Here is a 230,686-nt window from a genome sequence, read left to right on the forward strand (position 1 = left end):
CGGCGGCCGCCGCACTCCCGGCCAGCGCGCGCGGCAGCCAGCGGGCACCGAACACCCCGGCGGCCATGATCAGTACGATGACCAGCCCGAGCCACAGCTCCATCGCGGCGACCGAGACCCGCAGCCGGGTCAGCCCGTACGCGTCCACGTAGAGGTCCATGCGGCGCAGCGCGGCGGCGACCACGATCAGCGTCAGCGCGCACAGCGAGCCGAGCACCGCGCGGACGAGGCGCCGGTCGCCGGGGCCGCCGCGCGGCGCCCAGCGCAGGGCGAGGGCGATCACCGCGAGGGTCAGGAGCGTCGCCCCGAGCAGCTGCCAGAAGCCCTGCCGGGCGTATTCGGCGTGACCGAGCCCGGTGCTCCGCAGGATCCTGTCGTACCCGCCGAACAGGACGGCGAGCTGCACCGCGTTGAAGCCGGCGAAGAGCAGGTCGAGCACGACCAGCGGCAGCGCCCATTCGACGCGGGACCGCGCGGCGCCGGGTGCGACGGTGATCCGGTCCCAGCGCAGCGGGGCGGCGGCGACGCGGGCGGCGGCGAGCGCGAGAACGGCGCCGGCCAGGAAGAGCAGGGCGCGCAACGGCCCTTCCCCGGCCGTCACGTCGGGCGTGAGGTGGCCGAGCAGGTCGGCGAAGGCGGCGTCGGCGGAGGCGAACAGCGTGCCGAAGAGCAGCAGCAGGACCGCGGCCACCACGACCGCCTTGGCCACCGGCAGCCAACGCTCCCGGCTGGCTCCGCTGCGGGAGCGCAGCCCGGCCCAGGCCCAGCCGGTGCCCGAGACGACCGCTTCGAGGAAGCCGACCGGGCTGAGCACGATGCCGGGCCAGGTGCGGCTGCCGTGCAGGGCGAGCGCGGCGAGCAGGATCGCGGCGAGTACGGCGAGGACGGCGGGCCACGCGGCGTCACGCAGGGCCGGTACGGTCAGCAGCGCGAGGCAGCCGACGGCCCAGGCCACGGTCCAGGGCCGGGCCGTACGCCGGGCCGCTCGGGCGGCGGCGTACGCGGCGACGGCCGCGGGCGCCACGGCGAGCAGCAGCCCGATGCCGAGCCCGTCGCCGAGCAGCAGGGCCGCGGTGAGGCCGGTGACGAGGGCGGCGACGAGCGTGGCGGTACGGACCGGGGCGGCCTCGGCGGGGCGCACGAGCACGGCCCACGCGGGCGGCGCGCCGCCCTCGGCGCGGGCGGCGGCGGCTGCCCGGAGTCGGTACTGGTAGGCCTGCGCGGCGTGCCAGGCGGCGGCATCGGCCGCCGAACCGGGCGGCGCCCCGGGCCCGGCACCGGCGTCCGTGTCCGGCCCCGGCACGGGGCCGGCGGTGGCCGGGGCGACCTCAGGAGCCGTGGCACCGGCAGCCGTGTCGCCCGCACCGGGGCCGGCGGTGGCCCGGGCCGCAGGCGCGGCCGGGGCCGTGGCGCCCGCACCGGCCGTGCCCGCGGCTCCGGCCGGGTCCGCGGCTCCGCCCGCGGCCTTGGCCGTCGTCTTGTCCACGCCGTCGCTGTGTTCCGCCATGGGTTCCCCTCCCCTGTCGGCCGCCCCACGTCCCCCGGGGGTGGCGAAGCGGACAGAGTAGGCCCGTGACGTGCGGATTCAGCCAGACGCCCAGGGTCCCTGTGGCAGGACCGTGACAATCGGATGGGGTCTGCGGCGGGTCAGCGCGCCGTCTCGGGGAGCCAGGCGGGCAGGGCCTCGGTGCGGTCGAGCCACGCCGGCGGGAGCACCGCGTCGCCGCGCGATCCCAGGATGCCCCCGACGATCGCGCAGGTGGTGTCGACGTCGCCGCCCACCTGGGCGGTGGTCCAGAACGCCCGCTCGTAGTCGTCCAGCGCCCGCGCCGCCGACCAGAGTGCGAACGGCACCGTGTCGTGGGCGCTCGTGCGCCGTCCGCAGCCCAGCACCGCCGCGACGGTGGTCGCGTCGCCGTAGTCCAGCATGTCCCGCGCCCTGCGCACCCCGGCGCCCACGGCGCTGCGCGGCACCAGCGCGATCACCCCGTCCAGCAGGTCCGCAGCCTTCGGCGGACCGTCCGGGGCCGCCGCGAGCGCGGCCGCCGCGGCCACGGCCATGGCCCCGCACACCGCCTCGCGGTGCTGGTGCGTGGTGTAGGCGGAGATCTCCGCCTGGTGCGTGGCCTGCTCGGGGTCGTCGGCGTACCAGGCTCCCAGCGGTGCGATGCGCATGGCCGCGCCGTTGCCCCAGGAGCCCTGCCCGTTGAACAGTTCGGCGGCCAGGGTGCGCCAGTCCTGGCCCTCGCGGACCAGCCGCAGCATGCGGTTGACCGCGGGCCCGTAGCCGCGGTCGAAGTCGTGGTGGCGGGCGAAGGAGCTCGCGAGCGCGTCCTGGTCGATGCGGCCGTGCTCGGCCAGCACCGCGACCACCGAGCAGGCCATCTCGGTGTCGTCGGTCCACTGCCACGTCGCGTCGCCGGACGGCAGCTCGCGCCGCTTGAGCAGCGGGTAGTTCACGGGGACGAAGTACTGGGAACCCAGCGCGTCGCCCAGGGCCAGCCCTCGGAGGCTGGCCACGGCGCGTGCGTAGCGCCTTTCGGGAGAGGAGTCAGCGGTCATCCCGGGCCACTCTAGCCGTCCAGGTCGTAAGGCTCGGGTGTGGTCCAGCGCTCAAACGGGCGGTCCATCCGGTACCGGCCGTCCCGGCCCAGCTGGAGTACGCGGAATTCGCCGTTCCCCGGGTTGGACAGGGCCTCGAACTCGGCCACGGACCAGTGGAACCAGCGCATGCAGAACAGCCTCATGGTCAGCCCGTGGGTCACCAGGAGGACGTTCTCCGGGTGGTCGTCCGCCTCGAAGCTGCGGTAGAGGCTCTCCAGGAAGGATCCGACCCGGTCGTACACGTCGGCCCCGGACTCGCCTTGGGCGAAGCGGTAGAAGAAGTGCCCGTAGGCGTCGCGGTAGGCCTTCTGCAGCCGTACGTCGTCCCGGTCCTGCCAGTTGCCCCAGTCCTGCTCGCGGAGCCGGGGCTCCTCGCGGGTCCGGACCAGGGAGGGGTCCAGTCCGAGCTCGCGGAAGGTCTGCAGGGTGCGGCGGTAGGGGGAGACGTACGCGCTGATCGTCTCGGCGCGGAAGAGTTCGCGCAGCCGGACGCCCGCCTCCGCGGCCTGCTCGCGCCCGTTCCGGGTCAGCCGCAGGGCGTGGTCGGGCTCCCGCTCGTAGATGGTGTCGTCGGCGTTTCCCTCCGATTCCCCGTGCCGGACAAGGACGATGCGCCGTGGTCGAGCCATCCCACGACCTTATTCGGCCACGGACCGGCCGACGCACCGGGCACGCCGGTGGGGTGGCCGGTCATCGTACGGTCATACCGTCCAGGAGGGTTCGAGGTCGACGACGTCGCCGGTCAGCGCCTCGACGTCGGCCTGGATCTGGGCGCGCAGGGAGAGGCGCTCCACCCGCTCCTGCCGGTACTTGCCGTGCTCGGCGGCCGCGTGCCACATCGACAGCACCAGGAACTCCCGTCCAGGGGCCTCGCCGAAGAGGCCCCGGACCATGCCCGGTGAACCAGCCATGGCCGGATTCCACACCTTCTCCTGCATGAGGGCGAAGTGGTCGACCCGGCCCTCCCTGACCCGCGTGTGCGCGACCCGGACCACGTCGGCGTCGGTGAAGCGAGGCTCGAAGCCGGTCTTCACGTCGAAGCGGTGGTCGAAGAGGGTGGCGCGCAGGTCGGTGTACGTGCCGTTCTGCGCGGCGGCGAGCCGGTCGTGCGCGCGCGCCATGAAGGAGTCGTAGAAGGAACGGCTCTCCCAGAACGTGAAGACATGCGCGACCCCCTGCCGGCCCCGGCTCCAACCGCCGCCCTGCCCCCGGAATCCGGGTTCCCCCGGCAGCCCCGCCCATTTGCGCTGCCCGCGCTCGAACCCGCGTCGGTCCGTCACCGTGCAGCGAATCCACTTGACCAGCACGGCGCCATCGTACGGTCCCGGCGCGGCCCGGGTCAGTCTCCGGCGCGGTGGATCGCGACCAGTTCCGCCGCGTCCCGCTCGGGCAGGCGAAGGCCGAACTCCCGGTCGAGCACGTCCAGGAGCCCGTCCGGGTCCACGGCCTGCTCCTCGGTGCGCCCGTCGGGGTGCAGGCGCACCAGCCGGCGCCCGACGAGTGACCGCCGCACGGGCCCACCCGGGTGCTGGACGACGACCCGTCCGACGAAGGAGGAGCCGGGGTGGGAGGAGCTGTAGTGGTTCAGCAGGACGTAGTCGACGGGGTGGTAGTGCTGCGGGGAGAAGGCGTACAGGTCCCGCCAGGTCCCGGCGCGCAGGGCGCACAGGACGAGGACGCCGTCCGCCTCCTCCCGGACGCGGAAGGCCCACTCCCCCTGGCGGACCTCGGCTCCGGGCCGCGCCAGCGGGACCGGCTCCAGGGGGCCCTGGTACCCGAACCCGGCGTCGCACAGCCACGGTTCCCCGTCGACGGTGACGACGAGGACGGCGTGCGTCACCGCCAGCAGGGAGTCCCCGCGGGTGCGGTTGCGGGCGCCGCGCCCCGAGACCTCGAAGCCGATCCGCTCCAGGGCGGCGGCCAGCAGCGAGTTCTGCTCGTAGCAGTAGCCGCCCCGGCGGCCGTGCACGAGCTTGGCCTCGATCGCCTTGACGTCGAGCGCGATGGGGCGGCCGAGCGCGACGTCCAGGTTCTCGAAGGCGACGGCGGCGGTGTGGGCGCGGTGCACTGCGTACAACGTCCCGAGGTCGGGGCGCAGTTCCCGGTCACCCGTCCCGCCTCCCTCCCCGTACCCGATCCGCTCCAGATAGGCGTCCAGGTCCAGCTCTTCACCGCTCCACATGGCTCCCCGTCTCCCCGCTCCGCCGTCACACCCGCGACCGACGCGCCCGCGACCCGGGCCGGCACCGGACCCGGCGTCCGGACGGTACCCGGCCCGCCCGGCCGGGAGCACACCGGCGGGCGCGGACGCACCGGAGGCGGGGAGGTCTCCCGGGAGACCTCCCCGCCTCGGCGGTTCACGGTGTCAGCGGCCGCCGGCCGGTACGGGCCGGCGGCCGACCGTCACCGTCAGCTGCAGCCGCTGGTGGAGCCGCAGCCCTCGCAGATGTAGCAGGAGCCGGCGCGCTGCATCTTCGTACCGCACGAGAAGCAGAGCGGGGCGTCGGCGGACACGCCGAGCTGCATCTCGACCAGTTCGGCGCTGCTGTGCGCCGTCTTGGGGGCCGGGACCGGCGCCACGGCGACCGGCTTCGGCGCCGAGGGCACCGCGGCCAGCGGGGCCGACTGGGCCAGGGCCTCGGTGTCGACCTCCTCGTCCAGGGGCTCGTAGGAGCCCGTGTCGAGGTGGCGCTGGCGCTCCTCGGCGGAGTGGATGCCGAGCGCCGAGCGGGTCTCGAAGGGCAGGAAGTCGAGCGCCACGCGGCGGAAGATGTAGTCGACGATCGACTGCGCCATCCGCACGTCCGGGTCGTCCGTCATGCCGGCCGGCTCGAAGCGCATGTTCGTGAACTTCGAGACGTAGGTCTCCAGCGGCACGCCGTACTGCAGACCGACCGAGACGGCGATGGAGAAGGCGTCCATCATGCCCGCGAGGGTCGAACCCTGCTTGGACATCTTCAGGAAGACCTCGCCCAGGCCGTCGTCCGGGTAGCTGTTCGCCGTCATGTAGCCCTCGGCGCCACCGACCGTGAAGGAGGTGGTGATCCCCGGGCGGCCCTTCGGGAGGCGCTTGCGGACCGGACGGTACTCGATGACCTTCTCGACCGCCGCGCGGATGGTCTCCTCGGCCTTCTCGGTGACCTCGGCCTTCTCCTCTTCCTTCTTCTTCGCGGAGAGGGGCTGGCCGACCTTGCAGTTGTCGCGGTAGATCGCGAGCGCCTTGACGCCGAGCTTCCAGGCCTCGAAGTAGATCTCCTCGATCTCCTCGACGGTCGCCGTCTCCGGCATGTTGACCGTCTTCGAGATCGCGCCGGAGATCCAGGGCTGGATCGCCGCCATCATCCGGACGTGGCCCATCGCGGAGATGGAGCGCTCGCCCATGGCGCAGTCGAACACCGAGTAGTGCTCGGTCTTCAGGCCCGGGGCGTCGACCACCACGCCGTGCTCGGCGATGTGGGAGACGATCGCCTCGATCTGCTCCTCCTGGTAGCCCAGGCGGCGCAGGGCCTGCGGGACGGTGCCGTTGACGATCTGCATCGAGCCGCCGCCGACGAGCTTCTTGAACTTGACCAGGGCCAGGTCCGGCTCGACTCCGGTGGTGTCGCAGGACATCGCGAGACCGATGGTGCCGGTCGGGGCGAGGACGGAGGCCTGCGCGTTGCGGAAGCCGTTCTTCTCGCCCAGGCGGACGACGTCCTGCCAGGCCTCGGTGGCCGCGGCCCAGATCGTCTTGTCCAGGTCCTCGGTGCGCGGCGCGACGGCGTTGGCGTCGGCGTGCTGCTTCATCACGCGCTTGTGCGACTCGGCGTTGCGGGCGTAGCCGTCGTACGGGCCGACGATGGCGGCCAGCTCGGCGGAGCGGCGGTACGCGGTGCCGGTCATCAGCGAGGTGATCGAGGCGGCGAGGGTGCGGCCGCCGTCCGAGTCGTACGCGTGGCCGGTGGCCATCAGCAGGGCGCCGAGGTTGGCGTAGCCGATGCCCAGCTGGCGGAAGGCGCGGGTGTTCTCGCCGATCTTCGGCGTCGGGAAGTCGGCGAAGCAGATGGAGATGTCCATCGCCGTGATGACGAGCTCGACGACCTTGGCGAAGCGCTCGGCGTCGAAGGACTGGTTGCCCTTGCCGTCGTCGTCGAGGAACTTCATGAGGTTGAGCGAGGCGAGGTTGCAGGACGTGTTGTCCAGGTGCATGTACTCGCTGCACGGGTTCGACGCGGTGATGCGGCCGGACTCGGGGCAGGTGTGCCAGTTGTTGATCACACCGTCGTACTGGATGCCCGGGTCGGCACAGGCCCACGCGGCCTCGGCGAGCTTGCGGAAGAGCGCCTTCGCGTCGACCTTCTCGATGACCTCGCCGGTCATGCGGGCGCGCAGACCGAACTGCGAGCCGCTCTCGACGGCCTCCATGAACTCGTCGTTCACGCGGACGGAGTTGTTGGCGTTCTGGTACTGGACGGACGTGATGTCGTCGCCGCCCAGGTCCATGTCGAAGCCCGCGTCGCGCAGGGCGCGGATCTTCTCCTCCTCCTTCACCTTGGTCTCGATGAAGGCCTCGACGTCCGGGTGGTCCACGTCCAGGACGACCATCTTGGCCGCGCGGCGCGTGGCGCCGCCCGACTTGATCGTTCCGGCGGAGGCGTCGGCGCCGCGCATGAAGGAGACCGGACCGGAGGCGTTGCCGCCGGAGGAGAGGAGCTCCTTGGAGGAGCGGATGCGGGAGAGGTTCAGGCCGGCTCCGGAGCCGCCCTTGAAGATCATGCCCTCTTCCTTGTACCAGTCGAGGATCGACTCCATGGAGTCGTCGACGGCCAGGATGAAGCAGGCGGAGACCTGCTGCGGCTGGGGCGTTCCGACGTTGAACCACACCGGCGAGTTGAAGCTGAAGATCTGGTGCAGGAGCGCGTACGTCAGCTCGTGCTCGAAGATCTCCACGTCGGCGGGCGAGGAGAAGTAGTCGAAGTCCTCGCCGGCCTTCGTGTACGTCTTCACGATCCGGTCGATGAGCTGCTTCAGACCGGTTTCGCGCTGCGCGGTGCCGACCGCGCCGCGGAAGTACTTGCTGGTGACGATGTTGACCGCGTTCACCGACCAGAAGTCGGGGAACTCGACGCCACGCTGCTCGAAGTTGACCGAGCCGTCGCGCCAGTTGGTCATGACGACGTCACGGCGCTCCCAGCTCACCTCGTCGTACGGGTGCACGCCCGGGGTGGTGTGGATGCGCTCGATACGCAGGCCGCCCTTGGCAGCCTTGGTCCCCTTGGCGCGGGAACCACGTGCCGAGCTGCTCGCCGTCTCTGTCATGCCGCCTCCCATATACGGGCAAAAACGCCCTAAAGTGCCAGCGTTATTCCGCGGCACGGTGCTGTGTCCTGGATCTACGTTTCTTCGCCTGGCTGACCGGCCGCACCGCGGGGCGAAGGGCTCCGCGGTGCGGGCCGTCCGGTCAGTCGGCGGCGGAGGCGGGCACGGGGACCGGAGGGGTCCCACCGGGCTCGCACTCTACGGGGTGAGGCCGCGGCACACGGAGTTCCGCGATGGCGGTCTCGAAGTCTTCGAGCGTGTCGAACGCCTTGTAAACGGACGCGAACCGGAGGTAGGCGACCAGATCGAGCTCCTGCAGGGGACCGAGTATCGCCAGGCCCACGTCGTGGGTGGTCAGCTCGGCACTGCCGGTGGCGCGCACCGCCTCCTCGACCCGTTGGCCGAGTTTGGCGAGGGCGTCCTCGGTGACGGGTCGCCCCTGGCACGCCTTGCGGACACCGGAAATGACCTTGGTTCGACTGAAGGGTTCGGTCACCCCGCTGCGCTTGATCACCATCAGCGAGGCCGTCTCCACCGTCGTGAAGCGACGGGAGCAGTCGGGGCACTGACGGCGCCGGCGGATCGACGTGCCGTCGTCCGTGGTGCGGCTGTCGACTACGCGACTGTCGGGGTGCCTGCAGAAGGGGCAGTGCATGGTTCCCTCACCCTCCTTCTTGGCACGACTGAATCACCCCACGGGGCCCCTGAGCGACAGGGACGGGGCTCTGTCGGGGGCTCGTGAAGCAGCCACCAGCATAGGCGATGTCGGGAGCCCCGACAGACCGGGGACCACAACTTCTGGGCGGCCGCGCTCATCCAACCACTAGATCTTGGGTTGCGGTGGATTTATTCCGCTCCGCGTGTCGCGGCGGCGGACACCTCGGCGGAGTGCCTCGCGGTGCCAGACTGTGCCGGTGCCCGCGCGTCGGCGACCCGAGCGGGAAGGGTACCGTAACCAGCGACTGCCGAGCCGAACCGGCGTTCGGCGAACCGATCGTCTATACACCCCTTGATATGGCCACGTTGAACGATCTGCGATTTTTCACTCGAACGTGTGTTTGGCGCAACCTTTCGAAAGCTACTACCGTTGTCCAGCTAGGGAGAACATTTCGAGAGGGGCCGACGTGACCACCACCGCAGACAGTGCCACCATCACTGCCCAGAACCGCTCCCAGAGCCGACTTGAGCCGGTGCATGCCATGAACGACGCAAACCTGAACCCGGAGGCGGAGCCCGTACGCCCCGCACGCTCGTTGCCAGGTCGACCTCCAGGCATCCGCGCCGACAGCTCCGGGCTCACGGACCGGCAGCGGAGGGTCATCGAGGTCATCCGGGATTCGGTGCAGCGGCGCGGCTACCCGCCGTCGATGCGTGAGATCGGCCAGGCGGTCGGCCTCTCCAGCACCTCGTCCGTGGCCCACCAGCTGATGGCCCTGGAGCGCAAGGGGTTCCTGCGCCGCGACCCGCACCGCCCGCGGGCGTACGAGGTCCGGGGGTCGGACCAGCCGAGCTCGCAGCCCACGGACACCACGGGCAAGCCCGCCGCGTCGTACGTGCCCCTGGTGGGCCGGATCGCGGCCGGCGGCCCGATCCTCGCCGAGGAGTCGGTGGAGGACGTGTTCCCGCTCCCCCGCCAGCTGGTCGGCGACGGTGAGCTCTTCGTCCTGAAGGTCGTGGGCGATTCGATGATCGAGGCCGCGATCTGTGACGGCGACTGGGTCACCGTGCGCCGCCAGCCGGTCGCGGAGAACGGCGACATCGTCGCCGCGATGCTGGACGGCGAAGCAACGGTCAAGCGCTTCAAGCGCGAGGACGGCCACGTCTGGCTGCTGCCGCACAATGCCGCGTACCAGCCCATCCCCGGCGACGAAGCGACCATCCTCGGCAAGGTCGTCGCCGTACTGCGCCGGATCTGAGTCCGTCGCCACCGTCCAGCCCCGGGATCCACTGCGCCGGTCCCGGGGCTGTTTTGTGTCCGCTGCCGCTCTCGGAGCTACGCGCCGTCCGCCTTCGCGGTCGCGTCGATGGCCGCCAGGGAGCGGCGGGCCTGGTTGCGGTCGGTGGTGTACCAGAAGTCCGGCAGGGTGGCCTTCAGGAAGCTGCCGTACCGGGCCGTGGCGAGCCGGGGGTCCAGGACGGCGACGACACCGCGGTCGCCCGTGGCCCGTACGAGGCGGCCCGCGCCCTGGGCCATGAGCAGGGCGGCGTGGGTCGCGGCGACGGCCATGAAGCCGTTCCCGCCGTGCTCCTCGACCGACTTCTGCCGGGCGCTCATCAGCGGATCGTCGGGACGGGGGAACGGGATGCGGTCCATGACCACGAGCTGGCAGCTGGGCCCGGGCACGTCCACGCCCTGCCACAGGGAGAGCGTGCCGAACAGGCAGGTCGCGGGGTCGGCGGCGAACATCTTGATCAGCTCACCGAGGGTCTCCTCGCCCTGGAGGAGAATGGGGTTCTCGATCCGGCCGCGCAGTTCCTCGGCCGCCGCCTTGGCTCCGCGCATGGACGAGAACAGTCCGAGGGTGCGTCCGCCGGCGGCTTCGATCAGCTCCGCCAGCTCGTCCATCATGTCGCCCCGGGTGCCCTCGCGCCCCGGCGTGGCCAGGTGCTTGGCGACGTAGAGGATGCCCTGTTTGGGGTAGTCGAAGGGCGAGCCGACGTCCAGGCCCTTCCAGAGCGGTACGTCCTCCCCTTCGACGCCCTCCGCGGAGAGCCCGAGGGAGGCGGCGACGCCGTTGAAGTCGCCGCCGAGCTTCAGGGTGGCGGAGGTCAGGACCACGGAACGGTCCTCGAACAGCTTCTCCCGCAGCAGGCCGGACACCGACAGCGGGGCGACCCGCAGGGTGGCGCCGAAGCGGTCGTGGCGTTCGTACCAGACGACGTCGTACTCGGAGCCGTTGGTGATCCGCTCGGCCACGCCGTGGACGCTCTCCACCGCGGCCAGGGCCTGCTTGCGGACCGCGTCCTCGTCCTGGACGGACTTGTCGCGGGTGGCACCGATCGCCGAGATCACGTTCCGCGCGGCGTCGCGCAGGGCCATGAGCGCGTACCCGAGGTCTTCGGGGACCTCTTCCAGCCGGCCGGGGAGGGCAAGCTCCATGACCCGCTCGAAGGACTCGGAGGCGGTCTGCAGGGAGTCGGCGGTCTTCTCGTCGACCAGCTTGGCGGCCCGCTTGACGGCCCGGTTGACCTGGCCCGGGGTCAGCTCGCCGGTGGCGACGCCGGTCACCCGGGAGACGAGCTCGTGGGCCTCGTCCACGATCAGCACCTCGTGCTGCGGCAGGACCGGGGCACCCTCGATGGCGTCGATGGCGAGCAGCGCATGGTTGGTGACGACCACGTCGGCGAGCTTGGCGCGCTCCCGGGCCGCTTCGGCGAAGCACTCGGCGCCGTAGGCGCACTTCGACGCGCCGAGGCATTCGCGGGAGGAGACGGAGATCTGCGACCAGGCCTTGTCCGAGACGCCGGGGGTCAGGTCGTCGCGATCGCCGGTCTCGGTCTCGTCGGCCCAGTCCCGCAGGCGCAGGAGGTCCTTGCCGAGCTTGCTGGTGGGGGTGGCTGCCTCGAACTGGTCGAAGAGGCCCTCCTCCTCGTCCTGCGGGGCCCCTTCGTGGAGGCGGTGCAGGCAGAGGTAGTTGGACCGGCCTTTGAGCATGGCGAACTGCGGGCGGCGGCGCAGCTGCGGGTGCAGCGCCTCCACCGTCCGGGGCAGGTCGCGCTCGACGAGCTGCCGCTGGAGGGCGAGGGTGGCCGTGGCCACCACCACCCGCTCACCGTGGGCGAGGGCGGGCACCAGGTAGCCCAGGGACTTTCCGGTGCCGGTGCCGGCCTGGATCAGCCGGTGGGAGTTGTCGTCGATCGCTTCGGCGACGGCTTCGGCCATGGCCACCTGGCCGGGGCGCTCCGTGCCGCCGACGGCGGAGACGGCGGCGTGCAGCAGGTCGGGGAGGGAGGGCTTCGTCATAGCACCGCCAACCCTACGGGGCGCCACCGACAGCGGCGGCACCGAATGGGCATTCCCGGACGGTGCGCCGGGTGGAGCGCCACGCCGGGGCGCAGCGTGGCCGGGGCCGGCGGGAGCGGGCGCGGCGGTCCGCGCCCGGGTCCGGGCGCCGCTCTCGTGCCGGGGGAAGCGGGCCTGGGAGCGCCGGATCTCCGCCCGTACGGGGAACCGGAGCATGGCTCCGGGGGCGGGGCCGTGGGGATCGGGAGGGAATCTCTCGAAGATCGGGAACTTTGCTGCGTGGCGCAGAGTTTTCGGAGGGAGAAGCATGACCGGCGTCGATGGCCGGGGCGTGCGGGGGCGGCAGTCAGAGGAGGTTGCGCAGCGCCCGTTCCCGGATCATCAGCGCGGCTCGCTTGTCGGGAAGGTCGACTTCCGTGGAACAGCGGAAGCCGGAGCCCAGGAAGGCTGATACGGAGGGGGTGTTGCGGATGTCCGGTTCGGCGAGGACGCGGGTGCAGCGGGGACGGTTGTCGAAGATCAGGTCGGCGACGGCGCGCAGCAGGGCGGTGCCCAGCCCTTTGCCCCGGTTCGTGCCGTCTCCGATGAGCAGGTGGATACCGGTGTCGTGGGGGCGTGCGGGGTAGTACCGCGACAGGGGGTCGAGGTCGGCGCGGTAGATCTCCCAGTAGCTCATCGGTGTGCCGTCGAGCAGGCCGAGGCAGGGGATGACGCTGCCGTCGGCGTCGAGCCGGGTCCGTAGGTGGGCGGCGGTGACGGCGGTCGGACCGGCCAGCTCCCAGTAGGCGGCCACCGCGGGGTCGTTCATCCAGTGGGCGATCAGGTCCAGGTGGCGCGCGGGCCGTACGGGTTCGAGGCGGAAGACGCCGGCGGAGGTGGGGGCACTGCCCCAGGTCGCCGGGGAGTCGAGGAGGTCCGCTTCGGCGAGCAGGGGCAGCATCTCGACGCTGACCCGTGGTTCGCCGATGCGGCCGACGAGGGCGCGACCGGTGCCGTGACGTGTGGTCGGGCCGGTGGTGGGGGTGCCGGTGGAGGGCATCGGGGTGTTCTCCGCGTCGGTGGTGGCGGGTCAGGCGTGGAGGGGGTTGGCGATGGTGACGTAGACGGACTGGGTGTCGACGGGGCCGACGAGCTCGTCGAGGCCGCCGAGGCGGGTGAGCAGGTTCGCTTTGCAGCGGAGGGTGGGTGAGTCGAGCAGGCGCGCGGGGACCGGGCCGAGGTGCGCGGCCTTGCCCAGGAACCGGCGGAAGGCGGCGAGGAGGACGCGCTCGTCGGCGAGCTGCTGGGATCCGAAGGCTCCGACGAGGCCGAGGACGTTGTTGATGCCCAGGTAGTAGGTGAAGCGTTCGTCGGTGACGGCGTCGGACACGAAGGTGTCGCTGGCGCTGCCGATGCCCGGGAGGCGGCGCTCCAGCTCCGCGCGGTGGGACGCGCGGAAGTAGTAGCCCTGGTTGTCGCGGTAGCGGCCGCCGATCGGCCAGCCGGCTGGGTCGAGGAGGACGAGGGTGTTCTGCTGGTGCGCTTCGAGGGCGATGCCGGCGAGTGCGTCGAAGGCGAGGACCGGCAGGACCACGTGGTCGAGGTAGCGCAGGAACCACTCGGCGGCGACTGCGGACGTGGTGTGTCCGGTGGCTTCGGCGAGGCTGCGGATGATCTCGGAGAGCCGGGAGCGCAGGGTGGTCCGGCCCGGCCACGGGCGGGGGGAGGTGAGTGCGGCGACGCAGACGGCGTCGTCGTCGGAGCGGAAGGGGTTGTGGCGCAGGAGGGCGTCGAGGCCGGGGACGGGGGCGCCGTCCGGGGCGTCGACGGCGACCCAGGCGGGGTCGCGCACGATGTCGAAGCCGGGGTGGGCGGCCTGCCACTGCTCGGCGAGGCCGGTGCGCAGCAGGCGGTGGACCTCCACCCCGCGGTGGAGTTCCTTGCGGAGGTTCTCGCGGCGGGAGTTGGTGATGCGCAGACCCAGGGAGAGCTTGAGCATCGCGGGGGCGCCCGGGCGGTGGACGGTGCGGATGGAGGAGGTGGGGTACCAGGGGTCACCGAAGGGGCCCAGGTCGTGGAGGAGGCCGGAATCGAGCAGGGCTGCGACGGCGGGGCGTTGGAGGAGCTCGCGGGCCTGCCAGGGGTGGAGGGGCAGGGGGGTGAAGCCGTCGGGAAGGGGGATTCCCGGGGCGAGCCGGCCGAGGAGCCGGGCGGCCGAGACCGGGCGGCCGCGTTCGGTCCAGGCGGAGTCGGTGGCGAGGGCGGACGGGGCGATCGCGAACCAGTGCAGGGGGAAGGAGCCGTGGAGTTCGGGTGAGTAGCGGCGGACCTCGGCTTCGGAGAGGCCTTCGCGGCTCTTCGGGTCGGGCTGGAGTGGGTGGCCGAGGAGGAGGGACTGCTCGGCGGTGAGGAACCGGTCGCCTGCGACGGGGTCGGGGGCGGTGGGACGTTCTCGCCGGTCTGCGATGAACTCGGCGGTACGGCGTACCGAGTCGGCGACCCGGCCGACGAGGTCGGCGCTGCCGCCGCCGGCGGCGGTCGCCCCCGAGCCCTCGCGGGCGATGAGGGCGGCGACGGTGACGGCGTCCAGGGCAGGGGCGTCGGCGGGGGCGCCTTCGAGCCGGGGAGCTGCGAAGCGGTGCCATCCCGAGGGGGACCACAGTTGGACGGCGACGAGCAGAGCGGTGCCGGATGAGAGGAGGGGGATGCGCAGGGGGGTGCCGGTGGGGCCGTCGGGGCGGGGTACGCCGGCTTCGCGGACCCAGCAGCGGAGCAGGTTCTCCACGGCCGCAGCTTCGGCGGCGACGGCCGGGTCGGGGTCGTCCAGGGGGTCGGCGTACGAGACCCGCTCGGCCTCCGCCAGGACGGTCCGGCCGGGACGTTCTCCGGGCACGGCCTCCTTCTGCCGGGGCACGGCGGCCTGCTGCCCGTAGTCGTCGTCACCACCCGAGCCGTAGGGCTGGGCCTGTGAGGTGACCTCGGTTCCGGCGGTCGTCAGGACCGCGCCGTCACCCCCGGCGTCGGCTCGACCGGAGTCGGCCGGCAGGGCCGCACGGGGGGACCCGGGCGTTGCCTCCGGTGCGGCCTCACCCTCGCCGCCGCCCTCGCCCGCGTGGTGTTCTGGCCGCGGCGCGGGGGTGGCTACGCCTCGGTCGTCCGGGGTGTGGTGTGCCGACTGTGTCGGGGTGCGGCCCGGGGGCGTCGCTGTCGTCGGGCTGGAGCGGGGGGTGCCCTCAGGGGCCGGGCAGGTGGGCGCGTTCGGCGCGGGGGGCGGGGTGGCGTGGGCTGCCGTGCCAACACCCGGGGGGCCGTGGACGGGCCCTGCCGTGCCGGCGCCAGAGTGCGGGGGCTCCACCGGACGGGGCTGCGGCATGTCCTCAGGGGCCTGACGGATGGCCAGGCCCGGTGACGGCGAGGGCGGAGGGCCTTGGCGTTCGGGTGCGGTCGGCGCGTCCACGTCCGCACCCGGTGCGTGCCGCGCGGGCTGCGACCGGGCGGGTGGGGATGGCTGGAGGTGGGGCTCCGGGTTCTGCCAGGTGGTGAGGGCCGGTTCGTTGGGCGGGGGCGGGAGGTCGGGGTGGGAGCGGCGTTCCGATGCCACCCAGGCGAGTCCTGGCTGGGGAGCGGTCGGGGGCAGGCGGTTGGCGTCCTCCGCCGGTGCGGGCCAGTGCACCGGCGCCACTTCCTCGGGGAACGCGGACACGCGGTACGCGCCCGTGGCGGCTCCGGATTCCGTCAGGGTCCCGCCCGGTTGCCCGAAGGGCAGTTCGGCCTTCGACGTCGACTCAGGGGCCGGGTGCTGCGGCCTGCCTCCCGGCGGGAACGTCCCCTCAGGGGACTCGGCCTGGAGCCCGGCCCGGGACGGGCCTTGTGGGCCTGGCGGTTGGGGCACCGCCAGCGGTTCGGACCGGGCCGGAGCGTGGGCGTCAGCCTGCACGGTGGCCGTACCGTCCCACGACACCGCACGCGGTACGTACGCCCCGGCCGGGGGCGCGGTCCGGTACGGGGTGGCCGATGCCGGTTCGTCCACGGCCAGCGGACGGAACGGCTCCGGTCCCGGGGGGTGGGGCGGGTCCGCGTCCGGCCGCCGGAGCGGCTCGGCGCCCGCCGGTTCTCGTGGCTCGTTGGCAGGCCCCCGGTCCGAAGGGTCTGTCGCGATCCGGGGGCGGTGTGCCGCGGTGCCTGCGGACCATGTGGGCTCAGCGGTCCCGGGAGGAGGCGGATCCTCATCGACGGGTCGAAAGCGCCCGGTGGCCGGAGGGCGGCCGAGGTCACCGGCGGGGTTGCGGAACTCCGCGTCCTTGGACCTCGGCAACCCGGTGCCCACCGAACGGGGCTTCTGCGTGTCCACCCCGGGGCGAGACGATCCGGTGGTCCCGGGGCGCGACGATCCGCTGGCTCCGGGGTGGAACGGTTCCCCGGTCCCTGCGCCGGGCCACGCCGCGGCGTCAGGGCGAACCGGCTCCCCGGCCTCCGTACGGAGAAGCCTCCCGACCCCCGGGCCGGGCGATGCCGCGGCCCCCGACCAGGGCAGGTGCGCCGCCCCGGGGTCCACGGGCCCGGCGGTCGCCGCGCCGGGCGAACCCGTGCCCCCGGGGCCGGCCGGGTGCGTGGCCGCCGCCGGGTGGTGGGGGCCCGTCGTCGCCGGGCCGGGCTGTCCCTGGGGGCCGGGGTGGAGGGGGGTGGGGTGGTGGGGGTCGGGCATCGCGGGTCCTCCGGGTGCGGTCAGCGGGGCCGGCGGGCGGCGGCGGCCGGGATGGCGTCGGCCAGGCGGTCGAGGACCGCCGAGGCCTGTTCGTCGGTCAGGGTCAGCGGGGGGAGGAGGCGTACGACGGCGGAGTGGCGGCCGCCGAGTTCGACGATCAGGCCCCGGTCCAGGCACTCCTCGCGGACGGCCGCCGCGAGGGCGGGTGCGGCGGCGCCCGTCTCGGGGTCGGCCAGTTCGACGCCGATCATCAAGCCCCGGCCGCGGACCTCCGCGATGCAGGGCTGGTCCGCGGCCAGTCCGCGCAGGGCGGTCGTCATGCGGTCCCCGAGCAGGGCGGCGCGTTCGGCGAGCCGGTTCTCGCGGACGTAGGCGAGGGTGGCGGCGCCGGCGGCCATGGCCAGCTGGTTGCCCCGGAAGGTCCCGGCGTGGGCGCCGGGGGCCCAGACGTCGAGTTCGGCCCGGTAGACGATGACGGCCAGCGGGAGACTGCCGCCGATGGCCTTGGAGAGGACCATCACGTCGGGCACGACCCCGGCGTGGTCCACCCCCCAGAAGGCTCCGGTCCGGCCGACGCCCGTCTGCACCTCGTCGGCGATCAGGGCGATGCCGCGGGCCGCCGTGATCTCCCGCATCCGGCGCAGCCAGGCGTCCGGGGCGGGGAGCACCCCGCCCTCGCCCTGCGTCGGCTCGACGATCATGGCCGCGGGGGCGGGCACTCCGCTCTTGGGGTCGTCCAGGAGGCTTTCCGTCCAGCGGGCGCCGAGTTCGGCGCCTTCCGGGCCGCCGACGCCGAACGGGCAGCGGAGGTCCTGCGGATACGGCAGCCGGGTCACGCGGACGTCCGGAGCGCCGCCCGAGGCGCCCAGGGCCCCGGCGGTCATGCCGTGGTAGGCCCCCGTGAAGGCGAGCAGGCCGCGGCGGCCGGTCGCGGTGCGGACCAGTGTGAGGGCGGCCTCGACGGCGTCCGTGCCGGCGGGACCGCAGAACTGGACGCGGGCGTCGGCGGCCAGCGCGGGCGGCAGGTTCGCGAACAGCTCGGTGGTGAAGGCGTCCTTGACCGGGGTCGCGAGGTCGAGGACGTGGAGCGGAGCACCGGAGTCCAGGACGCCGCGGATCGCTTCGAGGACCACGGGGTGGTTGTGGCCCAGGGCCAGGGTGCCGGCGCCGGAGAGGCAGTCGAGGTAGCGTCGGCCGTCGGCGCCCTCGATGGTCAGGCCGCGGGCCCGCACCGGGACGACGGGCAGGGAGCGGGCGTACGTCCGGGCGGCGGACTCCCGTTGCGCCTGCCGGCGCAGGATCCCTTCCGTCCCGCACCCGGCGCCGGCCACGGCCCCGAAACCCGACCCGGACCCACCGGGGCCGGACCCGGCTCCGGCAGACCCGGCTCCGGCCGGCCCCGCTGCGACAGACCCGCCGCCGGCGCCGCCCGGGTCCGCGCGCGGGTCCGCGCCCATGCCCGGGGCCGCGCCCGTCCGGGTCCCCGTGCGCGTCCCCGTACGGACGCCCATAAGCGCACCCGCACCCGCACCCGTACCGGGCGCCCCTCCCTGCGGTGGCACCTGCGGCGGGAGTTGGGCGGCGGCCGCGGCCGCCGCCGGCTCGGTCAAAGCCACGAGTCTCGGTCCTCCCGCACGGTCTGCCCTTCCGTTCGCGCCTCGAACACCGACGCCGCTCCCCCATCCCCCGTACGTACCAACGACGGTGGCGGCGGCGGATCACGGGTGGGCCCAAGATCCTTGCCGGGCAGGGCCGGGGCTCCGGGAACCGGCGCCCCGGCCTGTGTCGTCCTGCGCGGCAGCGGCATAGTGGGGTGCTGCACTCCACGCCTCGAACACCACCAGGGGGACGAACGACATGCGACCGAACCGACCGGTCACCGCGCTCCTGTGCGCGGCCGCGCTCGCGCTGACCGCCTCGGCCTGCGGCCCCGGCGACGGGGAGGCCGGCGGCGACGCCAAGCCCACCGTGGCGGCGAGCCTCCCGGGCACGGACGGGATCAAGATCCCGGACCAGCTGAAGGAGAAGCTCAAGCAGCACGGCATAGACCTGGAGAAGTGGCGGGGGGGCGAGTGGAAGAACTGGAAGCGGGAGGACTGGCTCCGCGAGGCGGGCGACTACATCAACCCGGTCATCGAGGGCCTGTGGGACTCCGACCGGATGCGTGACGCCGAGCAGCCGCAGACCCCGGCCGTGGATCCGGACGCGGGCAAGGACCAGGGCGTCACCGACCCGACCCCCGCGGTCGTGGCGGCCAAGCCCGCGGCTCCGCCCTACCACCAGAGCGTGCCGTCGGCCGGCAAGGTGTTCTTCGACGGGCCCGAGGGATCGATGGTCTGCTCGGCCACCGTGGTGAAGGACCCCGCGCACCCGGGCAAGTCCAACATGGTCTGGACGGCGGGCCACTGCGTGCACGCGGGCAAGGCCGGCGGCTGGTACCGCAACATCGCCTTCGTCCCGTCCTACAACAACGCGGGCAAGCCCTCCGCGCAGCTCAAGGGCGCCCCGCGCGAGCAGGTGGCCCCGTACGGCGTGTGGTGGAGCGACTGGGCCCAGACCTCGGACCAGTGGATCGCGACCGGCGGCCCGACCGGCGGCGCGGGTGCGCCGTACGACTTCGCCGTCCTGCACGTGGCTCCCGAGAAGGGCGGCGGCAAGTCCCTGGAGGAGACGGTCGGTTCGGCGCTTCCGGTGGAGTTCAACGCCCCGGCCGTGCAGAAGGTCGCGGGCATCACGGCCACCGGTTACCCGGCGGCGGCGCCGTTCGACGGCCAGAAGGCGTACCAGTGCGCGGACAAGCCGGGCCGGCTGTCGCTGACCGCGACCGATCCCGTGATGTACCGCATCGGCTGCAACATGACCGGCGGTTCCTCCGGTGGCGGCTGGGTGGCGTCGGGCGCCGACGGCAAGCCCGCGCTGGTGTCGAACACCTCGATCGGCCCGGCGAAGGCGGGCTGGCTGGCCGGGCCGCGACTGGGTCCGGAGGCGAAGGGCATCTTCGACGCGGTGAGCGCCAAGTTCAAGTAGTCCGCGCACACGGCCGAGGGCCCCCCGCGGTGCGGGGGGCCCTCGGCCGTTGCTCACGCGCGTGCTGTCAGCCGCGCCGCGCCCGCTGGCGCGTCACCGCTTGGCGAGCGCGTACGGGGCCAGGTCCGCCGCCAGTTCCTGGTGGACCCGGGCCTTCAGCAAGGTGCCCTCCGCGGTGTGCTCCTCGGAGATCACCTCGCCCTCGGCGTGCGCCTTGGCGACCAGCGAGCCGAGGGTGTACGGCACCAGGGCCTCCACCTCGACCTCGGGACGCGGGAGCTCGGAGTCGATGAGCGCGAGGAGCTCCTCGATGCCCATGCCCGTACGGGCCGACACGGCGATGGAGTGGCGCTCGATCCGCAGCAGCCGCTGGAGGACCAGCGGGTCCGCGGCGTCCGCCTTGTTGATCACCACGATCTCGGGCACGTTGACCGCGCCGACCTCGCGGATCACCTCGCGCACCGCCGCCAGCTGCTCCTCCGGCGCCGGGTGCGAGCCGTCCACGATGTGCAGGATGAGGTCGGATTCGCCGACCTCCTCCATGGTGGAGCGGAACGCCTCGACGAGGTGGTGGGGCAGGTGCCGGACGAAGCCGACCGTGTCGGCCAGGGTGTAGACGCGGCCGCTGGGTGTCTCGGCCCGGCGCACGGTCGGGTCGAGGGTGGCGAACAGGGCGTTCTCCACCAGGACGCCCGCGCCCGTGAGGCGGTTGAGCAGCGAGGACTTTCCGGCGTTGGTGTAACCGGCGATGGCCACCGAGGGCACCTTGTTGCGGCGCCGTTCCTGCCGCTTGATGTCGCGGCCGGTCTTCATGTCCGCGATCTCCCGGCGCATCTTCGCCATCTTCTCGCGGATCCGCCGCCGGTCCGTCTCGATCTTGGTCTCACCGGGGCCTCGGGTGGCCATGCCGCCACCGCCGCCGCCACCCATCTGCCGGGACAGCGAGGCGCCCCAGCCGCGCAGGCGCGGGAGCATGTACTGCATCTGCGCGAGCGCGACCTGCGCCTTGCCCTCACGGGACTTGGCGTGCTGGGCGAAGATGTCGAGGATGAGGGCGGTCCGGTCGACGACCTTCACCTTGACGACGTCTTCGAGGGCGATGAGCTGGCCGGGGCTGAGCTCACCGTCGCAGACGACGGTGTCGGCGCCGCTCTCCATGACGATGTCGCGCAGCTCGCGGGCCTTGCCCGAGCCGATGAAGGTGGCCGGGTCCGGCTTGTCGCGGCGCTGGATGACGCCGTCGAGGACGAGCGCGCCCGCCGTCTCGGCGAGGGCGGCGAGCTCCGCGAGGGAGTTCTCCGCGTCGTTCACCGTGCCGGAGGTCCAGACACCGACGAGTACGACGCGTTCCAGGCGGAGCTGCCGGTACTCGACCTCGGTGACGTCTTCGAGTTCGGTGGAGAGGCCGACCACGCGGCGCAGGGCCGCGCGCTCGGAACGCTCGAACTGCTCGCCGTCCCGGTCTCCGTCGATCTCGTGGCTCCAGGCGACGTCCTCTTCCATCAGGGCATCGGCCCGAAGGCTCTCGGTGAAGCTCTGCGGGTCGGGCACGTCCTGTGCGTCCCGCGCGTCCTGGGAAGGGGAAGAAGAGGAGGTCATTGGATCCTTACGTCGTCTCGAATGCGTCTGCCGCGGCCCGTCGGACACGTGCCGTGTGGGGGTCGGGGCGCACCGTCGCCCGCGGAGAGCGGTCACGGCGCACTGCCACGTTCAACGTGTCACACCTCCGGGGGATTCCCCGAACGGCCCCGTCGATGGTGACATGCCCGTTCCGCGCCCGTCACACGCTTTTCGGGGTGCCCCACTCGGGCCGGCCGGGCATCGCCGGCGTCGTGGGGCCGTACAGCCAGGGCTCCAGGAAGGGGCCGAGGTCCCGGCCCGCCTCGCGCGAGGCCAGCCGGACGAAGTCGGCCGTGCCCGCGACGCCGTCCTTGTGCTCGGCCACCCAGCGCCGCTCGATCCGGTCGAAGACGGCGGCGCCGACCTCCTGCCGCAGGGCGTAGAGGATCAGGGCGGCCCCGTCGTAGACGGCGGGCCGGAACAGCCCGATCTTCTCCCCCGGCGCGGCCGGCTTCGGGGCGGCCGGGGGGCCGCCCGCCGCGCGCCACTGGTCGGAGCGCTGGTACGCCTCGCGCATGCGCCGCTCCAGGGAGTAGGTGCCGAGGCCGTCGGCGTAGAGCGCCTCGTACCAGGTGGCGTGTCCCTCGTTGAGCCAGAGGTCCGACCAGCTGCGCGGGCTGACGCTGTCGCCGAACCACTGGTGGGCCAGCTCGTGGACCATCACGGATTCGACGTACCACTCGGGGTAGCCCTCGCCGGTGAAGATGCCGCGTTCGAAGAGCGAGAGGGTCTGGGTCTCCAGCTCGAAGCCGGTGGTGGCGCGGGCGATCAGCACACCGTAGTTCTCGAAGGGGTAGCGGCCGACGCGCTCCTCCATCCACGCGATGTGCCCGGGCGTCTTCTTCAGCCAGGGGTCGAGGAGCTCGCGGTCCGCGGCGGGGACCACGTCGCGCAGCGGCAGACCGTGCGGTCCGGTGGCGTGGACCACGGCGGAGCGGCCGATCGACACCTGGGCCAGTTCGGTGGCCATCGGGTGCAGGGTCCGGTACGTCCAGGTCGTGGCGGAGCCGGACCGGTGGGCGGGGAAGGTGCCGGGCACACCGTTGGCCACGGCCGTGAGGCCGGCCGGGGCGGTGATCCGGAAGGTGAAGAGCGCCTTGTCGGAGGGGTGGTCGTTGCAGGGGAAGACGCGGTGGGCGGCGTCGGCCTGGTTGGCCATGGCCAGGCCGTCCTCCGTGGGCACCCAGCCGCCGTCGCCGCGGCCGCGGGGGTCGCTGGTGTGGCGGACGCCGATGTGCAGGCGGCCGCCGCGCGGCACGGGTCGCGCGGGGGTCAGCACGAGGTCCTCCCCCACGCCCTCGAACCGGGCCGGCTCCCCGTTGACCTCGACGGACGCCACCTTGCCGTGGGTGAAGTCGAGGTTGATCCGCTCCAGCGGCCGCTCGGCCCGGGCGTCGATGACGGTGACGGCGTCGAGCGGGGTGCGGTTGTCCTTGTACGTGAAGGAGAGGTCGTAGGCGAGGACGTCGTACCCCGGGTTCCCGAGCGCCGGGAACAGCGGGTCGCCGATGCCGAGCGGCGCCGGCGGCGGCAGCACGGCGGCGACGAGGGTGAGGGAGGCCGCGGCGAGCAGGGCGGCGCGCAGGCGCGGGGAGGAGAGCTGCATCCACCACCGCTTACCAGCGCGGGCCGCGCGGCCGCGAACGGCGCGCTGCGCGACCACCCGAACGGGAACGCGGAACGGACTCAGGCCCGCCTGACGTCGTACACCCCGGGCACGTCGCGCATCGCCCGCATCAGCGCGGGCAGGCCGGTCGCGTCGGGCAGCTGGAGGGTGTAGCTGTGCCGGACCCGCTGCTCCACGGGCGGTTCGACGGTGGCGGAGACCACCTCGACGCCTTCGCGCGCGATGGCCTCGGTGAGGTCGGCCAGCAGATGGGGGCGGCCGAACGATTCGGCGAGCAGGGTGACGCGGCAGTCTGCGGTGGCCCGCCAGTGCACCGCGACGGAGGTGCGTCCCACCGCGCGCATCTGGGCCACCGCCGCGCACTGCACGCGGTGGACGGTGACGGCCCCGCCGCGGACGAGGAAACCGGCGACCGCGTCGGGCGGTACGGGGGTGCAGCACCCGGCGAGGCGCACGGTGGCGTCGGGCAGTTCGGCCACGGCGTTGCCCCCGCCGCCGCGGGCCCCGATCACCGACAGCGGCGCCCGGGCGGCCGTGGTGGTGGCCAGGGCGCGGTCGGGGTGGGACTGGAGCCAGCTGCTGATGGCGATCCGGGCGGCCGGGGTCCTGGCGTGGTCCAGCCATTCGACGGCGGGCCCGGAGGTGGCGTCCTGGGCGAGCAGCAGTTGGACGGTGTCCCCGTCGGCGAGGGCGGAGGACAGGGAGGTGAGGCGCCCGTTGACCCGGGCGCCGATACAGCCGTGGGCGGCGTCGCCGTGCTGCGCGTAGGCGGCGTCGATGCAGCTGGCCCCGGCGGGCAGGCCCAGGGTGCCGCCGTCGGCGCGGAAGACGGTGATCTCCCGGTCCTGGGCGAGCTCGGCGCGCAGCACGCTCCAGAAGGTGTCGGGGTCGGGCGCCGACTGCTGCCAGTCGAGCAGCCGCGAGAGCCAGCCGGGCCGGGTCGGGTCCACCCGCTCCTCGTCGCAGTCGGCGGCTTCGGGCGCGGTGCCGGTGGCGTACGGATTGCCCAGGGCGACGACACCGGCTTCGGCGACGCGGTGCATCTGCCAGGTGCGCACGATGACTTCGGCGACGTGTCCCCGCGGCGTGGCGACGGCGGTGTGCAGGGACTGGTAGAGGTTGAACTTGGGGGCGGCGACGAAGTCCTTGAACTCCGATACGACCGGGGTGAAACAGGTGTGGAGTTCGCCCAGCACCCCGTAGCAGTCGGCGTTCTCGGCGACGAGGACGAGGATGCGGCCGAAGTCGGAGCCGCGCAGTTCGCCGCGCGTGCGGGAGATGCGGTGGACGGAGACGAAGTGCCGCGGCCGCACCTGCACCTCGGCGGCGATGCCGGCGTCGCGCAGTACGGTGCGTACGGACTCCGCGATGGCCGGCAGCGGGTCGCGCTCCCCGGCGTGGGCGGCGATGAGCGCGCGGGTGGTCTCGTACTCCTCGGGGTGCAGGATCGCGAAGACGAGGTCTTCCAGCTCGGTTTTGAGCGCCTGCACGCCGAGCCGCTCCGCGAGCGGGATGAGCACGTCGCGGGTGACCTTGGCGATGCGGGCCTGTTTCTCGGGCCGCATCACGCCCAGGGTGCGCATGTTGTGGAGCCGGTCGGCGAGCTTGATGGACATGACGCGGACGTCGTTGCCGGTGGCGACGAGCATCTTGCGGAAGGTCTCGGGCTCGGCGGCGGCGCCGTAGTCGATCTTCTCGACCTTGGTGACGCCGTCGACGATGAAGCAGACCTCGTCGCCGAACTCCTCGCGGACCTGATCGAGGGTCACGTCCGTGTCCTCGACGGTGTCGTGCAGCAGCGAGGCCGTCAACGTCGTCGTCTCGGCGCCGAGTTCCGCCAGGATCAGGGTGACGGCGAGCGGATGTGTGATGTACGGCTCACCGCTTTTCCTCATCTGGCCGCGGTGGGAGGTCTCCGCGAGCAGATAAGCACGGCGCAGAAGGGACAGATCGGCGTCCGGATGGTGGGCGCGATGGGCCTCGGCGACGTGGCCGATGGCGTCCGGGAGGCGGTCCCGGGAGGTCGGCCCGAGCAGTGCGGCGCGCCCGAGCCGACGCAGATCCAGCCTGGTCCGACCGCGTCTGCGGAGCTCAGAGCGCACTTCGGGGTGTGCTTCGGGGTTCGTGGCCTCTGCACTCATGGGCACCTCCGGCGGCTTCGACCGGCGGTGGCGGGCATGCGGTGAGCCCTCAGGGCCGGTGCCTGATGTTACCGACCCCACCACGTGGCGCAGTCCACCTCTCGCTCAGCGTGAAACGGATCACCCATTGGAGGGAAGCTTCAGGCGAAAGCCGTTTCGGTGAGCCAGGCGGTGTCGAACTCGCCCGAGGCCACGATGACGGCCGGCCCGGTCATGTCGATCTCGCCGTCGGGGTGCTCGGTGACGACCAGGGTGCCGCCGGGCAGGTCGACGGTGTACGTGACCGGTTCGCCGGTGGCGGCCGGGTCGGCGCCGTCGCGGCGGATGGCGGCCACGGCGACGGCGCAGGCCCCGGTGCCGCAGGAGCGGGTCTCCCCGGAGCCGCGCTCGTGGACGCGCATGGCGACGTGCCGGGGGCCGCGGTCGACGACGAATTCGACGTTCACGCCGGTCGGGTAGGCGGCGGCCGGGCTGAACGGAGGGGCGGTGAGCAGGTCGCCCGCGTCGTCGAGGCGGTCGACGAAGGCCACGGCGTGCGGGTTGCCCATGTTCACGTTGCGCGCGGGCCAGCTCCGCGTGCCGACGCTGACGGTGACCTCGCCCTCGGGGAGCAGGGCGCGGCCCATGGAGACGGTGACGTCGCCGGTCTTGTCGAGGTGGACGCGCTTGACCCCGCCGCGGGTGGCGATCGCGAGGTCCCCGGGCTCGGCGTGGCCCGCGTACTGGAGGTAGCGGGCGAAGACGCGGACGCCGTTGCCGCACATCTCGGCGACGGAGCCGTCGCTGTTGCGGTAGTCCATGAACCACTCCGCCTCGTCGGCGAGGTGCGCGGCGTCGGGGTGGGCGGCGGACCGCACGACGTGCAGCACGCCGTCGGCGCCGATCCCGGCCCGCCGGTCGCAGAGCCTGGCGACGGCGGAGGCCGGCAGCTCGACGGTGTTGTCCGGGTCCGGGACGATCACGAAGTCGTTCTCGGTGCCGTGGCCCTTGAGGAAGGAGAGGCTGGTCTGCGTCACCGCCCCATGGTACCGAGGGGCCCCTCACGCGGGCGCGGAGCGGTACGGACGCGTCCTAGCGGAGCCGGGCGACGCGGTAGACGGCGAGGGCCACGACGGCCAGGGCGGCCGCGGCGTACAGCGCGGCCGTGCGCCAGTCGCGGCGGCGGCCGCTCCCGCGGGGCGGCAGTCCGGGCCAGGTGTGGCCCACGCGGCGCGCGGCCATCATGCCCCAGCCCCCGGCGCAGCAGCTGATGAGGAAGCCGAGCATCGCGACCACGGCGCCGCCGTCGCCGAACTCGAAGGCGAGGGGGAAGGCGAACATCAGCGAGCCGGTGGCGGCGAGCAGCACGATGGGGGCGATCTGCCACAGGCGCAGGCGGCGCTGGGGGCGCAGTTCGACCTCGAACTCGGGGCCGGCGGCCGCCTCGGCCTCGGCGGGGTCGGGGGCGTCGGGGCCGTCGGGGGTCAGCCGCGCCGGTTCGGCGGGCAGTCCGAGCACCGCGGGGCCGTCGGAGCCGTCCGGGTCGCCCGGCCGCGCGGGAAGCGTCGGGTCCGCTTCCCGCAGGGTGTCGTCCCGCCCGGTGTCACGAGGGCCGGCCTCCATCGCCACGCGCCCTCCCCACTCGGACTCAGTACGCCGCAGTTCGCCGCCGGTGACCGCACCGGCACGAGTTTGATGATGGCACGCCCCCGGGCCCCCGACAGGCGCCCGGGGCGTCCCGATGCCATCACGTGATCAGGCTGTGACCGCTCGTTCGACCAACGACTGCGCGAGTCCGGGGAGTTCCCCGCGGTCGGCGGCGGCTCCGCTGAGCCAGTGCACGCGCGGGTCCCGGCGGAACCAGGAGTCCTGGCGGCGGGCGAACCGCTTGGTGGCGCGGACGGTCTCGGCCCGTGCCTCGTCCTCGGTGCACCGGCCGGCGAGCGCCGCGAGCACCTGCTGGTAGCCCAGCGCCCTGGAGGCGGTGATTCCGTCGCGCAGGCCCCGGGCCTCCAGCGCGCGGACCTCGTCCACCAGCCCGTCCTCCCACATGCGGTCCACGCGCAGCGCGATCCGTTCGTCTAGTTCGGGCCGGCCCACGTCGACGCCGATCTGCACGGTGTCGTAGACGGACTCGTGGCCGGGCAGGTTCGCGGTGTAGGGGCGGCCGGTGATCTCGATGACCTCCAGGGCGCGCACGATCCGCCGGCCGTTGCTCGGCAGGATGGCCTGGGCGGCGGCCGGGTCGGCGGCGGCGAGGCGGGCGTGCAGGGCTCCGGGCCCGCGCAGGGTGGCCTCCTCCTCCAGCCGGGCGCGGACCTCGGGGTCGGTGCCGGGGAACTCCATGGCGTCGAGGGCCCCGCGGACGTACAAACCGGAGCCGCCGACGAGGACCGGGGTGCGGCCCCGGGCGAGGAGCCGGTCGATCTCGGTGCGGGCCAGCCGCTGGTACTCGGCGACGCTGGCGGTCTCGGTCACCTCCCAGACGTCGAGGAGGTGGTGCGGGACCCCGCCCCGCTCCCCGGTCGTCAGCTTGGCGGTGCCGATGTCCATCCCCCGGTACAGCTGCATGGAGTCGGCGTTGACGACCTCGCCGTCGAAATGGCGGGCCAGGGCGACGCCCAGGTCGGACTTTCCGGCCGCGGTGGGACCGACGACGGCGATGACCCGCGGGGCGGGGGGGGCTTCCTTCACGGCCCCAGTCTCGCAAACCCGGCGGCATGTACCCGATCGGGCTACGTGACGGCAGCGGATCGCGGTCGTTGCCCTGGCGTGGTTCCGGCGGGGCGTACGCCCCGGGGAGGCCCGTGTGGCCACGGCGGAACTTCACCCGCACGAGTAACGTTATGGGAGTGGACATGGGCATTTTTCGTCGGCTTTTCGGCGGTAGGGACGAGGACGCGACCGAGCAGGACGCGACCGTGACCCCGGCTCCGGAGTCCGGAGCGGCCGAGGAGGCCGCGCCGGTCCTCGCGGAGGCCGTCGAAGCCGCGGAGTCCCGGGCCGTGGAGGCCGTGGAGATTCCGAAGCAGCAGTCCGCCGAGGTGGCGGCGGACAGCGAGGCAGGCGAGGGTGCCCGTACGTAAGCGATCGCCAATGGAAGGTGTCCTATGGGCCTGCTGGACAATCTGAAGGCCAAGCTCGCTCCGGCGAAGGAGAAGGTCGGCGACCTCGCCCAGAAGAACGAGGGCAGGATCGGCGAGGGTCTGGAGAAGGTGGCCAAGGCCGTGGACTCGAAGACCAAGGGCAAGTACAGCGGTCAGATCACGAGCGGTACGGGCAAGGCGAAGGACGCCCTGGGCAAGATCGCGCACAAGGACGCGCCCGGCGGGTCGACGCCCCCGGCGCCGCCGGCCACTTCCTGATGTCCGACGCGGCCCGGTGAAGGGGCGCGGACCGGCACCTGCCGGTCCGCGCCCCTTCCGCGTTTCCGGTGCCGGACGCTAGGACCAGGCGGCGACGAAGTACCCGACGCCGTAGGGCGCGTCCTCGTAGAGCAGCCGGCCGTCCAGGCGGGCGCCCTCGGCCGCGCCGGCCAGGACCTGCCAGGGGGCCCGGCCGGCGGCCTGGAGTTCGGCGGCGAGCCCGGCGTCGAGGGCGGTCAGCGCGGCGGTGTCGGCGGCCCCGAGGGCGCGGGCGGCGGCCGCGTCGAAGGCCTCGGCGCGTTCGTCGAGGTAGCCCGGGGCCTTGAGGGTGCGGCAGGCGCTGCCGTCGCCCATCACGAGCAGCGCGACGCGGGCGTCCCGGGCGGCGGTCTCCCGGCCGGTCTCCAGGCACCGGGCGGTGTCCGTCCGCTCTCCGACGCCGAGCCCTTCGACCGGGGCGCCGCCCCACCGGGCGCGGCCCAGCAGCCAGGCGGCGACGCTCAGCGAGGGGGGCAGCAGCCGCGGCCCCTCCTGGCCCTCGCCGAGCCGGACGCGGGTCGCGACCCCGAAGCCGTGGAAACTGCCGCGCGCGCCCGGGGGGTAGGGGCCGCGGTGGTCGTCGTCGGCGGGTCCGACGACGACGAGGAGGTCGGGGCGGGAGGCTGCGAGGACCGCGAGGGCGTCGGAACAGGCGGTGCGGGCGGCGTCGAGCTCGGCGGCGGCCCCGGCCGCGACCTCGGGCACGAGCAGCGGCGGAGCGGGGCAGACGGCGGCGGCTACAAGCATGATCCGCAGCCTAACGCGGGCCCGCGGCCGGACCGCGGCGCGGCCCCCGTGCAGGTCGGGCGCGTCGGCGGCCCGCGGCGGGCGCGCTCGCGCTCCCACCGCCCCGGGCCGGGGGCGCGTACACCGGGCGGGGCGGTGGGAGCCGTCAGCCCCGGGGGGCGGCGCAGCCCGAGGTGGTGGCCGGGAGGGGGGCCGGGACGCCCAGGGTGGGGAGGCCGAGCATGACGCCGGCCGGCTGGGCCGGGGCGGCGTTGCGCTTCTCCCAGGCGTCGCCGGCGCGGGTGCGGCGTACGGCCCGGGTGGGGCCCTCGGCCAGCAGGTGGTGCGGGGCCGCGTAGGTGATGTCGACGGTGACCACGTCGCCGGGGCGGACCTCGGCGTCCGGCTTGGTGAAGTGCACGAGCCGGTTGTCGGGGGCGCGGCCGGAGAGGCGCAGCGTGGCGCCGTCCTTGCGGCCCTCGCCCTCGGCGACCATCACCTCCAGCGTGCGGCCGACCTGCTTCTTGTTCTCCTCCCACGAGATCTCCTCCTGGAGGGCGACCAGGCGCATGTACCGCTCCTGGACGACCTCCTTGGGGATCTGTCCCTCCATGTCGGCGGCGGGGGTGCCGGGGCGCTTGGAGTACTGGAAGGTGAAGGCGTTGGCGAAGCGGGCCTCGCGCACGGTGTGCATGGTCTGCTGGAAGTCCTCCTCCGTCTCGCCGGGGAAGCCCACGATGATGTCGGTGGAGATCGCGGCGTGCGGGATCGCGGCGCGGACCTTCTCGATGATGCCGAGGAAGCGCTCCTGCCGGTACGAGCGGCGCATCGCGCGCAGGATCGGGTCCGAGCCGGACTGCAGGGGCATGTGCAGTTGCGGCATGACGTTCGGGGTCTCGGCCATCGCCGCGATGACGTCGTCCGTGAAGTCGCGCGGGTGCGGGGAGGTGAAGCGGACCCGCTCCAGGCCCTCGACCCGGCCGCAGGCGCGCAGCAGCTTGCTGAAGGCCTCGCGGTCGCCGAGGTCGGAGCCGTAGGCGTTCACGTTCTGGCCGAGCAGGGTGATCTCGGAGACGCCCTCGGCGACCAGGGCCTCCACCTCGGCGAGGATGTCGCCGGGCCGGCGGTCCTCCTCCTTGCCGCGCAGCGCGGGGACGATGCAGAACGTGCAGGTGTTGTTGCAGCCGACGGAGATCGAGACCCAGGCGGCGTACGCGGACTCGCGGCGGGTCGGGAGCGTGGAGGGGAAGGCCTCCAGCGACTCGGCGATCTCGATCTGCGCCTCTTCCTGCACGCGGGCGCGCTCCAGCAGCACGGGGAGCTTGCCGATGTTGTGCGTGCCGAAGACGACGTCGACCCAGGGGGCCCGCTTGACGATGGTGTCGCGGTCCTTCTGGGCGAGGCAGCCGCCGACGGCGATCTGCATGCCGGGGCGCTTGGTCTTCATGGGGGCGAGGCGGCCGAGGTTGCCGTACAGCTTGTTGTCGGCGTTCTCACGGACGGCGCAGGTGTTGAAGACGACCACGTCGGCGTCGCCGTCGGAGCCCTCGGGGGCGCGCGTGTACCCCGCGCCTTCCAGCAGACCGGACAGCCGCTCGGAGTCGTGCACGTTCATCTGGCACCCGTAGGTGCGCACCTCGTAAGTTCCCTTGACGTCCACTGCCGTGCTCCGGTCGCTGCTGCTGGTCATACGACAAGGGTAGGCGGTGCCCGGACGCCCTCCGGACGGCCCCGGCGCGGGCCCGGGCCCGCGGGCGGCCGGGGCCGCGCCGTGACAAGGCGGCGGGCGGGTGGCAGGATCGCGGCCATGCCTCTCGTACCGCCCCGGATCAGCAGGCGCCACGCCCTGCGGGCCCTGGTGGCCGTCCTGGCCGTGCTCGGGGCGCTGGTGTGGTGGCTGCGGCCCTTCGGGCACCCGGACCTCAAGGGCGGGCTGACGTTCAGTACGGGCGTGAACACGGGCGTCTACCACCGCTACGGCGAACTGCTGGACCAGGCGCTGAGCCGGGACATCCCCGGGGTGAAGGTCCGGCTGGAGACCAGCGAGGGCTCCCAGCAGAACCTCCAGCGGGTGGCGTCGGGCGAGGCGGACTTCACGGTGGCCACGGCCGACGCGGTCGCCAAGTACGGCATCGACCGCAAGCCCGGCGCGGACCGGCTGCGCGGGGTCGCCCGGCTCTACGACGACTACGTGCAGCTGGTGGTGCCCGCGGGCAGCCCGGTGCAGTCGGCGCGCGACCTGCGCGGCAGGCGGGTCGCGGTGGGCCAGCCCGGGTCGGGGGTGCGGCTGATATCGGAGCGGCTGCTCACGGCGGCCGGGCTGGACCCGGACCGGGACGTGACGCCGGTGTCGATAGGGATCGACACCATGCCGGCCGAGCTGGAGGCGGGCCGGATCGACGCGTTCTTCTGGTCCGGCGGCCTGCCGACGAACGCGGTGCGCGAACTGTCGGAGCGCTTCGACATCCGGCTGGTGCAGCTCGGCGACCTGGTGGAGCAGTTGCAGGCGAGCGGCAGCCCGGCGCGCTACTACCGGTCGGCGGTGATGCCGCAGGACGCGTACGCGCGGGCCCGCAACACCAGTGCGGTGGCGACGCTGGCCGTGCCGAACCTGCTGGTGACCACCGAGGAGACCGACCCGGAGCTGACCGAGCAGTTCACGCGGACGGTGATCCTCAGCCGCGACCGGATCGGCCACGAGGTGCACGCGGCGCAGCTGGTGGACCTGCGGACGGCGATCTACACCGACCCGCTCGACCTGCACGAGGGCGCGCGGCGGTACTACCGCTCGGTCAAGCCGTAGCGCCTTCGGACGGCAGCAGCATCGTCGCCGCGGCGGCCGCGCCGATCAGCCCGGCGTGGCCGCCGAGGCTCGCCGGGACCACGCGCAGCTCCCGTACGAAGGAGAGCGTGGCGTAGGCGGCCAGGTGGCGGCGGATCGGGGTGAAGAGGACGTCTCCGGCGGCCGCGACCCCGCCGCCGATCACGGCGATGTCCGTCTCGACGAGGGTCGCGGTGGCCGCGATGGCGGCGGCCAGGGCGCGCCCGGCCCGGTCGAAGGCGGCCAGGGCGATGGGGTCCCCCGTCGCGGCCGCGGCCGCGACGCCCGCGGCGGTCGCGTCGGCACCGGGTGTCCAGCCCTGGTCCAGGGCCCGGCGGGCGATGGCGGTGCCGGAGGCGAGGGACTCGACGCAGCCGCGGCCGCCGCAGGCGCAGCGCTCGCCGTCGAAGGCCACGCTGATGTGGCCGATGTGACCGGCGTTGCCCGTGGGGCCCGGGTGGAGCTGGTTGTTCAGGACGAGGCCGCCGCCGACTCCGGTGGAGACCACCATGCAGAGCGCGTTCCGGTGGCCGCGGGCGGCCCCGAGCCAGTGCTCGGCCGCCGTCATCGCCACGCCGTCGCCCGCCAGCACCGTGGGGATCGGGGCGCCGCGGGCCGCGAGCTCGGCGGCGATGCGCTCCTGGACCGGGAAGTCCCGCCAGGCCCCGATGTTGACCGGGCTCACCGTGCCCCGGGAGGTGTCGACCGGGCCGGCGCTGCCGATGCCGCAGCGGACGGCCGCGGGCCAGGACGCGCTGTCCGCGAGGTCGGCGACGACCTCGGTCACCGCCGCCATCACGCCTTCGGCATCGGTCCCGCGCGGGGTCGGGCGCCGGGTGAGGGCCGTCATCGTTCCGTCGGGGTGCACCAGGGCGCCGGCGATCTTGGTGCCGCCGATGTCGATCGCCACCGTCGGTCCGGCGGCCGCGTCGCGGACGCGCGGAACGGGGAGGGGGGCGGTGGGGATGGTCACGGTGGCGGCTCCAGGGAGGGGTCAGGACTCAGTATGCGCCGGTGGCGGGGCCGTGCTCGCGCGGGGTTCCGGGACGGCCGCCCGCTCGCGCGGACCCGCGGCGGGCCGCCCGCGAGGGGACGCGGAGTCGCCCGGCGGCCAGCCGGCCGAAGCCGGCCCGGTACCGCGAGACCCGGCTCGGCGGCGGCCGCGCTCCCGGCCACCGCCCTCACCTCGTGGTCGTGCGAGACCCCGGCCCGGCGGGCGGTGTCGCCTTTCCGGACGGCTCCGTTTCCCCGTTCCGGGCCGTGGGTCGCGTGCGGGGCCCGGTCGGACGCCAAGCGCACGGGGTGCGGCCAGCGTGGGCCGCGCGAAGGCCCCCTGTCAACGGGCCGGAAGGGACCGTCGTGCCGTTCTTCGGGGGCGGGACCCCGCTCCCGCCAGGCGTCAACCGGCTTCGTTCGAGAGGCTGTTGACTTTCCGTCGGATCACCCGGCAGTTTGTGGGGCACCCGGCGCATTTCCCAGGACTCCAGGACATCCCATGCACGGCGCACCCGCTCCCCGCCCCCTCCGCTTCGGTGTGAACTACACGCCGACGCGGGGCTGGTTCCACCATTGGCTCGACTTCGATCTCGACGCGGTCGGAGCCGACCTGGACTCGATCGCCTCGCTCGGCCTGGACCACGTCCGCGTGTTCCCGCTGTGGCCGGTGTTCCAGCCGAACCGGACGCTGATCCGGCCGCGGGCCGTCGAACAGCTCGTCGCGCTCGCCGACGCGGCGGCCGCGCGCGGCCTCGACGTCGCCGTGGACGGTCTGCAGGGCCACCTGTCGAGCTTCGACTTCCTGCCCGCCTGGACCCGCACCTGGCACCGGCGCGGCCTGTTCACCGACCCCGACGTGGTCGCCGGTCAGCGGGAGTACCTGCGCACGCTGGCCGCCGCCCTCGCCGACCGGCCCAACTTCCTGGGCATGACGGTGGGCAACGAGGTCAACCAGTTCTCCGACGACCCGCACCCCGACCCCGACCGGATCACCCGGGAGCAGGCCGGGCGGTGGCTGGAGCTGATGCTCGCCGCCTGCGAGGAGGGGGCTCCGGGCGGCCTCCACCTGCACGCCGCCCACGACGACGCCTGGTACCGGGACGGCCACCCCTTCACGGTCGCCCAGGCGGCCCGGCTGGGCGGAGCCACCGCCGTGCACTCGTGGGTGTTCAACGGCACCGCCCAGCGGTACGGGGCCGGCGCGCCGGCCACCGAGCACCATGCCGCGTACCTGGTCGAGCTGTCGAAGGCCTGGGCCGTGGACCCTCGGCGCCCGGTCTGGCTCCAGGAGGTCGGGGCGCCCGCACCCCTGGTCCCGCCGCAGGACGCGGCGCGCTTCACCGAGGCCACCGTGGCCAACGCCCTGGACTGCCCGGACCTGTGGGGGGTGACCTGGTGGTGCTCGCACGACGTGTCCCGGGAGCTCGCGGACTTCCCCGAGCTGGAGTACGGCCTGGGCCTGCTCACCAACGACCGGCGGCCCAAACCCGCCGCGGCCGCCCTCGCCCGGATCGCCGCACGCTGGCGGGGCCGGACCCACCGGCCCGCCGTACGGTCCACCGCGCTGGTGGTGGACGTCGGCGGCGCCGAGGAGGCTCCCCGGCGGTCGGTGTGCGCGCCGGGCGGCGCGTTCTTCGAGGCCTGGGCCTCGCTCGCGGCCGACGGGGCCCGTCCGGCGGTGGTGCTGGCCGAGCGGGCCGGGGACCCGGCGCACCTGTCCGCGCGGGGCATCACCACGGTGCTGCGCGTCGGGGACGTCACCTGAGGGGGACGGTTCCGGGGCGGGGCGGGCTACGCGGCGTGCGGTTCGGTGCGCGGGACGGTGACCGTCACGCGCAGCCCGTGCGGCGGGTTCGGGGCGTACGCGAGGGATCCGCCGCCCGCGGCGAGCAGGGTGCGGGAGATGGACAGGCCCAGGCCGGAGCCCTTGACGTTCTGGTGGCGGCCGCTGCGCCAGAAGCGGTCGCCGATGCGCTGCAGTTCCTCGTCGGTGAGGCCGGGTCCGCGGTCGGCGACGGTCACCTGGACGACGCGTCCGGCGGCGGCGACGGCGACCTCGACCTCCTCTCCGGCGGGCGTGAACTTGAGGGCGTTGTCGATGACGGCGTCCAGCGCGCTGGACAGGGCGATGGGGTCGGCCCAGCCGGTGACGGCGGTGCGGCCGGTCCCGGTGAGGCGGACGCCCTTCTCCTCGGCGTACGGGCGCCAGGCCGCGACGCGTTCGGCGGCCAGCGCGGCGATGTCGGTGAGGCTGATCTCGGCGGAGGCGTGCTCGGCCAGCGCCAGGTCCAGCAGGTCGTCGAGGACCTGGGTCAGGCGCTTGCCCTCGGTCCGCACGGAGGCGATCTCCTCGTTGCCCTCGGGCAGCTCCAGGGCGAGGAGCTCGATCCGCAGGAGCAGGGCGGCGAGCGGGTTGCGCAGCTGGTGGGAGGCGTCGGCGACGAACGCCCGCTGCTGCTCCAGGACCTCTTCCACGTTGTCGGCCATCTCGTTGAACGAGTGGGCCAGCCGCTGGAGTTCCGGAGGGCCGCCGGCGGCCGCGACCCGCGAGTTCATCCGCCCGGTGGCGATGCCGTGGGCGGCCGCGTCGAGGGTCTGCACGGGCTTGAGCACCCAGCTGGTGAGGCGCAGGGCGGCGCCGAAGGCCACCAGCATCGCGGCGGCCAGCCCGCCGGCGATGAACAGCCAGCCGCGCAGGATCCGGCCGCGCATCTGGTCGGTGGGCGATTCGGTGGCGACGACCGCGACCACGTCGCCGTCGAGGACGACCGGTGAGGCGACGAGCAGTCGGCCGTGGGTCTGCCAGGGCCACACCTGGGGCGGGTCGTGGCTGCGGCGTCCGGCGAGCGCCTCGTCGAAGGCGCGCCGGCCCTCGCCCGACTCGGGGAGCCGCCACCAGCCGGGCGAGCGGGCCAGGGCGTTGTCGTCGCGGTAGAAGATGCCGACGCGGATGCCGTACAGCTCCTGGTAGCGGGCGAGTTCCTGTTTCAGGGTCTCCAGGCGGTCGTCGGCGCCGTTGGAGCCGGAGCCCTCGGCGTCGACGAAGAACTGCGCGAGGGCGGCGAAGCGGGCGCTGTCGTCGATCCGGTCGACGACCACCCGCTGCTGCTGTCCCGCGGCGAGGCTGACGGCCAGCGGGAAGCCGAGGGCGAGCAGGGTGCCCGCCATGAGGACGACGAGGAGGGGGAGCAGCCGGGTGCGCACGTCGGCGGCCGGTCAGGGAGCGGCCGGGACGACGAGCCGGTAGCCCACCCCGCGGACGGTCTCGATGAGCGAGGGCATGCGCAGCTTGGAGCGCAGCGAGGCGACGTGGACCTCCAGGGTGCGCCCGGTCCCCTCCCAGCTGGTGCGCCAGACCTCGCTGATGATCTGTTCGCGTCGGAAGACGACTCCGGGCTGCTGCGCGAGCAGGGCCAACAGGTCGAACTCCTTGCGGGTGAGCGGCACGTCGGTGCCGTCCACACTGACCCTGCGGGTGGGGAGCTCGATGCTGACGGGGCCGAGGCGGACCAGGGCGGGCGTTCCGGTGCCGGTGGCGGCGGCCTCTTCGGAGGCGCCCGTGCGGCGGGCGACGGCGTGGATGCGGGCGAGGAGCTCGCCGGTGTCGTACGGCTTGGTGACGTAGTCGTCGGCGCCCATGTTCAGGCCGTGGATGCGCGAGCGCACGTCGGCCCGTGCGGTGACCATGATGACGGGCGTGGCGGTGCGCTTGCGGATCTTGCCGCAGACCTCGTACCCGTCCTGGTCGGGGAGGCCGAGGTCGAGGAGGACCACGCCGAAGGGCGGGGCGCCGGCGGGCAGCAGGGCCTGCAGGGCCTCCTCGCCGTTGCGGGCGTGGGTGACCCGGAAGCCGTGTCGGGCGAGGATCGCGGACAGGGCGGCGGCGACGTGGTCGTCGTCCTCGACGAGCAGCAGTCTCATGCCGTCCTCCTCTCCTCTGCTTGGTCTTCGGCTTCCGTACGCATGGCCACCCTGCATCCACGCCGATGGGACGGCCCACGTCAAGGGGGTTCCGGTGCCGCGCCCCTTCCGTTATCCACCCGGTACGAGCCCGCGGCGGCGGCGTGGGCCGACGCGCACGGAGCGTATCCGGGCGAGGCCGGATCGTTATGCTCAATTCTCGCTCAGATGTAATGACGATGTACGCGACACGTCACTACTGTCCTCCCAACCGAGGAGGACGGAGCAAGAAGCCGATGAGCGGAGTATCAGTGGCCAAGGACGTGCAGGACGCGGCCGGTGCCGCGGACGACCTGGTCGTACTGAGCAACGTCAACAAGCACTTCGGCGCGCTGCACGTGCTTCAGGACATCGATCTGAGCATTGCCCGCGGTGAGGTGGTCGTGGTGATCGGTCCTTCGGGATCGGGCAAGTCCACGCTGTGCCGGACGATCAACCGGCTGGAGACGATCGACTCGGGCACCATCACGCTCGACGGGAAGCCGCTGCCGGCCGAGGGCCGCGAACTGGCCCGGCTGCGCGCGGACGTGGGCATGGTCTTCCAGTCGTTCAACCTCTTCGCGCACAAGACGGTGCTGGAGAACGTCATGCTGGGCCAGCTCAAGGTCCGCAAGACGGGCCAGGCCGCGGCCCGCGAGAAGGCGGCGGCGCTGCTGGAGCGGGTGGGCGTCGGCTCGCAGGCCGACAAGTACCCGGCGCAGCTGTCGGGCGGCCAGCAGCAGCGCGTGGCCATCGCCCGCGCGCTGGCGATGGACCCGAAGGTCATGCTGTTCGACGAGCCGACCTCGGCGCTCGACCCGGAGATGATCAACGAGGTGCTGGAGGTCATGCAGCAGCTCGCCCGGGAGGGGATGACGATGGTGGTCGTCACGCACGAGATGGGCTTCGCCCGCTCCGCGGCCAACCGCGTCGTCTTCATGGCCGACGGCAAGATCCTCGAAGAGGCCGCGCCCGAGCAGTTCTTCAGCAATCCGCGCAGTGACCGTGCCAAGGACTTCCTGTCGAAGATCCTGCACCACTGACGTTCCCCGTCTGGTAGTCATCCGGTGACGCGACGCCGACCGGCCCCCGGGGCCGGCGGCGCCCGCACCGTACGCGTCGCTTCGTCGCTCAACCACGTCTCATCCGAGGGAAGTTCACCATGAAGGTTCTCAAGACCGGTGCGGCCGTCGCCGCGGCCGTCGCTCTCGCCCTGACCGCGACCGCGTGCGGTGGCGGCACCAAGGACGGCGCCGCCGGCTCGTCCGGTGACGCGAAGAAGGACAAGGTCGTCATCGGCATCAAGTTCGACCAGCCGGGTGTGGGTCTGAAGACCCCGGAGGGCAAGTTCACCGGTTTCGACGTGGACGTCGCGACCTACGTGGCCAAGGAGCTCGGCTACGCGCCCGAGCAGATCGAGTTCAAGCAGGCCGTCAGCGCCGAGCGCGAGAACCTGATCGCCAACGGCGACGTGAAGTTCGTCGTCGCGAGCTACTCGATCAACGACAAGCGCAAGGAGAAGGTCGACTTCGCCGGCCCGTACCTCCTCGCGCACCAGGACCTGCTCGTCCGCGCCGACGACTCCTCCATCACCAAGGCCGAGGACCTGAACAAGAAGAAGCTCTGTTCGGTCACCGGCTCCACCTCGGCGCAGAACGTCAAGACCAAGCTGGCCCCCGAGGCGGACCTGCTGGAGCAGGGCGGCTACTCCGAGTGCCTGACGGGCCTGGAGAACAAGAAGGTCGACGCCCTGACCACGGACAACTCGATCCTCGCGGGTTACGCGGCGCAGGAGAAGAACAAGGGGAAGTTCAAGCTGGTCGGGCTGAGCCTGAGCAACGAGAACTACGGCATCGGCCTGAAGAAGGGCGACAAGGACCTTCAGACGAAGATCAACGCCGCGCTCAAGAAGATGGTCGCGGACGGCGCCTGGGAGACGGCCGTCAAGAACAACTTCGGTCCGGCCAACTACAAGAACGAGCCGGCCCCGCAGATCACCGAAGGCAGCTGATTCACCGGTGAGGGGCGTCGCCGCCCGCCTGTCACGGGCGGCGGCGCACCCCGCCGGCCATCCTGGGGAGAGCGCAGGGCATCGTGTTCGATTTTCTTGATTCCGGGCAGTACGACCTGCTCGGAGCCTTCTGGGTGACGGTTCAGCTCACCCTCTACTCGGCGGCCGGATCCCTCATATGGGGCATCGTCCTGGCCGGCATGCGGGTCAGCCCGGTCCCGTTGTTGCGGGGGTTCGGCACCGCCTACGTCAACCTCGTGCGCAACACCCCGCTGACCGTGCTGATCATCGGCTGCTCGCTGGGGCTCAGCCAGACCCTGGACATATCCCTGGGCGGTTCCACGTTCAAGGAGACCGGCTTCCGGCTCGCGGTCCTCGGTCTCGTGGCGTACACCGGCACCTTCGTCTGCGAGGCGCTGCGCTCGGGCATCAACACGGTGCCCGTCGGCCAGGCGGAGGCGGCCCGGGCCCTGGGACTGAGCTTCTTCCAGGTGCTCACGCTGATCGTGCTCCCCCAGGCCTTCCGGGCGGTCGTCGCACCGCTCGCCAACGTACTGATCGCCCTCACCAAGAACACCACGGTGGCGGCGGCCATCGGCGTGGCCGAAGCGGCCCTGCTGATGAAGGAAATGGTCGAGAACGAGGCCCAGGCGCTCTTCGCCGTCTTCGGCGTCTTCGCCCTCGGCTTCGTCCTGCTGACCCTGCCCACCGGCCTGCTCCTGGGCTGGGTGGCCAAGCGAGTGGCGGTGAAGCGATGACCTCGGTGCTCTACGACACCCCGGGCCCGCGGGCCAAGGCCCGCAACTGGATCTACAGCGGGATCTTCGTCGTCGCGTTCGGCCTCGTCGCCTGGTGGGCGCTGTCGCTCATGGGCGAGAAGAACCAGCTCGACGCAGACAAGTGGACCCCGTTCGTCACGGACGGCCAGATCTGGACCACGTTCCTGATCCCCGGCCTGCTGGAGACCCTCAAGGCCGGCGCGATCGCCATGGTGATCGCCATTCCGCTGGGCGCCCTGCTGGGTATCGGGCGGCTCTCCGACCACGCCTGGGTGCGCGTCCCGGTCGGCGCCGTCGTGGAGTTCTTCCGCGCGATCCCGGTGCTGATGCTCATGCTGTTCGGCTCGGCGCTGTTCGTGCAGTTCTCGACCGTCTCCTCGGACGTCCGCCCGCTGTACGCGGTCATCACCGGCCTGGTGCTCTACAACGCGGCCGTCATCGCCGAGATCGTCCGGGCGGGCGTGCTCTCGCTGCCCTCCGGCCAGACGGACGCCGCCAAGGCGATCGGCATGCGCAAGGGCCAGACCATGGTCTACGTGCTGGTCCCGCAGGCCGTCACGGCCATGCTGCCGGCCCTGGTGAGCCAGCTCGTGGTGATCCTCAAGGACACCGCGCTCGGCGGCTCCCTGCTGGGCCTGGGCGAGCTGCTGTCGATGAACCGGCAGATCTCGGCCAACTACAGCAACACCATCGCGACCCTCGTCGTGATCGCCCTGATCTACATCGCGGTCAACTTCGCCCTCACCACCTTCGCGTCCTGGCTGGAGGGACGGCTGCGGAAGTCCACCAAGGGCTCCGGCGCCGTGGTCGGCGCGGGGGACGCCGCCGCCCCGGCCGCCGTGCCCACCGGTGGCGGCGGGGCCTGAGCGGCCCCGGTGCGCACGTCCCCGACCAGCTGACGTACGGTCAGTCGTACTGCGTGGCCCGTGTGGTGCGGCGGAACCCCTCCGCCGCACCACGCGGCTTTGACGCGACGGGTGTCACTTGACGCAGGCACCTCCAGTGGGTTGCATACGTTCTGTGATCACATACCGGACATCGGGAGCCGCGCCATGGACCCGGTGATCGTCGTCGGCGCGGGGCCCGTGGGTCTGTCCCTGTCCCTCGCCCTGGCCGGCCAGGGCGTGCCCACCGTCGTGCTCGACGAGGGGCCCGGCAAGGAGGAGCCCCGCCCGGCCCGCACGGTCGTGCTGCACTCCGACACCGCCGCCATGGTGAACCGGCTGGGCTGCGCGACCCTGCGCGACGAGGGCGCGTACTTCGCCGCCTGGCGCACCGTGCGGCGCCGGCAGCCCGCGCAGCGCAGCACCTTCGACGACGGCCCGGCGCCGCTGCACCTGCCGCAGCACGCCCTGACCCGCGGGCTGCGCGACGCGGCCTGCGCGCACCCCCTCGTCCAGTTGATCACCGACAGCCGGCTGGACTCCTTGGAGCAGGACGACCACGGGGTCACCGCGCACACCCAGGGCGCCGAAACCACCTGGTGGCGCGGGAGTTACCTGGTCGGCTGCGACGGTGCCCGCTCCACCGTCCGCAAACTGCTCGGCATCCGCTTCCCCGGCCGCACCGCCGTGGAACGCCTGGCCGTGGCCGCACTGCGCACCGAACTCCCCTGGCCCGGCGAGGCGTTGCTGCACCGCAATCCGCCGTCCGGGTCGGACGAGGTGGTCGCCCGGCCGCTGCCCGACGGGGTGTGGCGGCTGGACTGGCTGCTTCCGCCGCGCGGGGAGCTGGTGACGCCCGAAACCCTGGTGGCCCTCGTCCGCGACACCCTCGCGGTGTGGTGCGGGGGCAGCACTCCCCCGTACGACCTGCTCGACACCGGTGTCCACACGCTGCACCACCGACTCGCCCGGCGCTGGCGCGACGGCCGGGCCTTCCTCGCCGGAGACGCCGCGCACCTGCTGGGCGCCCTCGGCACCCAGGGGGTGGAGGAGGGGCTGCGGGACGCCGAGAACCTGGCCTGGAAGCTGTCCCTGGCCTGGCACCACGGCGCCTCCGAAGCCCTGCTCGACAGCTACGGGGCCGAGCGGCGCACCGCGGTCGCGGCCCGGCTGCGCGCGGCCGACCAGGCGATGGCGGTCCTGCGGGCCGGGGGCGGACTGCGCACCTACCTGCCGGGCGCGTCCCGCTCCGCCGAGTCCCTCCTGACCGACGGACACCTCGGCCGCGGGCCGCTGGGCGCGCAGCCCTCGTACGCCCCGCCCGCGGCCGCCCACGAGGTCCCCACGGACACGGAACCGGGCGGTCCGGTGGCGAACGTGCCCGTGACCGCCCCGGACGGCTCCACCGTGCCCCTGCGCGACCTGCTCGGCGGCCGGCCGCTGGCGCTCCTGGTGGCCCCGGGCACGGGCGTCTGGGACCGGCGCCACTGGCTGGGCGCCGGGCTGATGCCCCGGCTCGCGGCCGCGGTCGGCGCCCTGCCCGTGCGCACGGACCTGCTGGTGGCGGACGGCTACCCGGGGGCCCCGGCGCACACCGTGCTGCTGGTCCGGCCGGACGGCCATCTGGCGGCGACCTTCGCGGGGGTCCGGCCGGAGGAGCTGCACGAGGCGGTGGACGCGCTCCGGGCGGCGGGCCCCGCGGTCGCGCCCGCGCTGGCCGCGCCGCCGAGCACCACCGGCGCGGTGATCGATTGACCCGTCCGCGGACTCGTGGTTCACTCCGGACATGACCGGCAACGACGTGCGCCTGTGGCGGAGGGTCCATATGGACCTGCTCCGCTATGCGGGCTGCGTGTGTCGCCCTTCCTGCTGATTCGCCCTTCCCCCCGCGCGCCCCGCGCCGTCACCGGCCCGCGCGCACCTCCGCGAACCCCAGGAACGGTTTCCGTCATGTCTGCACCCGCGCACGCGCCCGCGCCCGCCGTCGTCCCCGCGCCCGCCCCCGCTCCGGCCGGCGGCCCCACCGCCGCGGAACTCCTCGCCTTCGCCCTCGCGACCGCCGCCGACGCCGACGTCGTCGCCTCCCTCCCGCTCGATCCGCAGGGCCGCACCTGGGTGCGGCTGGACGGCCCGGGCGGCAGCGAGGCGTGGCTGATCGGCTGGCCCCCGGGCACCGGCACCGGCTGGCACGACCACGCCGAGTCGCGCGGCGCCTTCGCCACCGCCCGGGGCCGGCTCACCGAGAACTCGCTGGCCGTACGGCTGCCGTCGCAGGGCTGGAAGTCCCTGGAACTCGCCCCGGACGTGGACCGCGGCCGCCGGCTGGGCGCGGGCAGCGGGCGGGCCTTCGGCGAGCACCACGTGCACGAGGTGCTCAACGAGTCCCCGGCCGAGCACGCGATCTCGGTCCACGCGTACTACCCGCCGCTGCCGCTGATCCGCCGCTACAGCCGCTCCGGCCCGGTCCTCACCCTGGAGCACGTCGAGCGTCCGGCGGACTGGCAGTGAGCGCGCCGGTCGGCATCGACGAACTGCTGGAGCGGGTCCGCGCGGGGTACACCCGGGTCGGCCCGCAGGAGGCGTACGCCGCCTCCCGGTCCGGCGCCCTGCTGGTGGACATCCGCTACCAGGCCCTGCGCGAGCGGGACGGCCTGATCCCGGGCGCCCTGGTGGTCGAGCGCAACGAGCTGGAGTGGCGCCTGGACCCCCGGGGCAGCCACCGGGCCGCCGAGGCCACCGGCCACGACCTCCAGGTGGTGGTGGTCTGCAACGAGGGCTACGCCTCCAGCCTCGCGGCGGCTTCGCTGCACGCCCTGGGCCTGTCCCGCGCCACGGACCTGACCGGCGGCTTCCAGGCCTGGAAGGCGGCGGGCCTTCCCGTGACACCGGCCGCCTGACCCGGGCGCCGCCCCCGGCTCCGCGGGCAGCCCCGGCCCCGGAACGGTGGCGGCGCGCTACTCCCGGGGGTACTCGACGCCGTCGGCGTCCTCGCCCTCGGCTTCGAGCGCCCTGCGCACCACCCGCAGGGCCATGCCCTCCGGATACCCCTTGCGGGCGAGCATGCCGGCGAGCCGCCGCAGGCGCTTGTCCCGCTCCAGGCCACGGGTGGCGCGGAGCTTGCGCTCCACGAGGTCCCGGGCGGTCTGCTCCTCCTGGTCGGAGTCCAGCTGTTCCAGCGCCTCCTGGACGAGGGTGGCGTGGACCCCCTTGGTCCGCAGCTCCTGCGCGAGCGCCCGCCGCGCCAGGCCGCGGCCGCGGTGACGGGACTCCACCCAGGCGCCGGCGAAGGCGGCGTCGTCGATCAGGCCCACCTCCTCGTACCGGGAGAGGACCTGCTCCGACACCTCGTCGGGGATGCCCCGCTTGGCCAGGGCGTCCGCGAGCTGCCGCCGGGTGCGCGGCATCCCCGTGAGCAGGCGCAGGCAGATCGCCCGCGCCTGCTCCTCGGGGCTCTGGGGCGGCAGTTCCCCGCGGTCCTCACGGCCGCCGCGGCGCCCGCCGCCCCGCTCTTCCTGCTCCCGCACGGGTCAGCTCTTGGCCACGGCGGCCTTGGCCGTCGTCTTGGCCTTCGAGGCGGGGGCGGGCACCGCTGCGGCCGCCGTGTCGGCGCCCGCCGTCTCGATGCCGGTACCGGCCTCGGGCGCCGCGGCGTCCTTGCGGATGCCCACGCCCAGCTTCTCCTTGATCTTCCGCTCGATCTCGTCCGAGAGGGCGGGGTTGTCGCAGAGGAACTTCCGCGCGTTCTCCTTGCCCTGGCCGAGCTGGTCGCCCTCGTACGTGTACCAGGCGCCCGCCTTGCGGACGAAGCCGTGCTCGACGCCCATGTCGATCAGGCCGCCCTCGCGGCTGATGCCGTGGCCGTAGAGGATGTCGAACTCGGCCTGCTTGAAGGGCGGCGCGACCTTGTTCTTGACGACCTTGACGCGGGTGCGGTTGCCGACCGCGTCCGTGCCGTCCTTCAGGGTCTCGATGCGGCGGATGTCCAGGCGCACGGAGGCGTAGAACTTCAGCGCGCGGCCACCGGTGGTGGTCTCCGGCGAGCCGAACATCACGCCGATCTTCTCGCGGAGCTGGTTGATGAAGATCGCGGTGGTCTTGGACTGGTTGAGCGCACCGGTGATCTTCCGGAGCGCCTGGCTCATCAGACGGGCCTGGAGACCCACGTGCGAGTCGCCCATCTCGCCCTCGATCTCGGCGCGGGGCACGAGGGCCGCCACGGAGTCGATGACGATGAGGTCGAGGGCTCCGGAGCGGACGAGCATGTCCACGATCTCCAGCGCCTGCTCGCCGGTGTCCGGCTGCGACAGGATGAGGTTGTCGGTGTCGACGCCGAGGGCCTTGGCGTACTCGGGGTCGAGCGCGTGCTCGGCGTCGACGAAGGCGACGGTGCCGCCGGCCTTCTGCGCGTTGGCCACGGCGTGCAGGGTCAGGGTCGTCTTGCCGGAGGACTCCGGTCCGTACACCTCGATCACACGGCCGCGGGGGAGCCCGCCGACGCCGAGTGCGATGTCCAGCGCGGTCGATCCGGTGGGGATGACCTCGATGGGGTCGTTCGGCTTGTCGCCGAGGCGCATGACCGCACCCTTGCCGAATTGCCGTTCAATCTGTGCGAGCGCGGCGTCCAGGGCCTTCTCGCGGTCGGTGCCTGCCATGGGTTCCACCCGATTTGCTTGAGTCGATCGCTTCACGCCATTGACGCTAATGCCTGCCACTGACAATGCGCCTCCACGCCCGGTCGGGCTGTGGATAACTCATCAGAATGGATGTTCGATTTCCCTGTCAAGCGCGCCACGCCCACCCCGGCCGCACCGCGCGACCGGCCTCCCGGACGACCCCACCCCTCTCGACTGACAACCCAAGGTTGACACCCATGGGGTGTCAACCTACGGTTGCACCCATGACGAATCCCTCCGCGGAACCCCTTCGCATGACCAACCCGGTACGCCTCGACGACCTGATCGAGGCCATCAAGAAGGTCCACCCCGACACCCTGGAGCAGCTCAGCGGCGCGGTCGTCGCCGCCGAGGCCCTCGGCGACGTGGCCGACCACCTCATCGGCCACTTCGTCGACCAGGCCCGCCGCTCGGGCGCCTCCTGGACCGACATCGGCCGCAGCATGGGCGTCACCCGCCAGGCCGCGCAGAAGCGGTTCGTCCCCAAGGCCGACAAGGAGGGCGAGCCGGGCCTCGACCCGAACCAGGGCTTCGGCCGGTTCACCCCCCGCGCCCGCAACGTCGTCGTCGCCGCGCAGAACGAGGCCCGCGCGGCCGGCAACGCCGAGATCCGCACCGAGCACCTGGCGCTGGGCCTGCTGGCCGAGCCCGAGGGCCTCGCCGCCGCCGCCCTCACCGCCCGGGGCGTCACCGCCGACCAGGTGCGCGCCGCCGCGGCCGCCGACCTGCCGCCGGCCCTGCCCGAGGTCCCCGACCTCGTCCCCTTCGACGCCTCCGCGAAGAAGGCCCTGGAACTCACCTTCCGCGAGGCCCTGCGCCTGGGCCACGACTACGTGGGCACCGAGCACGTCCTGCTGGCGCTCCTGGAGCTGGAGCACGGGACGGGTCCGCTCAGCGGCCTGGGCCTGGACAAGGCCGCCGTCGAGGCGTACGTCACCGCCGCCCTGGCAGCCGTACTCGGCTCCGCGGACGGCGCCGGGCAGTAGAGGCGTCCGCGTCCCGCGTCAGCTCGTAGCGCTTCACGTACGCACCGAGGAACGCCTGCAGCGTGGCGACGGCCGGGATCGCGATCAGCGCCCCGACCGCCCCCAGCAGGGCGGTGCCCGCGATGACCGAGCCGAAGGCCACGGCCGGATGGATGTCGACGGTCTTCGAGGTCAGCTTGGGCTGCAGGACGTAGTTCTCGAACTGCTGGTAGACCACCACGAACCCGAGCACGTACAGCGCGTACCAGGGATCGACGGTGAAGGCGATCAGCATCGGCAGCGCGCCCGCCAGGTAGGTGCCGATGGTGGGGATGAACTGGGAGACCAGCCCCACCCACACCGCCAGCGCGGGCGCGTACGGGATGCCGAGGACCGCGAACAGGACGTAGTGCGCGATGCCGGAGATCAGCGCCATCAGCCCGCGCGAGTAGAGGTAGCCGCCCGTCTTGGCGACGGCGATCTCCCAGGCGCGCAGCACCTCGGCCTGCTTGGCGGGGGGCAGTACGGAGCACAGCGCGCGCCGCAGCCGCGGCCCGTCGGCGGCGAAGTAGAAGGAGAACAGCCCGATCGTCAGCAGCTTGAAGAGCCCGCCGAGCACGGTGGCGGACACGTCGAGCACGCCGCTCGCGCTGTTCTGCACGTACTTCTGCAGCCAGTCGGAGTGCAGCATGCTGTCCTGGATGTCCAGCCGGGACAGCTCGGTGTGGAAGGTGGTGTTGATCGAGTTGATGACGGAGTCGAGGTAGTCGGGGAAGCTCTCGACCATGTCGACGATCTGCCCGGCGAGCATCGAGCCGAGCAGGGCGAGGAAGCCGGCGACGAAGACGAACACGCCGAGGAACACCACGAAGGTGGCGAACCCGCGGCGCATGCCGCGCTCCGCCATCCGGGCCACCGCGGGCTCGATCGCGAGCGCGAGGAAGAACGCGATCAGGATGTTGACGAGCAGCCCGATCAACTGGTGGAAGGCCCAGCTGCCCAGCTGGAAGCAGGCGACCAGGGCCAGGACGAGGACCACGGCGCGCGGCAGCCAGCGCGGCATCCGCGCGTACGCCCCCTCCGGGGTCCCGGCCGGCGGCCGGGCGCCGGTGCCCCCGGGATCGGCCGGCCACGGCGCGGCCGCGGAGGCCGCGGACGGCCCGGAGGCTCCGGCGGGCCCGGGTACGGCGGAGGTGTCGGTCGCCCCGGGAGCCCCGGCCCCCGCCAAGGTCCCGGCCCGCGCGGCCGGCATCACCGTGGCGGGCGGAGCGGGCGCGGCGGGCGCCGCCTCCGGGGTGTCCGCGGTCGGGTCGGTCGTCTCATCAGTGGCTGCCACCCGGCCAAGTCTGGCCCACCGGGGTCCCGGACCGCGAAGCCGCTGCCGCCCGGCGGACGCCCGACCCCCGCGGCCGTCCCGGCTCAGCGGCGCGAGGCCGGCACGTCCATCGCCGAACACACCGCGCGCCACACATCCTTGGCCTCCCAGCCCGCGTCCAGCGCCTGGTGGACGGTGCGTCCGCCGAGCTCCGCCATGACGTGGTCCCGCGCGAAGGAGTCCGCGTAGCCGGCGCCGAAGTGCTCCGCCATCCGCTCCCAGAAAATCGTCAACCGCATGCCTCCAGTATCCCGCCCCGGAGAGTGCACCCGTCCCGTTCCTCCCCCGGCGCCGCCGCGCCGCGCCCTACGGTGCCCGCATGCCTGGAGACCACGCCCGCCCGTCGGCCCCGTCGGCCCCGGGCCCCTGCGCCCCGCCGTCCGCGCTGGCCCGCGCCGAGCAGTTCGTCTGGCTCACGGCCCGGGTGCTGGAGCAGCGCCGGTTCGCGTTCCACTTCCTCGGCGGGGACGCCGACGCGGTGGACACCGCCCTCGGCGCGTACCTCAACGCGGACGGCGGCTACGGGCACGCCCTCGACCCGGACGTGCGCGGGCCGCTCAGCCAGCCCCTGCACGGTGCGCACGCGCTGCGGGTCCTGGACGGCCTGGGCCGGTGCGCCGGGCAGCGGGTGGAGCGGCTCTGCCGCCACCTGAGCCGGGTGTCCACCCCGGACGGCGCCCTGCCCGTGGTCCTGCCGGGCCCGCGCGCCTACCCGGCGGCCCCGTACCACCCGGTGCGCGAGGACGCGCGCGGCGAGCTGGCGACCACCGGCCGGGTCGTCGGGCTGCTGCACCGCAACCGCGTCTGGCACGCCTGGCTGTTCCGGGCGACGGACTTCTGCTGGGCGCGGGTCGAGCGACCGCGCCCCTGGCACCCGTACGAGGTCCCGGGCGCGGTGGCCTTCCTCGACGGGGCCCCCGACCGGGCGCGCGCGGCCGCGGCCGCCGACCGGCTGGGGCGCCTGGTGCGCGAGCGGCGGCTGGTGGTCCTCGACCCCGGGCGGCGCGCGGAGCACCCGCCCGCCCCCGGCTGCGCGGCGGGCGAGGAGCTGTTCCCGCACGACGTCGCGAGGCGGCCGGAGTCCCTGGCGCGGAGCTGGTTCACGGACGAGGAGCTGGGCCGTTCGCTGGACTTCCTGGCCGGCCGGCAGCACCCGGACGGCGGCTGGCCGGTGCGGCGCCGGGCGTGGGCGCCGGGCAGCTCGCTGGAGCGGCGGCCCATCGCCACGCTGGAGGCGCTGCTGACCCTGCGGGCGTACGGACGGCTGCCGGGCGGCGCCGCTATCCGCCCAGCGCCCGCACCCCGGCCGTGACCACGACGGCGGCGGCGACCACCACGAGGAACGGGGCCCGCAGCAGCAGGGCCAGCCCGGCGGCGGCCAGACCGGCGGCCCGGGCGTCGACGACGAGCGCCTGACCGGAGCTGAAGGTCTGCTGGGCGGTGAGGGCGGCGAGCAGGGCGACCGGCAGCAGCGCGGCCAGCCGGCGCACCACCGGCCGCTCCAGCGCGCCGGCGGGCACGAGCAGCCCGGCGAGCTTGACGGCGTAGCAGCCGACGACGGTGAGCCCGATGGCGATCCAGACGTTCACGAGCGGCGTCCCTTCGCCCACAGCACGGCGGGTGCGGCCAGCGCCGCGATCAGCACGGGCACCCCGGCGGGCAGCAGGGGCAGGAAGCCCAGCCCGAGGACCAGCGCGAGGACGGCGACGGCGCGCTCGGTCGAGGTGGTGAGCATCGGGGCGAGCAGGGCCAGGAACACGGCGGGGCCGGCGGCGTCCAGGCCCCAGGCCTGCGTGTCGCCGATCGCCTCGGCGCCCAGGGCGCCGAGCAGCGTGGTGAGGTTCCACAGCACGTAGAGGCTGAGCCCGGTCACGGCGAATCCGAGCCGGGCCGATCTGCGGTCGGGCTGGGCCAGCGCCACGGCGGTGGTCTCGTCGATGACCCAGTGGGCGGCGAGGGGCCGCAGGGCCCGGGGGAGCCTCAGCAGCTGGGACAGCCGCAGCCCGTAGAAGGCGTTGCGGGTGCCGAGGAAGAAGGCCCCGGCGGCCGCGGTGAACGGGTTGCCGCCCGCGGCCAGCGCTCCGACCAGGGCGAACTGCGAGGCGCCGGTGAAGACGAGCAGGCTGAGCGCACAGGCCTGGAGGGTGCTGATGCCCGATCCGGCGGCGGTCACCCCGAAGGCGAATCCGGACAGCCCGACGGCCACCCCCACGCCGAGCGCGTCCCGTACGACGGCGGCGCGCGGCCGCCCGACGGCGGCCCCGTCGGAGACCGCCTCCTTCACCATCCGTTGTTCTCCCACCCCGCGACGGTAGGCGGGGCGCGGTGCCCGGGTCTTGTACGTTCTTGCGCACCCGGCCGCCCCGGCCGCCGCCCCGCACCCGCACCCGCACCCCGGCGCCGCCCTATCCGGAGCGCTCCCTGCGGTACGCGCCCGGCGGCACCCCCACGATGCGGGTGAAGTGCCGGTTCAGGTGCGGCTGGTCGCTGAAGCCGACCGCGACGGCCGCCTCCGCCGGGGTGGTGCCCGCGTCCAGCAGCCGCCGGGCCCGGCGGACCCGGGCGTCGGTCAGCCAGGTGTGCGGGGGCATCCCGTACCGCGCCCGGAAGGCCCGCAGCAGGGCGAACGGGCTCGTCCCCAGCCCGGCGGCCAGCTGCTCCAGCGACGGCGGGTCGGCCATCCGCTCCTCCAGGACGGCCCGCGCGGCCGCCGCGTCCGCGGCTCCCGCGGCGTGGACCGTACGGGCCGGCAGCGGGCCCGCGTGCCGCTCCAGCATCCGCGCCACCGCGCCCCGCAGCAGGGTGTCGGCGGCCAGCGCGTTCCCGGCCTCGGCCGCCCGGTGCACCTCGGTGATCACCCGTGAGGCGTGCGGGTCGGTGACCAGGTCGGCGGTGAACCCGGGCGTCCCGCGCGGGGCGCCGAGCTCGGCGGCGACCTCGGTGATCAGCGCCCGGGACGGATAGAGGGTCGCGTACGCCCAGCCCTCGGGCACTCCGGCGCGGGCGCTGTGCGGGACCTCGGGGTTGATCAGGACCACGCTGCCCGGCCCGGCGCGCAGGGTGGTGCCGGGCAGCCCTATCTCCTCGACGCCCCGGGTGACGGCCGCGATCACGTACCCGTCGTGCGCGTGGCGCGGGAAGGCGTGGCGGACGTAGCGGGCGCGCAGCAGGTCCAGCCCGGGCAGCTCCGGGCAGCGCCAGTGCCGCGCCCATTCGCCGCGGCCTTCGTCCGTCCCCATCTCCCCATTCTGCGCCCCGCCGCGCGGAGGCGTTCCCGCAGGTCCGGGCGGTTGTCGGTGCCGGGGTGCACGATGGGGGCATGTCCGGCTCCGCGCTCGCCTCGTTCTCCCCCGCGACCTGCTCCTGGTTCACGGGGGCCTTCCGTACGCCCACCGCCGCGCAGGAGGGTGCCTGGCGGGCGATCGGCCAGGGGTCGGACGTGCTCGTCGTGGCGCCCACCGGTTCCGGCAAGACGCTGGCCGCCTTCCTCGCCGCCCTCGACCGGCTCGCGTCCATCCCGCCGCCGGCCGAGCCGAAGAAGCGCTGCCGCGTGCTGTACGTGTCGCCGCTGAAGGCACTGGCGGTGGACGTGGAGCGCAACCTGCGCAGCCCGCTCACCGGCATCCGGCAGGAGTCGGTCCGCCTCGGCCTGCCCGAGCCGGACATCCGGGTCGGCATCCGCTCCGGGGACACCCCGCCGGCCGAGCGGCGCGCGCTGGCCACCCGGCCCCCGGACATCCTGATCACCACGCCCGAATCGCTGTTCCTGATGCTGACCTCGGCGGCCCGGGACGCCCTCGCGGGCATCGAGACGGTGATCCTGGACGAGGTTCACGCCGTCGCCGGGACCAAGCGCGGGGCGCACCTGGCGCTGTCCCTGGAACGGCTGGACGAGCTGCTGCCCCGCCCGGCCCGCCGGATCGGCCTGTCGGCGACGGTCCGCCCGGTGGACGAGGTGGCCCGCTACCTGGCGCCGCGCGGCCGGGTGGAGATCGTCCAGCCGCCGTCCGCCAAGGAGTTCGACCTGTCGGTGGTCGTCCCGGTTCAGGACATGGGCGAGTTGGGCGGTTCGCCCGCCACGGAGGGGCGCGAGGGCGGCGACAAGCCGTCCATCTGGCCCCACGTCGAGGAGCGGATCGTGGACCTGGTCCAGTCCCACCGCTCGACGATCGTCTTCGCCAACTCCCGGCGCCTCGCCGAGCGGCTCTGCAACCGGCTCAACGAGATCGCGTACGAGCGGGCCGTGGGGGAGAAGCTCCCGGAGGGGGCGCCGCCGGCCGAGGTCATGGCCCAGTCGGGCGCCGCCCAGGGCGCCCCGCCGCTGCTGGCCCGCGCGCACCACGGCTCGGTGTCGAAGGAGCAGCGGGCCCTGGTGGAGGAGGACCTGAAGGCGGGCCGGCTGCCCGCCGTGGTCGCCACCTCCAGCCTGGAGCTGGGCATCGACATGGGCGCGGTGGACCTCGTCGTGCAGGTCGAGTCGCCGCCCTCGGTCGCCTCCGGGCTGCAGCGCGTCGGCCGGGCCGGGCACCAGGTCGGCGCGGTCTCCACCGGGGTCGTCTTCCCCAAGTACCGGGGCGACCTGGTGCAGGCCGCCGTGGTCACCGAGCGGATGCGCTCCGGCGCGATCGAGTCCCTGCGCGTTCCGGCCAACCCGCTGGACGTCCTGGCCCAGCAGCTGGTCGCGATGACCGCGATGGACACCTGGCAGCTGGACGACCTGCTGGCGCTGGTGCGCCGGGCCGCGCCCTTCGCCGGGCTGCCGGAGTCCGCGTTCACGGCGGTGCTGGACATGCTGGCGGGCCGCTACCCCTCGGACGCCTTCGCCGAGCTGCGCCCGCGCGTGGTCTGGGACCGGGTGGCCGGCACGATCACGGGCCGGCCCGGCGCCCAGCGGCTCGCGGTCACCTCCGGCGGCACCATCCCGGACCGGGGGCTGTTCGGCGTCTTCCTGGCCGGTTCGGACCCCAAGAAGGGCGGCGGCCGGGTCGGCGAGCTCGACGAGGAGATGGTCTACGAGTCCCGGGTGGGCGACGTCTTCACCCTGGGCACCACCTCCTGGCGGATCGAGGACATCACCCGCGACCGGGTGCTGGTCACCCCCGCTCCCGGGGTGCCGGGACGGCTGCCCTTCTGGAAGGGCGACCAGCTGGGCCGGCCGCTCGAACTGGGCCGCGCGGTCGGCGCGTTCCTGCGCGAGCTGGGCGGCCTGGGCGACGAGGCCGCCCGGCTGCGGCTGGCGGCCGCCGGCCTGGACGCCTGGGCCGCGGAGAACGTCCTGGCGTACCTCGCCGAGCAGCGCGAGGCCTGCGGCCACGTCCCGGACGACCGGACCATCGTCGTGGAGCGCTTCCGCGACGAGCTCGGGGACTGGCGGGTCGTGGTCCACTCCCCCTTCGGCGCTCAGGTGCACGCCCCGTGGGCGCTGGCGCTGAGCGCCCGGCTCTCCGAGAAGTACGGCATGGACGCGCAGGTCATGCACGCCGACGACGGGATCGTGCTGCGCCTGCCCGACGCCGACCTGCTCTCCATGGACCTCCTGGACCACGATCCGGCGGGCGCGCCCGCCTTCGAGTTCGACGACGCGCAGGCACCGCTGGGCGCGGCGGACGTGACCTTCGAGCGGGGGGACGTCAACGGCATCGTCACCGACCAGGTCGGCGGCTCCGCCCTCTTCGCCTCCCGCTTCCGCGAGTGCGCGGCGCGCGCCCTGCTGCTGCCGCGCCGCAGCCCCGGCAAGCGCACCCCGCTGTGGCAGCAGCGCCAACGCGCCTCCCAACTGCTCCAGGTGGCCTCCGAGTTCGGTTCGTTCCCGATCGTGCTGGAGGCCGTGCGGGAATGCCTCCAGGACGTCTTCGACGTGCCCGGCCTGACCGAGCTGATGGGCGACATCGAGGCGCGCCGGGTCCGCCTCGTCGAGGTCACCACCCCGGAGCCGTCCCCCTTCGCCCGGTCCCTCCTCTTCGGCTACGTCGCCCAGTTCCTCTACGAGGGCGACTCCCCGCTGGCCGAGCGCCGGGCGGCCGCCCTCTCGCTGGACTCCCGGCTGCTGGCCGAGCTGCTCGGCCAGGCGGAGCTGCGCGAGCTCCTCGACGCCGGGGTCCTGGAGGAGCTGGAGCGGGAGCTGCAGTGGCTGACGGAGGACCGCCGCGCCAAGGACCCCGAGTCGGTGGCCGACCTGCTGCGGTTGCTGGGCCCGCTGACGGAGGCGGAGCTGGCCGGGCGCGGGGCCGAGCCGGGCTGGGCCGCCGAGCTCGGCGCGGCCCGCCGCGCGCTGCGGGTCCGGATCGCCGGGCGGGAGCACTGGGCGGCGATCGAGGACGCGGGCCGGCTGCGCGACGCCCTGGGCACGGCGCTGCCCGTGGGCGTCCCGGAGGCGTTCACGGAACCGGTGAAGGACCCGCTGGGCGACCTCCTCGCCCGGTACGCCCGCACCCACGGGCCGTTCACCTCGGCCGCGGCCGCCGCCCGCTTCGGCCTGGGGGCGGCGGTCACCGAGGGCGCGCTGCACCGGCTCGCGGCGGCCGGGCGGGTGGTCCAGGGCGAGTTCCATCCGGCGGGCATCGGCCAGGAGTGGTGCGACGCGACGGTCCTGCGCCGCCTGCGCCGACGCTCGCTGGCCGCGCTGCGCCAGGAGCTCGAACCGGTGCCGCCGGCCTCGCTGGCCACCTTCCTGCCGCAGTGGCAGCACCTGGGCGGGGCCCTGCGCGGCATCGACGGCCTGGCCCGGGCGGTCGAGCAGCTCCAGGGGGCTCCGGTCCCGGCCTCCGCCCTGGAGCGCCTGATCCTGCCCTCCCGGGTCGCGGGTTACTCCCCCGCGCTGCTGGACGAGCTGACGACCACCGGCGAGGTGCTGTGGGCGGGCGCCGGCGCGCTGCCGGGCAAGGACGGCTGGGTCGGGCTGTACCTGGCGGACGCGGCCCCGCTGCTCCTGCCGGCGCCGCACCCCCTGGAGCTGACCCCCTTGCACCAGGCGGTCCTCGACGCCCTCTCCGGCGGGTACGGGCTGTTCTTCCGCCAGATCACCGGCTCCGTCCGGGCCGCCCACCCGGAAGCCTCGGACCTGGCCCTGTCCGAGGCCCTGTGGGACCTGGCCTGGTCGGGCCGGCTGACCAACGACACCCTGGCCCCGCTGCGGTCCCTGCTCGGCTCGGGCCGTACGGCGGGCGCGACGGCCCACCGGGCCCGCCGTACGGTCCCCCGCGGGCGGTACGGAACCCTCGGCGCGACCGTGTCGCGCACGGGCCCGCCGACCGTGGCCGGCCGCTGGGCCCTGCTGCCGGACCGGGCCCCGGACCCGACCCACCGTGCGCACGCCCTCGCCCGCACCCTGCTGGACCGGCACGGTGTGGTGACCCGGGGGGCCGTCGCGGCGGAGGGGGTCGAGGGTGGCTTCAGCGCCGTCTACCGCGTCCTGTCGGCCTTCGAGGACAGCGGGCAGGCCCGCCGGGGGTACGTGGTGGAGGGGCTGGGCGCGGCCCAGTTCGCGATGGACGGCGCGGTGGACCGGCTGCGGGCGGCCGAGCGGACCCCGCCCCCGCTGGCGGCGGTGGTCCTGGCGGCGGCGGACCCGGCGAACGCGTACGGAGCCGCCCTGCCCTGGCCGGAGCCCCCGGCCGGCGCCACGCACAAGCCCGGCCGCAAGGCGGGCTCGCTGGTTGTCCTGGTCGACGGGGAGCTCACCCTGTACGTGGAGCGCGGCGGCAAGACCCTGCTGGCCTGGCCGCCCCCGGACGACCCCCGCCTGACCGCGGCCGTCGAGGCACTGACCCGCGCCTCCCGCTCCGGCACCCTCCCCGCGCTGACGGTGGAGCGCGTCAACGCGGCCGCCTCCCTCACCTCCCCGTACGCCCCGCCCCTGGAATCCACCGGCTTCCACGCCACCCCCCGAGGCCTGCGCCTACGCCCCTGACCCCCACCCGGGCCCCACGCCCGACACCCACGGGGAGCCGAGGGCCCGGACCTCCCGGTACCGCTCCCGGCCCCCCGCAGTCGGCCCTGGGTGCCCGACGGCCCGGGGAGCCGGATGCTGGAGCCGGGACGCCCGGGCTCCGCCGGGTGGAGCCCGGGCGGAGCCGCAGCCCGGCCCCTTCCACACGTCCCCCACCCGGCGGAGCCCGGGCGGCGGTCTCGACACCCCTGACACCCCGAACCAGCTCCGGCCCCCAGCCCCACGCCCATGGGCCCCACCCCGCCGCCGCACTCCGGCTCCCGGCGTCCCCCGGCCGGGCGGGAGCCCGGCGCTCCCGACACCCCGGACACCCCACCCGCGGCCGGCCCAGGCCCGCACGCCCCCACGCCGCGGCGCCCCTCTCGCCCAGCGTCGGCAGCGGCGCCCGCACCTCCTCGCCGCCGGGCCACCCGGCGCCCGGCCCGCACCGCCCCCCACCGCGCCCCGCCCGGCATCCACCGGCGGCCCCGTGCCAGCCGACGCGGCACCGACAATGGGGGCATGCCAGAAGGAGACAGCGTCCACCGCGCGGCGGCCCGCCTTCACGCCGCCCTGGCGGGCCGGGTCCTCACCCGGAGCGACCTCCGCGTCCCCCGCTTCGCCACCGCCGACCTCACCGGCCGCACCACCCTCGACGTCACGCCCCGGGGCAAGCACCTCCTGGCCCGGTTCGAGGGCGGCCTCACCCTCCACAGCCACCTCCGCATGGACGGGGCCTGGCACGTGTTCCCCGCGGGAGCGCCCTGGCACGGCGGCCCCGCCTACGAGATCCGCGCCGTCCTCGGCACCGCCGAGCACACCGCCGTCGGCTACCGGCTCCCCGTACTGGAGCTGATCCGCACCGCCGAGGAGGACCGTGTCGTGGGCCACCTCGGCCCCGACCTCCTCGGCCCGGACTGGGACCCGGACCGGGCGGCGGAGAACCTCCTCGCCGCCCCCGACCGCCCCCTCGGCGAGGCCCTGCTCGACCAGCGCAACCTCGCCGGGATCGGCAACATCTACAAGTCCGAGCTCTGCTTCCTGGCCCAGGTCACCCCCTGGACCCCGGTCGGCGCCCTCCCCGATCCGCCGGCCACGCTCCCGCGCCTCGCGTCCGCCGCCCGGCGGCTGCTCGCCGCGAACATCGGCGACCGCCCCGGCGGCGGGCACCGCAACACCACCGGAATCCGCCGGCGCGGCCAGGAGCTCTTCGTGTACGGGCGGGCCCACCGCCCCTGCCTGCGCTGCGGCACCCCGGTCCGCGAAGCCGCGCAGGACGACCGCCCCACCTACTGGTGCCCCCGCTGCCAGAGCGGCCCGACCCCCTGACCCGTCCCACCGGCGCCGGCCTCCTCGGGGACGACAACACAGTTGACGCACCGTCAGATACGGTCGTACGGTCCCGGCATGCCCACACCCATACCCACGCCCGGCGGCACACGAGCACCCGCACACGCCCCGTACGACCTCACCGGCCGCACCGCCCTGATCACCGGCGCCGCCAGCGGCATCGGCCGCGCCACCGCCGTCCTCCTCGCCGGAGCCGGCGCGCACGTGCACTGCGCCGACCTCGACCCCGACGGCCTGGCCGAGACCGCGGCCCTCGCGGCCGAGGCGGCCGGAGCCGGCTCCGGCACGGGCGCCGCCACCGTCCACCCCCTCGACGTCACCGACCGCGCCGCCCTGCGCGCCGCGGTCGCCGCCGCGGGCCCCCTCGACATCGCGGCGGCCATCGCCGGGATCATGCACACCAGCAGCGTCCTGGAGACCTCGGACGAGGACCTCGACCGGGTCCTCGACGTGAACTTCAAGGGGGTCCTGCGCACCTGCCAGGAAGCGGCCCGCTCCATGATCGCGGCCGGCCGGCCCGGCTCCATCGTCACGATGGCCTCCGGCGCCGTCGACGCCGCCCGGGCCGGCCTGCTCTGCTACAGCGCGTCCAAGGCGGCCGTCGTCCAGCTCACCCGGACCCTCGCCACCGAAGCCGGCCCGCACGGGATCCGCGTCAACGCCGTCGCGCCCGGATGGATCCGCACCCCGATGACCGGCCGCCACGGCGCCGACGTCCAGCAGCGGACCGAGGCCGCGATGGTCCGGATGGCGCCGCTGGGCCGGGTGGGCGAGCCCGAGGACATCGCCCGGGCCGTGCTCTACCTGGCCTCGGACGCCTCGTCCTTCATGACGGGCCAGATCCTTCGCCCGAACGGTGGAGTGTCGATGCCCTGGTGACCGCGCGGCCCGCCTCCCCGGCCGGCCCCGGATCCCCGCCGTCGACCCCGTCCCCGGCCCCGCGGCCCGGCGCCGCCCCGCGCCGCCCGCGCAGCGGCCCCCGTACGCAGTGCACCGGCAGCAGCCCCAGGGTCCACCCGCCCACGACCACGGCTCCCTCCACGGGCCCCGACTCCTCGGGCGCCAGCGCCAGCCGCAGCGCGGCCCACCACCACAGCACGCCGGCACCCACCGCCAGCGCGACGACCAGCGCGAGGGGTATGTGCAGCAACCGCGAACTCCGCACGGCTGCCTCCCAGCGGCCGGGACCCGGACGGCCCCATCCTCCCGCACCCCCCGCCCACCCGCACCCAGAACGGCACGGAGCCCCGGCCGGTGCTCTGGGCACCGGCCGGGGCTCCGGCCACACTCATACGCTCACGTGCACGCTCACGCGGCTACGACATTCACCGCTTCCGCAGGCGCCTTGATGGTCACCCGCTCCGGGCCCGCGACCGAAGCCATGGAGACCGAATTGAGCATCGGGCGGACCGGCACGCCGACCGGCTCACCGGCCGCGGCCGACTGTGCCAGCTCGGCCAGCGACAGTTCGTCGCTGACTTCGCGCATCAGCTCGGACATCCGTACGTCCAACGCGTCGCAGATCGCGGAGAGCAGCTCGGAGGATGCCTCCTTCTGCCCCCGCTCCACCTCGGAGAGATAGCCGAGCGAAACTCGGGCCGACGAGGAGACTTCGCGCAGAGTACGGCCCTGGCGCTGGCGCTGCCGACGCAGCACGTCACCCAGCAGGCGACGGAGCAGAATCATCGGTGGCTCCCTCCTCTGACCGTGTAGCCGCATCCTTCACGCCCCACCGTACCGCCTCGCGCCGCGGCCGTGCGGGGAGCGATGTCGTGTTCACTCAGGGCTGCAAACATCAAATCCCCCCGATCTGTTCCGTATCCTGCCTCCGCGCATTCTTGCGGAGTTGGCTTGAGAGAAGTTCGAGCACTGTGCGTGCACTCTCCCTACGAATTTCCGCACGGGAGCCGTTCAACCTCAGGGGGACCGTTTTCCTGCCCTCCGGCCCGTCCACCGAGATGAAGACGGTCCCCACGGGCTGTCCGTCCTGCGGGTCGGGACCGGCCACTCCGGTGGTCGCGATCCCCCACGAAGCGCCCAGCACGCGCCGCACCCCGGCCGCCATCTCTCCCGCGACCTGCGCGTTCACCGCGCCTTCGGCCGCCAGCAGTCCGGCGTCCACGCCCAGGACCCGGTGCTTGAGCTCCGTCGCGTACGCCGTCACCGATCCGCGGAAGGACCGGGAGGCTCCGGGCACGGCCGTCAGCTCGCAGGCGACCATGCCGCCGGTGAGCGATTCCGCCACCGCGACCGTCTGGTCACTCTCCGCGAGCAGGCGCAGCACCTCGGCGGCCACGATCTCCACCGCGGGCGCGCCCGCGGCCCCCTGCGACCCGGTGCCCGCCGCCGGAGGGGAGTCCCCCGCCGCGGGTGTCACCGGGCGGCCCGCTCCGCGGCGATGCCCGCCCGGCGCAGCACCAGGGCCTGGCGGATGTAGTCCAAACCGGTGACGACGGTCAGCAGGACGGCCACCGCCATCACCCAGAAGCGCAGGGTGGCCAGCGGTCCGGTGAGGGCGAGCACGTACATGCCCACCGCCGTGCCCTGGGCCAGCGTCTTGAGCTTGCCGCCCCGGCTGGCCGGAATGACCCCGTAGCGGATCACCCAGAAGCGCAGCAGCGTGATGCCGAGCTCGCGCCCGAGGATCACCCCGGTGACCCACCAGGGGAGGTCGCCGAGCCAGGAGAGGCAGATCAGCGCCGAGCCCATGATCGCCTTGTCGGCGATCGGGTCGGCGATCTTGCCGAAGTCCGTGACCAGGTTGTACGTCCGGGCGAGGTGCCCGTCGAAGATGTCCGTGATCATGGCGACGGCGAAGGCCGCCCACGCCAGCGCCCGCCAGACGGGGTCGTACCCGCCGTCCGCGAGCAGCAGCAGGACGAACCCCGGCACCAGCACGAGTCGGATCATCGTCAGGATGTTGGCGATGTTCCACAGACTGGCCTGATTGACGGCCGCAGCCCCGAGCTTCGCGCCGGGCACGGGCCGGCGGCCGGTCCCGCCCGCCGCAGACGCCGGGACTCCGGTCATCCGGCCGCCTCCTCAAACTCCATGCCCAGGGGCTCGGCCACCAGGTCGACACCGAGGGTGCCGACCACCTTTGCCGTGACGATACGCCCGGGGACCAGGCCCGCGCCGTCCGTGAAGACGACCTGCCCGTCGGTCTCGGGTGCCTGGTGGGCGGCGCGCCCGTAGGCGCCTTCGCCCTCCTCGGCCTCGTCGAGCGGCACGACCGTCTCGACGAGCACCTCCAGGGTCTCCCCGATCCGCTCCTCCGCGCGCTGCGAGGTGAGCTCCTCGGCGAGGCGCTGCATGTGGGCGAGGCGTTCGGCGATGGTCTCGGCGTCGAGCTTGTTCTCGTAGGTGACGGCCTCGGTGCCGTCCTCGTCCGAGTAGCCGAAGACGCCGATGGCGTCGAGGCGCGCGTGGGTGAGGAAGCGCTCCAGCTCGGCGAAGTCCGACTCCTTCTCGCCGGGGAAGCCGACGATGAAGTTGGACCGGACGCCGGCCTGCGGGGCCTTGGAGCGGATGGTGTCCAGCAGTTCCAGGAAGCGGTCGGTGTCCCCGAAGCGGCGCATGGAGCGCAGCACGTCGGGGGCCGAGTGCTGGAAGGAGAGGTCGAAGTACGGGACGACCTTGGGCGTCGAGGTCAGCACCTCGATGAGGCCGGGCCGCATCTCGGCGGGCTGGAGGTAGCTGACGCGGACGCGCTCGATGCCGTCCACCTCGGCCAGCTCGGGCAGCAGGGTCTCCAGCAGCCGGATGTCGCCGAGGTCCTTGCCGTACGAGGTGTTGTTCTCGGAGACCAGCATGATCTCCTTGACGCCCTGCTCGGCCAGCCAGCGCGTCTCGCCCAGCACGTCGCTGGGGCGGCGGGAGATGAAGGAGCCGCGGAAGGACGGGATGGCGCAGAAGGAGCAGCGGCGGTCGCAGCCGGAGGCCAGCTTGACCGAGGCGACCGGGCTCTTGTCCAGACGGCGGCGCAGCGGCGCCCGCGGTCCGGAGGCGGGGGCGAGGCCCTCGGGCAGGTCGGCGGGGGCCGGGGCGGGCTCCTGGGCGTGCCCGGGGAGGGCGACCTCGGCCTCCTGGCGCTCCGCGGGGCTGATCGGCAGCAGCTTGCGCCGGTCGCGCGGGGTGTGGGAGGCGTGGATGCCGCCGTTGAGGATGGTCTGGAGGCGGTCGGAGATGTCGGCGTAGTCGTCGAAGCCGAGGACTCCGTCGGCCTCGGGGAGCGCTTCGGCGAGTTCCTTGCCGTAGCGCTCGGCCATACAGCCGACGGCGACGACGGCCTGCGTCCTGCCGTGGTCCTTGAGGTCGTTGGCTTCGAGCAGGGCGTCTACGGAGTCCTTCTTGGCGGCTTCGACGAAGCCGCAGGTGTTGACGACGGCCACGTCCGCATCGGCGGCGTCCTCGACGAGCTCCCAGCCATCCGCCGCCAAGCGGCCTGCGAGCTCCTCCGAGTCCACCTCGTTACGGGCGCAGCCAAGAGTGACAAGGGCGACGGTACGGCGTTCGGGCATGGACTCAAGACTACTTCGTCCCGGCGGCGGCCCCCGCCCACGTCCCCCCCACGGCCGGATCCCCGGGGTGCGGCGCGGCACCCCGGGGATCCGGATTCACGTCCCGCGCCCGTGGGCGCATGCGGTCGTCCCTGGTCAGCCCGCCTGCGGCTGGCTCTGGAGCGGGTCTTCCCTCGTGTAGGTGAGACGCTCCACCTGGCCCGGCTGGAAGTCGTCCTGGATCTCCTTGCCGTTCACGAAGAGCTTCACGGCCCCGGCGTCGCCGAGGACGAGGTCGACGGACTCCTTGTCCGTGAAGGTCTTGGACTCGCCCCGCGCGAGGGTGCCGTCGAAGAGCAGCCGTCCGCTGTGGTCCTTCGCGGAGATCCAGCTCGCGCCGGTGTCCGCGGTCAGCACGACCGTGACCAGGTCCTTCGGGGCGGCGGCGATCGCGCTGTCCGAGGGGGTGGGCGTGGGCGGCTGCGGGGTCGGTGCGGGCGGCTTGGCGCCGGTCTGCTTGGGCGCCGGCTGCGGGGAGGCGGAACCTTCCGCCACCGGCTTGGCCTTGTCGTCGCCGCCGCCGAAGGCCGTGAAGCCGACGAAGCCGATCACGGCGACGATGGCGGCGACCATGGCGGCGGTCCAGTTCGGCCGCTGCCGCTCGGGGCGGAGGCGCTCGGCTTCGAACATCGGCGCGGCGGGCGTGGGTGCCGGCCGGCCGCCGTGGGCCGCGTCGTAGCTCTCGATCAGGGGTGCCGGATCGAGGTGCACGGCGCGGGCGAGGGTACGGATGTGACCGCGGGCGTAGACGTCGCCGCCGCACCGCGTGAAGTCGTCCTCTTCGATCGCGTGCACGATCGGGATGCGCACGCGGGTGGTGGAACTGACCTCGTCGACGGTGAGCCCGGCGGCGATCCGGGCCTGCTGGAGGGCCGTCCCGATGGACGGGCCTTCGACGGGACGTTCGACGAGGCGGTCCTCGGACCGGTCGTCGGTCGAAGGCCGCTCTTCTTCGGGGGAGTTGGATTTGCCGATGGACACGTGGGCGCCTTTCGAGCGTGTAGCCACCTGCTGGAAGTCCAGTCTAGGGGGGTGACGAAAGGGTGGAGCAACCGGAGGGTGCCCTCCCTACGCCATCCGAATGGCGCGGGAGGTGTTCCGTCGGCGCGGCGGCGCCGCCCCCGTTCAACTGGACGCGGGCCCGGGAGAAACGGTTGCCCGGCGATCCGTCACGGATGGGTCTCGCCGCGGATGACGGCCAGCACCCCGTCCAGCTCGTCCGCCTTGAGCAGGACGTCGCGCGCCTTCGAGCCCTCGCTCGGTCCCACGATCCCCCGCGACTCCATCAGGTCCATGAGGCGTCCGGCCTTGGCGAAGCCGACCCGCAGTTTGCGCTGGAGCATCGAGGTGGAGCCGAACTGCGTGGTGACCACCAGCTCCGCCGCCTGGCACAGCAGGTCCAGGTCGTCGCCGATGTCCTCGTCGATCTCCTTCTTCTGCTTCTGCCCGACGGTGACGTCGTCGCGGAAGACGGGCGCCATCTGGTCCTTGCAGTGCTGGACGATCCCGCCGATCTCGTCCTCGGTCACGAAGGCGCCCTGGAGCCGGACGGGCTTGTTCGCGCCCATCGGCAGGAACAGCCCGTCGCCCTTGCCGATCAGCTTCTCGGCGCCCGGCTGGTCGAGGATGACCCGGCTGTCGGCGAGCGAGGAGGTGGCGAAGGCGAGGCGAGAGGGCACGTTGGCCTTGATGAGGCCGGTCACCACGTCCACCGAGGGCCGCTGGGTGGCGAGCACCAGGTGGATGCCGGCCGCGCGGGCCAGCTGGGTGATGCGGACGATGGAGTCCTCGACGTCGCGCGGGGCCACCATCATCAGGTCGGCCAGCTCGTCGACGATCACCAGCAGGTACGGGTAGGGGCTGAGCTCCCGTTCGCTGCCCGGCGGCAGCTTGATCTTGCCGTCGCGGATGGCCTGGTTGAAGTCGTCGATGTGCCGGTAGCCGAAGGCGGCCAGGTCGTCGTAGCGCAGGTCCATCTCGCGCACGACCCACTGGAGCGCCTCGGCGGCCCGCTTCGGGTTGGTGATGATCGGCGTGATCAGGTGCGGGATGCCCTCGTACGCCGTCAGCTCGACCCGCTTGGGGTCGACGAGCACCATCCGGACGTCCTCCGGAGTGGCCCGGACCATGATCGAAGTGATCAGGCAGTTGATGCAGGAGGACTTTCCGGAGCCGGTGGCGCCGGCCACCAGGACGTGCGGCATCTTGGCGAGGTTGGCCATGACGTAGCCGCCCTCGACGTCCTTGCCCAGCGCGACGAGCATCGGGTGGTCGTCCTCCGCCGCGTCCGCCAGGCGCAGCACGTCGCCCAGGTTGACCATCTCGCGGTCCGTGTTCGGGATCTCGATGCCGACCGCCGACTTGCCCGGGATCGGGCTGATGATGCGCACGTCCGGGGAGGCCACCGCGTAGGCGATGTTCTTGGCCAGCGCGGTGATCCGCTCGACCTTGACCGCCGCCCCGAGGGTGACCTCGTAGCGGGTGACCGTCGGACCCCGGGTGAAGCCGGTGACCTGGGCGTCGACCTTGAACTCGGTGAACACGTTCGTCAGCGAGGCGACCACGGCGTCGTTGGCGGCGCTGCGGGTCTTGCCCGGCCCGCCGCGCTCCAGCAGGTCCAGGGAGGGCAGCGAGTACGTGATGTCCCCGCGCAGCTGGAGCTGCTCGGCGCGGGCCGGCAGCGGCTGGCTCTCCGGCGCGGCCTTGGTCAGGTCGGGTACGGCGAGGGTGCCGGAGACCGCGGCGGTGGTGTCGTGCGGCCGCTCGGCCGGCGGCTGCGCGGGCGCGGCCGGAGCGGCGGCCGGCTTCGGCGGGACCGCCGGTTCGGGCCGCTCCCCGCGGGCGGGCGGCACCGGAGCGGTGGGCTCCGTACCCTCCCGCGGAGCGGCGATGCCCTGCGTGAGGTCGGCGACCAGCGGGGACGGCGGCAGCCCGCCGTAGACCGCGCCGTCCAGCGCGGCGGCGGCCGCCGCGGCCACGTCGACGGCGTCCATCCCGCGGTCCATGGCCGGTCGCGACGGGCTGCGCCGCGGGCGCCGGCGCCGGGCGAGCGCCTCCTCCTCGGCCGCGTCCGCCGGGTCGCCCGCGCCGGCTCCCGCGCGGGCCCGCCACTGCTCGGGGTCGTGCCGGCCGGGGGCGCCGCCCTCGGCCTCCCCGTAGCCCTCGTCGTACTCGTTCGGCGCGATGACCCCGAGGCGGATGCCGAGGCGCCGCAGCCGCTGCGGGATGGCGTTGACCGGGGTCGCGGTGACCACCAGCAGCCCGAAGACCGTCAGGAGCACCAGCATGGGCACCGCCAGCGGCGCGCCCATGGTGAAGATCAGCGGCTTCGAGGCTCCCCAGCCGATGAGCCCGCCCGCGTTCTGCATGGCGGTGGTGCCCTCGTCCCGGCCGGGCGCTCCGCAGGCGATGTGGACCAGGCCCAGGACGCCGATGGCGAGCGCGGAGAGCCCGACACCGATGCGCCCGTTGGCGTCGGTCTGCTCGGGATGCCGGATGAAGCGCACCGCCATGACCCCGAACAGGATCGGTACGAGCAGATCCAGTCGTCCGAAGGCACCGGTGACCAGCATCGTGACCAGATCCCCGACGGGACCGCTCAGGTTCGACCAGGTTCCGGCGGCGACGATCAGCGCGAGCGCGAGCAGCAGCAGCGCGATGCCGTCCTTGCGGTGGGCGGGGTCGAGGTTCTTGGCACCGTTGCCGATGCCGCGGAAGACCGCGCCGACCGCGTGGGCGCAGCCGAGCCAGACGGCGCGCACCAGCCGCACCACGCCGTTGGTCGGGGAGGGCGCGGGCTTGGCCGCGACCTTCCTGACCGGCGGGCGCTTGGCCGCCGCGGTCTTCTTCGCGGGGGGCGTGCGCACGGGCGCCGCCTTCTTCGCCGGGGCCGCCGTCCGGCCGGTGCGGCCCTTCGCGGTGCCCGCAGCGCTCGGGGAACCCTTACCGGACGTACGTGAGGCCATGGGCCCGAGGTTACCGGTGCACACCCCGGTGGACACGCGTGCCCACCCCTTCACCCGTTCGTGTCGCCCGCCCCGCCGGTGCTTTGACGCCCCACCAGACCTGACGTGCACCCAGACCCCGCGACGCCCCGGCTCCTTGGCCGACCGCCCGGACACGGCGGCGCCCGCGTGCGCGGATCCGCACGCGGGCGCCCCGCACTCCACCGCACTCCGCCGCCCCGCACCGGCCGGTCCGACCGGTGCGAAGGAGAGGTCCTAGCCCTGCGCCGGCAGCACCGCTCCGCCGCCCGTCCCCGGCTCCAGCGCGTCGAGCGCCCGCCGCAGCCCGGTCAGCTTGCGTTCCAGGTGGGCCGCGGTCGCCACCACCGCCGCGTCGGCGGAGTCCTCGCCGAGCTGCTTCGTCAGCGCCTCGGCCTGCTCCTCGACCGCCGCGAGCCGCGCGGAGAGCTCGGCCAGCAGACCGGCCGTCTCCTTGCTCGCGTCCACGCCGTTGGAGCTGCCGCCCTCCAGCTGGAGCCGCAGCAGCGCCGCCTGCTCCCGCAGCTGGCAGTTCTTCGTGTACAGCTCCACGAAGACCGACACCTTGGCCCGCAGCACCCACGGGTCGAACGGCTTCGAGATGTAGTCCACCGCTCCCGCCGCGTAGCCGCGGAACGTGTGGTGCGGACCGTGGTTGATCGCCGTCAGGAAGATGATCGGGATGTCCCGGGTCCGTTCCCGCCGCTTGATGTGCGCGGCCGTCTCGAATCCGTCCATTCCCGGCATCTGCACATCCAGCAGGATGACCGCGAAATCGTCCGTCAGCAGCGCCTTGAGCGCTTCCTCCCCCGACGACGCCCGGACCAGTGTCTGATCGAGCGCGGAGAGGATGGCCTCCAGCGCCAGCAGATTCTCCGGCCGGTCGTCGACCAGGAGGATCTTGGCCTTCTGCACCATGCCCTGTCCTCCTCGCCCCGGCACGGGGCCTCCCCGGCTCCTGGCTCCGGCCTGTGCGCCGGGCCCCGCCCCAGAGGACGACATCTTTGCGCCGTCCGTCCTTGTGCCGGTCATCGTAGCCCCAGTCCCGAGATCGCCACACCCTGTCACCAGGATGTCACTGTGCACGAAACAGGAACGTGGCGGGAGAGCAGAAGGTTCCCCCTTCACCGCTCTCCCGCGCCGCTCCCGCCACCGTGCGTCAGCAAGTGGTGTAAGTACGCTCGCACTGCGCTCACTTACCCCGCATCCACTGCTCCATGACCGACAGCAGGTAGTCGGGATCGACCGGCTTGGTGACGTAGTCGGACGCACCGGAGTCGATCGCCTTCTCCCGGTCCCCCTTCATCGCCTTGGCCGTCAGCGCGATGATCGGCAGGCCCGCGAACTGCGGCATCCGCCGGATCGCCGACGTCGTCGCGTAGCCGTCCATCTCGGGCATCATGATGTCCATCAGCACCACCGTCACGTCGTCGTGCTGCTCCAGGACCTCGATGCCCTCGCGGCCGTTCTCCGCGTACAGCACGGCCAGTCCGTGCTGTTCGAGCACGCTGGTCAGGGCGAAGACGTTGCGCACGTCGTCGTCCACGATCAGCACCCGCTCACCGTGGAAGTCGTACGTCCGCGGGACCACCGGCAGTTCGTCCTGCGCCCCGCCCCAGCCGTCCTCCGCCCCGGCCTCGTACGGCTGCCCCGGCACCGCGGCCCGCGGCTCCAGGTCGCTCAGCGGCTTGCGCCGCCGCCGGAACAGCGGCGCGGCACCGCCGCCCTGCCCCGGCTGGCCCTCGACCGCCGGAACCGTGCGCTCCGGCCCGGCCGGCGCCTGCGGGGCCGGGACGGGGGCCGCCGGCAGCTCCGGTACCGCGGTCTCCTCGGCCGGCCTGCGGTACAGCTCCCCGCGCGCCCCGCCCGGCGCGGGCGGCGCGTACCCCTGCGGGGGCAGCTCGCTCGGGTGCAGCGGCAGGTACAGGGTGAAGGTCGAGCCGCGGCCCGGCTCGCTCGCCGCGTGGATCTCGCCGCCCAGCAGCCGGGCGATCTCCCGGCTGATGGACAGCCCGAGTCCCGTACCGCCGTACTTGCGGCTCGTCGTCCCGTCCGCCTGCTTGAACGCCTCGAAGATCACCAGCATCTTGCTCGCCGCGATCCCGATCCCGGTGTCCGTCACCGAGAAGGCGATCAGGTCCCCGTCCGCCTCGCGCAGCGACCCGGCCTCCAGCAACTGCTCCCGGATCGCCGTCGGCACGTCGGCCCCGGCGGGCCGGATCACCAGCTCCACCGCTCCGGTGTCGGTGAACTTCACCGCGTTGGACAGCAGGTTGCGCAGTACCTGGAGCAGCCGCTGCTCGTCGGTGTGCAGGGTGGCCGGCAGCTCCGGCGAGACCCGCACGGAGAAGTCAAGCCCCTTCTCCGCCGTGAGCGGCCGGAACGTGGCCTCCACGTAGTCCACGAGCTGGACCAGCGCGATCCGCGTCGGCGAGACGTCCATCTTGCCCGCCTCGACCTTCGACAGGTCGAGGATGTCGTTGATCAGCTGGAGCAGGTCCGAGCCGGCGCCGTGGATGGTCTCGGCGAACTCCACCTGCTTCGGCGACAGGTTGCCGTCCGCGTTGTCGGCGAGCAACTTGGCCAGGATCAGCAGCGAGTTGAGCGGCGTCCGCAGCTCGTGCGACATGTTCGCCAGGAACTCGCTCTTGTAGCGCATCGAGACCGCGAGCTGCTCGGCGCGCTCTTCCAGGACCTGCCGGGCCTCCTCGATCTCGGTGTTCTTCACCTCGATGTCCCGGTTCTGCTGGGCCAGCAGCTCGGCCTTCTCCTCCAGCTCCGCGTTGGCGGCCTGGAGCGCCTTCTGCCGGTTCTCCAGCTCGTCGGAGCGCTCGCGCAGCTCCTCCGTCATCTCCTGCGACTGCTTGAGCAGCATCTCCGTCTTGGAGTTGACGCTGATCGTGTTGACGCTCGTGCCGATCATCTCGGCGATCTGACTCAGGAAGTCCTTCTGGATCTGGGTGAACGGCGTGAAGGAGGCCAGCTCGATCACCCCGAGCAGCTTCCCCTCGAAGAGCACCGGCAGCACGATCACGTGCGCCGGCGGGGCCTCGCCCAGCCCCGAGGAGATCTTCAGGTAGCCGGGCGGGGTGTTCTCGACCAGGATCGTCCGCTTCTCCTCGGCGACCGTCCCGATCAGCCCCTCCCCCGGACGGAACGAGGTGGGCACCTGGCCCCCGGCGTACGCGTAGCTCCCGCGCATCCGCAGCGCGTACGAACCGTCCGCGCCCCCCTCCGTGCCGACCTCGGTGGTCCCGCCCGCCGGCAGCGCCAGGAAGAACGCGCCGTGCTGCGCCGACACCACCGGGGTGAGCTCGCTCATGATCAGCTTGGCCACGTCGTCCAGCTCCCGGCGGCCCTGCATCAGCGCCGAGATCCGGGCGAGGTTGCCCTTGAGCCAGTCCTGCTCCTTGTTGGCCAGGGTGGTGTCGCGCAGGTTGACGATCATCGTGTTGATGTTGTCCTGGAGGACCTGGATCTCGCCCGCCGCGTCCACGTCGACCTTCAGGCTGAGGTCGCCGCGGGTCACCGCGGTGGCCACGGCCGCGATGGCGCGCACCTGCCGGGTGAGGTTGCCGGCCATCTCGTTCACCGACTCGGTCAGGTCACGCCAGGTGCCGTCGACGTCCCGGACCCGGGCCTGACCGCCCAGGATGCCCTCCGTACCCACCTCGCGGGCCACCCGCGTGACCTGGTCGGCGAAGGAGGACAGCTGGTCCACCATCGTGTTGATGGTCGTCTTGAGCTCCAGGATCTCGCCCCGGGCGTCGATGTCGATCTTCTTGGTCATGTCGCCCTTGGCGATGGCGGTCGTGACCATGGCGATCTGCCGCACCTGCCCGGTGAGGTTCGAGGCCATGAAGTTCACCGAGTCGGTGAGGTCCTTCCACGTCCCCGAGACGCCCGGCACGTGCGCCTGGCCGCCCAGGCGGCCCTCCGTACCCACCTCGCGCGCCACCCGCGTGACCTCGTCCGCGAAGGACGACAGCGTCTTCACCATCGTGTTGACGGTGTCCGCGAGCTGCGCGACCTCGCCGCGGGCCTCGACGGTGACCTTCTTCGTCAGGTCGCCGTTGGCCACCGCTGCCGAGACCTGCGCGATCCCGCGCACCTGGGCCGTCAGGTTGCCGGCCATGGTGTTGACGTTGTCGCTGAGGTCCTTCCAGATGCCCGTCACCCCGCGCACCCGGGCCTGGCCGCCGAGGATGCCCTCGGTACCCACCTCCCGCGCGACCCGGGTCACCTGCTCCGCGAACGACGACAGCTGGTCCACCATCGTGTTGACGGTGGTCACCAGCTCCAGGATCTCGCCCTTGGCGTCCACCGTGATCTTCTTCGACAGGTCGCCCATGGCGACCGCCGTGGTCACCTCGGCGATGTTGCGCACCTGCGAGGTCAGGTTGTTGGCCATGAAGTTGACCGACTGCGTCAGGTCCTTCCAGGTCCCCGAGACGCCCTTGACCTCCGCCTGGCCGCCGAGAATGCCCTCGGTACCCACCTCGCGCGCCACGCGGGTCACCTGCTCCGCGAAGTTCGAGAGCTGGTCGACCATCGTGTTCAGCGTGTTCTTCAGCTCCAGGATCTCGCCCCGGGCGTCCACGTCGATCTTCTGCGACAGGTCCCCGCGCGCCACCGCCGTGGCCACCTGCGCGATGTTGCGCACCTGCGAGGTCAGGTTCCCGGCCATGCCGTTCACCGAGTCGGTCAGGTCGCGCCACACACCGGCCACGCCGGGCACCTGCGCCTGCCCCCCGAGCCGGCCGTCCGTGCCCACCTCGCGGGCCACCCGGGTCACCTGCTCCGCGAAGGCCGAGAGCTGGTCGACCATCGTGTTGATGGTGTTCTTCAGCTCCAGGATCTCGCCCCGGGCGTCCACGTCGATCTTCTGCGACAGGTCCCCGCGCGCCACCGCCGTCGTCACCTGGGCGATCTGGCGCACCTGGGACGTCAGGTTCCCCGCCATGAAGTTGACCGAGTCGGTCAGCTCCTTCCAGGTCCCCGAGACCCCCTCGACCCGGGCCTGGCCGCCGAGGCGGCCCTCCGTGCCCACGTCCCGCGCCATCCGCGTGACCTGGTCGGCGAAGGACGACAGCTGGTCCACCATCGTGTTCACGGTGTTCTTCAGCTGGAGCATCTCGCCGGAGACGTCCACGGTGACCTTCTGCGACAGGTCGCCGTTGGCCACCGCCGTCGTCACCTGCGCGATGTTGCGCACCTGGCCGGTGAGGTTGCGGAAGGCGGTGTTCACCGAATCGGTGAGGTCCTTCCACGTGCCGGCCGCGCCCGGCACCTGAGCCTGACCGCCCAGCTCGCCCTCGACGCCGACCTCGCGCGCCACCCGCGTCACCTCGGCACCGAACGACTGGAGCTGGTCGACCATCGTGTTGACGGTGTTCTTCAGCTCCAGCATCTCGCCGGCCACGTCGACCGTGACCTTCTGCGACAGGTCGCCGTTGGCCACCGCCGTCGTCACCTGCGCGATGTCCCGCACCTGCGTCGTGAGGTTGCGGAAGACCGTGTTCACCGAATCGGTGAGGTCCTTCCAGGTACCGGCCGCGCCCGGCACCTGCGCCTGGCCGCCGAGCAGGCCCTTCGCCCCGACCTCGCTCGCCACCCGCGTGACCTCGTCCGCGAAGGTCCGCAGCGTCTCGGTCATCTGGTTGATCGTTTCGGCCAGTTGCGCGACCTCGCCGCGCGCGCTGACCCGGACCTTCTGCGACAGGTCGCCGTTGGCGACGGCCGTCGTCACCTGGGCGATCCCGCGCACCTGCGCCGTCAGGTTCCCGGCCATGGTGTTGACCGAGTCCGTGAGGTCCTTCCACACGCCCGCGACCCCGGGCACCTTCGCCTGGCCGCCCAGCTCGCCCTCCGTACCCACCTCGCGGGCGACCCGGGTCACCTCGGAGGAGAAGGACGACAGCTGGTCCACCATCGTGTTCACGGTGTTCTTCAGCTGGAGCATCTCGCCGGCCACGTGCACCGTGACCTTGCGCGACAGGTCGCCCTTCGCGACCGCCGTCGTCACCAGCGCGATGTCGCGCACCTGCGCCGTGAGCCGGTACGCCATCGTGTTGACCGAGTCCGTCAGGTCCTTCCACGAACCCGACATCCCGCGGACCTGGGCCTGACCGCCGAGCTTGCCCTCGGTACCCACCTCCAGCGCCACGCGCGTCACCTCGTCGGTGAACGCGGACAACTGGTCGACCAGGTTGTTGACCGTGCGCCCGACCTTCAGGAACTCCCCGCGCAGCGGGTGCCCGGCCCCCTCGGACACCTGCGTCCGCAGGTCCATCCGCTGGTCGAGGTCGCCCTCGGCGACCGCCGACAGCACCCGGCCCACCTCGGACACCGGCCGGGCGAGATCGTCCACCAGCTGGTTCGAGGCGTCGATCGCGGCCGCCCAGGAGCCTTCGCAGGCACCCGTTTCCAGCCGTTCCCCGAGCTTCCCCTCACGTCCCACCATCCGCCGGACCCGGGACAGCTCCCCGGTCAGGTGGAGATTGCGGTCGGCGACCTCGTTGTAGACGGCGGCGATCTCCGTCATCACACCGTCGCCGGACACCGTCAGCCGCTTGCGGAAGTTCCCGTCCCGCATCGACACCAGGGCCGTGAGCAGCCGGTTCAGAGCGGCGGTGTCCACCTCCGTCGTGCCACCGCGCCGAGAACGCCCGCCCTTGGGGCGCGTTCCCGTACGCCGCACCGCTGCGCCAGACTCCACCGTGTCCCTCCCGAAAGGGTCGACCACTGTTCCGCCGGACCTCCAGTGTCCCTGTCCGGCTCTTCAAGCCTGCCCAGTGTTTCACCCCTGCCGAACCCGGCCATAACACTTCGGCACCATCCCACACGGGCCGTACCCTGCGGGTGGATTCCCCGACCACCGCACCATGCCGTCCGCGAAGGTAAGTAACCTGGCACCCGATGTCCAACCGCGTCGAAGGAGACTTGTGATCACGGCACGGGCGGCTGCCAGTTTCGACCCCCTCGGGCGCTCGGTCGCCGCAGCCCGCGCGTTCGTCCGCGACACCCTGCAGGGCTGGGGCTTCGCGGACATCGTCGACGACGCGGTGGTCCTCACCAGCGAGCTCGTCACCAACGCCGTGGTCCATGCCGGAACCCGGGCCGAGGTCGTCTGCCTGCGCGCCGAGGACGGCGTGCGCGTCGAGGTCGCCGACCGGTACCCCGAGCGCGAGCTCCCGCTCCAGCACCCCGAGGAGCGCCCGTACGCGGACCCCGACCGCGAGAACGGCCGCGGGCTGATGCTCTGCGCCGCCCTCGCCACCCGTTGGGGCGTCGAGTACACCGCCACCCACAAGCACGTGTGGTTCCGCCTGGACCTGCCAGACCGGCCGGTCGGTACCCGCTCCGCGGGCCCCGTCATCCCCGACCGCCTGCTCCCGCTCGCCGACAGCCGGGTCCGCGTCGCCGTCGTCCAGGTCGACGCCGCCGACACCGTCGCCGCGTGGAACGAGGACGCCGAGCACATCTTCGGCCACCCCGCCGGCAAGGCCGTCGGCCGCCCGCTCGCCGAGCTCGCCGCCTGGCCGCAGACGCCCGGCACCGGAACCGGCATCGCCGAGGCCCTGCGCCTGTCGCGCTGGGAGGGCAGCTACGGCATCCGCGGCGCCGACGGCCGCGTCGTCCCCGTCTACGCCTCGCACCTGCGGGTCCGCGACGCCCACGGCGAACCGTCCATCGTCTGCCTCCTCGTCCACGACGACGAGCGCGCCCTGCTCCAGACCCCGGCCCGGGTCCCGGGCCCCGACGGCGGGCAGCTCACCGAGCCCCGCCCCGCGGACCCCTTCGAGGTCTTCATCGGCTCGCCGGCCCCCGACGACCTCGACGGACTGCTCCAGCGCACCGTCGAACGGGCCCGCGACCTCCTCGACGCCGACGCCGCCTTCCTGCTGCTGGCCACCGACGACGAGACCGAGCTGGAGGTCCGCGCCACCACCGGCCTGCCCTCCACCCGCCAGCGCTTCGCCCGCGTCCCCGTCGAGGCCGGCACCAACCGCTACGGCTCCGCCCGCATGCCCGCCGTCCACGACGACCTCGCCGCCGTCCCGGGCGCCGTACCGCTCCTGGAGGCCACCGGCATGCGCTCGGTGGTCACCGTCCCGCTGAAGGTCGAGGGCCGTCTCACCGGCTCCCTCGGCGTCGCGGCCGAGGTCCCGGGCCGGTACTCCAACGAGGAGGCCCTGCGCCTGCAGTTCGCCGCCGACCGCATCGCGCTGGCCGTGGAGTCCGCCCGCCTCGGCGAGCTGGAGCGGCTGCGCCGCGGCTCGCTGTCCTTCCTCGTCGAGGCCTCCGACCTGCTGGCGGGCACTTTGGACCGGGACCAGACCCTGGCCTTGGTGGCCCAGATGACCGTCCCGACGCTGGCCACCTGGTGCGCGGTCTACACGATCGCCGACCAGTCCGACCCGTTCCTCTCCTACGTCCTGCACGAGGACGAGGAGCGGATCGACGGCCTCAAGGAACTCCTCGCCCAGGTCAACCCGCCCGAACCGGTCCGCGAGGCCGGCGCCCGCCCGTGGTCCGAGGCGGCCCTCGCGGTCGGCGGCGAGACCGTGGTCCTGCCCCTGCTGGCCCGCAACCGCGTGATCGGCCTGCTCACCCTGGGCAAGCCGTCCGAAGAGCACTTCCGCCAGGAGATCCTGGAGCTCGCCGAGGACCTCTCCCGCCGGGCCGCCCTGGCCCTGGACAACGCCCGCCTGTACTCCGAGCGCACCGCGATCAGCCGCGCCCTCCAGCGCAGCCTGCTGCCGCCCGGCTCCCCCAGCGTCCCCGGCATGGAGGTGGAGGTCATCTACCGCGCGGCCGGCGAGGGCAACGAGGTGGGCGGCGACTTCTACGACGTCTTCCCGATCCGCGACGGTGCGTACGGCTTCGCCATCGGCGACGTCTGCGGCACCGGCCCGGAGGCCGCGGCCGTCACCGGCCTGGCCCGGCACGCCCTGCGCCTGCTGGCCCGCGAGGGCCTGGGAGCCCCGGCGGTCCTGGAGCGGCTTAACGCCGCCATCCTCGACGAGGGCGCCCGCAGCCGCTTCCTCACCCTCCTGTACGGCGAGCTCCACCCCCAGCCCGACGGCGGCGCCCTCATGAAGGTCGTCTGCGCCGGCCACCCCCTCCCGCTGCGGCTGCGCCCGGACGGCGAGGTCATCCCGGCGGCCGAGCCGCAGCCCCTGCTCGGTGTGATCGAGGACCTGGAGCTCTACGAGCAGACCCTCACCCTCGACCCGGGCGACGTGCTGCTGTGCGTGACGGACGGAGTGACGGAGCGCCGCGAGGGCACCCGCATGCTGGGCGACGACGGCCTGGCGGAGGTCCTCACCACCTGTACGGGCCTCACCGCCGGCGCGGTGGCCTCGCGCGTCCTGCGCGCGGTGGAACGGTTCGCCGCCGAGCCGGCCTCGGACGACATGGCGATCCTGGCCTTCCGCGTGCCGCACCAGCGCGAGGGCGACTAGAAATACGGGTGCGGGCCGAGGCGTCCCCGGCCTAGGGTCGGGGACCATGCCCTTCTCACGCACGCGCCCCGACTTCACCGCGGACGAGCGCACCCAGCTCATCGGCTGGCTCGACATGCAGCGCTCGATCGTCCAGTGGAAGTGCGAGGGCCTCTCCGAAGAGGACGCGCACCGTCCCGTCCTGCCGTCCTCACCGCTGATGACCGCGGCCGGCCTCCTGTCGCACCTGCGGTGGACCGAGCAGTGCTGGTTCGAGGTCCTCTTCCTCGACCGTCCGGCCACCGGCCCCCAGTTCGTGGGCCAGGACGACGAGGACTTCATGGTCGACGACACGCCGCTGGCGCAGTTGCTGGAGGAGTACGACCGGCAGTGCGCCCGGTCCAACGAGATCGTCGCGGCCCATTCCCTGGACGACACCGGCCGCAACACCGAATTCAGGTCGGGCGCGGCTTCCCTGCGCTGGATGCTTCTCCACATGATCGAGGAGACGGCCCGCCACGCCGGCCACCTGGACGCGATCCGAGAACTGCTCGACGGCGAGACGAGCTACTACTAGCCGGACGGCTCGAAAACGCAAAAAGGCCCCCGCCAGGAGGCGGGGGCCTTTTTTTTGGAGCCCTTTAACGGAATCGAACCGTTGACCTTCTCCTTACCATGGAGACGCTCTACCGACTGAGCTAAAAGGGCGGGTTGTTCGGCGGCGTCCTACTCTCCCACAGGGTCCCCCCTGCAGTACCATCGGCGCTGAAAGGCTTAGCTTCCGGGTTCGGAATGTAACCGGGCGTTTCCCTAACGCTATGACCACCGAAACACTATGAAATTTGAACGCTGGTGTTTTCACAGCTGTTCGTTATTTCAGAACTAACACAGTGGACGCGAGCAACTGAGGACAAGCCCTCGGCCTATTAGTACCAGTCAGCTTCACCCGTTACCGGGCTTCCACATCTGGCCTATCAACCCAGTCGTCTACTGGGAGCCTTACCCTCTCAAGGAGGTGGGAATACTCATCTTGAAGCAGGCTTCCCGCTTAGATGCTTTCAGCGGTTATCCCTCCCGAACGTAGCCAACCAGCCATGCCCTTGGCAGGACAACTGGCACACCAGAGGTTCGTCCGTCCCGGTCCTCTCGTACTAGGGACAGCCCTTCTCAATATTCCTACGCGCACAGCGGATAGGGACCGAACTGTCTCACGACGTTCTAAACCCAGCTCGCGTACCGCTTTAATGGGCGAACAGCCCAACCCTTGGGACCGACTCCAGCCCCAGGATGCGACGAGCCGACATCGAGGTGCCAAACCATCCCGTCGATATGGACTCTTGGGGAAGATCAGCCTGTTATCCCCGGGGTACCTTTTATCCGTTGAGCGACGGCGCTTCCACAAGCCACCGCCGGATCACTAGTCCCGACTTTCGTCCCTGCTCGACCCGTCGGTCTCACAGTCAAGCTCCCTTGTGCACTTACACTCAACACCTGATTGCCAACCAGGCTGAGGGAACCTTTGGGCGCCTCCGTTACTCTTTAGGAGGCAACCGCCCCAGTTAAACTACCCATCAGACACTGTCCCTGATCCGGATCACGGACCGAGGTTAGACATCCAGCACGACCAGAGTGGTATTTCAACGGCGACTCCACAACCACTGGCGTGGCTGCTTCAAAGTCTCCCACCTATCCTACACAAGCCGAACCGAACACCAATATCAAACTATAGTAAAGGTCCCGGGGTCTTTCCGTCCTGCTGCGCGAAACGAGCATCTTTACTCGTAGTGCAATTTCACCGGGCCTATGGTTGAGACAGTCGAGAAGTCGTTACGCCATTCGTGCAGGTCGGAACTTACCCGACAAGGAATTTCGCTACCTTAGGATGGTTATAGTTACCACCGCCGTTTACTGGCGCTTAAGTTCTCAGCTTCGCACACCCGAAAGTGTACTAACCGGTCCCCTTAACGTTCCAGCACCGGGCAGGCGTCAGTCCGTATACATCGCCTTACGGCTTCGCACGGACCTGTGTTTTTAGTAAACAGTCGCTTCTCGCTGGTCTCTGCGGCCACCCCCAGCTCAAGGAGCAAGTCCTCTCACCAGTGATGGCCCCCCTTCTCCCGAAGTTACGGGGGCATTTTGCCGAGTTCCTTAACCATAGTTCACCCGAACGCCTCGGTATTCTCTACCTGACCACCTGAGTCGGTTTAGGGTACGGGCCGCCATGAAACTCGCTAGAGGCTTTTCTCGACAGCATAGGATCATCCACTTCACCACAATCGGCTCGGCATCAGGTCTCAGCCTTATATGAGGGACGGATTTGCCTACCCCTCGGCCTACACCCTTACCCCGGGACTACCACCGCCCGGGCTGGACTACCTTCCTGCGTCACCCCATCGCTTACCTACTACCACCTTGGATCGGCGGCTCCACCACTTTCCTTTCCCCGAAGGGTCCGGAACGGCTTCACGGCCTTAGCATCAGAGGATTCGATATTGGGCGTTTCAAAGCGGGTACCGGAATATCAACCGGTTGTCCATCGACTACGCCTGTCGGCCTCGCCTTAGGTCCCGACTTACCCTGGGCAGATCAGCTTGACCCAGGAACCCTTAGTCAATCGGCGCACACGTTTCTCACGTGTGTATCGCTACTCATGCCTGCATTCTCACTCGTGAACCGTCCACAACTAGCTTCCGCTGCTGCTTCACCCGGCACACGACGCTCCCCTACCCATCACAACACCCGTTGGGGCTATACGCTGCAATGACACGACTTCGGCGGTACGCTTGAGCCCCGCTACATTGTCGGCGCGGAATCACTTGACCAGTGAGCTATTACGCACTCTTTCAAGGGTGGCTGCTTCTAAGCCAACCTCCTGGTTGTCTCTGCGACTCCACATCCTTTCCCACTTAGCGTACGCTTAGGGGCCTTAGTCGATGCTCTGGGCTGTTTCCCTCTCGACCATGGAGCTTATCCCCCACAGTCTCACTGCCGTGCTCTCACTTACCGGCATTCGGAGTTTGGCTAAGGTCAGTAACCCGGTAGGGCCCATCGCCTATCCAGTGCTCTACCTCCGGCAAGAAACACACGACGCTGCACCTAAATGCATTTCGGGGAGAACCAGCTATCACGGAGTTTGATTGGCCTTTCACCCCTAACCACAGGTCATCCCCCAGGTTTTCAACCCTGGTGGGTTCGGTCCTCCACGAAGTCTTACCTCCGCTTCAACCTGCCCATGGCTAGATCACTCCGCTTCGGGTCTAGAGCGTGCAACTCAATCGCCCTATTCGGACTCGCTTTCGCTACGGCTTCCCCACACGGGTTAACCTCGCTACACACCGCTAACTCGCAGGCTCATTCTTCAAAAGGCACGCAGTCACGACCCATTGAGTAAACTCAATGAGCGACGCTCCCACGGCTTGTAGGCACACGGTTTCAGGTACTATTTCACTCCGCTCCCGCGGTACTTTTCACCATTCCCTCACGGTACTATCCGCTATCGGTCACCAGGGAATATTTAGGCTTAGCGGGTGGTCCCGCCAGATTCACACGGGATTTCTCGGGCCCCGTGCTACTTGGGAGATTCTTAAGCAAGCCGCTGATGTTTCGTCTACGGGGGTCTTACCCTCTACGCCGGACCTTTCGCATGTCCTTCGACTACATCAACGGTTTCTGACTCGCCGACCGGCCGGCAGACCGATCAAAAGAATTCCCACAACCCCGCATGCGCAACCCCTGCCGGGTATCACACGCATACGGTTTGGCCTCATCCGGTTTCGCTCGCCACTACTCCCGGAATCACGGTTGTTTTCTCTTCCTGCGGGTACTGAGATGTTTCACTTCCCCGCGTTCCCTCCACACTGCCTATGTGTTCAGCAGTGGGTGACAGCCCATGACGACTGCCGGGTTTCCCCATTCGGACACCCCCGGATCAAAGCTCAGTTGGCAGCTCCCCGGGGCCTATCGCGGCCTCTCACGTCCTTCATCGGTTCCTGGTGCCAAGGCATCCACCGTGCGCCCTTAAAAACTTGGCCACAGATGCTCGCGTCCACTGTGTAGTTCTCAAACAACGACCAGCCACCCATCACCCTGACCCATACAGGTCAAGTTCACTGGGGCCGGCAAGAAGACACAACCTCACGGCCGTACCTTCAGGACCCAACAACGTGCCAGACACGATCCCCCGTCAGAGAGTCACTTTCCACGCCGAAGCAGTACTTGCGATTCCATCCAGGAAACCGTGCCAAATAATCAACGTTCCACCCATGAGCTGACCGTGCAGAACATTTGTCTGCAATCGGTACTGTGCTCCTTAGAAAGGAGGTGATCCAGCCGCACCTTCCGGTACGGCTACCTTGTTACGACTTCGTCCCAATCGCCAGTCCCACCTTCGACAGCTCCCTCCCTTACGGGTTGGGCCACCGGCTTCGGGTGTTACCGACTTTCGTGACGTGACGGGCGGTGTGTACAAGGCCCGGGAACGTATTCACCGCAGCAATGCTGATCTGCGATTACTAGCAACTCCGACTTCATGGGGTCGAGTTGCAGACCCCAATCCGAACTGAGACCGGCTTTTTGAGATTCGCTCCACCTCACGGTATCGCAGCTCATTGTACCGGCCATTGTAGCACGTGTGCAGCCCAAGACATAAGGGGCATGATGACTTGACGTCGTCCCCACCTTCCTCCGAGTTGACCCCGGCGGTCTCCTGTGAGTCCCCATCACCCCGAAGGGCATGCTGGCAACACAGGACAAGGGTTGCGCTCGTTGCGGGACTTAACCCAACATCTCACGACACGAGCTGACGACAGCCATGCACCACCTGTATACCGACCACAAGGGGGGCACTATCTCTAATGCTTTCCGGTATATGTCAAGCCTTGGTAAGGTTCTTCGCGTTGCGTCGAATTAAGCCACATGCTCCGCTGCTTGTGCGGGCCCCCGTCAATTCCTTTGAGTTTTAGCCTTGCGGCCGTACTCCCCAGGCGGGGAACTTAATGCGTTAGCTGCGGCACCGACGACGTGGAATGTCGCCAACACCTAGTTCCCAACGTTTACGGCGTGGACTACCAGGGTATCTAATCCTGTTCGCTCCCCACGCTTTCGCTCCTCAGCGTCAGTAATGGCCCAGAGATCCGCCTTCGCCACCGGTGTTCCTCCTGATATCTGCGCATTTCACCGCTACACCAGGAATTCCGATCTCCCCTACCACACTCTAGCTAGCCCGTATCGAATGCAGACCCGAGGTTAAGCCTCGGGCTTTCACATCCGACGCGACAAGCCGCCTACGAGCTCTTTACGCCCAATAATTCCGGACAACGCTTGCGCCCTACGTATTACCGCGGCTGCTGGCACGTAGTTAGCCGGCGCTTCTTCTGCAGGTACCGTCACTTTCGCTTCTTCCCTGCTGAAAGAGGTTTACAACCCGAAGGCCGTCATCCCTCACGCGGCGTCGCTGCATCAGGCTTTCGCCCATTGTGCAATATTCCCCACTGCTGCCTCCCGTAGGAGTCTGGGCCGTGTCTCAGTCCCAGTGTGGCCGGTCGCCCTCTCAGGCCGGCTACCCGTCGTCGCCTTGGTGGGCCATTACCCCACCAACAAGCTGATAGGCCGCGGGCTCATCCTTCACCGCCGGAGCTTTCAACCCCTGCCCATGCAGACAGGAGTGGTATCCGGTATTAGACCCCGTTTCCAGGGCTTGTCCCAGAGTGAAGGGCAGATTGCCCACGTGTTACTCACCCGTTCGCCACTAATCCACCCCGAAGAGCTTCATCGTTCGACTTGCATGTGTTAAGCACGCCGCCAGCGTTCGTCCTGAGCCAGGATCAAACTCTCCATGAATGTTTACCCGTAATCGGGTCAACACACACTAAGAGCGGGACAACCAGGTCGGAATAAGACCGGTCATCCACAACGTCCTCGCTGTGTTTTGTCGCCTGCAAGCACACCGAAACCGGTGCCCCACAGGACTTTTTCAAAGGAACCTCATCCACCGAAATGGACGGGGTATCAACTTTTGGCGTTGATTTTTGGCACGCTGTTGAGTTCTCAAGGAACGGACGCTTCCTTTGTACTCACCCTCTCGGGCTTTCCTCCGGGCTTCGCTTCGTTCTGTTCGTTCTGTTCTTGCGTTTCCGACTCTATCAGACTCTTTCGGGCCCGACTTCCTCGGTGCTTTCCAGGTTTCCGCTTTCGCGTTTCCCTTTCCGGCGGGTCCGACTCTATCAGACCCGATTCCGTGTCCGCTTCTCAAAAGCAGCGTTACCGGATTCGAATTCCAATGGCCTTCGGAGGGCCTATTCCCTTTCGGGTGGACCAGACTTTATCAGGTCTCCCCGAGTCGTTGATCCCACCCGCCCGCGGGTCCGTCCGGGCACGTGTGCGTGCCGTGGTGCCGTGCGGGGTGGAGACGTAAACGTACTGGAGCGGGGCCCCCGGATGCAAATCCGGTTGCCCCGCTCCCGTGCGGTCGCTACGGCGGAGGTCAGACCTCGACGACGACCGGGAGGATCATCGGGCGGCGACGGTAGCTGTCCGAGACCCACTTGCCCATCGTCCGGCGGATGAGCTGCTGGATCTGGTGGGGTTCCGCGACGCCGTCGGAGGCCGCGCGGGCGATGGCTTCCTCGATCTTCGCGATGACCGGGCCGAAGGCCGAGTCGTCGATGCCGGAGCCGCGGGCCTGGATGTTCGGGCCGCTGACCACCTTGCCCGTGGTGCTGTCCACCACCACGTAGACCGAGACGATGCCCTCGTCGCCGAGGATCCGGCGGTCCTTCAGCGAGGACTCCGTGACGTCGCCGACCGAGAGGCCGTCCACGTACACGTAGCCGGCCTGGACCTTGCCGGAGATCCGGGCCTTGCCGTCGATCAGGTCGACGACCACGCCGTCCTCGGCGATGACGATGCGGTCCTTGGGAACGCCCGTCATGGCGCCGAGCTCGGCGTTGGCGCGCAGGTGGCGCCATTCGCCGTGGACCGGCATCAGGTTCCGCGGCTTGCAGATGTTGTAGAAGTACAGCAGCTCGCCGGCGGAGGCGTGGCCGGAGACGTGCACCTTGGCGTTGCCCTTGTGCACGACGTTGGCGCCCCAGCGGGTCAGGCCGTTGATCACGCGGTAGACCGCGTTCTCGTTGCCCGGGATCAGGGACGACGCCAGGATCACGGTGTCCCCGGGGACGATCCGGATCTGGTGGTCGCGGTTGGCCATCCGGGACAGGGCCGCCATCGGCTCGCCCTGGGAACCCGTGCAGACCAGGACGACCTCGTGGGCCGGCAGGTCGTCGAGGGTCTTGACGTCCACGACGAGGCCCGGCGGGACCCGCAGGTAGCCCAGGTCCCGGGCGATGCCCATGTTGCGGACCATCGAACGGCCGACGAAGGCGACCCTGCGGCCGTACTCGTGCGCCGCGTCGAGGATCTGCTGGATCCGGTGCACGTGGCTGGCGAAGCTCGCCACGATGATCCGGTTGTGGGCGTTCGCGAAGACCGTGCGCAGCACGTTGGAGATCTCGCGCTCGGGCGGGACGAAGCCCGGGACCTCGGCGTTCGTCGAGTCCGAGAGGAGGAGGTCGATGCCCTCCTCGCTCAGCCGCGCGAAGGCGTGCAGGTCCGTGAGGCGCTTGTCCAGCGGGAGCTGGTCCATCTTGAAGTCGCCGGTGCACACCACCATGCCGGCGCCGGTGCGGATGGCCACGGCCAGCGCGTCCGGGATGGAGTGGTTGACCGCGATGAACTCGCAGTCGAAGGGACCGAGGTTCTCGCGCTCGCCCTCCTTCACCTCAAGGGTGTAGGGGCGGATGCGGTGCTCCTGGAGCTTCGCCTCGATGAGGGCCAGCGTCAGCTTGGAGCCGATCAGCGGGATGTCCGGCTTCTCCCGGAGGAGGTAGGGGACGGCGCCGATGTGGTCCTCGTGACCGTGCGTGAGCACGATGCCCTCGATGTCGTCGAGGCGGTCCCTGATGGACGAGAAGTCCGGAAGGATCAGGTCGATGCCCGGCTGCTCCTCCTCGGGGAACAGAACGCCGCAGTCGACGATCAGCAGGCGGCCGTCGAACTCGAAGACGGTCATGTTGCGGCCGATCTCGCCGAGACCGCCCAGCGGGGTGACCCGCAGGCCGCCCTTGGGGAGCTTCGGCGGCGGGCCGAGTTCAGGATGCGGATGGCTCAAAAGTGTCTCCTCACCACACACGCCACGTACCTCGTAAGGCACGCGGCGTGTATGTCATTCGTGCTCTTGCTGTTGTCTGTTTCGGTCGTGCTTATGGAGTTGTGAAGTCTGTTGTCAGAGCTGTACCCCACCGGCGGCAAGATCCAGCTTGAGCACGGCCGTCTCTTCGGCACTCAGCTCGATCAGCGGGAGCCGCACCGGGCCCGCGGGCAGGCCCTGCAGGTTCAGCGCGCCCTTGGTGGTCATCACGCCCTGGGTGCGGAACATGCCGGTGAAGACGGGGAGCAGCTTCTGGTGGATCTCGGCGGCCTTCTGGACGTCTCCGCCCAGGTGGGCCTCCAGCATGGCGCGCAGCTCCGGGGTGACCACGTGGCCGACCACGGAGACGAAGCCGACCGCTCCGATCGACAGGAGCGGCAGGTTCAGCATGTCGTCGCCCGAGTACCAGGCCAGGCCGCTCCGTGCCATGGCCCAGCCGGCGCGGCCGAGGTCGCCCTTCGCGTCCTTGTTGGCAACGATACGGGGATGCTCGGCCAGCCGTACCAGGGTTTCGGTGTCGATCGGGACACCGCTGCGGCCCGGGATGTCGTAGAGCATGACCGGCAGGCCCGTGGCGTCGGCGATCGCCGTGAAGTGCCGGTGGAGCGCTTCCTGCGGCGGCTTGCTGTAGTACGGGGTGACCGCGAGCAGGCCGTGCGCGCCGGTCTGCTCCGCCTGGCGGGCCAGCTCCAGGGTGTGGCGGGTGTCGTTGGTACCGATGCCGGCGACCACGTGGGCGCGGTCTCCGACGGCTTCGAGGACGGCTCGTACGAGGTCGTTTTTCTCCGCGTCGGTGGTGGTCGGCGACTCACCGGTGGTGCCGTTGACGATCAGGCCGTCGTTGCCGGCGTCCACCAGGTGGACGGCGAGCTGCTGCGCGCCGTCGAGGTCGAGTGCGCCATCCGCCGTAAACGGCGTGATCATGGCGGTGAGGACCCGCCCGAAGGGGGTCTGCGGAGTCGAGATCGGAGCCATGGGTAACACGCTACTCGCTGCCATGCTCGCGGTGTCCCCTCGGGGGACGCCAACGGGGTGTTGGACACCGGCACTGCCTGCTCGGGGGTTCAAGCAGTGCCGGGTCCGTTTGATCAGCCTAGATGAACTTTCCGAAACGCCGCAATACGGACACTTGGGACTTGGCTCCGTACATCTGTGCGTCGCGGGGCCCGCCGGGGCCTACGGAGCGACGCGGCCGTTGCCGTTGAAGGCCGCGTACGTGAGGGGCATGAGCCCGGCCCAGTGCTGCTCCATCTTCTCGCCGACCATCTCGATCTCCCGCTGCGGGAAGGACGGGGTGGTCGCCAGCTCGTGCTGCGTGCGCAGCCCGAGGAAGTGCATCAGCGAGCGCGCGTTGCAGGTGGCGTACATCGACGAGAAAAGTCCGACCGGCAGGACCGAACGGGCCACCTCGCGGGCCACGCCCGCCGCCAGCATCTCCTGGTAGGCCCGGTAGGCCTGGACGTACGAGTCCTCCATGACGCGGCCGGTCAGCTCCTGCTGCGCGGCGGTGCCCTCGACGAACACGTACTTGCCCGGGCGGCCCTCCTGGATCAGCTTCCGCTCCGCGTCCGGAACGTAGAAGACCGGTTCCAGCTCCCGGTAGCGGCCCGATTCCTCGTTGTAGGACCAGCCGACGCGGTGCCGCATGAACTCGCGGAACACGAAGATCGGGGCGCTGATGAAGAAGGTCATCGAGTTGTGCTCGAAGGGGCTGCCGTGGCGGTCGCGCATCAGGTAGTTGATCAGGCCCTTGGACCGCTCCGGGTCCTTCCGCAGCTCTTCGAGCGACTGCTCGCCGGCCGTGGAGACCCGAGCGGCCCACAGCACGTCGGAGTCGGCGGCGGAGTGCTTCACCAGCTCCACCGTCACGTCACTGCGGAAGCTGGGTTTCAGATCTGAAGCGGCGGTCTCGCTCACCGGGGTCCTTCCAAACGTGCGTCCTGGGGCGGGCCCACTCTACGTCGCCGGCCGCGGCCCGCCGTGCACGTGCGACCGGGCCCGGAACCCCCCGAAGAGCTGACGCGGCGCCACCGAATTTGCCCGATGTCCCGAAATCCGGCACCGATCGGACGGCTCGGACGTCCTACTGGGTAGCACCCGCATTCGTCTTCCGCCCCTGTCCCGGGGCCCGATCGTGAGGAGAGTCGCTCCCATGTTCAGCCGGCGCGAACCCGTCCCGTTCGCCTTCGTCGCCGAGGCCGACCGATTCCGCAGCAATGTCACTCCACCGCCGCGCGAGAGTCTGGGCAAGGGCAAGATCGCTGCCCGTAGTCTGGTCGGTCTGACCGTGGTGGCCGGGCTCGCGGGCTCGCTGCTCTTCGGTATGCCCGCACTGCAGCCGAGCAAGGCGCCCGAGAAGTCGCAGCAGTCGGAGGCGTCCCAGGGGCGGTAGCCTCACGGGCACTGCCCAACCGAACGTGCATGTGAGTGAGGTACAGCCGTGCCCCTGCCCTTCCTGACGGCCGACGGCGCATTCGACGCGGACGACGGTGCCGACGAGGTGCTCCCCCACGCCGACCACGACCGCTGGCGGCGGCCGTACCGGCCCGGGCCGTGGCGCGTGGGCATCGCCGCGGTGCTGCTCCTGCTCTCCGCTTTCATGCTGCTGGCCACGATGATCATCGCCTTCGCCGGCGCGCTGGGCGGGGCGTTCGTCTGCCTGCTCGCGGCCCTCGCGGTCGTCGGCGCGGCCGTGCAACTGCTGCGCGCGGGCGTCTGGGTGAGCCGTACGGGGCTGCGCCGGGTCGGGTTCTTCCGGACCCGCTCGATCCCGTGGAGCGAGGTCGCCGAGGTCCGCACCGTGCAGCAGCCCGTGCGCTGGCTGGGGCTGCCGCGGACGGTGCAGGGGCAGGCGCTGACGGTGGCCGGGCCCGCGGGCTCGGAGCTGCCGGTGCTGCTGACCGACCACAACGCCGATTTCCTGTCCCGCTCGGAGGCCTTCGAGCGGGCCGCCGACACGGTCGGGGCCTGGGCCGAGGAGTACCGGCCGGTGGCCGCCTGACGGACGGCCGCGCGCCGCGCGGCCCCCGCGCCCCGGAAGCCCGTACGGTCTCAGACCCGTACGGGCTTCTCCTCGTGCAGGGCGATGGCCCGCTGCATGGCCTTGCGCGCCCGCGGGGTGTCACGGGCGTCGCGGTAGGCGACGGCCAGCCGGAACCAGCTGCGCCAGTCCCCCGGCGCGTCCTCGGTCTCCGCCTTGCGGCGCGCGAACACCTCGTCGGCCGAGTCCCGCAGGATCCTGCCGTACCCGTCCCGCTCCAGCTCGTCCACGGGCAGCCCGCCCTCGCCCTCCAGCTCGGCGGCGAGCTGGTTGGCCTTGGTGACGAACCGGGTGTTGGCCCAGAGGAACCAGATGCCGATCACCGGCAGGATCAGCACGGCCAGCCCGAAGGTGACCGTGAGCCAGGTTCCGTGCCGGATGAGCATCAGGCCCCGGGTGCCGACCAGGACGAAGTAGACGACCAGGACCGCGGCCGTCAGGAAGTACGTGATCTTCGCGCGCATGGGTGCCGTCAGCCGAGGTCGAGGAAGTGTTCCAGGCCGAAGGTGAGGCCCGGGGTCTGTGTCACGCGGCGCGCGCCGAGCAGGATGCCCGGCATGAAGCTGCTGTGGTGCAGGGAGTCGTGACGGATCGTCAGGGTCTCGCCCTCGCCGCCGAGGAGGACCTCCTGGTGGGCCAGCAGGCCGCGCAGGCGGATCGCGTGGACCGGGACGCCGTCGACGTCGGCCCCGCGGGCGCCGTCCAGGGCCGTGGCCGTGGCGTCGGGCTGCGCGCCCAGGCCCGCCTCGGCGCGGGCGGCGGCGATGAGCTGCGCCGTGCGGGTGGCGGTGCCCGAGGGGGCGTCGACCTTGTTCGGGTGGTGCAGCTCGACGACCTCGACGGACTCGAAGTAGCGGGCCGCCTGCGCCGCGAACCGCATCGTCAGGACCGCGCCGATGGAGAAGTTCGGCGCGATGAGCACACCGGTCCGCGGGGAGCCCGCGAGCCAGGTGGTGAGCTGGGCGAGGCGGTCCTCGGTCCAGCCGGTGGTGCCGACCACTCCGTGGATGCCGTGGCGGATGAGGAAGTCCAGGTTCCCCATCACCGAGGCCGGGGTGGTCAGCTCGACCGCGACCTGGGCGCCGGCCTCGGCCAGCGTCTCCAGCTTGTCGCCGCGGCCGAGGGCGGCCACCAGCTCCATGTCCTCGGCGGCCTCGATCGCCTTGACGGCCTCGGCCCCGATGCGGCCCCGGGCCCCGAGGACCGCCACGCGCAGCTTGCTCATGTTGCTTCCTTTTCCGTACGGAACTAGGCGACGGCCTCGTCGAGGCGGGCGGCCTGCTTCTCCTTCAGCGGGCCGATCACCGCGAGCGAGGGTCGCTGGGCCAGTACATCCTGCGCGACCGAGCGGACGTCGTCCGGGGTCACGGCGGCGATCCGGGCCAGCATGTCGTCGACCGACATCTGGTCGCCCCAGCACAGCTCGCTCTTGCCGATGCGGTTCATGATCGCGCCGGTGTCCTCCAGACCGAGGACGGTCGAGCCGGAGAGCTGGCCTACGGCGCGCCTGATCTCGTCGTCGGGCAGGCCCTCGGAGGCCACCTTGTCCAGTTCGTCGCGGCAGATCCGCAGCACGTCGTGGACCTGGCTGGGCCGACAGCCCGCGTACACGCCGAAGAGGCCGGTGTCGGCGAAGCCGGAGGTGTACGAGTACACGCTGTAGGCCAGGCCGCGCTTCTCCCGGACCTCCTGGAAGAGGCGGGAGGACATGCCGCCGCCGAGGGCCGTGTTCAGGACACCCAACGCCCAGCGCCGCTCGTCGGTGCGGGCCAGGCCCGGCATGCCGAGGACCACGTGGGCCTGCTCGGTCTTGCGGTTGACGAGCTCGACGCGGCCGGAGGTGCGGATGCGCTTGGTGCCGGTGCGCGGGCCGACCGGTTCGGCGTCGGTACGGCCGAGGGAGCCGGCCTTCTCGAAGGCGGCGCGGACCTGGCGCACGACCTTGTGGTGGTCGACGTTGCCGGCGGCGGCGACGACCAGGTGCCTCGGGTCGTAGTGCTTCTTGTAGAAGCGGCGGATCCGGTCGGCGCCCAGGGCGTTGATCGTCTCGACGGTGCCGAGGACGGGCCGGCCCAGGGGGGTGTCGCCGAACATGGTCTGCGCGAACAGGTCGTGCACGCAGTCGCCCGGGTCGTCCTCGGTCATCGCGATCTCTTCGAGGATGACGCCGCGCTCGGCGTCGACGTCCTCCTCGCGGATCAGCGAGCCGGTGAGCATGTCGCAGACGACGTCGATGGCCAGCGGCAGGTCGGTGTCGAGCACCCGTGCGTAGTAGCAGGTGTACTCCTTCGCCGTGAAGGCGTTCATCTCTCCGCCGACCGCGTCGATCGCGGAGGAGATGTCGAGGGCACTGCGCTTGTCGGTGCCCTTGAAGAGGAGGTGCTCCAGGTAGTGCGTGGCGCCGTTCAGGGTGGGCGTCTCGTCGCGGGAGCCGACGTGCGCCCAGATGCCGAAGGTGGCGGAGCGGACCGAGGGCAGCGTCTCGGTGACGATGCGCAGTCCGCCGGGGAGGACGGTGCGCCGGACGGTGCCGATGCCGTTGCTCCCCTTGAGCAGGGTTTGGGTACGGGCGACGGCCCGCCCCTCCGAAGAGGGGCGGGCCGTCACACGGGAACTACGCGACATCACTTGTCGGAGTCGTCCTTGTCAGCGTCGTCGCCGGCGGCCTCGCCGTCGATCACGGGGATCAGGGAGAGCTTGCCGCGCTGGTCGATCTCGGCGATCTCCACCTGGACCTTGGAGCCGACCGCGAGCACGTCCTCGACGTTCTCCACGCGCTTGCCACCGGCGAGCTTGCGGATCTGCGAGATGTGCAGCAGGCCGTCCTTGCCGGGCAGCAGGGAGACGAAGGCACCGAAGGTGGTGGTCTTGACGACCGTACCCAGGTAGCGCTCGCCGACCTCCGGCATGGTCGGGTTGGCGATGCCGTTGATCGTGGCGCGGGCGGCCTCGGCGGCCGGGCCGTCGGCGGCACCGATGTAGATGGTGCCGTCGTCCTCGATCGTGATCTCGGCGCCGGTGTCCTCCTGGATCTGGTTGATCATCTTGCCCTTGGGCCCGATGACCTCACCGATCTTGTCCACCGGGATCTTGACGGTGATGATCCGCGGGGCGTTGGGGGACATCTCGTCCGGCGTGTCGATCGCTTCCATCATCACGTCGAGGATGTGGAGGCGGGCGTCGCGGGCCTGCTTGAGGGCCGCGGCCAGGACGGAGGCCGGGATGCCGTCCAGCTTCGTGTCGAGCTGGAGGGCGGTCACGAACTCCTTGGTGCCGGCGACCTTGAAGTCCATGTCGCCGAAGGCGTCCTCCGCACCGAGGATGTCGGTGAGGGCGACGTAGTGGGTCTTGCCGTCGATCTCCTGGGAGATCAGGCCCATGGCGATGCCGGCGACGGGGGCCTTGAGGGGCACACCGGCGTTCAGCAGGGACATGGTGGAGGCGCAGACCGAGCCCATGGACGTCGAACCGTTGGAGCCGAGGGCCTCGGACACCTGGCGGATCGCGTAGGGGAACTCCTCGCGGGTCGGGAGGACCGGCACGATGGCGCGCTCGGCGAGGGCGCCGTGGCCGATCTCGCGGCGCTTGGGCGAACCCACGCGGCCGGTCTCGCCGACGGAGTACGGCGGGAAGTTGTAGTTGTGCATGTAGCGCTTGCGGGTCACCGGGGAGAGGGTGTCCAGCTGCTGCTCCATGCGGAGCATGTTGAGGGTGGTGACGCCCAGGATCTGGGTCTCGCCACGCTCGAACAGCGCCGAGCCGTGCACGCGCGGGATGGCCTCGACCTCGGCGGCGAGGGTACGGATGTCCGTGATCCCGCGGCCGTCGATGCGGACCTTGTCCTTGATGACGCGCTCGCGCACCAGGGCCTTGGTCAGGCTGCGGTAGGCGGCGGAGATCTCCTTCTCGCGGCCTTCGAAGGCCGGGAGGAGCTTCTCGGCGGCGAGCTCCTTGACGCGGTCCAGCTCGGCCTCGCGGTCCTGCTTGCCCGGGATGGTCAGCGCCTGGGAGAGCTCGCCCTTGACGGCGGCCGCGAGGGCCTCGTACACGTCGTCCTGGTAGTCCAGGAAGACCGGGAACTCGCCCTCGGGCTTGGCGGCCTTGGCGGCCAGGTCGGCCTGGGCCTTGCAGAGGACCTTGATGAACGGCTTCGCGGCGTCGAGGCCCGCGGCGACGACCTCCTCGGTCGGCGCCTCGGCGCCGTCCTTGACGAGGGCGATGGTCTTCTCGGTGGCCTCGGCCTCGACCATCATGATCGCGACGTCGCCGTCGTCCAGGACGCGGCCCGCGACGACCATGTCGAAGACGGCGTCCTCAAGCTCGGTGTGCGTCGGGAAGGCCACCCACTGGCCGCGGATCAGCGCGACGCGGACGCCGCCGATCGGGCCGGAGAAGGGCAGGCCGGCCAGCTGGGTGGACGCGGAGGCGGCGTTGATCGCCACGACGTCGTACAGGTGGTCGGGGTTGAGCGCCATGATCGTGGCGACGACCTGGATCTCGTTGCGCAGGCCCTTCTTGAAGGACGGGCGCAGCGGGCGGTCGATCAGGCGGCAGGTGAGGATCGCGTCCTCGGAGGGGCGGCCCTCGCGGCGGAAGAAGGATCCGGGGATCTTGCCGGCCGCGTACTGGCGCTCCTCGACGTCCACCGTGAGGGGGAAGAAGTCGAGCTGGTCCTTGGGCTTCTTCGACGCGGTGGTGGCGGAGAGCACCATCGTGTCGTCGTCCAGGTAGGCAACGGCGGAGCCGGCGGCCTGGCGGGCCAGGCGGCCCGTCTCGAAGCGGATCGTGCGGGTGCCGAAGGAACCGTTGTCAATGACGGCCTCGGCGTAGTGGGTCTCGTTCTCCACTAGCGTTTTCTCCATTTTCGTCGTCTCCGTCCGCCGCCCGTGTGGCGGTGGACGGTTGCGGAGAAGCGCTCCTGGCCTGGGGCCGGTCTTCGATCGAAGCACCCGGTTCGGTGCCCGTCGGGCATTCCGGGTGCCACTACCGAGGACCGGCGGCGTGGGGAGGGCGCTCCTCCTCTTCAGTTGTGCACGTCCCTTCAGGCCCGCTGGGGCCTGCACGCTTCCCGGACGTGCGCGTGCGTCCCGTCCAGACTACAAAGGGTCCGGTCCGGTCCGCACGTACGGCAAAGGGAGCGGCCCCCTGAGGTGGGAACCGCTCCCTTCACGGCGTGCTACTTGGCGCCGGCCGCACCGCGGCGGATGCCGAGGCGCTCGACCAGCGCACGGAAGCGCTGGATGTCCTTCTTGGCCAGGTACTGCAGCAGACGGCGGCGCTGGCCGACCAGGATCAGCAGACCACGACGGGAGTGGTGGTCGTGCTTGTGGGTCTTGAGGTGCTCGGTCAGGTCCGAGATGCGGCGGGACAGCATGGCGACCTGGACCTCGGGGGAGCCGGTGTCGCCCTCCTTGGCACCGAACTCGGTGATGATCTGCTTCTTCGTAGCGGCGTCGAGCGGCACGCGTACTCCTCGTGATGGGTCTTCGTAGCCACCGAGTGCCCCAGGTCTGAGTCTCTGGGGAGCTTCCGTAACTCGGGAGGCGGGGTCCGCTGAGCGCAGCCTCCAGAGGGAATCCGGGGGCGCGTACACAAACGGCCGTCACCCAGCGTACCAGCCCGGCGCCGGCTCCCGTCTCAGCCGGTGAGCGAGCGGACCCGGGAGTAGACGTCGAGCACGGCCAGGGCCAGGGGCACCAGGCTGAGCAGGACGGCGGCCTCGGTGAGGTCGAGGAGGCGTCCCCAGAAGGGTGACAGACCCTTGCGGGGGATGACCAGCGCGATGCCGGCGAGCAGGGCCGCTCCGGCCACCACCGCCGCGGAGAGCCACAGCGTCCGTACGGCGAGGTCGGCGGCGAGGGGGCTGGGCGGGCGCAGGGCGAGGCCCAGGACGAGCAGGGCGGTGGCGGCGAGCCCGGCGGCCAGGGCGCACACCACCTGGGAGGTGTAGCGGAAGAGGCGGGCGCGCAGCAGCAGGGCCAGGCCGGTGGCGAGCGCCAGCAGGCGGCCCCAGGTGCTGTCGGAGAAGCCGAGGACGGCGGCGGAGCCGACGGCGACCGCGGCGCAGCCTGCGACGAGTCCGAGGAGCATCTCGTGGCCGCGGCGGGCCTGGGCGGCGATCTGCTCGGCGTCGAGGGGGGCGCCCGGGTCGTGCGGGTCGGCGGAGGGCTCGCCGTACGGCTCGGTCTCGTAGCGGTCGGGGGTCTCGTAGTCCTCGGTGGCGCTGCGCGGGGCGGCGTAGCCGATGGGCAGGCGGGCGAAGCGGGCGGAGAGGCCGGGGAGGAAGGCGACGAGGCCGATGGCCGCGGGGGCGCAGACGGCGGCGGTGGCCGTCGCGGAGGCACCGGTGGCGATGGCGGCGAAGGTGGCCAGGGTGCCGGTGGCGGCGACGAAGGTGGCCGCGACGAAGGGGGCGTCGCCGCTGGGGGCGAGGGCGACCAGGGCGACGGAGGCGACCAGGACGCAGGCGCAGCCGAGCAGGAACTGCAGCCGGCCGGGGCCCTGGCCGGCGGCGGGGGCGATGATGCCGGAGCCGGCGATCAGCAGGTGCGGGAGGGCGGCGAGGCCGAGGGCGGCGGCGGAGCCGCGGTCGCGGTAGATCCGGGCGCGGACGCCGGCGACGGCGGTGAGCAGGACGCCCGCGGAGCCGGCGATGACGCCGGGCAGGCCGTGCATGTCGTGGCGGAGCGGGTCGGCGTACCAGAGGACGAAGCCGAGCATGGTGAAGAGGAGCGCGGCGCCGGCCAGGCCCGCTCCGCGCAGCATGTCGTCGCTCCAGCGGTGGCGGTCGCGGACGACGGCGGAGGCCACGGCGTCGGACACGTCGTCGAAGACGGCGGGCGGCAGGGAGGCGGCGAAGGGGCGCAGGCTGAGCACCTCGCCGTCGAGGACGTGCTGGGCGGCGAGGGTGCGGGCGCCGTCGAGGACGGTGCCGGAGCGGCGGACGAGGTGGAAGCCGGTGGGGGCGCCGACGGGCTGGGTCTGGCCGGTGAGGCGCAGGAGTTCGGGGTAGACGTCGGCGACCGCGATGTCCTCGGGGAGCGCGACGTCGATGCGGCTGTCGGGGGCCACGACGGTGACCCTGCAGAAGCCCGTCGTTGCGGCCGTACTCACCTGTGTGACCCCCCTGGTTGCCGCCCGCGACGGCGGGCGGTTCGCGGATGCGCATGGCGCGCGCGTCACCCTACCGGGCGGCTGCCGGATCGCCGGCACGTAGGATCACCGTCGCGCGCAGGACACCCCCTCCGCGCCCGGGACTTGGGGGAGCCGGTCGCGGCGCCCCGTCCGTCGTCGAGGGATTGATGCTCCGGTGAGCCAGATCGTCGTCAAACGCCCGCCGCGGTCGCTGCCGGCCGACGTGCCGTCGGACGAACTGCGGCTGGAGGCGCCGCCGGAGCTGCCGCGGGGACAGCAGGAGGGCATGCTGATGCAGCTCCTGCCGATGCTCGGCATGGGGTCGTCGGCGGTGTTCTTCTTCATGCCGGGTGCGATGCCGATGATGCGCATCATGGGTGCGCTGATGCTGGTGTCGACGCTGGCGATGGTGATCGCGCAGGTGCTGCGGTTCCGCAGGGGTACGCAGGGGCACATGGCCGATGTGCGCCGGGACTACCTCAGATACCTCGCGCAGACGCGCCGTCAGGTGCGCCGGACCGCGCGGGCCCAGCGGGACGCGCAGTTGTACCTCCACCCGGCTCCCGAGCAGTTGTGGTCGGTGGTCGCGGAGGGTTCGCGGCTGTGGGAGCGGCGGGTCGGCGACCGGGACTTCGGGCAGGCCCGGCTGGGGTTGGGCGCGCAGCAGCTGGCGACGCCGCTGGTGGCGCCGGACACGGCGCCGGTCGACGAGCTGGAGCCGCTGACGGCGGGGGCGATGCAGCGCTTCCTGCGGGTGCACTCCTCGCTGGACGGGCTGCCGGTGGCGGTGTCGCTGCGGGCGTTCTACCACGTGACGGTGTCCGGGGAGCCGGAGTCGGCGCGCGGTACGGCGCGTGCGCTGGTCGCGCAGCTGGCGACGCTGCACTCCCCCGAGGACCTGGTGGTGGCCGTGGTGGCCGGGCCGGGCGCGGTGGCGGCGTGGGACTGGACGAAGTGGCTGCCGCACGCGCAGGTGCCGGGCCAGGTCGACGGGGCGGGGACGAAGCGGCTGTTCGGCGACGACCTGGCCGAGCTGGAGGCGCTGCTGGCGCCGCGGCTGGAGGGCCGGCCGCGGTTCAGCCGGGAGGTGTCCCCGGTGCTGGACCAGCCGCACCTGGTGCTGGTGCTGGACGGCGGGATGGTGCCCCCGGACTCGGTGTTCGCGGCGGCCGAGGGCTTGCAGGGCGTCACGATCGTCGAGGTGGTCGGGGGCGAGCTGGACGAGCCGCGCGGCGGGCTGTCGGTCGTCGTGCGGCCGGGCCGGCTGCGGCTGGAGTCGGGTGCGGGGGTGGCGTACGAGGGCGTGCCCGACACCCTGTCGCTGCCCGCGGCCGAGGCCCTGGCCCGGCAGTTGGCGCCGCTGCGCACGGGCGGCGGGGACGACGACGAGCCGCTGCTGGCGAACCTGGACTTCACGGACCTGCTGAACCTGGGCGACGCGGCCGCGGTGGACGTGGCGCGCACCTGGCGGCCGCGGTCGGCCGGTGAGCGGCTGCGGGTGCCGATCGGGGTCGGCGAGGACGGCGCGCCGGTCATGCTGGACCTCAAGGAGGCCGCGCAGGAGGGGATGGGGCCGCACGGGCTGTGCGTGGGCGCGACCGGTTCGGGCAAGTCGGAGCTGCTGCGCACGCTGGTGCTGGGGCTGGCGGTGACGCACACCTCGGAGACGCTGAACTTCGTGCTCGCCGACTTCAAGGGCGGTGCGACCTTCACCGGCATGGGGCAGATGCCGCACGTGGCGGCGGTCATCACCAACCTGGCGGACGACCTGACGCTGGTGGACCGCATGGGCGACTCGATCCGCGGCGAACTCCAGCGGCGGCAGGAGCTGCTGCGCTCGGCGGGCAACTACGCGAACGTCCACGACTACGAGAAGGCCCGGGCGGCGGGTGCTCCGCTGGAGCCGCTGGCCTCGCTGGTGCTGGTCATCGACGAGTTCAGCGAGCTGCTGACGGCGAAGCCTGACTTCATCGACATGTTCATCCAGATCGGTCGCATCGGCCGGTCGCTGGGCGTGCACCTGCTGCTGGCCTCGCAGCGTCTGGAGGAGGGCAAGCTGCGCGGGCTCGACACGTACCTGTCGTACCGGATCGGGCTGCGGACGTTCTCGGCCGCGGAGTCGCGGACTGCGATCGGCGTGCCGGACGCCTACCACCTGCCGTCGGTGCCCGGTTCGGGCTATCTGAAGTTCGGTACGGACGAGATGACCCGCTTCAAGGCGGCGTACGTCTCGGGCACCTACCGCGCGGCCGGCCCGGACCTGTCGGTGGGGCTGTTCCCGGTGGAGCGGCGGCCTGCGCTGTTCACGGCGGCTCCGGTGCCGGTGGTGTACGCGGCGCCGGACCCGGCGCGGCTCGCGGCCCGGTCGGCGCGGGCGGACGACGCGCTGGCGGACACGGTGCTGGACGTCATCGTGGGCCGGCTGGAGGGGCAGGGGGTGCCGGCGCACCAGGTGTGGCTGCCGCCGCTCGACCAGGCGCCGCCGCTGGACCAGCTGCTGCCGGCGCTGGCGCCGGGCGCGGAGCGGGGGCTGCACGCGGAGGGGTACACGCGGCCCGGCGGGCTGGTCGTGCCGCTCGGCCTGATCGACAAGCCGTTCGAGCAGCGGCGCGAGGTGCTGTACCGGGACTTCTCCGGTGCGGCGGGCCACATGATGGTGGTGGGCGGTCCGCAGTCGGGCAAGTCGACGCTGATGCGCACGCTGATCTCGTCGTTCGCGCTCACCCACACCCCGCGCGAGGTGCAGTTCTACGGGCTGGACTTCGGCGGCGGCAGCCTGTCGTCGGTGTCCGGGCTGCCGCACGTGGGCGGCATCGCCTCCCGGCTGGACCCGGAGCGGGTGCGGCGCACGGTCGCGGAGGTCGGGGGCATCCTCAACCGGCGCGAGGAGTTCTTCCGCGCGTACGGCATCGACTCGATCGGCACCTACCGGCGCCGCCGGGCCGCGGGCGACCTGCCCGGTGAGGCGTGGGGCGACGTCTTCCTGGTGGTCGACGGCTGGGGCACCTTCCGCGGCGAGTACGAGGGCCTGGAGCAGGTCGTCACGGACATCGCGGCCCGCGGTCTGGGCTACGGCATCCACGTGGTGCTCACGGCCGCCCGGTACATGGAGGTGCGGGCTGCGCTCAAGGACCAGATGCTCAGCCGGCTGGAGCTGCGGCTCGGCGACGTGATGGACTCGGAGTTCGACCGGAAGGTCGCGGCGAACGTCCCGGCGGGCATGCCGGGCCGCGGCCAGGTCGCGGAGAAGCTGCACTTCCTGGGCGCGCTGCCGCGGATCGACGGCTCGCACGAGGCGGCCGACCTCTCCGAGGCGACGGCGGCGTTCGTGGAGGCGGTGCGGCAGAACTGGGCGGGCCCGGCGGCGCCCGGCGTGCGGCTGCTGCCGCGGCTGCTCCACGCGGACCAGCTGCCCAAGGGCGGCGAGCACCCCGGGCGCGGGATCGCGATCGGCATCGACGAGACCGGGCTGGAGCCGGTGTTCGTCGACTTCGAGTCGGACCCCTTCCTGCTCGTGTTCGGCGAGAGCGAGTCGGGCAAGACGAACCTGCTGCGGCTCATCGCCAAGCAGATCGCGGAGCGCTACACGCCCGACCAGGCGCGCCTGGTGGTGGGCGACTACCGGCGCGGCCTGCTCGGGGCGCTGCCGGAGGAGCACCTGCTGGAGTACGCGCCGATGGCGAGCTCCCTGCAGATGCACATGGAGGCGCTGGGCGGGGTGTTCTCGCGGCGGCAGCCGCCGACCGACGTGACCCCGCAGCAGCTGCGCGACCGCAGCTGGTGGACCGGTCCGGACGTGTACATCCTCATCGACGACTTCGACCTGGTGGCCACGAGCCAGGGCAATCCGCTGGCGCCGCTGGTGGAGTTCCTGCCCTTCGCGCGGGACACGGGCGTGCGCTTCGTCATCGCGCGCAACTCGGCGGGCGCCTCGCGCTCGCTGTACGAGCCGTTCATGCAGCGGATCAAGGAGCTGGGGGCGCAGGGGGTGGTGCTGTCCGGCGACCCGTCCGAGGGCGACCTCGTGGGCACCGTGCGGCCGCGTCCGATGCCTCCGGGCCGGGCGTACTTCGCCTCGCGCCGGCGGGGCACCTCGCTGGTCCAGCTCGGGCGGATGCCGGGGATGTAGCGGGGCGGAGCCCGATCGGGCGGAAACCGGCTCGGGCAGCCGTTCCGCCACCGATAATCGGCGTGAAGACCGCGCCACCGAGGGAAGGGCCGCACATGGGCACCCAGCAGGAGAAGGACGAGCTGTACGCGCTCGACATCAGCGGTGTCGAGTGGGAGGGCCCGCCCGGGACCAGCCCGGACGAGGAGCGGGTCGAGATCGCCCGGTTGCCCGAGGGCGCGGTGGCGATGCGCTCCTCGCTGGACCGGGAGACGGTGCTGCGCTACACGGCGGCCGAGTGGGAGGCCTTCGTGCTCGGGGCCAGGGACGGCGAGTTCGACCTGGAGCGGCACCGGCCGTGAGGCCGCGGCGCCGCCGGCCGCGGGGCCCGGCGGCGTCCGTCCGTACGCCGAAGGGGCGCGCCCGGTGCGGGCGCGCCCCTTCGGCGCGTACGGACGGCGCCGGGTGGCTCAGTAGGCCTCGGTGAACAGGCGCGAGGCCTTCTGGTCCGTGGCGCGGTAGTCGTCCTTGCCGCGCTCGATGAGGACGGCGACCTGCTCCAGCGTCGACTTCATGTGCTCGGCCTTGCCCTTGTACTTCGCCTGGAGCTGGATGTACGAGGCGTGGGCCTCGCCGTCCCAGGTGTCCGTGACGACCTTGAGGGCCTGGTCCATCGCGGCCAGGTCGTCGACGATCTTCTTGGAGACCACGCGGATGCGGTTGGCCATCTGCTGGACGCTCTCGTACTGGACCCGGGTGTGACCGTCGGTGGCAGCCATGTGTTCTTCTCCTTCGCGCTGAGCGGCTGGTCGGATGTCGGGCGGTCAGATGCCGTTGAGGCCGGAGGTGTTGCCCGCGGCGGACGGGACGGCCTTGAAGGCCGCGCGCACGTCGTCGTCCTGGGCGTTGCTCAGGTTCTTGGTCTGCGCCACGGCGTTGTGCAGGACGCCGAGCAGCCGTCGGATCTGGTCGTGGTCCTCGTTGACGGTCGTCTGGGCGCTGACGAACCCCGAGGCACCCACACCGGTCCAGCCGGCGCTCACCGTGGCGAGGATGTCGGCCAGCTCGCGGGCCTGGGTGGTGACGGCGTCGGCCGTTTCGGAGATCTTGTTCTTGGCCTGGACGACCGGATCGTCCGCAAGTCCGAAATTGTTGCTCATCCGAAAGCTCCTCACTTCTCAATTCGCCGGCAGAACCGGCGGATTGCGTGGCGGAGCGGACGTACCGGCGCGGTGTCGGGCCGCGCGACCGGGCATCCCCCTCCGCTCCACGCGATCCCCCGATCACAGTCGTGAAGCCTGCGGTCACTCTAGCCAGTTCATCCGCCCGGCCCAACACCGGTGGGTCGGGCGGCCGTCGGCGGACCGCGGCCGTTCACTGCAAACGGCGCCGCCTGTTCCGGGCATCCCGGACGACGGTGGCGGTGCCCGCGATGACGGCGATCAGGACCGCCGCGATGCCCAGGGCGTACGCGCCGAGCCGCTCCTCGCGCTCCCGGGGCGTCTCGGTCAGCCGGAGCACGGCGGCCTGCGGGGCGGCGGCGGGCGGCGGGCCGGGGTCCGGGACGGGGGGCTTCGGCGGCTCGTGGTCCTGGCCGAGGGCGCGGACCGGGTCCACGACGCCCCAACCCACGTAGTCGTCCCGTCCGTTGACGGTGCGCTCGGCGGTGTTCTGGATCTGCCAGACGATCTGCTGGACGCTCCAGTCCGGGTGCTCGGCGCGGAGCAGGGCGGCGACGCCGGCGACGTACGGGGCGGAGAAGCTGGTGCCGTTGTCGATGCACTGGCCGAAGCCGGGGACGGTGGAGACCATGTCGACGCCGGGTGCCGCGATCCCGACGAAGTCGCCGGGCTGGGAGAACGCGGCCCGTTCGTTGTTGCGGTCCGAGGAGGCGACCGCGAGGACGCCGGGGAAGGCGGCCGGGTAGGTCCTGCGCTTGACGCCGGCGGCGCCGTCGTTGCCCGCGGAGGCGACCACCACGACCTTGGCCTCGATGGCCTTGCGGACGGCGGTGGCCAGGGCGGAGTCCGCGGACAGCTGCGCGTCGGTGTCCTGGGACACGTTGATCACCTGGGCGCCCTTGGCCACCGCGTGGTCGATGGCCCGGGCCAGGGTGCCCGAATCGCCCTTGCCCTGGCCGTCGTTCTGCCGGATCGGGATGATCGTGGCGTCCGGGGCGAGGCCGACGAAGCCGGTGCCGGGCTGCGGGCGGGCGGCGATCAGTCCGGCGACCTTCGTGCCGTGGCCGACGGAGTCGGCGGTGCCGTCGCCCCCTTTCGGATCGACCAGGTCCAGCCCCGCGCCCCGGTCGACCGCCGCGCCGAGCTGCGGGTTCGCCCGGTCGACACCGGTGTCGATGACGGCGACGCGCACGCTCCGGCCCTGCGCGTCCTTGCCCTTGGTCCGGGCCCAGAGCTCGTCCAGGAGCAGCCGCTGGAGGGCCCAGGGGCGGTCCTCGATCTGCTTCTTCATCGGGAAGGTGCACTCCCCCGCCCCGTCGGGGCGCAGCCCGTACGGGGCCCCCGGCGCGCCGGGTCCGTCCGCGGCCTGGGCCGGTGCGGCGGTGAGCGCGACGAGGCCGAGGGCGAGGGCCGGCAGGAGCGGGCGCCGCCCGGCCGCGGGACGGCGGGGTGTCGGTACTCGGTGCATCGGCGCTCTCCTCACGAACCCTGGGGCTGGCGGGCGGAGTTGGTGTCCAGCCGGGGCCCCTTGGAGAGGAACTCCGACCAGGCGATCGGCACCATGGCCGGGGTGACCTCGCCGTAGCCGAGGCGGATCTGCGCCTGGCTGGCCTCGGGGCGGGCCTCGGCGCCCTCCTGCGCCTGCGGGGCGGGGGCTCCGATCTTCGACTGCTCGCTGTCGCTGTCGCCGTTGGCCTGGACCGCGTAGCGCAGGCCGGTGTCGGTGAGCAGGAAGAGGGAGCCGCCGGCGGTGGTCTGCCGGCCCTGGACCTGGGTGTAGAGGAGTCCGGAGCCCGGGGTCACGTACGCGCTCGTGCCGCTGGCGGTGATGTCGACGGGGAAGGCGGAGCCCGCCCAGGTGCTCAGGGTCGCGGCGCCCTGGCCGTCGACCGAGCGCAGGACGTTGCAGACGGTGTCGCGGTGGGCGGCGGAGGCGGCCTGGGGGGCGGTCTCGGTGGCGGTGTGGTTGACGCGCTCCGTCTTGCGCTGCGGCCAGCGCGCGGTGCCCGAGAAGGGCGCGGCGTCCGGGTCGATGGCCTGGAGGTCGATCTCGCGGGGCTTGCCGTGCATGTTGAGGCCGTCGGTCTCGGGCGCCGAGATCAGCAGCCAGGCGACGAACTCGGAGACCGGCGCGACCTTTCCGGGCAGCACCGCGTAGTACTGCGTGCCGGAACCGGTCTGGGCCGTGAGGACCATGCCGACCTTGTCGTCGGCGGCGGCCAGGCCCCGTACGCCGGCGTCGGCGCCCGCCCGCCCGGGCAGCTGCGGGAAGGCGAGGTCGTCGCCGGGGGCGAGGGTGGCCAGCCACTCCTCGGTGACCTGTTGCGGGGTGGCGCCGGTGCCCACCAGGGCGTTGGTCATGGTGCCGGCGGCCTGCGCGCCCTCGGGGAAGCGGTAGCGGGTTCCCGTCGCGTCGACCAGGTAGCGCTCCTTGCCCGGGCCGGTGCTCTGCACGTAGAGCGACTGGGCCGCGCCGACCCGGCGCCCGTCGTCCAGGACCCGCCCCTCGCGCTCGGACAGGACGAAGGCGGCGGTCTGCACGCCGCGGCCGTTGCCGCCGGGCTGCTGGCAGACCGCCCAGCGCTTGGCCCGGCCCGCGTCCTCCTTTGCCGGGAGCCGGTCGGGTGCGTAGGGGATGCCGATGATGGGGCCGCGCGGCGGCCTGCCCTGGTCCAGGACCTTGTCGTCGACCTGGACCACCTTGGGCTTGGAGCCGCCCAGCAGGAGCCGGGCCGAGGCCAGGTTCAGCACCGGGTGCAGCCTCGGCTGGTCCTTGCCGTTGACCTTGGTCGTCAGGACCACGTACCGGGTGGTGGACTGCTTGCCGACGATGACCTGGGTGCCGGGCGCGGCCCAGCCCTTGGGGGCGGTGGGCTTGAACATGCCCCAGGCGCCGAACCCGGCCACGATGAGCGCGCCGACGACCAGGCCCGGGCCGATCGCGCGCAGCGGGCGCGGGGCGCCCTCCTCGGTGCCCGTGGCGGACGGCTGGAGGAACGCGGCCACCGTGCGCCGCTTCGCAAAGGTGTACGCGTTGAGCTCATCACGTCGTGATGCCATGACCGCCTGCTTCTCCCCGCTCGGCCCGGTCGGTGAGTACGGTCCCCGGGCCCCGATGATCGGACCGGGCACCTACTATGCCCCGTGGCGGAGGGCGGGCGGGGGCCGGGTAGGGTGGGGCGGCCGCCCGGCCGCGCCTGAACCGGTGCAATCAGGGCTTGTTGGGGTGGATTGGGGAGGTTCCGGAGCGATGCGGCGGGTGCCGCGCAGCGCCGGAATCCACGGGGTCCGGCCCCGGAAAGGGGAGGTGCGCGAGCCATGGCCACCGCGACGCAACCGCAGACCGGCGGGTCCGCGCCCGTGCGCGGCGGGGTGACACCGCATCCGGAGTCGAGCCCCGGCCGCTTCGGCCCGTTCCGATTGCAACAACTCGTACTCCTCCAGCTGGCCACCGCCGGCCTGTTGGCGGCCTGGGTGGTCGAACCGCTGCTGCTGGTTCCCGCCGGTGTCCTCGCGCTGGTCCTGACCGTCCTCGCCCTCGTCCGACGCCACCAGCGCTCCCTGCCCGAGTGGATCGGCGGGGTGCTCGCCCTGCGCGCCCGGCGGCGCCGCGCCGCCTCCCTGACCGTCCCGGCCGGCACCGAGCCCGGGCTCGCCCCGCTGGTCGAGGCCGATCCGGCGCTGCGCACGCTGACGTTCAGCGACCGCGAGCGCCGGCCGGTGGGGATGGTCGGCGACGGGACCTTCCTGACCGCCGTCGTGCAGGTGGACACGGACGCCACCGCCCTGCGCCCCGACCGGGCGGCGCGGCCGCTGCCACTGGGGCTCGTCCGGGACGCCCTCGCCGTCGACGGCATCCGGCTGGAGTCCGCGCAGGTGGTGCAGCACACCCAGCCGGCGCCCGCCCCGCACCTCCCGGCCCGGTCGATGGCCACCCGCAACTACGCACCGCTGCAGGCCCGGACGGGCACGCCGGCGGTGCGGCTGACCTGGATCGCGCTCAAGCTCGACCCGGAGCTGTGCCCGGAGGCGGTCACCGCCCGCGGCGGCGGCCCGGCGGGGGCGCAGCGCTGCCTGGTGCGGGCGGCGGACCAGCTGGCGAGCCGGCTGGCCGGGGCCGGGTTCACCGCGACCGTGCTGACGGAACAGGAGCTGACGGCCGCGCTGGCCACCTCCTCGTGCGCGAACCCGATGGCCATCACGCAGGCGGGCCGCTCCGCCAGCACGGGTCGGCGTACGGAGGAGACCCCGCGGACCTGGCGCTGCGACGACCGCCGGCACACCACGTACTGGATCGGCCGCTGGCCGCACTTGGGCGGCGGGGCGGCGGCGCTGCCGCAGTTCGTCGCGCTGCTGACCTCGCTGCCCGCGCTCGCGACCACCTTCAGCCTGACGCTGGCGGCGGGCCGCCGGCAGGGCGTGACGCTGAGCGGGCACGTCCGGGTGACCGGCCGCAGCGACGAGGAACTGATCGTCGCACGGCGCGAGTTGGAGCGCACGGCGCGGGGCGTCCGGGCCGGGCTGGTCCGGTTGGACCGCGAACAGGTGCCGGGGCTGCTCGCCTCGCTGCCGCTGGGAGGGGCCCGATGAGGGGCGGTTTCGGACTGGTGGGGCCGCGCCGGGAGCGCCACGTGCTGCTCGCCGAGGAGGTGGACGCGCTGGCGCTGCCCGTCGGGGACGACGGGGTGGTCATCGGCGTGGACGCGGAGGGGCGGCCGGCGGTGCTCGGCGTCAACCGCCCGACCCCGTACGAGGTGACGCTGATCGGCGGCCTGTGGACGGCGCAGGTGCTGGCGCTGCGGACGGCGGCCACGGGCGCGCGGGTGGCGGTGGAGACCGGGCGCGGCCAGGTGTGGTCGGAGCTGGCCCGCGAGGCGGGCGGCGGCCAGCAGTGCGTGACCCTGCACGACGTGGGCCGGGTGCCGCCGCAGGGTGCCTCGGCCGGCAGCCCGGTGCTGGTGGTGCGCGACTGCGGGATGCGGCCGCCGCGCGGGCGCGTGGTGGCGGGTCCGTGGCAGTCGGTGCTGACGCTGCTGCCCTATCTGAGCCCGACCGCGCCGCGGTTGCTCCGGCAGTCCTCGCTGGTGGGGGTGCAGCGGGTTTCGCCCGACGAGGCGGAGCAGATCGGCCGGCTGATGAACCTGCCGCGGCCCGCCGTGGACTCGCTGCCGACGCTGGGCGACGGGGTGACCCTGTGGTGCACGCCCCGGGACCGGCAGTTCGTGATGACCCAGGGGACGGACGCGGAGACGGGCCTGCTGGGCGGGGCGCGCAGAATCGACTGAGCACCCCGGCGCGCCGGGTGCGGCGGACCGGACGGGCCGCGCCGCCCGCCGGGGCGCGCCGCACCGGGGCGGGACCGCGCGCCCGGGCGCCATTAGGCTGAGTGCGGGCGCGGCGTCGAGGCGGGCGCCGGCCCGGTGTTCGACAGACCAGGAGGACCAGTGAGCGGCGATCGGAACGAGAGGCGCGGCGGGACGTGGGACGTCCCGACGGACGACCAGTCCGACGCGGAGCCCGAGATGACGGGCGAGTTCACCATCGACTACACCCCGCCGGCCTGGTACACCCAGGGCTCGGCTCCGGCCGCGCCGGTGTCGGTGCCGGGGCTCCCCGAGGGCAGCGGCTTCGAACCCCACCGTCCGTCGGACGCGGCCGAGCCCCCGACGATGCGGGCGGCCCCGCCCTCCCCCCGGACGCCTTCGGACGGCGCGGGCCTGCCGCCGCTGCCCCCGGCGCCGGGAGCGCCGGCGCCCCTGCCGTCCGCGGCCCCGGCCCACTCCCCCGATTCCGCGCCGTACCAGGGCGCGCCCGCGTACCCGGGCCCGTACCCGGGCTCCGCTCCTCCGTCCCGCCCGGACGCCGGCCCCGCCCCGCACCCGGTCCGGGCGCCGGAGCCGTACCGGGAGACCGCCGCGGCCCCCGAGCCCTACCCGGCACCCGCTCCGGCGGCGGCGCCCGAGGACACGCGGACGCAGGCCGGGCCCGCCGGAGCGCAGGCGCCGGACGCGGGAGCGGAGCCGTACCGCGCCCCGGCACCGGCCTCGTCGCCGGCTCCTCCCGTCCCTCCCGTTTCTCCCGCCGAACCGCAGGCACCGGTCGCGGCCGAGGCGGCGGCCCCGGAGCCGTCCCGCTCGGCCGGCCCGGCGCCCGTGACGGACCGCCCCGAGGAGCCGGCCCCGGCCGACACCGGGGCCGCGGCCGCCGTGCCCTACCCGGGCGCGGTTCCGGTGGCCGGCGGGCCGCAGGCGGCACCCGCTCCGGTCGAGCCGTGGGCCCCCGGCCCCGCCCTGCCCGGGGGACCCGACCGGCAGCCCGCCGACGCGGCCGCCCCGGCGCCGTACCCGGCCCCGTACGACACCCCCGCCGCGGCGGCCCCGGCCTCCCCCGACCGGGCCCCGGCCGACGCGGCCCCCGCCGACGCCGGGCCGCCCGTGCCCGCGCCGTATCCGGCACCGGCTCCGGCACCGGCGCCGGCCCCCGCCGACGCGCCCGTGCCCGGCCCGTACGGGGCCCCGTACGACGCCGCCCCGCCGGCCGACCCGTACGGGCCCCCGCCCCCGGCCGTCGACGGCTCCGCCGGGACCGGGCCGGAGCACGCCTTCGGCGGGCCCGCGGCGCCGCCCGCCCACCCGTACCCGCCGCAGCCCGCCCCCGGCCCGCAGCCCCCGCACCACGACCCCCGCTCCGGCGGCGCGTGGTCCGGCGGACAGCAACCGCACCAGCAGCCTCCGCAGCCGCACAACCCGCGCTATGCCGCCGGGCCGGCCACCGGCGGGGCCCCGCTCGGCTACACGGCCGCCGTCGAGCTGTCCTCCGACCGCCTGCTGCGCGCCAAGCAGAAGCCCAGGAGCCAGAACGGCGCGGGCGTCGGAGGGCTGTTCCGCTTCGGCGGCAAGGCGGCCGAAGCGGAGCGCCAGCGCAAGCTGGAGCTCATCCGCACCCCGGTGATGTCCTGCTACCGGATCGCCGTCATCAGCCTCAAGGGCGGCGTCGGCAAGACCACGACCACCACCGCCCTCGGCGCGACCCTCGCCACCGAGCGCCAGGACAAGATCCTGGCCATCGACGCGAACCCGGACGCCGGCACCCTGGGCCGCCGCGTCCGCCGCGAGACCGGTGCCACCATCCGGGACCTCGTACAGGCGATCCCGTACCTGCACTCCTACATGGACATCCGGCGGTTCACCTCGCAGGCCCCGTCGGGCCTGGAGATCATCGCCAACGACGTGGACCCGGCCGTCTCGACGACCTTCAACGACGAGGACTACCGCCGTGTCATAGAGACACTGGGCCGCCAGTACCCGATCATCCTCACCGACTCGGGCACCGGCCTGCTGTACTCCGCGATGCGCGGCGTCCTGGACCTGGCCGACCAGTTGATCATCATCTCGACCCCGTCGGTGGACGGCGCCAGCAGCGCCAGCACCACCCTCGACTGGCTGTCCGCCCACGGGTACGCGGACCTGGTCTCCCGGTCCCTCACCGTCATCTCCGGGGTCCGCGAGACCAGCAAGATGATCAAGATCGAGGACATCGTCCAGCACTTCGAGACGCGTTGCCGCGGCGTCGTCGTGGTGCCGTTCGACGAGCACCTGGCGGCCGGCGCCGAGGTCGACCTCGACATGATGCGGCCCAAGACGCGCGAGGCGTACTTCAACCTCTCCGCGCTGGTGGCCGAGGACTTCGTGCGCGCCCAGCAGCAGGCCCCCCAGGGCCACTGGGGAGCCCCGCAGGCCCCCCAGCAATCGCACCCGCAACAGCAGGCCCAGCCGCAGCAGCAGCCGTACGGCCCACCGCAAGGCCAGCCCCCGTACCAGCAGCCGGGGCCGCAGCCGCACCAACCGCCGCAGCCCTACGGTCAGCCCTACCCGCCGCCGGGCCAGCCCTGGCAGCAGCCGCCGGCGGCGCCGCAACCCCAGCCCCCGCAACCCCAGCAGCCCCCGCGCGACCCCCGCCTCGGCTGAGGGCCGCGCCGGAGCGCGCCGGCCCGCGGCAACGGAAAGGGCCCGCACCTCCCCTCGGGGGTGGTGCGGGCCCTTCCCTTCGTCCTCCGCCGCCCGACCTGCGCCGTTCGTCCCGGCGCCGGTCTTGCGTCGTCCGGCCGACGGCGCGCATCCGACGGCGCGCGTCCGCGGCCGGGCTCAGTGCCGCGCGTCGTACGCGTCGGTCAGCGCCCGCGCCCGCTTCACGTCGTCCCCGATCGCTTCCAGCAGCCCGTCCAGCGACTCGAACTTCGCCATGCCACGGACGTAGGCGAGGAACTCCACGGCGACGTGCATGCCGTACAGGTCCAGCCCGATCCGGTCGATGGCGTACGCCTCGACGGTCCGCTCGGTGGCGTCGAACTGCACGTTCGTCCCGACCGAGATGGCCGCCGGCATCCGTTCGCCGTCCGCGGTCAGCCAGCCCGCGTACACGCCGTCCGCCGGGATGGCCGTGTGCGGCTGGGTCTCGACATTGGCCGTGGGGTAGCCGAGTTCGCGCCCGCGCTGCGCGCCGCGCACCACCACGCCCTCGATCCGGTGCGGGCGGCCGAGGATCTCGGCCGCGCCGTCCATGTCGCCCTCGGCGACGAGCCGGCGCGCCAGGGTCGAGGAGAACGGCACTCCCCCGCCCGCCTCGCCGCGCTCGACCAGGTCCACGACCTCGACCTCGTAGTCGTAGGTGGCACCCAGCTCGCGCAGGAAGTCGACGTTGCCGGCGGCCCGGTGGCCGAACCGGAAGTTGGGGCCCTCGATGACGGCCCGCGCGTGCAGCTTGTCGACGAGCACCTTGACGATGAAGTCGGCCGGCGACAGCTGTGAGAACTCCGCCGTGAACGGCAGGATCAGCAGCGCGTCCACGCCCAGCCCGGACATCAGCTCGGCGCGCCGGTCGTACGGGGCCAGGATCGGCGGGTGGCTGCCGGGCCGGACGACCTCGCTCGGGTGCGGGTCGAAGGTGACGACGACGGACGGGACGCCGAGCTCGCGCGCCGCGGCCACCGCCCGTCCGATGATCAGCTGATGACCCCGGTGCACACCGTCGTAGGAGCCGATGGTGACGACGCTGCGTCCCCAGTCCTGGGGGATGTCCTCCAAGCCACGCCAGCGCTGCACTGTGACTGCTCCTCGCCCGAACCGTAGAGACGTTGTATGGATGCCGATTGCAGGTCTAAGACTGCCATGCCCGCAGCCGGTGCCCCGCATCGGCGTCGGGGTCCGGGCGGGCGGCTCGGCGGCGACCCACGGCGAAAGCGCCCCCTTGTGCTCCCTCCAGTCACTCCGCGCGCCTGCTCGGACGGGTGAATGTCGGGGTCCGCATGGATAGAGAGCTATCCGAGGGGGGTCGTGGAGCGGTGAGCAGCGAGCGATGTGCGCTCACCGCTCCACGTCGAAACCACCGGGCCACTGCCAGGGCTCCGGTACCGCGGCGGGCCGGCCTGCACCGTCGGCCGCCCGGCACGCCGCGTGCCGCACGCGGCGCCCGGCACACCGGGTCAGACGAAGACCGCGAGCGACTTCGCCTTGCCGCCCTTGCTCTCCACGAGCCCGAGCAGCTGCCCCTGCGGCCCGTAGACCGCGACCGTCTGCCCCGCCGCGTACACCTCCGGCATGTCGATCCGCACGCCGTTGGCGAGCAGCGAGGCCCGCCGGGCGTCCAGGTCCCAGCGCGGGAAGGCCGCGGCGGCGGCGTCGCCGATCGGCATGACGGTCAGCTCCTCCTGGAGCTGGTCGAGGGTCCGCGCCCGGTCGATCTTGTACGGGCCGACCCGGGTGCGCCGCAGCGCGGTCAGGTGCCCGCCGACGCCGAGGCCGGCGCCGAGGTCGCGGGCCAGGGCCCGGATGTACGTGCCGCTGGAGCAGACGACGGAGACGACGAGGTCGACGACCTCGGTGCCGTCCTCGGCCCGGGCCTCCCGCATGTCGTACACCTGGAACGAGGAGACCGTCACCGGCCGGGCCGGGATCTCGAAGTCCTCGCCGTCCCGCGCGCGCTTGTAGGAGCGCACGCCCTTGATCTTGATGGCACTGACCTTCGACGGGACCTGCATGATCTCGCCGGACAGTGCGGCGATGCCCGCGTCCACGGCGTCCCGGGTGACCCCGGAGGCGTCCGTGGAGGAGGTGATCTCGCCTTCGGCGTCGTCCGTCAGGGTGTTCTGGCCCAGACGGATCGTGCCGAGGTACTCCTTCTCCGTGAGCGCGAGGTGGCCGAGCAGCTTGGTGGCCTTCTCCACGCCCAGGACCAGCACGCCCGTCGCCATCGGGTCGAGCGTGCCGGCGTGGCCGACGCGGCGGGTCCTGGCGATCCCGCGCATCTTGGCGACCACGTCGTGCGACGTGAAACCGGACGGCTTGTCGACGATGACCAGGCCGTCCGGAGTCTTCCCTGCGTCGGTGCTCATTCCGCGGCAGCGCCCTCGTCGGAGTCGTCGTCCTCGTCGGGCTTCTTGTACGGGTCGGCGTCGCCGGCGTACTTGGCGCCGGAGGACACCTCGCGCACCTGGGCGTCGGAGGCCCGCGCCTTGTCGAGGAGGTCCTCGATGGTCTTGGCGTTCTCCGGGAGGGCGTCCGCGACGAAGGTCAGGGTGGGCGTGAACTTGGTTCCCGCCGCCCGGCCGACCGCGGAGCGCAGCACGCCCTTGGCGCTCTCCAGGCCCGCTGCCGCACTGGCCCGGTCCTCGTCGTCGCCGTAGACCGTGTAGAAGACCGTGGCCTCCCGCAGGTCGCCGGTGACCCGGGTGTCCGTGATGGTCACGTGCGTACCGAGGCGGGGGTCCTTGACACCGCGCTGCAGCTTCTCGGCCACCACCTCCCGGATGAGGTCCGCCAGCTTCTTCGCCCGCGCATTGTCGGCCACTGGTCCGTCTCCTTCTTTCTTGCAGACAAGCAATCAGTCTTCATCACCGTGGAAGCGCCGCCGTACGGACAGCAGCTCCACTTCCGGACGTGCCGCGACCAGCCGCTCGCAGCGGTCCAGTACGTCCGAGAGGAACCCCGCGTCCCCGCTCACCAGAGCGACCCCGATACGGGCCCTGCGGTGCAGGTCCTGGTCGCCCACCTCGGCCGCGCTCACCGAGAACTTGCGTTGGAGCTCGGCCACGATGGGCCGGACGACGGAGCGTTTCTCCTTCAGCGAGTGGACGTCGCCGAGGAGCAGGTCGAAGGACAGAGTCCCCACGTACATGCAGTTCCGGATGTCCCGCCGGTGCGGGTTCGGTGGCCTGCCGGGCCTTCGCCCGGCCGGAGCACCCGTCCGCCGCGCGGACGGGTCATCAGAACCGTACACGCAACGGCCGGGGCCGATCGACGGATATTCCGCCGACCGGCCCCGGTGTCACGACTGCCTACGACACGGTGCGAACCGCCTCGCGCTTACGCGCGGGGCTTCTCGCGCATCTCGTACGTCGCGATGACGTCGTCGATCTTGATGTCGTTGAAGGAGCCGAGGTTGATACCGCCCTCGAAGCCCTCGCGGATCTCGGTGACGTCGTCCTTGAAGCGGCGCAGACCGGAGATGTTGAGGTTCTCCGCGATGACCTTGCCGTCTCGGATGAGGCGCGCCTTGGTGTTGCGCTTGACCTCGCCCGACCGGATGAGGACACCGGCGATGTTGCCCAGCTTGGACGAGCGGAAGATCTCGCGGACCTCCGCCGTGCCGAGCTCGACCTCTTCGTACTCCGGCTTGAGGAGACCCTTCAGGGCCGCCTCGATCTCCTCGATGGCCTGGTAGATCACCGAGTAGTAGCGGACGTCGACGCCCTCGCGGTCCGCCATCTGCGCGGCGCGGCCGACAGCACGGACGTTGTAGCCGATGACGATGGCGTCGGAGCCCATCGCCAGCGAGATGTCCGACTCGGTGACCGCACCCACACCGCGGTGCAGGACGCGGATGTCGACCTCTTCGCCGACGTCGAGCTGGAGCAGCGAGGACTCCAGGGCCTCGACCGCACCGGACGAGTCGCCCTTGATGATGAGGTTGAGTTCCTGGACGAGACCGGCCTTGAGGACCGAGTCGAGGTCTTCCAGGGACACCCGGCGGACGCGCTTGGCGAAGTTGGCGTTGCGCTCGCGCGCCGCACGCTTCTCGGCGATCTGACGGGCGGTGCGGTCCTCGTCGACGACGAGGAAGTTGTCGCCGGCGCCGGGGACGTTGGTGAGACCCAGGACCAGGACGGGGGTCGAGGGACCCGCTTCCTCGATGTTGTTGCCCTTGTCGTCGAGCATGGCGCGCACGCGGCCGTAGGCGTCGCCCACGACCATCGTGTCGCCGACGCGGAGGGTACCGCGCTGGACGAGGACGGTGGCGACGGCACCGCGGCCGCGGTCGAGGTGGGACTCGATCGCAATACCCTGCGCGTCCTGCTCCGGGTTGGCGCGCAGGTCGAGCGAGGCGTCGGCGGTGAGGACGACGGCCTCCAGCAGGGAGTCGATGTGCAGACCCTGCTTGGCGGAGATGTCGACGAACATCGTGTCGCCGCCGTACTCCTCGGCGACCAGACCGAACTCGGTGAGCTGACCGCGCACCTTGACCGGGTCGGCACCCTCGACGTCGATCTTGTTGACCGCGACGACGATCGGGACGCCGGCGGCCTTGGCGTGGTTGAGCGCCTCGATCGTCTGCGGCATGACGCCGTCGTTGGCCGCGACCACGAGGATCGCGATGTCGGTCGACTTGGCACCACGGGCACGCATGGCGGTGAACGCCTCGTGACCGGGGGTGTCGATGAAGGTGATCTTGCGGTCCTCGCCGTTGACCTCGGTGCCCACCTGGTAGGCGCCGATGCCCTGCGTGATGCCGCCGGCCTCGCCCGCGACGACGTTCGTCTTGCGGATGGCGTCGAGCAGTCGGGTCTTGCCGTGGTCGACGTGACCCATGACGGTGACGACCGGCGGACGCGGCATGAGGAACTCCTCGCCGCCCTCGTCCTCGCCGAACTCGATGTCGAAGCCTTCGAGGAGCTCGCGGTCCTCTTCCTCCGGGCTGACGATCTGAACCGTGTAGTTCATCTCGCCGGCCAGCATTTCGAGGGTCTCGTCGGACACGGACTGCGTGGCCGTGACCATCTCGCCGAGGTTCATCATCACGGCGACGAGCGACGCCGGGTTGGCGTTGATCTTCTCCGCGAAGTCGGTGAGGGAGGCACCGCGCGACAGGCGAACGGTCTCGCCCTGGCCGCGCGGCAGCATCACGCCGCCGACCGACGGGGCCTGCATGGCCTCGTACTCCTGGCGCCTCTGGCGCTTGGACTTGCGGCCGCGACGCGCCGGACCGCCGGGACGGCCGAAGGCGCCCTGCGTGCCACCACGGGCACCGGGACCACCGGGACGCCCGCCGAAGCCGGGACGACCGCCGCCACCCGCGCCGGCCGGACCGCCGCCGAAGCCGCCGCCACCGGGACGCGGGCCGCCGAAGCCGCCGCCGCCGCCGGGACGCGAGCCCGGACCGGCCGGACGGCCGGCGAAGCCGCCGCCGCCGGGACGCGCGCCGCCGCCACCGGGGCGACCTGCGCCGCCCGTACCGGGACCACGGCCGCCGGGGCCGCCGCCGGGACGGGGACCGGGACCACCGGCAGCGGGACGCTGCGGCATCATGCCCGGGTTGGGACGGTTACCGCCGGGAGCACCACCGGGACGCGGGGCACCGCCCTGCGGACGCGGCATGCCGCCCGGGGTCGGGCGACCGGCGCCCTGGCCCTGCGGACGCGGAGCGCCGCCGGGACCGCCCTGCGGACGGGGGGCACCCTGGCCGCCGCCGGCGCCGGGGGCACCGGGACGGGGAGCGCCGGCCGGACGGGGCGCCTGCGGGCGCGCCATGCCGGTGGAGCCACCAGAGGTGAAGGGGTTGTTGCCCGGACGGGGACCGGCCGGACGGGCGCCCTGCGGACGCGGGGCACCGGCACCGCCGGCGGGACGCTGGGACGGACCGCCGGGGGCGGTGCCGGCCGGGCGCGGGGCGCCGGGACGGGCGCCGGGCTGGCCGCCCTGGCCCTGGGCCGGACGCTGCTGCGCCGGACGGGGGCCGGGAGCCGCGGCGGGGCGCTCGGTGCGCGCCGGGGCGGCCGGGGCCGCCGGAGGCGCGGAGAACTCGGTCACCACGGGAGCCGCCGGAGCGGGCTTCGGGGCGGCCGGGGCCTTCGGACCGGGACGCGGGCCGGAGGCGGCCGGGGTCACCGGTGCGGGCGCTGCGGGGGCCGGAGCCTCCGCGACGACCGGCTTGGGGGCCGGTGCGCCGGGCTTCGGCGCGCCGGGACGTGCAGCGGCACCCGGGGTGGGCGCCCCGGGCTTGGCGGGCGCGGCCTTGCGGGGCGCACCCGGCTTCGCGGCGGACTTGCCGGCGTTGCCGCCGGGGCCCTGCAGCGCGTCGGTCAACTTGCGTACGACAGGCGCCTCGATCGTCGAGGACGCCGAACGGACGAACTCACCGAGTTCCTGGAGCTTGGCCATGACGACCTTGCTCTCAACTCCGAACTCCTTGGCGAGTTCGTATACCCGGACCTTAGCCACTTCGCTCCTTTGAGGTCCGGGTTACGCCGGACCGTTGCTACTTCATGGGCGTACTCATCGCGTACTCATCGAGTGCTCATCGCAATCTCGACCTACTTCCAACTCGCGAGGTACCTGACCGCACGGGGTATCCGTGCCGTTCTACGTCTTACGGTGTCGCCCCGGCCTCGACGGCCACGGCTTTGCGCAGTTCCGCCGTGTCGAGCGCCCCGGCGGACCGGAGGGCCCGGGGGAACGCGCGTCGGCGGACCGCCTGGTCGAGGCAGACCACGGCGGGGTGCACGTAGGCACCCCGGCCCGGCAGCGTACCGCGCGGATCGGGGACGCATTCGTCCCCCACCGCCACGATGCGCAGCAGATCGTTCTTGGCCGCTCGCTCCCGACACCCCACACAGGTGCGTTCGGGGCATGCGCGGGCTTGCGTCCGGCCAGACACGCCTAAGTCTACCTCCCCGTAGCGACCTCACCCCTTCAGGTGAAAAATCGAACGGATGTTGTCGTGATCCGATGTCCCACGATCCGCTGTCGAAACCACCACGGGCCCCGTGCGAGGCCCGTGGTGTACGGCGTTCGTGATCCTGTCTACCGTCCGGGGAGCCCCGGCCGGTACCGGTTTATTCCCCGTCCCGGCCCTCGCCCGAGGGCTGCTCGGTGTCGGGACGGATGTCGATGCGCCAGCCGGTGAGCCGCGCGGCGAGGCGGGCGTTCTGGCCCTCCTTGCCGATGGCCAGCGACAGCTGGTAGTCGGGCACGGTCACCCGGGCGGAGCGGGTGTCCCAGTCGACGACCTCGACCTCGCTCACCCGCGCGGGTGACAGCGCGTTGGCGACCATCTCCGCCGGGTCGTCCGACCAGTCGACGATGTCGATCTTCTCGCCGTGCAGCTCGGCCATCACGTTGCGCACCCGGCTGCCCATCGGGCCGATGCAGGCGCCCTTGGGGTTGAGGCCGGAACGCGTGGACCGGACGGCGATCTTGGTGCGGTGGCCGGCCTCGCGGGCGATCGCCGAGATCTCGACGCTGCCGTCGGCGATCTCCGGGACCTCCAGCGAGAAGAGCTTCTTCACCAGGTTGGGGTGGGTCCGCGACAGGGTCACGGACGGACCGCGGACACCCTTCGCCACCCGCACCACGTACGCCTTCAGGCGCAGGCCGTGCGTGTACTCCTCGCCGGGGACCTGCTCCTGCACCGGCAGGATGGCCTCCAGCTTGCCGATGTCGACGAGGACGTTCTTGGGGTCCTTGCCCTGCTGGACCACGCCGGTGATGACGTCGCCCTCGCGGCCGGCGAACTCGCCGAAGGTCAGGTCGTCCTCGGCGTCGCGCAGCCGCTGCAGGATGACCTGCTTGGCGGTCGTCGCGGCGATCCGGCCGAAGTCCGACGGGGTGTCGTCGAACTCCTTGGGTTCCTGTCCCTCTTCGAGGTCCCTCGGGTCTTCCTTCGCCCACACGACCACGTGACCGTTGGTGCGGTCCAGCTCGACGCGTGCGCGGCGGAAGCTCCCGTCGGTCCGGTGGTACGCGATGAGGAGGGCCGACTCGATCGCCTCGACGAGCAGGTCGAAGGAGATCTCCTTCTCCCGGACCAGACCCCGCAGGGCACTCATGTCGATGTCCACGACTACGCCTCCTCTTCCTTCTTGTCCTTGCGGTTGAACTCGATCTCGACACGCGCCTTGGCGATGTCGGTGAACGCGATGCGGCGGGCGGTCGCCTTGCGGCCCTTCACGCCCGGTACTTCGAGGTCCAGCCCCTCGTCGTCGACGCCGAGGATGCGGGCGATCAGTTCCCCGTCCTCGGCCAGCTGGAACTTCACGAGGCGGCCGGTCGCCCGCACGTAGTGGCGGTGCTCGGTCAGGGGGCGGTCCGCCCCTGGGGAGCCGACCTCCAGGACGTATTCGTCCTCGCCCATCGCGTCGGACTCGTCGAGCCGGTCGGAGACCTCACGACTCAGCTCGGCGCACGCGTCCAGCTCCACGCCCTCGTCGGAGTCCACGGTGATCCGCAGCATCCGGCGCTTGCCCGCCTTGGACAGCTCGATCTCTTCGAGGTCCAGGCCCTTGGCGGCGACGAGCGGCTCCAGCAATGCGCGCAGCCTGTCGCTCTGGGTGGTGCTCATCCGGGTGACTCCTCGGCCGCGTGTGCTGTTGTGGTTTCCGTCGTGCGTCAGGTCAAAGGGTATCCGGTCGCGGGGGGTGTTGCCGTCCGCCCTGGGGACAGGGCCCCGGGTACCGTGATCACACCCTGCCCCGCCGCACCCCGAGGACGCCGACGTGCCCTGGACCCTGGCCCCCAGACCCTCGAGACGGAGCCTGCTCGCCGGAGCGGCCGGCGCCGCGCTGCTCACCGGGTGCTCCGGCGGCGCCTCGCCCGGCGCCGGCTCCGCCGTGCCGCTCGAACGGCGGATGCGCGAAACGGCCGTGCGGGACAGCGAGCGACTGCTGGAACGTTACGACGCCACGGCCGCCGCCCATCCGGACCTGGCGCAGCGGCTCGCGCCGCTGCGCGCCTCCGTCGCGGCGCACGCGGCGGCCCTCTCCCCCGACCCCGCGGGCAGCGCGTCCGCCTCCCGGTCGGCTTCCGCCCCGCCGCCGGCGCCCACCGGCGCCGCCGCGCCCACCGCCTCCGGCGCCGAGCCGGTGCCGCCCAAGGCCGCCGACGCCCTGACCGCCCTCGCGGACGCCGAGCGCGGCCTGTCCGAGTCCCGGACCATCGACCTCGCCGGGGCGCCCGGAGAGCTGGCCCGCACCCTGGCCTCGGTGGCCGCGTGCGGCGCCGTCCACGCCTACCTGCTGACCTCCACCCCGGGAGCCGCGTCGTGAAGCCCGAACCCGCCGCCGGCAACCCCCTGGAGGCCGCCCAGGCCGCACTGGCCGCCGAGCACGCGGCCGCGTACGGCTACGGCGTGATCGGGGCCCGGGCCGCCGCCCGCGCGGGCGAGGCGCGCGACGCGTACGGCGGCCACCTGGCCCGGCGCGACGCGCTGGCCCGGACCGTACGGGAGCTGGGCGGTGCGCCGCGGGCCGCGGAGGCGGCGTACGTCCTGCCGTTCCAGGTGCGCACCCCGGCGGACGCCGAGCGGCTGGCCGCCGAGATCGAGGACCGGGTGGCGGGCGCGTACTCCGATCTGGTGCGGGCCGCGCAGGGCCCGTTGCGCCGCGAGGCGGCGGACGCGCTGACCGCCGCGGCCGTGCGCGCGGCGCGCTGGCGCGGTGTCGGCGTAGCCTTCCCTGGGCTGGCGGAACGCACCGAACCGGCCCGGACCAGCTGAAAGGGACCACGCACGCATGGCTTTCGAACCGCCGCAGCGGCTTGTACGGGCGCTCGGCGAGACGCCGGATCCGGCGTCGGACGCGGACTGGCTGGAGCGGTTGCCCGGCCTCGCCGAGGCCGCGCTGGCCCGGCGCGGGGTCGAGCCCCAGCGGGTGCAGGCCCCGGGCGGGCGCAGCAGCCTGGTCGTCCTCGTCCGCTACCCCGACGGGACCCCGGCGGCGCTGAAGCTGGCTCCCCCCGACGCCCGGCCCGACCGCGAGCTGACCGCGCTGGCCCACTGGGGCGGCTTCGGGGCGGTACGGGTCCTCGACACGCGCCACCACGGTGAGGACGGGGCGCTGCTGCTGGAGCGGCTGCACCCGGAGGTCTCCCTGCGCTCGCTCCCGGAGACGAAGGCGCTGCTGGAGGCCTGCGGCACGCTGCGCAGGCTGTGGGTGGCGCCGCCGGCCGGGCACGGCCTGGAGACGGTGGAGGAGCGCACGCGGGCCCAGTCGGAGGCGCTGCGCGCGGCGCCGGAGGAGGTGCGGGCGCTCGCGGAGGCGGCCCTGGCGGTGCGGGCGGAGCTGACGGCGCTGCCCGGCGAGGAACTGCTGCTGCACGGCAGCTTCCGCCAGGGGAAGGTGCTGGCCGGCGAGCGGGCGCCGTGGCTGACGGTGGGCCCGGATCCGCTCGTCGGCGAGCGGGCGTACGACCTGGCGCGGCTGGTGCGCGACCGGCTGGAGGACCAGGTGGCCTCCTCGGCGGGGGCCGCGGGCGCGCGGCGCCGGGTGAACAAGCTGGCCGACGCGCTGGAGGTGGACCGGGACCGACTGCGGGGCTGGACGCTGTTCCGGGCGGTGGAGTCGGGCAACCGGGCCCTCGCCGCGGGACGGCGGCGGGATGCGGAGCTGTTGTGGGAGTTCGCGGCCTGGTTGTAGGGCATACCGTACATAAGTAGGTATGTCCGGCAGGAGGCCGTCATGGTCGAGGAACTGCTGACAGCGGTGGTCGCCGCGGGTGCGGGCATCGGGGTCTACGCGGTCGCCGCGTCGCGGGTGGTGAAGCAGTACGAACGGGGCGTGGTCTTCCGCTTCGGCCGGCTGCGGCAGGGCGTGCGCGGGCCCGGGTACACGATGGTCGTGCCGGGGGTCGACCGGCTGCGCAAGGTGAACATCCAGATCGTGACGATGCCGGTGCCGGCCCAGGAGGGCATCACGCGGGACAACGTCACGGTGCGGGTGGACGCGGTCGTGTACTTCAAGGTGGTCGACGCGGCCAGCGCGGTCGTCGAGGTGGAGGACTACCGGTTCGCGGTCTCGCAGATGGCGCAGACCTCGCTGCGGTCGATCATCGGCAAGTCCGACCTGGACGACCTGCTGTCCAACCGGGAGCAGCTCAACCAGGGGCTGGAGCTGATGATCGACAGTCCGGCGGTGGGATGGGGCGTGCAGATCGACCGGGTCGAGATCAAGGACGTGTCCCTGCCGGAGACGATGAAGCGGTCGATGGCGCGGCAGGCGGAGGCGGACCGGGAGCGGCGGGCGCGGGTGATCAACGCGGACGCGGAGCTCCAGGCGTCGAAGAAGCTGGCCCAGGCGGCGGAGGTGATGTCGGAGCAGCCGGCGGCCCTGCAGCTGCGGCTGCTGCAGACGGTGGTCGCGGTCGCGGCGGAGAAGAACTCGACGCTGGTCCTGCCGTTCCCCGTGGAGCTGCTGCGCTTCCTGGAGCGCGCGGCCCCGGTCCCGGGCGCCGCCCCGGCTGCCCCCCGCCCGGCCTCCGCGGCCCTCGAAGCGGACGCGCAGTCCCCGGCCCCTCCGCCGGAAGCGGCGGCGCCCGCCCGTCCGGTGGACCCCGCGGCTCCGGCGGCACCGGCGGCGGGAGCCGAGGCGGCGGCTGCGCCGCCCGCGGAGCTCCCGGCGGACCCGGCCGGGCCGCCGGAGCGGCCGGCCGGGCCGTAGCGGGCGGGCCGCGCCCGGCACGGCACGGTCCCGAAGAGGGCTGGGTCGTCTCTTTCGGATCGTGCCGGTTGAGCCCGCGTCGTCCGGTGCCGTGCATCGGCGCCTCGGCGGGACGCCGGAGCACTGGACGTACGTGGTGTTCCGCCAAGGCGGCGAGGTGCGCTGCCGGGCGGCGCGGGCCCGGCACGATCCGGAAGAGACGCCCTAGGTCAGGCGGGCGAGGGCCTCGTCCAGGGGCAGTTCCTCGCGGGTGCCCGCGGCGCGGTCCTGGAGTTCGACGACGCCCTCGGCCGAGCGGCGCCCCGCGACCAGGATCCACGGGACCCCGATGAGCTCCGCGTCCGTGAGCTTCACGCCCGGCGAGAGTCCCGCCCGATCGTCCAGGAGCACGCGCCGGCCCGCCTCCGCCAGCGTGGCGGCGGCCGCCTCGGCGAGGGCCAGCGGGACGGCCTTGCCCGCGGCCACCACGTGCACGTCGGCCGGCGCCACCGCGGCCGGCCAGCACAGCCCGCGTTCGTCGGCGGTCTGCTCGGCCAGGGCGGCCACCGCGCGCGAGACGCCGATGCCGTACGAGCCCATCGTGACCCGGACCGGCTTGCCCTCGCGGCCCAGCACGTCGAGGCCGAAGGCGTCCGCGTACTTGCGGCCCAGCTGGAAGATGTGCCCGATCTCGATCGCCCGGTCGAGCCGCAGGCCCGTCCCGCAGGCGGGGCAGGGGTCGCCCGGCTCCACGACGACGACGTCGAGGTAGCGGTCCACCTCGAAGTCCCGGCCGCAGACCACGTTGCGGGCGTGGGTGTCGGGCCGGTTGGCGCCGGTGACCCAGGCGGTGCCGGGGGCCACGCGCGGGTCGGCCAGATAGCGGACCTTGTCGAGGCCCTGCGGGCCGACGTAGCCCCGTACGAGGTCGGGGCGGTCCGCGAAGTCCTCGGCCGTCACCAGCTCGACCACGGCCGGGGCCAGGTGCTCGCCGAGCTTGCCCAGGTCGACCTCGCGGTCGCCGGGCACGCCGACGGCGACGATCTCGCCGTCCACCTTGACCAGGAGGTTCTTCAGGGTCGCGGAGGCCGGGACGCCCAGGTGCGCGGCCAGGGTCTCGATGGTCGGGGTGTCGGGGGTGTCCACCTCCTCCGCGGCCGGGTGCTCCGCGGACACCGGGGCGAGGGCGAAGGTCACGGCCTCGGTGTTGGCCGCGTACGAGCAGGCCGGGCAGTCCGCGAAGGTGTCCTCGCCCGCGCCGGCGGGCGCCAGGAACTCCTCCGACGCCGAGCCGCCCATGGCCCCCGAGACCGCCGACACGATCCGGTGGTCGAGGCCGAGCCGCTCGAAGATCCGCACGTACGCCTGGCGGTGGAGCCGGTAGGACTCCTCCAGCCCCTCGTCGGAGACGTCGAAGGAGTACGAGTCCTTCATCTGGAACTCGCGGCCGCGCAGCACGCCGGACCGGGGCCGGGCCTCGTCGCGGTACTTGGTCTGGATCTGGTAGAGCATGACCGGCAGGTCCTTGTACGAGGTGCACTGGTCCTTCACCAGCAGGGTGAAGATCTCCTCGTGGGTGGGGCCGAGCAGGTAGTCGGCGCCCTTGCGGTCCTTCAGCCGGAACAGCAGGTCGCCGTATTCGGACCACCGGCCGCTGACCTCGTACGGCTCCTTGGGCAGCAGGGCCGGGAGCAGCACCTCCTGGGCGCCGATCGCGTCCATCTCCTCGCGGACCACGCGCGAGACGTTGTCCAGGACCCGCTTGCCGAGCGGCAGCCAGGTCCACACCCCGGCCGAGCTGCGCCGTACGTAGCCGGCGCGGACCAGGAGCCGGTGGCTGAGGGTTTCGGCGTCGGCCGGGTCCTCGCGGAGGGTCTTGGCCATGAGGCGGGACATGCGCTGCACGTGTTGCGTAGACATGCGGGGAGGCTACCGGGGGCCGTGCGGGCGGTGGAAACCGTTTCAGCGGCGCAGCAGGGGCAGCGGGGCGCCCATGACGGCGTACGGGAGGCTCGCGCTCGGGAAGTGGACCCTGCGGGCGAGGTCGGTGTAGCCGAGGGCCCGGTAGAGGCCGCGGGCGGGGCTGTCGGTGTCGATGGCGGAGAGGATGGAGCGCGGCTCGGCGGCGTCGTCGGTGAGGGCGGTGATGAGCGCGCGGCCCACTCCGTGGCCCTGGAAGCCGGGGTGGACGTGGAGTTCGGTGATCACGAAGGAGTGGTCGAGCCAGTCCTCGTGGCCGCCGGCGCGCAGGTGGGGCTCGACGATGGTGGACCACCAGTGGGAGCGGTCGTTGGGCATCCCGTACACGAAGCCGGTGAGGGCGCCGTCGTCGCTGAAGGCGCCCAGGGCGCGGGCGCCCCGGCAGGTCATGTGGCGCTGGACGATGTAGCGCCGGATGCCGACCTCCTCCTCGCTGAGCCCGAAGGCGACGGCCTGCACGCGCAGGGCCTCGTCCACCCGGGCGGCGAGGTCGAGGGGGCCGATGCGGACTCCGGTAGGCAGCATGCGGCGACCTTACTGCGCGGTACCGGGCCGCCGGTATGCCGCCCGGAACTCCGCCCGGATCAGAACAGGACGCTCATGAAGGCGCCGACCTCGCGGAAGCCGACGCGGCGGTAGGCGGCGCGGGCCGCGGTGTTGAAGTCGTTGACGTAGAGGCTGACCACGGGGGCCACGTCGCGCAGCGCGTAGGCGACGACGGCGGCCATGCCGGCCTCGGAGTGGCCGCGGCCTCGGAAGGCGGGGTCCACCCAGACGCCCTGGATCTGGCAGGCGCCGGGGGTGGCGGCGCCGATCTCGGCCTTGAAGACGACCCGGCCGTCGTCGACGCGGGCGAAGGAGCGGCCGCTGCCCACGAGTTCGGCGACGCGGGCCTGGTAGAGCAGGCCGCCGTCGCCGACCATCGGGGAGATGCCCACCTCCTCGGTGAACATGGCGACGCAGGCGGGCATGATCAGGTCCATCTCGTCCTTGCGGACGCGGCGGACCTGCGGGTCGGGCGCGACCGTGGTGGACGGGTGGTCGATGGTCATGAGCGGCTGCCGGGAGCGGACGTCGCGGGCCGGGCCCCAGGCGGGCTCCAGGAGCTGCCAGAGCAGCCGGGTGGCCTCGGCGGGGCCGACGATGGAGGAGCAGCGGCGGCCGGTGCGGCGGGCGCGGTCGGCGAAGGCGCGCACGGCGTCGGGTCCGGCGCAGACCGGGACCAGGTTGGCGCCGGCGTAGCACAGGGAGAGGAGCTCGCCGTCGGCGTACCAGCCCCACATCTCGCCGCCCAGGCGCCACGGATCGAGTCCGGCGACCTGGACCCGCGAGGTGACGAAGGCGTTCGCGACCGGCTCGCGTCCGAGGACTTCGAGGGCGGCGTCGAGATCACTGGGCTCAAGGACCCGGGTGGTGGTCTGCGTCAACACTGGGGCCTCACCGTGCAAGTCTGCTGATCTCCGCACTGTACCCGGCGTCGCTGGGGGTTGCCGCGCCCCACAGGTCACGAAAGGGCCCCGGCCCCGCCCGCGAGCTGCGGGAACGGGGCCGGGTTCTGCGGAAGGGGCCGCGGGCCGGCCCGGGAGGGGCGGCGGGAGCGGCCGCGGGGTTCAGACGCCGATGGCGACCGTGGGCTCGCCGGAGGTCACGCCGTCCTTCTCCATCTGCTCGGCGATCTTCATCGCCTCTTCGATGAGGGTCTCCACGATCTTCGACTCGGGGACGGTCTTGATGACCTCGCCCTTGACGAAGATCTGGCCCTTGCCGTTGCCGGAGGCGACGCCGAGGTCGGCCTCGCGGGCCTCGCCGGGGCCGTTCACGACGCAGCCCATGACCGCGACGCGCAGCGGGACCTCCATGCCCTCCAGGCCCGCCGTGACCTCCTCGGCCAGCTTGTAGACGTCGACCTGGGCCCGGCCGCAGGAGGGGCAGGAGACGATCTCCAGGCGGCGGGGCTTGAGGTTCAGCGACTCCAGGATCTGGATGCCGACCTTGACCTCCTCGACCGGCGGGGCGGAGAGGGAGACGCGGATGGTGTCGCCGATGCCCTCGGAGAGCAGCGCGCCGAAGGCGACGGCGGACTTGATGGTGCCCTGGAAGGCCGGTCCGGCCTCGGTGACGCCGAGGTGCAGGGGGTAGTCGCAGGCGGCGGCGAGCTGGCGGTAGGCGTTGACCATCACGACCGGGTCGTTGTGCTTGACCGAGATCTTGATGTCGCCGAAGCCGTGCTCCTCGAAGAGCGAGGCCTCCCACAGCGCGGACTCGACGAGCGCCTCGGGGGTGGCCTTGCCGTACTTCTTCAGCAGCCGGGCGTCGAGGGAGCCCGCGTTCACGCCGATCCGGATGGGGGTGCCGGTGTCCTTGGCGGCCCGCGCGATCTCCTTGACCTTGTCGTCGAACTGCTTGATGTTGCCCGGGTTCACGCGGACCGCGGCGCAGCCGGCGTCGATCGCGGCGAACACGTACTTGGGCTGGAAGTGGATGTCGGCGATCACCGGGATCTGCGACTTCTTCGCGATGACGGCGAGGGCGTCGGCGTCGTCCTGGGTCGGGCAGGCCACCCGGACGATGTTGCAGCCGGAGGCGGTCAGCTCGGCGATCTGCTGGAGCGTGGCGCCGATGTCGGAGGTGCGGGTGGTGGTCATCGACTGCACCGACACGGGTGCGTCGCCGCCGACGGCCACGGAACCGACCTGGATCTTGCGGCTGACCCGTCGGTCGGCGAGCTTCGTCGGTACGGCAGGCATTCCGAGAGAGATGGCAGTCATCTGCTGTGCAACCCCAAGGTGTGGATCAAGGTCCCGAGATCGGCGGGCTCCAGCCTTCGAGATTACGCCAATCAGCGCGTGTCCCGCGCATCCGCGGGGCGCGCCACCCGAACGTAGGGAGCCGGGCACGATGTGTGCCCGGCTCCGGTGCGTCTGGTGTAGGCCGGTGGGGCGTGAGCGCCTGCCGGGTCCGTCGCGGGGCCGTCCCGACTCAGGTGATCTTGATGGGGTTGACCACGTCGGCGACCATCACCAGCAGGGTGAAGCAGATGAAGACGCTCGCCACCACGTAGGCCACCGGCATCAGCTTCGCCACGTCGAACGGGCCCGGGTCGGGGCGCCTGAACACCCGCGCCACGTTGCGCCGGAGCGATTCCCACAGGGCGCCCGCGATGTGTCCGCCGTCCAGCGGGAGCAGCGGGAGCATGTTGAAGAGGAACAGCGAGAGGTTGAAGCCGGCCAGCAGGTTGAGGAAGATCACCAGGATGTGCGTGGGCGGCAGGTCCAGGTTGAAGATCTCCCCGCTGACCCGGGCGGCGCCGACGACGCCCATCGGGCTGTCCTGGGCGCGCTCGGCCCCGTTGAAGGCCGCGTTCCACAGGTCCGGGACCTTGGACGGCAGGGCGACCAGCGACTGCACGCCGGTCTGCATCATCTCGCCCATGCGGCCGACGGACTGGCCGAAGGACTGGGGCACGTAGCCGGTGGCGGGCGCGAAGCCGAGGAAGCCGGCGGTGACGTACTGGTCCTTCACGTACTGGCCGCTGCCGTCCGTCTTGGCGACCGTGTTCTTGATGAGGTCCGCCTTGAGCTCGACGGTCCGGCCGGCCCGCTCGACGGTGAGGGTGGCGGGGCCGACGGTCGCGCGGATGTCCTTCTGCAGCGCGGACCAGTCGTCGGTGGGGCGGCCGTTGAAGGCGACGATCTTGTCCCCGGCCAGGAGTCCGGCGGCCTTGGCGGGGGCGGCCGGATCGCCGGCGGCGCAGCTGGTGCGCTTCTCGCTCTGCTGGATGACGCAGTCGGAGACCGAGGCGACGGAGGTGGTCTGGGTGTTGAGTCCGAAGGCCATCAGCGTGGTGAGGAAGATCGCCACGGCCAGGACCAGGTTCATGAACGGTCCGGCGAACATCACGATCACGCGCTTCCACGGCTTGCGCGTGTAGAAGAGCCGGTCCTCGTCGCCGGGGCGGAGCTCCTCGTAGGCCGCCGAGCGGGCGTCCTCGATCATCGACCGGAACGGCGAGGTCGAGCGGGCCGTGACCCTGCCGTCCTCGCCGGGCGGGAACATCCCGATCATGCGGATGTAGCCGCCCATCGGGATGGCCTTGATGCCGTACTCGGTCTCGCCCTTCATCCGCGACCAGATCGTCGGGCCGAAGCCGACCATGTACTGCGGCACCCGGATGCCGAAGATCTTGGCCGTGGACAGGTGGCCCAGCTCGTGCCAGGCGATGGAGACCAGCAGCCCCACCGCGAAGATCACGACCCCGAGCACCGTCATCAGAACCGTCATGCGCCAGCCTCCACGGCGGCACCGGCCGCCATCTCCCGCGCCCGGGCCCTGGCCCAGGCCTCCGCCTCAAGGACGTCCCGGACGGTCAGGGAAGTTCCCGGTTCCGGTGTCCCGTGCTCATCGACCACGGCAGAGACGGTATCCATGATTGCTGTGAACGGCAGCCGACCGGCCAGGAACGCCCCGACGCACTCCTCGTTGGCCGCGTTGAAGACGGCCGGGGCGGTGCCGCCGAGCGCGCCCACGTGCCGGGCCAGGCCCACCGCGGGGAAGGCCTCGGTGTCCAGGGGGAAGAACTCCCAGGTGGAGGCCTTGGTCCAGTCGAAGGCGGGGGCCGCGTCCGGGATCCGCTGGGGCCAGCCGAGGCCGACGGCGATGGGGCCGCGCATGTCGGGCGGGGTCGCCTGGGCGAGCGTGGAGCCGTCCGTGAACTCCACCATCGAGTGGACGTAGGACTGCGGATGGACCACGACCTCGATGCGCTCGAAGGGGATGTCGTAGAGCAGGTGCGCCTCGATGACCTCCAGCCCCTTGTTGACCAGGGTCGCCGAGTTGATGGTGATCACCGGTCCCATCGCCCAGGTGGGGTGGGCCAGCGCGTCCTGGACGGTGACCCCGGCGAGCTGCTCACGGGTGCGTCCGCGGAAGGGGCCGCCGGAGGCGGTGACCACGAGCTTGCGGACGTCGGCGCGGGTGCCGGCGGCCAGGGCCTGGAAGAGCGCCGCGTGCTCGGAGTCGACCGGGATGATCTGGCCGGGCTTCGCCAGGGCCTTGACCAGGGGGCCGCCGACGATCAGCGACTCCTTGTTGGCGAGGGCCAGGGTCCGTCCGGCCCGCAGCGCGGCGAGGGTGGGCGCGAGCCCGATCGACCCGGTGATGCCGTTGAGGACGGTGTGGCACGCGGAGGCCGCGAGGTCGGTGGCCGCGTCGGGCCCGGCCAGGATCTCGGGCAGCGGCTCGGCCGCGCCGTACTGGGCGCTCAGCGCCTCTTTCAGGGCCGGTACGGCGTCCTGGCGGGCGACGGCCACCGTGCGCACCCGCAGCAGCCGGGCCTGCTCGGCCAGCAGCCCCACCCGTCCGCCGGCGGCGGAGAGGGCGCTCACGCGGAACCGGTCCGGGTTGCGCAGGGCCAGGTCGATGGCCTGGGTGCCGATGGAGCCGGTGGATCCGAGGATCACGATGTCCCGGCGGCCGGCCGCGGGGTCGAAGAGGACGTGCGGATCGGCGAGGGGGGCTGGGCGGTCGCTCATGCCCCCATTGTTGCCGGAAGTCAGGACGGCTTGGGCACGGAGCCCCCGTCGGTGACCCGCAGGAGGAGGTGCGGGAGGGTTCCGGCGAAGTCGGGGAGGGTGCGGGCCGCCTCCCACCAGGCGTCCGGGTCGGTGCCGAGGGCCAGGTCGAAGAGCCGGTCCGCCTCGGCGCGGGCGGCGAGCACGGCCTCGGGCCGGTCGTGCCGGTCGGGGTGGTCCACTTCGCCGAGCCAGTGGTCCTCGTCCAGCGCCCAGCAGGCCGGCAGCTTGTGCCGGACCACGTCGGTGCCGGTGAGCAGCCCCCGGTCCAGGCAGTCCCGGACCCAGCGGATGTCCTCCTCGACGGTCTCCATGGGGACGGCGAGGCTGGCCAGGGCGAGTTCGCGCTCCACCTCGCCGACCGGCTCGACGGCGGCCGGGGCCAGCCGGCGCACGGCGCGCGGCAGTGCGCCGTCGGGGGGGACGGGCCCGGCCGGTACGGGTGCGGCCGGTACGGGTGCGGCAGGGCCCCGCGGGCCGGCGACGACGGCGGCCACCAGGTCGGGCAGCGGTCCGGGGAAGCCGGGGGCGCGGCGCAGCAGCTCGGCCCAGAGGCGGGGGTCGTCGCCCAGCGGGGCCAGCGCCCGGAGCGCGGCGGTGCGCAGGCCGGCCAGTTCGGGGAGGGTCCAGCGCAGGCCGGGGCGGGCCGGGAGGTCGCACAGGAGCAGCGCGCGCCGGGCCGGGGTCACGCAGCCGACGAGCTCCTCGTGGGTGAGCCGGCCCATCCGGACGGCGCGGACGGCGGGCCGGTGCCAGGCCGGTTCCTCGCGCGGGGCGGCGGAGGGGGCGAGCAGCGCGCGGACGGTGTGCGGGGGCAGGTCGGCGACGAGCAGCAGGGCTTCGACGGCGCCGGGCGGCAGCGGCCGGCGGGCGTGCTCGGCGGCCAGCAGGGCGGGGTCGAGCGCGTGCGGGAGCCGCAGGACCTCCAGGGCCGTCCGGGGCCGGCGGGCGCCGTGCCGGCGCAGCAGGCCGGTGACTTCGGGGGTGGTGAGGGGGCCGTCGGCGGGGTCCCGGCCGAGCTCGGCGCGGAGCAGGGCCGCCAGTTCGGGCGGGGTGCGGTGCTTCGCGTACCGGACGGGGCCGGGCAGACCGGGCAGCGGCCGGCCGACGACGCGGGGGTTGCGGGCCACGTAGTGCCGGTCGGAGTCGGTGCCGTGGCGCAGCAGCAGGGTGACGGCGGAGGCGGGGAGCCACTCGTCGCGGCACAGGTAGGTGCGGGCGGCGGGGTCGGAGCGGCCGAGCCGGTCCAGCAGGGCCAGGGCGATGCGGTCCGGTGCGTGGCGCAGGACGTGCGCCACGCACCACGCCAGCCGTCGGCTGTTGCGGTCTTCCCCGGCCGTCGACATCGCTGCCCGCCTCGCGCTCGTGCCCGTACGGGTGTCCCGTGGGCGCACCCGTACCCGTACCCGTACATCCGTCCGGCTGGTGTCGATGATCGCAGGTCAGCGGAGCGGGCGGTGCACGTTTTCCTCCTCGGAGGGGCCCGGGGCGGCGTCGGCGATCCAGGGGCCGTCGCCGGAGGGGTCCAGGACGCCCTCCTCCAGCCAGGTGTAGGTGCCGGTGAGCACGCCCTCGACGACCTTGCGGTCGAGGTCGTCGGTGTTGGACCAGAGCCGGCCGAAGAGCTCGTCCGCGCGCAGCCGGGACTGCCGGCAGAAGGCGTCGGCCAGCTGGTACGCCTCGCGGCCGTGCGCGCCGGCGGCGCGCAGGTGCTCGGCGCGGACGCAGGCCGCGCTCATCGCGAAGAGTTCGGCGCCGATGTCCACGATCCGGCCGAGGAAGCCCTGCTTGGTCTCCATGCGGCCCTGCCAGCGGGACATGGCGTAGAAGGTCGACCGGGCGAGTCTGCGGGAGGTCCGCTCGACGTAGCGCAGGTGGGTGGCGAGGTCGGGGTGGCCGGCGGGGTGGAACTCCCGGTACGTGCCCGGCACCTGGCCGGCCCCGGTGGCCAGCTTCGGCAGCCAGCGGGCGTAGAAGCCGGCCGCCCTGGCCCCGGCCCTGGCCTTGTCTCCGAGGTCCTTCTCCGGGTCGATGAGGTCGCCGGCCACCGACAGGTGGGCGTCGACCGCCTCCCGGGCGATGAGCAGGTGCATGATCTCGGTCGAGCCCTCGAAGATCCGGTTGATCCGCAGGTCGCGCAGCATCTGTTCGGCGGGGACGGCCCGCTCGCCGCGGGCGGCGAGGGACTCGGCGGTCTCGAAGCCGCGTCCGCCGCGGATCTGGACCAGTTCGTCGGCCATCAGCCAGGCCATCTCGGAGCCGTAGAGCTTGGCGAGGGCCGCTTCGATGCGGATGTCGTTGCGGTCCTCGTCGGCCATCTGGGAGGCGAGGTCGACCACGGCCTCCAGGGCGAAGGTGGTGGCGGCGATGAAGGAGACCTTGGCTCCGACGGCCTCGTGCCGGGCGACCGGGCGGCCCCACTGCTCGCGCACGCCGGACCATTCACGGGCGATCTTCAGGCACCACTTGCCGGCGCCGACGCAGAGGGCGGGCAGTGACAGCCGGCCGGTGTTGAGGGTGGTCAGCGCGATCTTCAGGCCGGCGCCCTCGGCGCCGATGCGCTGGGCGGCGGGGACCGCCACCCGGTGGAAGCGGGTGACGCCGTTCTCCAGTCCGCGCAGGCCCATGAAGGCGTTGCGGTGCTCGACGGTGATGCCCGGCGAGTCGGCCTCCACCACGAAGGCGGTGATGCCGCCGCGGTGGCCCTCGGACTTCGGGACGCGCGCCATGACGACGAGGAGGTCGGCGACCACCCCGTTGGTGGTCCACAGCTTCACCCCGTCGAGGACGTAGCCGTCGTCCCCGTCCGGGACGGCCGTGGTGGCCAGGCGGGCCGGGTCGGATCCCACGTCGGGCTCGGTGAGCAGGAAGGCGCTGACGGCGGTGGTGGCGCAGCGCGGCAGGTAGGCGTCCTTCTGCTCCTGCGTGCCGAACATCTTCAGCGGCTGCGGCACGCCGATCGACTGGTGCGCGGAGAGCAGCGCGCCGATGGCGGGGCTGACGGAGCCGACGAGGGCGAGGGCCTTGTTGTAGTAGACCTGGGTGAGGCCCAGTCCCCCGTACCGGGGGTCGATCTTCATGCCGAGGGCGCCGAGTTCCTTGAGGCCGCGCACGGTCTCGTCGGGGATCCGCGCCTCGCGCTCGATGCGGGCGGGCAGGCCCGCGGCGAGCTCGCGCTCGCAGAACTCCCGCAGCCGGGCCAGGAAGGCCTCGCCGCGCCGGACGTCCTCGTCGGCGGGGAGGGGGTGGGGGTGGATCAGGTCGAGCCGGAAGCGCCCGAGGAAGAGCTCCCGGGCGAAGCTGGGCTTGCGCCAGTCCTGCTCGCGGGCCGCCTCGGCGACCTGCCGTGCCTCGCGCTCGGTCACCTTGGGCTGCGTGCCGCCGGGCTGTACGGGCTGTACGGGCTGTGGTGCGGACATGCGGGGACTCACCTCGCCGCCGGAGTCGGGTCGTTCACCTGATGAACGGATGATCGGACGGTCCTACGTGGTGAGTCGTACCCGCTCGCGGGCGCCCGAAAAGCGGGATTGGGCAGGGTGGGGGAACGCGAAGACGGCCGGAGCCCCCGCACAGTGGGCTCCGGCCGTCGGCTCGTGGGCCGTACGGATCAGATGTCGAGGCCGGTCAGGACCAGCACCCGCTCGTACGTGTAGTCGTCCATCGCGTAGCGGACGCCCTCGCGCCCCACGCCGGACTGCTTGACGCCGCCGTACGGCATCTGGTCGGCGCGGTAGGAGGGCGCGTCGCCGATGATCACGCCGCCGACCTCCAGCTCGCGGTGGGCGCGGAAGGCGACCTGGATGTCGCGGGTGAAGACGCCGGTCTGCAGGCCGAACTTCGAGTCGTTGACGGCGGCGAAGGCCTCGTCGGTGTTCTCGACCCGCTTCAGGGTGAGGACCGGTCCGAAGACCTCCTCGGTGGCGAGCTTGACGCCGGCCGGGACCCCGGCGAGGACGGTCGGCTCGACGGTGGCGCCGGCGCGCTTGCCGCCGGTGAGGAGCTCGGCGCCGGCGGCGACGGCCTCCTCGACCCAGGACTCCACGCGCTTGGCGGCGTCCTCGGAGACGAGCGGGCCGACGTCGGTGGCCGCGTCGGACGGGTCGCCGGTGACCTGCGCCCGGACCTTGTCGACGACCTTCCCGACGAGGCGGTCGTAGACGGAGGCGTCGGCGATCACGCGCTGCACGGAGATGCAGGACTGGCCGGCCTGGTAGTTGGAGAAGGTCGCGATGCGGGTCGCGGCCCAGTCGAGGTCGGCCTCGGAGGACCAGTCGGCGAGGACCACGGCCGCGGCGTTGCCGCCGAGCTCCAGGGTGCAGTGCTTGTGGGGCACCGACTGCTGGATGGCGTAGCCGACGGTGTCGGAGCCGGTGAAGGAGATGACGGGCAGGCGCTCGTCCTTCACCAGGGCCGGCATCTTGTCGTTGGCGACCGGCAGGACCGACCAGGAGCCGGCCGGGAGGTCGGTCTCGGCCAGCAGCTCGCCGAGGACGAGCGCGGAGAGCGGGGTGGCCGGGGCGGGCTTGAGGATGATGGGCGCGCCGACGGCGATGGCCGGGGCGACCTTGTGGGCGCACAGGTTCAGCGGGAAGTTGAACGGCGCGATGCCGAGGACCGGACCCTTGACGAAGCGGCGGGTCAGGGCGAGGCGGCCGACGCCGCCGGCGTCGGTGTCCAGGCGCTGGGCCTCTCCGCCGTTGAAGCGGCGGGCCTCTTCGGCCGCGAAGCGGAACACGGACACGGCGCGGCCGACCTCGCCGCGCGCCCACTTGACCGGCTTGCCGTTCTCGGCGGAGATCAGCTGGGCGATCTCCTCGGTGCGCTCGGCGAGCCGCTTGGACACGTGGTCCAGGGCGGCCGCACGGACGTGGGCGGGCGTCGCGGAGAATTCCGCGGTCACGGCGTGCGCCGCGGCCACCGCCTCTTCGACCTGGGCGTCGGTCGGCACGCTCACGGCGGCGACCGGGCGGCCGTCCCACGGGGAGCGGACGTCGAAGCTGTCCTCGCCGGTGGCCTGACGGCCGGCGAGCCAGAAGGCGTGGGTGGAAGTCATGCGGGTCCCGGCCCTTCGGATCTGTGCGGTGGGTCGTTGTCACCCCCACCGTAGGACCCGGCCGGGGATTCGTCGTTTGTCCGGGGTGTAGTACCCGGCGCCCGGGGCGCGCCGGTTTGTCACTGTCCGGGAGCGGCGGGGCGTGCACGGCGCCGGGGCCGGGCGGGAGGGGACGACGCCGGGGGCCGGGTGCGCGGATCGCGCGGCTACGCGGGGGTGCCGGTGGCCTTCAGGGCGAGCCACAGCTCCATGCGGACGTCCGGGTCGTCGAGGGAGCGGCCGAGGATCTCCTCGACCCGCTTCATCCGGTAGCGCAGCGTGTGGCGGTGCACGCCGAGGTCCGCGGCGGCCGCGTCCCACTGGCCGTGGCGTGAGAGCCACGCCCGCAGCGAGGCCACCAGGTCGCCGCGGCCGGTCGCGTCGTGCTCGCGCAGGGCCCGCAGCGTGCCGTCGGCGAAGGCCCGTACGGCGTCGTCCGCGAGCAGCGGCAGCACCGACCCGGCAGCCATGTCCTCGTGCTCCACCAGCGGCCGGCCCCGCCGCCGGGCCACGGCCAGCGCCTGGTCGGCCTGGACGAGGGCGGCCGCCACGCCGCCGGGCCCGGCCGGCGCGGACAGGCCGACGACCAGCTCGTCCGGTTCGGGCCCGGTGGCGTCCCGGCCGCGGCGGGACTCCAGGGCCTCGGCGTACTCCGTGCATGCCTGGACGGCCGAGCCCCCGTCGGCGGCGAGGACCACCAGCCGGCCGGGTTCCGGCACCACCAGCAGCGGCTCCCCGGTGCGGGCGGCCGCGGACTCCACCGCGTCCGCCAGCAGGGCCAGTCCCTGCGGCTGGGCGGTACCGGGCAGCGCCGGTTCGGCCGTGACCAGCCGGAACGGCGCCTCCAGCAGGGCCCCGTACAGGTCGCCGGCCACGGCCCGGGCGTGGTCGGCCTCCCCGGCGAGCAGCATCCGCAGCACGGCCGCGCCCAGCCGGGACTCGGCGTCGTGCAGCGAGCGGGAGCGTTCGGTGGTGAGGGTCAGCAGGGCCACCGCGGAGTGGACGGCGTACCGCTCGGCCGTGCCCAGCGGGGCCCCGGTGCCCACGGCGAGCGCGCCGCGGGCGCGCCGGCCGGTGCCCAGGGACTGGAGCTCGACGCGGTCCTCCGAGCCGCCGACCACGGCGCTGGCTGGGGCGGGGCGCTCGCGCAGCCGCTCCACGTCGGGGGTGAGCCGGGCCGCGCGGCGGGCGGCCCAGTCGGGTGCGGCGGCGACCACCGCGCCCGAGGTGTCGTACAGCGCGGCCCAGCCGTGGACGTGCGCGGCCAGCTTCGCCAGCAGCTCGGCGGGCCCGTCGGCGGAGAGCGCGGCGCGCGTCAGCTCCCGCTGCGCCTCGAAACCGGCGGTCACGGCCCGGTACTGGTCGGCGGCCAGCGCGGCGGAGACGGCCTTGCTGATGGCGAGGAACGGGGTGCGGCGCGGGACCTCCAACAGCGGCATGTCCTCGGCGCGCGCGGCGTCGACGAGGGCCTGCGGGACGGCGTCGTAGTTCACGCCGACCGCGAAGCCGATGCCGACGACTCCGGCCGCGGCGAGGCGGCGCACGTAGCGGCCCATCTCCTCCCGGTCCCCGGCGTCCAGCTTCATCGCGGTGATCAGGAGCAGCTCCCCGCCCTCCATGTACGGGACGGGGTCGGCGAGCTCGCTGACGTGGGCCCAGCGCACCGGGGTGTCGAGGCGGCCCTCTCCGGCCCGGACGCTGAGCTTGAGCGCCGAGTGCTGGACGAGCGAGGCGAGGGTGAGCGGCATCGGTTACCAGGGGCCTTAGCGGAGGAGGGGCCGGAGCGGGCGGCGGGATCGGGGCGGCGGGCCGCGAGGGCGGACACCGGCTGCGGGCGGCGGACGGGCGTCGGCGCCGTTTCGCCGTGTCGTACGAACGGCACCTTCGATTCTGCCACCCCGTATGGTTCGGGCCACCCGTCGCGCCGGGTCCGCCGGCGTCTCAGTCCGCCAGGCGGACCAGCAGCGGGGCCGCCCGCTCCCCTCGGACGGACGTCAGCGACAGCACCGCGTGCCCCGGCGGTATGGCGTGCGCCAGGTCCGAGGCCGACCAGCGCTCCCGCTCCACCTGCCGCACGGTCACGGCGTCGGTGGTGACGGCCTTGCCGGTGACGAGCTTGCGGAAGGCGTGGATGGCCCGGGTCAGGGGCTGGTCGGCGAAGACGGTGCGGTGCGTGACGTCCCGCGTCTCCACCCACTCGGTGCCCCAGGCCTCGGCGAAGCGCTTGCCGTCCCAGGTGGTGACCCCGGAGAAGGCCGTCCGGCAGCCGACGGCGCCGAGCAGCGGCGTCCGCAGCGCCTCCGGTACGTCGTCCAGCGTGCGCAGCGCGAGCAGCACCCCCGCGTGCGCCGAGCGCAGCCGCCGGACGCCCCGCACGGTCTCCGGGGTGAGGGTGCGCGAGGCGTCGTCGAGGGCGAGGAAGGCGAAGAGGGAGCGGTCGGTGCGGGCGGCGGCGGCCGCGTTGAACTGGGCGAGCAGCAGCCGGGCCAGCATCCGCGAGGCGTCGGCGTGGCCGCGCTCGGGGAGGTCGACGCGGACCCGGATGGGGTGTTCCAGGGCGCGCAGCGAGAAGGGCCGGCCCTGGCCGGTGGTGTCGAAGAACCCGGCGAAGGCGGGCCGGTCGAGCAGGGCGACGCGGTCGGCGAGGGCCGGGCCGGGGTCGCCGTGGGCGCCGTGCTGGCGGGCCCGTGCGTCGAGCTCGCGGAGCATGGCGGGCTGTCCGGCCTCGGACAGCTCGCGGCGCAGCGCGGCGAAGGCGTCCGGCACCTGGTCGAGGAGTTCGCGGAGTTCGGGTACGGCGGGGAAGCGGCCGTGCACGGCCCGGAACGGGCCGAGGAGCTGGGCGAGGGCGGTCGCGGCGCGGCGCACGTCGATGCCGGGGAGGTCGCCCACGAAGGCCTCGGCGAGGAGGGTGGCGGCTTCGTCGGGGTCGGTGGCGCCGCCGTAGAGGTCGAGGTCGTAGACGGAGGCGGGGTCGCCGACGCGGACGACGACGTCGAAGGCCGCGTCGGGCCCGAACTGCGTCCCGGCCGCGCCGACGGCGACGACGGCGGCCTGGCCGGCGAGCGCCTGGAGGGCGAGCGACTCGACGACGGGCCGCACCAGCCGTGCGGTCTTGCCGCTGCCGGAGGGGCCGACGGCCAGCATCGAGGTGCCGAGGACGTCGGGGTCGAGGGCGAAGGCGGTGCCGCGGCGGGCGTACGGGTTGCGCGCGCCGTCCTCGACGGTGCCGAGCAGCACCTGCCGGGCGAGCAGGTCGTGCCGGGCGGCGCGCACGGGCAGGTCCCGCGCCCCGGAGGGGTGCACGCAGGCCCCGGCGCCCTTGTCCCGCACGGCGTCGGCGAAGGCCCGCATTCGGGTGGGGTCGACGCGGACGGTGTCCCAGGCCCGGCGGATGCGCGCGTAGTCCACGTCGTTCATCCGCCCGTCCCCCGCCTCCCGCTCCAACCGGTCGGCCACGTCCCCCAGCCCGCCCCCCCGCACGGACCCCCACCGCACGGGGTCGTCGTCGGCGCCGGGCTCGATGCGGACCGGGAGCGCGGGCCGCGCGGCCTGCCCGGGCCGGCCGCCCAGCAGCCTGCGCCCGAGCTCGGGCCAGCGGCCGAGGCGGCCGAAGCCGACGAGCAGGGCGACGGCGACGGCGGCGTACCAGATGTAGGACGACACGACGGCGGCGTTGGTGTTGGCCCAGGAGTCGGGAGTGAACATGTAGAGGGGCCAGAGCCAGAACCCGCCGAGATAGCCGTTCCACAGCAGGGACCACAGCAGGAGCCCGGCGAGCAGGGCGATCAGGGCCCCGCTGATCAGCTGCCGTGTCGGGGTCGCTTCCGGCTCCTGTGCCGCACGCGGGGCGTGGCCGTAGCGCCAGACACCGGGCTCGGCCACGGGCCGCGCCGTGCGCAGCCAGTCCGTCAGGGGGGTGGGTGGGGTCGCGGGGGCGTGGGGGGGTTTGGGTGGGGGGTGGTGGGCCTGGGCGGGAGGGGGGTCGGGGGTGGGCCCGCGGGGCGTGGGACGTGGCCCGTGCGGGTGGTGCGTGCTTCGTGCGTGCCGTCCGTGTCCATGAACCCCTGCCCCCTGCCAAAGCCTGCGCTGCGGCGCTCAATCTAGTGCCCGGCCCGGCCGGGCGGGGCGTACCGCGCGGTGGTCCGTCCCGGCGGGTCCCCGGTGGGGCCCGGCGCGGGTCGTCCGCGCCTCCTATGGCCGTCGCGGACAAGGACACCGCGCCACCACTCCCGATCGGCGCATGCCCTCCGCCCGCCGCCGGGCCTAGCCTGCGGACAAAGACACACGTGCGTCCGAAAACACCCCCAGGAGCCCTCTATGACCGCTGTCCCGCAGGAGCGCCGCATCGTCACCGCGATCCCCGGCCCCAAGTCGCAGGAGCTGCAGGCCCGCCGTCTCGCGACGGTCGCCGGCGGCGTGGGCTCCGTGCTGCCCGTGTTCACGGCGCGCGCGGGCGGCGGGATCATCGAGGACATCGACGGCAACCGCATGATCGACTTCGGTTCCGGCATCGCCGTGACCTCCGTCGGCGCCTCCGCCGAGGCCGTCGTGCGCCGCGCCTCCGCCCAGCTCGCCGACTTCACCCACACCTGTTTCATGGTCACGCCGTACGAGGGCTACGTCGAGGTCTGCGAGGCCCTCGCCGAGCTCACCCCGGGTGACCACGCCAAGAAGTCGGCCCTGTTCAACTCCGGCGCCGAGGCCGTCGAGAACGCCGTCAAGATCGCCCGTTCGTACACCAAGCGCCAGGCCGTCGTCGTCTTCGACCACGGCTACCACGGCCGTACGAACCTCACGATGGCGCTGACCTCGAAGAACATGCCGTACAAGCAGGGCTTCGGCCCGTTCGCCCCCGAGGTCTACCGCGTCCCGGTCGCCTACGGCTACCGCTGGCCGACCGGCGCCGAGAACTGCGGCCCCGAGGCCGCCGCCCAGGCGATCGACCAGATCAGCAAGCAGATCGGCGCCGAGAACGTCGCCGCGATCATCATCGAGCCGGTCCTGGGCGAGGGCGGCTTCATCGAGCCGGCCAAGGGCTTCCTGCCGGCGCTGGTGGAATTCGCCAACGACAACGGCATCGTCTTCGTCGCCGACGAGATCCAGTCCGGTTTCTGCCGCACCGGCCAGTGGTTCGCGTGCGAGGACGAGGGCATCGTCCCCGACCTGATCACCACCGCCAAGGGCATCGCGGGCGGCCTGCCGCTGGCCGCCGTGACCGGCCGCGCCGAGATCATGGACTCCGTCCACGGCGGCGGTCTGGGCGGGACCTACGGCGGCAACCCGGTGGCCTGCGCCGGTGCGCTCGGTTCCATCGAGACCATGAAGGAGCTCGACCTCAACGCCGCGGCGAAGAAGATCGAGTCCGTCATGAAGACCCGCCTCGCGGCCATGCGGGAGAAGTACGACATCATCGGCGACATCCGCGGCCGCGGCGCCATGATCGCCATCGAGCTCGTGAAGGACCCGGTCTCCAAGACCCCCTTCCCGGAGGCGGCCGGCGCGCTCGCGAAGGCCTGCCACGCCGAGGGCGTGCTGGTCCTCACCTGCGGCACCTACGGCAACGTGCTCCGCTTCCTCCCGCCGATCGTCATCGGCGAGGACCTGCTGAACGAGGGCCTGGACGTCATCGAGGCCGCGTTCGCGGGCATCTGAGCGAACGTCCGAACACTCCGCGACCGGTACCGCCGGTAACGGTCGGACGCTGTGAAGAAGCTGTGGGGGGCCGATGGCGGGAGCGCGTTCCTGCTGTCGGCCCCCCTTTCTCTGACGTACGGTTTCTGCAGATGAGTGAGACACCCCGCTCCCGGGAAACCGTGGGCGACACCAGTGCCGGGCTTCCCCAGCGCCGTACTGGGCATGCGTTCGCGCACACTCCTCGCCGATCGGACGGCCGTCCGCCCCAAACCCCCCGGGGCCCGCGGCAACCCGATCCGGGCGGCCGTCCCGGAACCATCCCCCCTGTTCCGGGACGGCCGGCCACTTCCCCCCGGCTCGCGGCGGCGCTCTGCGGCCTCCTCTTCGCGCTGGTGACCTGGCAGGTCCTGGTCTCGGGTCCGCTGCTCGCGCCGGACCACGCGATCAGCCGCGCGCTGGTGCGCACGATTCCCGACTCCGTCACCGAGCGCCTCTCCGACCTCGGCAACGTCCCGGTCGCCGTGCCGGTCCTCGCCCTGGCCATGGCGTACGCCGCCCTGCGCGGCCGGCGGCTCGCGGCGCTGGCGGCCGGAGCCGCGATGCTCGCGGTACCGGCGCTGGTCGTCCCGCTCAAGGAGTGGACCGCCCGTCCGGGCCCGCTGGAGCCCTGGGCGGCGGGCTACTACCCCTCGGGCCACACGGCCACCGCCGCCGTCGCGTACGTGGGCGCCGCCCTGCTCGTGCGGCCGTACGTCCGCCGCCCGTGGCCGGTGGCCGTCGCCCTGGTGCTCACGGGTGCGACGGCCACCGGTCTGGTGCTGCGGGGCTGGCACTGGCCGCTGGACGTGCTCGCCAGCCTGCTGATGTGCGCGCCCCTGCTGATCGGGGTGGACCGGGTCAGCCGCCGAAGTACGCGTCGAAGTTCCGGCTGAACTCCCACCCGCCGAACCGGTCCCAGTTGATCGACCAGGTCATCAGCCCGCGCAGCGCGGGCCAGGTGCCGTGGGTCTGGTAGCTGCCGCAGTTCGTCTTCTTCGTGAGGCAGTCCAGCGCCTTGTTCACCTCGGCGGGCGAGGTGTGGCCGTTGCCCGCGTTGGTCGTCGCCGGCAGGCCGATGGCGACCTGCTCGGGGCGCAGGGCCGGGAAGACGCGGGCGGTGTTGCCGGCGACCGGGAAGCCGGTCAGCAGCATGTCGGTCATGGCGATGTGGAAGTCCGCGCCGCCCATGGAGTGGTACTGGTTGTCGAGGCCCATGATCGAGCCGGAGTTGTAGTCCTGGACGTGGAGCAGGGTGAGGTCGTCGCGCAGGGCGTGGATGACGGGGAGGTAGGCGCCGGCGCGCGGGTCCTGGCCGCCCCAGGGGCCGGAGCCGTAGTACTGGTAGCCGAGCTGGACGAAGAAGGTCTCGGGGGCCATGGTCAGCACGAAGTTCGGGCCGTACCTGGCCTTGAGGGTCTTCACGGCCGAGATCAGGTTGACGATCACCGGGGTGGTGGGGGCGCGGAAGTCGGTGTCGCCGGTGGCCAGGGAGAGGGAGTGGCCCTCGAAGTCGATGTCCAGGCCGTCGAGGCCGTACTCGTCGATGATCTTCCCGACGGAGGACACGAAGGTGTCGCGGGCGGCCGTGGTGGACAGCTGGACCTGGCCGTTCTGGCCGCCGATGGAGATCAGGACCTTCTTGCCGGCGGCCTGCTTGGCCTTGATGGCCGCCTTGAACTCGGCCGGTGACTCGACGTTCGGGCATTCGGCGACCGGGCAGAGCTGGAAGCGGATGTCACCGGAGGTCACCGAGGTCGGCTCGCCGAAGGCGAGGTTGATGACGTCCCAGGACGCGGGGACGTCGGCCATCCGGACGTAGCCGGCGCCGTTGGCGAAGCTGGCGTGCAGGTAGCCGACCAGGGCGTGCGCGGGCAGCCCCGGGTTGCCGGGGTTGCCGCCGCCGGAGGTGGTGACCTGGACGGCCGCGCTCTTCGGGGACTCGCCGGCGGCGTTCACCGCGGCCACCTGGAAGGCGTACGCGGTGGACGCGGTGAGGCCGGTGACGGCCGCCGACGCGGTGGTGACGGCCAGCGGGGCCGCGCCCTCGCGGTAGACCTTGTACGAGGTGGCTCCGGCCGTCGCGGCCCAGGACAGCGCGACCGAGGTCGACGAGGTCGCGGACGCGGTCAGGCCGGTGGGGGCGGCCGGGGGCTGGGGCTGGCCGGGTCCGGTGCCGCCGGGGTCGGGTCCGACCAGGGTGACGTCGTCGGCGAGGTGGGCGGGCTGGCCGTACCAGCCGTGGGTGTAGACGGTCACCGAGGTCGTCGAGGGGCCGGTGCGGAAGGTGGTCGTCAGCTGCTTCCAGGCGCCGGGGCTCTGGGTCCAGACGGCCGCGTCGGTGGTGCCGGTGCCGGTCGCGCCGAGGTAGACGTACGCGCCCTGCACCCACGCGCCGAGCGTGTACGTCGCGTCGGGCTTGACGGTGACGGTCTGGGAGCAGCGGGCGTTGTCCTGGCCCGCCGGGGTGGCCCGGAGGGCGGAACTCCCGCCGTGGACCGGGGTGGTGGCGACGGCTCCGGTGCCGCCGGAGCAGCTCCAGCCGTCGAGGCCGGATTCGAAGCCGCCGTTGCGGACGAGGTCGGCGTCCGCCGCCGCGGCGGGCGGGCCCGCGGCGAGGAAGGCGGCCACCGCCAGGGCGGCGGCCGTAAGGAAGGACGTGGCTCTGCGCACAACTGCCTCCGGGGCATGGGGGGATGGAGGGGGTCAGCGGCGCCCAAGATGGTCCAGACCAATGTTCTTGTCAATGCCTCCGTCAAGGTTTCCGTCCCGCCCCCTCGCCGGCGGACCCCGCGGCGGCGGCCGCGGCCTCGTGCATCGCGAGCTCCAGCACGGCCGGATCGGTGAGGGTCCCCCGCCCGTCGGGGAGCACCATCCAGCGCACACCGCCGGTCGCCCGGCCGGGGTACGGGACGACGACCCAGGAGCCCCGGCCCGCCCCCCGGACACCGGTGCCGAGCCAGCGGGACGCGGTGCCCGGGGGCACGAAGAAGCCCAGCCGGGAGTCGCCGAAGTCGGCGAGCACCGGGCCGGGCCGCTCCACCAGGAGCCCCAGGACGTCCAGGGTGGCCTGCCCCAGGCCCCCGGGCACGATCAGCACGTCCCAGTGCCGGCCCGCGGGCAGCAGGGCGACCCCGAGGGGGTTGCGCTCCCACTCCCACCGGCAGGCCTCGGGGTCGGGCGCCGCCGTGACCAGCCATTCCACTGCCGTCTTGACCCCCGGGATCGCCATGGCCCGGCCTCCGTTCGTCTCGTGCGGTGAAGGGTTCTCAACCGGAGAGAGCGGGGCCGGGCACGACTATGACGCGGGTTTCGTTACTCCTTGGTAGTGAGGCGGGTCACACGGTGAGCCGGCGGCGCGCCGAGCGGCGCGGTCAGCTGTCGAAGCCGAGGCCGAAGCGGTCGAGCGTGCGCAGCCAGAGGTTGCGGTGCCCGCCGCGGCGGTCGGCGCGGGCCAGCGACCACTTGGTGAGGGTGATCCCGGTCCAGGCGAACGGCTCGGGCGGGAACGGCATCGGCCGGGTCCGCACCATCTCCAGCCGGGTGCGCTCCGTGTCGGCCCCGTCGAGCAGGTCGAGCATCACGTCCGCGCCGAAGCGGGTGGCGCCCACCCCGAGCCCGGTGAAGCCGGCCGCGTAGGCCACCTTCCCGGCGTGCGCCGTGCCGAAGAAGGCCGAGAAGCGCGAGCAGGTGTCGATCGCGCCGCCCCAGGCGTGGGTGAACTTCAGGCCCTCCAGTTGCGGGAAGGCGGTGAAGAAGTGCTCCGCGAGCTTGAGGTAGGTCTCGGGCCGGTCGTCGTGGGCGGCGTCCAGCCGTCCCCGGTAGGGGTAGACGGCGTCGTAGCCGCCCCACAGGATGCGGTGGTCGGGGGTGATCCGGAAGTAGTGGAACTGGTTCGCGCTGTCGCCCAGGCCCTGGCGCCCCTTCCAGCCGACGGCGGCGAGCTGCGCCTCGTCGAGCGGCTCGGTCATCAGGGCGTAGTCGTAGACCGGCACGGTGAACGGGCGGATGCGGCGGACCAGTGACGGGAAGACGTTGGTGCCCAGGGCGACCCGGCGGGCCCGGACGGTGCCGTACGGGGTCCGCACGGCCATCCCGGCGCCGGCCCGGGCCAGTTCCAGGCCCGGGGTGTGCTCGTAGATCCGCACCCCGAGCTCCAGGCAGGCCCGCTTGAGGCCCCAGGCCAGCTTCGCCGGGTTGAGCATGGCGACGCCGTCCTTGTCCCACAGCCCGGCGAGGAAGGTCGGCGAGTCGACCTCGGCGCGCAGCGCCTCGGCGTCCAGCCACTGCGAGCCGTCGGCGAGGCCCAGGCGCCGGGCCTCCTCGTGGAGCTCGCGCAGCTCTTCGACCTGGTGGGGTTCGGTGGCCACGTCGATCTCGCCGGTGCGCTCGAAGTCGCAGTCGATGCCGTAGCGGGCGACCGCCTCCTCGATGGCGTCGAGGTTGCGGGCGCCCAGCTCCTCCAGCCGTGCGAGCTCGTCGGGCCAGCGGGCCAGGCCGTTGGCCAGGCCGTGGGTGAGCGAGGCGGCGCAGAAGCCGCCGTTGCGGCCGGAGGCGGCCCAGCCCGCCTCCTTGCCCTCGATGAGGACGACGTCCCGCCCGGGGTCGCGCTCCTTGGCGATGAGGGCGGTCCACAGGCCGCTGTAGCCGGCGCCGACGACCAGCAGGTCGCACCGCTCGTCGGCGGTGAGGGCCGGCTGCGCGGCGGGCTTGCCGGGGTCGTCCAGCCAGTACGAGACCGGCTTCGCTTCGGAAAGGGACTTCGCGACACTACGCATGGCGGCTGGGGCCATGGCTTCCAACTCCCTACAGGGGTCTACTTCGGTTGCGCCTTCTTGCGGCGGTTGCCGACCATCTGGCCGGCGAGGACCACCAGCACCGCGATGACGAACATCGCCGTGCCGATGACGTTGATCTGCACGGGCGTACCGCGCTGGGCCGATCCCCACACGAACATGGGGAAGGTGACGGTGTTGCCCGAGTTGAAGTTGGTGATGATGAAGTCGTCGAACGAGAGCGCGAAGGAGAGCAGCGCGCCCGCCGCGATGCCCGGCGCCGCGATCGGCAGGGTGACCCGTACGAAGGTCTGCACCGGTCCCGCGTAGAGGTCGCGGGCGGCCTCCTCCAGCCGCGGGTCCATGGACAGGACGCGGGCCTTGACGGCGGCGACGACGAAGCTGAGGCAGAACATGACGTGGGCGATGAGGATCGTCCAGAAGCCCAGCTGGATGCCCATGTTGAGGAAGAGCGCGAGCAGCGAGGCCGCCATCACGATCTCGGGCATGGCCATGGGAAGGAAGATCAGCGAGTTGACGGCCCCGCGGCCCCGGAAGCGGTAGCGGACCATCGCGAAGGCGATGGCGGTGCCCAGGGCGGTGGCGGCGAGGGTGGCCCACAGCGCGATCTGGAGCGACAGCGACAGCGAGCCGCACAGGTCGGCGACGCCGCAGGGGTCCTTCCACGCGTCGAGCGAGAACTCCTGCCAGGCGTAGTTGAACCGGCCGGTGGGGTTGTTGAAGGAGAAGACCGTGACGACGACGTTCGGCAGGATCATGTACGCGAGCGTGCCGAGGCCCGCGATGACGATCAGGTTGCGCCGGAGCCAGGTGAGGGGTGCGCGCATCAGACCAGGTCCTCCGTCCCCGCTCGGCGGATGTAGATGGTGACCATGATCAGCACGATGGCCATGAGGATGAAGGACAGCGCGGCCGCGGTGGGGTAGTCGAGGATGCGCAGGTACTGCGACTGGATGACGTTTCCGATCATCCGGGTGTCCGTGGAGCCGAGCAGTTCGGCGTTGACGTAGTCGCCGCTGGCCGGGATGAAGGTCAGCAGGGTGCCGGAGACGACGCCCGGCATCGAGAGCGGGAAGGTCACCTTCCGGAAGACCGTCGCGGGGCGGGCGTAGAGGTCCCCGGCCGCCTCGTGGAGGCGGGTGTCGATGCGCTCCAGCGAGGAGTACAGCGGCAGGATCATGAAGGGCAGGAAGTTGTACGTCAGACCGCAGACGACCGCGAGCGGCGTGGCGAGCACCCGGTCGCCCTGGGTCATCCCGAGCCAGCTGGTGACGTCGAGGAAGCCGATGCCGTTGAGCACCTCGACCACCGGTCCGCCGTCGGCCAGGATCGTCTTCCAGGCCAGGGTGCGGATCAGGAAGCTGGTGAAGAACGGGGCGATGACCAGCACCAGCAGCAGGTTGCGCCACCGGCCGGCCTTGAAGGCGATCAGGTAGGCCAGCGGGTAGCCGAGCAGCAGGCACAGCGCGGTGGCGGTGCCGGCGTACAGCAGCGAGCGCAGGAACTGCGGGTAGTACTCGGTGAAGGCGTCCCAGTAGGTCTGGAGGTGCCAGGTGACCTTGAAGCCCTCTTCGAGCGAGCCGGTCTGCACCGAGGTGGAGGCCTGGTAGACCATCGGCAGCACGAAGAAGACGAGCAGCCACAGGATGCCGGGGAGCAGCAGCCAGTACGGGACCAGGCGCTTGCGCAGCACCGTCTTGTGGACCGGGGGCCCGGCGGGGGCGGGCGCCTGGGGCGGCGCCGCGGTGGTGGTCATGCGCCCTCCCCCGCCGTCTCCGCGTCCGCGGCGGCCGTGGTGCCCGCGAGCGGGGACTGGGCGGCGTCGAGTCCGAAGGTGTGCTCGGGGTTCCAGTGCAGGACCACCTCGGCGCCGGGGACCAGGCGGGCGTCGCGCTCGATGTTCTGCGCGTACACCTCCAGGCCGGGGCAGGCCGGGCCGTCGATGACGTACTGGGTGGAGACGCCGATGAAGGAGGAGTGGACGATCCGGCCCGGGAGCCTGTTGCGGCCGGCGCCTATGGTGTGCTCCTCGTCGGCGTGGACCAGGGATATCTTCTCGGGCCGCACGCCGACCAGCAGCTTCCCGCCGGTGGCGGGCGTGGTCGAACATCGGGAGGCGGGCAGGGCGAGCCTGCTGCCGGACGCGGCCACCACGACGTCGGAGCCGGTGGACTCGACGGACGCCTCGATGAGGTTGGAGGTGCCGAGGAAGTTGGCGACGAAGGTGGTGCCCGGGTTCTCGTAGAGCTCGGCGGGGGCGCCGAGCTGCTCGACGCGGCCGCCGTTCATCACGGCGACCGTGTCGGCCATGGTCATGGCCTCCTCCTGGTCGTGCGTGACGTGCACGAAGGTGATGCCGACCTCGGTCTGGATGCGCTTGAGCTCCAGCTGCATCTGGCGGCGCAGCTTGAGGTCGAGGGCGCCGAGCGGTTCGTCGAGCAGGAGCACCTGGGGGTGGTTGATCAGGGCGCGGGCGACGGCGACGCGCTGCTGCTGGCCGCCGGAGAGCTGGTGCGGCTTGCGGTGCGAGAACTGGCCGAGCTGGACCAGCTCCAGCATCTCGTCGACCTGCTTCCTGACGGACTTGATGCCGCGGCGGCGCAGTCCGAAGGCGACGTTCTCGAAGATGTTCAGGTGCGGGAAGAGGGCGTAGCTCTGGAAGACCGTGTTGACCGGGCGCTTGTACGGCGGCAGGTCGGTGACCTCCCGGTCGCCGAGGTGCACCGTGCCGGTGGAGGGCTCCTCCAGGCCGGCGATCATGCGCAGGGTCGTGGTCTTGCCGCAGCCCGAGGCACCGAGGAGGGCGAAGAAGGAGCCCTGCGGAATGGTGAGATCCAGCGGGTGCACGGCGGTGAAGGTGCCGTAGTGCTTGCTGATCCCGGCGAGGCGGACGTCGCCGCCCGCGGTCTTGTCAGTCATGGGTGGGTCCCGGGGTTGGGTGGGGGGAGATGTCGGGGGCTCGGCCGAGCCGGCCGGGGTGCGCCGCCACCGGGCTGGTCCGGTGGGCGGGGCGCCGGTCCTCCGGGGCTCGCCGCGGGGCGCTCAGGCGCCGATGAGCTTGGCGAACTTCTCTTCGTACGCCGTCTCTTCCTCGCCGGTGAGCGAGCGGAAGGCGTGGGACTTGGCGGTCATGGCCTTGTCCGGGACGATCAGGGTGTTGTCCGCGAGCGCGGGGTCGATCGCGGCGAGCTCGTCCTTGACGCCCTCGACGGGGCACACGTAGCTGATGTAGGCGGCCAGCCGGGCGGCGACCGGCAGCTCGTAGTAGTAGTCGATGAGCTGCTCCGCGTTGGCCTTGTGCCGGGCCTTGGCGGGGACGAGCAGGTTGTCGCTGGAGGTGATGTAGCCGGCGGCCGGGACAGCGTACTTGATGTCCGGGTTGCCGGCCTGGAGCTGGATGACGTCGCCGGCCCAGGCCAGGCAGGCCGCGAGGTCGCCCTTGTCGAGGTCGGCGGTGTAGTCGTTGCCCGTGAAGCGGCGGATCTGGTTCTTCTCCACGCCCTTCTGGAGCCGGCCGATCGCGCCGTCGAAGTCGGCCGTGGTGAAGCGCGCCGGGTCCTTGCCCTGGTCGAGGAGGGTCATGCCGACGCTGTCGCGCATCTCGGTCAGGAAGCCGACCCGGCCCTTGAGGGTGGGGTCGTCGAGCAGCTGGGTGACGGAGTCGACCGTCCTGCCGCCGGTGGCCTTGGCGTTGTAGGCGATGACGGTGGAGATGCCGGTCCACGGGTAGCTGTACGCGCGCCCCGGGTCCCAGTCGGGGCTGCGGAACTGCGGGGACAGGTTGGCGTAGGCGTGCGGGAGGTGGGAGGGGTCGAGCTTCTGGGCCCAGCCGAGGCGGATGATGCGGGCGGCGAGCCAGTCGGTGACGACGATCAGGTCGCGGCCGGTGTCCTGGCCGGCCGCGAGCTGCGGGCGTATCTTGCCGAAGAACTCGACGTTGTCGTTGATGTCCTCGGTGTACTTGACCTTGATCCCGGTCCGCCGGCCGAACTCGTCCAGCGTGGGGCGGCCCTTGTCGTCCTCGCCGGTGTCCATGTACTCGGTCCAGTTGGAGAAGACGAGCTCCTTCTCCCGGTCCGAGAAGTCGTCGGAGGCCGCCGCCGCCTCCCCCGCGCGCTTCGCCGGCGGGATGCCGCAGGCCGCGAGGGTGGACAGGCCGCCGAGGGTGAGCGCTCCGGCTCCGGAGGCGCGCAGCAGCGAGCGGCGGGTGAGGGCGCCGCGCCCGCTGGTGAGGCTGCGCCGCAGCGCGGCGCGTTGCGCCGCCGAGAGGCGGTCGGGCTCGAACTGCTCCATGCGCGTTGCCCTTTCGGGATGGGTACGGCGCCGCTGGTCCGGCGGCTGGTCTCTATCGGTCCCCGAAGATCGTGCGGTGCCAGTCCTTCGCGGCGACCGCGGTGTTGTCGTACATCACGTGCTTGACCTGGGTGTACTCCTCGAAGGAGTAGACGCTCATGTCCTTTCCGAAGCCGCTCGCCTTGTAGCCGCCGTGGGGCATCTCGCTGATGATCGGGATGTGGTCGTTGACCCAGACGCAGCCCGCCTTGATCTCGCGGGTGGCGCGGTTCGCCCGGTACAGGTCGCGGCTCCAGGCCGAGGCGGCGAGTCCGTACGGGGTGTCGTTGGCCAGCGCGATCCCCTCGTCGTCGGTGTCGAAGGGCAGGACGACGAGGACCGGGCCGAAGATCTCGGACTGGGCCACCTCGCTGTCCTGCGCGGCGCCCGCGATGAGGGTCGGCCGGTAGTACGCGCCGGCGGCGAGGTCGCCGCCCGGCGCCTCGCCGCCGGTGACGACCGTGGCGTAGCCGCGGGCGCGCTCGACGAAGCCGGCCACCCGGTCGCGCTGGGCGTGCGAGACCAGCGGGCCGAGGTCGGTGGTGGGCGCGAAGGGGTCGCCGAGGCGGACCGTCTCCATCAGCTCGGCGACCCGGGCGACGAAGGCGTCGTGGAGGGGGCGCTGCACGTAGGCGCGGGTGGCGGCGGTGCAGTCCTGGCCGGTGTTGATGAGCGAGGCGGCGACGGCGCCGTGCGCGGCGGCCTCCGGGTCGGCGTCGTCGAAGACGAGGAAGGGCGCCTTGCCGCCGAGCTCCAGGTGGAGCCGCTTGACGGTGGCGGTGGCGATCTCGGCGACGCGCCTGCCCACCGCGGTGGAGCCGGTGAAGGAGGTCATGACCACGTCGGGGTGGCCGACGAGGTGCTCGCCGGCCACGCGGCCGTCGCCGGTGACGATGTTGACCACCCCGTCGGGGAGCCCCGCCTCCTTGGCGGCCTGCGCGAACATCAGCGAGGTGAGCGGGGTGAGCTCGGCCGGCTTGAGGACGATGGTGTTGCCCGCGGCGATGGCCGGGAGGATCTTCCACGCGGCCATCTGGAGCGGATAGTTCCAGGGCGCGATGGAGCCGACCACCCCGATGGCCTCGCGGCGCACGTAGGAGGTGTGGTCGCCGGAGTACTCGCCGGCCGCCTGCCCCTGGAGGTGGCGGGCCGCCCCGGCGAAGAAGGCGGTGTTGTCGATCGTGCCCGGTACGTCGAACTCCGTGGACAGCTTGAGCGGCTTGCCGCACTGCAGGGATTCGGCGTACGCGAAGTCCCCGGCCTGCTCGGCGAGGACGGCGGCCAGCCGGTGCAGGGCGTCCGACCGCTCGCCGGGGGTCGCCCCGGACCAGGCCGGGAAGGCCCTCTTGGCGGCGGCGACGGCCGCGTCGACGTCCGCGGTGCCGGCCAGCTCGTAGGTGAGGACCTCGTCGCCGGTGGCCGGATCGACCACGGTGTGTGACCGGCCCGAGGTGCCGGCCCTGAGCTGTCCGTCGATGTACTGCGCGCCGTCCGCGAAGCGGTCCTTGACCTGGAAGCGGTTGCCCATCACGCTCTCACGCTCTCCGTAGCTACAGTTCGAGCTACAGCTCGAATTGAGTGCCGATCCTGGCAGAGGTGGTGCCCCCGGCCAAGTGATTCCGTTGTTGCCTTTTGATTACGCGACGGAATCGGTCGACCATGTGTCGAGGCGCGCCCGAAATCCCGTACGAAGTGTCCGTGGCGACTGCCAGACTCGCGTGCATGGAGACGATCGACGCACTGATCAAGCAGGTCAGCCGGGGTGAACGGGTGAAGTTCCTGCCGTTCTGGGGGCACCGGCCGCAGCCCGACGGAAGCCCGGGACCGGGCTGCCTGAGCCAGTGGTGGCCGTCCGGATTCACTGTGGGTGACGTCCACTACGCCACCGCGGAGCACTGGATGATGGCGGGCAAGGCCCGCCTGTTCGGGGACGCGGAGGCCGAGCGGGCGGCGGTGGCGGCGAGGGGGCCGGCGCAGGCGAAGAAGGCCGGGCGGTTGGTGCGCGGCTTCGACGAGGCGACGTGGGAGCGGGAGCGCTTCGCCTTGGTGGTGGCGGGCAGCGTGCACAAGTTCGGCGCCGACCCGGCACTGCGCGCGTACCTGCTGGCCACCGGGGACCGGGTGCTGGTCGAGGCCAGCCCGGTGGACCGGATCTGGGGCATCGGGCTGGCGGCCGACGACGAGCGGGCCCTGGACCCGGCGCGCTGGCAGGGGCTGAACCTGCTCGGCTTCGCCCTGATGGAGGCGCGGGAGCGGTTGCGGGCCGGCTGACGGGCGGACGGGCCGGACCCGCGACGGGCGGGTCCGGCGGACGTCCGGCGGAGGGTCAGATCTTCTCGTTGAAGCGGGAGTTCGAGTACGGGTCGCCGTAGTCGGCGTCGCCCGGCAGGCCGCTCAGGATGCCGAAGAACAGGATCGACACCAGGATGCCGACCACGATCCCCACCGCGCCCGTGATGATCCCGGCCAGGGCCATCCCTCCGTTGCCCGCCTCGCCCCGCGAGGCCTTGCCCCGGCCGAGCGCGCCGAAGACGACGCCGCCGATGCCGAGCGGGACGCCCAGGAAGGCCAGGAAGCAGCCGAACAGGCCGACGACCACCGCGGTGATGCCGAGGACGAGGGCGGTGATCCCGAAGCCGTTGCTCGGCTGCGGCTGCCCGTACGGGTATCCGGGCTGCCCGTACGGATGGCCGGGCTGCCCGTGGGGAGGGCCGGGCGGCCCCGGGGGGAAGCCGGGGCCCGGGTACCCCGCGTCCCCGGGGTACCCGTGGCCCGGCCCGGTGGGCGGCGGGGCGGCGGGCCGTCCGTACCCCGCGTGGTCGGGGGCGGCCGGGTAGCCGTAGGCCGGCCGTCCCGGCACCGGCGTCTCGGCGGTGGGCGGCGCGCCCTCGCCGGGCGCGGCGGCGAGCGTCGGGTGCTCGTCGGCGGCCGGCCGGCCGGGCGCTCCCCACGCCGCCGGCCGCGCGGGTGGACCGGGCACGTCCCGGGGCGCGTCCTGCGCCTTGCCCAGGTCGACCCCGGGCTGCTCCGGCGGCGCCCACGGGTCGCGCGGTTCCTGGCTGTTCTCGGTCATGCGGCACCCCCCTCTCGTACAGCCATGCTAATCGCTGCCCACCGTCCGTCACCGGCCTGCCTACGATGGCTCCCGACCTGCCCGCACCGCGTCCCACCGGAGGCACCCTCATGACCGACCTGCACCCCTTCATCGCGGGGCTGCCCAAGGCGGAACTCCACGTCCACCACGTCGGCTCGGCGTCGCCGCGCATCGTGGCCGAGCTCGCCGCCCGGCACCCCGACTCCAAGGTGCCCACCGACCCCGAGGCCCTCGCCGACTACTTCACCTTCACCGACTTCGCGCACTTCATCGAGGTCTACCTGTCGGTCGTCGACCTCGTCCGCACCCCCGACGACGTCCGGACCCTCACCTTCGAGGTCGCCCGCGACATGGCCCGGCAGAACATCCGCTACGCCGAGCTGACCATCACCCCGTACTCCTCCACCCGCCGGGGCATCGAGGAGAAGGCCTTCATGGAGGCCATCGAGGACGCCCGCAAGGCCGCCGAGGCCGAGCTCGGCGTCATCCTGCGCTGGTGCTTCGACATCCCCGGCGAGGCCGGTCTGGAGGCCGCGGCCGAGACCGCCCGCCTCGCCGTCGACCTGCGCCCCGAGGGTCTGGTCTCGTTCGGCCTGGGCGGCCCCGAGATCGGCGTGCCGCGCCCGCAGTTCAAGCCGTACTTCGACCGGGCCCGGGCGGCCGGCCTGCACAGCGTGCCGCACGCCGGCGAGACCACCGGCCCCGAGACCGTCTGGGACGCCGTCCGGGAGCTGGGCGCCGAACGCATCGGCCACGGCACCAGCGCGGCGCAGGACCCGGAGCTGCTGGCGTACCTGGCCGAGCACCGGATCGCGCTGGAGGTCTGCCCGACGTCCAACATCGCCACCCGCGCCGTCACCGACCTCGACCGGCACCCGGTCAAGGAGATGGTCGCGGCGGGCGTGCTCGTCACCATCAACAGCGACGACCCGCCGATGTTCGGCTCCGACCTGAACAACGAGTACGCGGTCGCCGCCCGCCTCCTGGACCTCGACGAGCGCGGCCTGGCGCGGCTCGCGAAGAACGCGGTGGAGGCCTCGTTCCTCGACGCGGCCGGCAAGGAGCGGATCGCCGCGGAGATCGACACGTACACCGAGGCGTGGCTCGCCCGCTGAACCGCCCCTGAGAATGGGTGCATGCGCACCCTGACCGCCGTCGGACACCGCGGCGACCCCTACCGCGTCCGCGAGAACACCCTGCCCTCGATCCGCTCCGCCTTCGCCCGCGGCGCGGACGCGGTGGAGGTCGACGTACGGCTCACCCGCGACGGGGTGCCGGTCCTCCTCCACGACGCGACGCTGCGGCGGCTGTGGGGCCACGACGTGCGGCTCGACGCCGTCACGGCCCCGCAGTTGGCGGAGCTCGCCGGGGGCGGGGTCCCGACCCTGCGCGCGGCCCTGGCCGCGGCGGGCGCGGGCCGGCTGATGATCGACCTGCCGGGTGCCTCGCCGGAGGCGGTGCGGACCGTCGTGGACCTGGTCCGCGCGTGCGGGGCCCGCGACCGGACGTACTACTGCGCGGGGCCGGGCACGATGCTGGCGGTCCGCGCGGCCGATCCGGGCGCGGAGATCGCGCTGACCTGGACCACGCTGTCGCCGCCGCGGCGGGTGCTCGTCGACGCGGTGCGGCCGCGCTGGCTGAACTACCGCTTCGGGCTGGTGAGCCGGGAGCTGACCGACGCGCTGCACCGCGACGGGCTGCTGGTGTCCGCGTGGACGGCCGACACCCGGCGGACGATGCGCGGGCTCGTCGCGGCCGGGGTGGACGCGATCACGACGAACCGGGTCGACGCGCTGACCGCCGTACGGGCCGGACACGGTCTGTCGGCGCCCGCTCCGGGCGGCGGTACGGCGGGGCCGTCGGCGACGGCCCGGTAGGGGCGGCCGCGTTCAGAGGCCGACGATGGCGTTCCAGCGCCGGGCGAGGGTCCGGCGCTCGGCGGAGGAGATGTCCCGGGCCACGACCAGCCGCTTGCGCATCTCGTCGTCGGGGAAGATCAGCGGGTTCTCGGCGAGCGCGGCGGTCTCCGGGTCGTCGGAGCCGGCGAGGACCTCGCGGGCGGCCGGGACGGGGCAGACGTAGTTGACGGAGGCGGCGAGCTCCGCGGCCACCCGCGGGTCGTAGTAGTAGTCGATCAGCGCCTCGGCGTTGGCCTTGTGCCGGGCCAGGTTGGGGACGAGCAGGCTCTCGGCCCACAGCTCGGCCCCTTCCTCCGGGACCACGAACTCGATGTCGGGGTTGTCGGCCTGGAGCTGGACGGCGTCGCCGGAGTAGGCCTGGCAGGCGAGGACGTCGCCCTTGCTGAGGTCGGAGGTGTAGTCGTTGCCGGTGAAGCGGCGGATGTGCTTCTTCTTCACCATGGCCTCGACCTGGTCGCACATCCGGTGGAAGTCGGACTCGGTCCAGGCGGTGACGTCCACGCCGTTGCCCTGCATGAGGAGGGCGAAGGACTCGTCGAGGCCGGAGAAGAGGGTGACCTTGCCCGCGAGGTCCGGCCGCCACAGGTCGCGGACGGAGCGGATCTCCCGGCCGAGGGCCTTGCGGTTGTAGGCGATGCCGGTGATCCCCGACTGCCAGGGGACGGTGTGCAGCCGGCCCTCGTCGAAGGCGGGGGTGCGCAGCTGCGGGTCGAGGTGGCGGGCCACGTTGGACTGGGCCGCGCGGTCCATCTTCTGCGCCCAGCCGAGGTGGACGAAGCGGGCGGCCATCCAGTCGCTGACCACGACCAGGTCGTGGCCGGTCTCCTGGTGGTTCATCAGGGCCGGGCTGATCTTGCCGAAGAACTCGTCGTTGTCGTTGATCTCCTCGGTGTAGCGGACCTCGATGCCGGTCCGCTCCGCGAAGGCCTCCAGCGTGGGGCGGCGCGTCTCGTCCTCGGCGTCGGTGTCGATGTACAGCGGCCAGTTGGAGAAGGCGACGCTCCGGTCCCGTCCGGAGCGGTCGGACCCCTCGCGCCGGCCCTCGGGGACGTAGGCGGCGGGCACGCCGCAGCCGGTGAGTGCGGCCGACAGGCCCGCGGCACCGAGGCCGCGCAGCGCCGCGCGGCGGGAGAAGGCGAGTTCAGGCATGGGCAAAGCCTGGGCGAACGCGAAGGGGCGGGCAATAGACATGTTGTCTACTGCCCGCCCCGTCAACGCTGTGCGGTGACCGATGCGCCGGTCAGCCGTCGAGCGAGGTCATGACGTGCTTGATGCGGGTGTAGTCCTCGAAGCCGTAGGCGGAGAGGTCCTTGCCGTATCCGGACTTCTTGAAGCCGCCGTGGGGCATCTCGGCGACGAGCGGGATGTGGGTGTTGATCCACACGCAGCCGAAGTCGAGGTTCTTGGACATGCGCATCGCGCGGCCGTGGTTCTTGGTCCACACGGAGGAGGCGAGGGCGAACTCGACGCCGTTCGCGTACTCCAGGGCCTGGGCCTCGTCGGTGAAGGACTGGACGGTGATGACGGGGCCGAAGACCTCGTTCTGGATGATCTCGTCGTCCTGCTTCAGGCCGGAGACCACGGTCGGGGCGTAGAAGTAGCCCTTGTCGCCGACCCGGTGGCCGCCCGCCTCGACCTTGGCGTGGGCGGGGAGGCGCTCGATGAAGCCGGAGACCTGGGCCAGCTGGTTGGGGTTGTTGAGGGCGCCGTAGAGCACGTCCTCGTCGTCCGGCTGTCCGGTCTTGGTGTCGGCGGCGGCCTTGGCGAGCGCGGTGACGAACTCGTCGTGGATCGACTCGTGCACCAGCACGCGGGTGGCGGCGGTGCAGTCCTGGCCGGCGTTGAAGTAGCCGGCCACCGCGATGTCCTCGACGGCCTTGGCGAGGTCGGCGTCCTCGAAGACCACGACCGGGGCCTTCCCGCCGAGCTCCAGGTGGACCCGCTTGACGTCCTTGGAGGCGCTCTCGGCGACCTGCATGCCGGCGCGCACCGAGCCGGTGATGGAGGCCATCGCCGGGGTGGGGTGCTCGACCATGGCCCGGCCGGTCTCGCGGTCGCCGCAGACGACGTTGAAGACGCCCTTGGGCAGGACCGAGTCGATGATCTCGGCCATCAGCACGGTGGAGGCGGGGGTGGTGTCCGAGGGCTTGAGGACCACGGTGTTGCCCGCGGCGATGGCCGGGGCGAACTTCCAGACGGCCATCATCATCGGGTAGTTCCACGGTGCGACCTGGGCGCAGACGCCGACCGGCTCGCGGCGCACGATGGAGGTCATGCCGTCCATGTACTCGCCGGCCGAGCGGCCCTCCAGCAGGCGCGCGGCGCCGGCGAAGAAGCGGATCTGGTCCACCATCGGCGGCAGCTCCTCGCTGGCCGTGAGGCCCAGCGGCTTGCCGGTGTTCTCCGACTCGGCGGCGACGAGCTCGTCCGCGCGCGCCTCGAAGGCGTCGGCGATCTTCAGCAGCGCCTTCTGCCGCTCCGCCGGGGTGGTGTCGCGCCAGCCCGGGAAGGCGGCCGCGGCGGCGGCCATGGCGGCGTCGACGTCGGCCTGGCCCGAGAGCGGGGCGGTGGCGTACGCCTCGCCGGTGGCGGGGTTGACCACCTCGGTGGTCCGCCCGTCGGCGGCGTCCTTGAACTCCCCGCCGATGTAGTTGCGCAGACGACGCAGTTCGGTGGTCACTCCAGCCACTCTCCTGATCACATGTCCAACGATTGAGACGAATCCCCAGCCTAGCTCCTAGGCGGATGCTTTCGACAGGCCCACAGGCCGGTAACCACGAAATCAGTGAGATCCAGTACGTCAAACAACGAATTTCATCGGTTCCGTCTTGCGGAACAGACGACTCCTCGTGCACAGTGAGGACGTGGTCAGTCGAAGCGCAGATTCCAGGAACAGACAACCGTCCCCTTCGGTCGATGCTGTGTCCCTGGCGATCATCGAGCAACTGCAGGAGGACGGACGCCGTCCCTACGCAGCCATCGGCAAGGCGGTCGGCCTGTCGGAAGCGGCCGTGCGCCAGCGGGTGCAGAAGCTGCTCGACCAGGGCGTCATGCAGATCGTCGCCGTCACCGACCCGCTCACCGTGGGCCTGCGGCGCCAGGCGATGGTCGGCATCAACGTCGAGGGAGACCTCGACCCGGTGGCCGACGCCCTGACGGCGATGGCCGAGTGCGAGTACGTGGTGATGACCGCGGGATCGTTCGACCTGATGGTGGAGATCGTCTGCGAGGACGACGACCACCTGCTGGAGACGATCAACAAGAAGATCCGCGCGCTCCCCGGCGTGCGATCAACCGAAAGCTTCGTTTACCTGAAGCTGAAGAAGCAGACCTACATGTGGGGAACCCGATAACCGTGAGCCAGGACCTCTCCAAGACCGCGTACGACCACCTGTGGATGCACTTCACCCGCATGTCGTCCTACGAGAACGCACCCGTCCCCACCATCGTCCGCGGTGAGGGCACCTACATCTGGGACGACAAGGGCAAGCGCTACCTCGACGGGCTCGCCGGCCTGTTCGTGGTCAACGCCGGTCACGGCCGCAAGGAGCTGGCCGAGGTCGCCTACAAGCAGGCCCAGGAACTCGCGTTCTTCCCCATCTGGTCGTACGCGCACCCCAAGGCCGTCGAGCTCGCCGAGCGCCTCGCCCACTACGCCCCCGGCGACCTGAACAAGGTCTTCTTCACCACCGGTGGCGGCGAGGCCGTCGAGACGGCCTGGAAGCTCGCGAAGCAGTACTTCAAGCTGCAGGGCAAGCACACCAAGTACAAGGTCATCTCGCGTGCGGTCGCCTACCACGGCACCCCGCAGGGCGCCCTGTCGATCACCGGCCTGCCGGCCCTGAAGGCCCCCTTCGAGCCGCTGGTGCCCGGCGCGCACAAGGTGCCGAACACCAACATCTACCGCGCCCCGATCTACGGCGACGACCCGGAGGCCTTCGGCCGCTGGTGCGCCGACCAGATCGAGCAGGAGATCCTGTTCGAGGGCGCCGACACCGTCGCCGCCGTCTTCCTGGAGCCGGTGCAGAACGCCGGCGGCTGCTTCCCGCCGCCGCCCGGCTACTTCCAGCGGGTCCGCGAGATCTGCGACGAGTACGACGTGCTCCTCGTCTCCGACGAGACGATCTGCGCCTTCGGCCGCCTCGGCACCATGTTCGCCTGCGACAAGTTCGACTACGTCCCGGACATGATCACCTGCGCCAAGGGCATGACCTCGGGCTACTCCCCGATCGGCGCCTGCATCATCTCGGACCGCCTCGCGGAGCCGTTCTACAAGGGCGACAACACCTTCCTGCACGGCTACACCTTCGGCGGCCACCCGGTCTCCTCGGCGGTCGCGCTGGCCAACCTCGACATCTTCGACAAGGAGGGCCTCAACCAGCACGTGCTGGACCACGAGGACGCCTTCTTCTCGACGCTGAAGAAGCTGCACGACCTGCCCATCGTCGGCGACGTCCGCGGCAACGGCTTCTTCTACGGCATCGAGCTCGTCAAGGACAAGAACACCAAGGAGTCCTTCACGGACGAGGAGACGGAGCGCGTGCTCTACGGCTTCCTCTCCAAGGCGCTCTTCGACAACGGCCTGTACTGCCGGGCCGACGACCGCGGCGACCCGGTCATCCAGCTGGCCCCGCCGCTGATCGCGAACCAGGGCACCTTCGACGAGATCGAGGGCATCCTGCGCTCGGTGCTCACCGAGGCGTGGACCAAGCTCTAAACGACCCGCCCACCCGGCCCGGGTCCCTCCGTTCGAGTGAGAACGAGGGGGTCCGGGCCGTGTGCTGTCCGCAGACAAGACGTTCATCTCTTTACATCTCTGTACGACGCCAGTGACCGATCGGCCCCTCCTTCGTTCCCCCGCACGGGGGAGCCCGGCCGGTCCAGTCCCGATCCGCAGTCGAACGAAGAGGTGTACGCCATGGTGGCCCCACCGGACAACGACGTGCTCTGGGCACGCTCCCTGCACTACTCACACGACGGCTCGCCCGGGCTGGTCGGCGTCTCCGTCGCGGTCCGCCAGGGCGAGGTCCTGGCCGTGACCGGCCCGCGCGGCAGCGGCAAGACCACCCTGCTGCGCTGCCTCTCCGGACAACTGGCTCCCGAACAGGGCGAGGTCTGGTTCAACAGCGTCCCCGTGCACACCCTGGGCGCCCCGGCCCGCGAGCGGCTGCGCCGCGACCGCTTCGGCTGGATCGGCCCCGAACCGCGGCTGCTGCCCGAGCTCAAGGTGTGGGAGAACGCGGCCCTGCCGCTGCTCCTCACCGGCGCCTCCCACCGCGCCGCCAAGCACGCCGCCCGCGAGTGGCTGGAGCGCCTCGACATCGGCGCCTTCGCCCGCAAGCGGCCCTCCGCCCTCACCCGCGCCGAATGCCAGCGGGTCGCGCTGGCCCGGGCCCTGGCCGGCGGCCCCGATGTGGTCTTCGCCGACGAGCCCGCCGCCCCGCTGCACCGGGCGGAGCGGACCCTGCTGCTGCGCGCCCTCACCACCGCGGCCCGCTCCCACGGGATCACCGTGGTGCTGGCCACGCACGACGAGGAGACCGCGGCCGTCGCCGACCGCCGCACGGCCCTGCTCGACGGGCGGCCCGCCGCGGCCGCCGAGGCCCTCGCCGACGGTTCCTCCGCCGCCCCCGACTCACCCGCCCCCGAGACCAACGAGGACCAGGACGCGTGCTCGCTCTCCGCCTAGCCCGCGGCTCCCGGCCGCTCGTCCAGCTGCGCCGGCTGCTCGTCGCGGCCGCGTCGGCCGGCACCGGGTTCCTGCTGCTGTACGTGCTCGCCGGGGCCGTCGCCCGCCCCGCCGGATCCTTCCCCCGGCTGCTGTGGGCCCTGGTCCCGCTCGCCGTCACCGTCCAGTTCGCCGTCGCCGTGGCCCGCACCGACCCCGCGACCCGGCCCCGCGAGGGAATGGACGGGGCCGGGCTGGGTCCCGTACGGGCGACCCTGGTCGCGACGGTCTCCACGGCCGTCTCGTGCGCCCTGGGCAGCGCACTGGCCCTGGCGCTCTTCCTCCACCTGCGGGGCAACCTGTCCGGGCTGCCCTTCGACGGGGCCGGCGCCGGACTGCTGCACGCCGGGCTGCCGCTGCCGGTGGCCGCCGCCCTCACCCTGCTGGTGCTGACGCCGCTGGCCGCGGCGGCCGCCACCGCTCTCTGCCTGCGCCCGCACAGGCCCACGGCCCCGCAGACGGTACTGCCGTGGGGCATCACGGTCACCGCGTGCGGGCTCGCCGTGCAGGCGTACGCGGGCCGCGGCGGCGCCGGGATGCCGGCCGGCTGGACGCTGACCGCGATCGGGCTCGCCCTGGCCGGCCCGGGCCTGGCCTACGCCTGCGGGACCCTGGTGCAGGCCGTGCGCCCGGGCGCGCCGCGGCTGCTGGCCGGTCGGACCCTCCAGGAGGAGGCGCACCGGGTCGGGCCGGCGCTCGGCGTGCTGTGCGCGGTCGCGGCGGGCGCCCTCACCGCGCTGGCCCTGCGCGACCGGGGCGGGCTGCTGGTCCCGCTGGGCCCGCTGACCGGACCGGCCGCCGCGCTCGTCGCCCTGTGCGCCGCCGCGACCCTTCTCACATCGGCGGTGGAGGCCGGGCAGTCCCGGGCCCCCGGCCGCGAGGCCCTGCTCGATCTCGGCGCCCCGGCCAAGGTCCTGCGTACGGCCGCGAGTTTGCGGGCGACGGCGCTGGTGGCCGTGTGCCTGCCGCTCAGCTGGGGTGTGGCGCAACTGACGTCGATGGCCTTGACCCCCTGACCGGGACAGCCCTTAGTGTGTGCCGAATGGTCAACGCAGACATCGAGATCGAGACGCTCGACGAATTCGACCGGGTCGCGGCCCGGGGTTCGCTGAGCGGCTACCGGGTCCAGTCGGTCAACCTGCTGGAGCGGACCTTCGCCCTGCTGGCCGCCGACACCTCGGCGGCGGTGTTCCTGGGCTGCGCGATGGAGCCCGACGCGTCGGCGAAGGTCCGGGCCGACGGCGCGCTGGTCTTCCCGCCCGTGCCGGACCTGCCGTTCAACCCGTACCGGGGCCTGCTCTACACGCCCGGCGAGCTCTTCGCCGGGCTGCCCGACGGCTACGAGAGCACCCCCGACGCCCTGGTGTACGCCTGGTTCCAGGAGACCAAGTCGGACGGCGACGTCTACTCCTCGATGCTGCGCTCCCTGCACGACGACGCCGTCTCCGACGCGCTCGACGAGCACCTCGGCGGCGCCCCCGTGGTGGGCGTGATGGGCGGCCACGCCCTGTCCCGCGGCGGTGCGGCGTACGGCGGCGCCGCCGCGCTGGGCCGCACGCTGGCCCGGTCCGGGCTGACCGTGGCGACCGGCGGCGGCCCCGGTGCGATGGAGGCCGCCAACCTGGGCGCGTACCTGGCGGCGGCCCCCGACGGGGCGCTGGCGGAGGCGCTGGAGATGCTGGCGAAGGCGCCCTCGTTCACCCCCTCGGTGTCGGAGTGGGCAGGCGCCGCGTTCGCCGTACGGGAGCGCTGGCCGGACGGCGGCGACTCGGTGGGCATACCGACCTGGTTCTACGGGCACGAGCCGCCGAACGCCTTCGCCGGGCACGTGGCGAAGTACTTCGCGAACGCCACCCGCGAGGACGGGCTGCTGGCCCGGTGCACCGCGGGCGTGGTCTTCCTGCCGGGTGCGGCCGGCACCGTCCAGGAGGTCTTCGACAACACGACGGCCAACTACTACGCGTCGCGCGGCGAGCCGACCCCGATGGTCCTGGTCGACCGGGCTCACTGGACCGAACACCTGCCGGTGTGGCCGCTGCTGCGGGCCCTGGCCGGCGGCCGGGCGATGGAGTCCCGGATCGCCCTGGTCGACTCGGTGGACGAGGTCCCCGCCGCGCTCGCGTCGATGAACTGACCCGCGCAGGCAACGCCCGGGCCCGTTTGCACGTCTGGCAGAGGTACACGCACAACCTGCCCGACCTGAACGGAGCCCCCGGTGCTCATAGGCCTGCTGACCGCTGTCGCCGCGTCCATCTGCTACGGCACGGGCTCCGTCCTGCAAGCCGTCGGATCGCGCCGCGCCGCCCGGATGTCCCCGGCCGCCGCCGGGGTGACCGCGCACGGCGGACCCAATCTGTCGTCCACCGCCAAGGCCGCGATGACCTGGGAGTTCATCGTCGGCACGATCCTGGACTTCGTGGGCTTCGGCCTGGGCGCGCTGGCGGCCCGGATGCTCCCGCTGTTCCTGTCGCAGACGGTGATCAGCGCCAACCTGGTGATCACCGCCGTGCTCAGCGTGAAGCTGCTCGGGATCCGGCTGAGCCGCAAGGAGTGGACCTCGATCGGGGTCGTCTGCACGGCGCTGGTCCTGCTGGCCACGGCGGCGGGCCACGAGGGCGGCCACTACGCGCCGATGGCCACCCACTGGTGGCTGCTGGGCATCACCCTGCTGCTGATGGTCGGCGGGACCGTCGCGGTGCGCCTGCTCGGCGGCCGGGCCGCGATCCTCGCGGGCCTGCTGTCGGGGCTGGGCTTCGGCGCGCTGGGCGTCGGCGTCCGCATCCTGAACGGCATCGACCCCTTCGACCTCGGCGCGCTGCTCACCGACCCGGCCCTGTACGCGATCCTCGCGGCCGGCTTCGGCGGCATGTACCTGCACACGGTCGCCCTGCAGATCGGCTCGGTCAACGGCGCGACCGCGGCCCTGGTCGTCGGCGAGACGGTGCTGCCGGGCGCGATCGGGGTGCTCTGGCTGGGCGACGCCTCCCGGCCGGGGATGGCCTGGCTGGCCGTCCTCGGCTTCGTCCTCGCGGTGACGGGCGCGGTGGCCGTGGCCTGGTACGGCAAGCACGAGGGCTCCGACCCCGGCGCGGCCGGGCCGGGGGCGGAGCCCGAGCCCGGGGCTCCCGTACCGGTGACCGTGCGGTAGGCCGGGCCCCGCTCCCTCACCCGCCCGGCCGCCCCCTGGTGGCGGCCGCACGGCGGCTGCCGCTTGCTGGACGGGGGAGAGAGCGAGAGGCGCATGGAGTCCAGCAGCGCGCGGCTGCGCACACCGAGGGCCGCCGGCACGGCGGGCATCGCCTTCGCGCTGCTCCTCGGCGCCGCGATCGTCCTGATGCGGATCGCCATCCCCGCGGGCGACGGGGCCGACGCGGCCGTCGCGCCGGGCAACCGGTGGGCGGTGTCGACGGCCCTGCAGATCGTGCCGTTCGCCGGGATCTTCTTCCTGTGGTTCATGGGGGCCTTGCGCGCGCACGCCGGGGAGGCGGAGGACCGCTTCGTCTCCACCGTCTTCCTCGGCAGCGGCTTCGTCTTCGTGGCCACCCTGTTCATCGCCGCCGGCGCGGCGGGCACGGTCCTCCAGGAGGGCTCGGACACCGTCTTCGGCCGCCACTACGCCTACACGCTGCTGACCACCTACGCGATGCGGATGGCAGCCGTGTTCGTCTTCGCCACCTCGACCATCGGCCGGCGGCTGGGCATCTTCCCGCGCCCGCTGGCCCTGCTGGGCTACGTCACGGGGCTGGTGCTGCTCGTGGTCGGCTCGGGCGTCCCCTGGTCGGAGCTGGTCCTCCCGGCGTGGGCGCTGGTCGTGGGCCTGTACATCGCGCGGGTCGGCATCGGCTAGGCCGTCTCTTTCGGATCTTGTCGGCCGAGCCCGCGGCGTCTGGTGCCGTGCCTGGGCGTGCTGCCGGGGCGCTCGCGTACGGGACGTACGTGGTCGCCTCGGCAGGGCGGCCAGGCACGGCACCAGGCGTCGCGGGCCCGGCACGATCCGAAAGAGACGGCCTAGGGCCGGCCGCACCCGCGCGTCCCGGCAGGCGCCCTCCGGCTCGCGCGTGCATGCTGGAGACCGGAGGGGACGGGGAGGGAACGGGGCACACAACGGGCCACGGAAGGGCGATTCCCCATGAGGCTTGTCGTCGACCTCAACCGCTGCCAGGGCTACGCGCAGTGCGCGTTCCTCGCTCCCGACGTCTTCGCCATGCACGGCGACGAGTCGCTGCTGTACGACCCCGAGGCGGCCGAGGAGCACCGCGAGGACGTGGCGCGGGCCGTCGCCGCCTGCCCGGTCCAGGCCATCCTGCTCCAGGCCGACGCGGACGAACCCGTACCGACCGGTGGAGGCCTGCGGTGAGCGGTGACGGAAGCCTGGAGCGGCTGCGGCGGAGCGGCCGCATCGTCGTCGTCGGCGCGTCCCTGGCGGGCCTGCGGGCCGCCGAGACCCTGCGCGAGAAGGGCTTCGCCGGCACGCTGACGATGATCGGCGACGAACCGTACGAGCCCTACGACCGGCCGCCGTTGTCGAAGCAGGTGCTGCTGGGCAAGGCGGTGGCGGACCACACGGCGCTGCCCCGCCGCCGGCGCATCGACGCCGACTGGCGGCTCGGCGTCCCGGCCACGGGCCTGGACATGGCCGAGCGCGTGGTCCGGCTCGGCGACGGCACGGAGGTCGGCTACGACCGGCTGCTCATCGCCACCGGCGTGCGGGCCCGGCCGTGGCCGAACGAGGAGGAGGGCGCGCTCGGCGGCGTGTTCGTGCTGCGCACCCGCGACGACGCCGTGGCACTGGAGCGCAGCCTGGCGGCCGGCCCGCGCCGGGTGCTGGTCATCGGCGCAGGGTTCACCGGCTCCGAGATCGCCTCGGCCTGCCGGGAGCGCGGACTGCCGGTGACGGTCGCCGAACGCGCCGACGCCCCGCTCGTGGGGGCGCTGGGCGGGGTGATCGGGGCGGTCGCCGCCGAGATGCACCGGGAGAACGGCGTCGACCTGCGGACCGGGGTCATGGTGACCGGCCTGGAGGGTGATCCGTCGGGGCGGGTCCGCGCGGCCCACCTGTCGGACGGGTCCGTGGTCGAGGCGGACGTGGTCGTGGTCTCGCTGGGCGCGATGCGCAACACCGAGTGGCTGGCCGGGTCCGGGCTGGGCGCGGGCCCGCGCGGCATCGCCTGCGACGCGGGCTGCCGGGCCTTCGACGTCCGGGGCATCGTCACCGACGACGTCTACGTCGCCGGGGACGTGGCGCGCTCCCCGCACGCGCTGTTCGGCTACCAGTTCCTGTCGCTGGAGCACTGGGGCAACGCCGTCGCCCAGGCGGAGACGGCCGCGCACAACATGCTCAGCGAGAGCTCCGACCGCCGCCCCCACCTGTGGGTGCCGGCCTTCTGGTCCTCCCAGTTCGGGGTGAACGTCAAGTCGGTCGGGGTGCCGTCCATGGGCACCGAGATCATGATCGCCCAGGGTTCGCGCGACGAGCGCAGGTTCACCGGCGTCTACGGGTACCAGGGCCGGGTCATCGGCGCCGTCACCTTCGACCAGTGCCGGTGGCTGCCGTTCTACCAGCGGATGATCGAGACGACGGCGCCGTTCCCGCTGGAGTTCCCGACCGTGGACCGCAGGTCGGAGGGGAACAAGCCGATGGACGCGGACTTCCCGGACCCCTCGGTGCCCACGCACGGCCCGACCATCACCCTCAGCGGCTACTCGCCGGCCGACCGGCGGATGACGTTCGTCCCCGCGCACCACTGACCGCACCGCGCGCTCCCCCGAGGACCACGAGGACCACGAGGACCTGCCATGACACAAGCAATCCTGCGGGAGATCATCGCCTACGCGAACCGGGCCGACCCGTACCCGCTGTACGAGGAGCTCCGCAAGACCCCGGTGTCCCACGACGCGGACGGCCCGTACGTGGTGAGCACGTACTACGAGATCCAGAGCCTGCTGCACGATCCGCGCATCAGCTCCGACTCCCGCAACCTGAAGTCGGCGGCCGACGATCCGCTGGCCCCGGACGACGCGGGGGAAGCGGCCCTGCCGCCGTCGTTCCTCAAGCTCGACCCGCCGGACCACGACCGGCTGCGGCGGATGACGAACCGCCCGTTCGGCCCGCCGCACGCCCCGCACCGGGTCCACGACATGCGCGGCGAGCTCGCCGGCCTCGTCTCCGGGCTGGTGGACGGGATCGTCGAGACCGGTACGCCGGACCGGATCGACCTGGTCGACCAGTTCGCGTACCCGTTCCCCGTGTCGGTCATCTGCCGGCTGCTGGGGGTGCCCCACGAGGACGAGCCGCGCTTCCACGTCTGGGCGGAGGCCATCGCGGCGGGGCTGGACCCGGACCCGGACGCCGATCCGGCGGACCGGCAGAAGGGCACGGGCGGCGCCCGGATGGAACTGGGCATGTACCTGGCGGGGCTGATCGAGGAGCGCCGCAAGAACCCGGGCCAGGACATGCTGTCGCAGCTGGCGACGGCGGACGGCCCGGACGGCGCGATGACCACGATGGAGGTGCTGAGCACCTCGGCGCTGCTGCTCATCGCCGGCCACGAGACCACGGTCAACCTCATCACCAACGGGATGCTGACCCTGCTGAGGCACCCGGACGTCCTGGCCCGGCTGCGCGACGACGCGGGCCTGGCGGTGCCGATCGTCGAGGAACTGCTGCGCTACGAGCCGCCGGTGCAGCTGCTGCCGCAGCGCACCACCCTCGCCGACATCGAGGTCGCCGGGGTCACCATCCCCGAGGGCGCGTCCCTGTGGCTGATCCTGGCCTCCGGCAACCGCGACCCGCAGCGCTTCGAGAACCCGGACCGCTTCGACCCGGACCGCCGGGACATCCAGCACCTGGGCCTGGGCAGCGGCATCCACAGCTGCTTCGGCGCGCCGCTGGCCCGGCTGGAGGCGCAGCTGGCCCTGAGCGAGCTGGCCCGCCGGCTGGAGAACCCGCGGCTGCTGGAGGACCCGCCCCCGTACCGCCAGAACGCGGTCCTGCGCGGCCCGCGCCACCTCCACGTCGCCTGCGACGGCATCCGCCCCTAGCCCGTCCTGGCCTCCCTAGGGCGTGTCCGGCGCCTCGGCCGCCAGGACGACCACCTCGGCCGGGGCGAAGGCCACGTGGACCCGGTCCCCCGCGGCGGGGGCGGCGGCCAGAGCGCACTCCGCCTCCAGCGCGGGCCCGGCCTCGGGCCGCAGCCGCAGCGCGACGTGCGTGCCGCGGAAGGTGCGGGATTCCACGACGGCGGCGAGCCCGTCCCGCACCAGGTGCACCCCGGCCGGGCGGACGAGGAGCTGGCGCTCGCCCTCCGACGAGCCCTCCGGGACGGGCACCGTGCCCCACGGGGTGGCGGCGGCGCCGGCCGACACCGTCGCCGGGACCACGTTCTCGAAGCCGAGGAAGCGGGCCACGAACCGGTCGGCCGGGCGCTGCCACACCTCCAGCGGGGTGCCGGCCTGCGCGATCCGGCCGTCCCGCATCACGATCACCCGGTCGGCCAGCGCGAAGGCCTCGCCCTGGTCGTGCGTGACGGCCAGGACGGTGGTGCCCAGCCGGGAGAACAGCTCCCGCAGTTCCACCACGAGCCGCTCCCGCAGCCCCCGGTCCAGCTGTCCCAGCGGTTCGTCGAGCATGAGCAGCCGCGGGGAGGGGGCCAGCGCCCGGGCCAGGGCCACGCGCTGCTGTTCGCCGCCCGACAGGGAGGCCACGGCCCGGCCCTGTGCGCCGGGGAGTCCGACGAGGTCGAGCAGCTCGGCGACCCGGGGCCGGTACGCGGTGCGCGCCGATCCCCGCATCCGCAGTCCGAAGGCGACGTTCCCTCCGACGTCCCGGTGGGGGAAGAGCTGGTGGTCCTGGAACATCAGGCCGACGCCGCGCCGGTGCACGGGCACCGCGGCCTGGTCGGCCCCGTCGAGCAGCACCCGGCCTGCGGAGACCGGCTGGAGGCCCGCGACGACCCGCAGCAGGGTGGACTTGCCGCTGCCGCTGGGCCCCAGGACGCAGACGGTCTCGTGCGCGGCGACCGCCAGGTCGACGCGGTCCACGACCGCGCGGCCGCCGAAGCGGACCGACACCCCGTCCAGCTGAAGCAGGGTCATCTCAGAACTCTCCGGAGGTCTTGTCGGGGCGCAGCCGCTCCAGCAACAGCAGGGACACCGCGCACACCAGCATCAGGATCGTGCTCAGGGCCATGGCCTGGCCGTAGGTGAGCTCGCCGGCCCGGCCCAGCAGCCGGGCCACGGCCACCGGCAGCGTCGGCTCGTCCGGCCGTGCGATGAACACGGTCGCGCCGAACTCCCCGAGCGAGACGGCGAAGGCGAATCCGGCGGCGATCAGCAGCGCCCGCCGCACCAGCGGCAGGTCCACCTCCCGCCAGGCCCGCCACGGGGACGCGCCGAGCACCGCGGCCGCCTCCCGCAGCCGCCCGTCGACGGCCCGCAGCACCGGCAGCATGGTGCGGACGACGAACGGCACGCCGACCAGGGCCTGCGCCAGCGGCACCAGGATCCACGAGGTCCGCAGGTCCAGCGGCGGCCGGTCCAGGGTGATCAGGAAGCCGAAGCCGACGGTCACGGCGGACACGCCGAGCGGCAGCATCAGCAGCGCGTCGAAGCCGCGTACCAGCCGCCCGGCGCGCCGGGTCAGCGCCGCGGCCGCGAGCCCTCCGACGGCCAGGGCGATGGCGGTGGCGGCGAGGGCGTAGCGCAGGGAGTTGCCGATGGCCTCGATGGGCGGCACCAGGAAGGTGCCGCCGCCGGCGCCCGCGTCCTGCAGGGCCCGGTAGAAGCCGAGGCCGTACCCGCCGGGGGCGTCGAAGGACCGCTCGACCAGCACCCCGAGCGGCAGGACGATCAGCAGCGCCACGCTCAGCAGCACCCCGGCGAGCAGGCCGCGCTGGGCCCGGCCGCGCGGGGGCCGGGCGGTCTGCGCGGGGTCGACGAGCCGCAGCGCGCCCTCGCGCCGGCGGACGGTCCGGGCGTGCACGGCGAGGACCATCCCGACGGCGGCGAACTGCACCAGGGTCAGCACGGCGGCGGTGGGCAGGTCCAGGAGCTGCGCGGTCTGCCGGTAGACCTCCACCTCCAGGGTGGAGTACGCGGGACCGCCGAGGATCTGTACGACGCCGAAGGAGGTGAAGGTGAACAGGAAGACCATCAGCGCGGCCGCGGCCACCGCCGGGGCCAGCGCGGGCAGCGTCACCCGCCGCCAGGCGGTGAACCGTCCGGCGCCGAGCACCCGGGCGGCCTCCTCCTGGCGCGGGTCGAGCTGGGCCCACAGTCCGCCGACGGTCCGCACGACGACGGCGTAGTTGAAGAAGACGTGCGCGAGCAGGATCGCCCACACGGTGGTGTCCAGCCGCACGCCCCACAGCTCGTCCAACAGGCCGCCCCGGCCGACGAGCGCCAGGAAGGCGGTGCCGACCACGACGGTCGGCAGCACGAAGGGGACGGTCACCACGGCCCGCAGCAGCTGCTTGCCGGGGAACGCGAAGCGGGCGAAGACGTACGCGCCGGGGAGCGCGATCAGCAGGGTGAGGGCGGTGGAGGCGAGCGCCTGCCAGGTGGTGAACCACAGCACGCCGGCGATGTCGGGCCGGGCCAGGACCTCGGCGACGCGGCCGAACTGCCAGCCGGTGTCGGTCTTGAGACCGCGTCCCACGATCGCGGCGACGGGGTAGGCGAAGAAGAGCCCGAAGAAGGCGAGGGGCACCGCCATCAGGGCGAGCCGCACCGCCGTGGGCCGCCCGGCCCCGCGCCGGGGGGCGCCGGGGCCCGGCGCGGCGCCCGGCGGCGCCGCGTCCGGACCCGTGGGGGTGCCTACTTCACGACGGTCGAGGACCATGCCTTGACCCACTGCTCACGGTTCTTGGCGATGGCGTCCGGAGCGACGGTCTCCGGCTTGTCGACGACCACGCCGTGCTTGGTGAAGAGCTCCGGCAGGACGGCGTCCTTCGTCACCGGGTTCACGAACATCTGGAGCGGCATGTCCTCCTGGAACTTCTTGCCGATCAGGAAGTCCAGCAGGGCCTTGCCGCCCGCCTCGTTCCCGGCGCCCTTGAGCAGGCCCGCGAACTCGACCTGGCGGAAGCAGGTGCCGGTGGCGACGCCCGTGGGGGCCTCGGCCGGCTGCGGGTCCGCGTACAGCACCTCGACCGGCGGGCTGGAGGCGTAGGAGACGACCAGCGGCCGGTCGCCCTTGGCCTTCCTGCCGCCTGCGGAGCCGGAGAACCGCTCGTTGTAGGCCTGCTCCCAGCCGTCGACGACCTCGACGCCGTTGGCCTTGAGCTTGCTCCAGTAGTCCTTCCATCCGTCCTCGCCGAACTTGCCGACGGAGGCGAGGAGGAAGCCGAGGCCGGGCGAGGACGTCGCGGCGTTCTCGGTGACCAGCAGGTTCCTGTACTCGGGCTTGACGAGGTCGTCCAGCGTCTGCGGCGGGGCGAGCTTCTTGTCGGCGAAGTACTGCTTGTCGTAGTTGACGCAGATGTCGCCGGAGTCGACCGGGGTGACCCGGTGCTCCTTGTCGAGCACGTACTCCGGCTTCACCTCGGCCAGGCCCTTGGCCTCGTACGGGGTGAAGATGCCGTTGTCGAGCGCGCGGGAGAGGAGGGTGTTGTCCACGCCGAAGAAGACGTCGCCGCGCGGCGAGCCCTTCGTGAGGATCTCCTGGTTGAGGGCGGCGCCCGCGTCCCCGGACTTGAGGACCTTCACGGTGTAGCCGCTCTGCTGCTCGAACTCCTTGAGGACCGAGTCGGTCACGTTGAAGGAGTCGTGCGAGACGAGGGTGACGGTCTTGGACTTCGGGGCGTCGGCTGCGCCGCCCGCGGACGCGTCCTTCGTACCGCCGCCGCAGGCGCTGAGCGTGGTGGCGCCGAGCGCGGCCGCGAGCGCGACGCCCGCGATCTTCCTGGTGGTGCTCACTGGTGAATTCCTCCTGGGATGACCAGGAGAAGACGCGGCCCTGCCCTGATTCCGCTCGGGACGAGCGGAATCAGGGCAGGGCGCAACAGCTTGAGTGGTGACCGAACTTCCTACCCCGAATGACCGGGGCAAGGTTCAGAGGGTCTGCGGTGGCGACCGCACTCTCAGCGCTGTGGCGCTCCCCTGTCGGAATATATGAAGTTGGTTCGGCCACAGCGTACCCCGTGGCCGAATGTGACCGTCTCGAACCGGACGGTCAGCGCTCCGACGCGGCGAGCTGGCCGCACGCGCCGTCGATCTCCTGACCGCGGGTGTCCCGTACGGTCACGGGCACGCCGTGCCGGGCGATGGCCTCCACGAAGGCCTTCTCGTCCTCGGGCCGCGAGGCGGTCCACTTCGAGCCCGGGGTCGGGTTCAGCGGGATCAGGTTGACGTGGACGCGCTTGCCCTTGAGCAGCTTGCCCAGCAGGTCACCGCGCCAGGCCTGGTCGTTGATGTCGCGGATCAGGGCGTACTCGATGGAGATCCGGCGGCCGGACTTCTCCGCGTACTCCCACGCCGCGCCGAGGACCTCGCGCACGTTCCAGCGGGTGTTCACCGGGACCAGCGTGTCGCGCAGCTCGTCGTCGGGCGCGTGCAGGGAGACGGCCAGCCGGCACTTGAAGCCCTCGTCGGCGAAGCGCAGCATGGCCGGGACCAGGCCCACGGTGGAGACGGTGATGCCGCGCTGCGACAGGCCCAGGCCGTCGGGCTCCGGGTCGGTGAGCCGGCGGATGGCGCCGACCACCCGGTTGTAGTTGGCCAGCGGCTCGCCCATGCCCATGAAGACGATGTTCGACAGCCGGGCCGGCCCGCCGGGGACCTCGCCGTCGCGCAGTGCGCGCATGCCGTCGACGATCTGGTGCACGATCTCGGCGGTGGACAGGTTCCGGTCCAGCCCGGCCTGGCCGGTGGCGCAGAACGGGCAGTTCATGCCGCAGCCGGCCTGCGAGGAGATGCACATGGTGACCCGGTCCGGGTAGCGCATCAGCACGGACTCGACGAGCGTGCCGTCGTGCAGCTTCCACAGGGTCTTGCGGGTGGTGTCGTCGTCGCACGAGATGTGCCGCAGCACGTTCATCAGGTCCGGCAGCAGTTCCTGGCGGAGCTTCTCCCGGGAGGCCGCCGGGATGTCCGTCCACTCGGCCGGGTCGTGGGCGTACCGCGCGAAGTAGTGCTGCGAGAGCTGCTTGGCCCGGAACGGCTTCTCGCCGATCGCGGCGACCGCCTCGCGGCGCTCGGCCGGGGTCATGTCGGCGAGGTGCCGGGGCGGCTTCTTGACCCCGCGAGGGGCGACGAAGGTGAGCTCTCCCGGAACGGGGCGGGCCATGGCAGGTACTCCTTGTAAGACGAAAGGCGCGCCGCAGAAGCAGCGCGCCCTTCAAGGGTAACCGCCCGGCCGGTGTCAGCCCGTGCCGACGAAGGCCGCCAGCAGCAGCCAGACCACCGGCGCGGTCGGCAGCAGCGAGTCGAGCCGGTCCATGATGCCGCCGTGGCCCGGCAGCAGGGTGCCCATGTCCTTGATGCCCAGGTCCCGCTTGATCATCGACTCGCCGAGGTCGCCGAGCGTGGCACTGACGGCCACGGCCAGGCCCAGCAGCAGCCCCTGCCACCAGGCGCCGCCGTCGATCAGGAACTCCATGCACAGCGCACCCGCGGCCATCGCGAAGGCCACCGCCCCCAGCAGTCCCTCGCGGGTCTTGCCGGGACTGATGCGCGGGGCCAGCTTGGTCTTGCCGAAGCGCCAGCCGACCGCGTACGCCCCCGTGTCGCTGACCACGGTCAGCAGCAGGAAGGTGATCACCCGCTGCGGCCCGTCGTCGGCGGTGAGCAGCAGCGCGACGAAGGTGGCCAGGAAGGGGACGTAGAAGGCGGCGAAGACGCCCGCCGTGACGTCCTTCAGGTAGTCCTCGGGCGGTTCGGTCATCCGCCAGACCAGCACGGCGAGCGCGGTCAGCGCCATGGCCACCCAGGCGCCCTCGGCCCCCCGGACGTACCCCGCGATGATCATGGCCGCGCCGCCGACGGCGAGCGGGACGAGCGGGGCCTTGATGCCCTTCTTCTCCTGGAGCCGGGAGGTGAGCTCCCACAGGCCCACCACGACCGCGACGACGACGACGCCGACGAAGACGGCCTTGACGATCAGCAGCGAGGCGAAGATCACCGCACCGAGGCCGACGCCCACCCCTATGGCGGCGCGCAGGTCGCGCCCCGCGCGCTTCTTCGGCGGCGGGGGCGGGACGTCCTGCGGCTGCGGGGCATGCGGGGGCGGGGGGCTGGGCATGGGCTCCTGCGGCGGCGTCTCGGCGCGGAAGGGGGGGCCGCCGGCCGCGGCGGCCCCCCGATCGCGTGCTTCCCGGTCGTCGAAGTCACGGCCGGCGGCATCGGGCACGATGGGCATGGGCCGAGTGTGCGGGCCCGCCTGCGCATCGTATGCGGGACCCGCCGGAACCGGCTCCGGCTGCCAGGAAGAGTCGTTCATCAGACTTCGAGGAGCTCGGCTTCCTTGTGCTTGAGCAGCTCGTCCACCTGCGCGACGTACTTCGCGGTGGTGTCGTCGAGCTCCTTCTCCGCGCGGCGCACCTCGTCCTCGCCGGCCTCCTTGTCCTTGACCAGCTTGTCGAGGGCGTCCTTGGCCTTGCGGCGGACGGAACGCAGGGAGATCTTGGAGTCCTCGGCCTTGGTCCGCGCGACCTTGATGTACTCCTTGCGGCGGTCCTGCGTCAGCTCGGGGAAGGTCACCCGGATGATGCTGCCGTCGTTGCTCGGGTTGACACCCAGGTCGGAGTCGCGGATGGCCTGCTCGATGTTGCGCAGGGCGCTCTTGTCGAACGGGGTCACGATCGCCATGCGCGGCTCGGGCACCGAGAACGAGGCGAGCTGGTTGATGGGCGTGATGGCGCCGTAGTAGTCGGCCACGATCTTGTTGAACATCGCCGGGTGCGCACGACCGGTGCGAATCGCGGCGAAGTCCTCCTTGGCGACGACGACGGCCTTTTCCATCTTCTCCTCGGCCTCGAGGAGGATCTCTTCGGTCACCACGTGCTCCTGCATGTCAGATATGGATGGGTTCGGGCGGGCTGGGCGGGCCGGGCGGACGGAGCCCGCCGGGCCGGGTCCGGCGGCGGACTGCTCAGGTCCGGGTTCCCTGGTCGCTGACGAGCGTGCCGATCTTCTCACCCTTGACGGCGCGGGCGATGTTGCCCTCGGCCAGCAGCTCGAAGACGAGGATGGGCAGCTTGTTGTCGCGGCACAGCGTGATGGCGGTGGCATCGGCGACCTTGAGGTCGCGCGAGAGCACCTCGCTGTATTCGAGCGCGTCGAACTTCACCGCGTCCGGGTTCTTCTTCGGGTCGGAGTCGTAGACGCCGTCGACACCGTTCTTGCCCATCAGCAGGGCCTCGGCGTCGATTTCCAGGGCGCGCTGGGCGGCCGTGGTGTCGGTGGAGAAGTACGGCATGCCCATGCCGGCGCCGAAGATCACGACGCGGCCCTTCTCCAGGTGCCGCACGGCACGCAGCGGGATGTACGGCTCCGCGACCTGCCCCATCGTGATGGCGGTCTGCACGCGGGAGTCGATGCCCTCCTTCTCCAGGAAGTCCTGGAGGGCGAGGCAGTTCATGACGGTGCCGAGCATGCCCATGTAGTCGGACCGGGCCCGGTCCATACCGCGCTGCTGGAGCTCGGCCCCGCGGAAGAAGTTGCCGCCGCCGATCACGATGGCGATCTCCGCGCCGTCGCGGACCACCGCGGCGATCTCACGCGCGATGGCGTGGACGACGTCGGGGTCGACGCCCAGTCCTCCGCCGCCGGAGAAGGCCTCGCCGGACAGCTTCAGCATGAAGCGGCGGCCCTTCTTGTCCTGGTCGCTCTTGTCGTCGGATGCGGTGTGGGGGTCCACGCCCTGATTCATGGAGATCTCCTCGTGCACATACGAAGAAGGCCATTGCCGGTGGGTCCTCGCGGTTCCCTCTACGGCAATGGCCTCCTCGTCAGATCTGCGGTCGCCCTGCGCGAGCGCGGACGACTGCCTCAGACCCTACCGGGGTCCGGTGTCCGTCGCGTACGGACGGACTCAGATGCCGACCTTGATGCGCGAGAAGCGCTTCAGGGTGACACCGGCCTCGTCCAGGACCTTCTGGACGGACTTCTTGTTGTCCAGCGCGTACGGCTGGCCGAGGAGGGTGGCCTCCTTGAAGAAGCCGTTGACGCGACCCTCGACGATCTTGGAGATGGCAGCCTCGGGCTTGCCCTCCGCGCGGGTGACCTCTTCGGCGATGCGGCGCTCGGACTCGACCTTCTCGGCCGGGACGTCCTCGGCGGACAGCCACTGCGGGGCGAACGCGGCGATGTGCTGCGCGACGCCGCGGGCGACCTCGGCGTTCTCCTTGTCGAGCTCGACCAGGACACCGATCTGGAACGGCAGGTCGGGCATCGTGCGGTGCATGTACGCCGCGACGTAACCGCCGGAGAACTGCGCGAAGCGGTCCAGGACGATCTTCTCGCCGAGGTTGGCGTTGGCCTCGTCCACGAACGCCTGGACGGTCTTGCCGGCCTCGATCTCGGACGCGAGCAGCGCCTCGATGTCGGCGGGGGAGGTCGCGGCGACGTGCGCGGCCAGCTGGTTGGCGACGGCCAGGAACTTGTCGCCCTTGGCGACGAAGTCCGTCTCGCACTTCAGCTCGACGAGGACACCGGAGGTGTTGTCGTCGGCGATGAGGGAGACGACGGCACCGTTCTCGGCAGAACGGCCCTCGCGCTTGGCGACGCCCTTCTGACCCTTGATACGGAGCGCTTCCATGGCCTTGTCGACGTCACCGTCGGAGTCCACGAGCGCGTTCTTGCAGTCCATCATGCCGGCGCCGGTGAGCTCGCGGAGCTTCTTGACGTCAGCGGCGGTGTAGTTCGCCATGAGTCTGTGATTCTCTCTCGAAGTCGTAGATCTACGGGTGAACGGCGGAGGCGCCGCGCTTGTGGCGCGGCTCCCCCGCCGTCATCGTCCGTGCTGCGAGTGCCCGGCGCGTGAACGCCGGACGCTCTCAGTGGGTCAGGCCTGCTCGGCGTCGGCGGCCGGGGCCTCGGCGACCTCGGCGTCGGCGGCCGGAGCCTCGACAGCCTCGGCGGCCGGGGTCTCGGCGGCGGGGGTCTCGGCAGCGGCCTCGGCCGGAGCGGCCTCGGCGTCGTCGGCCTTCTTGTCGCCCTCGAGCAGGTCGCGCTCCCACTCGGCGAGCGGCTCGGCGGCGGCCTTCTCGCCCGGCTTCGAGTCGCCGGTCGCAGCGCCGGAGCGGGCGATGAGGCCCTCGGCGACGGCGTCGGCGATCACGCGGGTGAGCAGGGTGACGGAGCGGATCGCGTCGTCGTTGCCCGGGATCTTGTAGTCGACCTCGTCGGGGTCGCAGTTGGTGTCGAGGATCGCGACGACCGGGATGTGGAGCTTGCGCGCCTCACCGACGGCGATGTGCTCCTTCTTGGTGTCGACGATCCAGACGGCGCTGGGGACCTTCGACATCTCGCGGATACCACCGAGGGTCTTCTCCAGCTTGATCTTCTCGCGGGAGAGGACCAGGAGCTCCTTCTTGGTGAGACCCGAGGCGGCGACGTCCTCGAAGTCGATCGCCTCAAGCTCCTTCAGGCGCTGGAGGCGCTTGTAGACGGTCGAGAAGTTGGTGAGCATGCCACCGAGCCAACGCTGGTTGACGTACGGCATGCCGACGCGCGTCGCCTGCTCGGCGATGGCCTCCTGGGCCTGCTTCTTGGTACCGACGAACATGATGGAGCCGCCGTGCGCGACGGTCTCCTTCACGAACTCGTAGGCGCGGTCGATGTACGACAGCGACTGGAGCAGGTCGATGATGTAGATGCCGTTGCGCTCCGTGAAGATGAAGCGCTTCATCTTCGGGTTCCAGCGGCGGGTCTGGTGACCGAAGTGGACGCCGCTTTCCAGCAGCTCCCGCATCGTTACGACGGCCATGGCCATCTCCTTGTTTTCTCGGTTTGGTTCCTGACGCCCCGCCGCGTCCTGCCCCCGGAAAGGGGACCGAGAGACGCTGTCACCAGGCCGTTTCGGGCTGGTACTGGGGCGTGCGAAGTCGACCCGGTGACCCGGATCGCCACAAGAAGTGTACGGGACCCGGCGGTATGCCGGGTGACGCCGTTGTCCACAGGCCGGGCCCCGTCCACAACCCCGAGCAGGCCCGTCGTCCGCCCGGGACCCTGGTCCCCATGACGACCCTGCTGCTCTCCGCGCTCCTGCTCTTGGCCCAGGCCGCCCTCCCCGCGATCCGCCCGCTGCCCCCGCCCCTCGCGGTGGTCCGCTGGTGGGACCCGCCCCCGACCCCGTACGCCGCCGGCCACCGCGGCGTGGACCTGGCGGCTCCGGTGGGCGCCGAGCTGCGCGCGGTCGGCCCCGGCCGCGTCCACCACGCGGGCCCCGTCGCCGGCCGCGGGGTCCTGTCGCTGACCCTCCCGAACGGCCTGCGCACCACCTACGAGCCGGTCCGCCCGCTGGTCGCGGAGGGCGAGGAGGTCATCGCGGGCCAGGTGGTGGCCGTCCTCACCGAGGGCTCCCACTGCGCGGAGCCGTGCCTCCACTGGGGCCTGCTGTCGGACGGCGGCGGCTACCGCAACCCGCTCGCCCTCCTCCCCCGCCCGACCCCGCGCCTGCTACCCGGGGCGAACGCCCCGAACCCGATGAACGCAACCGGCGGGACCGGCGGAACCGGCGGGGCGGCCTCGACGGACTGGGCGGATTGAACCAAAGAGGCGAGGCGGGAGGGGGGTGGAGGGAGGGGGAGGGGGTGGGGGTGGGGGTGGGGGTGGGGGTGGGGGCGGGGGTGAAGTGGGGCAGGTGAGGGTCTCAGCCCCGGACGCCGCGCAGCGCCATCGCGACCGCCGCGGCCGTCACCACGGCCGGGTCTTCGGCCGCGCCGAGTTCGATGCGCCGTACCGCAGCGTCGACCACGCCTTGGAGCAGCATCGCCGCGAGCCGCGGTTCGGACTGCCCGAGTGCGGCGAGGGCCTCGACGATCATCGCGACGAGCCCGCCGTGGGCCGCGCGGATCTTCTCCCGCGCCCCGGCGTCGAGCTCGCTGGCCGAGATCGCCACCACGGCCCGGTGCCGCCGGTCGCCGACCAGTCCCAGCTGGCTGCGCACGTAGGCCTCGATCTTCTCCTCGGGCGTCTCGGCGCGTTCCATCGCCCCCTCGATCTCGGCGGCCCACACCGGGAAGTCCACGGCGCACAGTTCCTCGACCACCGCGGCGCGGGAGCGGAAGTACTCGTACACGGAGGACCGGGCGAGGCCGGTCCGCTCGGCGAGGGCGGGGAAGGTCAGGGCTTCCGTCCCGCCTTCGGACAGCAGGGAACGCGCGGCGTCCAAGAGGGCGCCGCGCTGCATCGACCGGTGCTCGGCCACGGAGGCCGCTCGAATCCTGGGCACGCGTCCACTCTACGGAGGTACCGCAAGCTCACCGCCCCACATCCGCCAGCTTCGCCCGCAGTTGCAGCACCGACTTGGTGTGGATCTGGCTGACCCGGCTCTCGGTCACGCCCAGCACGTTGCCGATCTCGGCCAGGGTGAGGCCCTCGTAGTAGTAGAGGGTCACGACCGTCTTCTCCCGCTCGGGGAGGGTGTTGATGGCGCGGGCCAGGAGCCGCCGCAGTTCGCGGTCCTCCGCCACTTCGACGGGGTCGTCGGCGGCGGTGTCCTCCAGGGTGTCCATGAGCGAGAGGCGGTCGCCGCCCTCGCCTCCGGCGTGCAGCAGCTCCTCCAGGGCGACCACGTTGGCCAGGGACAGCTGGCTGAAGACCGCGTGGAGGTCCTCCACCGCGATGCCCATTTCGCCCGCGACCTCGCTCTCCGTCGGGGTGCGGCGGAGCTGGGCCTCCAGCGTGGCGTAGGCGCGCTCGACGGCGCGCGCCTTCTGGCGGACCGAGCGGGGGATCCAGTCCAGCGCGCGCAGCTCGTCGATCATCGCGCCGCGGATGCGGGTGATCGCGTAGGTCTCGAACTTGATCGACCGCTCGATGTCGAACTTCTCGATGGCGTCGATCAGCCCGAAGACGCCCGAGGAGACGAAGTCGGCCTGCTCGACGTTGGGTGGCAGGCCGACGCTGACGCGTCCGGCCACGTATTTCACCAGCGGCGAGTAGTGCAGGATCAGCTGCTCCCGCAGCCGCTCGTCGCCGGAGTCCTTGTACGAGCGCCACAGCACCTCCAGGGACGAGGGTGCGGTGGACCGCACGCTGCCGCGGGCAGCGGGGGGCACCGCAGCGCGGTCAGACCCTGAGGTGTGCTGGGGCATGCTTCGCCTTTGCCGGAGCGGGATTCCTTGGGAGCGTAGCGTGACGGAAGTGTCGCGGTGCGCGAAGAGTACGGGATCGCGCGGGGCCGCAGAGTCGCCCGGGACCGCGTGGGCGACCCGGGACCGGCGCTCGGCGCACGGTCCCGGAGACCGCCACCGGGAAGACCGCGTCTCTCATCGGTTTCACTCTTTCACCGGAACGCCCCAGGTCAACGACCGCCTCGCCGAACGGTCCCGGTTTGCGTGCCTGTTGCCGGTGGATGTCTGATCAACTGCCAGCCGTCGCCCTGCCGTTCGACGAACCCCAGAGAGTGAAGTTCGTACAGTCTGCCGATGACGTCGTCTGCGCTGGTGCCGGAGGCAAGTGCCAGCTCGTCGGCGTCCGCGGTGCGGCCCGCCGGGAGGGCTTCGAGCACCCGGGCCGTCTCGGGGTCGAGGTGGTCGCGGGCCAGGACCGGTCCGCGCCGTTCGGGAGCCAGTTCGCCGATGGCGCCGACCAGCTCCACGATCTCGGCCGCGTCGGTGACCAGTACGGCCTCGCCGCGCAGCAGTTCGTGGACTCCGGCCGACAGTCCGCTGGTGGCGGGGCCGGGGACGCCCATGGTGGACCGGCCGAGCTCGCGGGCCCGCCGGGCGGTGACGAGGGAGCCGCTGCGGTGGGCGGCCTCCACCACGACGGTGCCCCGGGTGAGGGCGGCGATGACCCGGTTGCGCAGGACGAACCGGGTGGGGGTGGGGTGGCTGCCGGGCGGCAGCTCCCCGATGACCAGGCCTTGGCGGGCGATGCGGCCGAGGAGCTCGGCGTGGCCCCGGGGGTAGGAGACGTCGACGCCGCAGGCCAGCACCGCCGCGGTGGCGCCGCCGGAGGCCAGGGCCCCGCGGTGGGCGGCGCCGTCGATGCCGTAGGCCGCGCCGGAGACCACGACCCAGCCGTGCTCGGCGAGTCCGGTGGCCAGGACCTGCGCCATGTGCGCTCCGTACGGGGTGCAGGCTCGGGCTCCGACCACGGCGACCGAGCGCAGGGCCCAGGTCCGCAGGTGGGGCCGGCCCCGCAGCCACAGCCCGATGGGGCGGGCGTCGCCGAGGTCGTCGAGCTGGGTCGGCCACTCCGCCGAGCCGGGGCAGACGAACCGCGCTCCCGAGGCGGCGGCCCGCTCCAGGTCCTGCCGGGGGTCGGCGAGCTCGGCCCGTCTGCGGTATCCGGCGAGCCGCTGCGGCCGTACTCCGGTGAGCGCGGAGCTCTGCGGCTCCGGGCCGGTCAGCAGGCGGAGCAGGGTCACGGCGCCGTGTTCCCGCAGCCAGCGCCCGCCGTGCTCCTCGCCCGGTTCCAGCACCCGGGTGAGGGCGGCCCGCGCCAGCAGTTCCGCGTCCTCCTCCGACGGCGGCGCGGGGGCCTCGGGCGGGGCGGCGGTCATGAGGGGGCTCCCGGTACCAGGGCGGCCCCGCGTGCGATGCCGGTCCGCAGTTCCAGGGCGACGGCCACGTCCGGTGCCTCGGGGCGGTCCCGGCCCCGGAGGTCGGCGACGGTCCAGGCGACCCGCAGTACCCGGTCCAGCCCGCGTGCGGTGAGCAGTCCGCGCTCCAGGTCCCGTTCGGCCTGGGCCAACGCTCCGGGCGCCGTCTGCCAGCGGGTGCGCAACTCCTGTCCGGGTACTTCGGAGTTGATCCGCCAGGGGGTGTCGGCGAGGCGGACGGCGGCGCGTTCCCTGGCCGCCCGGACGCGGTCCGCGACCGCGGCGGTGGGCTCGCCGCGGCCGCCTTGGCGGAGCAGGTCGGAGCGGGTGACGGGCTCGACCTCCACGCGCAGGTCCACCCGGTCGAGCAGCGGCCCGGACAGCCGGGCCTGGTAGCGGCGGATCACCGAGGCCGGGCATTCGCATCCCGTGCCGTGCAGGGTGTGCCGGCCGCAGGGACAGGGGTTGGCGGCGAGCACCATCAGGAACCGGGCGGGCAGTCTGACGACCCCGGCGGCCCGGGCGATGACGACGTGCCCGGATTCGAGGGGCTGGCGCAGCGCGTCGAGGGCGCGGCCGTGGAATTCCGGGGCCTCGTCCAGGAAGAGCACTCCGCGGTGGGCCAGGGAGACCGCGCCCGGCCGCGGGACCCCGCTCCCGCCGCCCACCAGGGACTGCATGGTGGCGGAGTGGTGGGGCGCGCAGTAGGGCGGCCGGGTGACGAGCGGTTCGCCGGGCGGGAGGATCCCGGCGACCGAGTGGACGGCGGTGACCTCCACGGAGTCCTGTCGGGTGAGGGGCGGCAGGATCCAGGGCAGCCGTTCGGCCAGCATGGTCTTGCCGGCTCCGGGGGGTCCGTTGAGGAAGAGGTGGTGGCCTCCGGCGGCGGCCACCTCCAGTGCGCGGCGTGCGCCGTGCTGGCCGGCCACGTCAGCGAGGTCGGGGTGGTCGGCGCAGTCGGCCTGCCCGGTGCGGCCGGGTGCGATCCCGGTGCCGAGCCCGGCGCCGGGCAGCACCAGCCCGGCCAGCATCGGGTCCGGCCGGCCGGGCGGTTCGGGCCGCTCCTCCTCGGGGACCGGCGCACCCGTGAGGACGGCGATCAGCTGGCGCAGGCTGCGGACGCCGAGCACCGCGACGTCGGGCACGAGCGCGGCCTCGGCGGCGCACTGCTGCGGTACGACGACCTGCCGGTAGCCGGCCTCCGCGGCGGCGAGGACCGCGGGGAGGATCCCCCGGACCGGGCGGACGCGGCCGTCCAGACCGAGTTCTCCGATGAGGACGAGGTCGGCGATGGCGCCGGGGTCGACGATCTCGGCGGCGCCCAGGACGGCGGCCGCCACGGCGAGGTCGAAGCCGGCGCCGGACTTGGGTACGGAGGCCGGGCTGAGGCCGACCGTCAGCTTCTTCTGCGGCCAGGCCGCTCCCGAGTTGGCGATGGCGGCGCGCACCCGGTCGCGGCTCTCGATCAGGGTCTTGTCGGGCAGCCCGACCAGGGTGAAGGCGGCGACCCCGGGCTCCAGGTCGGCCTGGACCTCGACCACCACGCCGTCGACGCCGACCAGGGCCACCGAGCAGGCGCGGGCGAACCCCATCAGGCCACCCCCCGGGCGTGTTCCACCAGGGGGGCGCCGCGGCGGGGCAGCACGATCCCGACGAGGTCGATGCGGACCCCGCCGGGAGGGGGTCCGCCGTGGTCGGCGAGCCAGCGCAGGGCCAGAGCGCGCAGCCGCTCGGCCTTGCCGGGGCGCACCGCGGCCATGGGGTGTTCGAACGCCCCCGCCCGGCGGGTCTTGACCTCGCAGACGACGAGGGCGTCCCCGTCGCGCGCGACGATGTCGATCTCCCCGCCGCGGCACCGCCAGTTCCGTGCGATGACGGTCATCCCGGCTTCGGTGAGCCGGCGTGCCGCGAGGTCCTCGCCGTACCGCCCCAATGCCTGTCGTGCCACGTCTTTCGTGTCCATTCGGCACCACCTCCGGTACCGACGATCCCGCTCCCCCGCCCACCCTGTGGATCTTGGTGGACAACCACCGCGTTGTGGACAACCCCACCACCCGTTCGAGTGAAAACGGGCTGGTACATACGCACGGGCCGAGCACAACGGACGCCGGGAGGGCGGGTGAGCGGGAGGGCGGGAGGGCAGTAAAGACGGGAGGACGGGACCACAGGACGGCGGGTCACACGACGGCGCGCGGCCGGGCGTCGGCTGGTCAGCTGCTCGGCAGCTCCAGGTCGCTCTTGTTGAGCTCCTCGATGTTCACGTCCTTGAACGTGAGCACCCGCACCTGCTTCACGAACCGGGCCGGCCGGTACATGTCCCAGACCCACGCGTCGGCCATCGAGACCTCGAAGAAGACCTCCCCCTGGACCGAGTGCACCTGCATCTCGTAGTCGTTGGTGAGGTAGAAACGGCGTTCGGTCTCGATCACGTACTTGAACAGCCCGACGACGTCGCGGTACTCCCGATAGAGCTTCAGCTCCATCTCGGTCTCGTACTTTTCGAGGTCCTCGGCACTCATGGCATGTTCCCCTTCAGCCGTGCGTCCCCCTATTGTGCGCCAGGCCCCCGCGCCCCTAAACGATTTCCGGGGGCAGGACCACCGGCACACCCGGAGGACCGTCGTCGAGCAGCGTACGGAGCAGCCCGGCGAGTCTGGTCGGGTACACCGTCTCACGGGCCGAGAGAAGTTCCTCGGAGGTCCACCACCTCGCTCCGGCGACGCTGCGCCGTTCCAGCTCGGTGAGGCCGCTCATCTCGGTCTCCGTGCGCGTGGTGCGGGCCAGGAAGTACCACTCGTCCTGCTCCCAGCGCCGCCCGTCGAAGGGGAAGGAGCAGTACCGGCGCCACAGCACCGGCCCCAGTTCGACCTCTGTGATCCCCGTCTCCTCGGCGAGTTCCCGCAGTGCGGCCTGCTCCCGGCTCTCGCCGCCCTCCAGGCCTCCGCCGGGGGTGAACCACCAGGTGTCGGCGGGATCGGCCGGTTCGAAGCCGTGGAGCAGCAGGATCCGGTCCGCCGGGTCCAGCAGGACCAGGCGCGACACCCTCCGCGCCGCGGCCGCGGTCTCCGCCACCGCTCCCGCGTCCGGCCCCGCCACCGCCCCCTCGTCCGCACACCTCGCAAGCCCCCCGTCCGGTGCGGGCGCCCCCGGCACCGGTTCAGCGGGCACCGGCCGGCTCCCTGCGCCGCCCGCGCCCCAGGACCCGCGCGAGGGGCCCGTACGCGGCTCCGAGGACGACCAGCAGGGCTCCGGCCGCCACCGCGGCCAGCTGGAGGCGCAGCGGCCCGGGCCGCGAGACCCCGCCGGGCAGGTCCGCGTAGGTCCGGGGGCGTTCCAGCATCCCCGCGGAGGGCCAGGCCCGGGCGTCGACGCGGGCGCTCACGGCGGACCTCGGTACGGTCCCCTGCCCGGCTTCCTGGAGGTGGGCGCGGGAGTCGAGCGAGGCACCGCGCCGGTCGCCCAGCAGGAAGAGGTTGCCCTCGGGCACCGTGACCTCGAAGGGGGTGCCGGGCGCGGCGGGCTGGCCGGGCGGCATGGCGAGTCCCGATTCGGGTGCGGCGTCGTCGATGTACGGCTCGTCGAGGGTGACGCCGTTGACCGTCAGCGCGCCGTCGGCGCCGGTCTTGACGGTGTCGCCGCCGATGCCGACGACCCGCTTGACCATGGGGAGGTCGCTCCACGCGGAGTCGTTGAAGATGATCACGTCTCCGCGACGGACCTCACCGCCGTCGATGCGCTGCGCCAGTACCCGGTCGCCCGGGAGGACGGTGGGCATCATCGAGTCGGTCGGGACGGTGTAGGGCTGGTACACCAGCGCCCCCCACACGAACCCGCCGAGGAAGAGCGCGAAGCCGACGGCCACGGCGATCCCCGACAGCGTGTTGCCGAGAGCGCCGCGGCCGTCCCTGCCACCGCGTATTGCGTCCGTTCCGCCCATTGCAGCGCCCCCACACGTCGGAGATCGTCGACCTGGGCGGCACCCTACCGGGCGGTACGCCCGCTGGTCAGCCTCCGTCGGCGCCACATGACCAGCGGGACCGCGCCCGCGAGGCCGAGCGCGGCCGGGCCGAGACCGACCGGGGCCAGCCCGGACGCGCCGAGACCGAGGGCGGTGGCCGCCTTCTGGTTGTCGATGCCGGGCTGGTCGAAGGTGTCCGGAACCGGCAGGGTGGCCCAGCGGTTGATCGGCCACGCGACGACGACGGCCCGCCCGACGACGTCCTTGACCGGGACGAACCCCTGGGTGGAGTCCTGCATGTGGTAGCGGGAGTCCTGGGAGTTCTGGCGGTGGTCGCCCATCACCCAGAGCTTGCCCTTGGGCACGGTGATCGGGCCGAACGGCGCGTCGTCGCACGGGGTGTTGCCCGGGAAGATGTACGGCTCGTCCAGCTCCTTGCCGTTGACGACGACCGGTCCCCCCTTCTTGCACTCGACCGTGTCCCCGCCGATGGCGATGGTCCGCTTGATCAGGTCCTTCTCCTCGGCGGACGGCATGAGGCCGATCCAGCTGAGGGCCTTCTGCGCGATGTTCGGCTCCGGAGTGGGCTCTCCGGAGAGCCAGTTCGCGGGGTCGTGGAAGACCACGACCTCACCGCGCTCGGGCTCGGAGCCGAACCACGGGGTCAGCTTGTCCACCAGCACCCGGTCGCCGCGCTGCAGGGTGTTCTGCATCGAGTCGGACGGGATCGAGAACGCCTGCACCAGGAAGGTCTTGATCAGCAGGGCCAGCAGCAGGGCGATGCCGATGAGGAGCGGGAGCTCCTTCCAGAACGAACGGTGGTGCGGGGGCTCCTCGGCCGCCTCGTCCCCGGCCGTGCTCCCTACGGCGTCGTCCGGCCGCTCGTCGCCCTCGTCGCGTCCGGATCGTGCGCCTACCGCCACATCCCCCACATCCACTCCCTCACTCGCGATCGCCGCCCGCGCCGAACCGGACACGGGCCCTCCCCTCCCCTAACGAGCGGGAGTTCCCTAAGGCGCGGGAGACCGAGGACACACTATGCGAACGTCAGGTCACGTCGGCGCCCGCGACGGCGCCGTCCGGTCCGCCGGGCCCGATCGGGCACCGTGCGGAAGGTCGCGGGCTGTTCCAGCCGGCTCCAGTGCCCGTACGGCCAGGCGATCACCACGGCCTCGCCGACGACCCCGTTCACGTCGATGGTCCCCTCGAAGGCCTCGTCGAGGTGGTAGCGGGAGTCGGCCGAATTGGCCCGGTGGTCCCCCATGACGAAGAGCCGCCCGGCGGGCACCCGGACCTCGAAGCGGATCTCGGAGGGGGCGTTGCCGGCGTTCACGTACGGCTCATCGAGCGGCGCGCCGTTGACGGTGACCCGGCCGCGGGCGTCGCAGCACGCGACGGTGTCTCCGCCGACCCCGATGACCCGCTTGATCAGGTCCTGCTCGTCCGCCGAGGGCAGCAGGCCGATGAAGGTCAGCGTCTCCTTGACCTGCTTGACGCCGACCGGGTCCGGCGCGGGCCGGGCCTCGCCCCGGAGCCAGCCGCCCGGGTCCTTGAACACGACGACGTCACCGCGCTCGACCTGGGAGCCGAACCACGGGGTCAGTTTGTCCACCAGCACCCGGTCGCCGATGCGGATGGTCTGCTCCATCGAGCCCGACGGGATGAAGAACGCCTGGACGAGGAAGGTCTTGAGCACGAGGGCGATGCAGAGCGCCACGGCCACCAGCAGCGGCAGTTCGCCGACCCGGCGGGTGCGGCGGCGCCGGCGGACCCGGCGCGCCAGCCGGCGCCGCTCGGCCCGGCCGCCCTCGACCACCGGCTCCTCGGCCTGCCCGGACGCCCGCTCGGGCGCGCGCTCGGACCAAGGCGCCCGCTCGGGTTCACGCGCGCGCTCGGACCAAGGCGCCCGCTCGGGCTCCGGGTCCCGCTCGGGCTCGGGGTCCCGCTCGGGCTCCGGCGGCCGGCCGGATCTCGGCCGCCCCCGGCTACCCACGGCTCCCGCCCGGTGAACCCCAGCGCGACACCGGCCAGCCGATCCGGTCGGCCCGCCCGATCACCTTGTCCACCGGCACCATCCCCCCGCCCGGCTCGCCCAGGTGGTCCCGCGAGTCCCGGGAGTGGGACCGGTGGTCGCCCATCACCCACAGGGTCCCAAGGGGCACGACGATGCGGAAGGGCACCCTTGAGGGCGCGTCGCCGGGGAACAGGTACGGCTCGTCCAGCGGGACCCCGTTGACCGCGATCCGGCCGCCGGCGTCGCAGCACACCACGTCGTCGCCGCCGACGCCCACGACCCGCTTCACGAAGTCCGTGTCCGAGGGCTCGGCGAGGCCGAGCGCGGACGCCGCCCCGTGCAGCACCTCGCCGACGGGATTGCCCTCGGGCCGCTCCTGCACGAAGGACCCGGTGCCGTCGAAGACCACCACGTCCCCGCGGCGCGGCAGGTCGCCGAACCGGTACGCCAGCTTGTTCACCAGCACCCGGTCCCCGACCTTCAGGGTCGGCTCCATCGAGCGGCTGGGGATCAGGAAGGGCTGCACCACGAAGTTGCTGAGCAGCAGCAGGAAGACGGTGCAGATCACGCCGAGCACCCCGGCCCGGCGCCAGGTGAGCTGCCGCGGCCGGCCCGCCCGTCCGGCCCGGGACAACGCGAAGCGCGACCGCCCCTCCCCCGGTCCGGGGGAAGAGTGGCCGCGCTGCGTGTGAGGTGCTTCGGTGTCCATCGGGGGCGAGCCTATCCGGCCCGCCCCGGACCCCGAAGGGGACCTCAGTTGTCGCGCTTCTCCTTGATCTTCGCGGCCTTGCCGCGGAGCTCACGGAGGTAGTACAGCTTGGCGCGGCGCACGTCACCGCGGGTGACGAGCTCGATCTTCTCGAAGATCGGGGAGTGGACCGGGAAGGTGCGCTCCACGCCGACGCTGAAGGAGACCTTGCGGACCGTGAAGGTCTCGGAGACACCGGCGCCCTGGCGGCGGATGACGACGCCCTTGAACTGCTGGATACGGGAGCGGTTGCCCTCGATCACGCGGACGTGGACGTTGACGGTGTCACCGGGGCGGAAGGCCGGGACGTCCGAGCGGAGCGCGGCGGCGTTGACGCCATCGAGCAGGTGAGACATGTTCTTCGTCTGCTTTCTTCGCACGACGCCACAGGCCGCCGGGCGGGTTTCCGGAGAGAATTCGGGAGCTGCTCCACCCGGCGGGCGACGGTCCCCCTGTGGCAGGGGCGCTCGCGGGCGTACAGCAGCCGCTCATTCTTCCACGGACTGCGGCCTGCGCCAAAACCGGCCGTCGGGGGTCGGCGTCCAGCCCAGGACGGAGAGGAGTTCGCGGTCCTTCTTGTCGAAGGCCGCGGCCCCGCACCGCTCGATCAGGTCGGGCCGGTTGCGCGCGGTCCGGCGGAAGGCCTCGTCCCGGCGCCAGCGGGCGATCTTCCCGTGGTGGCCGCTCAGCAGCACCTCCGGGATGTCCCGGCCGCGCCACTCGGGGGGCTTGGTGTAGACGGGCCCCTCCAGCAGGTTGGCCATCTCGCCGGGGGCGAAGGAGTCGTCCCGGTGCGATTCGGCGTTGCCGAGCACCCCGGGCAGCAGTCGGGCCACGGCCTCGGTGACGACCAGGACGGCCGCTTCGCCGCCCGCCAGGACGTAGTCGCCGATGGAGACCTCGTAGACCGGCATGCGGGTCGCGTACTCGTCGACGACCCGTCGGTCGATGCCCTCGTAGCGGGCCGGGGTGAAGACGAGCCAGGGCCGCTCGGACAGTTCCACGGCCAGTTCCTGGGTGAACGGCCGGCCGCTGGGCGTGGGGACGACCAGGACGGGGCCGTGTGCGCCCGACTCGTAGCCGTCGGCCAGCGCCGAGTCCAGCGCCTCGCCCCACGGCTCGGTCTTCATGACCATGCCGGGGCCGCCGCCGTACGGGGTGTCGTCCACCGTGTTGTGCCGGTCGTACGTCCAGTCGCGCAGGTCGTGGACGTGGACGTCGAGCTGTCCGCGGGCGCGGGCCTTGCCGACGAGGGAGACGTTCAGCGGCTCCAGGTACTCGGGGAAGATCGTGACGACGTCGAGACGCATCAGGCTTCTTCCCCGGCATCGCGCGCCGAGGCGATCTCCGCACGGTCGTCGATCAGCCCGGGCGGCGGGGTGATGACGCAGCGCTGCTCCTCCAGGTCGATCTCGGCGACGATCTCCTCGACGAACGGGATCATCACCTCGGTGCCGTCGGGGCGCTCCACGATGAAGAGGTCCTGGGACGGCAGGTGCGAGATCTCGGTGATCCGGCCGATCCCGGTGCCGTCCTCCAGCACCACGTCCAGGTCCATCAGCTGGTGGTCGTAGTACTCGTCGGGCTCCTCGGGCAGCTCCGCCGGGTCGACCTCGGCGATCAGCAGGGTGTTGCGCAGCGCCTCCGCGCCGGTGCGGTCCTTGACGCCGGCGAAGCGGAGCAGCAGCCTCCCGCTGTGCACCCGGCCCGTCTCGATGGTCAGGGGTCCCGCCGACGCCGGTTCGGTCCGCAGCACGGCGCCCGGGCCGAGCCGCAGCTCGGGCTCGTCGGTCCGCACCTCGACGGTGACCTCACCCTTGATGCCGTGGGCGCGGCCGATCCGCGCGACTACCAGCTCCACTGTGTGTCTCTCCTGTTCAGACGACGACGGGCCGGGGCGGGCACGAATGCCCTCCCCGGCCCGTGCCGGTGGTTCAACTTCTCAGCGGACCTGGTCCACGTCGACGAGGTCGACGCGGATGCCGCGGCCGCCGATGGCGCCCACGACGGTACGCAGAGCACGTGCGGTGCGGCCGTTGCGGCCGATCACCTTGCCGAGATCGTCCGGGTGGACCCGGACCTCCAGCACCTGCCCGCGGCGCAGGTCGCGCGAGGCGACCTGCACGTCGTCGGGGTTGTCCACAATGCCCTTCACGAGGTGCTCAAGAGCCTCCTCGAGCATGCTCAGGCCTCGGTCGACTCGGCGGCGGCCTCGGCCTCGTCCGCCTTCTTGTCGGCCTTCTTCGCCTTCTGCGTGATGGCCTCGCCCTTGGCGTCGCCACCCTCAAGGGTCTTGGCGAACTCGTCGAAGGTGCGACGCTTGTCTTCCTTCGTGGCCGGCTGGAGCAGCGGCGCGGGGGCGGGGAGGCCCTTGTGGGCCTGCCAGTCACCGGTCAGCTTCAGGATGGCGAGCACAGCCTCGGTGGGCTGGGCGCCGACGGACAGCCAGTACTGCGCACGCTCGGCGTTGACCTCGATGCGCGACGGGTTGTACGTGGGGTGGTACAGACCGATTTCCTCGATCGCACGGCCATCGCGGCGGGTGCGCGAGTCGGCGACGACGATGCGGTAGTGCGGCTGGCGAATCTTGCCGAGGCGCTTGAGCTTGATCTTGACTGCCACTGGAGTGGTGTCTCCTGAACTTGACGTGGTTGGGCACATGAGATGCCACGTGGGGTTGCGGTACTCGGGTGCCCGATGGACGCGTCAGCCGGAGGAGAGAGGGGTCCTATGCGACTGTCGAGTACAGCTGTCCATTGTGCCATACGCCCGCGGCACCGCCGCGCGCGGTCAGGAAGCCGCCGCGATGGCCACGTCCGGGATGCGGAAGGGCTTCATGCAGCCCCCGCAGACGATCGGCGCCTGGGCCAGTACGGAGGGGACCACCCGCACGTTGCGCCCGCAGTCGCAGACCGCCTTGACCCGGACGCCGCCGCCCGAGGACCCGTGCCGGGCGGCCGGTCCGCGGAAGCTGCGCTTGGTGTCGGCGGCCGTCGCGGCCGTGTGCGCCTTCAGTGCGCGCTGGAGCCGCTCCATCGTGGGGCGGTAGCGCTTCTTGGCCTCGGGGTTGAGCGAGACCAGGGAGAAGCCGCTGCTGGCGTGCGGCTCCTCGGCATGGTCCAGTCCCATCTCCTCGGCGATCGCCAGGAATCTGCGGTTGTGGTAGCGGCCGGCGCGCGAGGTGTCGCGGACTCCACGGGCGGCGGCGATGCCATGGACTGCCTCGTGCAGCAGTCGCTCGAAGGAGAGCTCGGCGCCGCAGGCGGACGAGGACTCACCGATCAGGGACTCGGGTGCGGCAAGGTCAGGCAGCTCGGGGTGGTACCGCTGAATATCGGCCCACGCCTGCGCCAGCTCTGCGGCGAGAACAGGTGGTGTCGTGCTCACGTCGTGACAACGAGCCGGGGTGCCCCGGTGTTCCGATTCCGGGCCATTCCAAATTTTTTGCACGTACCAGTCAGTTCAGTCTCATGCGTCCTGACGAGGACGGGTGCGCCGATCCCAGGAGGAGTCGGTAGGTAACGACGACTACGCCCCGGCACGCGGCTCCTGCCGCGCGCCGGGGCGTGGCCGCCCGGGCACGTCGGGGGCTAGTAGGAGCGCGCGACGATCGCGAGGGTGCCGGGGGCGTCGTCGGCCTCCGGGACCGATCCGTCGGCGGCGATCAGGCAGCGCACGGAGACGGCCTGCTCGGCCAGCCTGGCCTCGCCCTCGGGGCCGAGGTCGGCCCACGGGATGCGCGCCCAGCCGCCGGCGATGGCTGCCTCGGCGGCCTCCTCGATGGTCGAGACGTCGGACGTACGGGCCTCGCGGCGCTCGCGGGACTCGCGCAGGAGCTGGGCCTGGTCCTCGTCCAGCACCTTGGGCAGCAGGTCGGCGAGGGCGTCGATCTGCACCGGGGTCTTCCCGCCCGGGATGCGGCGGGCCAGCATCGCGGTGCCGGCCTCCAGGTCGCGGGGGCCGATCTCGATGCGGACCGGCACGCCCTTGAGCTCCCAGTCCACGGCGCGGCGGCCGAAGGGGGTGTCGACGCGGTCGTCGACCTGCACCCGCAGGCCGGCGGCCTTGAGCTGCGCGCCCAGCTCGCGGACCTTGGCCACGGCCTCGTCGCCCTTGATCGCCATGACGACGACCTGGACGTGTGCGAGGCGCGGCGGGACGCGCAGGCCGTTGTCGTCGCCGTGCGACATGATCAGGCCGCCGACCATGCGGGTCGAGACGCCCCACGAGGTCTGCCAGACGAGCTCCTGCTTGCCTTCCTTCGACAGGTACTGCGTGTTGAATGCCTTGGCGAAGTTGGTGCCGAGCTCGTGGCTGGTGCCCAGCTGGAGGGCCTTGCCGTCACCCATCATGCCTTCGAGGGTGAGGGTGTTGATGGCGCCGGCGAAGCGCTCCTTGGCGGTCTTGCGGCCGAGGACGACGTCGATGCCCAGGACGTTCGTCATGAAGTCGCCGTAGACGTCGCGGTGGATCCGGGCGGCGTACGCGCGGGCGTCCTCGTACGTGGCGTGGGCGGTGTGGCCCTCCTGCCAGAGGAACTCGCTCGTACGGAGGAACACGCGCGGGCGCATCTCCCAGCGGACCACGTTGGCCCACTGGTTGATGAGCAGCGGCAGGTCGCGGTAGCTCTGGACCCACTTGGAGAAGTAGTCGTTGATGATGGTCTCGGAGGTGGGCCGGACGACGACCGGCTCCTCCAGCTCCTTGCCGCCGCCGTGCGTGACGACCGCGAGCTCGGGGGCGAAGCCCTCGACGTGCTCGGCTTCCTTCGTCAGGTACGACTGCGGGATGAACAGCGGGAAGTACGCGTTCTGGGCGCCCGCGTCCTTGATGCGCGCGTCCATCTCCTGCTGCATCCGCTCCCACAGGCCGTAGCCGTACGGCCGGATGACCATGGTGCCGCGCACAGGGCCGTTGTCGGCCAGCTCGGCCTTGTTGATCAGATCCTGGTACCAGCGGGGGAAATCCTCCGCCTGCGGGGTGAGAACGGGAGCCTTTGCCATGTCGCGAATCGTACGGCGCCGGGTGCACGATCCGTGAATCGGGTGGCGCGCTCCTCTGGACGCGGGGGCGAATGGGGAGTTCCCTGGCAACGGGGGCAAGGGGGCGACATGGAATCAGGAGCGCTCTTTCGATGACATTGACGCCGACGGCGACGCTCGTCGCCCGGGACTGGGCGGAGATCCAGGAACGGATGCTGGTACCGCTGTACGAGGCGGTCTACGACCGACTGGAGGTCGGGCCGGGCGACCGGCTGCTGGGCCTCGGCTGCGGGGCCGGACTGCCCCTGCTGCTCGCGGCCGGACGGGGAGCCGCGGCCACGGGCGTGGAGGCGGATCCGGCCCGGCGGGCCCTGGCCCGCGAGCGGCTGCTGGAGGTGCTGGCGGATCCGCCGGCCGCGCCGCGCCCGTACGACGCCCTGCTGGCCTTCGCGCCGGCTCCGGGGGCCCTGGAGGCGGCCCTGCCGTCCGTCCGCCGGGGCGGGGCCGTGGTGCTGGCCGACTGGGGTCCGGCGGAGCGGTGCACGGTGCCGGCGGTGCTGGGCGGGGGTCCGGTGCCGCGGGACCTGGACGGGCTGGTGGAGCGGGCCGGGCTGCGGCCGGACGGATCGGGGCGGGTGTTCTGCCCGTTCGGGTACGCGGACGTGGACAGCGCGGTGCGCGGGCTGCTGTCGACGGGGCTGTATCCCGTCGCGGGCACCGGTTCCGCGGGGCCGGCGGGCGCCGTCCGCTGCGCGATGGCCGATCCCGCGCTCGCGGAGAAGGAGCTGACGGAGGCCCTGCACCCGTTCGAGCGGTCGGACGGGGCGGTGTGGCTGCCGAACATCTTCCGGTACGTGATCGCCCGGATGGCCTGACGGGGCCGTCCGGGCCGCAGGCCGGGCGGGGCCGGGCCGCGCGGTCAGTCCGTGCCGTGGTCCTTCGTCAGGCGCGGGATGCCGGCGGCGGCGTAGGCGGCCGCCTCGTCGAGGGTCTCCGCGGCGAGGAGGGCCTCGGCGAGGGAGTCGAGCTGCGGGCGGTGCGCGCGCAGCAGGCGGCAGGCCTCCTCGTAGCACTCGTCGACGACGCGGCGCATCTCGTGGTCCACCGCGTCGAGCGTGGCGGGGGCGGCGGAGAGGCCGTAGGGGCTCTGCCCGTCGGACGGGACGGCGGTGAGGCGGCCGACGCGCTCGCTCATGCCCCAGCGGCCGATCATGCCGCGGACGATGCCGGTGACCTGTTCCAGGTCGCTTTCGGAGCCGGTGGTGATGACGTCGTAGACGGTGTGCTCGGCGGCCATGCCGCCGAGGGCGCCGATGATGCGGCCGCGGAGGTACTCCTCCGTGTAGGCGTACCGGTCGGCGTCCGGGGTCGAGAGGGTGACGCCGAGGGCGCGGCCGCGGGGGACAATGGTGATCTTGCGGACGGGATCGGCGCCCGGTTGGAGCATGCCCAGGAGGGCGTGGCCGCTCTCGTGGTAGGCGGTGCGGCGGCGCTCCTCCTCGGGCATCACGAGGGAGCGTTCCGCGCCGAGCTGGACCTTCTCCAGGGCGTCGGACAGGTCGGCGCGGGTGACGGCGGGCCGGCCGCGCTTGACGGCGAGCAGTGCGCCCTCGTTGGCGAGGTTGGCCAGTTCGGCGCCGGTCATGCCGGGGGTGCTGCGGGCCACCTGGGCGAGGTCCACGTCGTCGGCGAGGGGGATGTCGCGGGTGTGGATGCGCAGGATGGCCTCGCGTCCGGGCCGGTCGGGCGGCGAGACGACCACCGTGCGGTCGAAGCGGCCGGGGCGGGTCAGGGCCGGGTCGAGGACGTCCGCGCGGTTGGTGGCGGCCAGGACGACGACGCCTTCGGAGCCGGTGAAGCCGTCCATCTCGGTGAGGATCTGGTTGAGGGTCTGTTCGCGTTCGTCGTGGCCGCCCATGCCGGCTCCGGCGCCGCGGGCGCGGCCGATGGTGTCGATCTCGTCGATGAAGATGATCGCGGGGGCGACCTTGCGGGCCTCGGTGAACAGCTCGCGCACCCGGGAGGCGCCGACGCCGACGATCATCTCGATGAACTCGGAGGCGGACGCGGAGAAGAAGGGCACTCCGGCCTCGCCGGCGACGGCGCGGGCGAGCAGGGTCTTGCCGGTGCCGGGCGGCCCGGACAGCAGGACGCCGCGGGGCATGCGGGCGCCCATCCTGCGGTAGGCGTCGGGGTTCCTGAGGAAGTCGACGACGTCGTTGAGCTCGCCCTCGACCTCGTCGATGCCGGCGACGTCCTCGAAGGTGGTGCGCTGCGCGCCTTCGAGTTCCACCGGCTTGGGCGGTGCCTTGCGGCCCAGGCCGCCCATGGCTCCGCCGCCCATGGACATGCGGCGGGCGATGAAGATCCACAGCAGGACCAGGAGCAGCATGGGGGCCAGGGAGATCAGCAGGTTGGCGAGGAAGCTGCGCTGCACGACGACCGGGGAGGCGGTGACGGTGACCTTCTGCTTCGTGAGCTCGGCCCAGAGCTGGTCGTCGGCGAAGGCGGGCCGCTGGGTGACGAATTTGGTGTAGTCGCCCTTGCCCCCGTCGGGCAGGGGCTGCTTGGCCTTCAGCTCGCCCTGGATGGCGTCGCCCTTGGAGTAGATCTTCGAGACGTTGCCGTCGGCGACCTGTCTGCTGAACTCGGTGTACGAGACGGTCGGCTCGTCGCCCTCGTTGAAGAACGACAGGACGAGGTTGGTGAGGAGGTAGACGATCAGCGCGGTGAGGATCAGCCCGCGCCAGCCGCCCGGCATCCGCTTCCTGGGCGCGGGGGCGGGCGGCGCGCCCTCGGAGCGCCAGGGGGTGTCGGCCCGGTCGCGGGGCGGTACGGGGGTGGGACTGGGCACGGGGCGCCTCCTTCTGCCGTCCTCCCGGCCGACGATAAGCGACAAAGGGGATCATTGCCCCCGCAGATCCGGGGCGGGCGCGGGAGGGGCGCGGGGCGGACCGGGGGCCGACGGGTGGCCGTACGTGCGAGGGCCCCGCCCGGGATCGATCCCGGGCGGGGCCCTCGCACGTACGGCCGCTGCGGTCGGCCGCCGCGTCACGCGGCTACTTCATGAACTTCTTGAACTCGTCGGGGAGGTCGAAGTCCCCGCCGCCCGGGCCCCCGGTGGGGAGTCCGAAGGGGTTGGCGCCGGGCGCGGGCTCGACGGCCTGCGGGCCCTGCTCGCGCCGGGCCGCGGCCGCGGCCTCCTCTTCCTTGCGCTTCATCGGGTTGCCGCTCTTGCGCTTGCCCTTGGCCTGCTTGATCTGCTTCTTCTGCCGGCCGGGGCCGCCGCCCATCCCGGGGATGCCCGGCATACCGGGCATGCCGCCGCCCTGGGCCATCCGCGACATCATCTTGCGGGCGTCGAAGAAGCGCTCGACCAGCGACTTCACGGCGCTGACCTCGGTGCCGGAGCCCTTGGCGATGCGGGCGCGGCGCGAACCGTTGATGATCGTCGGGTCCTGGCGCTCGGCCGGGGTCATCGACTTGATGATCGCGGCGGTGCGGTCCACGTCGCGCTCGTCGATGTTGTTGATCTGGTCCTTGATCTGGCCCATGCCGGGGAGCATGCCGAGCAGCTTGGAGATGGAGCCCATCTTCCGGACCTGCTCCATCTGGGCCAGGAAGTCGTCGAGCGTGAACTCCTTGGGGCCCTTGGCGAGCTTGGCCGCCATCTTCTCGGCCTCGGCCTGCGAGAAGGTCTTCTCGGCCTGCTCGATGAGGGTGAGCATGTCACCCATGTCGAGGATGCGGCCCGCCATGCGGTCCGGGTGGAACGCGTCGAACTCGTCGAGCTTCTCGCCGTTCGAGGCGAACATGATCTGCTTGCCGGTGACGTGCGCGATGGAGAGCGCGGCGCCGCCGCGGGCGTCGCCGTCGAGCTTGGAGAGCACGACGCCGTCGAAGCCCACGCCGTCGCGGAAGGCCTCGGCGGTGTTGACCGCGTCCTGGCCGATCATCGCGTCGACGACGAAGAGGATCTCGTCGGGGCTGACCGCGTCGCGGATGTCGGCGGCCTGCTGCATCAGTTCGGCATCGATGCCGAGGCGGCCGGCGGTGTCGACGACCACGACGTCGTACTGCTTGGTGCGCGCGTACTCGATGGAGTCCTTCGCGACCTGGACCGGGTCGCCGACCCCGTTGCCGGGCTGGGGCGCGTACACGGCGACGCCCGCGCGCTCGGCGACGACGGAGAGCTGGTTGACGGCGTTGGGGCGCTGGAGGTCGCACGCGACGAGGAGCGGGGCGTGTCCCTGCCCCTTCAGCCAGAGGCCGAGCTTTCCGGCCAGGGTGGTCTTGCCCGCGCCCTGGAGGCCGGCCAGCATGATGACGGTGGGGGCGGTCTTGGCGAACCGCAGCCGCCGCGTCTCGCCGCCGAGGATCGTCACGAGCTCGTCGTTGACGATCTTGAGGACCTGCTGGCCCGGGTTCAGGGCCTTGCTGACCTCTTCGCCGCGCGCGCGTTCCTTGACGTTCGCGATGAAGGAGCGGACGACCGGGAGGGCGACGTCCGCCTCCAGGAGCGCGATACGGATTTCCCGGGCCGCGGCGTCGATGTCAGCCTCGGACAGCCGGCCTTTGCCGCGCAGGCCCTTGAAGGTATTCGCCAAGCGGTCGGAGAGCGTATCGAACACGGTGGTCGCGATTCCTCGGGTCGGGGGCGGTGTGGTCGTCCCCCAGGGTATCGGGCCGCGCCGCCTGCACGGCCCTGCGGGCGGCTTTCCCCTCTCAGGAGGCCGCTCTCCTCCCCCGTCCCGGGCCCCGGCGGGGGCCCGGGAGCCCGGGAGGGGGGTCAGGACAGCGCGGCCTGGACGCGGCGGGCCAGGTCGGCGGCGTCCGGCGCGGACAGCGGTTTGCCCTCGCCGTCGACCACGTAGACGGTGTCCACCGCGTTGGCGCCGAGCGTCGAGACGTGGGCGCTGCGCACCCGGGCGCCCGCCTCGTCCAGGGCCCGGCCGATGCGGTGCAGCAGTCCGACGGCGTCGGGGTCCCGCACCTCCAGCACGGTGGCCACGGAGGAGACGTCCGGTACGGCCGTGACCCGGGGCGGCGGCGGGACGACCCCGCGCCGGCGCGGGTAGGCGGCCTCGCGGTCGGCGAGCTTGGCCGGGACGTCGAGCGAGCCCTCCAGTGCCCGGATCACGTCGGTCCGCAGCCGCGCCACCTGCGGCAGCGAGCCGTATTGGGCGGCCACCCGCCAGCGCAGCACCAGGACCTCGCCGAGCCGGTCCGGCAGTTCGACGGAGCGCAGGTCGGCGGCCCGGACGGTGAGGCGGTGCAGGGCGAGGACCCCGGCGACGGCGGGCAGGACCCCGGGCTGGTCGGGTACCGCGACGACGAGTTCCACGCCGACGGCGTCCTCCTCGTGCCGGGCGTGCAGGGCCAGGACGGGCTCTCCGGTGCGCAGGGCCTCCACGGCGAGGCGTTCCTGTTCGGTGGAGGGGATGTGCGGTTCCCGTACGGCCGGGGTGGTGCCGCGCAGGACGGCGGCGACCCGGGCGACGAGGTCGGCGACGAGCGAGCCGCGCCAGGTGCTCCAGGCCGCGGGTCCGGTGGCCAGGGCGTCGGCCTCGGTCAGGGCGTGCAGTATCTCCAGCGTGGAGGGGGAGCCCACGGCGTCGGCGACCGCACGCACGGTCGCGGGGTCGTCCAGGTCGCGCCGGGTCGCGGTCTCGACGAGCAGCAGGTGGTGGCGGACGAGGGTGCCCAGCGCGGCGACGTCCTCGGCGCCGAAGCCGATCCGGGCGGCGACGTCGCGGGCGATGGTCTCGCCGGCGACCGAGTGGTCGCCGGGCCAGCCCTTGCCGATGTCGTGCAGCAGGGCGGCGGTGAGCAGCAGGTCGGGCCGGCCGACGCGGCGGGTGAGGTCGGCGGCGCGGACGGCGGTCTCGATCAGGTGCCGGTCGACCGTCCAGGTGTGGACGGGGTTGCGCTGGGGGCGGCAGCGTACGCGCTCCCAGTCGGGCAGCAGTCGGGTGATCAGCCCTTCGGCCTCCATGGCCTCCCAGACGCCGACCATCGGCTCGCCCGCGCCCAGCAGGGTCAGCAGTTCTTCGCGGGCTTCGGCGGGCCAGGGCACCGGCAGCGGTTTGGCCTGGGCGGCGAGCCGGCGCAGGGCGTGCAGCGACACGGGCAGTCCTGCCTGCGCGGCGGCGGCGCCCAGGCGCAGGGCCAGGACGGGGTCCCGGTCGGGCCGGGCGGCCAGGGCGAGGACGGCTTCGCCGTCGGACTCCACGACGCCGTCGGCGAGGGGGGCCCGTTCGGTGGCTGCGGGGCCGCGGCCGCCGAGGAGTCCGCGCAGTCTCGGCCGGGCGGCGCGGGCCCGCAGCACGCGGCCGACTTCCCGCCAGGTCACGTCGCCGGCGTACGAGACGACCCGGGCCGCTTCGTACACCTCGCGGAGCAGGGCGTCCGCGTCGAGGAGGCCGAGCCGGGCGGCGACCTGGGCCTGTTCCTGGAGGGAGAGCCGGTCGGTGGCCCGGCCGGTGACCAGGTGCAGGGCGTCGCGCACGTCCAGCAGTCTGCGCCGGGCGTCGGCGAGGCCCTCGCGGGGGGCGTCGGCGAGCCAGGAGGCGGCGACGGCCCGCAGGGCGGTGACGTCGCGCAGGCCGCCGCGGGCCTCCTTGAGGTCGGGTTCGAGGAGGAAGCGCAGTTCCCCGGCCCGTTCGGCGCGCTCGCGGCACAGGGAGTGCAGTTGCGGGAGGCGTTTGGCGGCCTGGTTGCGCCAGTCGGCCAGGACGGAGGTGCGCAGTCCGGCGAGCATCCCGGCGTCTCCGGCGACGGGCCGGGCGTCCAGCAGGCCGAGGTGTGCCTTGAGGTCCTCGGCGGCGGTGCGGCGGGCCTCGGCGGGGGTGCGGACGGAGTGGTCGAGGGCGAGGCCGAGGTCCCACACGGGGTACCAGATCCGGTCGGCCAGGGCGCTCAGGGCACGGGGTTCGGCCTTGCCGTCGTGGAGCAGGAGGAGGTCGAGGTCGCTGCGCGGGGAGAGCTCGCCCCGGCCGTAGCCCCCGACGGCGACGAGGACGGCGCCCCGGGTGCCGGTCTCCCGTACGGCGGTCTTGAACAGGGCGCGCAGCCAGTCGTCGGTCAGGCCGGACAGGGCGGAACGCCGCGCGGGCCCGGACCGCGACTCCTCCTGGAGGAGTCGCAGCCGGGCCGCGGCGTATCCGCCGGGCTCCGGGTCGGCCGTGTGGTCGGTGGTCTTGTCGACGCTCGTCACCCGGGGGCTCCCGTCACCTAGAGCGCGTCAGCGCCGCGCTCGCCGGTGCGGACCCGGACCACCGAGTCCACGGGGATGCTCCACACCTTGCCGTCGCCGATCTTCCCGGTGCTGGCGGCGCTCACGATGACCTCGATGAGCTGCTCGGCGTCGTCGTCCTCGGTCAGGACCTCGATGCGGATCTTGGGTACGAGGTCGACCTGGTACTCGGCGCCGCGGTAGACCTCGGTGTGGCCGCGCTGGCGGCCGTAGCCGCTGGCCTCGGTGACCGTGAGTCCCTGCACTCCGAAGGTGTGGAGGGCGTCCTTGACGTCGTCCAGCTTGTGCGGCTTGACGATCGCGGTGATCAGCTTCATGCGTCAACCTTCTTGCTCGCGGCGGGGGCGGTGGCGGCGGTGTTCCGCGAGGTGGTCCCTCCGCCGGCTCCGCTGAAGTCGTACGCGGTCTCGGCGTGCTCGACCCGGTCGATGCCGGAGACCTCGACGTCCTCGCCGACGCGCATCCCGATCGTCTTGTCGAGCAGGAGGGCGAGCAGCGCGGACGCCACGAGAGAGTAGGCCAGGACGGCGGCGACGCCGATGGCCTGCTTGCCGAGTTGCGCGAACCCGCCGCCGTAGAAGAGGCCGGCGACGTCGGACTGGACCCCGCCGGTGGCGAAGAGGCCGACGAGGAGGGAGCCGGCGACTCCGCCGACGAGGTGGACGCCGACGACGTCGAGGGAGTCGTCGTAGCCGAACCGGTACTTCAGGCCCACGGCCATGGCGCACAGCACACCGGCGATGGCGCCGACGGCGATGGCGCCGAGCGGGGAGACCGCTCCGCCGGAGGGGGTGATGGCGACGAGTCCGGCGACCGCGCCGGAGGCGGCGCCGAGGGTGGTGAAGGAGCCGTGGCGCAGCTTCTCGTAGGCGAGCCAGGCGAGCATGGCGGCGGCGGTGGCGACCTGGGTGTTGACGAACATGACGGCTCCGACGCCGTCGTCGTTGCCGAGCCAGGAGCCGGCGTTGAAGCCGAACCAGCCGAACCACAGCAGGCCGGCGCCGAGCATCACGAGCGGCAGGCTGTGCGGGCGCATCGGGTCCTTCTTGAAGCCGACGCGCTTGCCGATGACGAGGATCACGCCGAGGGCGGCGGCGCCGGCGTTGATGTGGACGGCGGTGCCGCCGGCGAAGTCGATGACGCCGAGTTCGAAGAGCCAGCCGCCGGCGCCCCAGACCCAGTGGGCGACGGGGAAGTAGACGACGGTGACCCACAGGGCGGTGAACAGGGCCCAGGCGCTGAATTTGACGCGGTCGGCGAGGGCGCCGCTGATCAGGGCGGGGGTGATGACGGCGAACATGAGCTGGAAGACGGCGAAGACGTAGACCGGGATGGTGTAGCCGTCCCACAGCTCGGTGATGCCGATGCCGCTGAGGCCGACGTAGTCGGAGTTCCAGCCGATGAGGGAGCCGGAGTCGGTGCCGAAGGCGAGGCTGAAGCCGTAGAGGACCCACAGGATCGTGACGATCCCGAGGCTGATGAAGCTCATCATCAGCATGTTGAGGCTGCTCTTGACGCGGACCATGCCTCCGTAGAAGAAGGCGAGCCCCGGGGTCATCAGCATGACCAGGGCGGAGCAGATGAGCATGAACCCGGTGTTCGCGGCAGACAGCGTCGGGGCGTCTGCCGCGAGGGTCGTGATGGCTGATGCCATCGGCGTCTCCTCGTCGTCGGTACGTTCGCGTGCGGGCGATCGTGAGAACCTGAGCGGCGTCGGGGTCCGGCCTCGTGGGGGTGGCTGGCCGGGACTGGCCGGTTATTGGCCCTGAGATTCGCGCAGGCCGGTTTCCGGCGGCGCCGCTGGGTGTTTCACGCCGATGACGAAGGCGTCCGTGCTGTTACGGGGTGATGAACTGCGGAGCGTCGTGCGGGCGGGGGGCCGGCCGCGGCGGTACCCGGACGTCCTGGCTGGGGGAGCCTGATCGGGCTTCACGGGGTGACTGCCGCGGCCGGTGCCTCGGGGGGGCCGGCCCTGGGGGCCGTCAGACGGCCTCGGCGGCTTCGGGGAGCCGGGAGGCGAGGTGGTCGGTCAGCCGCAGCACGTCGGCGACGTCGCCGTATTCGCGGGCCGCGGTGTCCACGGTCTTGCGCAGGCGGGTGTTGACCCGCTCGGAGCGGACCTTTCCCGCCACGTCCAGGGCCCGGTCGACGAGGGCGGCGGCCTGCTCCGGCTCGCGCTGGAGCAGGTGGACGGTGGCCATGCCGATGAGGTTGAGCGCGTAGGAGCGCTGGTGCTCCTCGTCCTTCTCGAAGAGCTCGACGGCTCGTGCCATGACGGGCTCGGCGAGTGAGGCGTAGGTGGGGCTGCGCCCGGCGACGTAGGCGAGGTCGCGGTAGGAGTGGGAGTTCTCGCCGTTGAGCTCGGCCTCGGAGAAGAAGCGGATCCAGTCGGGCTCGGGTTCGCCGCCGAAGCCGACGTCGGAGAAGGTGTCCTCGGCCATCCGCACGGCCCGCTTGCAGCGGCTGGGCTGCCCCATGTTGGCGTAGGCGCGGGCCTCCATCGCATACAGCATGGCCTGGGTGCGCGGGCCGGCGCAGTCGCGGCTGCCGTACTGGGCGAGGTGGATGAGTTCCAGGGCGTCCTCGGGGCGGCCGAGGTGGATCATCTGGCGGCTCATGTTGGAGAGGATGTACGAGCCGAGCGGCTTGTCCCCGCCCTCCTTGGCGGCGTGCAGGGCGAGGACGAAGTACTTCTGCGCGGTGGGGTGCAGGCCGATGTCGTAGCTCATCCAGCCGGCGAGCTCGGCGAGCTCGGCGGCGATCTTGAAGAGCCGCTTCATGACCGGGGCCGGGTGGCTCTCCTGGAGCAGGTCGGTGACCTCGTGGAGCTGGCCGACGACGGCCTTGCGGCGCAGTCCGCCGCCGCACTGCGCGTCCCACTGGCGGAACATCACGGTCGTGGCGTCGAGCAGGTCGAGTTCGGGCGCGGAGAGCCGCGGCGGGCGGTGTCCGCCCGGGGCGCCGCCCGCGGCGGCCTCGCGCGGTACCGGATCGGCGGCCGGGACGGGGACGAGCCAGCGCTGCATGGGCTCGATCAGGGCGGGTCCGGCGGAGAGCGCGAGCGAGGTGCCGAGGAACCCCCGGCGGGCGAGCATCAGGTCGCTGCGGGAGAACTCGCCGAGCAGTTCGACGGTCTGCGGGCCGGCCCACGGCAGGTCGACGCCGGAGACGGAGGGCGTCTGGTGGGCCGTGCGCAGGCCGAGCTGCTCGATGGCGACGACGGAGCCGAAGCGTTCGGAGAACAGCTCGGACAGGATGCGCGGGACGGGCTCGCGGGGCTGTTCGCCGTCGAGCCAGCGCCGGACCCGCGAGGTGTCCGTGCTGATGTGGTGCGCGCCCATCTGGCGGGCCCGGCGGTTGACCTGGCGGGCGAGTTCGCCCTTGGACCATCCGCTGCGGACGAACCAGGAGGTCAGCTGTTCGTTGCGCGCAACAGGCTCCTCGACCGTTCCGCTTGCGCCGTTGCCGCTCACTGGAACGCCCCCATCCGCTCAGCATCTTCCACACGAAACCCTGGCCGGGACGGCGGCCGCCGCCATGGACCTTCACAGGTCCTTCACACATTGCCTCCGGCATACCCACGCTCGGGTCCGCCATCGGGGTTCGTGCACCGAAAGTAATCCTACGATCACCCCTCCGGCGAGGTCGACCACTGAATCGCCACCATTCGCCACCCCTTCGAATGAACTCGCCACCCGCCAGGCGCGATTCACTTGACACCACGGCGAAACCGATCGGTTGGACTGGAGTGCGTCAGGGGCGTGCGCGGCGAAAAGCGCGCCGGGCGGCCCCGGCAGGACGCGTGCGTCCGGCCTCCCGCAGCAGGTCCCGCCGACGTCGTAACCACCGGCGCGTCCGACCCGTTGGAGGGGGCATGGGCATGGGCTTCACGATCGGCGGCAGCCGAAGCACCAGGGAATTCCGCTCCGGCGTCCGGCGCCGCGGCCGGACCTCGGAGTGCACGACGGTGGCGGAGTACACCGGGCTGTGGGGCTGGGACGTGGTCCCCGGGGCCCGTGCCGCGGCCCCCGGCCGCGACTGCTCCTGCGGGGACGCCGGGTGCGCCGCGCCCGGGGCGCACCCGCTGGCCTTCGCCCCCACCGTCCCGGCCGGCGCCACCCTCGACGAGGTCACCGCGGCCTGGGGCGAGTACCCGGGCGCGGCCCTGCTGCTCCCGGCGGGTCGGCTCTTCGACGTCATCGAGGTGGCGGAGGAGGCCGGGCGGCGGGCGCTGGTCCGGCTGGAGCGGATGGGGCTGCCGCTGGGCCCCGTCGCCGCGACCCCCGACGGCCGGGCCCAGTTCTTCGTGGCCCCCGGCGCCGCGGCCGGGCTGCCCCAGCTGCTGTACCGGATGGGCTGGGACGACGCGGACCTGGACCTGCGGGCGCTGGGCCAGGGGTGCCACGTGACCGCCCCGCCCTCCGACCGCGGCGGGCTCGGCCCGGTGCGGTGGCTGCGGCCGCCCGCGCTCGACTCCGCGGCCGGCCCGCCGGCGGCCCGGCTGCTGCTGGGCACCCTGGCCTACCTCTGCCACCGCTTCCGCACGTAGCACCCGTCCGCACGACGGCGCGGACGGCCACGCGGACGACGGCGCCCCCGCGCTCCCTCCGGAGGGAGCGCGGGGGCGCCGTCGTGCGGACGGGCGGCCGGTCAGTCGCCGATCAGGGCGTCCACGAAGGCTTCCGGCTCGAAGGGGGCCAGGTCGTCCGGGCCCTCGCCGAGGCCGATGAGCTTGACCGGGACACCGAGCTCGCGCTGGACGGCGACGACGATGCCGCCCTTGGCGGTGCCGTCGAGCTTGGTGAGCACGATGCCGGTGATGTCCACCACCTCGGCGAAGACGCGGGCCTGGGTCAGGCCGTTCTGTCCGGTGGTGGCGTCCAGGACCAGCAGGATCTCGTCCAGCGGGCCGTGCTTCTCCACGACGCGCTTGACCTTGCCGAGCTCGTCCATCAGACCGGTCTTGGTGTGCAGGCGGCCGGCGGTGTCGATGAGCACCACGTCGGCGCCCTCGGCGATGCCCTCCTTGACCGCGTCGTAGGCGATCGAGGCCGGGTCACCGCCCTCGGGTCCGCGCACGGTGCGCGCGCCGACCCGTTCGCCCCAGGTCTGGAGCTGGTCGGCGGCGGCGGCGCGGAAGGTGTCGGCGGCGCCGAGCACCACGCTGCGGCCGTCGGCGACCAGGACGCGGGCGAGCTTGCCCGTGGTGGTGGTCTTGCCGGTGCCGTTCACGCCGACGACCATCACGACGGCGGGGGTGTCGACGCCGCTCTCGGTCTTGACGGCGCGGTCGAAGTCGGTGCCGACCAGGGTCAGCAGCTCCTCCTTCAGCAGGGCGCGCAGGTCCGCGGGGGTACGGGTGCCGAGGACCTTGACGCGCTCGCGGAGCCGCTCGACCAGTTCCTGGGTGGGGACGACACCGACGTCGGCGATGAGGAGGGTCTCCTCGATCTCCTCCCAGGTGTCCTCGTCGAGGTGCTCGCGGGAGAGCAGCGTGAGGAGCCCCTTGCCCAGTGTGTTCTGTGACCGGGCGAGGCGGGCGCGCAGACGCACCAGGCGGCCGGCGGTGGGCTCGGGCACCTCGATCGCGGGTGCGGCCGGAGCCTCCACGACCGGGTCCTCGACGGCGACCGGGGAGTCGGTGGGCTGCGCCTCGGGGAGGGTGACCTCCTCGATGGTGCGGCGCGGCTCTTGCGCCGTGGGTGCGGCGTCCTCCCCCACCTGGGGTTCGGCGGGCGGGGCAGTGATGGTCGGCGTGCTCGACGGTGCCGGGGGCGGCAGCTGCTTCTTCTTGCGGCTGCTGACCACGAGCCCGCTGATCGCGCCGACCGCGACCAGGGCGATGACTACAGCAAGGATGAGGATGTCCATAACCACCCCAGTATCGGCCACGGGGGCCCGGAACCCGGGACGTCGGACGATTGCACCAGGTCCGAGGCACCTATGTGTACTTTTAGCGGTAAATCTACAATGATGAGCGACTCCCCTCCCCTGCCCCCACGGAGAAGCGCATGCCTGCCGAGCCCGCCGACGGCGCCGTAGAGACCGCGATCGAGACCCGCGGCCTGGAACCCGTACCGGACGGCGAGCGGACCGGCCGGGTCCGCGAGCTCGTACCCACCTGGGTCGCCGCCAACATCAGCGTGCTGCTGCTCACCATGGGCGCCGGCCTGGTGATCTTCAACAAGTTGAACATCTGGCAGGTCCTGCTGGTGGCCGTGGCCGCACCGGTCCTCTCGTACGGGATCGTCGGTCTGATCTCCATCGCGGGCAAGCGAGGCGGAGCCCCGGGCATGGCCCTCTCCCGCGCCGTGTTCGGCCAGCGCGGCAACCTCTTCCCGGGCGCGCTGATCTGGGTGGCCCGCTGGGGCTGGGAGACCATCAACGCGGTCAGCGGCGCCTACGCCGTCCTGACCGTGCTGGACCTGCTCTTCGGCATCCGGAGCAGCACCCCGCTGATCGTGGTCACGCTGCTCTTCTTCGTGGGCTGCACCTTCGTGGTCTCCGGCCTCGGCATCAACGCGCTGCGCGTCTGCTCCACCTGGTCCACGTACCTCTTCGGCGCCTTCAGCGTGCTCGTCCTCGGGTACCTGCTCTTCACCACCGACTGGTCCGCGGTCTTCGCCAAGCCGGCCGGCTCCACCGCGATGATGATCGCGGGCATCGGCACCATCGCGGCCGGCGGCATCAGCTGGGTGCCCTCGGGTCCCGACTTCACCCGCTACCTGCCGCGCACCGCCTCCGCCAAGGGCATGGTCGGCGCGACGATCGGCGGGGCCGGCGTGGTGGTCCTGCCCATGGTCCTGATGGGCGCGGTCATGGCCGTCGGCACCCCGGACCTGGCCAGCGCCCAGGACCCGGTCTCCTTCATCGGCGAGCTCCTCCCGATCTGGATCGCGGTCCCGTACCTGGTCATCGCGGTCCTCGGCATGCTGCTGATCAACTCGATGTCCATGTACTCGGCGGGCTTCACGGCGCAGACCCTGGGCATCAAGGTCCCGCGCGCCTGGGCCGTCAGCGTGAACGCCGTGATCAGCCTGGTCTTCGGGTTCCTGCTGATGGTGGTCGCGACCAGCTTCTTCGGCTCGTTCATCTCCTTCCTGACCCTGCTCGCGGTCGCCTTCTCCGCCTGGATCGGCGTCTTCGGCGTGGACATGCTCCGCCGCACGTCCTACGACGGCGCCGCGCTGCTGGACACCACCCGCACCAGCGCCTACTGGTACCGGGGCGGCTTCGCCTGGCAGGCGATGACGGCGTGGGCGCTCGCGCTGGTCGTGGGCGTGCTGTTCACCCGGGTCGACTGGTTCGCCGGGCCGCTCGCCGACACCTGGATCGGGCAGAACGGCCTCGGCTGGGCGGCGGGCATCGTGACCTCCGCCGTGCTGTACGGGGTCCTGCCGCGCACCGCGCCGGCGGCGGACGCGCCGCGGGAGCGCGAGCTCGCCGACACCCTGTCAAACTGACGCTGCGTCAGTTAACGTCCTCCTTCGCCCACCCAACCTCCGGCGAAGGGGGATCCCTCCATGCCCGTCACCGTGGCCCGGTTCAATCTCGTCGACCCCGACGGCACGCCCGAGTCCCTCTCCGCCCGCTACCGGGCGGCGCTGGAGATGGCCCGCTACGCGGACGACCACGGGATCGACACCGTCCAGACCGAGGAGCACCACGGCACGGCCAACAACTGGATGCCGTCGCCGTTCGCCTTCGCGGGCGCCGTCTTCGGTGCCACCCGCCGGATCGCGGTGACCGTCTCGGCGATCATCGGCCCGCTCCACGACCCGCTGAAGGTGGCCGAGGACATCGCCGTCCTCGACCTGCTCAGCGGCGGCCGGCTGGTGACGGTGGCGGGCATCGGCTACCGGCCCGAGGAGTACGAGCAGCACGGAGTCGAGTGGGGCCGCCGCGGCCGGCTCCAGGACGAGCTGCTGGAGACCCTGCTGAAGGCGTGGACGGGTGAGCCGTTCGCGTTCCGCGGCCGGACCGTACGGGTGACGCCGCGGCCCTTCACCCGGCCGCACCCGCTGCTGCTGGTCGGCGGCAGCTCCGAGGCGGCGGCCCGGCGCGCGGCCCGGCTCGGGCTGCCGTTCTTCCCGAGCGCGCACCTGCCGGAGCTGGAGGCGTACTACACCGCGAAGCTGGCGGAGTACGGCACGGAGGGGTTCTGCATGATGCCGGCGGCCGTGACGCCGCTGCTGCACATCGCTCAGGACCCGGACCGGGTGTGGGCCGAGCACGGCGAGCGGTTCCTGCACGAGGCGGCGATGTACGCGTCCTGGCAGTCCAAGGACATCCGCAGCGCCGTGCGGTCGGGCGCGCGCACGGTCGCCGAGCTGCGGGCGGAGGGCGTCTACCGGGTGCTGACCCCGGACGAGGCGGTCGCGCACGCCCGGGGCGCCGGCGCGGCCGGGAACCTGGTGCTGCACCCGCTGTGCGGCGGGATGCCGGTGGACGAGGGCTGGCGCAGCCTGCACCTGCTGTGCGAACAGGTGCTGCCCCGGCTCGGTGAATGAGCCGGGGCAGCACCTGTCGGAGCGGGGCGGGCGAGGGTGGCTAGCCCATCTCCTCCAGGGACTTCCCCTTGGTCTCCGGCACCCATTTGACGACGAACGGGATGGAGAGCACGGCGAAGACCGCGTAGATCATGTACGCGCCGGACAGGTTCCAGTCCGAGAGCGTCGGGAAGGAGACGGTGATGACCCAGTTGGCGATCCACTGGGCGGCCGCGGCCACGCCGAGGGCCGCGGCGCGGATGCGGCCCGGGAACATCTCGCCGAGCAGGACCCAGACGACCACGCCCCAGGACAGGGCGAAGAAGAGGACGAAGCAGTTGGCGGCGATGAGGGCCACCAGGCCCTGGGTGTGCGGGAGCGCGACGTCGCCGCTGCCGCCGGCCTTGTAGGAGAAGGCCCAGGCGGCGAGGCCGAGGGAGATCGCCATGCCGGTGGAGCCGATGAGCGCGAGCGCCTTGCGGCCGATCCGGTCGACGAACAGCATCGCGATCACCGTACCGATGATGTTCACGACCGAGGTCTCGAAGGAGTACAGGAACGAGGAGCTCGCGTCGATGCCGACCGACTGCCACAGGGAGGCGCTGTAGTAGAAGATCACGTTGATGCCGACGAGCTGCTGGAAGACGGAGAGGCCGATGCCGATCCAGACGATCGGCAGGAAGCCGAAGCGGCCGCCGAGCAGGTCCTTGAAGGTCGACTTCACCTCGGAGTGGATGGCGCGGTCGATCTCCTGTACGCGGGCGTCGGCGTCGATGCGATCGCCCTCCACCTCGCGCAGAACCGTTTTTGCCTTCTCCGTACGGCCGACCGAGACGAGGAAGCGCGGGGACTCGGGGATCGCGAAGGACAGCAGGCCGTAGAGCACGGCCGGGATGACCATCACGCCGAGCATCCACTGCCAGGCTTCGAGGCCGCCGAGCTTGCCGCGCTGGTCGCCGTCGGCGAGGTTGAGGATGCCCCAGTTGACCAGCTGCGAGACGGCGATGCCGATGACGATCGCGGCCTGCTGGAAGGAGGCGAGCCGGCCGCGGTAGGCGGGCGGGGAGACCTCGGCGATGTAGGCCGGGCCGATGACCGAGGCCATGCCGATGCCGAAGCCGCCGATGACGCGCCACATGGCGAGGTCCCAGAGGGCGAACGGGAGGGCCGAGCCGATCGCGCTGGCGGCGAAGAGGACGGCGGCGATCTGCATGCAGCGGATGCGGCCGATCCGGTCGGCGATGCGGCCGGCGGTCGCGGCGCCGAAGGCGCAGCCGATCAGCGCGGCGGCGATCACCTGGGCGAGTGTCCCGGAGCCGACGTCGAAGCGGTCCCGGATGGCCTCGACCGCGCCGTTGATGACGGAGCTGTCGTAGCCGAAGAGGAAGCCGCCCATGGCCGCGGCGGCGGTGATGAAGATGACGTGCCCGAGGTGTTCGGGCGCTGCCGCGCGGCCACCGCCGCCTGACGCTGGTGCGTTCGCTGTGCTGGTCAAGGTGCGCTCCTGGGCCCGGCGCCGACGGCGGGCGATGTGGGGGTTCTCGTCGGTGCTCGTGTTCCTCTAGTGGCGCACAGTAAACCGCTCGCCACCACCTGAAGCCGGAACACGGCACAGCAGAGCCTAAGACTTCACTTCATGAAGTCAACACCGGGGGGAAAGCGGCTCGACCTCCTCGAATGCCAGGCAATGCGTTCAGATTCTGAACACAACCTGAACGCGAAGGCTCAGCGGAGCCGCTGACTGATGACCTTGGACACCCCGTCGCCCTGCATCGAGACCCCGTAGAGGGCGTCCGCGACCTCCATCGTGCGCTTCTGATGGGTGATGACGATCAGCTGGGAGCTCTCCTGGAGCTCTTCCATGATGCGGATCAGCCGCTGCAGGTTGGTGTCGTCGAGCGCGGCCTCGACCTCGTCCATCACGTAGAACGGGCTGGGCCTGGCCTTGAAGATGGAGACCAGCAGGGCCACGGCCGTCAGCGACCGCTCGCCGCCGGACAGCAGCGAGAGCCGCTTGACCTTCTTGCCCGGCGGCCGGGCCTCGACGTCGATGCCGGTGGTCAGCATGTTGTCCGGGTCCGTCAGGACCAGCCGGCCCTCGCCGCCCGGGAACAGCCGCGAGAACACCCCCTCGAACTGCCGGGCGGTGTCGTGGTACGCCTCGGTGAAGACCTGCTCCACCCGCTGGTCCACCTCCTTCACGACCTGAAGGAGGTCGGCGCGGGTCTTGCGCAGGTCCTCCAGCTGCTCGCTCAGGAACCGGTGGCGTTCTTCGAGGGCCGCGAACTCCTCCAGCGCGAGCGGATTCACCTTGCCGAGCTGCTGGTAGGCGCGTTCGGCCGACGCCAGCCGCTTCTCCTGCTGCACGCGGACGAACGGGCCCGGCCGGTTGCGGGGGTGCCCCGGGTCCTCGGGCAGCTCCTCGCCGTCCGCCGGCGGGGACGGGGGCACCGGCTGGTCGGGCCCGTACTCGCCGACGAGCCCCCCGGCGTCCATCCCGAACTCCTCCAGCGCCCTGGCCTCCACCTGCTCGATGCGCAGCCGCTTCTCGGCGCCGAGCACTTCGCCCCGGTGGACGGAGTCGGTGAGCTTGTCGAGCTCCCCCTTCAGGTCGCGGCCACTGCCGCGGGCCCCGGCGAGCTCGCGCTCGCGCAGGCCCTTGGCGTGTTCGGCCCCGGCGCGCTCCTCCTGCGCGCGGAGCAGCGACACCTCCACGTGGGCGAGCAGTTGCCGGGCTCCGTCGGCCACGGCCCGGGCCACCTCGGCCTCGTGACGGCGCCGGGCCCGGCGCCGCTCGGCCCGGGTCCGGGCCTCCCGTTCCGCGCGGGCGCCGCGGTCGAGCGAATCGGCCCGGCCGGCCAGCGCCTTGACCCTTTCCTCGTGCGTCCTGAGCTGGAGCCGGGCCTCCATCTCGGTCTGCCGCGCGTTGGCCCCGTCGGCCGCGAGCCGGTCCCGGTGGGAGGTGTCCGGCTCGTCCTCCACCGGCATCTCCTCGGCCGTCGCCAGCCGCTCCGCGCACTCCTCCACCTCCAGCAGCGCCTGTTCCAGCGCGTCCTGGGCCTTGGCCGCGGCGGTGGAGCTGCGCTCGGCCTCCCCCTCGGCCCCCTTCGCCTGTCCGGCGAGGCGCCCGAGCTGCTGGGCCACCCCGGCCCGCGCCCGCTCCCCCGCCCGGCGCCGCTCGGCGAGTTCCTCCACGAGGTCGGCGGCGACGCGGCGGCGTTCCCGGGCGGCCTCCTGGGCCCGGGCCAGTGCGCGGCACCGCCCGTCCAGGCGGTCCAGCTCCGCCGCCGCCTCGTCGACGGCCGACCGGACCTCGATCAGGCTGGGCGCTCCGGCCGAGCCGCCGTGCGCGAGGTGGGCGCCGAGCACGTCGCCCTCCACGGTGACGGCCACCACGCCGGGGCTGCGCGCCACGAGCGCCTCCGCCTCGGCGAGGCCGCCGACCACGACGTGGTCCCGCAGCACCCAGGCCGCGGCCCGTACGACCGCCGCGTCCCCGTGCACGAGCCCGACGGCGGCCACCGCGACACCGCCTCCGGCGCCGCCGGGCCGCGGTGCGGCCGGGTACGGTTCGGGCGCCTCGGACCCGTCCCGGCGGAGGTGCCCGGCGGGTGCCGGTACCCCGCCGGGGGTCGTGCCCGTCTGCCCGCGCCCGCCGGCGGCCGCGTCGGCGCCGGCCGCCGGTACGGCCCCGTCCGGGCGGACCCGGGCCGTGGCCGCCGGCGCGGGCGCGGCCTCCCGTGCCGGCACCTCGGCAGGGCCGCCCTCCGGCCCCTGACCGGGCACGCCCGGTACGCGATCCCGGTCCCCGCCCGGGGCCGAACGGGGTACACCGGCGACCGCGTCGGCCCCGCCCGGCTCCGCACCGGCAGCCCCGGGAACCGGCACCGCGCCCTGCCCGGGAACGTGCCCCGCGCCCCCGGCCGGAACCGGCCCGGAGGGGACCCCGGTCCCGCCGGGCACCCCCGGCCCTCCGGGGAGCCGTCCCCCGGGCCCGGCACCGGACGGGGTCTCGGGGAGCGGGCCCGGAGCGTACGCGGACGCCTCCGACGGGTCCGCGGCCCCGGCAGCCGACGCGGCCTCGGGCCACCGGTCCGCGGGGCCCGCGTCCGCCCCCGGCCGGATCGCCGGAGCAGCCGCCCCCGCCGGGTCCGCGGGCAGGACGTCCGCCGCGGCCCGGGCCCCGGCGGCCTCCGAGGCCGCCCGCGCGGCGGCCGGCGGGGTGATCAGCAGGGTCGCGCGGCCCGCGTCCCCGGACCGGAGGTGCCGGATCGCCGCCGCGGCCGCCCCCGGGGAGGCCACCGACACCGCGTCCGCCGCCGAGCCCAGCGCCGCGGCCACCGCGACCTCGTACCCGGGGGTGACCGAGAGCCGCTCCGCCGCCGGACCCAGCAGTCCGGCCAGCCGTTCCCGCGCCGCGAGCAGCGCACCCGTACCGTCCTTGCGGCGCAGCCCGAGCGCCAGCGCGTCCCGTCGCGCCGACACCGCCGCCCGCGACCGTTCGGCCTCCGTCACCGCGTCGCGCGCGGCGGACAGTCCCGCCTCCGCGGCGGCCAGCTCGGCCCGGGCCGCCCCGTACTCCTCCTCCACCGACGGGTCGTCGAGGCCGCCGACCTCCTCCGCCAGCGCCTCGTACTCCTCCCGCGCGGCCACCGCACGGTGCCCGGCCTCGTCGCGCGCGGCGACCAGCCGGTCGATCTCGGACTGGGCCGAGCCGGCCCGCGTCCGGGCCGCGCCCAGCCGGCCGGTCAGCCGGGCCAGCCCCTCGCGCCGGTCGGCGATGGCGCGCGCCGCGTCCCGCAGCCGGCGTTCCTCCTCGGCCAGGGCCCGTTCCAGCTCCGCCCGGTGCCCGGCGGTGTCCTCCAGCGCGCGCGAGGCCGCTTCCAGGGCAGCCGTCAGCTCGGCCTCCTGCTCGCGGACGCGCGCGGCCTCCTTCTCCATGTCCTCGGGATCGCGGCCGCGCCGCTCCTCCTCCACCGGGGCCGTGGCGCTGCGGACCCGGGCGTCGGCCAGGGAGGCGGTGCCGCGGACCCGTTCGGCGAGCTGGGACAGCTCGTGCCAGGTCCGCTGGGCGAGGGTCAGCCGCGGCGCCAGCTCCCGTACGGCCTCCTCCAGCTCCGCCTCGCGCCGCAGCGCGCCCGCGAGGCGCGCCTCGGCGGCCTCCTTGCGCTCCCTCAGCGCGGCCTCGTCGGCGAGTTCGGCGTCGAGCGCCCCGCGCAGCGCGACCAGGTCGTCGGCGAGCAGCCGCAGCCGGGCGTCGCGCAGGTCCGCCTGGATGACGGCGGCCCGCCGGGCCACCGCCGCCTGCCGGCCGAGCGGCTTGAGCTGTCTGCGCAGCTCCTCGCCGAGGTCCTGGACGCGGGCGAGGTTGGCCTGCATGGCGTCCAGTTTCCGCAGCGCCTTCTCCTTGCGCTTGCGGTGCTTCAGGACGCCGGCCGCCTCTTCGATGAAGGCGCGCCGGCCCATGGGGTCGGCGTGCAGGACCGAGTCCAGCTGGCCCTGGCCGACGATGACGTGCATCTCGCGGCCGATGCCGGAGTCCGAGAGCAGTTCCTGGATGTCGAGCAGCCGGCAGGTGTCGCCGTTGATCTGGTACTCGCTGCTGCCGCCCCGGAACATGATCCGGGTGAGGGTGACTTCCGCGTACTCGATGGGCAGGGCGCCGTCGGAGTTGTCGATCGTCAGGGACACCTCGGCGCGGCCGAGCGGCGGACGCCCGGTCGTGCCCGCGAAGATGACGTCCTCCATCTTCCCGCCGCGCAGGGATTTGGCGCCCTGTTCGCCCATGACCCAGGACAGCGCGTCCACCACGTTGGACTTGCCGGAGCCGTTCGGGCCCACCACGCAGGTGATGCCCGGCTCGAACCGCAGGGTGGTGGCGGAAGCAAACGATTTGAAGCCGCGCAGGGTCAGGGACTTGAGGTGCACGCCGCCGGACTCTACCTTTCGCGTCCGGTTTCACCCACGAAGGAGCGGGTGGGACGGGCGCGCGCGGCGTACGGGAAGGGGGTGGTGGAAGGTGTGCGGAACAGGGTGGGAAAGAAAGAAGGGACGCCGAAGCGTCCCTTGCAGATCAAGCGGGGCCGGAGTCCGGCGACGAGCGAACCCGGATCAGGTGAGCGCAGGCTCCGCCTGGGGTACGTCGATGTCGATGCTGTCGAGCAGCGAGTCTCCGTCGTGCTGAGCGGCGGCCGCGTTCAGTGCGTCGTTCTCGGACTGAATCCGTACGAGCTCGGACTCCAGGTCCTGGACGCGCTGCTGAAGCCGTCGCATCTCGGCGAGGAGTCGCGGATCGGAACCGCCGACGTAACCGAGAAGCGCCTTTGCCATGATGGATGGTCCTCCACACTGAGTGACCGACCGAAGCGGTGTGGGTCGTGAGGGAATCGCACCCGCGGATGTCCGGCAGCGACTGACAGTCACTGCGCTTACTACTGTCAACACTGCCAAACAGCTCAGGTGCGCGGGGCTTCCAGCGTCTCACCAAAAAGTTTGACGGTCAACACGATCACGCCCCGTATCGGCGGGCGGCCCGGTCCTCGCAAGGGATCCGGAGATCATCCTCGCCTCCGAGCCTTCCACGGAACAGCCGCGTCGGCAACGGCTCGGGGAAGAACGCGCAGTTCCGGGGGTGTACGGGTGGCCGTGGAATGTGATCAGTGCATGATCGGCCGATCGGTCATCTGATCGCGAACCCGTCGTAGCCGCCCCGCGGTGTGCTCCAGATCTCCGTCACCCCGTCCACCCGGCCGGGCGTGTCGGCGGAGCGGAGCCAGTCGAGGAGCCGGTGGCAATTCTCACGTTGCCCTTCGGCCACCACCTGCACCCGGCCGTCGTCGAGGTTGAGCGCGAAGCCGACCACTCCCCCGATCTCCAGGGCATTGGCCCTGGTGAACCAGCGGAAGCCCACTCCCTGCACACGGCCGCGCACCCAGGCGGTCAGCCGGACGTCTTCATTCATGCGTGAACGCTAACCGGGCAAACACTTTCGCCCCTCATCGCCCCCTGGCCCCATGGCGTACAGTCGCGCAGCAATGAACTCATCCGTTCGGGTGAGTGAAAGATGATCTTTTATCTGGTAAGGAAGGGCACGCCGCCGATGGGACGCCCCGGACTCCACGCCGCGCCGCGCAGCGGTGGCAAGCGCCGCACCGCCGTGCGCACCGGCCTGCTGGGCGTCTCGGTGGCCGTCGCCCTGGGCGCGGCCGCCGTCACCACGGGCTTCGTGCCGGTCGGCAGTTCCTTCCCCTACGTGGGCGTCGACTCCCGGGACGGCTCGGCGCGCACCGGCGCCGAGGCCGGCTCCTCGCCGCCGTCCTCCGACGGAGCGCCGGACCGGCAGGGCGGCCTCGCCAACCTCAACGGCCGCGCCTCCGCGGGCACCGGTACGGGCGCCGGCCCCTCCGGCGCCCCGTCGGCCTCTCCCACCCCGTCGGTCACCCCGAGCCCGTCCGCATCGGAGTCCGCCACAGCGCCTGCCGCACCGTCCGCACCGGCTCCCGCTCCTTCGGAGCCGAGCGGTCCGCCGGCCGCGGCTCCCGTCCCGGCGCCGGCGCCGTCCAGCGCGGCCCCGTCGGCGCGGGTCCCGGAGAAGACCGCCGCCCCGGCCCCCGCGAAGCCGACTCCTGCGAAACCGGCCCCCGCGAAGCCGACCCCCGCGAAGCCCGCTCCCCCGAAGCCGGCGCCCTCCAAGCCCGCTCCCCCGGCCCCGCCCAAGCCGAAGCCCGAGCCCTCGCCGTCGGCCCCGGCCGGGGGCGACCGCTCCGCCGAGGAGGCGGCCGTGGTGGCCCTGGTGAACCAGGAGCGCGCGATGGCCGGATGCGGCCCGGTCCGGGCCAACCCGCCGCTCGCCGCGCTGGCCGGAGCCTTCAGCAAGGACATGGCCGTACGCGGCTTCTTCGACCACACCGATCCCGACGGGAAGACCCCCTGGGACCGGGCCGCCCAGGCCGGCATCGCGGGCCTCGGCGGCGAGAACATCGCCCGCGGCCAGGGCGACGCCGCTTCGGTCATGAACGCCTGGATGAACAGCCCCGGCCACAAGGCGAACATCCTGAACTGCGAGTTCCGCACCCTGGGCGTGGGCGTCCACTTCGCCGCCGGCGGCCCCTGGTGGACGCAGGACTTCGGCTTCTAGTCGCGGCGGGTGCGCCCGCCGCCCGGCTCAGGCGGAGACGAGCGCCGCGTCCGCGAGGCCGGCGCCCGCCAGGGCCGCGCGGCCCGCCACCACGACGCGGGTGTGCTCGGCGACCCGGCGGCCCAGGTGCTCGGCCGTGGCGATGTCCGCCGCGTGGACGCCTTCCGGGCCCTCGTCGGAGTTGGTCTGTGCGGCGGCGCCGGCGAAGAAGCCGAGGCGGTTGAGGTCGTTCTCCGACCCGGCGGTGGAGTTCCAGCCCGGCTTGAGACCCAGGTTGACCCAGCTCATGCCGTGCTGCGCGGCCAGCGTCTGGAAGAACTGCAGGGTGTGCAGCTTGTCGCCGCTCTTCGAGCCCGAGTTCGTGAAGCCCGCGGCCACCTTGTCCTGCCAGACGTCCCCGAACCAGCGCTTCGAGGTGGCCTCGGCGAAGACGTGGAAGGCGCCGGAGGCGGTGCCCATGTAGGTCGGGGAGCCGAAGACGATCGCGTCGGACGCGTCGAGCAGCTCCCACCGGGCGTCGTCGATCTCGTCCACCTTGATCAGGTGCACGACGGCCCCGGCTTCGGCGGCGCCGCGGCGGACCGCCTCGGCGACGACGGCGGTGTGGCCGTACCCGGAGTGGTAGGCGATCGCGACGACGGGGGCGGGGGTGGTGGCGGACAAGGCGGTCTCCTCGGTCGGTCCGGCTGCGCCGCCCCGCGGAGGTGCGCGGCGACGAACAGAAGAGAATCACTTACTTTTAGAAAGCGCAAGCGTACAGTTAGCGCTACCTGGAGGTAGGCTCTACGCATGGAGACAGCAGCCGCCCGTACCGAAGCCGCCGGATCAGACCTGCCGTTCGACGTGTTCGCGCGCGCGTGCCCGTCCCGGGAGACCCTGGAGCACGTCACCGGCCGCTGGGGCAGCCTGACCGTCGGGGCGCTGCGGGAAGGGCCCTGCCGCTTCAACGAGCTGCGCCGGCGCGTCGAGGGCGTGAGCGAGAAGATGCTCTCGCAGACCCTGCACGCGCTGGAGCGCGACGGCATCGTCCACCGCGAGGCGCAGCCGACGAACCCGCCGCGCGTCGACTACGAACTGACCCCGCTCGGCATCGAGGTCGCGGACCGGCTGCTCGCCCTCATCCACTGCGTGGAGGGCAGCATGGCGCAGGTCCTGACCGCCCGGGGCGCCTACGACGCGACGCGCGCCGGGCGCTGACAGCGCGGGCAGAAGTAGCTGGACCGGTTCATCCACGGCCGGCGCCGCATCGGGGTGCCGCAGCGGCGGCAGGGCTCGTCCTCGCGGCCGTAGGCGTCCAGCGAGCGGTCGAAGTAGCCCGACTCGCCGTTCACGTTGACGTAGAGGCTGTCGAAGCTGGTGCCGCCGACCGCGAGCGCGGCGTTCATGACGTCCCGGACGTGGCCGAGGAGTTCCGCGCTCCGCGGGCGCGCGAGCGTGGCGGTGGGGCGCTCGTAGTGCAGCCGGGCGCGCCACAGCGCCTCGTCGGCGTAGATGTTGCCGACCCCGCTGATCAGCGACTGGTCCAGTAGCGCCCGCTTGAGGGTGGTCCGCCTGGCGCGCAGCGCGAGGTGGTAGGCGCCCTCGTCGAACAGGGGGTCCAGCGGGTCGCGGGCGATGTGGGCGATGACGTCGGGCAGTCCGTCGGGGGTGTTCTCGTGCAGCGAGAGCCCGCCGAAGGTGCGCTGGTCGACGAAGCGCAGTTCGGTGCCGAGGTCGTCGTCGAAGCGCACCCGGACGCGCAGGTGCTTCTCGTCCGGGGAGTCCTGCGGCTGTACGAGCAGCTGCCCGCTCATCCCGAGGTGCCCGAGCACGGACAGGTCGCGCCCCTCCAGCGGCAGCCACAGGTACTTGCCGCGGCGCTGCGGCACCCCGAGGGTGCGGCCGCCCAGCCGCGCCGCGAAGTCCGCGCCGCCGCCCGGGTGCCGGCGCACCGCGCGCGGGTGCAGGACCTCGACGGACTCCACGGTCCGCCCCGCGACCCAGCGCTCCAGCCCCCGCCGCACGACTTCGACCTCGGGCAGCTCGGGCACGGCTTCTCCTCCGGGACGGCACGGTTCTGGGCGCTGCCGCCGAGCCTACCGGCCCCGCCCCGGCCCCCCGAAACGGGTCCGCCCCGCCCCCTGCGAGCAGGGGGCGGGGCGGGGAATTCCCGAAGGAAGGGTCAGGCGCTCGGCGTCGGGTCGGCCGGGGCCGGCGCCCCGCCCTCCTCCGCCACGGCGTCGGCCGGAGCCGTCACCGCCGCCACGGGGGCCGAGGCGGCCGCGGCTTCCGCCGCGATCCGCTCGTCCGCCTTGGCGCGGATCCCGCGCCAGGCGGATTCCGCGGCCTGCTGTTCCGCTTCCTTCTTGCTGCGGCCGGTGCCGGTGCCGTACGAGACACCACCGACGCGAGCGGCAGCTGTGAAGGTCTTCTCGTGGTCCGGACCGGTCTCGGTGACCAGGTATTCCGGCACACCGAGGCCTTCTGCCGCCGTGAGCTCCTGGAGACTGGTCTTCCAGTCCAGGCCGGCCCCGAGGTTGGAGGACTTCTCGATGAGCGGGTCGAAGAGCCGGTGGACCAGCTCCGAGGCCGCGTCGAGGCCCTGATCGAGGTAGACCGCGCCGATCACCGCTTCAAGGGTGTCGGCGAGGATGGAGGCCTTGTCCCGGCCGCCCGTGCCCTCTTCGCCCCGGCCGAGCCGGATGAAGGAGCCGAGTTCGAGGCCGCGCCCGACCTCCGCCAGTGCGCGCGAGTTGACCACCGCGGCCCGAAGTTTGGCCAGCTGGCCTTCGGGGAGGTCCGGGTGGGTCGTGTACAGCGTGTCCGTGACCACCAGGCCCAGCACGGAGTCCCCGAGGAACTCCAGCCGTTCGTTGGTGGGCAGACCGCCGTTCTCGTACGCGTACGAGCGGTGGGTCAGCGCACGCACCAGAAGGGCGGACTCGAGTTGGTACCCGAGCCGCCCTTCCAGAAGCGTGTGGGACGAGGCCGCGTTGTTACTGTCTGCCTGCTTCTCAGCGTTGGACAGCTCAGACATTGCGCCTCTCACCAGCCGCTCAGACCTCGAGGACCTGGCGCTTGTTGTAGGTGCCGCAGCTCGGGCACGCAATGTGCTGGAGCTTCGGCTCCTGGCAACGCTCGCACGAAACCAGGGTGGGGACCGCAGCCTTCCACTGCGACCGGCGGTGGCGCGTGTTGCTGCGCGACATCTTCCGCTTCGGAACAGCCACGGCTACTTCTCCTGCTTCTCGGCGGCGCTCTGAACTCCGTCAGATGCAGTGCCGCTCATGTTGTCCTTCTCGCCGTCCTGATCGGTCACGACGAGTTCCTGCAATGCCGCCCAACGGATGTCGACGGCATCATGGTGGTGGTCCGGGTCGTCGTTCAGGCTGAGCCCGCAATCGGGGCACAGTCCGAGACAGTCCTCCCGGCACACCGGCTGCAGCGGCAGTGCGAGCACCACCACGTCGCGCAGCACGGGTTCGAGGTCGAACAAGCCGTCCTCGAGGAAGAGCGTGTCCTCGTCGTCCTCGGCGTCGTCGGCCGGCTCCGCCTTGGGGCGGGTCCGGTCGTCGGCGTCAGGGTACGAGAACATCTCCTGGAAGTCCGCCTTGAGCTCGCGCTCGACGGACTCCAGACACCTTACGCACTCCCCCACGGCCGACGCACGGGCGGTGCCTGTGACGAGCACCCCTTCCATGACCGACTCCAGACGGAGCTTGAGCTTCAGCGGGGCGCCTTCCGGCACTCCGATGACCCCGGCGAGACCGAGGTCCGCCGGTGCTTCGATCTCGCGGGACAGCCGCTGCATGGCACCAGGACGCCGACCCAGCTCGTGCGTGTCGAACACGAGGGGGTTGCGGTGGTCGAGGCGGGTATTCAGGGCCGTTCCTGCTTTCACGAATTGCCGAAGATCAAGAATTCCGCCACTCAAGGGCAGCATGGATCGCGGTGCATACGCGCGACCGAAGAGCCAGGATACCCGGCGCTTCGCCCTGAGCCCAATCCGGCCCTAGCGGCCCTGCTCGTACTGGCGCAGCTGGTCCAGGTTGATCATGCTCGTGTCGAACAGGCTGGTCTCGTCGAGCGCGGGCTGCTGCTGCGGCTGGTGCTGCTCCTGCGGCTGCTGCCGGGGCTGGTGCTGCTGGTGGTCCTGCGGCTGCTGCTGGTAGCCGGCGTAGGGGTCGGGCTGCTGCGGGTAGGCGCCGTAGGGGTCCGGCTGCTGCTGGTAGCCGCCGTACGGGTCCTGGTAGCCGTACGCGTCCTGCTGCGGGACGGCGGGCTGCCCCGCGTACTGCCCGGCGTACGCGTCGTAGACGGGCTCCGGCTGGACCCGGGCGGGGGGCGACGGCTGCTGCCGGGCGGCCACCGGGTCCGGTTCCGCCAGGCCCGCCAGGAAGTCCGCGTCGCTCGCGGAGCGGGAGGGCCGGCCGCCCGCCGCGTCCTGGGCGGCCATGTGCGCGCCGAGGTCGTCCGTCGGCACCCGGCCCAGCAGCTTCTGCCGGCCCCTGCCCACGGCCTCCAGGGTCTTGGAGAGCACCGCCTCGAAGGTGGCCAGCTTGGCGTCCACGTAGGCGTCCGCCTGCTGCCGCTGCGTCTCGGGGTCGTGGCTGCGCTCGGGCGCCTCGGCGTCCGGGTGGCCGTGGTCGTCGAGTCCCGGTCCGCGCCCCAGCAGCTTCTCCCGGCCGCGGTCCACGGAGCCGATGGTCTTGCCGAGCACGACCTCGAAGTTGGCCAGCTTGCTGTCGACGTAGTCGTCCGCCTCGGCGCGGATCTCCTCGGCCTCGCGCCGGGCCTCGTCCAGGATGCGGTCCGCCTCGGCCTGCGAGCGCCGCGCGACCTCGGTGTCGGAGACCAGCGAACCGCGCCGGCTGTGCGCGGACTCGATGATCCGCTCCGCCTCGCGGCGCGCCTCCTCGACCATCTGCTCCCGGCCGCCGATGAGCTCCTGGGCCTGGGCGAGCGAGCCGGGGAGGGCCTTGCGGACCTCTTCGAGCCGGGCGAGGAGATCGGCCCGGTTGATCACGCAGGAGGTCGACATGGGCATGGAGCGGGCGCCGCCGACGGCCGCGACGATCTCGTCGAGCTTCTTCTGCACGTCCATGGGGGCTCGCACTCTCTCGGCCTCGGGCGGTTCCCGAGTCGGACGGCATCGACTGTAAGGCCACCGGGCCCGGCCCCGACACCGCCTGACGGACCGTCAGCCGGTCAGCGGTCGCGCAGCCGTTCCAGCAGGGCGGCGTGCACGTGGGCCGGGAGCAGGTGGGCCACGTCGCCGCCCCAGGTCGCGACCTCCTTGACCAGGGAGGACGACAGGAAGCTGTAGGTGGGGTTGGTCGGTACGAAGAGGGTCTCGACGCCCGACAGCCCCATGTTCATCTGGGCCATCTGGAGCTCGTAGTCGAAGTCGCTGACGGCGCGCAGGCCCTTGACGATGGCCGGGATGTCGCGCTGCTTGCAGAAGTCGACGAGGAGGCCGTGGAAGGACTCGACCTGGATGTTCCCGTAGTCGGAGGTCGCCTCGCGGATCAGCTCGATCCGTTCCTCGACGGTGAACAGCCCCTGCTTGGACTGGTTGATCATCACGGCGACGTGGACCACGTCGTAGAGCCGGGAGGCCCGGCCGATGATGTCGAGGTGCCCGTTGGTGATGGGGTCGAACGACCCCGGACAGACGGCGCGGCGCAACTGAAGTCCCTCGCTCTCCGGTGCGGGAATCATGAATCTTCGCTGGTGAAGGCGGCGCGACCGTACCAGAGCGTGCCCTCGCCGTACGTGCGGGACCGGAGCGGTTCGAAGCCCGGGGGCCACGGGAAGGCGCCGCTCCTGGTCCTGCGCTCCACGGTGACGAGCGCATCGTCGGTGAGCCAGCCATTGGACCGGAGTGTGAGGAGGATCTCGCCAAGATCGTCGTGCGCGACGTCGTACGGCGGGTCCAGGAAGACCACGTCGTACGGGTCCCCGCCCGCGGCCGCGGCGACGACCTGCTCGGCCTTGCCGGAGCGGAATTCGGCGCCGGGCAGGCCCACCGCGGTGATGTTCGCGCGGATCGCCCTGGCCGCCTTGGCGTCGGGCTCGACGAGCAGGGCGTGGTCCGCGCCGCGGGAGAGCGCCTCCAGGCCGACCGCGCCCGATCCCGCGTACAGGTCGAGCACCCGGGAGCCCTCGATGCCGTGCAGCGACTCCCAGGTGGAGAAGAGTCCTTCGCGCATCCGGTCCGAGGTCGGGCGGGTGCCGGTGCCGGGCGGCACGGTCAGCCGTCGCCCGCCGGCGCTGCCGGCGATCACGCGGGTCATCTGGGGTTCCTTCGTACGGCGTCGGTCGGGAGGTCAGGGCTCCAACGATAGGTCGTGCCGGTCAGCCCTTCTCCAGGTACTGCTCGCGCTCGGTGTCGAGGAGGGCGTCGAGGGCGGTGCGCAGGCCCGGCAGCCGCTCCAGTTCGGGGTCGTCGGCGACGACCCGGGTGGCCTCGTCCCGGGCCTGGGCGATGACCTCCTCGTCCTCGATGACGGCGAGCATCCGCAGCGAGGACCGCACTCCGGACTGGGCCTGGCCCAGGACGTCGCCCTCGCGGCGCTGCTCCAGGTCGATCCGGGAGAGCGCGAAGCCGTCGAGGGTGGCGGCCACCGCCGCGAGCCGGGCCCGGGCGGGGCTCGCCTCGTGCATCTCGCTCACCAGCAGGCACAGGCCGGGCGCGGAGCCGCGGCCGACGCGGCCGCGCAGCTGGTGGAGCTGGGAGACGCCGAAGCGGTCGGCGTCCATGATGACCATGACGGTGGAGTTCGGGACGTTCACCCCGACCTCGATGACGGTGGTGGCGACGAGGACCTTGACCTCTCCGGCGGCGAAGCGCCGCATGACGTCGTCCTTGTCGGAGGGGTCCATCCGGCCGTGCAGCACCTCGACGGGCAGGCCTGCGAGGGGGCCCCGGGCGAGTTGTTCGGCGATCTCCAGGACGGCGAGGGGCGGGCGCCGCTCGCCGTCCTCCTCGGCGGCCTTCTTCTTCCTGGGCTCGTCCTCGCCGTCCCCGATCCGGGGGCAGACCACGTACGCCTGGTGGCCGTTCTCCACCTCTTCGCGGACCCGCTCCCAGGCGCGGGCGAGGAAGTGGGGCTTGTCCTTGGCGGGGACCACGTGCGTGGCGATCGGGGAGCGGCCGGCCGGCAGCTGGTCCAGGACGGAGGTCTCCAGGTCGCCGAAGACGGTCATGGCGACGGTCCGCGGGATCGGGGTCGCCGTCATCACGAGCAGGTGCGGGGGCTGTTTGCCCTTGGAGCGCAGGGCGTCGCGCTGTTCGACGCCGAAGCGGTGCTGTTCGTCGACGACGACCAGGCCGAGGTCGTGGAACTGCACCTTGTCCTCGATGAGGGCGTGGGTGCCGATGACGATCCCGGCCTCGCCGGTGACCAGGTCGAGCAGGGCCCGGCGGCGGGCGGGGGTGCCCATCGAGCCGGTGAGCAGCGTGACCTTGGTGCCCCGGTCGGAGCCGCCGAGCATGCCGCCCTCGGCCAGTTCCCCCATCATCTCGGTGATGGAGCGGTGGTGCTGCTGGGCGAGGACCTCGGTGGGCGCGAGCATCGCGGCCTGGCCGCCCGAGTCGACGACGGCGAGCATCGCGCGCAGCGCCACCATCGTCTTGCCGCTGCCGACCTCGCCTTGGAGGAGGCGGTGCATGGGGTGGCTGGTGGCCAGGTCGTCGAAGATCTCCTTGGAGACGGAGAGCTGGCCGTCGGTGAGGGTGAAGGGCAGCGTGGCGTCGAAGGAGTCCAGCAGGCCGCCGGGGGTGGGGCGGCGCGGGACGGCCGGGAGCTGGGAGTCGGCGTGGCGGCGGCGGGCCAGGGCGACCTGGAGGACGAAGGCCTCGTCCCACTTCAGGCGCCGGCGGGCGTCCTCGATGTCGGCTTTGGTGGCCGGCCGGTGGACCTTCAGCAGGGCCTCGGCGAGCGGGACCAGGTCGCGGCCGTCGCGCAGGGCGGCCGGGAGGGGGTCGACGGCCTCCGGGATGCCGGGCAGGACGGCGTCCACGCATTTGGCGATCTTCCAGGACTCCAGCTGCTTGCAGGCCGGGTAGATCGGGATGAGCTGGTTCGCGAAGGCGGCCGCGGCGTCGTCCTCGCCCGCCTCGCGGCCGAGGGGCTCGTAGGCGGGGTGGGCGAGTTGCAGCTTGTGGTTGAACTTCGAGACCTTGCCGGCGAACATCGCGCGGCTGCCGGGGAGCAGGTCCTTGTGCGGTTTGTGGACGCCGGCGCCGAAGAAGACCAGTTGGAGGCGGCCGCTGCCGTCGGTGATGGTGACCTCCAGGCGCTTGCCGCCGCCGCGGCTCCCCTGGTAGGTCAGCAGCCGGGCGTCGGCGACCTGGGCGACGACGGTGACGTGTTCGTCGATCTGGTCGGCGAGCTCGGCCAGCGAGGTCAGCTCCCCGCGCTCGGCGTACCGCCGCGGGTAGTGGTGGAGCAGGTCCAGGGCCGTGTGCAGGCCGAGGTGCTCGGCCAGCACCTTGGCGGTGGCGGGGCCGAGCGTCTTCTTGAGGTCTTCGTCGAGCGCGGGCACGTGTTCCATTGCACACCATGGCGCCGACAAGCCGGTTATTCGACCCCGATGAGCAGCGGGGCGCAGTACCGCCCGCCGCGGTAGGTGACGGTGTCCACGGCCAGGTGGCCGTGCTGGACGTACGCCTCCAGGCGTTCGGCGAGCGCGTCGGGCACCTCGGGGCCGAGCACCAGGGTGACCAGCTCTCCGCCGGAGCCGAGCATGCGCTCCAGGACGGCCTCGGCGGTCTCGGCCAGGGCGGTGCCGATGACGGCGACGTCCCCGTCGATGAGGCCGAGCACGTCGCCGGCCTGGCAGATGCCGGCCGAGGTGAAGGACCGGCTTTCGGCGACGGCCAGTTCTCCGTAGCGGGTGGCGCCGGCGGCCGCGGTCATGGCGACCACGTCCTCGTCGAAGGTGGCGTCGGGGTCGTGCACGGCGAGGGCGGCCAGGCCCTGGACCGCGGAGCGGGTGGGGACCACGGCCACGCGGACCCCGTCGGCGCGGGCCTGTTCGGCCGCCGCGGCGGCGACCGCCCGCAGTTCCGCGGCGCCGGGGAGCAGGACCACTTCGCGGGCGTGGGCGCGGCGGACGGCGTCGAGGAGTTCGGCCGCGGCGGGCACCTCCCCGGGGCGGGCGAGCACGGCGGTGGCGCCGGCCTCGCCGCACAGTCCGGCGAGGCCCTCTCCGGGGACCACGGCGACCACGGCCCGCTGGACGCGCTCGCCCCGGGCCCGGCGGCGTTCGTCGCCGAAGTGGGTGATCCGTATCCGGTACGGCCGCCCGGCGACGACCCCGGCCTCCACGGCCGCACCGGGGTCGTCCACGTGCACGTGGACGTTCCACAGGCCGTCGCCGCCGATCACCACCAGGGAGTCGCCGAGTCCGTCGAGCCGGGTGCGCAGGGTGGCGACGGACTCGTCGGAGGCCTCCAGCAGGTAGATCACCTCGTACCCGGGTCCCTCCTGCGCGTGGGCGCAGGGCTCCGGCGGCTGCGGTACGGGCACGGCCCGGCCGCGCACCGGCTCGGCGGCGGGCTCCTGCCCGGACAGCGCCTGCCACAGGGCCCCGAGAACGGCGACGACCCCGCAGCCCCCGGCGTCGACGACTCCGGCCCGGCCCAGCGCGGCCAGCTGCCCCGGGGTCTCGGCCAGGGCGGCGCGGGCCCCGTCGTAGGCGGCGCGGGCGACGTCGGCGGCGTTCCCGGCGGCGGCCTCGGCCGTGCGGCCGGCGCGGGCCGCGGCGGCCGCCACGGTGAGCATGGTGCCCTCGACGGGGTGCGCGACGGCCGCGTACGCGGATTCCGCGGCCCGGGTGAGGGCCCGGGCGAGCAGCGGTCCGGGCTCGCGGGGTGCGGGCTCCTCGCCCAGCACGTCGGCGACCCCGCGCAGCAGCTGGGCCAGGATCGTGCCGGAGTTGCCCCGGGCGCCGGTCAGGGCGCCGTGGGCGTAGGCGCGTACGGCGCGGGCGAGCGAGGTCGGGGGTGTGCCCTCGGTCACGTCCCCGAGGGCCTCGTCGAGGGCGCGGCCGGCGGATTCCGCGGTGAGGAGGAGGTTGGTGCCGGTGTCCGCGTCGGCCACCGGGTAGACGTTGATCGCGTCGATGTCCTCGCGGGCCCGGCCCAGTGCGGCCACGGCCAGCGAGCTCCAGGTGCGCACCGCTTCGGCGTCGAGGGTGTGCGGCTGAGGCTCGTGGGGCACCGGGCGTTCCTCCTTGTGCGGGCCGGGGTTCACCGCAGGGTAACGAAGGGCCGTCGGCCCGTCCGCCGGTCCGGCCCGCGGGCAGGGGGTGCCGGCCGTCGTGGTAGTTTTCTTGGACCGGCGCGGTCGTTGTATGCTGCTCCGGTTGCCCGATGAGAGTCGGGCCATTCCCCCGGCACACCACTTCGGACTTTCTGAATCCGGTGCGCCGGATTCACTGTAATTGCATCTGAAGTCTTTGGAGTGACCTGTGGCTGCCAACTGCGACGTTTGCGCCAAGGGGCCGAGCTTCGGCAACAGCATCTCCCACTCGCACCGCCGCACCTCGCGTCGCTGGAACCCGAACATCCAGCGCGTCCGTGCCGTGGTCAATGGGACGCCGAAGCGCCTCAACGCCTGCACCTCGTGCATCAAGGCCGGCAAGGTCTCGCGCTGACGCCTCCCGTCGTAGCGCAGCCCTTCCGGTTGCCAAAAAGGCCGGTTCACCTCTGGTGAACCGGCCTTTTGCCTTTCCCGGACCGCTCGGCGGCCCGGAGGGCGGCGGCCCTCAGCGGATGTTCCAGCCGTGGTCCACCGGGCCGATGCCCGCGCCGAGCGCGTAGCCCGCGGCGATGGCCCCGGTCACGTACTCCTTGGCCGCGCGGGCGGCGTTCGGGACGGACAGGCCCTTGGCCAGGCCGGCCGCGAGGGCGCTGGCGAGGGTGCAGCCCGTGCCGTGGGTGTGCCGGTTGTCGTGGCGGGGGGCCCGCAGCCAGTGCTCCTCGGTGCCGTCGGTGAGCAGGTCGACGGCCAGGTCGCCGCGGGCGTCGAGGTGTCCGCCCTTGATCAGGGCCCAGCGGGGCCCGTGGCCGAGCACGGCGTCGGCGGCGCGGCGCATGTCGTCCTCGGTCTCCACCACCACGCCGGTGAGCTGGGCGACCTCGTCGAGGTTGGGCGTCGCGACGGTGGCGCGGGGCAGCAGTTCCCTGCGCACGGCGTCCAGCGCGGAGGCCGCGAGGAGCGGGTCGCCGTGCTTGGAGACGCCGACGGGGTCCACGACGGCGGGCACCGGGGTGCCGGCGAGGAGTTCGGCCACGGTCTCGACGAGGACGGTGGAGGAGAGCATCCCGGTCTTGACGGCGTGCACGCCGATGTCGTCCACGACGGCCCGGTACTGGGCCGTGACGGCGTCGGCGGGCAGCTCCCACACTCCGCGCACCCCGAGCGAGTTCTGCGCGGTCACGGCGGTCAGCACGCTCATGCCGTGCACGCCGAGCGCGAGCATGGTCTTGAGGTCGGCCTGGATGCCCGCGCCGCCGCCGGAGTCGGACCCGGCGACGGTCAGGCACAGCGGCGGGGCGGCCCCGGGGGTGGACGCCGCGGCCGTCCCGGCGGTGGTGGGGGTCACGGGGCGTGGTCCTCTCCGGCCGGGTCGGCTCCGAAGTGGTCCCAGCCGCCGGTGCTGGTCCAGGGGGCGCCGTCGACGGTCACCTGGGGCAGCGCGGAGCGGTTGAGCACCCCGCCGATGACCTTCCAGCGGGCCGGCAGTTTCACGTCGGGCGGGAAGGTGGCCACGATCGCGTGGTCCTCTCCCCCGGTGAGCACCCACTGCAGCGGGTCGACGCCGACGGCCTGGCCGATGTCGTGCATCTGGCTGGGGATGTCGACGGCCGCGGAGCGCAGGTCGATCCGCACCTTGCTGGCCTCGGCGATGTGCCCGAGGTCGGCGATCAGGCCGTCGCTGACGTCGGTCATGGCGGTGGCGCCGAGTCCGGCGGCCGCGGGGCCCGCGTGGTACGGGGGTTCGGGCCGCCGGTGGGCCTCGACGAAGGCTCGCGGCGATCGGAAGCCGCGGGAGAGCACGGCGAAGCCGGCGGCGGACCAGCCGAGCCAGCCGGTGACGGCGACGACGTCGCCGGGCTGGGCGCCCGAGCGGAGCACGGGCTCGTGGTTGCGCAGGTCGCCGAGGGCGGTGATGGCGACGGTGATCATGTCGCCGCGGACCACGTCCCCGCCGACCACGGCGGCGCCCGCGACCTGGCACTCGTCGCGGATGCCGTCCATCAGCTCGGTGGGCCAGGTGACCGGGAGCTCGGCCGGGACGACCAGGCCGAGGAGGAGCGCGGTCGGCACCGCGCCCATGGCGGCGATGTCGGCGAGGTTCTGGGCGGCGGCCTTGCGGCCCACGTCGTAGGCGGTGGACCAGTCGCGCCGGAAGTGCCTGCCCTCGTGCAGGAGGTCCATGCTCGCCACGACCCGCCGGTCGGGGGCCGACACGATCGCGGCGTCGTCGCCGGGTCCGAGCCGGACCGCCGGGGTGGTGGTGAGCCGTGAGGTGAGTTCCCTGATGAGCCCGAACTCCCCCAGCTCGCCCACAGTGCCCTTCATCGCTGTGCCCCTTCTTGCCCAGTCCGCTTGCGGTCGCGAGCCGTCACAGCTCTGGGTACCGTCAACAGATACGTCAACTTCTGCACTTCGTACGCCCCGCTGTGCGCGGCACCGGGCCCGCGGGTCTCCCCGCGGCGCGCGGCGACGCGGTACCGTGGCGTCCCTTCTTCCCCCGGGAGTCCCACCCGAAGGTTAGGGGAAATGATCCTCGTGGCCGCCCTGGAGGTTCCGTGGTACAGGCGTACATCCTCATCCAGACCGAAGTGGGCAAGGCGTCGTCCGTCGCCGAGTCCATCGGCCAGATCCCGGGGGTGATCCAGGCCGAGGACGTGACGGGCCCGTACGACGTGATCGTGCGCGCCCAGGCCGACACCGTCGACGCGCTCGGCCGCATGGTCGTCGCCAAGGTCCAGCAGGTGGAGGGGATCACCCGCACCTTGACCTGCCCGGTGGTCCATCTGTAGCCCCCGTCTACTCTTGGCCGGTGATGTCCCTCCACCGCCGGCCCCTCCGTCTCCTGGCCCTGCCCGCCGCGCTGTCCGTACTGGCCCTCGCGGCGTGTTCGCCGGGCGGCTCCGAAGCCCGGGTGGCGCCGCCGTCCGCGCCGCCCGCCGACGTCGCGGGGTTCTGTGCGGCGCTGCACGCGGAACTCCCCGATGCGGTGGCCGGCCTGGCCCGGACCCCCACCGAACCGGCATCGGATCTGACCGCCTCGTGGGGCGGCTCGGCGATCGTACTGCGGTGCGGGTTGCCCAAGCCCCCCGAGATGGCCGATCCGGCGCAGGAGGGCGTCCACGTGAACGGCGTGGCCTGGCTGCTGGAGAAGCTCCCCGACGGCGGCGGCTTCCGGTTCACCACCGGCATGCGGCTGGCGTACACGGAGGTGCGGGTCGACAAGGAGCATGCCACGGACGCGGGCATGCTGGTCGGTCTGTCCGACGTCATCGCCACGACCGTGCCCGAGGGCATCTCCTCGTACTGAGTGCGGAGCGCGACGCGCGCCACCGGACGCGTCGCGCGGTCGCGCCGTACGGGACGGGGGCGTCGCGGACGGTCCCGGCACACCGCCGCCCGCCGGCCGCGCCTCTCGGCGCGGGACGGCGGGCGGTCGGCCGCTGGGTGCGCTCTAGCGCAGGCCGGTGGAGCGGCGCAGGGCCGCCTGGACGAGGCGGTCCACCAGCTCCGGGTACGCGATGCCCGACTCCTGCCACATCCGCGGGTACATGGAGATCGGGGTGAAGCCCGGCATCGTGTTGATCTCGTTGATGACGAACTCGCCGTCCTCGGTGAGGAAGAAGTCGGCGCGCACGAGGCCCTCGCAGGACGCCGCCTCGAAGGCCTCGATCGCGAGCCGCTGCACCTCGGCGGTCTGCTCCGGGGTCAGCGGGGCCGGCACGATCCCGGAGGCGGAGTCGATGTACTTGGCCTCGAAGTCGTAGAAGTCGTGGCTGGAGACGGGCGGGATCTCGGCGGGCACGCTGGCGCGCGGGCCGTCCTCGAACTCCAGGACGCCGCACTCGATCTCGCGGCCGCGCAGCAGCGCCTCCACGATGATCTTCGGGTCGTGGCGGCGGGCCTCGCGGATCGCGGCGTCCAGTCCGTCCGCGTCGTCGACCTTGGTGATGCCGATCGAGGAGCCGGCGCGGGCGGGCTTCACGAACAGCGGCCAGCCGTGCTCGCCGGCGAAGTCCAGGATCCTGGCGCGCGCCGCGTCCCGGTCGGCTTCCCACTCGCGGGGGCGGACGGTCACGTACGGGCCGACGCGCAGCCCGAACGAGGTGAACACCCGCTTCATGTAGTCCTTGTCCTGGCCGACGGCCGAGGCGAGGACCCCGGAGCCGACGTAGGGGATGCCGGAGAGTTCCAGCAGGCCCTGCAGGGTGCCGTCCTCGCCGTACGGGCCGTGCAGCACGGGGAAGACGACGTCGACCTCGCCCAGGGCCTTGGGGACGGCGCCCGGTTCGGTGTAGACGACCTCGCGGTTGGCCGGGTCGACCGAGAGCACGACGGCGCCGTCCTCGGAGTCGGCCAGCTCCTCGACGCTGGGGAGCCGGCGGTCGGCGATGGCCATCCGCGCGGGCTCGTCGGCGGTCAGCGCCCACCGGCCGTCCGTGGTGATGCCGATGGGCAGCACCTCGTACTTGGACCGGTCGATGGAGCGCAGCACGGCGCCCGCCGTGACGACCGAGATGGCGTGTTCCGAGCTGCGGCCGCCGAACACGACGGCCACGCGGGGCTTGCGGCCCTGCTGCTCAGGGGTCTGGGGGAGGTTCTCGCTGCTCATATCGCCACGAGGGTACCCGCTCGAACGTCCGGAACGGAGTCAGCGCCGTTCCGGTTTGGCGCTGCGTCCCATCAGGTCCTTCAGTGCGACCAGGGTCGGCTTGCCGTGGTGGACGATGTCGACGACCGTGTCGGTGATCGGCATGTCCACCCCGTACCGGCGGGCCAGATCGGCCACCGACTGGCAGGACTTGACGCCCTCGGCGGTCTGCCGGGTGACCGCGATGGTCTCCTCCAGGGTCATGCCGCGGCCGAGGTTGGTGCCGAAGGTGTGGTTCCGGGAGAGCGGCGAGGAGCAGGTGGCGACCAGGTCGCCGAGGCCGGCGAGGCCGGAGAAGGTGAGCGGGTCGGCCCCCATCGCCAGGCCCAGACGGGTCGTTTCGGCCAGGCCCCGGGTGATGAGGGAGCCCTTGGTGTTGTCGCCGAGGCCCATCCCGTCGGCGATGCCCACGGCGAGGCCGATGACGTTCTTGACGGCGCCTCCGAGCTCGCAGCCGACGACGTCGGTGTTGGTGTAGGGCCGGAAGTACGGGGTGTGGCAGGCCGTCTGGAGGCGCCGGGCCACCGCCTCGTCGGCGCAGGCGACGACGGCGGCGGCGGGCTGGCGGGCCGCGATCTCGCGGGCCAGGTTGGGGCCGGTGACGACGGCGATCCGCTCGGCGGGGACCTTGGCCACCTCTTCGACGACCTCGCTCATCCGCTTGGCGCTGCCGAGTTCGATGCCCTTCATGAGGGAGACGAGCACGGTGTCGGGGGCCAGCAGCGGGGCCCACGCGGCGAGGTTGCCGCGCAGGGTCTGGGAGGGCACGGCGAGGACGGTGAAGTCGGCGCCGTCGGCGGCCTCGGCCGGGTCGGTGGTGGCGCGGAGGTTCTCCGGCAGCTCGACGCCCGGGAGGTAGTCCGGGTTGGCGCGGTCGTGGTTGACGGCGTCGGCGAGCTCGCGGCGGCGGCCCCACAGGGTCACCTCGCAGCCGGCGTCGGCGAGCACCATGCCGAAGGCCGTACCCCAGGAGCCGGTTCCGTAGACGGCTGCCTTCACGGGACGTGTCACTTCTTGCCCTCCCCTGCGGCCTTGCGCCGCTGCTGTGCCCTTGCCTGGCGGTGGTCGTACGGCCGTGCGGGCGCGCGTTCGCCCCGCACCTCCTCCAGGAGGGTGGTGATGGCAGCCATGATGACCTCGGTGGCCTCCTTGAGGACGTCCGGGGTCGGTTCCCTGTCGTAGTACGCGGACAGGTCCACGGGCGGACCGGCGAGCACCTGGAGCGTCTTGCGCGGGAACAGCCGGACCTTGTTCTCCTTCGCGTACGGCGGCATCGCGAGGTTCGCGCCCCACTGGGCCACGGGGATGACGGGGGCCCGGGTGATCAGCGCCACGCGGGCGGCGCCGGTCTTGCCGGCCATCGGCCACATGTCGGGATCGCGGGTGAGGGTGCCCTCGGGGTAAAAGGCCACGCATTCGCCGCGCTCGATCGCGGCCACGGCCGCCCGGAATGCGTCCAGGGCGTTGGTGCTCTCGCGGTAGACGGGGATCTGCCCGGAACCGCGCAGGATCGCTCCGACAATGGGGACCTTGAAGAGGGCCGCCTTGGCGAGCAATCGGGGTACGCGTCCGGTGTTGTACTGGAAGTGCGCGTAGGAGAGCGGGTCCAGATACGAGTTGTGATTGACGGCGGTGATAAAACCGCCCTCGGCCGGAATGTGCTCCATTCCCCGCCAGTCCCGCTTGAAGAACACTGTCAGCGGCGGTTTCGCGATGACCGCAGCCAGGCGGTACCAGAAGCCGATTCTGCGGCGGGACACTCGGACACCTTCCTCTAGGACCGGTGCGCGGCTGGGGCACCTCGTCGGCCGGACAAGTGTGGCCCCGGGCCCGGTCTCTGTCGAGAACACCGTACGCCCCGCCCGCACTGCCGGTCCCCCGGGCCGCCCGGGCGGAGGCGACAATGGGCCGACACATGACCCGGCCATGACCCGACCATGGTCCGGGCCGTACCCGAGCGCACCGAGGGAAGGGGCCGGCCACGAACGCCGTCTGGAGTCTGGTGGTCCCGCTCAAGCCCCTGGCGGTGGCCAAGAGCCGCCTCGCGGCGGCCGTGGGCGCGTCCCGCCCGGGGCTGGCGCTGGCCTTCGCCCAGGACACCGTCGCAGGGGCGCTGGCCTGCACCGCAGTCACGGATGTGGTGGTCGTCACGGACGACCGGACGGCCGCCGCGGAACTGACCCGGCTCGGGGCGCGCATCGTGCCGGACGCCCCCGGCGCGGGGCTCGACGCGGCGCTGGACCACGGGGCGCGCGCGGTGCGCGCGGCCCGGCCCCGCGCGGCGGTGGCCGCGCTGAACGCGGACCTGCCGGCCCTGCGGCCTTCCGAATTGCTACGGGTGCTCGATAACGCGGCGGCATTTCCCCGGGCATTTCTGGCGGATGCCGCAGGAATCGGGACGACCCTGCTTTCCGCTGCTCCGGGCGTGGAATTGGGCCCCGCGTTCGGCGGCCGTTCCCGGGCCCGGCATTCGGCGTCGGGTGCGGTGGAAATCGCCCTGGCGGGGGTGGACAGCGTGCGCCGGGACGTGGACACGGCGGCGGACCTGCGCACGGCCCTGATCCTCGGTGTCGGGCGCCACACGGCCCGATACAGTGCCCGTATGCAGGCGACCGCGTACACGTACGACTCCGAGACCCGCAGCGGCAGCGTGCTGCTGGACGACGGCACCCCGGTGCCCTTCGAGGCCCCGGCCTTCGACGCGGGCGGCCTGCGGCTGCTGCGGCCCGGGCAGCGGGTGCGGATCGAGACGGACGGCGAGGGCACGGGCCTGCGGATCACCCTGGTGACCCTGCAGACCTTCTGACCTGCGCGTACGCCCCTTCCCGGGGTTCCTTGGACAGCACCGCGGGCCGGCTTCCCCCCGCAGGGGAAGCCGGCCCGGCGCGTGTGACTCGTGCCCCTACTTCTTGCGGGCGGTGGTCTTCTTCGCGGTGGCCTTGCGCGTCGCCGTCTTCTTGGCGGGCGCCTTCGTCGCCGGGGTCGCCTTCTTGGCGGCCGGGGCGGTCTTCTTCGCGGTGGCGGTGGTCTTCTTCGCCGCCGGGGTCGCCTTCTTGGCCGCGGGCGTGGCCTTCTTCGCCGTGGCGGTGGCCTTCTTCGCGGTGGCCGTGCTCTTGACGGCCGCCTTCTTGGCGGTGGCGGAGGCCTTCTTGGCCGTGGTCTTCTTCGCGGTGGCCGTG

Annotated in this window: 191 protein-coding genes, 1 tRNA gene, 3 rRNA genes and 2 pseudogenes (2 of these 197 only partly in view); 58 read left to right on the top strand and 139 right to left on the bottom strand. The window is 72.7% G+C overall.

Annotation, left to right across the window (positions count from 1 at the left end):
* From CP968_RS08915 to nrdR, 7 genes are all read right to left on the bottom strand, one after another.
* Positions 1–1,507: the 5' portion of a DUF4153 domain-containing protein gene (locus CP968_RS08915; RefSeq protein WP_150517494.1), read on the bottom strand. Its footprint begins 332 nt before the window's first position; the window shows 1,507 of its 1,839 coding nt (coding positions 1–1,507); the start codon lies at positions 1,505–1,507; its stop codon lies off the left edge, out of view.
* 140 nt (positions 1,508–1,647) lie between these two features.
* Positions 1,648–2,562 carry an ADP-ribosylglycohydrolase family protein gene (locus CP968_RS08920; RefSeq protein ID WP_150517495.1) on the bottom strand — a complete coding sequence of 305 codons (915 nt, stop codon included), beginning with the start codon at positions 2,560–2,562 and terminating at the stop codon, positions 1,648–1,650.
* A gap of 11 nt (positions 2,563–2,573) precedes the next feature.
* Positions 2,574–3,233: a histidine phosphatase family protein gene (locus CP968_RS08925; protein ID WP_150517496.1), complete on the bottom strand. Its 660-nt coding sequence runs from the start codon at positions 3,231–3,233 to the stop codon at positions 2,574–2,576.
* Between the two features lie 72 nt (positions 3,234–3,305).
* Positions 3,306–3,911: a YdbC family protein gene (locus tag CP968_RS08930; protein WP_150517497.1), complete on the bottom strand. Its 606-nt coding sequence runs from the start codon at positions 3,909–3,911 to the stop codon at positions 3,306–3,308.
* Positions 3,912–3,943: 32 nt separating this feature from the next.
* Positions 3,944–4,786 (bottom strand): arylamine N-acetyltransferase family protein, encoded by an 843-nt coding sequence (locus CP968_RS08935; protein WP_150517498.1) that lies wholly within the window; start codon positions 4,784–4,786, stop codon positions 3,944–3,946.
* 227 nt (positions 4,787–5,013) lie between these two features.
* Positions 5,014–7,902 (bottom strand): vitamin B12-dependent ribonucleotide reductase, encoded by a 2,889-nt coding sequence (locus tag CP968_RS08940; RefSeq protein WP_150517499.1) that lies wholly within the window; start codon positions 7,900–7,902, stop codon positions 5,014–5,016.
* A 142-nt stretch (positions 7,903–8,044) separates the two neighbouring features.
* Positions 8,045–8,557, bottom strand: a complete 513-nt coding sequence (gene nrdR, locus CP968_RS08945) for a transcriptional regulator NrdR (RefSeq protein ID WP_150517500.1) — start codon at positions 8,555–8,557, stop codon at positions 8,045–8,047.
* 469 nt (positions 8,558–9,026) lie between these two features.
* Here nrdR and lexA point away from each other — a divergent pair, with 469 nt between their 5' ends.
* Positions 9,027–9,818 (top strand): transcriptional repressor LexA, encoded by a 792-nt coding sequence (gene lexA, locus CP968_RS08950; RefSeq protein ID WP_150517501.1) that lies wholly within the window; start codon positions 9,027–9,029, stop codon positions 9,816–9,818.
* A 77-nt stretch (positions 9,819–9,895) separates the two neighbouring features.
* On the opposite strand, the gene CP968_RS08955 is transcribed toward lexA, so the two are convergent.
* The 4 genes from CP968_RS08955 to CP968_RS08970 all read right to left on the bottom strand — a co-directional run bounded on the left by CP968_RS08955 (position 9,896) and on the right by CP968_RS08970 (position 18,007).
* Entirely contained in the window at positions 9,896–11,866 is a 1,971-nt protein-coding gene (locus CP968_RS08955; protein ID WP_150517502.1) for an ATP-dependent DNA helicase, read from the bottom strand.
* Between the two features lie 346 nt (positions 11,867–12,212).
* The gene (locus CP968_RS08960; protein ID WP_150517503.1) at positions 12,213–12,905 is read right to left on the bottom strand and encodes a GNAT family N-acetyltransferase; all 693 of its coding nucleotides are present in this window, start codon (positions 12,903–12,905) and stop codon (positions 12,213–12,215) included.
* Between the two features lie 30 nt (positions 12,906–12,935).
* Positions 12,936–14,738 (bottom strand): IucA/IucC family protein, encoded by a 1,803-nt coding sequence (locus CP968_RS08965; RefSeq protein ID WP_229886158.1) that lies wholly within the window; start codon positions 14,736–14,738, stop codon positions 12,936–12,938.
* 1,832 nt (positions 14,739–16,570) lie between these two features.
* Complete coding sequence (locus CP968_RS08970) at positions 16,571–18,007, bottom strand: diaminobutyrate--2-oxoglutarate transaminase family protein (protein WP_373304037.1); 1,437 nt, start codon at positions 18,005–18,007, stop codon at positions 16,571–16,573.
* Between the two features lie 400 nt (positions 18,008–18,407).
* On the opposite strand from CP968_RS08970, the gene CP968_RS08975 reads away from it, so the two are divergent.
* A complete protein-coding gene (locus CP968_RS08975) occupies positions 18,408–19,577 on the top strand; it encodes a trypsin-like serine peptidase (protein ID WP_150517505.1) in 1,170 nt (389 codons plus the stop codon).
* Between the two features lie 93 nt (positions 19,578–19,670).
* On the opposite strand, the gene hflX is transcribed toward CP968_RS08975, so the two are convergent.
* From hflX to miaA, 6 genes are all read right to left on the bottom strand, one after another.
* The gene (gene hflX / locus CP968_RS08980; RefSeq protein ID WP_150517506.1) at positions 19,671–21,176 is read right to left on the bottom strand and encodes a GTPase HflX; all 1,506 of its coding nucleotides are present in this window, start codon (positions 21,174–21,176) and stop codon (positions 19,671–19,673) included.
* 181 nt (positions 21,177–21,357) lie between these two features.
* On the bottom strand, positions 21,358–22,803 hold the full coding sequence (locus CP968_RS08985) for a M1 family metallopeptidase (RefSeq protein WP_150517507.1): 1,446 nt from the start codon (positions 22,801–22,803) through the stop codon (positions 21,358–21,360).
* 80 nt (positions 22,804–22,883) lie between these two features.
* Complete coding sequence (locus tag CP968_RS08990; protein ID WP_150517508.1) at positions 22,884–24,965, bottom strand: RelA/SpoT family protein; 2,082 nt, start codon at positions 24,963–24,965, stop codon at positions 22,884–22,886.
* A gap of 140 nt (positions 24,966–25,105) precedes the next feature.
* Complete coding sequence (dapF, locus tag CP968_RS08995; protein WP_150517509.1) at positions 25,106–25,981, bottom strand: diaminopimelate epimerase; 876 nt, start codon at positions 25,979–25,981, stop codon at positions 25,106–25,108.
* A 55-nt stretch (positions 25,982–26,036) separates the two neighbouring features.
* Complete coding sequence (locus CP968_RS09000; RefSeq protein WP_150521816.1) at positions 26,037–26,567, bottom strand: hypothetical protein; 531 nt, start codon at positions 26,565–26,567, stop codon at positions 26,037–26,039.
* 132 nt (positions 26,568–26,699) lie between these two features.
* Positions 26,700–27,638, bottom strand: coding sequence for a tRNA (adenosine(37)-N6)-dimethylallyltransferase MiaA (miaA, locus tag CP968_RS09005; RefSeq protein WP_150517510.1), 939 nt, complete (start codon positions 27,636–27,638; stop codon positions 26,700–26,702).
* Between the two features lie 164 nt (positions 27,639–27,802).
* Here miaA and CP968_RS09010 point away from each other — a divergent pair, with 164 nt between their 5' ends.
* Positions 27,803–28,030, top strand: a complete 228-nt coding sequence (locus CP968_RS09010) for a gliding motility protein (RefSeq protein ID WP_306419882.1) — start codon at positions 27,803–27,805, stop codon at positions 28,028–28,030.
* Between the two features lie 24 nt (positions 28,031–28,054).
* On the top strand, positions 28,055–28,309 hold the full coding sequence (locus CP968_RS09015) for an antitoxin (RefSeq protein WP_150517511.1): 255 nt from the start codon (positions 28,055–28,057) through the stop codon (positions 28,307–28,309).
* Between the two features lie 78 nt (positions 28,310–28,387).
* Here the strand turns inward: CP968_RS09015 and CP968_RS09020 are convergent, their stop codons facing one another.
* Positions 28,388–29,095: a class III extradiol ring-cleavage dioxygenase family protein gene (locus CP968_RS09020; RefSeq protein ID WP_150517512.1), complete on the bottom strand. Its 708-nt coding sequence runs from the start codon at positions 29,093–29,095 to the stop codon at positions 28,388–28,390.
* 145 nt (positions 29,096–29,240) lie between these two features.
* Positions 29,241–30,764, bottom strand: a complete 1,524-nt coding sequence (gene miaB / locus CP968_RS09025) for a tRNA (N6-isopentenyl adenosine(37)-C2)-methylthiotransferase MiaB (protein WP_150517513.1) — start codon at positions 30,762–30,764, stop codon at positions 29,241–29,243.
* A 117-nt stretch (positions 30,765–30,881) separates the two neighbouring features.
* Here miaB and CP968_RS09030 point away from each other — a divergent pair, with 117 nt between their 5' ends.
* A complete protein-coding gene (locus CP968_RS09030) occupies positions 30,882–31,877 on the top strand; it encodes a TAXI family TRAP transporter solute-binding subunit (protein WP_150517514.1) in 996 nt (331 codons plus the stop codon).
* Here the strand turns inward: CP968_RS09030 and CP968_RS09035 are convergent.
* Positions 31,867–32,862 carry an ROK family protein gene (locus tag CP968_RS09035; RefSeq protein ID WP_229886192.1) on the bottom strand — a complete coding sequence of 332 codons (996 nt, stop codon included), beginning with the start codon at positions 32,860–32,862 and terminating at the stop codon, positions 31,867–31,869. The genes CP968_RS09030 and CP968_RS09035 overlap by 11 nt on opposite strands.
* A gap of 528 nt (positions 32,863–33,390) precedes the next feature.
* Here CP968_RS09035 and CP968_RS09040 point away from each other — a divergent pair.
* Entirely contained in the window at positions 33,391–34,656 is a 1,266-nt protein-coding gene (locus CP968_RS09040) for a glycoside hydrolase 5 family protein (RefSeq protein ID WP_150517515.1), read from the top strand.
* A 26-nt stretch (positions 34,657–34,682) separates the two neighbouring features.
* Here the strand turns inward: CP968_RS09040 and CP968_RS09045 are convergent, their stop codons facing one another.
* Positions 34,683–36,095: a HAMP domain-containing sensor histidine kinase gene (locus CP968_RS09045; protein ID WP_150517516.1), complete on the bottom strand. Its 1,413-nt coding sequence runs from the start codon at positions 36,093–36,095 to the stop codon at positions 34,683–34,685.
* 12 nt (positions 36,096–36,107) lie between these two features.
* Positions 36,108–36,812 carry a response regulator transcription factor gene (locus CP968_RS09050; RefSeq protein ID WP_150517517.1) on the bottom strand — a complete coding sequence of 235 codons (705 nt, stop codon included), beginning with the start codon at positions 36,810–36,812 and terminating at the stop codon, positions 36,108–36,110.
* Positions 36,813–37,087: 275 nt separating this feature from the next.
* Here CP968_RS09050 and CP968_RS09055 point away from each other — a divergent pair, with 275 nt between their 5' ends.
* The 8 genes from CP968_RS09055 (at position 37,088) to CP968_RS09085 (ending at position 43,401) form a co-directional block, all read left to right on the top strand.
* The gene (locus CP968_RS09055) at positions 37,088–37,873 is read left to right on the top strand and encodes an amino acid ABC transporter ATP-binding protein (protein ID WP_150517518.1); all 786 of its coding nucleotides are present in this window, start codon (positions 37,088–37,090) and stop codon (positions 37,871–37,873) included.
* 119 nt (positions 37,874–37,992) lie between these two features.
* Positions 37,993–38,841 (top strand): glutamate ABC transporter substrate-binding protein, encoded by an 849-nt coding sequence (locus tag CP968_RS09060; protein WP_150517519.1) that lies wholly within the window; start codon positions 37,993–37,995, stop codon positions 38,839–38,841.
* 83 nt (positions 38,842–38,924) lie between these two features.
* On the top strand, positions 38,925–39,599 hold the full coding sequence (locus tag CP968_RS09065; protein WP_150517520.1) for an amino acid ABC transporter permease: 675 nt from the start codon (positions 38,925–38,927) through the stop codon (positions 39,597–39,599).
* The gene (locus CP968_RS09070) at positions 39,596–40,486 is read left to right on the top strand and encodes an amino acid ABC transporter permease (RefSeq protein ID WP_150517521.1); all 891 of its coding nucleotides are present in this window, start codon (positions 39,596–39,598) and stop codon (positions 40,484–40,486) included. Before CP968_RS09065 ends, CP968_RS09070 begins: the two co-directional genes overlap by 4 nt.
* A gap of 186 nt (positions 40,487–40,672) precedes the next feature.
* Positions 40,673–42,259: an FAD-dependent monooxygenase gene (locus CP968_RS09075; protein WP_150517522.1), complete on the top strand. Its 1,587-nt coding sequence runs from the start codon at positions 40,673–40,675 to the stop codon at positions 42,257–42,259.
* Between the two features lie 70 nt (positions 42,260–42,329).
* The gene (locus CP968_RS35690) at positions 42,330–42,377 is read left to right on the top strand and encodes a hypothetical protein (RefSeq protein WP_311314449.1); all 48 of its coding nucleotides are present in this window, start codon (positions 42,330–42,332) and stop codon (positions 42,375–42,377) included.
* A 77-nt stretch (positions 42,378–42,454) separates the two neighbouring features.
* Complete coding sequence (locus CP968_RS09080; RefSeq protein WP_150517523.1) at positions 42,455–43,012, top strand: cupin domain-containing protein; 558 nt, start codon at positions 42,455–42,457, stop codon at positions 43,010–43,012.
* A complete protein-coding gene (locus CP968_RS09085) occupies positions 43,009–43,401 on the top strand; it encodes a rhodanese-like domain-containing protein (protein ID WP_229886154.1) in 393 nt (130 codons plus the stop codon). Before CP968_RS09080 ends, CP968_RS09085 begins: the two co-directional genes overlap by 4 nt.
* A gap of 57 nt (positions 43,402–43,458) precedes the next feature.
* On the opposite strand, the gene recX is transcribed toward CP968_RS09085, so the two are convergent.
* Both recX and recA read right to left on the bottom strand, forming a co-directional pair.
* A complete protein-coding gene (gene recX / locus CP968_RS09090) occupies positions 43,459–44,028 on the bottom strand; it encodes a recombination regulator RecX (RefSeq protein ID WP_150517524.1) in 570 nt (189 codons plus the stop codon).
* 3 nt (positions 44,029–44,031) lie between these two features.
* The gene (gene recA / locus CP968_RS09095; RefSeq protein ID WP_150517525.1) at positions 44,032–45,156 is read right to left on the bottom strand and encodes a recombinase RecA; all 1,125 of its coding nucleotides are present in this window, start codon (positions 45,154–45,156) and stop codon (positions 44,032–44,034) included.
* A gap of 245 nt (positions 45,157–45,401) precedes the next feature.
* On the opposite strand from recA, the gene CP968_RS09100 reads away from it, so the two are divergent.
* Entirely contained in the window at positions 45,402–46,163 is a 762-nt protein-coding gene (locus CP968_RS09100) for a Clp protease N-terminal domain-containing protein (protein ID WP_150517526.1), read from the top strand.
* Here CP968_RS09100 and CP968_RS09105 read toward each other — a convergent pair.
* Positions 46,111–47,205: an AI-2E family transporter gene (locus CP968_RS09105; RefSeq protein ID WP_373304036.1), complete on the bottom strand. Its 1,095-nt coding sequence runs from the start codon at positions 47,203–47,205 to the stop codon at positions 46,111–46,113. The genes CP968_RS09100 and CP968_RS09105 overlap by 53 nt on opposite strands.
* Positions 47,206–47,561: 356 nt before the next feature.
* The gene (locus tag CP968_RS09110) at positions 47,562–47,756 is read right to left on the bottom strand and encodes a DUF3046 domain-containing protein (RefSeq protein ID WP_150517527.1); all 195 of its coding nucleotides are present in this window, start codon (positions 47,754–47,756) and stop codon (positions 47,562–47,564) included.
* 80 nt (positions 47,757–47,836) lie between these two features.
* Here CP968_RS09110 and CP968_RS09115 point away from each other — a divergent pair, with 80 nt between their 5' ends.
* Positions 47,837–48,829, top strand: a complete 993-nt coding sequence (locus tag CP968_RS09115) for a hypothetical protein (protein ID WP_150517528.1) — start codon at positions 47,837–47,839, stop codon at positions 48,827–48,829.
* Here the strand turns inward: CP968_RS09115 and CP968_RS09120 are convergent.
* From CP968_RS09120 to CP968_RS09130, 3 genes are all read right to left on the bottom strand, one after another.
* A complete protein-coding gene (locus CP968_RS09120; RefSeq protein WP_150517529.1) occupies positions 48,798–49,106 on the bottom strand; it encodes an AzlD domain-containing protein in 309 nt (102 codons plus the stop codon). The two genes, CP968_RS09115 and CP968_RS09120, sit on opposite strands and share 32 nt — an antisense overlap.
* A complete protein-coding gene (locus CP968_RS09125) occupies positions 49,103–49,804 on the bottom strand; it encodes an AzlC family ABC transporter permease (RefSeq protein ID WP_150521821.1) in 702 nt (233 codons plus the stop codon). Before CP968_RS09125 ends, CP968_RS09120 begins: the two co-directional genes overlap by 4 nt.
* Positions 49,805–49,922: 118 nt before the next feature.
* The gene (locus CP968_RS09130; RefSeq protein ID WP_150517530.1) at positions 49,923–50,756 is read right to left on the bottom strand and encodes an AraC family transcriptional regulator; all 834 of its coding nucleotides are present in this window, start codon (positions 50,754–50,756) and stop codon (positions 49,923–49,925) included.
* 80 nt (positions 50,757–50,836) lie between these two features.
* Between CP968_RS09130 and CP968_RS09135 the strand changes: the two genes are divergently transcribed.
* The 3 genes from CP968_RS09135 (at position 50,837) to CP968_RS09145 (ending at position 57,673) form a co-directional block, all read left to right on the top strand.
* The gene (locus CP968_RS09135; protein WP_150517531.1) at positions 50,837–55,426 is read left to right on the top strand and encodes an ATP-dependent helicase; all 4,590 of its coding nucleotides are present in this window, start codon (positions 50,837–50,839) and stop codon (positions 55,424–55,426) included.
* Between the two features lie 540 nt (positions 55,427–55,966).
* Complete coding sequence (locus tag CP968_RS09140; RefSeq protein ID WP_150517532.1) at positions 55,967–56,773, top strand: Fpg/Nei family DNA glycosylase; 807 nt, start codon at positions 55,967–55,969, stop codon at positions 56,771–56,773.
* Positions 56,774–56,851: 78 nt separating this feature from the next.
* Positions 56,852–57,673 (top strand): SDR family NAD(P)-dependent oxidoreductase, encoded by an 822-nt coding sequence (locus tag CP968_RS09145; RefSeq protein ID WP_150517533.1) that lies wholly within the window; start codon positions 56,852–56,854, stop codon positions 57,671–57,673.
* Here the strand turns inward: CP968_RS09145 and CP968_RS09150 are convergent.
* From CP968_RS09150 to CP968_RS09190, 9 genes are all read right to left on the bottom strand, one after another.
* On the bottom strand, positions 57,621–57,944 hold the full coding sequence (locus CP968_RS09150; protein ID WP_150517534.1) for a hypothetical protein: 324 nt from the start codon (positions 57,942–57,944) through the stop codon (positions 57,621–57,623). The genes CP968_RS09145 and CP968_RS09150 overlap by 53 nt on opposite strands.
* A 158-nt stretch (positions 57,945–58,102) precedes the next feature.
* Positions 58,103–58,480 (bottom strand): helix-turn-helix domain-containing protein, encoded by a 378-nt coding sequence (locus CP968_RS09155; RefSeq protein WP_150517535.1) that lies wholly within the window; start codon positions 58,478–58,480, stop codon positions 58,103–58,105.
* Between the two features lie 109 nt (positions 58,481–58,589).
* A complete protein-coding gene (locus CP968_RS09160) occupies positions 58,590–59,099 on the bottom strand; it encodes a CinA family protein (protein ID WP_150517536.1) in 510 nt (169 codons plus the stop codon).
* Between the two features lie 68 nt (positions 59,100–59,167).
* On the bottom strand, positions 59,168–59,824 hold the full coding sequence (pgsA, locus tag CP968_RS09165; protein WP_150517537.1) for a CDP-diacylglycerol--glycerol-3-phosphate 3-phosphatidyltransferase: 657 nt from the start codon (positions 59,822–59,824) through the stop codon (positions 59,168–59,170).
* A complete protein-coding gene (rimO, locus tag CP968_RS09170; RefSeq protein ID WP_150517538.1) occupies positions 59,821–61,314 on the bottom strand; it encodes a 30S ribosomal protein S12 methylthiotransferase RimO in 1,494 nt (497 codons plus the stop codon). The genes pgsA and rimO overlap by 4 nt, the downstream gene beginning before the upstream one ends.
* A gap of 135 nt (positions 61,315–61,449) precedes the next feature.
* Positions 61,450–62,334, bottom strand: coding sequence for a helix-turn-helix domain-containing protein (locus CP968_RS09175; RefSeq protein WP_150517539.1), 885 nt, complete (start codon positions 62,332–62,334; stop codon positions 61,450–61,452).
* A 188-nt stretch (positions 62,335–62,522) separates the two neighbouring features.
* On the bottom strand, positions 62,523–65,318 hold the full coding sequence (locus tag CP968_RS09180; protein ID WP_150517540.1) for an FtsK/SpoIIIE family DNA translocase: 2,796 nt from the start codon (positions 65,316–65,318) through the stop codon (positions 62,523–62,525).
* A gap of 255 nt (positions 65,319–65,573) precedes the next feature.
* On the bottom strand, positions 65,574–66,254 hold the full coding sequence (locus CP968_RS09185; protein WP_150517541.1) for a response regulator: 681 nt from the start codon (positions 66,252–66,254) through the stop codon (positions 65,574–65,576).
* Between the two features lie 274 nt (positions 66,255–66,528).
* The gene (locus CP968_RS09190) at positions 66,529–72,054 is read right to left on the bottom strand and encodes a HAMP domain-containing protein (protein ID WP_189828872.1); all 5,526 of its coding nucleotides are present in this window, start codon (positions 72,052–72,054) and stop codon (positions 66,529–66,531) included.
* Positions 72,055–72,220: 166 nt separating this feature from the next.
* Here CP968_RS09190 and CP968_RS09195 point away from each other — a divergent pair, with 166 nt between their 5' ends.
* Entirely contained in the window at positions 72,221–74,803 is a 2,583-nt protein-coding gene (locus tag CP968_RS09195; RefSeq protein ID WP_229886152.1) for a SpoIIE family protein phosphatase, read from the top strand.
* A gap of 46 nt (positions 74,804–74,849) precedes the next feature.
* The gene (locus CP968_RS09200; protein ID WP_150517544.1) at positions 74,850–75,359 is read left to right on the top strand and encodes a DinB family protein; all 510 of its coding nucleotides are present in this window, start codon (positions 74,850–74,852) and stop codon (positions 75,357–75,359) included.
* 55 nt (positions 75,360–75,414) lie between these two features.
* On the opposite strand, the gene CP968_RS09205 is transcribed toward CP968_RS09200, so the two are convergent.
* From CP968_RS09205 to thyX, 7 genes are all read right to left on the bottom strand, one after another.
* Positions 75,415–75,490: transfer RNA gene (locus CP968_RS09205), tRNA-Thr, on the bottom strand.
* Positions 75,491–75,495: 5 nt separating this feature from the next.
* Positions 75,496–75,612: ribosomal RNA gene (rrf, locus tag CP968_RS09210) — 5S ribosomal RNA — on the bottom strand.
* Positions 75,613–75,688: 76 nt separating this feature from the next.
* Positions 75,689–78,813, bottom strand: a 23S ribosomal RNA gene (locus CP968_RS09215).
* Between the two features lie 282 nt (positions 78,814–79,095).
* Positions 79,096–80,620 (bottom strand): 16S ribosomal RNA (locus CP968_RS09220).
* Together the 16S, 23S and 5S rRNA genes with 1 tRNA gene alongside form the textbook arrangement of a ribosomal RNA operon.
* A 643-nt stretch (positions 80,621–81,263) precedes the next feature.
* The gene (locus CP968_RS09230) at positions 81,264–82,949 is read right to left on the bottom strand and encodes a ribonuclease J (RefSeq protein ID WP_150517545.1); all 1,686 of its coding nucleotides are present in this window, start codon (positions 82,947–82,949) and stop codon (positions 81,264–81,266) included.
* Positions 82,950–83,063: 114 nt separating this feature from the next.
* A complete protein-coding gene (dapA, locus tag CP968_RS09235) occupies positions 83,064–83,963 on the bottom strand; it encodes a 4-hydroxy-tetrahydrodipicolinate synthase (protein WP_150517546.1) in 900 nt (299 codons plus the stop codon).
* A gap of 201 nt (positions 83,964–84,164) precedes the next feature.
* Positions 84,165–84,905 (bottom strand): FAD-dependent thymidylate synthase, encoded by a 741-nt coding sequence (thyX, locus tag CP968_RS09240; protein WP_150517547.1) that lies wholly within the window; start codon positions 84,903–84,905, stop codon positions 84,165–84,167.
* 235 nt (positions 84,906–85,140) lie between these two features.
* On the opposite strand from thyX, the gene CP968_RS09245 reads away from it, so the two are divergent.
* Together CP968_RS09245 and CP968_RS09250 are read left to right on the top strand one after the other, a co-directional pair.
* Entirely contained in the window at positions 85,141–85,380 is a 240-nt protein-coding gene (locus CP968_RS09245) for a hypothetical protein (protein WP_150521822.1), read from the top strand.
* Between the two features lie 48 nt (positions 85,381–85,428).
* Entirely contained in the window at positions 85,429–85,989 is a 561-nt protein-coding gene (locus CP968_RS09250) for a PH domain-containing protein (RefSeq protein ID WP_150517548.1), read from the top strand.
* Positions 85,990–86,039: 50 nt separating this feature from the next.
* On the opposite strand, the gene CP968_RS09255 is transcribed toward CP968_RS09250, so the two are convergent.
* From CP968_RS09255 to eccD, 6 genes are all read right to left on the bottom strand, one after another.
* Complete coding sequence (locus tag CP968_RS09255; protein ID WP_150517549.1) at positions 86,040–86,492, bottom strand: tetratricopeptide repeat protein; 453 nt, start codon at positions 86,490–86,492, stop codon at positions 86,040–86,042.
* An 8-nt stretch (positions 86,493–86,500) separates the two neighbouring features.
* On the bottom strand, positions 86,501–87,253 hold the full coding sequence (gene dapB / locus CP968_RS09260) for a 4-hydroxy-tetrahydrodipicolinate reductase (protein WP_150517550.1): 753 nt from the start codon (positions 87,251–87,253) through the stop codon (positions 86,501–86,503).
* A gap of 23 nt (positions 87,254–87,276) precedes the next feature.
* On the bottom strand, positions 87,277–88,656 hold the full coding sequence (locus tag CP968_RS09265) for a M16 family metallopeptidase (protein WP_150517551.1): 1,380 nt from the start codon (positions 88,654–88,656) through the stop codon (positions 87,277–87,279).
* Positions 88,653–90,875, bottom strand: a complete 2,223-nt coding sequence (locus tag CP968_RS09270; protein WP_150521823.1) for a polyribonucleotide nucleotidyltransferase — start codon at positions 90,873–90,875, stop codon at positions 88,653–88,655. Before CP968_RS09270 ends, CP968_RS09265 begins: the two co-directional genes overlap by 4 nt.
* A 329-nt stretch (positions 90,876–91,204) precedes the next feature.
* Positions 91,205–91,492, bottom strand: coding sequence for a 30S ribosomal protein S15 (gene rpsO, locus CP968_RS09275; protein ID WP_030718724.1), 288 nt, complete (start codon positions 91,490–91,492; stop codon positions 91,205–91,207).
* Between the two features lie 173 nt (positions 91,493–91,665).
* Positions 91,666–93,141: a type VII secretion integral membrane protein EccD gene (gene eccD / locus CP968_RS09280; RefSeq protein WP_150517552.1), complete on the bottom strand. Its 1,476-nt coding sequence runs from the start codon at positions 93,139–93,141 to the stop codon at positions 91,666–91,668.
* Positions 93,142–93,337: 196 nt separating this feature from the next.
* On the opposite strand from eccD, the gene eccCa reads away from it, so the two are divergent.
* Positions 93,338–97,291: a type VII secretion protein EccCa gene (eccCa, locus tag CP968_RS09285; protein WP_150517553.1), complete on the top strand. Its 3,954-nt coding sequence runs from the start codon at positions 93,338–93,340 to the stop codon at positions 97,289–97,291.
* A gap of 95 nt (positions 97,292–97,386) precedes the next feature.
* Positions 97,387–97,632, top strand: coding sequence for a DUF397 domain-containing protein (locus CP968_RS09290; protein ID WP_150517554.1), 246 nt, complete (start codon positions 97,387–97,389; stop codon positions 97,630–97,632).
* A gap of 108 nt (positions 97,633–97,740) precedes the next feature.
* On the opposite strand, the gene CP968_RS09295 is transcribed toward CP968_RS09290, so the two are convergent.
* From CP968_RS09295 to eccB, 4 genes are all read right to left on the bottom strand, one after another.
* Positions 97,741–98,049 (bottom strand): WXG100 family type VII secretion target, encoded by a 309-nt coding sequence (locus CP968_RS09295; RefSeq protein ID WP_150517555.1) that lies wholly within the window; start codon positions 98,047–98,049, stop codon positions 97,741–97,743.
* Positions 98,050–98,094: 45 nt separating this feature from the next.
* On the bottom strand, positions 98,095–98,430 hold the full coding sequence (locus tag CP968_RS09300; RefSeq protein ID WP_150517556.1) for a WXG100 family type VII secretion target: 336 nt from the start codon (positions 98,428–98,430) through the stop codon (positions 98,095–98,097).
* A 214-nt stretch (positions 98,431–98,644) separates the two neighbouring features.
* Complete coding sequence (gene mycP, locus CP968_RS09305) at positions 98,645–99,919, bottom strand: type VII secretion-associated serine protease mycosin (RefSeq protein WP_150517557.1); 1,275 nt, start codon at positions 99,917–99,919, stop codon at positions 98,645–98,647.
* A gap of 11 nt (positions 99,920–99,930) precedes the next feature.
* Positions 99,931–101,511, bottom strand: coding sequence for a type VII secretion protein EccB (gene eccB, locus CP968_RS09310; protein ID WP_150517558.1), 1,581 nt, complete (start codon positions 101,509–101,511; stop codon positions 99,931–99,933).
* A gap of 258 nt (positions 101,512–101,769) precedes the next feature.
* On the opposite strand from eccB, the gene eccE reads away from it, so the two are divergent.
* The 3 genes from eccE (at position 101,770) to CP968_RS09325 (ending at position 106,418) form a co-directional block, all read left to right on the top strand.
* Positions 101,770–103,041, top strand: coding sequence for a type VII secretion protein EccE (eccE, locus tag CP968_RS09315; protein ID WP_150517559.1), 1,272 nt, complete (start codon positions 101,770–101,772; stop codon positions 103,039–103,041).
* Positions 103,038–103,736: a hypothetical protein gene (locus CP968_RS09320; protein WP_150517560.1), complete on the top strand. Its 699-nt coding sequence runs from the start codon at positions 103,038–103,040 to the stop codon at positions 103,734–103,736. Before eccE ends, CP968_RS09320 begins: the two co-directional genes overlap by 4 nt.
* Before the next feature lie 159 nt (positions 103,737–103,895).
* Positions 103,896–106,418: an SCO5717 family growth-regulating ATPase gene (locus CP968_RS09325; protein WP_189828963.1), complete on the top strand. Its 2,523-nt coding sequence runs from the start codon at positions 103,896–103,898 to the stop codon at positions 106,416–106,418.
* A gap of 177 nt (positions 106,419–106,595) precedes the next feature.
* Here the strand turns inward: CP968_RS09325 and CP968_RS09330 are convergent, their stop codons facing one another.
* The 8 genes from CP968_RS09330 to rimP form a co-directional block, all read right to left on the bottom strand.
* Positions 106,596–107,552, bottom strand: a complete 957-nt coding sequence (locus tag CP968_RS09330; protein WP_150517561.1) for a bifunctional riboflavin kinase/FAD synthetase — start codon at positions 107,550–107,552, stop codon at positions 106,596–106,598.
* A 380-nt stretch (positions 107,553–107,932) separates the two neighbouring features.
* A complete protein-coding gene (truB, locus tag CP968_RS09335) occupies positions 107,933–108,841 on the bottom strand; it encodes a tRNA pseudouridine(55) synthase TruB (protein ID WP_150517562.1) in 909 nt (302 codons plus the stop codon).
* Positions 108,838–109,296: a 30S ribosome-binding factor RbfA gene (rbfA, locus tag CP968_RS09340; protein WP_150517563.1), complete on the bottom strand. Its 459-nt coding sequence runs from the start codon at positions 109,294–109,296 to the stop codon at positions 108,838–108,840. The genes truB and rbfA overlap by 4 nt, the downstream gene beginning before the upstream one ends.
* Before the next feature lie 33 nt (positions 109,297–109,329).
* Positions 109,330–109,623: a DUF503 domain-containing protein gene (locus tag CP968_RS09345; RefSeq protein WP_030030358.1), complete on the bottom strand. Its 294-nt coding sequence runs from the start codon at positions 109,621–109,623 to the stop codon at positions 109,330–109,332.
* Positions 109,624–109,811: 188 nt separating this feature from the next.
* On the bottom strand, positions 109,812–112,943 hold the full coding sequence (gene infB, locus CP968_RS09350; protein ID WP_150517564.1) for a translation initiation factor IF-2: 3,132 nt from the start codon (positions 112,941–112,943) through the stop codon (positions 109,812–109,814).
* 148 nt (positions 112,944–113,091) lie between these two features.
* Positions 113,092–113,379 (bottom strand): YlxR family protein, encoded by a 288-nt coding sequence (locus CP968_RS09355; RefSeq protein ID WP_150517565.1) that lies wholly within the window; start codon positions 113,377–113,379, stop codon positions 113,092–113,094.
* A 178-nt stretch (positions 113,380–113,557) separates the two neighbouring features.
* Positions 113,558–114,562: a transcription termination factor NusA gene (nusA, locus tag CP968_RS09360; protein ID WP_150517566.1), complete on the bottom strand. Its 1,005-nt coding sequence runs from the start codon at positions 114,560–114,562 to the stop codon at positions 113,558–113,560.
* A gap of 2 nt (positions 114,563–114,564) precedes the next feature.
* The gene (rimP, locus tag CP968_RS09365; RefSeq protein WP_150517567.1) at positions 114,565–115,062 is read right to left on the bottom strand and encodes a ribosome maturation factor RimP; all 498 of its coding nucleotides are present in this window, start codon (positions 115,060–115,062) and stop codon (positions 114,565–114,567) included.
* Positions 115,063–115,216: 154 nt separating this feature from the next.
* On the opposite strand from rimP, the gene CP968_RS09370 reads away from it, so the two are divergent.
* Genes CP968_RS09370 through CP968_RS09385 form a run of 4 tightly spaced genes read left to right on the top strand, consistent with a single transcriptional unit; the run spans position 115,217 to position 118,153 of the window.
* Entirely contained in the window at positions 115,217–115,765 is a 549-nt protein-coding gene (locus tag CP968_RS09370; protein WP_150517568.1) for a hypothetical protein, read from the top strand.
* Positions 115,762–116,214, top strand: a complete 453-nt coding sequence (locus tag CP968_RS09375) for a DUF4439 domain-containing protein (RefSeq protein ID WP_167536778.1) — start codon at positions 115,762–115,764, stop codon at positions 116,212–116,214. The genes CP968_RS09370 and CP968_RS09375 overlap by 4 nt, the downstream gene beginning before the upstream one ends.
* A 16-nt stretch (positions 116,215–116,230) precedes the next feature.
* Positions 116,231–117,133, top strand: a complete 903-nt coding sequence (locus tag CP968_RS09380; RefSeq protein ID WP_150517570.1) for an aminoglycoside phosphotransferase family protein — start codon at positions 116,231–116,233, stop codon at positions 117,131–117,133.
* Between the two features lie 42 nt (positions 117,134–117,175).
* Positions 117,176–118,153, top strand: coding sequence for a slipin family protein (locus CP968_RS09385; RefSeq protein WP_150517571.1), 978 nt, complete (start codon positions 117,176–117,178; stop codon positions 118,151–118,153).
* 204 nt (positions 118,154–118,357) lie between these two features.
* Here the strand turns inward: CP968_RS09385 and CP968_RS09390 are convergent, their stop codons facing one another.
* The 11 genes from CP968_RS09390 to CP968_RS09440 all read right to left on the bottom strand — a co-directional run bounded on the left by CP968_RS09390 (position 118,358) and on the right by CP968_RS09440 (position 134,659).
* A complete protein-coding gene (locus tag CP968_RS09390) occupies positions 118,358–120,052 on the bottom strand; it encodes a proline--tRNA ligase (RefSeq protein WP_150517572.1) in 1,695 nt (564 codons plus the stop codon).
* 42 nt (positions 120,053–120,094) lie between these two features.
* Positions 120,095–120,637, bottom strand: coding sequence for a GNAT family N-acetyltransferase (locus CP968_RS09395; RefSeq protein ID WP_189828962.1), 543 nt, complete (start codon positions 120,635–120,637; stop codon positions 120,095–120,097).
* A 59-nt stretch (positions 120,638–120,696) separates the two neighbouring features.
* Entirely contained in the window at positions 120,697–121,539 is an 843-nt protein-coding gene (locus CP968_RS09400; protein ID WP_150521826.1) for a GNAT family N-acetyltransferase, read from the bottom strand.
* Positions 121,540–121,722: 183 nt separating this feature from the next.
* Positions 121,723–122,880: a flavodoxin-dependent (E)-4-hydroxy-3-methylbut-2-enyl-diphosphate synthase gene (gene ispG / locus CP968_RS09405; RefSeq protein WP_150517573.1), complete on the bottom strand. Its 1,158-nt coding sequence runs from the start codon at positions 122,878–122,880 to the stop codon at positions 121,723–121,725.
* Positions 122,881–123,091: 211 nt separating this feature from the next.
* The gene (locus CP968_RS09410) at positions 123,092–124,393 is read right to left on the bottom strand and encodes a M50 family metallopeptidase (RefSeq protein ID WP_150517574.1); all 1,302 of its coding nucleotides are present in this window, start codon (positions 124,391–124,393) and stop codon (positions 123,092–123,094) included.
* Positions 124,390–125,643 (bottom strand): 1-deoxy-D-xylulose-5-phosphate reductoisomerase, encoded by a 1,254-nt coding sequence (dxr, locus tag CP968_RS09415; RefSeq protein ID WP_150517575.1) that lies wholly within the window; start codon positions 125,641–125,643, stop codon positions 124,390–124,392. Before dxr ends, CP968_RS09410 begins: the two co-directional genes overlap by 4 nt.
* Positions 125,644–125,663: 20 nt before the next feature.
* Positions 125,664–127,028, bottom strand: coding sequence for a serine/threonine-protein kinase (locus tag CP968_RS09420; protein ID WP_150517576.1), 1,365 nt, complete (start codon positions 127,026–127,028; stop codon positions 125,664–125,666).
* Positions 127,029–127,124: 96 nt separating this feature from the next.
* A complete protein-coding gene (locus CP968_RS09425; RefSeq protein ID WP_150517577.1) occupies positions 127,125–129,101 on the bottom strand; it encodes an acyl-CoA dehydrogenase family protein in 1,977 nt (658 codons plus the stop codon).
* Between the two features lie 188 nt (positions 129,102–129,289).
* Positions 129,290–130,735: an aldehyde dehydrogenase family protein gene (locus tag CP968_RS09430; RefSeq protein WP_150517578.1), complete on the bottom strand. Its 1,446-nt coding sequence runs from the start codon at positions 130,733–130,735 to the stop codon at positions 129,290–129,292.
* Between the two features lie 206 nt (positions 130,736–130,941).
* The gene (locus CP968_RS09435; RefSeq protein WP_150517579.1) at positions 130,942–132,522 is read right to left on the bottom strand and encodes a PucR family transcriptional regulator; all 1,581 of its coding nucleotides are present in this window, start codon (positions 132,520–132,522) and stop codon (positions 130,942–130,944) included.
* A gap of 193 nt (positions 132,523–132,715) precedes the next feature.
* Positions 132,716–134,659 carry an ATP-binding protein gene (locus CP968_RS09440; RefSeq protein WP_341873736.1) on the bottom strand — a complete coding sequence of 648 codons (1,944 nt, stop codon included), beginning with the start codon at positions 134,657–134,659 and terminating at the stop codon, positions 132,716–132,718.
* A gap of 435 nt (positions 134,660–135,094) precedes the next feature.
* On the opposite strand from CP968_RS09440, the gene gabT reads away from it, so the two are divergent.
* Positions 135,095–136,429, top strand: coding sequence for a 4-aminobutyrate--2-oxoglutarate transaminase (gene gabT / locus CP968_RS09445; protein ID WP_150517580.1), 1,335 nt, complete (start codon positions 135,095–135,097; stop codon positions 136,427–136,429).
* 374 nt (positions 136,430–136,803) lie between these two features.
* Entirely contained in the window at positions 136,804–137,343 is a 540-nt protein-coding gene (locus tag CP968_RS09450; protein WP_306419915.1) for a phosphatase PAP2 family protein, read from the top strand.
* Here the strand turns inward: CP968_RS09450 and CP968_RS09455 are convergent.
* The 8 genes from CP968_RS09455 to CP968_RS09490 all read right to left on the bottom strand — a co-directional run bounded on the left by CP968_RS09455 (position 137,309) and on the right by CP968_RS09490 (position 147,103).
* Positions 137,309–139,120, bottom strand: a complete 1,812-nt coding sequence (locus CP968_RS09455; protein ID WP_150517582.1) for a chitinase — start codon at positions 139,118–139,120, stop codon at positions 137,309–137,311. The genes CP968_RS09450 and CP968_RS09455 overlap by 35 nt on opposite strands.
* 82 nt (positions 139,121–139,202) lie before the next feature.
* A complete protein-coding gene (locus CP968_RS09460; protein ID WP_189828960.1) occupies positions 139,203–139,679 on the bottom strand; it encodes a hypothetical protein in 477 nt (158 codons plus the stop codon).
* Between the two features lie 142 nt (positions 139,680–139,821).
* Positions 139,822–141,240: an NAD(P)/FAD-dependent oxidoreductase gene (locus CP968_RS09465; protein WP_150517583.1), complete on the bottom strand. Its 1,419-nt coding sequence runs from the start codon at positions 141,238–141,240 to the stop codon at positions 139,822–139,824.
* A gap of 23 nt (positions 141,241–141,263) precedes the next feature.
* Positions 141,264–142,070 carry an ABC transporter permease gene (locus CP968_RS09470; RefSeq protein WP_150517584.1) on the bottom strand — a complete coding sequence of 269 codons (807 nt, stop codon included), beginning with the start codon at positions 142,068–142,070 and terminating at the stop codon, positions 141,264–141,266.
* A complete protein-coding gene (locus CP968_RS09475; protein WP_150517585.1) occupies positions 142,070–142,999 on the bottom strand; it encodes an ABC transporter permease in 930 nt (309 codons plus the stop codon). The genes CP968_RS09470 and CP968_RS09475 overlap by 1 nt, the downstream gene beginning before the upstream one ends.
* On the bottom strand, positions 142,996–144,162 hold the full coding sequence (locus tag CP968_RS09480; RefSeq protein WP_150517586.1) for an ABC transporter ATP-binding protein: 1,167 nt from the start codon (positions 144,160–144,162) through the stop codon (positions 142,996–142,998). Before CP968_RS09480 ends, CP968_RS09475 begins: the two co-directional genes overlap by 4 nt.
* Before the next feature lie 123 nt (positions 144,163–144,285).
* On the bottom strand, positions 144,286–145,536 hold the full coding sequence (locus tag CP968_RS09485) for a polyamine ABC transporter substrate-binding protein (protein WP_150517587.1): 1,251 nt from the start codon (positions 145,534–145,536) through the stop codon (positions 144,286–144,288).
* A gap of 52 nt (positions 145,537–145,588) precedes the next feature.
* On the bottom strand, positions 145,589–147,103 hold the full coding sequence (locus CP968_RS09490) for a gamma-aminobutyraldehyde dehydrogenase (RefSeq protein ID WP_150521828.1): 1,515 nt from the start codon (positions 147,101–147,103) through the stop codon (positions 145,589–145,591).
* A gap of 194 nt (positions 147,104–147,297) precedes the next feature.
* Between CP968_RS09490 and CP968_RS09495 the strand changes: the two genes are divergently transcribed.
* Positions 147,298–147,846 (top strand): NADAR family protein, encoded by a 549-nt coding sequence (locus CP968_RS09495; RefSeq protein WP_167536779.1) that lies wholly within the window; start codon positions 147,298–147,300, stop codon positions 147,844–147,846.
* Positions 147,847–147,901: 55 nt separating this feature from the next.
* On the opposite strand, the gene CP968_RS09500 is transcribed toward CP968_RS09495, so the two are convergent.
* The gene (locus CP968_RS09500; protein WP_150517589.1) at positions 147,902–148,648 is read right to left on the bottom strand and encodes a DUF4190 domain-containing protein; all 747 of its coding nucleotides are present in this window, start codon (positions 148,646–148,648) and stop codon (positions 147,902–147,904) included.
* 110 nt (positions 148,649–148,758) lie between these two features.
* Between CP968_RS09500 and CP968_RS09505 the strand changes: the two genes are divergently transcribed.
* Positions 148,759–149,784, top strand: a complete 1,026-nt coding sequence (locus CP968_RS09505) for an adenosine deaminase (protein ID WP_150517590.1) — start codon at positions 148,759–148,761, stop codon at positions 149,782–149,784.
* 21 nt (positions 149,785–149,805) lie between these two features.
* Positions 149,806–150,546: a glycerophosphodiester phosphodiesterase gene (locus CP968_RS09510; RefSeq protein ID WP_150517591.1), complete on the top strand. Its 741-nt coding sequence runs from the start codon at positions 149,806–149,808 to the stop codon at positions 150,544–150,546.
* Positions 150,547–150,558: 12 nt separating this feature from the next.
* Here CP968_RS09510 and CP968_RS09515 read toward each other — a convergent pair whose 3' ends face one another.
* Positions 150,559–151,737 carry an ABC transporter substrate-binding protein gene (locus CP968_RS09515; RefSeq protein ID WP_150517592.1) on the bottom strand — a complete coding sequence of 393 codons (1,179 nt, stop codon included), beginning with the start codon at positions 151,735–151,737 and terminating at the stop codon, positions 150,559–150,561.
* Positions 151,738–151,828: 91 nt separating this feature from the next.
* Positions 151,829–153,268 (bottom strand): gamma-aminobutyraldehyde dehydrogenase, encoded by a 1,440-nt coding sequence (locus CP968_RS09520; RefSeq protein ID WP_150517593.1) that lies wholly within the window; start codon positions 153,266–153,268, stop codon positions 151,829–151,831.
* Between the two features lie 169 nt (positions 153,269–153,437).
* On the opposite strand from CP968_RS09520, the gene CP968_RS09525 reads away from it, so the two are divergent.
* The 10 genes and pseudogenes from CP968_RS09525 (at position 153,438) to CP968_RS09570 (ending at position 163,357) form a co-directional block, all read left to right on the top strand.
* Positions 153,438–153,941: an Lrp/AsnC family transcriptional regulator gene (locus tag CP968_RS09525; RefSeq protein ID WP_150517594.1), complete on the top strand. Its 504-nt coding sequence runs from the start codon at positions 153,438–153,440 to the stop codon at positions 153,939–153,941.
* On the top strand, positions 153,926–155,305 hold the full coding sequence (locus CP968_RS09530; protein ID WP_189828959.1) for an aspartate aminotransferase family protein: 1,380 nt from the start codon (positions 153,926–153,928) through the stop codon (positions 155,303–155,305). Before CP968_RS09525 ends, CP968_RS09530 begins: the two co-directional genes overlap by 16 nt.
* 285 nt (positions 155,306–155,590) lie before the next feature.
* Positions 155,591–156,277: pseudogene (locus tag CP968_RS09535) on the top strand (ABC transporter ATP-binding protein); the annotation flags it as partial.
* A complete protein-coding gene (locus CP968_RS09540; RefSeq protein WP_150517597.1) occupies positions 156,259–157,332 on the top strand; it encodes a hypothetical protein in 1,074 nt (357 codons plus the stop codon). The pseudogene CP968_RS09535 and the gene CP968_RS09540, both read left to right, overlap by 19 nt.
* Before the next feature lie 26 nt (positions 157,333–157,358).
* A complete protein-coding gene (locus CP968_RS09545; RefSeq protein ID WP_150517598.1) occupies positions 157,359–158,450 on the top strand; it encodes an LOG family protein in 1,092 nt (363 codons plus the stop codon).
* Positions 158,451–158,531: 81 nt separating this feature from the next.
* On the top strand, positions 158,532–159,464 hold the full coding sequence (locus tag CP968_RS09550) for a DMT family protein (RefSeq protein WP_150517599.1): 933 nt from the start codon (positions 158,532–158,534) through the stop codon (positions 159,462–159,464).
* A gap of 93 nt (positions 159,465–159,557) precedes the next feature.
* Entirely contained in the window at positions 159,558–160,163 is a 606-nt protein-coding gene (locus CP968_RS09555; protein ID WP_150517600.1) for a hypothetical protein, read from the top strand.
* Positions 160,164–160,445: 282 nt separating this feature from the next.
* Entirely contained in the window at positions 160,446–160,673 is a 228-nt protein-coding gene (locus CP968_RS09560) for a ferredoxin (protein WP_150517601.1), read from the top strand.
* Complete coding sequence (locus CP968_RS09565; protein ID WP_150517602.1) at positions 160,670–162,064, top strand: NAD(P)/FAD-dependent oxidoreductase; 1,395 nt, start codon at positions 160,670–160,672, stop codon at positions 162,062–162,064. The genes CP968_RS09560 and CP968_RS09565 overlap by 4 nt, the downstream gene beginning before the upstream one ends.
* A gap of 48 nt (positions 162,065–162,112) precedes the next feature.
* Positions 162,113–163,357: a cytochrome P450 gene (locus CP968_RS09570; RefSeq protein ID WP_150517603.1), complete on the top strand. Its 1,245-nt coding sequence runs from the start codon at positions 162,113–162,115 to the stop codon at positions 163,355–163,357.
* A gap of 15 nt (positions 163,358–163,372) precedes the next feature.
* Here CP968_RS09570 and CP968_RS09575 read toward each other — a convergent pair whose 3' ends face one another.
* From CP968_RS09575 to rpsB, 9 genes are all read right to left on the bottom strand, one after another.
* Positions 163,373–164,410, bottom strand: a complete 1,038-nt coding sequence (locus CP968_RS09575) for an ABC transporter ATP-binding protein (RefSeq protein WP_150517604.1) — start codon at positions 164,408–164,410, stop codon at positions 163,373–163,375.
* A 1-nt stretch (position 164,411) separates the two neighbouring features.
* Positions 164,412–166,028 (bottom strand): ABC transporter permease, encoded by a 1,617-nt coding sequence (locus tag CP968_RS09580; RefSeq protein ID WP_150521829.1) that lies wholly within the window; start codon positions 166,026–166,028, stop codon positions 164,412–164,414.
* A 101-nt stretch (positions 166,029–166,129) separates the two neighbouring features.
* Entirely contained in the window at positions 166,130–167,230 is a 1,101-nt protein-coding gene (locus CP968_RS09585; protein ID WP_150517605.1) for a thiamine ABC transporter substrate-binding protein, read from the bottom strand.
* Between the two features lie 256 nt (positions 167,231–167,486).
* Positions 167,487–168,599: a dual-specificity RNA methyltransferase RlmN gene (gene rlmN, locus CP968_RS09590; protein WP_150517606.1), complete on the bottom strand. Its 1,113-nt coding sequence runs from the start codon at positions 168,597–168,599 to the stop codon at positions 167,487–167,489.
* A 75-nt stretch (positions 168,600–168,674) separates the two neighbouring features.
* Positions 168,675–169,751 (bottom strand): phosphatidate cytidylyltransferase, encoded by a 1,077-nt coding sequence (locus CP968_RS09595; protein ID WP_150517607.1) that lies wholly within the window; start codon positions 169,749–169,751, stop codon positions 168,675–168,677.
* Positions 169,751–170,308, bottom strand: coding sequence for a ribosome recycling factor (gene frr / locus CP968_RS09600; protein ID WP_150517608.1), 558 nt, complete (start codon positions 170,306–170,308; stop codon positions 169,751–169,753). Before frr ends, CP968_RS09595 begins: the two co-directional genes overlap by 1 nt.
* Positions 170,309–170,402: 94 nt before the next feature.
* The gene (gene pyrH / locus CP968_RS09605; protein WP_150517609.1) at positions 170,403–171,182 is read right to left on the bottom strand and encodes a UMP kinase; all 780 of its coding nucleotides are present in this window, start codon (positions 171,180–171,182) and stop codon (positions 170,403–170,405) included.
* 162 nt (positions 171,183–171,344) lie between these two features.
* Positions 171,345–172,181 (bottom strand): translation elongation factor Ts, encoded by an 837-nt coding sequence (gene tsf, locus CP968_RS09610; protein WP_150517610.1) that lies wholly within the window; start codon positions 172,179–172,181, stop codon positions 171,345–171,347.
* Between the two features lie 135 nt (positions 172,182–172,316).
* Positions 172,317–173,240 carry a 30S ribosomal protein S2 gene (rpsB, locus tag CP968_RS09615; protein WP_150517611.1) on the bottom strand — a complete coding sequence of 308 codons (924 nt, stop codon included), beginning with the start codon at positions 173,238–173,240 and terminating at the stop codon, positions 172,317–172,319.
* Between the two features lie 251 nt (positions 173,241–173,491).
* On the opposite strand from rpsB, the gene CP968_RS09620 reads away from it, so the two are divergent.
* Positions 173,492–174,022 carry a M23 family metallopeptidase gene (locus CP968_RS09620; protein ID WP_150517612.1) on the top strand — a complete coding sequence of 177 codons (531 nt, stop codon included), beginning with the start codon at positions 173,492–173,494 and terminating at the stop codon, positions 174,020–174,022.
* Between the two features lie 103 nt (positions 174,023–174,125).
* On the opposite strand, the gene CP968_RS09630 is transcribed toward CP968_RS09620, so the two are convergent.
* The 18 genes from CP968_RS09630 to proS form a co-directional block, all read right to left on the bottom strand.
* On the bottom strand, positions 174,126–174,683 hold the full coding sequence (locus tag CP968_RS09630) for a TetR/AcrR family transcriptional regulator (protein WP_150521830.1): 558 nt from the start codon (positions 174,681–174,683) through the stop codon (positions 174,126–174,128).
* 52 nt (positions 174,684–174,735) lie between these two features.
* Entirely contained in the window at positions 174,736–175,572 is an 837-nt protein-coding gene (gene whiG, locus CP968_RS09635; RefSeq protein WP_150517613.1) for an RNA polymerase sigma factor WhiG, read from the bottom strand.
* 209 nt (positions 175,573–175,781) lie between these two features.
* Complete coding sequence (gene dprA / locus CP968_RS09640; protein ID WP_150517614.1) at positions 175,782–176,987, bottom strand: DNA-processing protein DprA; 1,206 nt, start codon at positions 176,985–176,987, stop codon at positions 175,782–175,784.
* A complete protein-coding gene (locus CP968_RS09645; protein ID WP_150517615.1) occupies positions 176,984–178,618 on the bottom strand; it encodes a YifB family Mg chelatase-like AAA ATPase in 1,635 nt (544 codons plus the stop codon). Before CP968_RS09645 ends, dprA begins: the two co-directional genes overlap by 4 nt.
* A complete protein-coding gene (locus tag CP968_RS09650; protein ID WP_150517616.1) occupies positions 178,618–178,989 on the bottom strand; it encodes a YraN family protein in 372 nt (123 codons plus the stop codon). Before CP968_RS09650 ends, CP968_RS09645 begins: the two co-directional genes overlap by 1 nt.
* A gap of 247 nt (positions 178,990–179,236) precedes the next feature.
* On the bottom strand, positions 179,237–179,545 hold the full coding sequence (locus CP968_RS09655) for a DUF2469 domain-containing protein (protein WP_055510545.1): 309 nt from the start codon (positions 179,543–179,545) through the stop codon (positions 179,237–179,239).
* A 55-nt stretch (positions 179,546–179,600) separates the two neighbouring features.
* On the bottom strand, positions 179,601–180,098 hold the full coding sequence (locus tag CP968_RS09660) for an NUDIX hydrolase (RefSeq protein ID WP_244330572.1): 498 nt from the start codon (positions 180,096–180,098) through the stop codon (positions 179,601–179,603).
* Positions 180,099–180,183: 85 nt separating this feature from the next.
* A complete protein-coding gene (lepB, locus tag CP968_RS09665; RefSeq protein WP_150517617.1) occupies positions 180,184–180,963 on the bottom strand; it encodes a signal peptidase I in 780 nt (259 codons plus the stop codon).
* A gap of 44 nt (positions 180,964–181,007) precedes the next feature.
* Entirely contained in the window at positions 181,008–181,907 is a 900-nt protein-coding gene (lepB, locus tag CP968_RS09670; RefSeq protein WP_150521832.1) for a signal peptidase I, read from the bottom strand.
* Positions 181,908–182,020: 113 nt separating this feature from the next.
* Complete coding sequence (gene lepB / locus CP968_RS09675; protein WP_150517618.1) at positions 182,021–182,977, bottom strand: signal peptidase I; 957 nt, start codon at positions 182,975–182,977, stop codon at positions 182,021–182,023.
* Positions 182,970–183,707, bottom strand: a complete 738-nt coding sequence (gene lepB / locus CP968_RS09680) for a signal peptidase I (protein ID WP_150517619.1) — start codon at positions 183,705–183,707, stop codon at positions 182,970–182,972. The genes lepB (CP968_RS09675) and lepB (CP968_RS09680) overlap by 8 nt, the downstream gene beginning before the upstream one ends.
* A gap of 44 nt (positions 183,708–183,751) precedes the next feature.
* Positions 183,752–184,102, bottom strand: a complete 351-nt coding sequence (rplS, locus tag CP968_RS09685) for a 50S ribosomal protein L19 (protein ID WP_031144161.1) — start codon at positions 184,100–184,102, stop codon at positions 183,752–183,754.
* Positions 184,103–184,234: 132 nt separating this feature from the next.
* Positions 184,235–185,056, bottom strand: coding sequence for a tRNA (guanosine(37)-N1)-methyltransferase TrmD (trmD, locus tag CP968_RS09690; protein ID WP_150517620.1), 822 nt, complete (start codon positions 185,054–185,056; stop codon positions 184,235–184,237).
* Positions 185,056–185,607, bottom strand: a complete 552-nt coding sequence (gene rimM, locus CP968_RS09695) for a ribosome maturation factor RimM (protein ID WP_150517621.1) — start codon at positions 185,605–185,607, stop codon at positions 185,056–185,058. Before rimM ends, trmD begins: the two co-directional genes overlap by 1 nt.
* An 81-nt stretch (positions 185,608–185,688) precedes the next feature.
* Positions 185,689–185,928, bottom strand: a complete 240-nt coding sequence (locus CP968_RS09700) for an RNA-binding protein (RefSeq protein ID WP_150517622.1) — start codon at positions 185,926–185,928, stop codon at positions 185,689–185,691.
* 2 nt (positions 185,929–185,930) lie between these two features.
* Positions 185,931–186,368 (bottom strand): 30S ribosomal protein S16, encoded by a 438-nt coding sequence (gene rpsP, locus CP968_RS09705; protein ID WP_150517623.1) that lies wholly within the window; start codon positions 186,366–186,368, stop codon positions 185,931–185,933.
* Between the two features lie 168 nt (positions 186,369–186,536).
* Positions 186,537–187,133 carry a hypothetical protein gene (locus tag CP968_RS09710; RefSeq protein WP_150517624.1) on the bottom strand — a complete coding sequence of 199 codons (597 nt, stop codon included), beginning with the start codon at positions 187,131–187,133 and terminating at the stop codon, positions 186,537–186,539.
* Positions 187,134–187,336: 203 nt separating this feature from the next.
* Positions 187,337–188,749: a proline--tRNA ligase gene (gene proS / locus CP968_RS09715; protein WP_150517625.1), complete on the bottom strand. Its 1,413-nt coding sequence runs from the start codon at positions 188,747–188,749 to the stop codon at positions 187,337–187,339.
* 131 nt (positions 188,750–188,880) lie between these two features.
* Here proS and CP968_RS09720 point away from each other — a divergent pair, with 131 nt between their 5' ends.
* Entirely contained in the window at positions 188,881–189,603 is a 723-nt protein-coding gene (locus tag CP968_RS09720; RefSeq protein ID WP_150517626.1) for a methyltransferase type 11, read from the top strand.
* 44 nt (positions 189,604–189,647) lie between these two features.
* Here the strand turns inward: CP968_RS09720 and ftsH are convergent, their stop codons facing one another.
* From ftsH to nsdA, 6 genes are all read right to left on the bottom strand, one after another.
* Positions 189,648–191,582 carry an ATP-dependent zinc metalloprotease FtsH gene (ftsH, locus tag CP968_RS09725; RefSeq protein ID WP_150517627.1) on the bottom strand — a complete coding sequence of 645 codons (1,935 nt, stop codon included), beginning with the start codon at positions 191,580–191,582 and terminating at the stop codon, positions 189,648–189,650.
* A 205-nt stretch (positions 191,583–191,787) separates the two neighbouring features.
* Positions 191,788–193,359 (bottom strand): signal recognition particle protein, encoded by a 1,572-nt coding sequence (gene ffh, locus CP968_RS09730; protein ID WP_150517628.1) that lies wholly within the window; start codon positions 193,357–193,359, stop codon positions 191,788–191,790.
* Positions 193,360–193,517: 158 nt separating this feature from the next.
* Entirely contained in the window at positions 193,518–195,944 is a 2,427-nt protein-coding gene (locus CP968_RS09735; protein WP_150517629.1) for a [protein-PII] uridylyltransferase, read from the bottom strand.
* Positions 195,945–195,961: 17 nt separating this feature from the next.
* Entirely contained in the window at positions 195,962–196,300 is a 339-nt protein-coding gene (locus tag CP968_RS09740; protein ID WP_150517630.1) for a P-II family nitrogen regulator, read from the bottom strand.
* Positions 196,297–197,637, bottom strand: a complete 1,341-nt coding sequence (locus CP968_RS09745; protein WP_150517631.1) for an ammonium transporter — start codon at positions 197,635–197,637, stop codon at positions 196,297–196,299. Before CP968_RS09745 ends, CP968_RS09740 begins: the two co-directional genes overlap by 4 nt.
* 328 nt (positions 197,638–197,965) lie before the next feature.
* Complete coding sequence (gene nsdA / locus CP968_RS09750) at positions 197,966–199,456, bottom strand: transcriptional repressor NsdA (protein ID WP_150517632.1); 1,491 nt, start codon at positions 199,454–199,456, stop codon at positions 197,966–197,968.
* A gap of 407 nt (positions 199,457–199,863) precedes the next feature.
* On the opposite strand from nsdA, the gene CP968_RS09755 reads away from it, so the two are divergent.
* Positions 199,864–200,532, top strand: coding sequence for a bifunctional DNA primase/polymerase (locus tag CP968_RS09755; protein WP_150517633.1), 669 nt, complete (start codon positions 199,864–199,866; stop codon positions 200,530–200,532).
* 101 nt (positions 200,533–200,633) lie between these two features.
* On the opposite strand, the gene ftsY is transcribed toward CP968_RS09755, so the two are convergent.
* Positions 200,634–201,854, bottom strand: a complete 1,221-nt coding sequence (ftsY, locus tag CP968_RS09760) for a signal recognition particle-docking protein FtsY (protein ID WP_150517634.1) — start codon at positions 201,852–201,854, stop codon at positions 200,634–200,636.
* Between the two features lie 140 nt (positions 201,855–201,994).
* Here ftsY and CP968_RS09765 point away from each other — a divergent pair, with 140 nt between their 5' ends.
* Together CP968_RS09765 and CP968_RS09770 are read left to right on the top strand one after the other, a co-directional pair.
* Positions 201,995–203,446 carry a cytosine permease gene (locus tag CP968_RS09765; RefSeq protein ID WP_150517635.1) on the top strand — a complete coding sequence of 484 codons (1,452 nt, stop codon included), beginning with the start codon at positions 201,995–201,997 and terminating at the stop codon, positions 203,444–203,446.
* A 60-nt stretch (positions 203,447–203,506) separates the two neighbouring features.
* Complete coding sequence (locus tag CP968_RS09770) at positions 203,507–204,493, top strand: LLM class flavin-dependent oxidoreductase (RefSeq protein WP_150517636.1); 987 nt, start codon at positions 203,507–203,509, stop codon at positions 204,491–204,493.
* Between the two features lie 40 nt (positions 204,494–204,533).
* Here the strand turns inward: CP968_RS09770 and CP968_RS09775 are convergent, their stop codons facing one another.
* From CP968_RS09775 to CP968_RS09790, 4 genes are all read right to left on the bottom strand, one after another.
* On the bottom strand, positions 204,534–205,967 hold the full coding sequence (locus CP968_RS09775; protein WP_150517637.1) for a sugar porter family MFS transporter: 1,434 nt from the start codon (positions 205,965–205,967) through the stop codon (positions 204,534–204,536).
* Positions 205,968–206,197: 230 nt separating this feature from the next.
* A complete protein-coding gene (locus CP968_RS09780; RefSeq protein ID WP_150517638.1) occupies positions 206,198–210,400 on the bottom strand; it encodes a chromosome segregation SMC family protein in 4,203 nt (1,400 codons plus the stop codon).
* Between the two features lie 183 nt (positions 210,401–210,583).
* A complete protein-coding gene (locus tag CP968_RS09785; protein WP_030032603.1) occupies positions 210,584–210,802 on the bottom strand; it encodes a hypothetical protein in 219 nt (72 codons plus the stop codon).
* A gap of 349 nt (positions 210,803–211,151) precedes the next feature.
* Complete coding sequence (locus CP968_RS09790; RefSeq protein WP_150517639.1) at positions 211,152–211,433, bottom strand: acylphosphatase; 282 nt, start codon at positions 211,431–211,433, stop codon at positions 211,152–211,154.
* Between the two features lie 138 nt (positions 211,434–211,571).
* Here CP968_RS09790 and CP968_RS09795 point away from each other — a divergent pair, with 138 nt between their 5' ends.
* Positions 211,572–212,609, top strand: coding sequence for a CAP domain-containing protein (locus tag CP968_RS09795; RefSeq protein WP_150517640.1), 1,038 nt, complete (start codon positions 211,572–211,574; stop codon positions 212,607–212,609).
* A gap of 27 nt (positions 212,610–212,636) precedes the next feature.
* Here CP968_RS09795 and CP968_RS09800 read toward each other — a convergent pair whose 3' ends face one another.
* Positions 212,637–213,272: a flavodoxin family protein gene (locus tag CP968_RS09800; RefSeq protein ID WP_150517641.1), complete on the bottom strand. Its 636-nt coding sequence runs from the start codon at positions 213,270–213,272 to the stop codon at positions 212,637–212,639.
* 126 nt (positions 213,273–213,398) lie between these two features.
* Here CP968_RS09800 and CP968_RS09805 point away from each other — a divergent pair, with 126 nt between their 5' ends.
* Positions 213,399–213,806 carry a winged helix-turn-helix transcriptional regulator gene (locus tag CP968_RS09805; protein ID WP_150517642.1) on the top strand — a complete coding sequence of 136 codons (408 nt, stop codon included), beginning with the start codon at positions 213,399–213,401 and terminating at the stop codon, positions 213,804–213,806.
* Here the strand turns inward: CP968_RS09805 and mutM are convergent.
* The 9 genes from mutM to CP968_RS09850 all read right to left on the bottom strand — a co-directional run bounded on the left by mutM (position 213,779) and on the right by CP968_RS09850 (position 222,817).
* Positions 213,779–214,639 (bottom strand): bifunctional DNA-formamidopyrimidine glycosylase/DNA-(apurinic or apyrimidinic site) lyase, encoded by an 861-nt coding sequence (mutM, locus tag CP968_RS09810; protein ID WP_150517643.1) that lies wholly within the window; start codon positions 214,637–214,639, stop codon positions 213,779–213,781. The two genes, CP968_RS09805 and mutM, sit on opposite strands and share 28 nt — an antisense overlap.
* Positions 214,640–214,770: 131 nt before the next feature.
* Positions 214,771–215,625 carry a ribonuclease III gene (gene rnc / locus CP968_RS09815; RefSeq protein ID WP_150517644.1) on the bottom strand — a complete coding sequence of 285 codons (855 nt, stop codon included), beginning with the start codon at positions 215,623–215,625 and terminating at the stop codon, positions 214,771–214,773.
* Positions 215,626–215,644: 19 nt separating this feature from the next.
* On the bottom strand, positions 215,645–215,818 hold the full coding sequence (rpmF, locus tag CP968_RS09820; RefSeq protein WP_003965982.1) for a 50S ribosomal protein L32: 174 nt from the start codon (positions 215,816–215,818) through the stop codon (positions 215,645–215,647).
* A gap of 2 nt (positions 215,819–215,820) precedes the next feature.
* A complete protein-coding gene (locus tag CP968_RS09825; protein WP_150517645.1) occupies positions 215,821–216,531 on the bottom strand; it encodes a YceD family protein in 711 nt (236 codons plus the stop codon).
* A 69-nt stretch (positions 216,532–216,600) separates the two neighbouring features.
* Positions 216,601–217,692 carry a DivIVA domain-containing protein gene (locus CP968_RS09830; protein WP_150517646.1) on the bottom strand — a complete coding sequence of 364 codons (1,092 nt, stop codon included), beginning with the start codon at positions 217,690–217,692 and terminating at the stop codon, positions 216,601–216,603.
* Between the two features lie 104 nt (positions 217,693–217,796).
* Positions 217,797–218,276 carry a pantetheine-phosphate adenylyltransferase gene (gene coaD / locus CP968_RS09835; RefSeq protein WP_189828964.1) on the bottom strand — a complete coding sequence of 160 codons (480 nt, stop codon included), beginning with the start codon at positions 218,274–218,276 and terminating at the stop codon, positions 217,797–217,799.
* Positions 218,277–218,305: 29 nt separating this feature from the next.
* Positions 218,306–218,884, bottom strand: coding sequence for a 16S rRNA (guanine(966)-N(2))-methyltransferase RsmD (gene rsmD, locus CP968_RS09840; RefSeq protein ID WP_150517647.1), 579 nt, complete (start codon positions 218,882–218,884; stop codon positions 218,306–218,308).
* A gap of 61 nt (positions 218,885–218,945) precedes the next feature.
* Positions 218,946–221,147: an ATP-dependent DNA helicase RecG gene (recG, locus tag CP968_RS09845; RefSeq protein WP_150517648.1), complete on the bottom strand. Its 2,202-nt coding sequence runs from the start codon at positions 221,145–221,147 to the stop codon at positions 218,946–218,948.
* 26 nt (positions 221,148–221,173) lie between these two features.
* A complete protein-coding gene (locus CP968_RS09850) occupies positions 221,174–222,817 on the bottom strand; it encodes a DAK2 domain-containing protein (RefSeq protein WP_150517649.1) in 1,644 nt (547 codons plus the stop codon).
* A gap of 250 nt (positions 222,818–223,067) precedes the next feature.
* On the opposite strand from CP968_RS09850, the gene rpmB reads away from it, so the two are divergent.
* A complete protein-coding gene (gene rpmB / locus CP968_RS09855) occupies positions 223,068–223,253 on the top strand; it encodes a 50S ribosomal protein L28 (protein WP_073911113.1) in 186 nt (61 codons plus the stop codon).
* Between the two features lie 111 nt (positions 223,254–223,364).
* Here the strand turns inward: rpmB and thiD are convergent, their stop codons facing one another.
* Both thiD and CP968_RS09865 read right to left on the bottom strand, forming a co-directional pair.
* On the bottom strand, positions 223,365–224,204 hold the full coding sequence (gene thiD, locus CP968_RS09860; protein ID WP_150517650.1) for a bifunctional hydroxymethylpyrimidine kinase/phosphomethylpyrimidine kinase: 840 nt from the start codon (positions 224,202–224,204) through the stop codon (positions 223,365–223,367).
* Positions 224,201–225,184, bottom strand: a complete 984-nt coding sequence (locus tag CP968_RS09865; RefSeq protein WP_150517651.1) for a thiamine-phosphate kinase — start codon at positions 225,182–225,184, stop codon at positions 224,201–224,203. Before CP968_RS09865 ends, thiD begins: the two co-directional genes overlap by 4 nt.
* Positions 225,185–225,414: 230 nt before the next feature.
* On the opposite strand from CP968_RS09865, the gene CP968_RS09870 reads away from it, so the two are divergent.
* Both CP968_RS09870 and CP968_RS09875 read left to right on the top strand, forming a co-directional pair.
* The gene (locus CP968_RS09870; protein ID WP_150517652.1) at positions 225,415–225,648 is read left to right on the top strand and encodes an Lrp/AsnC family transcriptional regulator; all 234 of its coding nucleotides are present in this window, start codon (positions 225,415–225,417) and stop codon (positions 225,646–225,648) included.
* Positions 225,649–225,671: 23 nt separating this feature from the next.
* Positions 225,672–226,166 (top strand): DUF3515 domain-containing protein, encoded by a 495-nt coding sequence (locus CP968_RS09875; RefSeq protein WP_150517653.1) that lies wholly within the window; start codon positions 225,672–225,674, stop codon positions 226,164–226,166.
* 144 nt (positions 226,167–226,310) lie between these two features.
* Here CP968_RS09875 and CP968_RS09880 read toward each other — a convergent pair whose 3' ends face one another.
* Genes CP968_RS09880 through CP968_RS09890 form a run of 3 tightly spaced genes read right to left on the bottom strand, consistent with a single transcriptional unit; the run spans position 226,311 to position 229,267 of the window.
* Entirely contained in the window at positions 226,311–227,468 is a 1,158-nt protein-coding gene (locus CP968_RS09880) for a D-alanine--D-alanine ligase family protein (protein ID WP_150517654.1), read from the bottom strand.
* A gap of 39 nt (positions 227,469–227,507) precedes the next feature.
* Complete coding sequence (locus CP968_RS09885; RefSeq protein ID WP_150517655.1) at positions 227,508–228,518, bottom strand: NAD(P)H-dependent glycerol-3-phosphate dehydrogenase; 1,011 nt, start codon at positions 228,516–228,518, stop codon at positions 227,508–227,510.
* Entirely contained in the window at positions 228,515–229,267 is a 753-nt protein-coding gene (locus CP968_RS09890) for a lysophospholipid acyltransferase family protein (RefSeq protein WP_150517656.1), read from the bottom strand. Before CP968_RS09890 ends, CP968_RS09885 begins: the two co-directional genes overlap by 4 nt.
* 239 nt (positions 229,268–229,506) lie before the next feature.
* On the opposite strand from CP968_RS09890, the pseudogene cofC reads away from it, so the two are divergent.
* Positions 229,507–230,106: pseudogene (gene cofC, locus CP968_RS09895) on the top strand (2-phospho-L-lactate guanylyltransferase); the annotation flags it as partial.
* Between the two features lie 303 nt (positions 230,107–230,409).
* Here cofC and CP968_RS09900 read toward each other — a convergent pair.
* A protein-coding gene (locus CP968_RS09900; RefSeq protein ID WP_150517658.1) for an HU family DNA-binding protein crosses the window boundary here: on the bottom strand, positions 230,410–230,686 show its 3' portion. It continues 407 nt past the right edge of the window; only the last 277 of its 684 coding nucleotides appear in the window; the start codon falls outside the window, past its right edge; the stop codon is at positions 230,410–230,412.

The sequence above is a fragment of the Streptomyces subrutilus genome, assembly GCF_008704535.1.
Lineage (GTDB): Bacteria > Actinomycetota > Actinomycetes > Streptomycetales > Streptomycetaceae > Streptomyces > Streptomyces subrutilus.

Bases quoted from the DNA above. Each gene is read 5' to 3' on its own strand.
- eccB (WP_150517558.1), bottom strand. From the start codon at position 101,511: ATGGCATCACGACGTGATGAGCTCAACGCGTACACCTTTGCGAAGCGG.
- CP968_RS09560 (WP_150517601.1), top strand. From the start codon at position 160,446: ATGAGGCTTGTCGTCGACCTCAACCGCTGCCAGGGCTACGCGCAGTGC.
- dapA (WP_150517546.1), bottom strand. From the start codon at position 83,963: ATGGCTCCGATCTCGACTCCGCAGACCCCCTTCGGGCGGGTCCTCACC.
- CP968_RS09790 (WP_150517639.1), bottom strand. From the start codon at position 211,433: ATGAATGAAGACGTCCGGCTGACCGCCTGGGTGCGCGGCCGTGTGCAG.
- CP968_RS09805 (WP_150517642.1), top strand. From the start codon at position 213,399: ATGGAGACAGCAGCCGCCCGTACCGAAGCCGCCGGATCAGACCTGCCG.
- dapB (WP_150517550.1), bottom strand. From the start codon at position 87,253: ATGAGCAAGCTGCGCGTGGCGGTCCTCGGGGCCCGGGGCCGCATCGGG.
- CP968_RS08985 (WP_150517507.1), bottom strand. From the start codon at position 22,803: ATGCAGCTCTCCTCCCCGCGCCTGCGCGCCGCCCTGCTCGCCGCGGCC.
- CP968_RS08925 (WP_150517496.1), bottom strand. From the start codon at position 3,233: ATGGCTCGACCACGGCGCATCGTCCTTGTCCGGCACGGGGAATCGGAG.
- CP968_RS09105 (WP_373304036.1), bottom strand. From the start codon at position 47,205: ATGCCGCGCTGGCTGCCGCGCGCCGTGGTCCTCGTCCTGGCCCTGGTC.
- CP968_RS09130 (WP_150517530.1), bottom strand. From the start codon at position 50,756: ATGGGGACGGACGAAGGCCGCGGCGAATGGGCGCGGCACTGGCGCTGC.
- eccE (WP_150517559.1), top strand. From the start codon at position 101,770: ATGGCCACCGCGACGCAACCGCAGACCGGCGGGTCCGCGCCCGTGCGC.
- CP968_RS09875 (WP_150517653.1), top strand. From the start codon at position 225,672: ATGTCCCTCCACCGCCGGCCCCTCCGTCTCCTGGCCCTGCCCGCCGCG.
- CP968_RS09110 (WP_150517527.1), bottom strand. From the start codon at position 47,756: ATGCGGTTGACGATTTTCTGGGAGCGGATGGCGGAGCACTTCGGCGCC.
- CP968_RS09770 (WP_150517636.1), top strand. From the start codon at position 203,507: ATGCCCGTCACCGTGGCCCGGTTCAATCTCGTCGACCCCGACGGCACG.
- CP968_RS09555 (WP_150517600.1), top strand. From the start codon at position 159,558: ATGGAGTCCAGCAGCGCGCGGCTGCGCACACCGAGGGCCGCCGGCACG.
- CP968_RS09755 (WP_150517633.1), top strand. From the start codon at position 199,864: ATGGGCTTCACGATCGGCGGCAGCCGAAGCACCAGGGAATTCCGCTCC.
- CP968_RS09100 (WP_150517526.1), top strand. From the start codon at position 45,402: ATGACGAATCCCTCCGCGGAACCCCTTCGCATGACCAACCCGGTACGC.
- CP968_RS09320 (WP_150517560.1), top strand. From the start codon at position 103,038: ATGAGGGGCGGTTTCGGACTGGTGGGGCCGCGCCGGGAGCGCCACGTG.
- CP968_RS09465 (WP_150517583.1), bottom strand. From the start codon at position 141,240: ATGGCCCCAGCCGCCATGCGTAGTGTCGCGAAGTCCCTTTCCGAAGCG.
- CP968_RS09055 (WP_150517518.1), top strand. From the start codon at position 37,088: ATGAGCGGAGTATCAGTGGCCAAGGACGTGCAGGACGCGGCCGGTGCC.
- CP968_RS09425 (WP_150517577.1), bottom strand. From the start codon at position 129,101: ATGTCCGCACCACAGCCCGTACAGCCCGTACAGCCCGGCGGCACGCAG.
- lepB (WP_150517619.1), bottom strand. From the start codon at position 183,707: ATGGACACCGAAGCACCTCACACGCAGCGCGGCCACTCTTCCCCCGGA.
- CP968_RS09255 (WP_150517549.1), bottom strand. From the start codon at position 86,492: ATGCGCGCGAAGATCACGTACTTCCTGACGGCCGCGGTCCTGGTCGTC.
- CP968_RS09515 (WP_150517592.1), bottom strand. From the start codon at position 151,737: ATGCCTGAACTCGCCTTCTCCCGCCGCGCGGCGCTGCGCGGCCTCGGT.
- CP968_RS09155 (WP_150517535.1), bottom strand. From the start codon at position 58,480: ATGATTCTGCTCCGTCGCCTGCTGGGTGACGTGCTGCGTCGGCAGCGC.
- ispG (WP_150517573.1), bottom strand. From the start codon at position 122,880: ATGACTGCCATCTCTCTCGGAATGCCTGCCGTACCGACGAAGCTCGCC.
- CP968_RS08955 (WP_150517502.1), bottom strand. From the start codon at position 11,866: ATGACGAAGCCCTCCCTCCCCGACCTGCTGCACGCCGCCGTCTCCGCC.
- CP968_RS09245 (WP_150521822.1), top strand. From the start codon at position 85,141: ATGTTCAGCCGGCGCGAACCCGTCCCGTTCGCCTTCGTCGCCGAGGCC.
- CP968_RS09040 (WP_150517515.1), top strand. From the start codon at position 33,391: ATGCACGGCGCACCCGCTCCCCGCCCCCTCCGCTTCGGTGTGAACTAC.
- hflX (WP_150517506.1), bottom strand. From the start codon at position 21,176: ATGACCTCCTCTTCTTCCCCTTCCCAGGACGCGCGGGACGCACAGGAC.
- CP968_RS09030 (WP_150517514.1), top strand. From the start codon at position 30,882: ATGCCTCTCGTACCGCCCCGGATCAGCAGGCGCCACGCCCTGCGGGCC.
- pyrH (WP_150517609.1), bottom strand. From the start codon at position 171,182: ATGAATCAGGGCGTGGACCCCCACACCGCATCCGACGACAAGAGCGAC.
- CP968_RS09145 (WP_150517533.1), top strand. From the start codon at position 56,852: ATGCCCACACCCATACCCACGCCCGGCGGCACACGAGCACCCGCACAC.
- dprA (WP_150517614.1), bottom strand. From the start codon at position 176,987: ATGACCGCCGCCCCGCCCGAGGCCCCCGCGCCGCCGTCGGAGGAGGAC.
- CP968_RS09050 (WP_150517517.1), bottom strand. From the start codon at position 36,812: ATGAGACTGCTGCTCGTCGAGGACGACGACCACGTCGCCGCCGCCCTG.
- CP968_RS09390 (WP_150517572.1), bottom strand. From the start codon at position 120,052: ATGTCTACGCAACACGTGCAGCGCATGTCCCGCCTCATGGCCAAGACC.
- rsmD (WP_150517647.1), bottom strand. From the start codon at position 218,884: ATGACCCGCGTGATCGCCGGCAGCGCCGGCGGGCGACGGCTGACCGTG.
- CP968_RS09505 (WP_150517590.1), top strand. From the start codon at position 148,759: ATGACCGACCTGCACCCCTTCATCGCGGGGCTGCCCAAGGCGGAACTC.
- CP968_RS09180 (WP_150517540.1), bottom strand. From the start codon at position 65,318: ATGGCCTCACGTACGTCCGGTAAGGGTTCCCCGAGCGCTGCGGGCACC.
- CP968_RS09510 (WP_150517591.1), top strand. From the start codon at position 149,806: ATGCGCACCCTGACCGCCGTCGGACACCGCGGCGACCCCTACCGCGTC.
- tsf (WP_150517610.1), bottom strand. From the start codon at position 172,181: ATGGCGAACTACACCGCCGCTGACGTCAAGAAGCTCCGCGAGCTCACC.
- CP968_RS09480 (WP_150517586.1), bottom strand. From the start codon at position 144,162: ATGACTGACAAGACCGCGGGCGGCGACGTCCGCCTCGCCGGGATCAGC.
- ftsY (WP_150517634.1), bottom strand. From the start codon at position 201,854: ATGGACATCCTCATCCTTGCTGTAGTCATCGCCCTGGTCGCGGTCGGC.
- CP968_RS09500 (WP_150517589.1), bottom strand. From the start codon at position 148,648: ATGACCGAGAACAGCCAGGAACCGCGCGACCCGTGGGCGCCGCCGGAG.
- CP968_RS09745 (WP_150517631.1), bottom strand. From the start codon at position 197,637: ATGGCATCAGCCATCACGACCCTCGCGGCAGACGCCCCGACGCTGTCT.
- CP968_RS09000 (WP_150521816.1), bottom strand. From the start codon at position 26,567: ATGGAGGCCGGCCCTCGTGACACCGGGCGGGACGACACCCTGCGGGAA.
- CP968_RS09720 (WP_150517626.1), top strand. From the start codon at position 188,881: ATGACATTGACGCCGACGGCGACGCTCGTCGCCCGGGACTGGGCGGAG.
- lepB (WP_150517617.1), bottom strand. From the start codon at position 180,963: ATGGGCGGAACGGACGCAATACGCGGTGGCAGGGACGGCCGCGGCGCT.
- rpsB (WP_150517611.1), bottom strand. From the start codon at position 173,240: ATGGCCGTCGTAACGATGCGGGAGCTGCTGGAAAGCGGCGTCCACTTC.
- nrdR (WP_150517500.1), bottom strand. From the start codon at position 8,557: ATGCACTGCCCCTTCTGCAGGCACCCCGACAGTCGCGTAGTCGACAGC.
- rnc (WP_150517644.1), bottom strand. From the start codon at position 215,625: ATGTCTGAGCTGTCCAACGCTGAGAAGCAGGCAGACAGTAACAACGCG.
- CP968_RS09830 (WP_150517646.1), bottom strand. From the start codon at position 217,692: ATGGACGTGCAGAAGAAGCTCGACGAGATCGTCGCGGCCGTCGGCGGC.
- CP968_RS09580 (WP_150521829.1), bottom strand. From the start codon at position 166,028: ATGGCGGTGCCCCTCGCCTTCTTCGGGCTCTTCTTCGCCTACCCCGTC.
- pgsA (WP_150517537.1), bottom strand. From the start codon at position 59,824: ATGACCGGAGTCCCGGCGTCTGCGGCGGGCGGGACCGGCCGCCGGCCC.
- CP968_RS09295 (WP_150517555.1), bottom strand. From the start codon at position 98,049: ATGGCTGCCACCGACGGTCACACCCGGGTCCAGTACGAGAGCGTCCAG.
- CP968_RS09070 (WP_150517521.1), top strand. From the start codon at position 39,596: ATGACCTCGGTGCTCTACGACACCCCGGGCCCGCGGGCCAAGGCCCGC.
- CP968_RS09655 (WP_055510545.1), bottom strand. From the start codon at position 179,545: ATGAGTGCCGAGGACCTCGAAAAGTACGAGACCGAGATGGAGCTGAAG.
- rimO (WP_150517538.1), bottom strand. From the start codon at position 61,314: ATGCCCGAACGCCGTACCGTCGCCCTTGTCACTCTTGGCTGCGCCCGT.
- CP968_RS08975 (WP_150517505.1), top strand. From the start codon at position 18,408: ATGCGACCGAACCGACCGGTCACCGCGCTCCTGTGCGCGGCCGCGCTC.
- dxr (WP_150517575.1), bottom strand. From the start codon at position 125,643: ATGAGCGACCGCCCAGCCCCCCTCGCCGATCCGCACGTCCTCTTCGAC.
- proS (WP_150517625.1), bottom strand. From the start codon at position 188,749: ATGGCAAAGGCTCCCGTTCTCACCCCGCAGGCGGAGGATTTCCCCCGC.
- CP968_RS09200 (WP_150517544.1), top strand. From the start codon at position 74,850: ATGCCCTTCTCACGCACGCGCCCCGACTTCACCGCGGACGAGCGCACC.
- CP968_RS09650 (WP_150517616.1), bottom strand. From the start codon at position 178,989: ATGGACACGAAAGACGTGGCACGACAGGCATTGGGGCGGTACGGCGAG.
- CP968_RS09385 (WP_150517571.1), top strand. From the start codon at position 117,176: ATGGTCGAGGAACTGCTGACAGCGGTGGTCGCCGCGGGTGCGGGCATC.
- recG (WP_150517648.1), bottom strand. From the start codon at position 221,147: ATGGAACACGTGCCCGCGCTCGACGAAGACCTCAAGAAGACGCTCGGC.
- CP968_RS09010 (WP_306419882.1), top strand. From the start codon at position 27,803: ATGGGCATTTTTCGTCGGCTTTTCGGCGGTAGGGACGAGGACGCGACC.
- CP968_RS09475 (WP_150517585.1), bottom strand. From the start codon at position 142,999: ATGACCACCACCGCGGCGCCGCCCCAGGCGCCCGCCCCCGCCGGGCCC.
- CP968_RS09495 (WP_167536779.1), top strand. From the start codon at position 147,298: ATGGAGACGATCGACGCACTGATCAAGCAGGTCAGCCGGGGTGAACGG.
- CP968_RS09795 (WP_150517640.1), top strand. From the start codon at position 211,572: ATGGGACGCCCCGGACTCCACGCCGCGCCGCGCAGCGGTGGCAAGCGC.
- CP968_RS09430 (WP_150517578.1), bottom strand. From the start codon at position 130,735: ATGACTTCCACCCACGCCTTCTGGCTCGCCGGCCGTCAGGCCACCGGC.
- CP968_RS09485 (WP_150517587.1), bottom strand. From the start codon at position 145,536: ATGGAGCAGTTCGAGCCCGACCGCCTCTCGGCGGCGCAACGCGCCGCG.
- CP968_RS09765 (WP_150517635.1), top strand. From the start codon at position 201,995: ATGCCTGCCGAGCCCGCCGACGGCGCCGTAGAGACCGCGATCGAGACC.
- CP968_RS09645 (WP_150517615.1), bottom strand. From the start codon at position 178,618: ATGGGGTTCGCCCGCGCCTGCTCGGTGGCCCTGGTCGGCGTCGACGGC.
- truB (WP_150517562.1), bottom strand. From the start codon at position 108,841: ATGAGCACCGACGCAGGGAAGACTCCGGACGGCCTGGTCATCGTCGAC.
- CP968_RS08920 (WP_150517495.1), bottom strand. From the start codon at position 2,562: ATGACCGCTGACTCCTCTCCCGAAAGGCGCTACGCACGCGCCGTGGCC.
- CP968_RS09595 (WP_150517607.1), bottom strand. From the start codon at position 169,751: ATGAACGACTCTTCCTGGCAGCCGGAGCCGGTTCCGGCGGGTCCCGCA.
- CP968_RS09620 (WP_150517612.1), top strand. From the start codon at position 173,492: ATGACGACCCTGCTGCTCTCCGCGCTCCTGCTCTTGGCCCAGGCCGCC.
- CP968_RS09460 (WP_189828960.1), bottom strand. From the start codon at position 139,679: ATGGCGATCCCGGGGGTCAAGACGGCAGTGGAATGGCTGGTCACGGCG.
- CP968_RS09785 (WP_030032603.1), bottom strand. From the start codon at position 210,802: ATGGCAAAGGCGCTTCTCGGTTACGTCGGCGGTTCCGATCCGCGACTC.
- recA (WP_150517525.1), bottom strand. From the start codon at position 45,156: ATGGCAGGCACCGACCGCGAGAAGGCCCTGGACGCCGCGCTCGCACAG.
- CP968_RS09080 (WP_150517523.1), top strand. From the start codon at position 42,455: ATGTCTGCACCCGCGCACGCGCCCGCGCCCGCCGTCGTCCCCGCGCCC.
- rlmN (WP_150517606.1), bottom strand. From the start codon at position 168,599: ATGGCCCGCCCCGTTCCGGGAGAGCTCACCTTCGTCGCCCCTCGCGGG.
- CP968_RS09700 (WP_150517622.1), bottom strand. From the start codon at position 185,928: ATGCTCGAGGAGGCTCTTGAGCACCTCGTGAAGGGCATTGTGGACAAC.
- CP968_RS09185 (WP_150517541.1), bottom strand. From the start codon at position 66,254: ATGGTGCAGAAGGCCAAGATCCTCCTGGTCGACGACCGGCCGGAGAAT.
- gabT (WP_150517580.1), top strand. From the start codon at position 135,095: ATGACCGCTGTCCCGCAGGAGCGCCGCATCGTCACCGCGATCCCCGGC.
- CP968_RS09545 (WP_150517598.1), top strand. From the start codon at position 157,359: ATGGTCAACGCAGACATCGAGATCGAGACGCTCGACGAATTCGACCGG.
- CP968_RS09880 (WP_150517654.1), bottom strand. From the start codon at position 227,468: ATGAGCAGCGAGAACCTCCCCCAGACCCCTGAGCAGCAGGGCCGCAAG.
- CP968_RS09395 (WP_189828962.1), bottom strand. From the start codon at position 120,637: ATGCTGCCTACCGGAGTCCGCATCGGCCCCCTCGACCTCGCCGCCCGG.
- CP968_RS08960 (WP_150517503.1), bottom strand. From the start codon at position 12,905: ATGCCCTCCACCGGCACCCCCACCACCGGCCCGACCACACGTCACGGC.
- CP968_RS09140 (WP_150517532.1), top strand. From the start codon at position 55,967: ATGCCAGAAGGAGACAGCGTCCACCGCGCGGCGGCCCGCCTTCACGCC.
- CP968_RS09195 (WP_229886152.1), top strand. From the start codon at position 72,221: ATGCCGTCCGCGAAGGTAAGTAACCTGGCACCCGATGTCCAACCGCGT.
- rimP (WP_150517567.1), bottom strand. From the start codon at position 115,062: ATGAGCACCACCCAGAGCGACAGGCTGCGCGCATTGCTGGAGCCGCTC.
- mycP (WP_150517557.1), bottom strand. From the start codon at position 99,919: ATGCACCGAGTACCGACACCCCGCCGTCCCGCGGCCGGGCGGCGCCCG.
- CP968_RS08935 (WP_150517498.1), bottom strand. From the start codon at position 4,786: ATGTGGAGCGGTGAAGAGCTGGACCTGGACGCCTATCTGGAGCGGATC.
- CP968_RS08990 (WP_150517508.1), bottom strand. From the start codon at position 24,965: ATGAGTGCAGAGGCCACGAACCCCGAAGCACACCCCGAAGTGCGCTCT.
- CP968_RS08940 (WP_150517499.1), bottom strand. From the start codon at position 7,902: ATGACAGAGACGGCGAGCAGCTCGGCACGTGGTTCCCGCGCCAAGGGG.
- CP968_RS09575 (WP_150517604.1), bottom strand. From the start codon at position 164,410: ATGACCCTGCTTCAGCTGGACGGGGTGTCGGTCCGCTTCGGCGGCCGC.
- CP968_RS09420 (WP_150517576.1), bottom strand. From the start codon at position 127,028: ATGTCGACGGCCGGGGAAGACCGCAACAGCCGACGGCTGGCGTGGTGC.
- CP968_RS09020 (WP_150517512.1), bottom strand. From the start codon at position 29,095: ATGCTTGTAGCCGCCGCCGTCTGCCCCGCTCCGCCGCTGCTCGTGCCC.
- CP968_RS09015 (WP_150517511.1), top strand. From the start codon at position 28,055: ATGGGCCTGCTGGACAATCTGAAGGCCAAGCTCGCTCCGGCGAAGGAG.
- CP968_RS09490 (WP_150521828.1), bottom strand. From the start codon at position 147,103: ATGGGCAACCGCTTCCAGGTCAAGGACCGCTTCGCGGACGGCGCGCAG.
- CP968_RS09380 (WP_150517570.1), top strand. From the start codon at position 116,231: ATGGCTTTCGAACCGCCGCAGCGGCTTGTACGGGCGCTCGGCGAGACG.
- CP968_RS09570 (WP_150517603.1), top strand. From the start codon at position 162,113: ATGACACAAGCAATCCTGCGGGAGATCATCGCCTACGCGAACCGGGCC.
- CP968_RS09290 (WP_150517554.1), top strand. From the start codon at position 97,387: ATGGGCACCCAGCAGGAGAAGGACGAGCTGTACGCGCTCGACATCAGC.
- miaB (WP_150517513.1), bottom strand. From the start codon at position 30,764: ATGACCAGCAGCAGCGACCGGAGCACGGCAGTGGACGTCAAGGGAACT.
- whiG (WP_150517613.1), bottom strand. From the start codon at position 175,572: ATGCCCCAGCACACCTCAGGGTCTGACCGCGCTGCGGTGCCCCCCGCT.
- CP968_RS09470 (WP_150517584.1), bottom strand. From the start codon at position 142,070: ATGCGCGCACCCCTCACCTGGCTCCGGCGCAACCTGATCGTCATCGCG.
- CP968_RS09060 (WP_150517519.1), top strand. From the start codon at position 37,993: ATGAAGGTTCTCAAGACCGGTGCGGCCGTCGCCGCGGCCGTCGCTCTC.
- CP968_RS09125 (WP_150521821.1), bottom strand. From the start codon at position 49,804: ATGGTGAAGGAGGCGGTCTCCGACGGGGCCGCCGTCGGGCGGCCGCGC.
- trmD (WP_150517620.1), bottom strand. From the start codon at position 185,056: ATGCGTCTCGACGTCGTCACGATCTTCCCCGAGTACCTGGAGCCGCTG.
- CP968_RS09410 (WP_150517574.1), bottom strand. From the start codon at position 124,393: ATGACGGTTCTGATGACGGTGCTCGGGGTCGTGATCTTCGCGGTGGGG.
- CP968_RS09435 (WP_150517579.1), bottom strand. From the start codon at position 132,522: ATGCCGCTCACCCTCGCCTCGCTCGTCCAGCACTCGGCGCTCAAGCTC.
- CP968_RS09825 (WP_150517645.1), bottom strand. From the start codon at position 216,531: ATGCTGCCCTTGAGTGGCGGAATTCTTGATCTTCGGCAATTCGTGAAA.
- CP968_RS09865 (WP_150517651.1), bottom strand. From the start codon at position 225,184: ATGAAGGGCACTGTGGGCGAGCTGGGGGAGTTCGGGCTCATCAGGGAA.
- CP968_RS09075 (WP_150517522.1), top strand. From the start codon at position 40,673: ATGGACCCGGTGATCGTCGTCGGCGCGGGGCCCGTGGGTCTGTCCCTG.
- CP968_RS09115 (WP_150517528.1), top strand. From the start codon at position 47,837: ATGCCTGGAGACCACGCCCGCCCGTCGGCCCCGTCGGCCCCGGGCCCC.
- CP968_RS09300 (WP_150517556.1), bottom strand. From the start codon at position 98,430: ATGAGCAACAATTTCGGACTTGCGGACGATCCGGTCGTCCAGGCCAAG.
- CP968_RS09135 (WP_150517531.1), top strand. From the start codon at position 50,837: ATGTCCGGCTCCGCGCTCGCCTCGTTCTCCCCCGCGACCTGCTCCTGG.
- CP968_RS09740 (WP_150517630.1), bottom strand. From the start codon at position 196,300: ATGAAGCTGATCACCGCGATCGTCAAGCCGCACAAGCTGGACGACGTC.
- CP968_RS08970 (WP_373304037.1), bottom strand. From the start codon at position 18,007: ATGGGCGCGGACCCGCGCGCGGACCCGGGCGGCGCCGGCGGCGGGTCT.
- CP968_RS09345 (WP_030030358.1), bottom strand. From the start codon at position 109,623: ATGTACGTGGGGACTCTGTCCTTCGACCTGCTCCTCGGCGACGTCCAC.
- rplS (WP_031144161.1), bottom strand. From the start codon at position 184,102: ATGTCTCACCTGCTCGATGGCGTCAACGCCGCCGCGCTCCGCTCGGAC.